Source organism: Enterococcus sp. DIV0724b, assembly GCF_050531475.1.
Classification (GTDB): Bacteria; Bacillota; Bacilli; order Lactobacillales; family Enterococcaceae; genus Enterococcus_L; species Enterococcus_L haemoperoxidus.
In genome coordinates this window covers 2249183-2479868 of the sequence record NZ_CP172890.1, presented here as the reverse complement: position 1 = coordinate 2479868, position 230686 = coordinate 2249183, and the positions used below count along the sequence as shown (strand labels likewise).

Annotated in this window: 206 protein-coding genes, 4 pseudogenes and 1 other annotated feature (2 of these 211 cut by a window edge); of the genes and pseudogenes, 179 read left to right on the top strand and 31 right to left on the bottom strand. The window is 35.0% G+C overall.

Annotation, left to right across the window (positions count from 1 at the left end; genetic code table 11):
• On the bottom strand, positions 1-853 hold the 5' portion of the coding sequence (galE, locus tag IGJ02_RS11390) for a UDP-glucose 4-epimerase GalE (protein WP_430602069.1). The gene continues 113 nt to the left of window position 1, outside the view; the window shows 853 of its 966 coding nt (coding positions 1-853); its start codon is at positions 851-853; its stop codon lies off the left edge, out of view.
• A gap of 257 nt (positions 854-1110) precedes the next feature.
• Between galE and IGJ02_RS11385 the strand changes: the two genes are divergently transcribed.
• The 6 genes from IGJ02_RS11385 (at position 1111) to IGJ02_RS11360 (ending at position 7233) form a co-directional block, all read left to right on the top strand.
• The gene (locus tag IGJ02_RS11385; RefSeq protein ID WP_430602068.1) at positions 1111-2625 is read left to right on the top strand and encodes a HEAT repeat domain-containing protein; all 1515 of its coding nucleotides are present in this window, start codon (positions 1111-1113) and stop codon (positions 2623-2625) included.
• Positions 2626-2636: 11 nt separating this feature from the next.
• On the top strand, positions 2637-2990 hold the full coding sequence (locus tag IGJ02_RS11380; protein ID WP_430602067.1) for a hypothetical protein: 354 nt from the start codon (positions 2637-2639) through the stop codon (positions 2988-2990).
• 174 nt (positions 2991-3164) lie between these two features.
• Positions 3165-4898, top strand: a complete 1734-nt coding sequence (locus IGJ02_RS11375) for a DNA/RNA helicase domain-containing protein (RefSeq protein WP_430602066.1) — start codon at positions 3165-3167, stop codon at positions 4896-4898.
• Entirely contained in the window at positions 4886-5215 is a 330-nt protein-coding gene (locus IGJ02_RS11370; RefSeq protein ID WP_430602065.1) for a nucleotide pyrophosphohydrolase, read from the top strand. The genes IGJ02_RS11375 and IGJ02_RS11370 overlap by 13 nt, the downstream gene beginning before the upstream one ends.
• Before the next feature lie 350 nt (positions 5216-5565).
• Positions 5566-6033, top strand: a complete 468-nt coding sequence (locus tag IGJ02_RS11365; protein ID WP_430602064.1) for a hypothetical protein — start codon at positions 5566-5568, stop codon at positions 6031-6033.
• Between the two features lie 39 nt (positions 6034-6072).
• On the top strand, positions 6073-7233 hold the full coding sequence (locus IGJ02_RS11360) for a C47 family peptidase (protein ID WP_430602063.1): 1161 nt from the start codon (positions 6073-6075) through the stop codon (positions 7231-7233).
• 98 nt (positions 7234-7331) lie between these two features.
• On the opposite strand, the gene IGJ02_RS11355 is transcribed toward IGJ02_RS11360, so the two are convergent.
• Positions 7332-7625 (bottom strand): hypothetical protein, encoded by a 294-nt coding sequence (locus tag IGJ02_RS11355; protein ID WP_430602062.1) that lies wholly within the window; start codon positions 7623-7625, stop codon positions 7332-7334.
• A gap of 1165 nt (positions 7626-8790) precedes the next feature.
• Here IGJ02_RS11355 and IGJ02_RS11350 point away from each other — a divergent pair.
• From IGJ02_RS11350 to IGJ02_RS11205, 30 genes are all read left to right on the top strand, one after another.
• Positions 8791-10011: a hypothetical protein gene (locus IGJ02_RS11350; RefSeq protein ID WP_430602061.1), complete on the top strand. Its 1221-nt coding sequence runs from the start codon at positions 8791-8793 to the stop codon at positions 10009-10011.
• Between the two features lie 18 nt (positions 10012-10029).
• The gene (locus IGJ02_RS11345; protein ID WP_206849934.1) at positions 10030-10425 is read left to right on the top strand and encodes a hypothetical protein; all 396 of its coding nucleotides are present in this window, start codon (positions 10030-10032) and stop codon (positions 10423-10425) included.
• A 643-nt stretch (positions 10426-11068) separates the two neighbouring features.
• Entirely contained in the window at positions 11069-11422 is a 354-nt protein-coding gene (locus IGJ02_RS11340; protein WP_430602060.1) for an MmcQ/YjbR family DNA-binding protein, read from the top strand.
• Between the two features lie 155 nt (positions 11423-11577).
• Positions 11578-12000 carry an SRPBCC family protein gene (locus tag IGJ02_RS11335; protein WP_430602059.1) on the top strand — a complete coding sequence of 141 codons (423 nt, stop codon included), beginning with the start codon at positions 11578-11580 and terminating at the stop codon, positions 11998-12000.
• A gap of 189 nt (positions 12001-12189) precedes the next feature.
• Positions 12190-12666: a hypothetical protein gene (locus IGJ02_RS11330; RefSeq protein ID WP_430602058.1), complete on the top strand. Its 477-nt coding sequence runs from the start codon at positions 12190-12192 to the stop codon at positions 12664-12666.
• A gap of 204 nt (positions 12667-12870) precedes the next feature.
• Positions 12871-13737 (top strand): hypothetical protein, encoded by an 867-nt coding sequence (locus IGJ02_RS11325; RefSeq protein ID WP_430602057.1) that lies wholly within the window; start codon positions 12871-12873, stop codon positions 13735-13737.
• Positions 13738-14476: 739 nt separating this feature from the next.
• On the top strand, positions 14477-14992 hold the full coding sequence (locus tag IGJ02_RS11320) for a GNAT family N-acetyltransferase (protein WP_430602056.1): 516 nt from the start codon (positions 14477-14479) through the stop codon (positions 14990-14992).
• Positions 14993-16037: 1045 nt separating this feature from the next.
• Positions 16038-17129, top strand: coding sequence for a tyrosine-type recombinase/integrase (locus IGJ02_RS11315; RefSeq protein WP_430602055.1), 1092 nt, complete (start codon positions 16038-16040; stop codon positions 17127-17129).
• 268 nt (positions 17130-17397) lie between these two features.
• Positions 17398-18144 carry a winged helix-turn-helix domain-containing protein gene (locus IGJ02_RS11310; RefSeq protein WP_430602054.1) on the top strand — a complete coding sequence of 249 codons (747 nt, stop codon included), beginning with the start codon at positions 17398-17400 and terminating at the stop codon, positions 18142-18144.
• 110 nt (positions 18145-18254) lie between these two features.
• Positions 18255-18908: a hypothetical protein gene (locus IGJ02_RS11305; RefSeq protein WP_430604107.1), complete on the top strand. Its 654-nt coding sequence runs from the start codon at positions 18255-18257 to the stop codon at positions 18906-18908.
• A 36-nt stretch (positions 18909-18944) separates the two neighbouring features.
• Positions 18945-20042 carry a DUF916 and DUF3324 domain-containing protein gene (locus tag IGJ02_RS11300; RefSeq protein WP_430602053.1) on the top strand — a complete coding sequence of 366 codons (1098 nt, stop codon included), beginning with the start codon at positions 18945-18947 and terminating at the stop codon, positions 20040-20042.
• Complete coding sequence (locus tag IGJ02_RS11295; protein ID WP_430602052.1) at positions 20042-20362, top strand: hypothetical protein; 321 nt, start codon at positions 20042-20044, stop codon at positions 20360-20362. Before IGJ02_RS11300 ends, IGJ02_RS11295 begins: the two co-directional genes overlap by 1 nt.
• 9 nt (positions 20363-20371) lie before the next feature.
• Positions 20372-20596 (top strand): hypothetical protein, encoded by a 225-nt coding sequence (locus IGJ02_RS11290; RefSeq protein WP_430602051.1) that lies wholly within the window; start codon positions 20372-20374, stop codon positions 20594-20596.
• Positions 20597-20685: 89 nt separating this feature from the next.
• The gene (locus tag IGJ02_RS11285; protein ID WP_430602050.1) at positions 20686-21417 is read left to right on the top strand and encodes a WxL domain-containing protein; all 732 of its coding nucleotides are present in this window, start codon (positions 20686-20688) and stop codon (positions 21415-21417) included.
• A 109-nt stretch (positions 21418-21526) separates the two neighbouring features.
• Positions 21527-22561 carry a DUF916 and DUF3324 domain-containing protein gene (locus IGJ02_RS11280; protein WP_430602049.1) on the top strand — a complete coding sequence of 345 codons (1035 nt, stop codon included), beginning with the start codon at positions 21527-21529 and terminating at the stop codon, positions 22559-22561.
• Positions 22562-22819: 258 nt separating this feature from the next.
• On the top strand, positions 22820-27109 hold the full coding sequence (locus IGJ02_RS11275; RefSeq protein ID WP_430602048.1) for a MucBP domain-containing protein: 4290 nt from the start codon (positions 22820-22822) through the stop codon (positions 27107-27109).
• A gap of 267 nt (positions 27110-27376) precedes the next feature.
• Positions 27377-28837 carry an amidase gene (locus IGJ02_RS11270; protein ID WP_430602047.1) on the top strand — a complete coding sequence of 487 codons (1461 nt, stop codon included), beginning with the start codon at positions 27377-27379 and terminating at the stop codon, positions 28835-28837.
• Positions 28838-28846: 9 nt separating this feature from the next.
• Entirely contained in the window at positions 28847-29692 is an 846-nt protein-coding gene (locus IGJ02_RS11265; protein ID WP_430602046.1) for a transporter substrate-binding domain-containing protein, read from the top strand.
• Entirely contained in the window at positions 29693-30373 is a 681-nt protein-coding gene (locus tag IGJ02_RS11260; RefSeq protein ID WP_430602045.1) for an amino acid ABC transporter permease, read from the top strand.
• Positions 30374-30511: 138 nt separating this feature from the next.
• Positions 30512-30700, top strand: coding sequence for a hypothetical protein (locus tag IGJ02_RS11255; protein WP_375179524.1), 189 nt, complete (start codon positions 30512-30514; stop codon positions 30698-30700).
• A 30-nt stretch (positions 30701-30730) separates the two neighbouring features.
• Positions 30731-31000 (top strand): PTS sugar transporter subunit IIB, encoded by a 270-nt coding sequence (locus IGJ02_RS11250; protein ID WP_430602044.1) that lies wholly within the window; start codon positions 30731-30733, stop codon positions 30998-31000.
• 225 nt (positions 31001-31225) lie between these two features.
• The gene (locus tag IGJ02_RS11245; protein ID WP_010763113.1) at positions 31226-31648 is read left to right on the top strand and encodes a helix-turn-helix domain-containing protein; all 423 of its coding nucleotides are present in this window, start codon (positions 31226-31228) and stop codon (positions 31646-31648) included.
• A 101-nt stretch (positions 31649-31749) separates the two neighbouring features.
• On the top strand, positions 31750-32748 hold the full coding sequence (locus IGJ02_RS11240; RefSeq protein ID WP_430602043.1) for a LacI family DNA-binding transcriptional regulator: 999 nt from the start codon (positions 31750-31752) through the stop codon (positions 32746-32748).
• A 74-nt stretch (positions 32749-32822) separates the two neighbouring features.
• Entirely contained in the window at positions 32823-34502 is a 1680-nt protein-coding gene (locus IGJ02_RS11235) for an alpha-glucosidase (RefSeq protein ID WP_430604105.1), read from the top strand.
• Positions 34492-35928 carry a PTS transporter subunit EIIC gene (locus tag IGJ02_RS11230; protein ID WP_010763116.1) on the top strand — a complete coding sequence of 479 codons (1437 nt, stop codon included), beginning with the start codon at positions 34492-34494 and terminating at the stop codon, positions 35926-35928. Before IGJ02_RS11235 ends, IGJ02_RS11230 begins: the two co-directional genes overlap by 11 nt.
• A 324-nt stretch (positions 35929-36252) precedes the next feature.
• Positions 36253-36900: a GNAT family N-acetyltransferase gene (locus IGJ02_RS11225; protein ID WP_430602042.1), complete on the top strand. Its 648-nt coding sequence runs from the start codon at positions 36253-36255 to the stop codon at positions 36898-36900.
• Between the two features lie 182 nt (positions 36901-37082).
• On the top strand, positions 37083-37625 hold the full coding sequence (locus tag IGJ02_RS11220; protein ID WP_010763120.1) for a hypothetical protein: 543 nt from the start codon (positions 37083-37085) through the stop codon (positions 37623-37625).
• Positions 37622-37948 (top strand): hypothetical protein, encoded by a 327-nt coding sequence (locus tag IGJ02_RS11215; protein WP_430602041.1) that lies wholly within the window; start codon positions 37622-37624, stop codon positions 37946-37948. Before IGJ02_RS11220 ends, IGJ02_RS11215 begins: the two co-directional genes overlap by 4 nt.
• Positions 37949-38328: 380 nt before the next feature.
• Positions 38329-39258, top strand: a complete 930-nt coding sequence (locus IGJ02_RS11210; RefSeq protein WP_430602040.1) for a hypothetical protein — start codon at positions 38329-38331, stop codon at positions 39256-39258.
• A gap of 186 nt (positions 39259-39444) precedes the next feature.
• Complete coding sequence (locus IGJ02_RS11205; protein WP_430602039.1) at positions 39445-40392, top strand: DUF975 family protein; 948 nt, start codon at positions 39445-39447, stop codon at positions 40390-40392.
• Positions 40393-40590: 198 nt separating this feature from the next.
• Here IGJ02_RS11205 and IGJ02_RS11200 read toward each other — a convergent pair whose 3' ends face one another.
• Positions 40591-41289 carry a TIGR00266 family protein gene (locus IGJ02_RS11200; protein WP_430602038.1) on the bottom strand — a complete coding sequence of 233 codons (699 nt, stop codon included), beginning with the start codon at positions 41287-41289 and terminating at the stop codon, positions 40591-40593.
• Between the two features lie 288 nt (positions 41290-41577).
• Between IGJ02_RS11200 and mobA the strand changes: the two genes are divergently transcribed.
• From mobA to IGJ02_RS11100, 20 genes are all read left to right on the top strand, one after another.
• Positions 41578-42153 carry a molybdenum cofactor guanylyltransferase gene (gene mobA / locus IGJ02_RS11195; RefSeq protein ID WP_430602037.1) on the top strand — a complete coding sequence of 192 codons (576 nt, stop codon included), beginning with the start codon at positions 41578-41580 and terminating at the stop codon, positions 42151-42153.
• Between the two features lie 27 nt (positions 42154-42180).
• The gene (locus tag IGJ02_RS11190) at positions 42181-42990 is read left to right on the top strand and encodes a formate/nitrite transporter family protein (protein ID WP_430602036.1); all 810 of its coding nucleotides are present in this window, start codon (positions 42181-42183) and stop codon (positions 42988-42990) included.
• A complete protein-coding gene (locus IGJ02_RS11185; protein ID WP_430602035.1) occupies positions 42977-43561 on the top strand; it encodes a hypothetical protein in 585 nt (194 codons plus the stop codon). Before IGJ02_RS11190 ends, IGJ02_RS11185 begins: the two co-directional genes overlap by 14 nt.
• Positions 43558-44046, top strand: coding sequence for an NAD(P)H-dependent oxidoreductase subunit E (locus tag IGJ02_RS11180; protein ID WP_430602034.1), 489 nt, complete (start codon positions 43558-43560; stop codon positions 44044-44046). Before IGJ02_RS11185 ends, IGJ02_RS11180 begins: the two co-directional genes overlap by 4 nt.
• An 11-nt stretch (positions 44047-44057) precedes the next feature.
• Positions 44058-45356 (top strand): complex I 51 kDa subunit family protein, encoded by a 1299-nt coding sequence (locus tag IGJ02_RS11175; RefSeq protein WP_430602033.1) that lies wholly within the window; start codon positions 44058-44060, stop codon positions 45354-45356.
• Between the two features lies 1 nt (position 45357).
• Positions 45358-48078, top strand: a complete 2721-nt coding sequence (fdhF, locus tag IGJ02_RS11170; protein ID WP_430602032.1) for a formate dehydrogenase subunit alpha — start codon at positions 45358-45360, stop codon at positions 48076-48078.
• 15 nt (positions 48079-48093) lie between these two features.
• Positions 48094-49296, top strand: a complete 1203-nt coding sequence (locus tag IGJ02_RS11165; protein ID WP_430602031.1) for a molybdopterin molybdotransferase MoeA — start codon at positions 48094-48096, stop codon at positions 49294-49296.
• Positions 49297-49559: 263 nt separating this feature from the next.
• Positions 49560-50060 (top strand): cyclic pyranopterin monophosphate synthase MoaC, encoded by a 501-nt coding sequence (gene moaC, locus IGJ02_RS11160; protein WP_430602030.1) that lies wholly within the window; start codon positions 49560-49562, stop codon positions 50058-50060.
• 24 nt (positions 50061-50084) lie between these two features.
• The gene (gene moaA / locus IGJ02_RS11155) at positions 50085-51050 is read left to right on the top strand and encodes a GTP 3',8-cyclase MoaA (protein ID WP_430602029.1); all 966 of its coding nucleotides are present in this window, start codon (positions 50085-50087) and stop codon (positions 51048-51050) included.
• A 5-nt stretch (positions 51051-51055) separates the two neighbouring features.
• A complete protein-coding gene (locus tag IGJ02_RS11150) occupies positions 51056-51490 on the top strand; it encodes an MOSC domain-containing protein (protein ID WP_010763134.1) in 435 nt (144 codons plus the stop codon).
• Positions 51483-51956: a MogA/MoaB family molybdenum cofactor biosynthesis protein gene (locus IGJ02_RS11145; RefSeq protein ID WP_010763135.1), complete on the top strand. Its 474-nt coding sequence runs from the start codon at positions 51483-51485 to the stop codon at positions 51954-51956. Before IGJ02_RS11150 ends, IGJ02_RS11145 begins: the two co-directional genes overlap by 8 nt.
• 13 nt (positions 51957-51969) lie before the next feature.
• Positions 51970-52944 (top strand): molybdopterin-binding protein, encoded by a 975-nt coding sequence (locus IGJ02_RS11140; RefSeq protein WP_010763136.1) that lies wholly within the window; start codon positions 51970-51972, stop codon positions 52942-52944.
• Between the two features lie 24 nt (positions 52945-52968).
• Positions 52969-53787, top strand: coding sequence for a molybdate ABC transporter substrate-binding protein (gene modA, locus IGJ02_RS11135; protein WP_430602028.1), 819 nt, complete (start codon positions 52969-52971; stop codon positions 53785-53787).
• A gap of 9 nt (positions 53788-53796) precedes the next feature.
• Positions 53797-54468 (top strand): molybdate ABC transporter permease subunit, encoded by a 672-nt coding sequence (modB, locus tag IGJ02_RS11130; protein WP_010763138.1) that lies wholly within the window; start codon positions 53797-53799, stop codon positions 54466-54468.
• Positions 54465-55466 carry a sulfate/molybdate ABC transporter ATP-binding protein gene (locus IGJ02_RS11125; protein WP_430602027.1) on the top strand — a complete coding sequence of 334 codons (1002 nt, stop codon included), beginning with the start codon at positions 54465-54467 and terminating at the stop codon, positions 55464-55466. The genes modB and IGJ02_RS11125 overlap by 4 nt, the downstream gene beginning before the upstream one ends.
• A gap of 130 nt (positions 55467-55596) precedes the next feature.
• The gene (locus IGJ02_RS11120) at positions 55597-55752 is read left to right on the top strand and encodes a hypothetical protein (protein ID WP_430602026.1); all 156 of its coding nucleotides are present in this window, start codon (positions 55597-55599) and stop codon (positions 55750-55752) included.
• Positions 55753-56088: 336 nt separating this feature from the next.
• Positions 56089-56985, top strand: coding sequence for an ABC transporter ATP-binding protein (locus IGJ02_RS11115; protein ID WP_010763142.1), 897 nt, complete (start codon positions 56089-56091; stop codon positions 56983-56985).
• A complete protein-coding gene (locus tag IGJ02_RS11110; RefSeq protein ID WP_010763143.1) occupies positions 56982-58130 on the top strand; it encodes an ABC transporter permease subunit in 1149 nt (382 codons plus the stop codon). Before IGJ02_RS11115 ends, IGJ02_RS11110 begins: the two co-directional genes overlap by 4 nt.
• Positions 58127-59248: an ABC transporter permease gene (locus tag IGJ02_RS11105; protein ID WP_430602025.1), complete on the top strand. Its 1122-nt coding sequence runs from the start codon at positions 58127-58129 to the stop codon at positions 59246-59248. The genes IGJ02_RS11110 and IGJ02_RS11105 overlap by 4 nt, the downstream gene beginning before the upstream one ends.
• A 121-nt stretch (positions 59249-59369) precedes the next feature.
• A complete protein-coding gene (locus tag IGJ02_RS11100; protein WP_430602024.1) occupies positions 59370-60239 on the top strand; it encodes an AraC family transcriptional regulator in 870 nt (289 codons plus the stop codon).
• 53 nt (positions 60240-60292) lie between these two features.
• Here the strand turns inward: IGJ02_RS11100 and IGJ02_RS11095 are convergent, their stop codons facing one another.
• From IGJ02_RS11095 to IGJ02_RS11085, 3 genes are all read right to left on the bottom strand, one after another.
• Positions 60293-61582 carry a hypothetical protein gene (locus IGJ02_RS11095; protein ID WP_430602023.1) on the bottom strand — a complete coding sequence of 430 codons (1290 nt, stop codon included), beginning with the start codon at positions 61580-61582 and terminating at the stop codon, positions 60293-60295.
• Positions 61583-61737: 155 nt separating this feature from the next.
• On the bottom strand, positions 61738-63057 hold the full coding sequence (locus IGJ02_RS11090) for a sensor histidine kinase (protein WP_430602022.1): 1320 nt from the start codon (positions 63055-63057) through the stop codon (positions 61738-61740).
• Complete coding sequence (locus IGJ02_RS11085) at positions 63047-63820, bottom strand: LytR/AlgR family response regulator transcription factor (protein WP_010763148.1); 774 nt, start codon at positions 63818-63820, stop codon at positions 63047-63049. Before IGJ02_RS11085 ends, IGJ02_RS11090 begins: the two co-directional genes overlap by 11 nt.
• 331 nt (positions 63821-64151) lie before the next feature.
• Here IGJ02_RS11085 and IGJ02_RS11080 point away from each other — a divergent pair, with 331 nt between their 5' ends.
• From IGJ02_RS11080 to IGJ02_RS11005, 16 genes are all read left to right on the top strand, one after another.
• Entirely contained in the window at positions 64152-65288 is a 1137-nt protein-coding gene (locus IGJ02_RS11080) for a DUF916 and DUF3324 domain-containing protein (protein WP_430602021.1), read from the top strand.
• A gap of 5 nt (positions 65289-65293) precedes the next feature.
• A complete protein-coding gene (locus tag IGJ02_RS11075) occupies positions 65294-65629 on the top strand; it encodes an LPXTG cell wall anchor domain-containing protein (RefSeq protein WP_010763150.1) in 336 nt (111 codons plus the stop codon).
• A gap of 47 nt (positions 65630-65676) precedes the next feature.
• A complete protein-coding gene (locus tag IGJ02_RS11070) occupies positions 65677-65907 on the top strand; it encodes a hypothetical protein (protein ID WP_430602020.1) in 231 nt (76 codons plus the stop codon).
• Positions 65908-65974: 67 nt separating this feature from the next.
• A complete protein-coding gene (locus tag IGJ02_RS11065; protein ID WP_430602019.1) occupies positions 65975-66676 on the top strand; it encodes a hypothetical protein in 702 nt (233 codons plus the stop codon).
• Between the two features lie 108 nt (positions 66677-66784).
• A complete protein-coding gene (locus IGJ02_RS11060; RefSeq protein ID WP_430602018.1) occupies positions 66785-67450 on the top strand; it encodes a WxL domain-containing protein in 666 nt (221 codons plus the stop codon).
• A 52-nt stretch (positions 67451-67502) separates the two neighbouring features.
• Positions 67503-68204 (top strand): WxL domain-containing protein, encoded by a 702-nt coding sequence (locus IGJ02_RS11055; protein ID WP_430602017.1) that lies wholly within the window; start codon positions 67503-67505, stop codon positions 68202-68204.
• A gap of 14 nt (positions 68205-68218) precedes the next feature.
• Positions 68219-69247, top strand: a complete 1029-nt coding sequence (locus tag IGJ02_RS11050) for a DUF916 and DUF3324 domain-containing protein (protein ID WP_430602016.1) — start codon at positions 68219-68221, stop codon at positions 69245-69247.
• A gap of 30 nt (positions 69248-69277) precedes the next feature.
• Positions 69278-72196, top strand: a complete 2919-nt coding sequence (locus IGJ02_RS11045; protein ID WP_430602015.1) for a leucine-rich repeat domain-containing protein — start codon at positions 69278-69280, stop codon at positions 72194-72196.
• Between the two features lie 502 nt (positions 72197-72698).
• On the top strand, positions 72699-75545 hold the full coding sequence (locus IGJ02_RS11040; RefSeq protein ID WP_430602014.1) for an RICIN domain-containing protein: 2847 nt from the start codon (positions 72699-72701) through the stop codon (positions 75543-75545).
• Between the two features lie 310 nt (positions 75546-75855).
• Positions 75856-76548 (top strand): response regulator transcription factor, encoded by a 693-nt coding sequence (locus IGJ02_RS11035; RefSeq protein ID WP_010763160.1) that lies wholly within the window; start codon positions 75856-75858, stop codon positions 76546-76548.
• Between the two features lie 88 nt (positions 76549-76636).
• A complete protein-coding gene (rpsN, locus tag IGJ02_RS11030; protein ID WP_010763171.1) occupies positions 76637-76906 on the top strand; it encodes a 30S ribosomal protein S14 in 270 nt (89 codons plus the stop codon).
• A gap of 34 nt (positions 76907-76940) precedes the next feature.
• On the top strand, positions 76941-77081 hold the full coding sequence (locus IGJ02_RS11025; RefSeq protein ID WP_010763172.1) for a putative metal homeostasis protein: 141 nt from the start codon (positions 76941-76943) through the stop codon (positions 77079-77081).
• 429 nt (positions 77082-77510) lie between these two features.
• Positions 77511-78584, top strand: coding sequence for a Gfo/Idh/MocA family protein (locus IGJ02_RS11020; protein ID WP_430602013.1), 1074 nt, complete (start codon positions 77511-77513; stop codon positions 78582-78584).
• 141 nt (positions 78585-78725) lie between these two features.
• Positions 78726-79463, top strand: coding sequence for a ThuA domain-containing protein (locus tag IGJ02_RS11015; RefSeq protein ID WP_010763174.1), 738 nt, complete (start codon positions 78726-78728; stop codon positions 79461-79463).
• A complete protein-coding gene (locus IGJ02_RS11010; protein WP_430602012.1) occupies positions 79460-80428 on the top strand; it encodes a sugar phosphate isomerase/epimerase family protein in 969 nt (322 codons plus the stop codon). The genes IGJ02_RS11015 and IGJ02_RS11010 overlap by 4 nt, the downstream gene beginning before the upstream one ends.
• A 173-nt stretch (positions 80429-80601) precedes the next feature.
• Entirely contained in the window at positions 80602-81636 is a 1035-nt protein-coding gene (locus tag IGJ02_RS11005) for a Gfo/Idh/MocA family protein (RefSeq protein WP_430602011.1), read from the top strand.
• A gap of 184 nt (positions 81637-81820) precedes the next feature.
• Here the strand turns inward: IGJ02_RS11005 and IGJ02_RS11000 are convergent.
• The 4 genes and pseudogenes from IGJ02_RS11000 to IGJ02_RS10985 form a co-directional block, all read right to left on the bottom strand.
• Positions 81821-81943, bottom strand: a pseudogene (locus IGJ02_RS11000) (transposase); the annotation flags it as partial.
• Positions 81944-82035: 92 nt separating this feature from the next.
• Positions 82036-83334 carry a hypothetical protein gene (locus IGJ02_RS10995; protein ID WP_430602010.1) on the bottom strand — a complete coding sequence of 433 codons (1299 nt, stop codon included), beginning with the start codon at positions 83332-83334 and terminating at the stop codon, positions 82036-82038.
• 55 nt (positions 83335-83389) lie between these two features.
• Positions 83390-84691 carry a GHKL domain-containing protein gene (locus tag IGJ02_RS10990; protein WP_430602009.1) on the bottom strand — a complete coding sequence of 434 codons (1302 nt, stop codon included), beginning with the start codon at positions 84689-84691 and terminating at the stop codon, positions 83390-83392.
• 13 nt (positions 84692-84704) lie between these two features.
• Entirely contained in the window at positions 84705-85457 is a 753-nt protein-coding gene (locus IGJ02_RS10985; RefSeq protein WP_430602008.1) for a LytR/AlgR family response regulator transcription factor, read from the bottom strand.
• Between the two features lie 239 nt (positions 85458-85696).
• On the opposite strand from IGJ02_RS10985, the gene IGJ02_RS10980 reads away from it, so the two are divergent.
• The 13 genes and pseudogenes from IGJ02_RS10980 (at position 85697) to IGJ02_RS10920 (ending at position 103408) form a co-directional block, all read left to right on the top strand.
• Positions 85697-86698, top strand: a complete 1002-nt coding sequence (locus IGJ02_RS10980; protein WP_430602007.1) for a WxL domain-containing protein — start codon at positions 85697-85699, stop codon at positions 86696-86698.
• Positions 86699-86710: 12 nt separating this feature from the next.
• Positions 86711-87403: a WxL domain-containing protein gene (locus IGJ02_RS10975; protein WP_430602006.1), complete on the top strand. Its 693-nt coding sequence runs from the start codon at positions 86711-86713 to the stop codon at positions 87401-87403.
• 24 nt (positions 87404-87427) lie between these two features.
• Positions 87428-88108: a WxL domain-containing protein gene (locus IGJ02_RS10970; protein WP_430602005.1), complete on the top strand. Its 681-nt coding sequence runs from the start codon at positions 87428-87430 to the stop codon at positions 88106-88108.
• A 24-nt stretch (positions 88109-88132) separates the two neighbouring features.
• On the top strand, positions 88133-88816 hold the full coding sequence (locus IGJ02_RS10965) for a WxL domain-containing protein (RefSeq protein ID WP_430602004.1): 684 nt from the start codon (positions 88133-88135) through the stop codon (positions 88814-88816).
• A 160-nt stretch (positions 88817-88976) separates the two neighbouring features.
• On the top strand, positions 88977-90026 hold the full coding sequence (locus tag IGJ02_RS10960) for a DUF916 and DUF3324 domain-containing protein (protein WP_430602003.1): 1050 nt from the start codon (positions 88977-88979) through the stop codon (positions 90024-90026).
• A 71-nt stretch (positions 90027-90097) separates the two neighbouring features.
• A complete protein-coding gene (locus IGJ02_RS10955; protein ID WP_430602002.1) occupies positions 90098-92938 on the top strand; it encodes a hypothetical protein in 2841 nt (946 codons plus the stop codon).
• 125 nt (positions 92939-93063) lie between these two features.
• The gene (locus IGJ02_RS10950; protein ID WP_430602001.1) at positions 93064-95889 is read left to right on the top strand and encodes a hypothetical protein; all 2826 of its coding nucleotides are present in this window, start codon (positions 93064-93066) and stop codon (positions 95887-95889) included.
• A gap of 95 nt (positions 95890-95984) precedes the next feature.
• Positions 95985-96677, top strand: coding sequence for a winged helix-turn-helix domain-containing protein (locus IGJ02_RS10945; protein WP_430602000.1), 693 nt, complete (start codon positions 95985-95987; stop codon positions 96675-96677).
• 88 nt (positions 96678-96765) lie between these two features.
• Positions 96766-97054: pseudogene (locus IGJ02_RS10940) on the top strand (sugar phosphate isomerase/epimerase); the annotation flags it as partial.
• 34 nt (positions 97055-97088) lie between these two features.
• Positions 97089-97469 (top strand): Gfo/Idh/MocA family oxidoreductase, encoded by a 381-nt coding sequence (locus IGJ02_RS10935; RefSeq protein WP_430601999.1) that lies wholly within the window; start codon positions 97089-97091, stop codon positions 97467-97469.
• A 138-nt stretch (positions 97470-97607) separates the two neighbouring features.
• Positions 97608-99443 carry an LTA synthase family protein gene (locus IGJ02_RS10930; protein WP_430601998.1) on the top strand — a complete coding sequence of 612 codons (1836 nt, stop codon included), beginning with the start codon at positions 97608-97610 and terminating at the stop codon, positions 99441-99443.
• A gap of 25 nt (positions 99444-99468) precedes the next feature.
• The gene (locus IGJ02_RS10925) at positions 99469-100236 is read left to right on the top strand and encodes a tRNA 2-thiocytidine biosynthesis TtcA family protein (protein ID WP_010763178.1); all 768 of its coding nucleotides are present in this window, start codon (positions 99469-99471) and stop codon (positions 100234-100236) included.
• A gap of 460 nt (positions 100237-100696) precedes the next feature.
• Complete coding sequence (locus IGJ02_RS10920) at positions 100697-103408, top strand: cation-translocating P-type ATPase (protein ID WP_430601997.1); 2712 nt, start codon at positions 100697-100699, stop codon at positions 103406-103408.
• A gap of 71 nt (positions 103409-103479) precedes the next feature.
• Here IGJ02_RS10920 and IGJ02_RS10915 read toward each other — a convergent pair whose 3' ends face one another.
• On the bottom strand, positions 103480-103992 hold the full coding sequence (locus tag IGJ02_RS10915; protein WP_010763180.1) for a type 1 glutamine amidotransferase domain-containing protein: 513 nt from the start codon (positions 103990-103992) through the stop codon (positions 103480-103482).
• 190 nt (positions 103993-104182) lie between these two features.
• On the opposite strand from IGJ02_RS10915, the gene IGJ02_RS10910 reads away from it, so the two are divergent.
• Together IGJ02_RS10910 and IGJ02_RS10905 are read left to right on the top strand one after the other, a co-directional pair.
• On the top strand, positions 104183-104770 hold the full coding sequence (locus tag IGJ02_RS10910; RefSeq protein ID WP_010763181.1) for an ATP-dependent Clp protease proteolytic subunit: 588 nt from the start codon (positions 104183-104185) through the stop codon (positions 104768-104770).
• Positions 104771-104918: 148 nt separating this feature from the next.
• Complete coding sequence (locus tag IGJ02_RS10905) at positions 104919-105353, top strand: hypothetical protein (protein ID WP_010763182.1); 435 nt, start codon at positions 104919-104921, stop codon at positions 105351-105353.
• Positions 105354-105760: 407 nt separating this feature from the next.
• On the opposite strand, the gene IGJ02_RS10900 is transcribed toward IGJ02_RS10905, so the two are convergent.
• Positions 105761-105922 carry a hypothetical protein gene (locus IGJ02_RS10900; protein WP_010763183.1) on the bottom strand — a complete coding sequence of 54 codons (162 nt, stop codon included), beginning with the start codon at positions 105920-105922 and terminating at the stop codon, positions 105761-105763.
• Between the two features lie 32 nt (positions 105923-105954).
• Positions 105955-106311 carry a hypothetical protein gene (locus IGJ02_RS10895; RefSeq protein ID WP_010763184.1) on the bottom strand — a complete coding sequence of 119 codons (357 nt, stop codon included), beginning with the start codon at positions 106309-106311 and terminating at the stop codon, positions 105955-105957.
• A 150-nt stretch (positions 106312-106461) separates the two neighbouring features.
• Positions 106462-106722, top strand: a binding site (T-box leader).
• A 147-nt stretch (positions 106723-106869) separates the two neighbouring features.
• On the opposite strand from IGJ02_RS10895, the gene IGJ02_RS10890 reads away from it, so the two are divergent.
• The 26 genes from IGJ02_RS10890 (at position 106870) to IGJ02_RS10765 (ending at position 136641) form a co-directional block, all read left to right on the top strand.
• Positions 106870-108150 (top strand): O-acetylhomoserine aminocarboxypropyltransferase/cysteine synthase family protein, encoded by a 1281-nt coding sequence (locus IGJ02_RS10890; RefSeq protein ID WP_430601996.1) that lies wholly within the window; start codon positions 106870-106872, stop codon positions 108148-108150.
• Positions 108151-108678: 528 nt separating this feature from the next.
• Positions 108679-110202 carry a 2-isopropylmalate synthase gene (locus IGJ02_RS10885; RefSeq protein WP_430601995.1) on the top strand — a complete coding sequence of 508 codons (1524 nt, stop codon included), beginning with the start codon at positions 108679-108681 and terminating at the stop codon, positions 110200-110202.
• Positions 110202-111248 carry a 3-isopropylmalate dehydrogenase gene (leuB, locus tag IGJ02_RS10880; RefSeq protein ID WP_430601994.1) on the top strand — a complete coding sequence of 349 codons (1047 nt, stop codon included), beginning with the start codon at positions 110202-110204 and terminating at the stop codon, positions 111246-111248. Before IGJ02_RS10885 ends, leuB begins: the two co-directional genes overlap by 1 nt.
• Before the next feature lies 1 nt (position 111249).
• A complete protein-coding gene (gene leuC, locus IGJ02_RS10875) occupies positions 111250-112626 on the top strand; it encodes a 3-isopropylmalate dehydratase large subunit (RefSeq protein ID WP_430601993.1) in 1377 nt (458 codons plus the stop codon).
• Positions 112626-113213, top strand: a complete 588-nt coding sequence (leuD, locus tag IGJ02_RS10870; RefSeq protein WP_430601992.1) for a 3-isopropylmalate dehydratase small subunit — start codon at positions 112626-112628, stop codon at positions 113211-113213. Before leuC ends, leuD begins: the two co-directional genes overlap by 1 nt.
• A 78-nt stretch (positions 113214-113291) precedes the next feature.
• Positions 113292-114038: a class I SAM-dependent methyltransferase gene (locus tag IGJ02_RS10865; protein WP_010763191.1), complete on the top strand. Its 747-nt coding sequence runs from the start codon at positions 113292-113294 to the stop codon at positions 114036-114038.
• A 147-nt stretch (positions 114039-114185) separates the two neighbouring features.
• Entirely contained in the window at positions 114186-114671 is a 486-nt protein-coding gene (locus tag IGJ02_RS10860; protein WP_430601991.1) for a hypothetical protein, read from the top strand.
• A gap of 618 nt (positions 114672-115289) precedes the next feature.
• Positions 115290-115745 carry a hypothetical protein gene (locus IGJ02_RS10855; RefSeq protein ID WP_010763193.1) on the top strand — a complete coding sequence of 152 codons (456 nt, stop codon included), beginning with the start codon at positions 115290-115292 and terminating at the stop codon, positions 115743-115745.
• A 440-nt stretch (positions 115746-116185) separates the two neighbouring features.
• The gene (locus tag IGJ02_RS10850) at positions 116186-117313 is read left to right on the top strand and encodes a tyrosine-type recombinase/integrase (protein WP_430601990.1); all 1128 of its coding nucleotides are present in this window, start codon (positions 116186-116188) and stop codon (positions 117311-117313) included.
• Between the two features lie 269 nt (positions 117314-117582).
• Entirely contained in the window at positions 117583-118311 is a 729-nt protein-coding gene (locus IGJ02_RS10845) for a winged helix-turn-helix domain-containing protein (RefSeq protein WP_430601989.1), read from the top strand.
• A gap of 54 nt (positions 118312-118365) precedes the next feature.
• Positions 118366-122502 (top strand): pectate lyase-like adhesive domain-containing protein, encoded by a 4137-nt coding sequence (locus tag IGJ02_RS10840; RefSeq protein ID WP_430601988.1) that lies wholly within the window; start codon positions 118366-118368, stop codon positions 122500-122502.
• A gap of 13 nt (positions 122503-122515) precedes the next feature.
• Positions 122516-122863, top strand: a complete 348-nt coding sequence (locus IGJ02_RS10835; RefSeq protein WP_430601987.1) for a hypothetical protein — start codon at positions 122516-122518, stop codon at positions 122861-122863.
• On the top strand, positions 122860-123666 hold the full coding sequence (locus IGJ02_RS10830) for a WxL domain-containing protein (protein WP_430601986.1): 807 nt from the start codon (positions 122860-122862) through the stop codon (positions 123664-123666). Before IGJ02_RS10835 ends, IGJ02_RS10830 begins: the two co-directional genes overlap by 4 nt.
• Positions 123667-123700: 34 nt before the next feature.
• Positions 123701-124504: a WxL domain-containing protein gene (locus IGJ02_RS10825; protein WP_430601985.1), complete on the top strand. Its 804-nt coding sequence runs from the start codon at positions 123701-123703 to the stop codon at positions 124502-124504.
• Between the two features lie 88 nt (positions 124505-124592).
• Positions 124593-125735 (top strand): DUF916 and DUF3324 domain-containing protein, encoded by a 1143-nt coding sequence (locus IGJ02_RS10820; RefSeq protein WP_430601984.1) that lies wholly within the window; start codon positions 124593-124595, stop codon positions 125733-125735.
• 22 nt (positions 125736-125757) lie between these two features.
• Positions 125758-126426 (top strand): hypothetical protein, encoded by a 669-nt coding sequence (locus IGJ02_RS10815; RefSeq protein WP_206848107.1) that lies wholly within the window; start codon positions 125758-125760, stop codon positions 126424-126426.
• A gap of 19 nt (positions 126427-126445) precedes the next feature.
• Complete coding sequence (gene lepB, locus IGJ02_RS10810; protein ID WP_206834068.1) at positions 126446-127129, top strand: signal peptidase I; 684 nt, start codon at positions 126446-126448, stop codon at positions 127127-127129.
• 1015 nt (positions 127130-128144) lie between these two features.
• On the top strand, positions 128145-128432 hold the full coding sequence (locus IGJ02_RS10805) for a TIGR04197 family type VII secretion effector (RefSeq protein WP_430601983.1): 288 nt from the start codon (positions 128145-128147) through the stop codon (positions 128430-128432).
• A 20-nt stretch (positions 128433-128452) separates the two neighbouring features.
• Positions 128453-128809 carry a DUF3958 family protein gene (locus IGJ02_RS10800; RefSeq protein WP_430601982.1) on the top strand — a complete coding sequence of 119 codons (357 nt, stop codon included), beginning with the start codon at positions 128453-128455 and terminating at the stop codon, positions 128807-128809.
• Positions 128799-130124 (top strand): hypothetical protein, encoded by a 1326-nt coding sequence (locus IGJ02_RS10795; protein ID WP_430601981.1) that lies wholly within the window; start codon positions 128799-128801, stop codon positions 130122-130124. The genes IGJ02_RS10800 and IGJ02_RS10795 overlap by 11 nt, the downstream gene beginning before the upstream one ends.
• A gap of 5 nt (positions 130125-130129) precedes the next feature.
• Positions 130130-130777 (top strand): DUF443 family protein, encoded by a 648-nt coding sequence (locus IGJ02_RS10790; RefSeq protein ID WP_430601980.1) that lies wholly within the window; start codon positions 130130-130132, stop codon positions 130775-130777.
• Between the two features lie 40 nt (positions 130778-130817).
• A complete protein-coding gene (locus IGJ02_RS10785; RefSeq protein WP_430601979.1) occupies positions 130818-131120 on the top strand; it encodes a DUF4176 domain-containing protein in 303 nt (100 codons plus the stop codon).
• A gap of 103 nt (positions 131121-131223) precedes the next feature.
• Positions 131224-131934: a DUF443 family protein gene (locus tag IGJ02_RS10780; RefSeq protein WP_430601978.1), complete on the top strand. Its 711-nt coding sequence runs from the start codon at positions 131224-131226 to the stop codon at positions 131932-131934.
• A gap of 74 nt (positions 131935-132008) precedes the next feature.
• The gene (locus IGJ02_RS10775; protein WP_430601977.1) at positions 132009-132593 is read left to right on the top strand and encodes a hypothetical protein; all 585 of its coding nucleotides are present in this window, start codon (positions 132009-132011) and stop codon (positions 132591-132593) included.
• 919 nt (positions 132594-133512) lie between these two features.
• Positions 133513-134556, top strand: a complete 1044-nt coding sequence (locus tag IGJ02_RS10770; RefSeq protein ID WP_430601976.1) for a DNA cytosine methyltransferase — start codon at positions 133513-133515, stop codon at positions 134554-134556.
• A 114-nt stretch (positions 134557-134670) separates the two neighbouring features.
• The gene (locus tag IGJ02_RS10765) at positions 134671-136641 is read left to right on the top strand and encodes an ATP-binding protein (RefSeq protein WP_430601975.1); all 1971 of its coding nucleotides are present in this window, start codon (positions 134671-134673) and stop codon (positions 136639-136641) included.
• Between the two features lie 65 nt (positions 136642-136706).
• Here IGJ02_RS10765 and IGJ02_RS10760 read toward each other — a convergent pair whose 3' ends face one another.
• Positions 136707-137003 (bottom strand): hypothetical protein, encoded by a 297-nt coding sequence (locus tag IGJ02_RS10760; RefSeq protein WP_430601974.1) that lies wholly within the window; start codon positions 137001-137003, stop codon positions 136707-136709.
• A gap of 1221 nt (positions 137004-138224) precedes the next feature.
• Here IGJ02_RS10760 and IGJ02_RS10755 point away from each other — a divergent pair.
• From IGJ02_RS10755 to IGJ02_RS10735, 5 genes are all read left to right on the top strand, one after another.
• Complete coding sequence (locus IGJ02_RS10755) at positions 138225-144917, top strand: isopeptide-forming domain-containing fimbrial protein (RefSeq protein ID WP_430601973.1); 6693 nt, start codon at positions 138225-138227, stop codon at positions 144915-144917.
• Positions 144918-145105: 188 nt separating this feature from the next.
• Positions 145106-145558: a hypothetical protein gene (locus tag IGJ02_RS10750; RefSeq protein WP_430601972.1), complete on the top strand. Its 453-nt coding sequence runs from the start codon at positions 145106-145108 to the stop codon at positions 145556-145558.
• A gap of 231 nt (positions 145559-145789) precedes the next feature.
• Positions 145790-146101 carry a TIGR04197 family type VII secretion effector gene (locus IGJ02_RS10745; protein WP_430601971.1) on the top strand — a complete coding sequence of 104 codons (312 nt, stop codon included), beginning with the start codon at positions 145790-145792 and terminating at the stop codon, positions 146099-146101.
• A complete protein-coding gene (locus tag IGJ02_RS10740; RefSeq protein ID WP_430601970.1) occupies positions 146101-146478 on the top strand; it encodes a DUF3958 family protein in 378 nt (125 codons plus the stop codon). Before IGJ02_RS10745 ends, IGJ02_RS10740 begins: the two co-directional genes overlap by 1 nt.
• Positions 146468-147229: a T7SS effector LXG polymorphic toxin gene (locus IGJ02_RS10735; RefSeq protein WP_430601969.1), complete on the top strand. Its 762-nt coding sequence runs from the start codon at positions 146468-146470 to the stop codon at positions 147227-147229. The genes IGJ02_RS10740 and IGJ02_RS10735 overlap by 11 nt, the downstream gene beginning before the upstream one ends.
• A gap of 190 nt (positions 147230-147419) precedes the next feature.
• Here the strand turns inward: IGJ02_RS10735 and IGJ02_RS10730 are convergent, their stop codons facing one another.
• From IGJ02_RS10730 to IGJ02_RS10715, 4 genes are read right to left on the bottom strand one after another with little or no spacing between them, the layout of a single operon-like run.
• Positions 147420-148064 carry an ECF transporter S component gene (locus tag IGJ02_RS10730; protein ID WP_430601968.1) on the bottom strand — a complete coding sequence of 215 codons (645 nt, stop codon included), beginning with the start codon at positions 148062-148064 and terminating at the stop codon, positions 147420-147422.
• Between the two features lie 16 nt (positions 148065-148080).
• Positions 148081-148623 (bottom strand): phosphopantothenoylcysteine decarboxylase, encoded by a 543-nt coding sequence (gene coaC, locus IGJ02_RS10725; protein WP_034682632.1) that lies wholly within the window; start codon positions 148621-148623, stop codon positions 148081-148083.
• Positions 148623-149393, bottom strand: a complete 771-nt coding sequence (gene coaB / locus IGJ02_RS10720; protein ID WP_430601967.1) for a phosphopantothenate--cysteine ligase — start codon at positions 149391-149393, stop codon at positions 148623-148625. Before coaB ends, coaC begins: the two co-directional genes overlap by 1 nt.
• Positions 149394-149407: 14 nt before the next feature.
• Positions 149408-150400: an oxidoreductase gene (locus IGJ02_RS10715; RefSeq protein ID WP_430601966.1), complete on the bottom strand. Its 993-nt coding sequence runs from the start codon at positions 150398-150400 to the stop codon at positions 149408-149410.
• Between the two features lie 266 nt (positions 150401-150666).
• Here IGJ02_RS10715 and IGJ02_RS10710 point away from each other — a divergent pair, with 266 nt between their 5' ends.
• The 8 genes and pseudogenes from IGJ02_RS10710 to IGJ02_RS10675 all read left to right on the top strand — a co-directional run bounded on the left by IGJ02_RS10710 (position 150667) and on the right by IGJ02_RS10675 (position 158943).
• The gene (locus tag IGJ02_RS10710) at positions 150667-151185 is read left to right on the top strand and encodes an FUSC family protein (RefSeq protein ID WP_430601965.1); all 519 of its coding nucleotides are present in this window, start codon (positions 150667-150669) and stop codon (positions 151183-151185) included.
• Positions 151186-151387: 202 nt separating this feature from the next.
• A complete protein-coding gene (locus IGJ02_RS10705) occupies positions 151388-151930 on the top strand; it encodes a helix-turn-helix domain-containing protein (protein WP_010763232.1) in 543 nt (180 codons plus the stop codon).
• Positions 151931-152066: 136 nt separating this feature from the next.
• Positions 152067-153152 (top strand): ABC transporter ATP-binding protein, encoded by a 1086-nt coding sequence (locus IGJ02_RS10700; RefSeq protein WP_430601964.1) that lies wholly within the window; start codon positions 152067-152069, stop codon positions 153150-153152.
• Positions 153153-153163: 11 nt separating this feature from the next.
• Entirely contained in the window at positions 153164-153973 is an 810-nt protein-coding gene (locus IGJ02_RS10695; protein WP_010763234.1) for an ABC transporter permease, read from the top strand.
• The gene (locus IGJ02_RS10690) at positions 153970-154806 is read left to right on the top strand and encodes an ABC transporter permease (RefSeq protein ID WP_430601963.1); all 837 of its coding nucleotides are present in this window, start codon (positions 153970-153972) and stop codon (positions 154804-154806) included. Before IGJ02_RS10695 ends, IGJ02_RS10690 begins: the two co-directional genes overlap by 4 nt.
• Positions 154803-155876 (top strand): ABC transporter substrate-binding protein, encoded by a 1074-nt coding sequence (locus tag IGJ02_RS10685; protein WP_430601962.1) that lies wholly within the window; start codon positions 154803-154805, stop codon positions 155874-155876. Before IGJ02_RS10690 ends, IGJ02_RS10685 begins: the two co-directional genes overlap by 4 nt.
• Before the next feature lie 1159 nt (positions 155877-157035).
• A pseudogene (locus tag IGJ02_RS10680) lies at positions 157036-157467 on the top strand (DUF3732 domain-containing protein); the annotation flags it as partial.
• A 489-nt stretch (positions 157468-157956) separates the two neighbouring features.
• Entirely contained in the window at positions 157957-158943 is a 987-nt protein-coding gene (locus IGJ02_RS10675; RefSeq protein WP_430601961.1) for an alpha/beta hydrolase, read from the top strand.
• A gap of 169 nt (positions 158944-159112) precedes the next feature.
• Here the strand turns inward: IGJ02_RS10675 and IGJ02_RS10670 are convergent.
• A pseudogene (locus IGJ02_RS10670) lies at positions 159113-159622 on the bottom strand (IS3 family transposase); the annotation flags it as partial.
• A gap of 20 nt (positions 159623-159642) precedes the next feature.
• Between IGJ02_RS10670 and IGJ02_RS10665 the strand changes: the two are divergent.
• Positions 159643-160140, top strand: coding sequence for an isoprenylcysteine carboxylmethyltransferase family protein (locus IGJ02_RS10665; protein WP_430601960.1), 498 nt, complete (start codon positions 159643-159645; stop codon positions 160138-160140).
• 548 nt (positions 160141-160688) lie between these two features.
• Positions 160689-162005: a glucosaminidase domain-containing protein gene (locus IGJ02_RS10660; protein ID WP_430601959.1), complete on the top strand. Its 1317-nt coding sequence runs from the start codon at positions 160689-160691 to the stop codon at positions 162003-162005.
• Between the two features lie 276 nt (positions 162006-162281).
• Here the strand turns inward: IGJ02_RS10660 and IGJ02_RS10655 are convergent, their stop codons facing one another.
• The 3 genes from IGJ02_RS10655 to IGJ02_RS10645 form a co-directional block, all read right to left on the bottom strand.
• Complete coding sequence (locus IGJ02_RS10655) at positions 162282-162908, bottom strand: YcxB family protein (RefSeq protein WP_430601958.1); 627 nt, start codon at positions 162906-162908, stop codon at positions 162282-162284.
• A 132-nt stretch (positions 162909-163040) separates the two neighbouring features.
• On the bottom strand, positions 163041-164756 hold the full coding sequence (locus IGJ02_RS10650; protein WP_010763244.1) for an ABC transporter permease/substrate binding protein: 1716 nt from the start codon (positions 164754-164756) through the stop codon (positions 163041-163043).
• Positions 164749-165939: a quaternary amine ABC transporter ATP-binding protein gene (locus IGJ02_RS10645; protein ID WP_010763245.1), complete on the bottom strand. Its 1191-nt coding sequence runs from the start codon at positions 165937-165939 to the stop codon at positions 164749-164751. Before IGJ02_RS10645 ends, IGJ02_RS10650 begins: the two co-directional genes overlap by 8 nt.
• A gap of 844 nt (positions 165940-166783) precedes the next feature.
• On the opposite strand from IGJ02_RS10645, the gene IGJ02_RS10640 reads away from it, so the two are divergent.
• On the top strand, positions 166784-167923 hold the full coding sequence (locus IGJ02_RS10640; protein WP_430601957.1) for a 2-methylaconitate cis-trans isomerase PrpF family protein: 1140 nt from the start codon (positions 166784-166786) through the stop codon (positions 167921-167923).
• 23 nt (positions 167924-167946) lie between these two features.
• Positions 167947-169314: a CitMHS family transporter gene (locus IGJ02_RS10635; RefSeq protein ID WP_010763247.1), complete on the top strand. Its 1368-nt coding sequence runs from the start codon at positions 167947-167949 to the stop codon at positions 169312-169314.
• Here the strand turns inward: IGJ02_RS10635 and IGJ02_RS10630 are convergent.
• The gene (locus tag IGJ02_RS10630; protein WP_430601956.1) at positions 169306-170223 is read right to left on the bottom strand and encodes a LysR family transcriptional regulator; all 918 of its coding nucleotides are present in this window, start codon (positions 170221-170223) and stop codon (positions 169306-169308) included. The genes IGJ02_RS10635 and IGJ02_RS10630 overlap by 9 nt on opposite strands.
• Positions 170224-170307: 84 nt before the next feature.
• On the opposite strand from IGJ02_RS10630, the gene acnA reads away from it, so the two are divergent.
• Together acnA and IGJ02_RS10620 are read left to right on the top strand one after the other, a co-directional pair.
• On the top strand, positions 170308-172995 hold the full coding sequence (gene acnA, locus IGJ02_RS10625) for an aconitate hydratase AcnA (protein ID WP_430601955.1): 2688 nt from the start codon (positions 170308-170310) through the stop codon (positions 172993-172995).
• A gap of 12 nt (positions 172996-173007) precedes the next feature.
• Complete coding sequence (locus IGJ02_RS10620) at positions 173008-173697, top strand: GntR family transcriptional regulator (RefSeq protein ID WP_430601953.1); 690 nt, start codon at positions 173008-173010, stop codon at positions 173695-173697.
• Positions 173698-173892: 195 nt separating this feature from the next.
• On the opposite strand, the gene IGJ02_RS10615 is transcribed toward IGJ02_RS10620, so the two are convergent.
• Together IGJ02_RS10615 and IGJ02_RS10610 are read right to left on the bottom strand one after the other, a co-directional pair.
• Positions 173893-174525 carry a TrkA C-terminal domain-containing protein gene (locus IGJ02_RS10615; protein WP_430601952.1) on the bottom strand — a complete coding sequence of 211 codons (633 nt, stop codon included), beginning with the start codon at positions 174523-174525 and terminating at the stop codon, positions 173893-173895.
• Positions 174526-174541: 16 nt separating this feature from the next.
• On the bottom strand, positions 174542-176485 hold the full coding sequence (locus tag IGJ02_RS10610; protein WP_430601951.1) for an ABC-F family ATP-binding cassette domain-containing protein: 1944 nt from the start codon (positions 176483-176485) through the stop codon (positions 174542-174544).
• Positions 176486-176700: 215 nt separating this feature from the next.
• Between IGJ02_RS10610 and IGJ02_RS10605 the strand changes: the two genes are divergently transcribed.
• On the top strand, positions 176701-177366 hold the full coding sequence (locus tag IGJ02_RS10605; protein WP_010763253.1) for a redox-sensing transcriptional repressor Rex: 666 nt from the start codon (positions 176701-176703) through the stop codon (positions 177364-177366).
• A gap of 78 nt (positions 177367-177444) precedes the next feature.
• Here IGJ02_RS10605 and IGJ02_RS10600 read toward each other — a convergent pair whose 3' ends face one another.
• Both IGJ02_RS10600 and IGJ02_RS10595 read right to left on the bottom strand, forming a co-directional pair.
• Positions 177445-178113 carry a CPBP family intramembrane glutamic endopeptidase gene (locus tag IGJ02_RS10600; protein WP_430604103.1) on the bottom strand — a complete coding sequence of 223 codons (669 nt, stop codon included), beginning with the start codon at positions 178111-178113 and terminating at the stop codon, positions 177445-177447.
• Positions 178114-178198: 85 nt separating this feature from the next.
• Positions 178199-178381 (bottom strand): hypothetical protein, encoded by a 183-nt coding sequence (locus IGJ02_RS10595; protein ID WP_010763255.1) that lies wholly within the window; start codon positions 178379-178381, stop codon positions 178199-178201.
• Positions 178382-178652: 271 nt separating this feature from the next.
• On the opposite strand from IGJ02_RS10595, the gene groES reads away from it, so the two are divergent.
• Positions 178653-178937, top strand: a complete 285-nt coding sequence (gene groES, locus IGJ02_RS10590; RefSeq protein ID WP_430601950.1) for a co-chaperone GroES — start codon at positions 178653-178655, stop codon at positions 178935-178937.
• A 62-nt stretch (positions 178938-178999) separates the two neighbouring features.
• Positions 179000-180628 carry a chaperonin GroEL gene (gene groL / locus IGJ02_RS10585; protein WP_430601949.1) on the top strand — a complete coding sequence of 543 codons (1629 nt, stop codon included), beginning with the start codon at positions 179000-179002 and terminating at the stop codon, positions 180626-180628.
• A gap of 432 nt (positions 180629-181060) precedes the next feature.
• Here the strand turns inward: groL and IGJ02_RS10580 are convergent, their stop codons facing one another.
• Positions 181061-181801 (bottom strand): TraX family protein, encoded by a 741-nt coding sequence (locus IGJ02_RS10580; RefSeq protein WP_430601948.1) that lies wholly within the window; start codon positions 181799-181801, stop codon positions 181061-181063.
• A 653-nt stretch (positions 181802-182454) separates the two neighbouring features.
• Here IGJ02_RS10580 and IGJ02_RS10575 point away from each other — a divergent pair.
• From IGJ02_RS10575 to IGJ02_RS10500, 16 genes are all read left to right on the top strand, one after another.
• Complete coding sequence (locus IGJ02_RS10575; protein ID WP_010763259.1) at positions 182455-183519, top strand: tyrosine-type recombinase/integrase; 1065 nt, start codon at positions 182455-182457, stop codon at positions 183517-183519.
• Between the two features lie 381 nt (positions 183520-183900).
• Positions 183901-184611, top strand: a complete 711-nt coding sequence (locus IGJ02_RS10570; RefSeq protein ID WP_010763260.1) for a winged helix-turn-helix domain-containing protein — start codon at positions 183901-183903, stop codon at positions 184609-184611.
• A 182-nt stretch (positions 184612-184793) separates the two neighbouring features.
• On the top strand, positions 184794-186125 hold the full coding sequence (locus IGJ02_RS10565; RefSeq protein WP_010763261.1) for a pectate lyase-like adhesive domain-containing protein: 1332 nt from the start codon (positions 184794-184796) through the stop codon (positions 186123-186125).
• Between the two features lie 231 nt (positions 186126-186356).
• Positions 186357-188807: a hypothetical protein gene (locus IGJ02_RS10560; protein ID WP_430601947.1), complete on the top strand. Its 2451-nt coding sequence runs from the start codon at positions 186357-186359 to the stop codon at positions 188805-188807.
• 27 nt (positions 188808-188834) lie between these two features.
• Positions 188835-189167: an LPXTG cell wall anchor domain-containing protein gene (locus IGJ02_RS10555; protein WP_430604100.1), complete on the top strand. Its 333-nt coding sequence runs from the start codon at positions 188835-188837 to the stop codon at positions 189165-189167.
• Positions 189164-189961 (top strand): WxL domain-containing protein, encoded by a 798-nt coding sequence (locus IGJ02_RS10550; protein ID WP_010763264.1) that lies wholly within the window; start codon positions 189164-189166, stop codon positions 189959-189961. The genes IGJ02_RS10555 and IGJ02_RS10550 overlap by 4 nt, the downstream gene beginning before the upstream one ends.
• Positions 189962-189990: 29 nt before the next feature.
• On the top strand, positions 189991-190782 hold the full coding sequence (locus IGJ02_RS10545) for a WxL domain-containing protein (RefSeq protein WP_430601946.1): 792 nt from the start codon (positions 189991-189993) through the stop codon (positions 190780-190782).
• Positions 190783-190993: 211 nt separating this feature from the next.
• On the top strand, positions 190994-192043 hold the full coding sequence (locus tag IGJ02_RS10540) for a DUF916 and DUF3324 domain-containing protein (RefSeq protein ID WP_010763266.1): 1050 nt from the start codon (positions 190994-190996) through the stop codon (positions 192041-192043).
• 17 nt (positions 192044-192060) lie between these two features.
• Entirely contained in the window at positions 192061-192729 is a 669-nt protein-coding gene (locus tag IGJ02_RS10535) for a hypothetical protein (RefSeq protein WP_430601945.1), read from the top strand.
• Positions 192730-192739: 10 nt separating this feature from the next.
• Complete coding sequence (lepB, locus tag IGJ02_RS10530) at positions 192740-193501, top strand: signal peptidase I (protein WP_430601944.1); 762 nt, start codon at positions 192740-192742, stop codon at positions 193499-193501.
• A 41-nt stretch (positions 193502-193542) separates the two neighbouring features.
• Complete coding sequence (gene lepB / locus IGJ02_RS10525) at positions 193543-194214, top strand: signal peptidase I (RefSeq protein WP_010763269.1); 672 nt, start codon at positions 193543-193545, stop codon at positions 194212-194214.
• A gap of 36 nt (positions 194215-194250) precedes the next feature.
• Positions 194251-196854, top strand: a complete 2604-nt coding sequence (locus tag IGJ02_RS10520; protein WP_430601943.1) for a YfhO family protein — start codon at positions 194251-194253, stop codon at positions 196852-196854.
• Position 196855: 1 nt separating this feature from the next.
• Positions 196856-197827: a DUF5067 domain-containing protein gene (locus tag IGJ02_RS10515; protein WP_430601942.1), complete on the top strand. Its 972-nt coding sequence runs from the start codon at positions 196856-196858 to the stop codon at positions 197825-197827.
• Positions 197827-198561, top strand: coding sequence for a hypothetical protein (locus IGJ02_RS10510; protein ID WP_430601941.1), 735 nt, complete (start codon positions 197827-197829; stop codon positions 198559-198561). The genes IGJ02_RS10515 and IGJ02_RS10510 overlap by 1 nt, the downstream gene beginning before the upstream one ends.
• A gap of 342 nt (positions 198562-198903) precedes the next feature.
• Positions 198904-199755, top strand: a complete 852-nt coding sequence (locus IGJ02_RS10505) for an HAD-IIB family hydrolase (protein WP_430601940.1) — start codon at positions 198904-198906, stop codon at positions 199753-199755.
• Positions 199756-199917: 162 nt separating this feature from the next.
• On the top strand, positions 199918-201126 hold the full coding sequence (locus IGJ02_RS10500) for a hypothetical protein (protein ID WP_430601939.1): 1209 nt from the start codon (positions 199918-199920) through the stop codon (positions 201124-201126).
• Between the two features lie 140 nt (positions 201127-201266).
• On the opposite strand, the gene IGJ02_RS10495 is transcribed toward IGJ02_RS10500, so the two are convergent.
• Entirely contained in the window at positions 201267-202025 is a 759-nt protein-coding gene (locus IGJ02_RS10495) for a MerR family transcriptional regulator (RefSeq protein WP_430601938.1), read from the bottom strand.
• 192 nt (positions 202026-202217) lie between these two features.
• Here IGJ02_RS10495 and IGJ02_RS10490 point away from each other — a divergent pair, with 192 nt between their 5' ends.
• The 26 genes from IGJ02_RS10490 (at position 202218) to IGJ02_RS10365 (ending at position 227899) form a co-directional block, all read left to right on the top strand.
• Positions 202218-202574, top strand: a complete 357-nt coding sequence (locus IGJ02_RS10490; RefSeq protein ID WP_010763276.1) for a DUF1827 family protein — start codon at positions 202218-202220, stop codon at positions 202572-202574.
• Between the two features lie 248 nt (positions 202575-202822).
• On the top strand, positions 202823-203233 hold the full coding sequence (locus IGJ02_RS10485; RefSeq protein ID WP_010763277.1) for a GtrA family protein: 411 nt from the start codon (positions 202823-202825) through the stop codon (positions 203231-203233).
• A gap of 81 nt (positions 203234-203314) precedes the next feature.
• Entirely contained in the window at positions 203315-204787 is a 1473-nt protein-coding gene (locus tag IGJ02_RS10480; RefSeq protein ID WP_010763278.1) for a nicotinate phosphoribosyltransferase, read from the top strand.
• Positions 204788-204916: 129 nt separating this feature from the next.
• A complete protein-coding gene (gene nadE / locus IGJ02_RS10475; protein WP_430601937.1) occupies positions 204917-205744 on the top strand; it encodes an ammonia-dependent NAD(+) synthetase in 828 nt (275 codons plus the stop codon).
• 545 nt (positions 205745-206289) lie between these two features.
• Positions 206290-208758, top strand: coding sequence for an HAD-IC family P-type ATPase (locus IGJ02_RS10470; protein ID WP_430601936.1), 2469 nt, complete (start codon positions 206290-206292; stop codon positions 208756-208758).
• 189 nt (positions 208759-208947) lie between these two features.
• Positions 208948-210735: a heavy metal translocating P-type ATPase gene (locus IGJ02_RS10465; protein WP_430601935.1), complete on the top strand. Its 1788-nt coding sequence runs from the start codon at positions 208948-208950 to the stop codon at positions 210733-210735.
• Positions 210736-210904: 169 nt separating this feature from the next.
• On the top strand, positions 210905-211135 hold the full coding sequence (locus IGJ02_RS10460) for a (4Fe-4S)-binding protein (protein ID WP_425268403.1): 231 nt from the start codon (positions 210905-210907) through the stop codon (positions 211133-211135).
• Between the two features lie 2 nt (positions 211136-211137).
• Complete coding sequence (locus IGJ02_RS10455; protein ID WP_430601934.1) at positions 211138-211413, top strand: GNAT family N-acetyltransferase; 276 nt, start codon at positions 211138-211140, stop codon at positions 211411-211413.
• 145 nt (positions 211414-211558) lie between these two features.
• Positions 211559-211795 (top strand): preprotein translocase subunit SecG, encoded by a 237-nt coding sequence (gene secG / locus IGJ02_RS10450; protein WP_010763284.1) that lies wholly within the window; start codon positions 211559-211561, stop codon positions 211793-211795.
• A gap of 141 nt (positions 211796-211936) precedes the next feature.
• Entirely contained in the window at positions 211937-212704 is a 768-nt protein-coding gene (locus IGJ02_RS10445; RefSeq protein WP_430604099.1) for an alpha/beta hydrolase, read from the top strand.
• The gene (gene rnr, locus IGJ02_RS10440) at positions 212701-215049 is read left to right on the top strand and encodes a ribonuclease R (RefSeq protein ID WP_430601933.1); all 2349 of its coding nucleotides are present in this window, start codon (positions 212701-212703) and stop codon (positions 215047-215049) included. The genes IGJ02_RS10445 and rnr overlap by 4 nt, the downstream gene beginning before the upstream one ends.
• Positions 215050-215066: 17 nt before the next feature.
• Complete coding sequence (gene smpB / locus IGJ02_RS10435) at positions 215067-215531, top strand: SsrA-binding protein SmpB (RefSeq protein ID WP_010763287.1); 465 nt, start codon at positions 215067-215069, stop codon at positions 215529-215531.
• Between the two features lie 337 nt (positions 215532-215868).
• Positions 215869-216585 carry a F0F1 ATP synthase subunit A gene (gene atpB, locus IGJ02_RS10430; RefSeq protein WP_010763288.1) on the top strand — a complete coding sequence of 239 codons (717 nt, stop codon included), beginning with the start codon at positions 215869-215871 and terminating at the stop codon, positions 216583-216585.
• A gap of 41 nt (positions 216586-216626) precedes the next feature.
• Positions 216627-216839, top strand: coding sequence for a F0F1 ATP synthase subunit C (atpE, locus tag IGJ02_RS10425; protein ID WP_010763289.1), 213 nt, complete (start codon positions 216627-216629; stop codon positions 216837-216839).
• A gap of 375 nt (positions 216840-217214) precedes the next feature.
• Positions 217215-217742 carry a F0F1 ATP synthase subunit B gene (atpF, locus tag IGJ02_RS10420; protein ID WP_010763290.1) on the top strand — a complete coding sequence of 176 codons (528 nt, stop codon included), beginning with the start codon at positions 217215-217217 and terminating at the stop codon, positions 217740-217742.
• On the top strand, positions 217729-218271 hold the full coding sequence (gene atpH / locus IGJ02_RS10415; protein WP_010763291.1) for an ATP synthase F1 subunit delta: 543 nt from the start codon (positions 217729-217731) through the stop codon (positions 218269-218271). The genes atpF and atpH overlap by 14 nt, the downstream gene beginning before the upstream one ends.
• Positions 218272-218299: 28 nt before the next feature.
• Complete coding sequence (gene atpA, locus IGJ02_RS10410) at positions 218300-219856, top strand: F0F1 ATP synthase subunit alpha (RefSeq protein WP_010763292.1); 1557 nt, start codon at positions 218300-218302, stop codon at positions 219854-219856.
• A 15-nt stretch (positions 219857-219871) separates the two neighbouring features.
• Positions 219872-220792 (top strand): F0F1 ATP synthase subunit gamma, encoded by a 921-nt coding sequence (locus IGJ02_RS10405; protein ID WP_010763293.1) that lies wholly within the window; start codon positions 219872-219874, stop codon positions 220790-220792.
• 261 nt (positions 220793-221053) lie between these two features.
• On the top strand, positions 221054-222460 hold the full coding sequence (gene atpD / locus IGJ02_RS10400; RefSeq protein ID WP_010763294.1) for a F0F1 ATP synthase subunit beta: 1407 nt from the start codon (positions 221054-221056) through the stop codon (positions 222458-222460).
• Positions 222461-222477: 17 nt separating this feature from the next.
• Positions 222478-222897, top strand: a complete 420-nt coding sequence (locus tag IGJ02_RS10395) for a F0F1 ATP synthase subunit epsilon (protein WP_430601932.1) — start codon at positions 222478-222480, stop codon at positions 222895-222897.
• Positions 222898-223239: 342 nt separating this feature from the next.
• On the top strand, positions 223240-223476 hold the full coding sequence (locus IGJ02_RS10390) for a DUF1146 family protein (protein ID WP_010763296.1): 237 nt from the start codon (positions 223240-223242) through the stop codon (positions 223474-223476).
• 106 nt (positions 223477-223582) lie between these two features.
• Entirely contained in the window at positions 223583-224881 is a 1299-nt protein-coding gene (gene murA / locus IGJ02_RS10385; protein WP_010763297.1) for a UDP-N-acetylglucosamine 1-carboxyvinyltransferase, read from the top strand.
• Between the two features lie 14 nt (positions 224882-224895).
• Positions 224896-225072: a DNA-directed RNA polymerase subunit beta gene (locus tag IGJ02_RS10380; RefSeq protein ID WP_010763298.1), complete on the top strand. Its 177-nt coding sequence runs from the start codon at positions 224896-224898 to the stop codon at positions 225070-225072.
• Positions 225073-225481: 409 nt separating this feature from the next.
• Positions 225482-226126: a 3D domain-containing protein gene (locus IGJ02_RS10375; RefSeq protein ID WP_430601931.1), complete on the top strand. Its 645-nt coding sequence runs from the start codon at positions 225482-225484 to the stop codon at positions 226124-226126.
• Between the two features lie 239 nt (positions 226127-226365).
• A complete protein-coding gene (locus IGJ02_RS10370) occupies positions 226366-226728 on the top strand; it encodes a PTS glucitol/sorbitol transporter subunit IIA (protein WP_430601930.1) in 363 nt (120 codons plus the stop codon).
• A gap of 4 nt (positions 226729-226732) precedes the next feature.
• The gene (locus IGJ02_RS10365; protein WP_430601929.1) at positions 226733-227899 is read left to right on the top strand and encodes an AI-2E family transporter; all 1167 of its coding nucleotides are present in this window, start codon (positions 226733-226735) and stop codon (positions 227897-227899) included.
• Between the two features lie 45 nt (positions 227900-227944).
• Here IGJ02_RS10365 and IGJ02_RS10360 read toward each other — a convergent pair whose 3' ends face one another.
• Both IGJ02_RS10360 and IGJ02_RS10355 read right to left on the bottom strand, forming a co-directional pair.
• Positions 227945-228565 carry an FMN-dependent NADH-azoreductase gene (locus IGJ02_RS10360; protein ID WP_010763302.1) on the bottom strand — a complete coding sequence of 207 codons (621 nt, stop codon included), beginning with the start codon at positions 228563-228565 and terminating at the stop codon, positions 227945-227947.
• Positions 228566-228704: 139 nt separating this feature from the next.
• Entirely contained in the window at positions 228705-228998 is a 294-nt protein-coding gene (locus IGJ02_RS10355; protein ID WP_010763303.1) for a rhodanese-like domain-containing protein, read from the bottom strand.
• A 283-nt stretch (positions 228999-229281) separates the two neighbouring features.
• Here IGJ02_RS10355 and licT point away from each other — a divergent pair, with 283 nt between their 5' ends.
• Together licT and IGJ02_RS10345 are read left to right on the top strand one after the other, a co-directional pair.
• Positions 229282-230124, top strand: coding sequence for a BglG family transcription antiterminator LicT (licT, locus tag IGJ02_RS10350; protein ID WP_010763304.1), 843 nt, complete (start codon positions 229282-229284; stop codon positions 230122-230124).
• A gap of 180 nt (positions 230125-230304) precedes the next feature.
• Positions 230305-230686: the 5' end (the start) of a beta-glucoside-specific PTS transporter subunit IIABC gene (locus IGJ02_RS10345; RefSeq protein ID WP_010763305.1), read on the top strand. 1508 nt of this gene lie beyond the right edge of the window; only the first 382 of its 1890 coding nucleotides appear in the window; its start codon is at positions 230305-230307; its stop codon lies off the right edge, out of view.

Genomic DNA, 230686 nt, shown 5'->3' with positions numbered 1-230686 from the left:
TACTTGAAGCAATCAAAGAATGAGGATCACCTTCTCTTCGGTTGCCGTATTTTATAGGAATCTTCTTCTGCGTATAGTCTTCGACTTTATTAATAATTTCCAGTGTTGAAAAGCCAGTCGAGCTGCCGACATTGAAAATAGTACTTTCTTTTCCTTCTAGTAAATAATCCATCGCCAGTAAATGAGCATTCGCTAAATCCACCACATGTACATAATCCCGAACCGTTGTCCCATCTTTTGTATTATAATCATCTCCAAAAATGGTAATATATTCTCTTTTTCCTAAGGGAACTTCTAAAACGATGGGGATCAAATGCGTTTCTGGTTGATGATCTTCACCAATTGTCCCAGATAAATCAGCACCAGCCACATTGAAATAGCGCAATACGACATAGTTGATGTCATAGGCAGTATGGCACCACTGAATGATCGTTTCCATCATCCGCTTACTTTCTCCATAAGAATTCTTAGGAAGGGTCTCAGTATCTTCTGTTATCACTTCTTCTGAAGTATCTCCGTAAACCGCTGCAGTAGAAGAGAAGATGATCGTTTTCACCGCAAATTCATTCATGACTTCTAAAAGAGTAATCAGACCTGAAACGTTATTATCAAAATAAAGTAATGGATCTTTCATGGATTCTTCCACAGACGAATTAGCGGCAAAATGAAACACAATATCAAAGGATGTTTCTGTGAAAAGATTTCTGAGTAAGGGTTTGTCTTTTGCATTTCCTTTGATAAAAGTTGCTGGTTTGGGGACAGCTTCAGCGTGTCCTGTTTGTAGATTATCTAGAACGATGACTTTGTGGTTTGAGTCGATGTAGCCAGCTCCTCCGACGACTAAGATGTTCATTGATAACCTCCTGATTTAAGAGCTTGTCCTGTATTGAAAAAAAGTTGTATCTGCTTTCATTATAAGTTATCAAAATTTATATAGATAGATTCAACCCTTGTAGTTATGAAATGATTAATAAATTCAATTGAAGATTCAGATTACCGCTTTAGAAATTCTTCATTTCATGGTAATCATAACCAAGGAATAACTTATGTTAAAATAGCAGTAAGGAATAAAATTTATAGTTCGTAAATAAAAATAAGTGGGGAAATAAAATGAACCAAACGTTGTTGGTATTGCAAATGGAACAATCAGAAATTAAAAGTATGGCTGCTGCAATCAAGTATTGCTATAAAAAAATTATATTCAATCAAGAAAACCGATTAACATATACGACTTATCTTGGACAGATTTTAGAGGAACAAACGCCTAAAGAATTTTTGAATACATTTAAACAATTAAGAGCTTTTTCCTATGGTCAGAGTGACTGGAATTGGTTTGATATAAATGAATCAATCTTGGTTGGTTTATCCTCTAACAATTCTGCCTCATTTTGGTCTTGGCTAGTTTGTCATCCAAATGGCTATGTCAGAGAATTTGCATTAAAAAAATTGAGTGCAGAATCCTTTTCTAATACATTACCATTTTTACTTATTACTTTAAATGACCACGTTGAAACAATAAGAAAATTCGCAGAACTAGAAATTAATAAATCTGTTGCACAGGAAAATGAAGCGACGATTCTTTTTTCTTTACCTTTAATCAAACGCTTAAAAGAGTTAGAGCACAAAGAAAATTTAGATGTGTACAATCGACTAAACACCATCCTATTGAATCAGTTTGACTTATTGGAAAAAGCCCAGGAAATTAAGGATATCTATATTTCAAGGTATGGATTTGAGTTAAGCTTTCGACTCGACGAACAACATAAAGTACAAGTAATAAAAAACGGCTTGAAAAAAACAGACAGAATGATCTTAAGATGGACATTTAATGAAATACTAAAAGAAGAACAGTGGGAAAAAGAGTATCTATCTCAGATGTTAAGTCATCCGCAAATGATTATTCGAAAACTAGCATGCGAGTGGTGTTATAACAATCGAGTGAAAGAAGAGCAAATGATTCCAAAATTATTGGATCAAACAGCTGTAATTAAGTATTTAGCGCTTGATTATGTGAAAAAGCAATTTCCAGATATAGACTGCAGAGAATATTATCTCCAGCATTTAAAAGATAATCCGATCAATGCAATCCATGGTTTAGCAATTTTACAAGATAAGAGAGACCAAGATCGAATGGTGCCGCTGATTAATTCGAGTAAAAAGAAAATCAGAGTATCCGTGTTGAATTGGTTGAGCTGTTTACCTATAGAAGAGCAGGTACCGATTTATATTGAATGTTTGTCAGATTCTTCTAGAGACGTGAGAAATAAAGCGATAGATCAATTGAGTACACATTATTCATTGCAGATCAAAGAGCAGTTGACTCTTCTATTTAAAGAGAGAAAAGAAACAAGCTTTCAACTGAGTATTATCAAAATTCTTGGCGTGGAAAGTCGTAAGGATTACTTTTTTGATTTGGTTTTATTGTACGTGGATGCGTCAGATCAACTAGTGAAAGATAAGATTGAACAACAGCTTGTTGGATGGATGCTTAGCTGGAATCGGCGGTTCTTTTTTAGGTTTAGTTTGAAGGATAAAGTGACGTTGGCTTATTTGATGAATAAGAATTATGAGGAATATTCGGTGGGGGTTTTGGATGTGTTGTGGAAAGTTTTGAGAGAAAAGTAGTGGAGGTATTGATGGACTGGTTAATTGAAGAACAAGTTCTTAAAGAAGTTGAAGGATATAAAGAAGATTCATTTATTTATCTACTTCACGAAGAAAGCTTTATTGATTTAGATGCGTTCAAACACTTGATTACCTTATGTGATCAATTACCTGATTTCTATAAGGCAAATGGCAAAACAAAAAATTATGTAGAGATTATTCGAATAATCTTAGATCGATTTGAATACATTTTGATGTGTTGGAGTTATCATCTTAATGAGAATGATTTATTTTATATCAAGAATTTTCAAGAAATGGAAGAAAAAGAAGGTATTATACTCATTAATGATGAGATACGAAGAATCACTGGATTGTTGATTTTTTAGAATATTAGTCTCAAAAAAGCATGTTGTAATAGCTAGATGTCATGTCTAATAATTATAAAATGCTTTTTATTACGCAAAATTAGTGTTGTTCTATTTATAAATTAAAACTTTCTTACATAAAAGATTCCCTATTTTGAAAATAATTGTTACAATGTGTTTGGGAGAGTGTCGTTTATGAATTATGAAGATGATAGTATACAAATACAGCTCAAAGAATATGATTTTTGTGAAAAAGAGGTTGAAAACTTAAAAGATCCTTTTGAAACCAATTACCCTATTTTGTATATTTTATATAATACGGACAAAAAGAAGATGCCAGAAGCATATGTGGGACAAAGTCACCGCTTTGATAAGCGAATGTCAGAACATCTAAAAAGTAATAAGAAAGCAATGATGAAGAAAATTGTCATGATTGGACATGACACATTGAACGTATCTGCAGCGTTGAATATTGAAACGAATTTAATCAGTTGTTTTATCGCTGATGAAAAATACAAAGTTGAAAATAGAAGCCAAATCAAAGGCAGCGAATCACATAACTATTATGATAAAAGATACTATGATGAAGTGTTGTTTCCGAAAATTTGGACTCGTCTTAGAGATGAAAAAATTGTTGAACACAGTGCTGATTTTTTAAGAAATAAGGACACCTTCAAATTATCACCGTTTCGCGGATTATCACCTGAACAACAAGACTTAAAAGAAAAAGTCATCGATTTTTGTAAACGAAGTTTAGCTGATACGAAAAATGAACATCATGTCTTTTTTATTGCAGGAGAAGCTGGTACAGGTAAAAGTGTTGTTTTGAGTGCTATATTTAAAACGATTCAAGACTTAGCTGAAAAGAAGGAAAACAACGAGTTTTCTGACTTTAATCAGGATAATAATTATCTTTTGGTCAATCATAATGAGATGCTGAAAACTTATAAGAGTATCGCCGAAAGTTTGCCTAATTTAAAAAAGAAAAACTTTATGAAACCAACTAGTTTTATCAATGACATCGACAAGGGAAAACGAAAACAAGCAGACATCGTATTAGTAGATGAATCTCATTTACTACTTTCTACAAAAGACAAATACAATAGTTTTGAATATGAGAACCAACTGGAAGAGGTTATCAAAAGAAGTAAAGTCACGATTGTTGTATTTGATGAAAAACAAGTTCTAAAGCTAAAAAGTCATTGGAATGTTGATAGTCTTGTTGAGATAAAAGATAAGTACCCAATTCATGAAGAATACCATTTAACGACTCAATTTAGAATGAAAGCTGCTCCTGAAATCGTTCATTGGGTAGATTCATTTGTAGGTCGAAAAATTTTGCCATTTCCTAAAGTGACAAAACGAGAAAAGACTAAAGTAGAAAAAAGATTTGGAGATGAGGATTTTGATTTCCGCTTTTTCTCTAGTGCTGAAGACATGAGGATGGAAATAAACGCAAGAAACCAGAAATTTGGCTTAAGCAGAATCGTTTCAACCTTTGACTATACACATAAAAAAGATGGCGGAGAGTATCTTGTTGAAGAAGGAGATTTTTCAGCACCATGGAACCGTACAGATTACAAAAAAAGCTGGGCTGAAGAAGAGGCAACGATTAACGAAGTTGGTTCGATTTATACAATACAAGGCTTTGATTTAAACTATGTAGGGGTAATTTTAGGACCTTCGATTGGTTATGATGTTGAGAAGAATGAGCTAAAAATCGATATTGAAAAATACAAAGATTCAGAAGCCTTCAAAAGTCGTGAAGGAATCGAAAATATCGACAAAGTGAAAGAGCAAATCATTTTGAATTCGATCAATGTGTTGTTAAAACGAGGAATCAATGGTTTATATATTTACGCAAGTGATGATAAACTGAGAGAGAAGTTAATGACAATTCAAAAGGAGAAATCAAAATGGACGAATTAATCAAGAAAATCAATCAATTTAGGGATGATCGCGATTGGCGACAATTTCATAATCCGAAAGATTTAGCAATTTCGATTTCTTTGGAAGCTTCTGAATTGCTGGAGAACTTTCAGTGGAAAACAAGTGAAGAAGCTAAGGAGAAGAATCAAGAGAATATTGAACAGGAATTGGCGGATGTGCTGATTTATAGTTTGATGTTGGCAAGTGATTTGGGATTGGATGTTGAGGGGATTATTGAGAAGAAGTTGGAGTTGAATGATAAGAAGTATCCAGTTGAGAAGAGTAAGGGGAATAAAGAGAAGTATACGGAACTTTAAATTGATGGAATTCAATTAACTGATTTGATGATTGACTATCAAGTCGGCGTTGAAACGGCCAAAACGTATAAAGTTTTCAAAATAGATAGTGACTATTTTGATTTTGAATAATCGGATATTGTAAACTAGGAGCACTTTAACCAGTGAACCTAGTTTATTTTATTTCAATTTTACTTTTTCACAAAAGCAGTCATAGTTTTCTCTGCCCATTGCTCCTTCCTAAAACTGTAATCAATTCAACATATGCTACTAATTTCATGTTCTTTATAATGAATTAATGGATGGAATTGACTAATAAAAAACTATATATTACTATTAGTTTTATATAGTGTTAGATTGGAGAGGTTCTATTGAAAAACTTAACATACATTCCTCTTTTTTTCGTTCTGATATTTTTGCTAATAGGCTGTAAATCTACCAACGAAAAAAATCCTGTACTGAAGCAATCGTCAAAAGAAAGTAGTCAAGTAAAAGAACTAGTTATTGAAAGTACAGAAAAAAAGTTACAATTCGATAAATTTTTAGGTGATTGGCGAGGTATAAAGGAAGATAGTCAGTATTTATTAAGTATTAAAGAAGGCAGCGAAGGCATGTTGAATTTTGTTTTAAAAGATGGAGAAAATGAACAGAATTATGAAAATTATCAAGTTCAAAAATATGATGAATCAAGTCTATATTTACTAAACGACGATCAAACATTTTTCATAGGAATATCTATTGAAAATGATGAATTGACATGGGCTTATGGTGTATATACACAGTCAAATACAGCAGAAGGAATGAGTCGACCTATTAAATTCAGTAAAACAAATACTTAAAAGGTATTTACTTTAATAAAATTTATTTGGAGGAATGATATGAAAATGAAAAAGTGGTTGTTGTGTAGTGTAATGTTTTTAGGTTTATTTGTTGGAATAGCAAATTTTAATGTGGTAGACGCAAGTAGCGATGAAGAATTGCTAGTTAAAACGTCAAAAATCCCTCAAGAAATAGATGAGTTTGCGAAAAAAGATTTTGGGAATTTATTGAGTGCTACTTTGTTTTTGGAAGGTGCTAATACAAAAACCAGTGAATATGAGCTAGGTTCTTCATTTGCAATGTTTGACGGCGAGAATGTAGAAAATAGTACTATTTTTTTCCCGATTTTTTTAAATCGGCGAGTTGAGTTTCTATATTCTGTAAGAAATGATGTTGTTACTGGATATACTTCATCTGTTTCAAGATTTTTAATTAAAGAAATCAATGATATATTGGACTCAGCTATTGGTGAACCCGTATCTTTTCATGTTAAGGATAGTGATATCTACTTTAAGCTAAATGATAAAATCAAGAAAATATACAGTGCGCCAAAAGAGAACACTGATGAGAATCAAAGCTCAGACGATATTATAGTTGAAGAGAATGATTTAGAAATAAAGAATGTATCTGAACATATCGATTATGAGATACAGCCAAACCTAGAAAAAGCTAAAGTAACCAGGTCAACTGTTTCAACAGCTTCAAACTATGCGATGATTAACTGGTCAATACGTGAGACTCAAAGTACTTTTCCTTGGTGTGCGGCATATGTAACAGCAGCAATTTTGAATAACAAAGTAGATAGTCGGCCGACACTTGCAAGAGACATTCTAAATTATACATTTCCCAAGTTTTCAGTAGCTCAAAAAGAAGCGACTGGTGTTAGTCAAGATCAACTATTAAATTATGGTAGAGCACGTGGCACAAATCCAATTAGGACAGGCTCAATGTTAAGCCATGCAACTGTGGAAAGAGAGTTAAGAAAAGGGAACGCAATATATATGGGGACTGAAGGATATTCTCATTCCAATTCTAAACTCCATAAATCCAGACATGCATTTGCTTTATATGGTTGGGTAAACTCGGATAAAATTAGAACCTACTATCTTTGGAATCCATGGTGGAATTATCCAATGGTTGTACAAGCTAATAATTATCCAATAACTATTCCGGTTCCGGAAGGAGTTTATATCTGGGATTCTTCAATTTATAACTGGTAATTTAGCGCGTGTTATTACTTTTTTTAGAGTTCTAATCATGTATATGTTATAAACTAGGAACACTCAACGCAGTGAACCTAGTTTATTTTATTTCAACATCACGTTCTCAAACCATCACCCGCAATTTTCCTCTCCCCATCCAACTTTCTCACTTTCTCCTCCTCAATCGTCATCAACCTCAAAAACTCCTCAAAAAAAGCATGAAACAAATGCCCACAAGCATAATATTCCTTCACAAGCTGTTTCTTATTAATCGGCCCTTTCCGAAACTGAAAAAAAAGATCCAACACAGCAAGCGGCTCCTCCCAAGACTGCAACCGATCCAACGTATGCTGCAAATCCGTAATATCCTGATAAGGAATCACCTTTAAACTCTGACCTTCTTTTTTCATAACCCATTTCCTCCCTTTTTAAAAGTACTCTTAAAACCAGTAACATGAAGCGCTGAACAACAACATCCAACGCCTCATATACATAACTCATCTATCTGCGCATTGACTGGGGCAACGATTAAACAAACCAGTGATAAAAACGACTTATGAATGATTTTTCTAAGCCCTGCGGATGTTTCAATCACTTTCTTCTCAAAGCAAAACAAAAAACGCTATTGTAGTTTTCGTGAACCACCAATACCGTCATCAATCCCCTAGATAAAGCCCAAACCCTCCATAAAATACAAAATCCCAACCAAAAGTTTCCAGACAGACTAGAAAATCCCAGTAAAATTAGGTACAATAAAGAAAGCTAGTGCTTTTGTGCTAGCAATTGGCAACTTGTATAGATAGGTGGTACTGTCTATGCAAGGCTTCATCATCTGATTGCTGTCAGATGGTGAAGTGCCTTTTTATTTTGCACCATCCCGACTGACCAAAAGTCAGAGTGAATGATGCAAAGTACAAGGTGAACGAAGTGAATGTTGTCTCCTTGTCTTATATCTATCATTGATCATTTGCTTTACTTTGAACGAACCCTCCTTTCATTAGATTTGTAGAATAGAAAAAAACGATATTAGGTAACCTCACCCAATATCGTTCACAATAGTCCCAAAGAATCATCTACTACATTTTCAAAGTAACCTATAGAGAATCCAAGAAACCTATAGAAAAATAGGCAAACTTTAGGTACAATGAAAGAAGCTAGTACATGTTGCTAGCACTATTGGCAACTTGTTTGGGCAGGTGGTACTGTCTTTACAAGGCTTCAAATGCTTGGTTGCTGCCAGGCTTTGAAGTGCCAATTTATTTTTATATTCAGATTTGAACAGTTCATGTTAGCATGAGCTGTTTTTCTATTCTACCTCTTAAGTATATCCGAAAAGAATACGAATACGCAACATAATTTTTCTTACTAATGCCATTAAATAACACTCAAAATCGCTTCCTTATATATAAGGAAAAATAACAAAAAAATTTTTTTTAATCAAAAATCATAGCAACCATCTTAAAATAAGATGTATCAACATATAGTTGGTTTATTAATATTTAATGTACTGAACTATTTACTTAGAAAAGTTAATGTGATAACATTAGTTAAAAATTAGAAAAAGTGGAGGTTTTTATGAGAATTAAAAAAGTTTTTAATAGGATTTGTTTTGGTACAGTGATCGTGTCAGCTTTATTTGTAGGAGGACATTCTGTTTCAGCAATTTCAAATGTAGAGTCAGAGAATACTTATTTTGAAGTAAAAGAAGAAACTGTTTCAGAGCTTGCTCTAAATTTAGCTAAAGATGTAAAACCAGATATAAATACAAGCATATCAGATGTAACCAAACTTTATGATAAAAACAATTCAGCAATTGGGTTTATTGTTAGTTATAAAGTAGGAGAAAAACCTTACGGATATGCGGTGTATGATTTTAGAGTACCAGGTTATTTGATGGAATTTTCAATAGATGCAAATGTAGGAGATATCATCGATAAGACTGTTGAAATGGCAGAATCAAATGGCATAGAAGTTGAAACGAAAGTAGAGAATAAAGATGTAAAAGTTGTTGAAATTGAGCCATTGAAATATTCAGTTGAAGTGAATAATGATGTGACAATTACTTCTGAAAATGAAGTAATGACGACTGATCAAGAAGTCGCTGAAATGGAAGAAAAATCTAAAGATATTGTGGTTACTAATGATGAATTTGTAACAGATGATGAGTTAGACGAACTATCTTCAACTAGTAGTAAATATGACAATCATGATAAAGTTCTCCTAAGAAAAATTGCGAACGGCTTAACTAATTTGGAGTTTAATATGTGGAGACAGTTTATACCAAGTATAGAGAGCCAAGTGGAAAGTCAAACTGGAATTTGGGGCTGTGCAGTATCTGCATTGGATATCTTAGCTAAAGGAACGAACTTAGAACAAAACACTAAGATATCCTATCCTAAACTTTGGAAGTATGCTGGAACAACCCAGTATAAGGTCGAAAATGGAATAAAATATGGTACTACCAATAACACTAAAATTGGAAATGGATTTACCCAATTTGCAAAAGAAAAGAAAAAAAATATAACGCATCAAAATATATCTAATCCGAGCTTCAATCAATTCAAGTCTGCAATTGACAATAAAAAGCCCGCCATACTAGCTTATGGAATTTGGAATGCAAAAGAGAAAGCTCGTTCTGGTCACGCAGTTGCTGTTGAAGGGTATTTTGCCTCAAAACAAGCAAATTATTTAGTTGTAGCAGATGGGTGGTATGCAGCAGCAAAGTATATTAATTATATTCCAGGAAATTTCCTTGATACATATGGTATTATATGGTCAGGAATCAATACTATTTAAGTCTGAAAAGGATCAATCATGAAAAAATTGAGTAGCGTTACAACGGTTTTAATCTTGTTGATTATTTTTATGGGGTGTTCAAAGAACACGGAGGAGAATGATGCAAGCATGAAAAGTGGAGAAAGTTTTGCACACATACGTCATTTGATCGGCACTATAACAGCTATTAGGGAAGAATCACTTATTGTGAATACAGCAACAGAAATAAGTTCTACACAAACATCTGATGATCTAGATATTCCGAAAGGAAGTGAAATTTACATTTTTATTCCTTTTAAAGATACTCGAGAGGATATTTTAAAAAGGGTTAAAATGAATGAGAAGGTAAGAATTTCATATTCTAATATAGCTATAACGAATGGCGTTTATACGTTAACGATTGTAGAAGATAGTCAAATTACCAAAGAAGACTAAAGTTAAACAGAAAAAATGTGAATTTTGTATACGAAAAGATATCGATATTTTAGGTGACGCATCTTAAACTATTCTAAAAATATTGGAGAGTGGTTTGGACCAGAATATTTATCTTTGCTAAAGAACAACGCTCTTTGGTTAAGTACTGTAGGAAATGAAACGATGGTTTTCTGATTTTTGACCAACTCTGAGTGCCAATAAATAAAACATAGTGGAATTGATTGATAAAATAGTAAGAAGCTAGATCGACTTTTCTAGTTTCTTTTTAGTATATAACAGTACGTGTAGTACCATGTTGGGGATGCTATCTTCATTCGTTCAGTTGTAGAATTGCTTAAAAACGACAAAAAGAAATAACCAGTCATTAACTTTAGCAGGTTAACTGGTTATTTCATAATCATATAAAATACTTGCTACCGTCTTAAACGGCTCTACATAGGAGAGGTATGTTAGCGCATATCTCTCTTATCACATATAATTATAGCATACAACAATTTTTTTTGCCATATCCATAGAAATGCTTTCAAAAAGATCAAACAACAGAATTCTTTTGCATGTGACGCTAAAATGTAAAAGTAAAAAATCAGAAAGCAGCCATTTTTAAAATAAGAAGGCTCAGTTTGATGAAAGGAAAATCAAAGCCATGATTGAACGTGAAGAGATAATTGAGTATATAGCTGAAACGTACACGATCTATCCAGAATATATTTTTGAAAAATTCCCTAACTATTGTGTCTTTCGACATAAACGGAAGAAAAAATGGTTTGGACTGATCATGACGATTCCTAGAAATAAACTTTATGGAGAAGAAGAGATAAAAATAGATGCCATAAATTTAAAAATAAATCCAGAATTAAATGAGATAGTCAGAAATAAAAATGGATACTACCAAGCGTATCATATGAATAAAAAGCATTGGATCACAATAGATCTTTCTGCTGTAGAGAACCTTGATCAAATCGCTGGAATAATCGATGATAGCTTCAAACTAACTTGAGGGCTAAAAACGACCATTCCTAATTTTTTTAAAAGTAGCAATTTATCAATCAACAGTACATGTAAGACCATGCTGAGTCCGCTTACATGCTATACTATAGACACAATAATTAACTAAAAGAGTATCAACAAAAAGACGCAAAAGGAGGATTTACAATGAAACACATCAAAAAAGAATTCTTACTTAATTGCACTCCCGAAAAGGCTTGGCAACTTGTCGTTGATCGTAGCAAGTATGAAATATGGGCTGCTGCTTTTCAAGAAGGCTCAACCTATTCTGGTGAAATGAAATTGAACGAAACGGTTTCATTTGTTGATGAAACAGGGAATGGTTTGGTTTCTAAAGTCGTCGTGTTTGAACCAGAGAAAGAAATCAAGTTCGCATTCTTAGGAGAAGTTACGGATGGTCAGTATGTGGAAGTACCTGAATTTGCCGAGATGCTTGAGCACTATCTATTTGAACCAGTGGGTAATCAAACGAAAATGCTCGTGGATGTTGTCATGGATGATGAGTATTATGATATGATGAATGACTTATGGGATAAAGCAGGAACGGAACTGATAAGATTAAGCAATTAGCGTATGAGAAGAGTTAAATAGATCGTTTTAATAAAAAAATAAGAGAATAATCGGGAAAGTTGATTATTCTCTTATTTTTTTCAATTTAAGAGTACACAAAGAGCATTCAAACCTGTAAAATCAAAGTAAGGTGTCATAAATAGCCTAATAAAAATCTTCATTTTTTTACTAAGAAAGGATGGTATCGATATGAAAAAGAACATTTACCTAGCCAGTTTTTCACTAGTTTTACTAGCCGGTTTTGCAACATATACTATCTATACAAAGACGAGCGACACTCAAAAGAGCGAGGAAACGAAACGTACAAATCAAGTAATAGCGAAAGAAACGCTTGAAGCATCTAAGAAAAAATCAAACGAAAGAAAAGTAGATACATTTTCAATTGATCTAAAAAATGTGGATGCTAAAAAGATATATGAAACCTTTAAAGATTCAAACGCAGATGATATTATCACTCTTTTAGAAATGGATCATGATGATTCAGATAGAATTTTAGTGTCTCCAGATGGGACGATACTAACAGGGCAAATTGGAGATGAAAATGGTAGGAAAGTTGATTCTAATACGGATAAAAATAGTATAACAGTCAAAGAGCTTAAAAACTTAGTTCTAGAACACAAAGAAAAAATCGATGAATTAGCAGATCAAAATAGTCCTATAGAGTAGCACTGAAATACAGGAAATTAAGTTAATTTATTTTAAATAGTTGTTTGTTTTTTTTTAAAGCTGACCCTATTAAAATATGTCCCAAAATCTTCACTTATTTTTTTAAATATTGAAAAATATCAATCGTATATGTTATTTACACGTTTTATTTATTATGCTAACCTTAAAGTATAATGTATGTTTTAATATGAAAGGAAGTTTAAAGTGAAAAAATTGTTAAAAGGGATTTTTGTATGTGGTGTATTGTTGGCTGTAGGTCCATTAAATGCGAGTGCTAAAGAGCAAGCGCTAGATTATGTTAGTATACCCAGCTACGATTTAAGAAGTAACGTAATTAGGAATACGCAAAATGAGTTTCCTATGAACACTGTAGAACAACAATTATATGATCAATACAATTTGCTTACGCCAAACTATTTATTGAACGTGAAAGAAGCAATCTTTGATGGCAATGTGACTTCTTTAGAAGGGGTTCAGTTTTTCAAAAACCTTGAAATTTTTGGAGAAAATGAAGGCTATTTAGGTGTTGATCCAAGAAATCTAAGTGAAAATACAAAATTGAAAGAATTGAGTGTAAATTCAACTTTTTACTCTATAGAATTTTTGAGAGAGTTAAAATCCTTGAAAAAAATCAATATAGAAAATAATGCGAATGCTAATTATGATTATCACGAAGAAAAAAATAAGTCGATTCTTCCTATTTTTGACTTAACGGTTTTAAATGACTTGAATCAGCTAGAGGAAGTAAATATTAATACAATTGGTTATATGCCGGCAATTGTACAGCGAAAAGAAAAATCAACGTATACTATAGCGAATCCAGTCTTCTTATCAAATCAATTTATTGAAGAGGAAGAAGATGAGGATGGCAATGTAATTGGGACAAAACAAAGTCCAGTTGATTTTAGCTCGATTAATGAGAATTTTTCATTTAAAGAGGATGAATTAACCTGGACAAATCTAACTCCTGATGTGAAAGAATTACGTTTTCAATGGAGCGCGAATGCCGAGTATCAAGGACAACATTTTTCTGTTAGGGGAGAATCTATTATTCCAGTTGTCTGGAAGTAGATTGATTAGCTAATCAGGTTTATATATAGACTGATTTGAAATTTGAGTCAGAGCATTTAGCTCTGGCTTTTTTGGCAATTAAATAATGTTTATTTAAGCTGGCAAACTAGTTGGATTTGATGGAAACTGGGAATAGAGGAATTATTCGATGAAAAGAAATTTAGTAAAAAGATAACTATTGATTTGTTTACTATATATTTTTTTGATCTCGATGGCATTTTGTGTATTAGTAAGTATTTGGATCAAATTGTAAATTTTCGCTATTCCAGCAATTATCTATGGAATAATGCTTATTTTGTGTTTCCTTCAGATTTTTTTTCTGTAGTATTTTGGACTATAATAGTAAGTTTCTTAATCCTCGTTATAAACATGAAAAATTAGAATTTATTGGCGGAACGAAGCAGGGATTGCTTCGTTTTGTTGTAGTTGCTCTTGGATTAATGGTTTATTTATTCCTTATTTTGATAAGATAGATTTAAATAAATTGTTCAAAGAGAATCATGTCATTAGTAATAACAGGTGACAGTCATAGTCATTATGATGGTATAATCTGAAATAAGGAGAGATGTGAGATAAATGATAAGAAAAATGAAAAGTAGAGAGAGTTGTAATGGTTTTAAAGGTGGGACTAGATATCAGCTACTTCATGTTATAGTTGTTCATTTGGAAGAAGTAATTTCGTTAGTATCTTTTTTACTCGATTCGTTACGCTCTAAAAAACTCGAAAGAAGGCAAAATAATGATTGAAATCAAAAAAATAACCCTAAATGATCTAGCAGCGTTGAGAGCATTAAGTATCAAAACATTTACAGATACCTTTGCGAAAGACAATACGCCAGAAGATTTAAAAGAGTATCTTGACCAAGCATATACAGAAGAAAAATTAGCAAATGAGCTTCAAAATCAAGATTCAGAGTTCTATTTTATTTATTCAAATGAACAACTTTCTGGATACTTAAAAATCAATGTAAATGAGGCTCAAACTGAAACCATTGAGGAAGATGCTTTAGAAATTGAACGGATTTATATCGATTCGAATTTTAAGAGATTGGGACTTGGGAAAATGCTTTATCATAAAGCCATAGAACGAGCGAAAGAGTTGAACAAGACTTCTATTTGGTTAGGTGTTTGGGAGCGTAATTTTTCTGCTATGAAGTTCTATCATAAGATGGGATTTATTCAGGTAGGCCAGCATTCTTTTTATATGGGAGAAGATGAACAGATTGATTTGATTATGAAGATGGAGCTGATGTGAGCTTTTAAGCATCATATAGTTCAGTTCTTAGGGTCAACTCTAAAAACAACCATCCGAATTGGTGAATTCACAAACCAATTCGGATGGTTGTTTTTATTTGAATTTGTTCAATATGCTAGAAGAAAAAGTATGAAAATAATCATTGAATCAGAATCATTAACCAGAAAATTAAATTGTGTTAAAAACTGTTGATTATTAAAATTGAAGGAAATGGAAGTATATATATTTTTTTTTACATATTTTGGCTCGTCTTTTAGTAAGTCTGTCCGATTCAATTTGTCGCTACGTATCCCTATAAAAATTTGTTTCTGCTTTTTTATTATATAGAAGGATATCTTTTTGTTTAGTCAAAGCATATGAAAGTGAAAACAATAGTTATTGGATAAAATCAGCAAGTCGGATTGAAATATCTGTTTCTTGGATTAGTGTACGGATATACAAATGAAGCGTGATTCCAAAGTATATCAAAGGCGTTTTGTCGAGAATAATGTATGGAGGTTAGTAGAAAAAGTCTATTATAAGATAACCTAATTATCTTCTTTTGAGAGTAAATTAGGCAAAAAATTAATAAGGAAGAGACTGGAGAAAAATTCTTTTAGCTTCTTGCTTTTTTTATACCAAATTTTACTGAATTTATTCTTGTTGTTTTTAGCTACATTATCTTTCGTTACACTACTATTTTAAGAGTTTGATAAATTTATTCTACGGATACTATCAACAGAATTATTTTGAGAATAGATTTATAAAGGGTGTTAAAAAAGTATAAATGATATCATAATGATTTTTTTAATGTTTTTATATTTTTCTCGTTTTTTTATTTTTAATTTCTTGTTATATTAACAAACAAGTAATTATGGATAGGTTGTGAATAATACCCATCTGTTACAACATATAATATATTCTATTTCTCATATTGTCAATACTTTTTAATGTATTTTATTTTACTTTTCGGTATGTTTTCTTTTGTTTTTAGTTATTTATTGGTATTATAGAGTGGAAAATATAAGCCGTCAAATTGCCGTCAAAATGAAGGAGGAAATGTTTAATGGTTAGAAAAGGAGAGAACATTTATAAAAGAAAAGATGGTCGTTGGGAAGGGAGATACATTAAGGGAAGAAAAGGGGATGGAAGTGCTATATATGGCTATATATATAATAAAAAATATCTTGATTTGAAAGAAAAGTTATTAATGATGAAGGCGCTATATTCACATAATTATGCTTATAAAACAATCGCCTATGAAGGGACATTCAATGACTGGGTGACTTGTTGGCTGAAAGAAGTACAAGCACAGTTGAAACCTAGTACTTTTGCTGGTTATAAAAATAAGATGGAAAAACACATTCAACCATTTTTAGGAGACATTCCGTTACAATCCATCACAACAACGATTTTAAATAGCTGGATAAAAAAAATAGAGCAACATCTGTCTCCTAATTCTATTCGGATTGTTCATCAAGTTTTGACGTCTTGTTTTATCGGTGCAATAAAAAGAGGACTGATCAAAGAGAATCCGTGTAAGTATGTGGTTTTACCTAAAAAAACACAAAATAAAGTAAGTGCAATTACATCATACGAACAAAAACAACTAAAAAAACAAGCTGCAGCACATCCAAAGGGATTAGCGATCATCATAGCTTTAGAAACTGGCATGAGGATTGGAGAAATAGCTGGATTGAAATGGGAGGACATCGATTTTTCAACGAATATTATTACTGTACAGAGGACAGTTCAAAGAATTCAAATGAATAACGGTATAAGAAAAAAAACACAAATTATTGAAGGAACACCTAAAAGTATTACTTCTAAACGTGTCATTCCACTTTCTAAAAATTTAGGTAAACTGTTAACGATACAAAAATTAAAAAGTAATGGTGTCTTTGTATTAAGGGGGGCGAAACCTGCAGAACCACGTTTGATATCTATTTGGCTTAAAAAAATATGTCAAAGTATCCATTTTTCCAATATCCATTTTCACCAACTTAGACACAGCTTTGCTACTCGGTGTCTAGAAAAAGGGGTAAACATAGCAACTATTAGTGCTCTGTTAGGACACCACTCGTCAAAAATGACTTTGGATATTTATTTAAGTTCCTTTATGTCAGAAAAAAGAAAAGCAATTAGGTTAATAAGTTAGTCTATCTACTTTCCAAAAAAATACAAGTTTTGGGAAGAGATAGACTTTTTTTGTTTTTTCAATTAATGTACGTTTTTTTGTTTAGTTTATATACAATTTTTTAAAGGTAGATATTTCAGTACAGGTTTAAATTTTTATATAATTTAAGCCGTCAATTTTTCCGTCACAGAGTCTTTTGAATGTTGATATCCATAGCTTTAAAGGGTTTATCATATTTGTTAATAAAACAAGAAGCAAAAATAAAAATCAGAATGGAAGGGACGAGTATATGGAAAATATTATTGGTATTTTACATATCGGAACAAATTTTGAGCAAAACAATAATACAGGTTTATTAATTCAAGAGGCTCTTAGTGATCCCAGTTACGCATTGATTGAAGTTGCAGAGAAGAAACAAATAGGATCATTAGATGGTTTGATCATTAACTTGGAAAAATCTTCTGACTCTATTCAAGTGTTTCAATGGCTAATTAATTTACAAGAAGATTATTCTTTATTTATTTGGATTCTTTGCGGAGACGAAGAATCTGAGTTGATTAAATTTTATCCTCATTTAAGTAAAAATTCTGTAATAGAAGTTTTTCAATCGAATCATGGTATTGAAACGTTGAGCATTATAATAAAAAATGCACTCAACTATAAAAAGCATTTGTTAAATCAAACAACGTCCAAAAAGATAACGAAGGAGATTTTTCTAGATTCCTCAAAACTAAGTTTTGTTGTTCACAATAAAAGCATACCATTGACAGGAAAAGAATACAAAATCATTGCATTACTCTATAAAAATATGGGAAATGTCGTGACGTATCATGAGATTGATAAAGAAATCTACGGTGAATCATCAGGCAAACCCGTCGCAAAATATAGAGTCGCAAATTTTATTTTTAGTATTAGAAATAAACTGAAAGAGCAAAACTATTTTGAAATCGAAATCGTTCGAACAAAAGGATATGTTCTCAGCTGTTTAGAAAATGAAAAAGATTTTATCAACGATACAAATGAACTAGTTTTATAAAAGTCATTTTGTAGATAGCATTTAAGAAAATACAAGCTGTTGATATGTATTAATGAGTGCAGAGTATGTGGGATGAAAGTAACTATGAAAAGAAATGGATGGAAAAATTTGTGAAAGACAAAAAGAAATATTATGAAAAATATAGAAAGTATTATTTCTGTGAAATTGTACTTTTAATTGGATGGATCATTAATTTTATTCTTTTCTCAAGGTTCTATGAAGAGAGTATATTCTACGTCGATAAACAAGCCAAGCTGCTGATTCAGCTATTATTTCTGGTGAATTACTACTTAAATGATTTAGTACTATACCTATTTGTTTCATTTTTGTTAATGACCTTAAATTTACTTGTTATTTTAATGCTTTGTATCGAAAGCCGGAAATCGGTTAGTAAACAATATAAAATCAAGTATATAATGATTTTAATGTTAATCATTATTGGAATCAATGCTGTAGCACTTTTAAAAACAATTATTTGGCCGTTATTTTTATTATTATTTATCTTTTCATTAACAGTCGTTTATATCATCTACGTTATTACAAATTACTTGTATGAAGGAAAAGATGAGACTTACGAAGAAAATGAATTAGTTAAAAAGGAAGAAGGATTTCAAACAAAAGAAGAGGCGGAAAAATATAGCAAAGAATTTTTATCTTATTGGGCAGAAGATTTTGAAAAAAATGGTTATCGCTTAGTAAACAGTATAAAAAAAGACCAGAAAAATGAATGGTATGTTGAATTTATCGTGCAAATAATTAAGTAAGAATAGATTTAAGGATAGCTAGGAGGAAATATATCCATGAAAAAAATGAATATACTATATACTGCGTTGATCTGTGTCTTTTCATTATTTTTTTTTTCAGATCGAGCCAGTGCTAAAAGTGAAAAGGATAATTTAGGGTACACAGTGACGCTTGTACAATCAAACACCCAAATAGATCCCAATAAAAGTTACTTCTATGTGAAAACAACTCCTGGAGAAGCACAGACATTGGAAGTAAGAATCAAAAGTACCAAAAAAGAGAATGTCCGAATAAAGATTTATGGAACCAATGCAATTACAGGCGATGGGGGAACAATCGAGTATAGCGATGACAAAACCTATTACGATAAGACCTTAAAAGAGCCAGTGACGTCAATGATTAAAATACCAACACCAAGTATTACCGTTGGCAATTATGAAGAAAAAACCGTAAAAATCCAATTAACACCACCCAAAAAAAGCTATGATGGGGTGAAAATGGGTGCCGTAGTTTTCGCCCTAGAGCAAGAGAAGAAGGCAACAAGCGGTGTATCAACAGAATTTTCTTATCGAGTGGGTTTGATTACGTCTCAAACAGGAGACGAATTTAATAATGCTCAAATACTGAATTTAAATTCGGTTAAAGCATCAATCAAACGTGGGAAGAAAATGGTATTAGCCAATCTACAAAATCCCGAACCAAAAGTATTAGAGAATTTAAATATTGTAGCAACGATGACAAAAAAAGGTTCAGATGAAACCGTAAAAAGGAAATCTGTGGAGAATTACACTATGGCGCCAAACAGTGTTTTTGATTTTGAAATAGATTGGGGAATTGCAAATTTACCAACAGGGACTTACACCCTAAGACTGGATGCATCTAATGATTATCAAGAATGGCAGTTAAGTAAGGATTTTACAATCACCAATCAACAAGCTAAAAAAATGAACGAAGAAACGGCATTTAAAATTGTCACACCAAGTTGGATTAAATTAACAACGATTTTCTTAATGATACTTGCAATTTTGATTATGATTATGACACTTATTAGAAGAACGAAATGGGAGAAACAATGGAAGAAAATTAAAATTGCCAAACGAAAAAAGCAAGGTGGTAAAACGAAAAAATTAAAAAATAAAAAAAAGGGTGAATAATGATGAAAAAGCCTTACTTTATTTGGCCGATGCTTATAGGAATATGTGCTTTTTGTGTGTTGCTTGGTCAAGTAACTGTAGTTTTTGCGGATCAAGAAAAGACCGAAACAGGCATTTCTTTCGATCAATTTGTCGAACAAGAGAAACAAAAGCCGCCTATCTATGAAACAAAGCCAACCACTGATCCTACCCTAAATGGGGCTTTACCCCATTTAGGCCAAATGATGACATCGTTTATATTGTTATTACTAGGTGTTACCTGCTTAATCGTATTTTTAGGTGTCATAAGTTTAAAGAAAGTTTACAACATAACGGTGTAGGAGGGGAATATGAACGATTATTTATGGGTTTATATATTAGGCGGAATAGCGACTAGTTCGTTGTTGTATTTTTTAGCAACACTGTCTAAAGATGTCTTTTTAGTCAGGAAGTTAAAGAAAAAAAGAAAAGATTTAGCACTTAATTTTAGTTTATTAGCACTATCTATCGTGAGTTTATCATTGATTATTTATTTGTTTATCTTATTAAAAGATCAAATAAAATTAATCGGATAACAACGCTAGAAATGTATTATTCTGTGAACAATTTATAACAGTAGCTGTCGCCAATTTTATTTAGGTTAAATAAGAAAGGTGATTAAATTTTGAAAAAAATACTATTTACAACATTACTTGCTTCATCAGCTTTATTGATTTTTGCTAAACCTGCAAATGCAGAAGAAGTTGGAAGCGAACAAACAGATTTGGGCATTCGTTTTGATACTGACGGACCTGTAAAACCTGGACCTGGACCATTTAAAGATAACTTAGCATTGGTATGGACACCATCTAAATTTGATTTTGGTCGTCAATCAGCAACAGCAAACATTGCTACATACAGCAATACTGTAGCTGGAGATCAATATGTAGTTGTAAATGATGATAGAAAAGGGACAGTAGCTGAAACACCAGAAGAAGGCGGAACTAGAGCTGAAACAACCTCTGCTTGGAAAGTCACTGCCTCAATGTCTAAATTAGTTTCTAAAGACAGCTCAGCTACTGAGTTACCATCAAAACTAACTTTTTCTTTAGGTGATCCTCAAGCTTACGATATCGGTGAAGTGGATCCAGATACAAATGACTACTTGCCAAATCCAGTTGAAGGTAACTTAAGTGCACTTACAGATCCTAGCAACATTGTTATTGGTAAAAATGTAACTTTAGAAGCCGGAAATACAACGGGAACTAATATTATTGCCAAAACACAAGCTGATACTGTTAAAGGTGGGTTTGCTACAAAATTAACAGATACTAAATTAACCGTTACTACAGGTACAGGCGCTGCTGGTAAAGCATTTAAAGGCAGTGTCAACTGGAGTTTAGACAACACGTACTAAAATAATAATAGGAAAAAATTTTAAGTAGGTTGGTCGATGGTTACTGTTATAAATTGTTCACAGAAAAATGACTAAATTTAGTTTTTATTGAAGAAAGGTAGATTGGTAAATGAAAAAAAATCCTGTATATCTTTTACTATTATTGATTAGTCTTGTTCTTTTGTTTAATCCAGTAATAAGTTTTGCTGCACAAGAATCAGCCAATTTAATTAATGGATTATCCTATGAAGTGCTATATCCTGAAAATCAAAAAAATAAGAATTTAGGTTATTTTGACCTCAAAATGGAGTCAGGACAAGAACAAATCGTTGCGCTTAAATTGTACAATTCGTTATCTAAAGAATTGACCATTCAAATACAATTGAATACTGCCAAAACGAATAGCATCGGCAAAGTTGAGTATGGACCGAATAACCTAGAAAAGGATTCATCCTTAACCAATGATTTTATAAACATAGTCAAAGCGCCAGAAAAAGTTGTGATTCCTCCAAATAGTAGTAAAAAAGTGGAGGTTTCAATTTCGTTACCCAAAACGGCTCCTGCGGGTTTAATCGCAGGAGGTATTCAATTGAAGCCAGTCAATGAGCATAAAATGGACAATAAAAGTAAAAAAGATACTGTCATCAATGAATTTGCTTTTTTAGTAGGAGTCCTATTAAGAGTGGGAGATACCACAAAAATACAACCTGAGCTGAAACTCAATAAAACATACATAGCATTTAAAGACGGAAAGAGTCATTTGTTTGCCAATATTTCCAATAGTCGTCCAGTATACACCGAAGGAATGAGTATCATGGTTCAGGTGAGAAAAGCGAATAAACAGAAAAATTTATTTGAGTATCGCAAAGACAACATGCGAATGGCGCCAAATTCAGTCATTGATCTTCCAATTGAATTAGCAGACAAAGGGTTAACGGCAGGGAAATATACAGCTCAGATCACGATCAAATCCAACAAGGATGCTCGCTGGTCTTTTACAGAAGATTTTACGATCAATACACTAGAAGCCAACTCACTTATAACAACGCGTGTTGAAAAGAAAAGCGTTGGTAGACCACTTCTTGGGCTCCTTTTTTTCTTTTTGTGTTTAAGCCTTCTTATTTTCTTTGTAATGTATAAACGAATCAGACATAAAAAAATATAGACTGAAGAAAAAGCAGTATGTTATAGAAACCAATGAAGTTTCTTCCTTTTAGAATAAGTAAATGTTTCCAAGAAATGATCGAAACCCAATCACCGCAAACAACGTTTCTTAGTTTATCACTTCCTTGAGAGATTATCCTAAATAATTGACAGTAATATAAAGGAGGTGCTGCGATAGAAAAATAATTTGGTAGACGATCAAAAATAAATAAGAAAGGAGGAAAGATGGATAACAAAAAAAGAAAGAAAGGAGAAGAAAATGAAGTACCCAAAAAAGCAAAGTAGTACAAAAAAATCATGGATACTCATAGGTTTAACTGTGTCTTGTATTATTTCTGTTACTGTTTTATTTACTAAAACAACTCCTCTATTGGCACAAAGGAAAGAGAGCGTAGAAAAGACTGAGTCTAACACAATGAATCAAGAACTGGACTCATCTATAACCAATTCATTAGGAGTGGAAATACAAGCAAGCAATTTAGGCCGTGCCCTTGATCCAATAGAAAATGAATCAGGGTTAAAAGTGACGCCAAAGGTTTTAAAAGTTCAACAAAATGAGTCTTTTCCTGATCTATATAGTGAAGATGACCTTAAGCTACTCTTTTCAAAACAAGTCATACCTCATTCAGAATATGGAGCAACATATGAGTATGTGGATGAACAGGGAGAACCTACTCAATTTAGTAGTGAGCAGGTAGGCTTTCAAATAATTTATGTCAAGGTGACAGAAAATTATAGTGAGACGAGTGTTCAAGTGCCGGTGCCGGTAACGGTCACAGATATTGGAACTTCTTTATTGTTAGGGAATAAAGTCGCACTTCAAATTGAGCACATCAATGGGAAAATTATTTTATATCCAGAAGAAACAGCAAATAAGACGGAAGAAGAGCTGAAACAGCTAGTTAAAGAAAAATCAGAGGTATACGCTTGGAGTATGGAAAATGGAACAGATGTTTCGACAAATGTGACCAAAACAACTATTTCTACAACTTCCGTTGGAACGTACAAGGCTGATTTTGAAATCACTATGAGGGTTGGAGTGGAAGAGAAAAAAGCTTCTGTTCAAAAAAATGTTATTGTCTTTGGAGCTAATCCAAAACCTTTTGCGATCAGAGAAAATGAGTATTTAGATGTGTCTGGTGAGTCCGACAATCTGTTTGGAAAATTTCAAACCGTTGAAGATACACAGGCATCAAGTTTGATGTATGAACTTGTTGGGGAAACCGGTGATCCTTTAGGTGAATATGATACGACAAATGTTGGATTTGGATGGGCTTACGTAAAAATGACCGATTATATCTATCCAAGTATTTCAACGATCATCAAAGTTCCAATCAATGTGACAAATGACGATACCACAGCGTTGCTAAAAAATAAAGTGATGGTGCAATCGTCTGCAGAAACCCTTTTTTACCCGGATGAAATAGCAGGTAAAAGTAACGAAGAATTGATTGAATTAATCAGATCAAGAGCAGAGGTAACGGCTTGGAATATGAGCACAGGTGAAATGATTCCGGCCACTTTTACTGAAACGAATATGGTCAATAATTTAGTGGGAACCTATAATACAACCATTCAAGTGGAACTAAACGGAGAAATTGCTACTACAACACGAAATCTTATAGTTTTTGGTGCAAATTTGAAAGCACCATATTACTTTAATGTTATGCAAGGTGAAAGCTTAGATATGGGCGAAAATGCTCAAAATATATTTTCAAAATATCAAACAACTTTTGGAAATGATGCTTTTGATGCCTCTTTTGAATGGATCGATGAATATGGTGATCCAACTGAAACGAATGATTTTGATAGCAGTGAAGTAGGATTTCAATGGGGTTATATTAGAATGACAGATATAGGCAATCCAGAGATATCAACGGTTATCCCCATACCAATAACCGTAACACTTGACAAACAAACGGTTATTGTAGAGTCAAAAGCAGGGCTGAGTATTGAAAATAACAAACCGTTTATATCAAGCGAATTTCAGGATAAAACCGATCAAGAAATTAATCAATTATTAACACAAAGATTATCACCCACAGCCTGGAATTTGACGTCAGGAGAAAAACTAGAAGTTAAGATTACTCAAACAGCGATTGCGGATTCCGGTGTAGGTCAAGAAGAGGTAACAGCAAGGATTACATTGAACAACGAACAGGTGACATATAACTTAAATATTTTTATTTTCCCTGGTCAAATATTTGAAGATGAAGATATAGATACTTGGTCAAACATCTATTTAGGTGATTATGAAGTTATCACTAACCCTATAAATGGCTCTCAAATGGGATTTCCCAAAAGAGGGATCTCAACGTCGACTGAGGATGAAGCAGAACATGGATTCATCATCAAAGATGAAAATGGGGTTGGTTATGTCTTTGGCCATGGTGAAGGAAGAGTATCAGATATTCCAGGAGTGAATAATAAAGTTTTATATGGCGACGCTTGGTTTCCAGATTTTGGTTTGGGACAAGAGAGGATTAATTCAAATTTAACCTCTAGTTACTATCTAAGAAAAGGCAATAAACTAAAGCAAATTTTAATAGACGAAAAAAATGAAATTGTCTATGAATATAATCTATCTTTGAATAGAAACTTAAATTTTAGTATTCGTTTGAATATGTATAACGTAGCTGATACAATGAAAAAATTTTCAATGTTAGAGAGTGTAGATACAGATTATTATACGGATGAGGTGCCAATATATGCTCTAGGAAATAGTAGCGGTTTTTATATGGAGCCACCATCTTCTGGATCAAGATTTTCAATTAAATTAAAAGATTCTAATGGCAATTGGTTATCTGATTATACAAAATATGCTGTGATTCACTACAGCAATTTATTTAAAAATAATTTTCTTGACAACTTTAGTGGAGATGGTGCTGAGAGTATGAACTATAGTCAAGACGATGTGATCTTTGATGAAGGGGATTCCGCTTATCAATTAGGAGCACCTTGGAAAAATATTAAACCTGGTAAGGCACTTGAAGTTGGATATGAGATTTTTGCTGGTGCTGAAATTCCTTATATGCAGATAAAGGCTAATCCAGAGATATTTAACGTTTATGAAGACCATAATGCAGATTTTGATACAAAGTACAAGCTGAGTAAAATTCCTAAAGCGGGCAATCGTGGAACGATCTATGTGACCTATCCTAGTGGTAAAGAAGTGACAACTCGATTTACTGCGAATGCGAACAAAGAATTTAATGGTAAATTGAACATCCCAAGAACTGAATTGCCGCAGAAACTCAATGAAGAACCAGGTACGATAAAAAGTTATGATACTGGATTATTAGCTATTAATGAAACGGCAGGCGATTTTCAAGGATTATCTTCCCAAGACTATTCAGTACAAGTCAAAGTGTATAACCTTGGAGCAAAACCAGTTCCTCAAATCATTCAAAAAGGGGATGATTTGAAGAAAAAAGCATCCGAATTAATACAAGATGCAGTGATACTGCCAGGTCATACAGCTTCTTACGAATATGAAGGTGATATGCCAGATACGTCTGTTGTTGGTTTAACAAGTGTATCCGTGCGTATGACGGATACAAATCAACCAGAAAAAACAACATTGATCAAAGTACCGATACAAGTAGTAGATGAACCCCCCCCAGCGAATGGGATTTATCTAATAGCAAATGATTTCAGTAGTAGCGGGGAAGTTTTTCAAGAATTAACGGAGAGTGAACGGGACAAGCTGATTCTTAAAAAATCTGAAGCGATTGCTTGGGATACAGAAACAGGTTCAATTGATAAAATCAAGTTGTCCGTAGAATCAACTACATTACCTTCGAATCCTGAACAAGGAAGTTATAAAGCAACAATTAAAGCAACTAAAGGCCCAGAAACAACTAAAAAGACGATTATGATTGATATTCAAAGTAACCAGAAGGTCAATGTTGAATTTGTGGATGAAAAAGGAGAGTCTTTACACGATAAAATTACCTTCGATAAAACGATTGGTACGACAATCGATTTAACAGAAGAAAAAGAAGTTCAAAAAGCACTGGAATCCATTCAGGCTAAAAACTACCAATTAGTGAAAAAGCCAGACAATGAAACCAAGATTCCTGTGACAAGTGAAGAAAGTACCGTTCAATATCAATTTAAAGGCATGTTGTTTATACAGTCTTCCCCAAATTTTCTGAATTTTGGACGTAAATCTTTAGGAATACCGTTTATAAAAGTAGAAAAAGCGAAATATGACAAACCGCTGATTGTTTGGGATAATCGCAAAAATGGTGGTGCGTGGAACTTAACGGCAACGTTAAAGAAACCGTTGACGAGCCAAGAAGATCAAAGCAAAGTTCTACCTTCTGCTATTCGTTACAAAATCAGTGATTCGGAAACGGTCACCTTATCAGAAAATACAACACAATCTATAGCAGAAAGGACACATGTATCCAAAGGTCAATACAATGTAAGTAATGAGTGGGATAAAAACGAATCCGGTTTGTTATTAGAAGTGCCTTCTGGAGAAGTTTTACAACCTGGTGGTTATCGAGCGACGATTTTATGGCAAGTAGAGCAAACACCTTAATTGAAATACAAAAAAGTTCCGACCAAAGAATTTAATTCTTGGCGGAATTTTTTTGTAATGTCATTATTTTTTAGTTATGCTTTAATGAAGTGAATAAATAAAAAACTAAACATTAACGTAATTTAATTGATTAAGTTTTTCAAAAAATATATTTTTTAACATTATACAATGTCTAGCTAAATGTATCATGAAAACACCAAGCAAAATAAAGTAAAAATCCCCAAACAACCTGTATAATAAAACTATCGGGACATAAGGGGGATGATCATGAAAGACGGCTTGTACTACGCAACACAATTTAGAGACAAAAAACTAAGCGTGACAGAGTGGGTCGATGAGCGAACGCAACAAGTAAAAAAGTTGAATCCTGAGCTCAATGCATTTGTGGATTGGGATGCAGAATCAGCAAAAGAACAATACAAAGCTAGAGGAGCAGAAACTGGTCCTTTTTTTGGCTTGCCAATTCCGTTAAAAATGTTGGGACAAGATAAGGCAGGAATGAAATCAACTTCTGGTTCCCGTTTATTTATAGAAAATCGTGCGAGTTCAACGGATAATTTTGTCAAAGGGTTAGAACATTTAGGCTTCATACCCTTAGGAAAAACAAATGCTCCAGAGTTCGGGTTTAAAAATATTTCTGATCCGACGATTTACGGACCAGCGAGAAATCCGTGGAATCTTGATTATTCACCGGGCGGTTCTAGTGGTGGTGCTGCGGCAGCCGTTGCTAGTGGCTTGTTTCCAATTGCTGGGGCAAGTGATGGCGGCGGTTCGATTCGAATTCCTGCTTCTTTTAGTGGACTGATTGGATTAAAACCTACGCGTGGCAGTATGCCAGTTGGACCTGATGGCTGGCGCGGTTGGCAAGGGGCTTCGATTGATTTTGCGTTAACCGTTTCGATGAGAGACACAGAAACATTATTTTATCATTTACGCGGAACAAAAAAAGCTGCGCCCTATCAAGCGCCAAAAGCGGAATGGGAACAGCAATCAGCGGCAAAGAAACAAGTCTTGAAAATCGCCTTTTTAACGGAATCACCTGTCGGAACATCCGTTTCAGAGGAAGCGATAAAAGCAACACACAATGCAGCAGTATTTTTAGAACAACAAGGTCATGAAGTAACTGAAATTTCGTATCCAGTCAATGGACGTCAATTGATCGACAGCTATTACTTGATGAATGGTGCAGAAACAGCTGCCGTGTTTGAAGGAATTCAGGAAGCAATTAAGCGACCGATAACAAAAAACGATATGGAGTTGATGACTTGGGCAATCTATCAATATGGTAGACAGATTCCTGCAAGCCACTATACAAGATCACTTCAACTGTGGGATCATGCGGCATATAAAATGGAGCAATTATTCGTGGAATATGACTTATTATTAACGCCGACTGCCGCTGATAGTGCGCCTAAAATTGATGCAGAACTGCAGAGTGATCGGATTCGTAAAGACTTAGCTCAATCGGAGTTGCTTTCCGGTTTACAGTTAAAAGACTTGATCTATGATATGTTTGAAAAAAGTTTAACGATCACACCATTTACTCAGTTGGCTAATTTAACGGGACAACCGGCAATCAGTTTACCTACTCATGTAGCAGCATCAGGTTTACCTCTAGGCATTCAATTTATGGCATCAAAAGGTCGAGAAGATGTATTATTTCAAGTTGGAAAGTTATTTGAACAAGAGCAGAAATTCTTATTACCAAAATTTTATCGTGAATCATAGGAGGTTCAAATGAAGAAAGTATTTGCTAGTTTTAGTATTGTTGCATTAAGTTTAGTGTTCGTTGCGTGTGGTGGCACAAAAGAGAAGACTGCTGGAAAAGATAATAGCTGGCAAAAAGTCGAGGATACGAAAAAGCTAACAGTCGCCACCTCAGGAACGTTATTCCCGTCATCTTACTATAATGATAAAAACAAATTAACTGGTTATGATGTGAATGTCATCACAGAAGTTGCCAAACGTTTGGATGTTGATGTTGAATTTAAAGAATACAATGTTGATGGCCAAATCACGTCAGTTGATAAAGGCGAGTCCGATTTAGCGGCCAATGATTTTGATTTATCAGGGGATCGAGGCAAAAAATTCATCTTATCTTCTCCAATCAAGTATTCATTTGATAGTATGATCGTCAGAAAAAGCGATGATTCTGGCATTTCTTCCCTTGAAGATTTAAAAGACAAAAAAGCGGCTGGCGAACCAAATACAAACTATATGAAAATCGCGGAAAAATATGGAGCAAAATTAGTAACGTACGATAACGCGACAAATGACCAATACTTAACAGATGTTGCCAATGGTCGGACAGATGTTATTTTAAATGATTATTATCTACAAAAAATGTCAGTCGGTGCGTTGCCTGATATTCCGGTGAAAATTTTAGAAGGTGTATATTTCAATGCTAATTTTACTGGCTTTTTAATGAAAAAAGACAGTGTTGCATTAAGTAAAAAAATTAATGAGACATTAAAAGCAATGGCTGATGACGGAACAATGAAAAAAATCTCTGAGACGTATTTCCAAACAGATGTTTCAGTGGAGCCGAAAGAAAAAGTGACAGAAAGTGTTTCAGCTGAATAGATGTATATACCAAAAATCGATTTTCAGTTAATGATCGACTCGATTCCCTTTCTGCTGACTGGTTTACCTTATACAATTGGCATCAGTGTCGTGACGTTTTTGATGGGGAATGTTCTTGGTATTCTGTTGACAGTTTTAGGAATGTTGCCTTCAAAAGTGTTTAAAGGTTTTGTCCGATTTTATATCTCTTTTTTACGGGGAGTTCCAGGTTTGGTTTTATTATTTCTGCTGTATTTTGGTCTGCCCTATCAATTAAGTGCATTAACTGCGGCGTGTATTTGTTTTAGTTTGACAAGCAGTGCGTTTATTGCTGAAATTTATCGAGGATCGATTGCTGGAGTGGAAGCAGGGCAATGGGATGCGGCGTATGCATTAGGATTACCGTTTGGAAAAGTGATGCGCAAAATTATCTTACCGCAAGCTTTTCGGATTTCGATTCCAGCTTTAGGGAATGTAGCGATGGACTTGTTAAAAGGCACATCTTTAGCTGCGATGATCACGATTCCTGATATTTTTCAAAAAGCCAAAATCGTGGGTGGAAGAACCTTTGATTATATGACGATGTATATTTTAGTAGCGGTGATGTATTGGCTCCTATGCGTTGCGATTGGCTGGGGACAAAGTTGGTTGGAAAGACATTATATCAATCGTTATAAAGGAAAATCAGAAGTGAGAACGTAAAATAAACTGTGTAAGTGGCTGAGAAATAGATGGCTGCTTATACAGTTTTTTTGTTGTTAGGATTTATTATTCTTTTCTTCTCAAAAAACGAGTATAATTAATTTAGACGATAATGATGAATAGAAAGTAGGAATAACAATGGATAAGAAAGAAATAAAAGAGACAAGTCAATTTTTAGTTACGGAATACAAAGACAGTCTTAAAAATGGATTTATCGAAACACCTAGTCAGTTTATGATGCGTATGAATGTAGAGTCAAAAGTTGAAGAATATGTCCGTCCTTTGTTAAATCAAGCAGAACAAGAATTTAAAGAGCGTACGAAATAATCGATCAATATTATTTTAGGGAGGAAGAAGATGCCCGTTTACATTTGTTGTGCTGGTGGTATGACATCTAGTATGTTTTGCCAAAAAATCGCAAAAGCGGCAGATCCTAACGAGGTTTATTTGGGACAACTTCATGATGTAATTGCTGATGTTCAGAATTTATCAGCTACGTATTCTACACTGATTGCATATGGTGGGGAAGGCGAAATTAATAAATTGAGTCTAGAACCAATCTTTAAACCGTATGTTGATCGTGTTATAGTTTGTCCGCAAGTTCGGTATAAAACGATAAGTTTATAAAAACTTCTATCACCTTTAGACACTCCTTATACAGATATTGATATGAAAACCTTTGGGAATATGAATGGAGAAAAGGCGTTAAGAGAGATTTTAGAATTTCAGACAGAAACTTAGTCTGTTAATGGTCGAATCGAAGGTGCAAATTTATTTAGCTTGCCACAATGCAAGCTTTTTTTGCGTGATTTTGACCCTGATTTAAGCGATAATAAACGAGAGGTGAGCAAGATGACAATTGGTGAAATTTTAAAAGAAAAAAGAGAACAACTTGGCTATACTCAAAAAGAGGTTGCTCAAAAGTTGTATGTATCTAGACAAACAGTCTCTAATTGGGAAATTGGAAAAACATATCCTGATATAGAGAAATTATTAAATCTAAGTGATTTTTACGGACTCTCTTTGGATGAACTAATTAAAGAGGACTACAGAATGGTTGATAAGCTAAAAAGAGACACCTATGAGCAAAAAATTCGAGTATATGGTTTTTTATCAGAACAATTATCGGCTATGATTTTAGGATCTATCCTGACTTGTCTCTTTTTTGGCGTTCATTTTTCAATGCTGGTTCAAATAATACTTATTGTATTGACGCTGAGTTGTTTTATTTTTCTTTTGTGGCGTAATGGTTTAGTTGAAAAGTTACTAAGGTAAGAAGTTAGTCTTGCTAAAATAGTAAGTTTTCATTTTTAGCATTGACAAAAATAAAAAGATACTCTATATTTATGGTATCGATATCACAAAAGGAGAAGACCATGGCTACGATCAAAGATGTCGCAAAAAAAGCTGGTTTATCGGTTTCGACAGTTTCACGTTTTTTGAACGATCATCCGTATATTTCAGATGATAAAAAAGAACGAATACAACAAGCAATGGATGAACTAAACTATGCGCCGAGTGCGATTGCAACACAACTTCGTTCAAAAAAATGTACCACAGTTGGTGTGTTGATTTCAAGAATCACTAATCCTTTTTTTTCTTATTTAGTGGATGCAATCGAAAAACAAGCAAAAGAACATGGCTACCAGCTGTTGATCATGCAAACGTATGATGATCCAAAAGCAGAGTTGAAAATGCTGGAGTATTTAAAACAACAAGTGGTTGCTGGTGTTATCATGACTTCTATTGAAAGTGATTCACAAGTGATTGAAAGGTATTCAACATATGGTCCAATTGTCTTGTGTAATGAACAATTAGAAGGAACAGGTATTCCAAACATTTCCACTAATCAAGAAGAAATCAGTTATGAAGCAACCAATTATCTTATTCAAAAAGGGTATCGTAAAATCGCCTATTGTACCGGTGGAAATCTAACCATTGGTGGACATGGTCAGCGTCGAACGAAAGGGTTTGAACGAGCACTTGCTGAACATAATTTACCCATCAAAAACAAATGGATTTTTAAACAAGTCCATAACATGAAAGATGGTCAAAAAGTAGCAAAAGAGCTATTGGCTCTACCTAAAAAGGAGCGGCCAGATGCTGTATTTAGTGGAAGTGACGAGGTTGGGATTGGAATTATCCAAGAAGTGCTTCAACAAGGATTACGTGTACCAGAAGATTTGGCAGTATTAGGGTTTGATAATCAGCCAAGCACAAGTATTATTGCCGTCCCACTAACCACCATCAATCAGCCAACAACAGCTTTAGGAATGGAAGCTACGAGATTGATGGTTGCGTTGATTGAAGGAACAACCTACAAAGTAAATAAACAAGAGCTTATTTTATCGCTAATCGAGCGTAAATCCACCTAGGTGGATTTATTCTTACGAAAATATGATATCGATACCACGCATGGTGAAAGGATGAATAACGAGTGAATATAGACATGAAAGACAATAAATGGTGGGAAAAAGAAGTGATTTATCAGATTTACCCAAAAAGCTTTAAGGATTCAAATAATGATGGAATAGGGGATATTCAGGGGATTCGAGAAAAGTTACCTTACTTGAAAGAATTAGGGATTACCATGATTTGGATCTGTCCGATATTTACGTCACCAATGGTGGATAATGGCTATGATATCTCTGATTTTGAAGGAATCAATCCTGAATTTGGCACTATGGCTGACTTTGATCAATTGTTAGAAGAGGCGAATGAACTGGGAATCAAAGTGATTTTAGATTTAGTTATCAATCATACATCAGATGAACATCCGTGGTTTCAAGCGGCTTTAAAAGACCAAGAAAGTCCGTATCGTGACTATTACATTTTTAAAGAAGGGAAAACTGAACCAAATAACTGGCGCTCGATTTTTGGCGGTTCAGTTTGGGAAAAGCTACCAGATGAAGAGGTCTATTATTTCCATGCCTTTGATAAAAAACAGCCCGATTTAAATTGGGAAAATCCAGTCTTACGCCAAGAATTATATGGAATGATCAACAGATGGTTAGAAAAAGGAATTGTGGGTTTTCGGATCGATTCGATCACATTTATCAAGAAGGATCAAGATTTTGCTAGTTTACCTGCGGATGGCGTAGATGGTTTAGCGTCTTGTAAAAGTAAAACACGAAATCGTCCAGGAATTGAAGTGTTTTTAAATGAATTGAAAAAAGAAACATTTGAAAAATACAACTGTGTTACCGTAGGGGAAGCGCCAGGCGTTCCTTATGAGGAATATGGGGATTTTATTGGGGATGATGGCTATTTTTCGATGATCTTTGATTTTAATTATTCCGATATTGATGTGGAATCTGGTTCTGATTGGTTTAAACGAACGAATTGGACAACAAAAGAATTCAAAGAGAAATTGAAGCAATCCCAAGAAGTATTACAAGCCAATGGTTGGGGCGCTAATTTTATTGAAAACCATGATCAGCCACGTGCTGTTTCTAAATTTATCAAACCTGAGTACCAAACCGATGAAGCTGCCAAAGCGTTAGGCATGCTCTATTTCTTCTTACGAGGAACGCCATTTATTTATCAAGCCCAAGAGCTTGGAATGCAAAATGCAAAACGTAAAACGATTGATCAATTTAATGATATTTCAAGTATCGATAACTACTATCGTTCGATTCAAGAAGGGTTTACACCGGAAGAAGCGATGAGCTTTGTTAATCATCGAAGTCGAGACAATACACGTACGCCATTTCCTTGGGATGATAGCCAATATGGGGGATTTTCAACGACCATACCATGGCTTGCTATGACAGAAGAATATCCAAGTCGAAATGCACAAAAGAATCAGGTATTCACACATTATCAAAAGATGATTGAACTTAGACAACAAGGTGCAGTAAGTGATGTTTTAATAAAAGGGAGAATTGTTTTCTTAGAGAATGTGCCAGATAATGTGGTTGCATATAAACGTGAATGTAATGGAATTGAGGTCTATTCTTATACTAATTTAAGTGATACAGAGGAACTGATTCCCTTCGAAAAAGGATTGTTTGAATTACTTTTAAATTCTCATGATGATTTAGTAAGCGAAGAAAATGAATTAAAGCTCCATCCTTATCAAAGTGTTTTATTTAAAAAAATAAATGAGGTGTGTGACAATGGCAATTAACTACAAACAAATTGGAGAAGAGATCATCGATGTTGTCGGGGAAGAAAATATTACAGGGATCACCCATTGTGCGACAAGGTTGCGTTTAGAAGTAAAAGACCGAGAATTAATCGATGATAAAAAAATCGAAAAAATCGATCAAGTAAAAGGGGTATTCTTTAATGCTGGACAATATCAAATTATTTTAGGTACTGGCATCGTGAATAAAGTTTATGATTCGCTGGTTCAAAACAATCATGATTTATTAGAAAAAGAAACCTCTTTAGAAGAAATGAAAAAGCCAAGTAATCCAATCAAACACGCGATTCGTACGCTTTCAGATATTTTTGTACCAATTATTCCAGGAATCGTGGCAACGGGGTTATTTTTAGGGTTGAAAGGCGTCTTTTTGAACGAAAGTGTTTTAGCTTTCTTTGGAACATCTACCGATAAAATTCCTGAATTTGCTTTAGTTTTGCTAAGTGTGTTAACAGATACTGTTTTTGCTTTTTTACCTGCGTTGATCTGTTGGTCCGCGTTTAAGAAGTTTGGTGGTACACCGATCATTGGGTTTGTGATTGGGCTGATGTTGGTATCGCCAATGTTGCCGAATGCTTATTCTGTGGCAGACATCAATAGTGGTGTTGAACCGTTGATGGCTTTTGGGTTTATTCCGATTGTGGGTTATCAAGGAAGTGTCTTAACCGCTTTAGTCATTGGGTTACTGGGGGCGAAATTGGAAAAAGTGTTACGTCGAAAAATGCCGAATTCTTTAGATTTGATGTTTACTCCTTTTGTAGTTATTTTGGTAATGTTGCTGACGGGATTATTGGTTTTAGGGCCAATTTTACACTTTGTTGAAAATGGTTTGGTTTACCTGATTACTGGCTTGATCAAATTACCATTTGGGATTGGTGGCTTACTGATTGGTTTCTTATATCCTCTAGCAGTCATGACAGGGATGCATCATCTGTTTATTATGATCGAAACAAGTTTATTAGCAACAACTGGCTTTAATCCACTGATTACACTTTGTGCGATGTATGGCTTTGCCAATGCAGCCGTGAGTTTTGCTGTGAGTGTGAAGGCCAAAGATAAGAATGTAAAAGTGATTGGAACGAGTGCAGGTGTAACACAACTTTTAGGGGTAAGTGAGCCAGCGCTATTCGGGATCACGATTCGCTATGGGATGAAACCACTGGGGATCATGTTAGGTTGTTCTGCATTAGGTGGCGCTGTTTTATCATTGTTAAATGTGCAAGCGAATTCATACGGATTAGCGGTTATTTTATCACCATTGATGTATATTTATAGCTCTTATCAATTAGTGACCTATATTGTGGTTGGAATTTGTATCTTTATCTTGTCGTTTGTGTTGACGTATCTATTTGGTGTGCCAAAAGAAGTGATGATGTCAGATGATGAGTATTTAGGAGAAGAACAATAAGCTGGACCAATGAACAACGTTATCACGCGATAACGGATGCTAAGGATCTAGAAGTTTTTTTTCTAGTCGAATCTTTCAAAAAGAAGATAGTCCTTATATTGAAATGTTTGCATAAAACGGAAAGGCTTATATCGAGATAGCACAATGAAGTTATGGGGAAAAAAGAAATAAGAATTTTTAAGTATTTAAAGACATTTATAGAAATTGTAAATGTCTTTTTTTATTTTTGTCAAATTTATCCATTGAGAAAACGAAACAAGACTAGCCTTTTCTAGGGAAATCAGTTAATTTTGATTAAACAAGAAAGGGAACGGAGGGGATAGAATGCAAAAAATGACGGTTATCGCTAAAGAGATCAAAGAATTACTCAGCCAAGCTACAGCAAAAAACAAAGTGGACGATGAATTGAAAAAGTATTTAGACTATAACGATCGGATTTTATATCTACAGTGTGACAAGACTATTTTAGTAGGATGCATCGGTATTCAGCTACTGGAAAATAACAGGTTAGAAATCAAACATATAGCAACTAAAAAAGCGTATAGACACAAACGAATTGGAAGCACTATGATAGATTATATACTGAACACATATGCTCCTTTTTGGAAAATTACATATAAGTACGAAGGAATAGATTATGTTGTAATTGTTACAGCAGCAAAAAAGGATAAAATCGAGATGGATGGTAGCCGTCCATTAAGTCAAGAAGATGCAACGGTTGAGAATAAAATGAAGAAAAACGGTCGATATGGTCTTCTTGCTAGTTTACTATTTTTCTTGATCAACGTTTTTGATATTCTTCCTGATAGCACTGGTCCTTTTCTTGCGACCTTCGTTTTAGCCGGAATTGGTGTTTGGATTTATTTTGCAATCAAGCGGCATAGTTTCCTGAGTTCAAACAAAAAACATCTTCAAACTAATTTACATGACTATCCAGAATACATGAGTTTATTAAAACAGTACCCAGAATAAGTTTTAATGAGTATTATGAACATCGACAAAATATAAATGGGAGATTGCTCAATGAGTTGTCTCCTATTTTTTTGTACGATCAATAAAAATGAACGAAAAGTAAATAATTTTATTCTAAAAGAGGTAGGATTATGCTATTATTACATAGGTTTGGTAAAAAAATATTGAAAGGAGTGTAAAAAATGAAAATAGCAGACATAATAGGGAAATTAAGTGCAAATTCTAGCGGGAATAATAAAATAGATCCGACTAAGATCTCGGTAGAAAAAAATGTTATTGCTCTTGATGATCGAACGCTTCAAATCAGCAATGTCTCTCAAATATTTGTAGCAGAACCAGATTCTAAAATACCGTGGTTGGCAGCACTTTTATTTATCGTTTCTGTAGTTTGGTTTTCAAATCATCATTTTAGTGGCATATTGGGAATGATTGTTACTGGTTTTTATATCTTTTTAGTCATCATGAGTAATCTAAATAAAGGATATTATATGTATGTTAATCTGAACTCTGGATTTACCTATTTGATTCATTGTGAAAACAAAGAGTTTGCTGAAAAGGCACGTGAAGTGATTGAAAGTTGCATCAATAACGTTCATCGCAAAGAAAAAGTAGTGATCAATATGAAACAAGAAAATATCCAGATCGACAACCGAGTCGTGAATGTAGATCAAAGTATCAATGATAGTACAGTTGTATCTGGTGATAATAATGAGGTGGAAAAATGAAAATAAGCAGAAATAATTTTGGTGGTATCAATAATTCAACGGTCGTAATAGGAAATAATAATCGTGTTTCAAATGGAAAAAATGAAGAAATCGATTGGGAGAAATTCTCAGCAGAACTCATGACAACATTGACAAAACTTCCACAAAACAGCGAAGAATTTCGCGCATGTACGCAATTGTTGGTAGAGTCGACGTCAAAAGATGAAGGCAAAGTTTCGGCATTTTTAAAAAAGCATGCACCGCAGTTTACGTCAGATGTATTTAGTAACTTAGCTAGTACGCTGCTTGCTGATACAATCAATAAACTGATGGTTGGTATGTAGTAGTAGAGATAAATAACGTGAGTGCGAACCCCAAGTGCACATAAAATTACTGGGAGATCCGCACCAGTTTTTGACGGGAAAAGAACCATTTTTAATGATTTTTCTCATCTTTTTCACATTTTATATTTTTTTTAGGTGAAATTATTGTATTTTTAAAGAGAAATACTGCATTTTCACGGTCTCACTCTATTTAGAGTGAGTGGATTGAAATATGGTATAAGTCCATTGCTTGAAACAATGAATAACGTCTCACTCTAAACAGAGTGAGACAAACATGAAATAAACAATTTGTAAAAATTATAGACGTGGCTACATATTTACGATAATATAAATATATCTATCATTTGTATAGATAGTTTTTTATCAAAGGAGAGCGAATAGTGAAAAAAACAGTAAAAACATCTATGGTTTTATTGGCGTTAGGGTTGGGTTTGTCGATTGGAACAACTGATGAAGTTGAGGCGATATCAGAATCGCCGTACGCTTTTTTCAATGAGTTGAGTATAAGAGAAACAGTTGGAACAGAGTTAGATCAGGTTTACAAAAATAAATATAAGGAAAAAATAGATAAATTAGACAATGACTTTGAGAATAATTTGATTAGTAATGAGGAATATGAGAAACTCTTTGACAAGTTGACAGAGGAATTTGAAGCCAATTTATTAGAAAAACAATCGTTGTTTAATGATTATCAATTATTTAAAAAAGAAGAGCTAAAAGATATTACTTCTTTTGGTGGTGAGTTTGAACTTAATTCCTCTTTGAGCGGATTCAATCAATTTTCAAGTTTAAAAATAATTCAAGGAGAAGGTGGAAATTTCAATAGCTTTCGAGAACTTAATGGACTGAAGGAATTAAGAGAAGTTTGGTTAGAGGGCAGTAATCAATTAACGTTGAACAGTTTTAAAAACTCTCCTAATTTGGAGACCATCATTCTTAAATTTAATGGATTTGAAAATTATGATGAACGTTTGAGGAACGAAGGATTTTCACAAACCTTAACAACAGATATCTCAGCATTATCAAATTTAAATAAGTTGAAGCAAATTAGAATCAATGCTTGTGGCAGAATGGCTACAATCACCTTAAAAAAAGGAACGACCTCTTACCGATTATTTGATCCTATTGTGGCATCTAAACAATTTGAAGGGGCTGAAATGAACTATTCTTCTAGTATTGAAAGTGATGAATGGCTAGAGTGGAATAACTTAGAAGGCAACGAGGAATACTTAGATTTTAGCTGGCGTGTAGAAAAGGGCAGCAATTTTTCTTATACTGGTGAAGGTCAAATCCCAATTCGCTGGAAATAGTCAATCAAAAGAAACAAAACTCGCTGAAACCTAGTGAGTTTTTTTATTTATTTATGATTTCTCATAAATTTTAACAATGATCAAAGGAATTGAGAGGTCTTAGTGATAGATTACAAGGTATAATTGAAACAACGTGAAAAATACATAGTAACTTCAATATGAAGTTAAAAGGAGAAGAAGATAATTATGATTCGAAGTGAGTTGAAAAAGAAAGCTCAGAGCTATCTGCATGGTTATTATGGAAATTGGAGTTTGCTCGTTATTATTCCAAGTGTGGCCATATTTATCTATTTTTTTTGTATAATGATTCTGTTTCAAAGTCCGAATAGTACGGCGGATCAATCAAATAATTATCAATCTTGGCAAGATAACTATTCAGGAAAATCAAATCGATTTACTAATGATTATCAAAATGGATACGATGATGGCTATTTTGACGGCTATGACGACGGGTATGATGAAGGTCTTTATCAAGATGATTTTTATAATGAAGAGGATTTTAGAGGGAAAAATCTGGATTCTATTTCTCAAAAGTCGGTCATATCACCATTGAAAAATACCAACCGAATGGTTACGTATGCACAGCCAACAACGGTAAAAACTCGTTTTAAGAGCTTTTTTGCCTTTCTGTTTGGAATATTCTTGATGTTTGTTACGATTTTATATCGTGGTATGATTCAATGGGCAGCTGTTGATAATCTAGAAGGAAATAACTTTAGTCTGAAAACCGTTTTTGCTATGTTTATTAAAGAAAATGGCAAACGAACAGTGAGCGCGAATATTTTAGTGACATTGTATACATTCTTATGGTCTTTATTGTTTGTCATTCCTGGTATTATCAAGCAATTGTCTTACGGCATGACGAATTATTTATTGAGAAAAGATGCTGAACTAACACCAAAAGAAGCGATGCAACTTAGTCAAGCTTTGATGCAAGGCTATAGGCTTGAATATATAATCTTCTCTTATTCTTTTGTACTTTGGCAGTTTGCTACGTTCTTTAGTTTTGGTTTAGCTAGTGTCTATGTTATTCCTTATTATAGCGTATCAGAAGCATTATTTTTTGATCAGATTATTGAGGAGAAACATCATTTATTTACTCAAGAAAAAGAAGCAGGATTTGCAGATTTTTAGATTAATTAAATTGAAAAAATAGGCCGAGACAAAAGCGTTTAGCTCCGAGAAATAAGAGGGAATTCACGAAAATTGCCTTTCAAATTTTTGTGAATTTCAGCTTATTTCCGAAGGAGCTGCTTTTGTCTCGCTGTTTATTTGGATTTAGAGCGCGAAACAAAACTGTTGTTTAGTTTTATCCCACGCTCTTCTTTTATTTTATGAACCAGAACTAACAAAAGGGCTGATCAGACCAGCTAATCCTTCGATATTTCTTGTTTGGATCATGATCGTTCCTGTACCATTAAATTCATTTACAACACCTTCACCTGTTGTAAAACCAAATAGACCAGAAGCTACTTTGATGTTGTAATCCAACGATTCAGACCAAGCGACAACGTGTTGATTGTCTACAACAAAAGGTTTGCTTCCATCCAAATGGATTTCCACGATATCACCATAGCTATTGATCAATAATGATCCTGAGCCAGCCGTTTCCATTACGAATAAACCACCAGTCCCGCCAAAAATGGCGCCGCTAAGTTTTTGACGTTTCATATTATAAGACACGCTAGCATCACAAGCTAAAAATGCACCTGTGTTTAAGCGCCAATGTTCTGTTCCGACTTGAAGTTCTTTGATCGTACCTGATGTTGCAGGAGCTAATGCAACTTTGGCTGTGTCTGTTAGACCAGATGCTTTCGTGATAAAGAAACTTTCACCACTGGACATTGAACGTCCTAAAGCCCGTATCGCTCCACCAAAGCCAGATTTCCCGTTGCTGTTCATTTTTCCTTCAAGCGTAATCTCGCTATTGTGGTAAACCATCGCACCACTCTCTAATTGAATGCTTTCACCCGTTCGTAAAGCCACTTCTACTAATGGAAAAACGGTGTTTTCTGTCATTTTATAATCCATTAAAACAACCTCCTTCGATATTCTTATACTAGTATACCTTATCTGTCAGAAACTTTTTCAGATTTTTGTTTTTTTTAGTTGCCTAATTTATTCGCAAACAGGCTTATTTTTGTGTAAGAAAGACACGTTTTATGTTTAGTTTATAGGTGTGACAGAAAATTTAAGGTAAGAAATAGTAAAATAGTAATTGACATGTTGCAAGTATGTTTTATAATAGAATAAAAGTTGCGGCTAAAAAATATTTTTTAGCAATGATAAATTTTTAGTTAATTTTATATTGAAAGAGAGGTGGGGATCATACACAAGATACCAAATTGTACAGCAGTCGTTTTATGTGGTGGAAAAAGTTCTCGTATGGGTTTTGATAAGTCCTTATTACGAATCGATGGGGAGTTTGTGTTATTGAAAACGGTGAAGCAGCTTAAAGGGGTCTTTCCTGAAGTGCTGCTGGTAACCGATAAGCGAAGTAAATTTCCAGAAAGTTTTTCACAAGTAGAGATAAAAGAAGATCGTTATTCAGAAAAAGGCCCTCTAGGTGGCTTGGTTACAGCATTAGAAACAGTTAAAACAGAGTATCTGTTCTTACTTGCATGTGACATTCCTAACGTGAATATCGCTTTGATTCAAAAAATGGCAGAATCAATTGCGGCTTATGATGTCGTTATTTGTAGTCAAAATGATCGTCTAGAACCTTTATTTGGTTTTTACCGTCATTCTTGTTTAGCTGTTTTACAGCAACAACTTCAGACAAATGATTGGCGTATTAGAAAAGAATTTAACCGATTTTTAGTGAAAGTAGTGGAATCGTCTCTTGCATTGAACAATGTGAACCTACCAAAAGAATTACCGTTGTGGTGTCAATGAGGCTTATCTAGGTGAAGGGGGTTTACGATGGATTTTGAAAGTAGTCAAGAAGTTGTCACAAGTTTAGGGGATAAAGCGTTAGCTAAGAGTCAGTTGTCTTTTTTTAGGGTAAGTGTGTTAGGAATCATGGCTGGATTTTTTATTGCACTGGGGTACTTATCTTTTATCAGAATTTCTGGAACGATGCCAAAAAGTTGGGGAGGTTTTTCAACATTTTTAGGTGGCTGTTTATTTCCAATCGGATTGGTAGCGCTTACTTTCGTTGGAGGTGAACTGGCTACAGGAAATATGATGGTAATGACGCTCGGTGTTTTACAAAAGAAAATCAGGACTAAAGCGTTAATTTATAATTGTCTAGTCGTGTTAGTCACAAATTGTATCGGTGGATGTCTAGTGGCTTATTTCTTTGGACATGTCGTTGGTTTGACTGAGGGGGCATTTTTAGAAAAGACGCTTTCAGTAGCGCAAGCAAAAATCGATGACACAATGCTTGTAGCATTTGTTTCTGGAATCGGTTGCAATATTTTTGTTTGCTTGGCGGTTTATTTGGGTGCAATGGGGAAGAGTTATCTTGGCAAAATGTTTGGTCTTTGGTTTCCGGTGATGGTTTTTGTCGTTTGTGGTTTTCAGCATGTGGTAGCTAATGCTTTTATAATTCCGGCTGCTATTTTTTCAAATGCTTCTCATATTCAATGGCCGGATTATCTTTTAAATACGATCGTTGTATTTTTAGGAAATGCGGTTGGTGGTAGTTTATTTTTTGCTGTTCCGCTGATGTTTGTAAATGCTGAAAAGAAGGAAGCGAGTGAGCCAGATGGTCTTTATGAAAAGTATTGAAATTCTTAATATGATCCAAATTGGATCAACAGGGCGCAATAGTGGTAAGACGACGATCGCCAAAAGAATCATTGCTGAAAATCGTCATCGCTTCATTATTTATGGATTAAAAATCATCACGATCAGTGGTGCAAGAGGCAAATGTCAACGAGGAGAAATAGGCTGTGGCATTTGTACAAGTATTGATGAAGGGTACGAGTTGATTGAAGAGACAAAGTGTAGTGGCACAAAAGATACAATGGAATTGTTAAAAGCAGGATGTAAGAAAGTGTATCTATTAAAAGTGTTCCATGATCATTTGTTAGAAGGATTTTTATCATTTCTCCAATTTGTTCCAAGAGATACCGTGATCGTTTGTGAGTCAAATTCAATTCGTGAAGTCGTTAAACCGGGATTGTTTCTTATGATGGACAATCAAAAAGCAATCAAAAAAACAGCAGCCAATGTGATTGGTCATGCGGATTTTATTTTAGAGACGTCTAAATCACTGGATACATTTTATCTTATAAAAACAAAAAGCGGTGTTCGTTTTTCTGAGAATAGCGTAGAAGGTAGGAGAGAAAAAGTATGAGTTCATTAAGTTTATCAGAAAAAGAAGCTATTATTTTAGAAAATGATTCAGATCCACGACGCATATTGAATATGTTGATTGCAATTCAATATGCTTCTGAGGAAGGTTTCATCGATGAAGAAACCGCAAAACTTGTGGCAGATCGACTTCATTTATCTGAGGCTCGTGTGTATGAGATTTTAAGTTTTTACGCGATTTTGAAAACAGAGCCTCAAGCTAAATATGTTTTGAAAATTTGTAATAGTACGCCTTGTCTTTTTACAGGGGGAGAGATGTTATCTGAAGTGTTGGAAATGATATTAGAAGTTCCCGCAGATCAGCCAACCCCGGATGGATTGTTTATGTATCACAGCATTCCTTGCATAGGCGCCTGTGGCCAAGGGCCAGTAATCAAAATCAAAGATACGGTTTTTGGTGAGTTGACGGAAGCGAAGGTCTATCAATTGATCGATGACCTAAAGTGTGGATGTTATCAAGAGCTATAGGAGGAAGAAAAATGATCGAACGAAATAAACCAGTTTTATTGGCGCGTATAAACAAAATGAAACAAGTGACAGATGTTGAAGAATATCAGAAATATAATGGATTTTCTGGTCTATTGGAAGCAATTAAAATGGAGAAAGAAAGTATATTAGATGAACTTGATTTAGCTCATTTACGTGGGAGAGGCGGAGCGGCCTTTCCGTTGGGAAAAAAATGGCGGCACTTATATGGAGCTAAGGGCGATACAAAGTATATCGTTTGTAACGCAGACGAAGGAGAGCCGGGAACCTTTAAAGACAAGGCTTTATTAGAACAGGATCCTTTAAGTGTGATCGAAGGTATGGTAATCGCAGGTTATCTTTTCTCTGCCAAAGCGGGCTATATTTACATACGAGGGGAGTATCGACGGATTCAGAAAATTTTTCAAGAAGCGTTGGATAATGCTGAAAAGGCTGGGTTTTTAGGTGAAAATATTTTAGGAATTCCAGGGTTTAATTATAACATTACGATTATTTCTGGTGCTGGTGCATATGTTTGTGGTGAGAATTCAGCGTTGTTAAATTCAATCGAAGGCAAAACCGGCAGACCAAGAGTAAAGCCACCGCATTTGGCAGATGTGGGGTTATATTTACAGCCAACTTTAGTGAATAATGTAGAATCGTTTGCAAGCATTCCCGTTATTTTACGTGAAGGAGGGCAAGCCTATCGTGATCTTGGTACCGAAGATGGCGGTGGAACGAAGTTGATTTGTCTGTCAGGTCATGTTAAAAATCGAGGCTTGTATGAGGTCAATCTAGGTACTCCATTACAAGAGATTCTTTATTCTGAAGAATATGGTGGGGGAACAGCGACAGGTCGACCGTTAAAATTTATCCATTTTGGTGGACAATCTGGACCGATTGGAGCAGTTGAAAATCTTGATGACTGTATCTATTCATATGAAGGATTATGGGACAACGATTTATCCATTGGTTCTGGTGCGATCGTTGTGATGGATGATCAGGTAAGTATTGTTGATTACTTAGTGAATGTCGCGGCTTTTTTTGCACATGAATCTTGCGGTAAATGTACACCGTGTCGCCTAGGAACGACACGAATCTTAGAATTGCTGACGAAATTCAACACACAAACTGCTGTTAGTGGTGATCTTGAGCGACTTAGAAAAATGTTGACCCATGTAACAAATCTTTCTGCTTGTGGATTAGGACAATCTGTTGCCAATCCGATGAGAAGTGGATTAACTTATTTTCCTAAAGAATTTGAAGCAGGTATTCGTGAGGCAGTTGCACCGATAAAAGGGGGATTTTGGTAAGATGGAAATAAAAATGAAAACAGCAACAGTCACGATGTCGATCGATAACCAAGCAATTACTGTTCCAAAAGGAACGACAGTATTAGAAGCGGCCGAGATGTTAAATATTGACATTCCTACACTTTGTCATTTGAAAGAGCTGGCACCTGATGGTTCTTGTCGGATGTGTACAGTTGAAGTTGAAGGTGGAAGAAAAGGTGGTTTGACCACAGCTTGTACTGCACATTGTCAAGAAGGAATGGTGGTCCATACAGCTTCACCGAGAGTCAATGATTCCCGCAGATTTGTGCTGGATCTTTTGTTGAGCAATCATAAATTAGACTGTTTTTCTTGTGGGAAAAATGGTGCGTGTAAATTACAAGACTATTGTTTAGAGTATGGGATTGATGAGACGAGCTTTACTGATGGCAAACGGATGCCGTGCCATCAAGAAGATACGAGCAATCCTTTTTTTGAGTACGACCCTGAAAAATGCATTATGTGTAGACGTTGTTCTAAGGTCTGCCAATTACGTCAAGGTCGAGATGTTATCAGTATCTCAAAACGAGGCTTTGACACAAAAATGACCCCTAGTTATGGAGCCTCTTTCGATCAGTCCCTTTGCGAATCGTGTGGCAACTGTGTTTCTGCTTGTCCAACAGGTGCTTTAGTCAGTAAAGACCATAAAAATTACCGTGAGTGGGAAACAAAGAAGATTCCGACGACATGTCCTCATTGTGGAACTGGTTGTCAAATGAATCTTGTTGTAAAAGGTAACAAGTTAGTTGGAGTTGAACCGATCAATGGCGCTGCCAATAAGAATCTTCTCTGTGTTAAAGGAAAATTTGCTTCTTATAAATTTGTTGGTTCAGGAGATCGTTTGACAGAACCGTTGATCAAGCGCAATGGAATTTTTGAACCTGCTAGTTGGGACGAAGCATTGACTTTGGTTGCAAATAAATTTAGCCAGTTGAAAGCGGATCATGGTGCCGATTCATTGGCAGGTTTTTCTTGTTCCAGATCGATTAATGAAGACAACTATGTATTTCAAAAAATGATGCGGGCTGCATTTGGTACGAATAATGTAGATAATTGTGCTCGTGTTTGTCATTCTGCTTCTGTGCATGGGTTAGCTCATACGCTAGGATCGGGTGCCATGACTAATCCAATTGCTGATATTACGACCGATGTTGACGTAATTTTGTTAGTCGGCTCAAATCCAGAAGAAGCACATCCGGTGATCGGTTCACAAATTCGTCAGGCAATGCAGCGTGGAACGAAGGTAATCGTGGTTGATCCTCGGAAAATCGACTTAGTAAAAAATTGTGAACTTCACTTACAAATTCAAGCAGGAACGAATGTAGCATTCGCCAATGGTATGATGCATGTGATATTAAAAGAAGGCTTAGCTGATCGTGCTTTTATCGAAGAAAAGACAGAAGGATTTGAGGCACTAGAACAACTCGTCGCAGATTATCCTCCTGAAAAAGTAGCAGAAATTTGCCATATTGAAGTAGAAGATTTGGTTAAAGCAGCTAGATTATATGCAAAAGCAGAAAAGGCACCGATTATCTATTGTCTAGGTGTAACGGAGCACTCTACTGGAACGGAAGGCGTTATGAGTATGTCGAATATGGCCATGCTGGTAGGGAAGATTGGGAAGCCTGGATGTGGCGTTAATCCATTACGAGGACAAAATAACGTGCAAGGTGCCTGTGATATGGGCTGTATGCCGTATGATTTTCCAGGGTATCAAAAAGTAGCTAATCCAGAAATGAGGGCGAAATTTGAAAAAGCTTGGGGTGTGTCACTAAACAAAAAAGTGGGCATGACTTCTACGCAAGTATTACCAGCTGCCACAGAAGGGAAGATCAAAGGCTTATATATTTTTGGTGAAGATCCGATTGTAACAGATCCAGATACGAATCATGTCCGTAAGGCGTTAGAAAATCTAGAATTTTTCGTTGTTCAAGAGCTATTTATGACAGAAACAGCAGCTTATGCAGATGTAGTGCTACCTGGAATAAGTTATGCTGAAAAAGACGGAACCTTTACCAATACCGAAAGACGAGTTCAGCGAGTTCGAAAAGCAGTTGAACCAAAAGGGGAAGCTAGAGAAGATTTTGCTATTTTCTGCGATGTAATGACTCGTCTAGGTTATCCTTGTCATTATGATTCTGCTAAGGAAATCATGGATGAAATTGCAGCTGTAACACCAACTTTTGGTGGAATCAACTATGATCGATTAGAAGAAACGGGAGGGCTGCAGTGGCCATGTCGAACAAATGAAGATCCTGGGACACCGATCATGCATGTTGGTGAATTTACCCGAGGCAAAGGATTGTTTATGGCAATTCCTTATAAAAAATCTAGAGAATTACCAGATGAAATGTATCCATATCTAATGTCTACAGGTAGAATGCTATATCATTACAATACGCGAGCGATGACAGGTCGAACAGAAGGCATCAATCAAATCGCTAACCGTTCTTATATTGAAATCAATACGGTAGATGCTAGCCGTTTAGGAATTGAAGAAGGGGATAAGGTCAAAGTCAAATCTAGACGAGGAACGATTGAAACATATGCTGCTGTGGGCAATCGGGTCTTTCCTCAAGAAGTCTTTATGACCTTCCATTTTCCTGATGGAAATGTAAATGAACTGACCAATGCCGAATTTGATGATATTGCGATTATCCCTGAATACAAAGTATGTGCAGTCGATATTACACCAATCAAGTAAAAAGGAGTTGAGCCAATGATCGAAGTTGAAAAAGCCAGAGAGAAAATCCAGCACGTTTTGGCTCAGCAAAAAGAAGTAGAAACTGTTTCTATTTTAGAAGCAGCAGGACGGGTATGTGCTGAAGATATCTATGCAAAAGTAGCCGTACCACATTTTCCAAGAGCTGGAATGGATGGTTATGCAATTGTTGCAAAAGAGAGTCAAGGTGCAAATCCGCAAGAGCCAATTTGTCTAAAAGTGACCAAAACAATCTTTGCAGGTGATGCAGAACAGGCGTTTATAAAAGCGCATGGAACGGCTGTTAGAATCATGACTGGCGCACCGATTCCAAAACCTTATGATGCAGTAATTAAACAAGAATGGACCGATTATGGCGAGACACAGGTCAATATTTACCGAGAAATCACATCAGGTCGTAACTATGGTGAAGTAGGTGAAGATGTTTATCTGAATCAGAAAATTATATCAAAATATCAATTGCTCAATAGTAGAACAGTCGGCATCCTAGCTGCACAAGGGATCACAGAAATCAAAGTCTTAGCGCCTATAAAAGTAGGGATTTTAGCAACAGGAAGCGAACTGATTTCTCTAGGCTCACCACTTGTTTCAGGTAAAATTTATGACAGTAATTTATATACATTAGCTTCTCTCATTCAAACAAGCGGTGGTAAAATCGTATTTACGGAATACTGCTCGGATGACATTGGTGAGATTTCTCGCATTATTCAGGAAAAAGTAAATGAGGTGGATCTTTTAATTACAACCGGTGGCGTTTCAGTTGGCGAAAAAGACTACATTCCTCATGTAATCCAGCAATTAGAGGGAGAATTGCTGTTTCACTTTGTGAATATGAAACCAGGAACACCTGTGATGGCCAGTTTGTACCAAAATAAAGTTCTTTTAAATTTATCAGGGAATCCCTTTGCGGCGGTAGTGAATTTACATGTATTTTATTGGTCGATCTTGGCCTATTTTATGAATTGCCCAGAATTAAATTTAGAAAAGCGAATGGTTCAATTAACGGAAGACTTAAAGCCATCCACTCTTCGCCGATTTATTCGAGCATATGAGGAAAATGGATTTGTCTCTTTAAAATCAATCGTACATTATTCCTCTGTTTTTCATAATACTCTTGAAACAAACTGCCTGATCGATCAACCAGCTAAAAAACAATTGAGCAAAGGGGATTACGTCACTGTTTACTATTGGAAATTTTAGTACGTTAATACAAACGAGGTCATAACAAAAGCATTCAGCTTCAAAAAAATAAGAAGAGATTACTTCTGCTCCCACTGCATACTTGGGCTTAGGGTGTGAAACAAAAGTGAACATATCTTTTGTTTCACACCTAATTTTTTATCTAAAAAAATTTATTTATATCAGATTGTTTTTTTTTAGCCAGAGTGCTAAACTTAAGAGAAAGATAGTGAAATTTATAACTATATAATCGAAAATGAAAGCGTTTTAAATAGGAGATCTAAATGAAGGAATCGTTACAATTTACTCATATCAATGATCAAGGAAAAGCTCGCATGGTTGATGTTTCAAAAAAAGAAGAGACTGAACGAACAGCTGTAGCATATGGTGAGATTCATATGAACAAAGAGGTCGCAACGGGAATCAAAAATCAGACGTTGAAAAAGGGGGAAGTCCTACAAGTTGCAAGGATTGCTGGAATTATGGCAGCAAAAAAGACCTTTGAACTGATTCCATTATGTCATGTATTAGCTTTAACGAAATGTGAAGTTGATTTTAGTTGGAAAACGAATCAAATTTTATCTGTTCATTGCTTAACCAAAACTGTAGGACCGACTGGTGTTGAAATGGAAGCTTTGACTGGAGTAAATATTGCTCTTTTGACGATTTATGATATGTGTAAAGCAATGGATCGTGAGATGAATATCATGAATGTTTGTTTAGTTGAAAAATCTGGAGGGAAAAGTGGCCATTTTATTTCAACAAATACAGAAGTTGTTGAGTAGTGTCACAGGAAAGGCGGACTTAAAATGAAGGACTCTTTTAATCGTGAAGTGGATTATGTACGGCTATCTGTGACAGACCGCTGTGATCTTAGGTGCACATACTGTATGCCGGCCACAGGGATGAGTTTTCTAAAAAAAGCGGAAGTTTTAAGTGTTGAGGAGATTTTATTTCTGATTGAGAATTTGGCCTTACAAGGAATCAAAAAAGTAAAGATTACAGGTGGTGAGCCATTAACAAGAAATGAGATCGTTCCTTTGATTAAGGCAATTAAAGAAGTAAAAGGGATTGAAAAGGTGACTTTAACAACGAATGGGATTCAACTGACAAAATATGCTAATGCTTTAAAAAAAGCCAAATTAGATGGCATCAATATCAGTATTGACACGCTGGATCCCGATGAATTTCGTGCAATCACCAGAGTCGGTGAGTTGAAGCGAGTACTATCAGGATTGGAAAAAGCTGTTGAGGTAGGATTACCTAATATCAAAGTTAATACAGTAGCTAGAGGAGAATTAACAGAAGAAGCCATTTGTGACATTGCAGAACTTGCTAAAACAAATCCAATTCACGTTCGCTTTATCGAGTTGATGCCAATCGGTTTAGGGAAGAGTTGTCCTGGTCTAACCCAAGAAGATATTTTTTCTGTTCTGGAATCAAGATATGGAAAGCTTAGTCCATTTGAACATCGTTTAGGAAATGGCCCAGCAAGTTATTATTCTTTAGCTGGTTTTAAAGGGAAAATAGGTTTTATCAGTGCTTTAGGCCATTGTTTTTGTGCGGAGTGCGACCGAATCCGTATTACAGCAGAGGGTTGTTTGAAGACGTGCTTACATATGGATGACGGGTGTGAGTTAAAAACCGCGTTGCAGACAGAAAACAAAGAATTATTATTACAACAAGTATTTTCAGCAATTCAGCGAAAACCAGAGAAACATCATTTTCTAGAGAGTCAGGGTGATTCTCGATTGATGTCACAAATTGGAGGGTAATGATCATGACAATGGGAGAAATTATCGGAATCAATATCAGTGAACGACGGGGCACACAGAAAAAAGAAATACCGGAAGTGAATTTAATCAAAGGATTTGGCTTAGAAAATGATGCACATGGTGGAAATTGGCATCGGCAAGTCAGCTTATTATCTTTTGAAAAAATTACTGAATTTAACGGGCGAGGTGCTCGTGTAGGCAATGGTGCTTTTGGTGAAAATCTGATTGTTTCGGGAGTGGATTTGCGACAATTACCAGTTGGAAGTCAAATTCGAATTGGTCAAGCAGAACTGGTCGTTACCCAAATTGGGAAAGAGTGCCACAAGCATTGTCAAATCTATGCTCGAGTTGGTGATTGCATTATGCCAAGAGAAGGGATTTTTGCAGTTGTTGTAACACAAGGACATATAAAAAAGGGAGATAAGCTAGAAGTTGTATAAAGCAGGAATCATCACGTTAAGTGATTCAGGATATCAGGGGGTTAGGAAAGATGAATCAGGAAAGGTCATAAAAGAACTGATTCAAGAGCAATTTGAGATAATCAGACAAACAATCTTACCTGATGAAAAAGAAGAATTAAGTTTGTTGCTGATTGAATGGTGCCAATACTGCGATTTAATTTTAACAACTGGCGGCACAGGTTTGGGGGTTCGAGATATCACTCCAGAAGCGACGATAAACATAGCCGAAAAAACGATTCCCGGTATTAGTGAAGGGATGCGTATGCTGAGTATCCAAAAAACACCATTTGCCATGTTGAGTCGTGGTGTTGCTGTACAGCGTGGGAAAACATTGATCATCAATTTACCTGGAAGCCCGAAAGGAGTTACAGAAAATTTAACGTATTTACTGCCGATTTTACCTCATTCCTTAGATATTTTAACAGATCGAAAAACAGAGCATTAAACGGAGGTCAAAAATGAAAATTGTGAAAACAGTCAATGCAGAAGGGTTGATCTTGTGTCAAGATATCACAAAAATTGTTAAGGGAGAGTTTAAAGGGGCACTTTTTTCCAAAGGACATCAAGTCAAAGCAGAAGATATTCCTGTATTACTGTCGTTAGGAAAAGAGCATTTATTTTTAAGATCGAACGCTTCGGAACTGATTCATGAAAATGAAGCAGCAGATTTTTTGTATCATTTGATTGCAGGCAAATTTATGCAACCAACGCCTGTTTCAGAAGGGAAAATCGAAGTAGTCGCTGAAGTAGATGGTCTATTGAAAGTGAATCAAGACTTGTTATTGGAATTGAATTTGATTGGAAAAATTGCTGTGGCAACTCGTAATAGCAACCAAAAGATCTGTAAAGGGCAAAAATTAGCAGGAACTCGGATCATTCCTTTGGAAATTGCGCCAGAAATATTGCTTCAAGCGGAAAAGCTGATTGGACATCAAAGCATTTTATCATTGATTCCGTTTAAACCAGTAACGGTGGGGATTGTTACAACGGGCAGTGAGATTTTTAATGGGCTGATTGAAGATTCTTTTACACCAGTTGTGAAAAATAAGTTATCTAATTATCCAAACGTTGAGATCACATTTCATAAAATCGTTAATGATGATCCAGACTTGATTACAAAAGCAATCAAAAAAATGTTAGCAGCAGGTGCTGATATTGTCTTTTGCACTGGTGGAATGAGCGTAGATCCAGATGACCGAACACCATTCGCAATAAAGCAAACAGGCGCGGCTATTGTTTCTCATGGTACTCCTGTTCTGCCAGGATCGATGTTATTGATCGCCTATTTAGATGGAAAAACAATCGTAGGCTTACCAGGGGGAGTCATGTTTTGTGAACGAACGGTTTTTGATTTATTATTGCCACGCATCGTTGCACAAGACTCAATTACAAAAAAAGAAATCGCTGCTTTGGGATATGGGGGATATTTATAAAATAATGTTGGAGGAGAGAAAACGATGAAACACAATCACAGTGTGAAAATCTTGAGTCTGGTTTTGTTGATCTGTTTATTTCTAACTGCATGTGCCTCAAAGAACAAAAACACAACCATTTCCTCTAGCTCAAACAGTCAGATGGAAGAACATCATTTATTGATTGCAGCCGCAGCCAGTTTGGAATCCGTCATGGAAGAACGAATCATCCCAGCATTTGTAAAAAAACATCCAGAAACTACAATTGAAGGCAATTATGATAGTTCAGGTAAACTACAAACACAAATTGAAAAAGGCTTAGAAGCAGATGTGTTTTTTTCAGCCTCAACCAAACAAATGCATACCTTAGTTTCTCAAAATTTAGTTGTAAAAAAAAGTGTTGTACCATTATTACAAAATCAATTGGTCATGATTATACCAAGCTCTTCAAAGGTTGATTGGAAAAAATTTAGTGATTTAAAGAAAGCAGAAATGATTGCAGTAGGTGACCCAACAAGTGTTCCAGCGGGGCAATACGCTAAGAAAGGTTTGGACTCTTTAGGATATTGGACATATGTAAAAGAACATGCTAGCTTTGGAACCAATGTCACCGAAGTCCTAAATTGGGTAGCTGAAGGGAGTGCTCAAGCGGGGTTAGTTTATGCTACAGATGCTGCATCAAATAACAAAGTAAAAGTCGTTGCAGTTTTACCAAAGGATACCTTGAATGAACCGATTATTTATCCAGTTGGTTTAATTGGAAAGTCGAAAGAAAAAGCAATGGCCAAAGAATTTATGGCATTTTTAGAAAGCAAAGAAGTTGCAAAATACTTTGAAAATACTGGTTTTATTCTAAATAAGTAGGTGAATTTGATGGAGCTGAGCCCAATTATTATTTCGTTTCAGACAGCGATTATTGCAGTTATCTTTACGTTTTTTTGTGGAACCTTGATTGCTTATCTTGTTTTTCGCTTGAAAAATCAAGGGCTTAAAGTCTTGTTCAATAGTTTGTTCACTTTACCGCTGGTGCTGCCGCCAACGGTTTTTGGTTTCTTTTTGCTGGATATCTTTGGTGTTCAGCAACCAGTGGGCAAATTTTTGTTGGATTTTTTTGCTATAAAGGTTGTTTTTTCATGGCCAGCTACAGTAATTGCAGCCGTTGCCGTATCATTTCCTTTGATGTATCGTTCAGCGATTGCTGCATTTGAGCAAATTGATCCAGATCTATTGGCTGCGGCTCAAACATTGGGATTTTCAGAAAGGAAATTATTTTTTAAAATTGCGTTGCCCTTAGCAATCAATGGGCTTTTGTCTGGAGGCGTGCTAGCTTTTGCCCGAGGGTTGGGGGAATTTGGCGCAACAACAATGTTGGCAGGAAATATTGCTGGAAAAACACGAACACTGCCATTAGCGATTTATTCAGCAGTTGCTGCTGGTGATTGGTCTTTGGCACAAAAATATGTTGCGATTATTGTCATTATTTGTATTCTGATCTTATGTTTAACGGAACTATTTAGTCGAAAATCACGGAGGATGCAAGGTTGAAACTTTTCGTGGATATTCAAAAAAAAATGCGAGATCAACAGTTAAAGGTAAAGTTTGAACTCGATACGACAACATTAGGAATTTTAGGCGCATCTGGTTGTGGGAAAAGTATGTTGCTTAAATGTATTGCGGGGATTGAAGTACCTGATTCTGGTGTGATTCGGCTTGGGAATCGAGTGTTATTTGATAAGAAAAATAGCATCAACCTACCCCCTCAACAACGTAAAATAGGCCTACTATTTCAGCAATATGCGTTGTTTCCCCACTTAACAGTTTATAAAAATTTAAGTAGTGTTACAAAAGATCACCGCTTAATTCTAGAATTACTAGAGTTGTTTCATTTAAAAAATGTTAAGGACAGTTATCCTAGACAACTTTCTGGTGGACAAAAACAACGTGTTGCTTTAGCTCGAATGTTGGCTGCTGCACCTGAATTACTCTTATTAGATGAGCCTTTTTCAGCTTTAGATACCTCTTTAAAAGAAGAACTTCAACTTGAATTGGAAAAGCGTCTAGTCAATTTCAAAGGCAATGTGCTGATCGTTAGTCATAGTTTAGATGAACTTTACAGACTTTGTCCGTTGCTTGGAATCATGACTGGTTCAGGTCTTATTAAGGGCAAAACAACTGATTTGTTTAAGCAACCTCAAACGGTAGAAGCCGCTCGATTGACTGGATGCAAAAATATTTTTCCTATTAAACGCATCGATTCTCATACGGTCCGAGTTCATGGCTGGAAAACACCTTTGATAGTTACGGAAGAAGTCCCGATAGACTGTTGTTATATAGGGATACGAGCACATGATTTATTGTTAAATGATATCAAAGGCAACCGCTTGGACGTAAAGTATATCAGTAGTCAACAAACACCTTTTGAACAAAACGCTTGGTTTACTTGTAATGGACGTGATCTTTGGTGGAAAGGGAGCAAGCAGAGTGAAGCTAATAAAATTAAGCATTTTAGCCTTGATCCAGGGGCAATCATGGTTTTAGAATAAGGTAAATTTTTGCTATTTAAAGAGTCATTGAATGTTAAAGATTGAAGTGACTATGTTACTCATAATAGGCTATTCATGGGTGAATAAAAATGTACAGCGTTAGCAAAGTTAAAAAGAGGAGTGATCAGTATTGAAAGAAGAAGCATTCATGGAGTATGTTACTGTAGCACTTAAAAATTTAGGCTATAATAAAGCGGCTATATTCAATGTTGAAGGAGAAATAAAGCGAGTACTCAAATTATATTCTGCCGCCGAGATCAAAGTTAAAGTAGAAAAAATGAAATAGATGAAGAGGGGTGTGGGATAAATGTCAGAAGAAGTTCTGGTAAATATTCCACACCCAGTTTTGTTATTTTTGAGCTTAGCTAATAAGTGGGTTGACTATACTGTTGATATTTCTATTTGATTTGTTTAATATATCTATTTCAAAATAATTTATGTATAATGATGAAATGCGACGATATTAAACGTACTAATTGTCATTTAAATATGTCTAAAAACACCATATTCTTATTTATTTCACATTTAATTCATTGAAAATACAAGGCTATAACAGCAACTTAATGCTAAAATGATAGATAAATACTTGTACATTAGAAATTGAGGAGTAAAATGAAACGTTATGAATAAAATTTTAGAAATCCAAGGACTTACGAAATATTTTGGTGAACAAAGAATTTTAGAAAATCTTGCTTTTTCTCTAGAGGAACCAAAAATCATTGCATTAGTCGCACCTAATGGGACTGGAAAAACAACATTGTTAAATATTATTGCGAATATCGATGTTGCAGAATCGGGAACGATTCAAGTACTTGGTCAACCAAATACAAATTATCAAATGTTTTACGATCTTTCATATTTGCAAGACCCATCTATTTTATATGAACAATTAACAGGCTGGGATCATCTAGAATTTGTTCGTAAAGAACAAAAAAAGTCGAAAGAAGAACTAAATGAACTAGTAAATGAATTAGGTATCGAAAGTTATTTAAAAAAAAAGGTGAAAAATTACTCTTTAGGGATGAAACAAAATTTACTTTTAGCACTATCTCTAGTACCAAAACCAAAACTGCTTTTAATGGATGAACCGTTGAATGGACTAGATCCAGATAGTATTATCAAGGTTAGAAATATCATGCGCACATTGAATCAAAGAGGAGTTTCTATGATTATCTCATCTCATAATTTAGATGAGATAGAAAAAGTTACGGAGGATGTTTACTTTTTACATGATGGAAAATTGGTGGAAAAAGATGAGGTTACAATTGAAGCGATTGAGTACATCATTGTGTTAAAAGAAATTGAAAAAGCCATGTCTTTTTTGTCAAGAATCAATGTAACCTGTAGGCAACTTTCGGAGTACAAATTACAGGGAAGGTTTACCCAGCAACAAATGAATGTTTTTCATTCGTTTTGTGAAGAACAAGAGCTTACCTTATTTGATTGTCAACCAGCTAGTGGACAATTAGAAAAGATCTATTTTAACTTATTTATGAAAAAGCAGGAGACTCAACCATGAAATTTGAGTGGGAAAAATGGATTAAAAACCCTAAGAACATTGTGTTATTACTTTGTATTTTTTTGTCGATATTTATTTCGTTAGGCACGCTTTATTATGAAAATCAAGCGCAAAATAAAGTGGTGTATGATCATCTAAAAGCGCTTAATGATGAAATTTCTCCCCCTCAAAACTATGTAGGGCCAAAAGATAAATATAAAGAGTTACAACTCCTAGATGATAATGGACAGTTTTCTTCCCCAAACGGAAAAGAAATGCGAAAAATATTATTAAAAATTGTTTCTATGTTAGATGATGAAAATATTGCCCATAGCCACAAAAGATGGTTAGAAAAAAACAAACTTCAAAATGAACGTTTGCACTTACAGCAAAAGTATTTAGACTTAGGCGGAGAAAAGTGGATCAATGAAACAAATATAAAAGAACAGTTAGCAATAAGTACATGGTTACTTAATCGAAAGATTCCTATGCAAAACATAGAGATTGGCCAAAAGGGTTTCTATTTTGTCTATTTCTTACTTAGTCATTGGATGAATTACTTTATTATTATCATGATTGGTTTATTCTTTTTTGATTTTATACCAAGTGAATATGAGCGGAAGAATTATTTGTTTTTGGCTGTACAGCCACTTAAAAAATCAACTATTTTTTTGAGAAAATATATGCTTACGATGATTGTTTTAATTGGTGGTATGTTTGGCTTTTTATTTGTAGGATTTACTGTGGCAAGTATTTTTCATGGAACAGGCTCTTTAGCGTATCCAATGCTTATCAAGCAAGGAACAAGTTTTCACTTAATTCCATTAGGAGAATATTTTCTCAAAACAGTTAGTTTACAAATACTATTTATGTTATTTTCAAGTAGCTTGTTGTTGTTACTTTCAAAATGGCTAAAAAGTGGGCTAGAAGTTTTAGGCTTGTATTTAGCTATAATGTTGATACCAAACTTTTTAGAAAAAATGATTCCTAGTTTGAATAAAGTTACCGCTTGGTTGCCATTTTTTTATATGAATACAAATAGTAAAATTTTAGAAGTGAATAATCATTTTTCCTCTTCTTTTTATTTCCAGTTCCTTATTTTAGTTGGATGGAATTTGATTTTGGGAATAATTTGGTATTGGAATTTGGAGGATAAGCACTCATGAATCTAATATATTTTGAATTAAAAAAAGTTTGGCAAACACGTAAGACACATTTATTCTTACTATTAAGTCTGTCACTGATCATAGTGCTATTTTTTTTCAATGGATTTATGGCACATAAAGAACAACAAGAAATAGCAGAAGTAAATCCAACTGCTGAAGCATTAAATCAAAAAAGTTTCAACGATAAATTGAAACACTCTTTAGAGGAAATGAACCAAGAAATTTTGATGCAAGAAGAGACTTTTCAAATAATGGCCAATGAAGGAAAATCATTAGACGGAAAATTAACATTGCCAACTTATCCGTTATATCGAATGAACTTAAATGATGAGTTAGTGAAAAAGAAGCTACCACCTCAATCAATGCGTTATGGGACCAAAAATAGTATATTTACTGCGATTTTAGTGTCATATTTAGCTAGTGGTTTGGGGCTGATTATCTTGTTCTTATTATTTGGCGATAGTTTAACTAAAGAAATGGAAGATAATAGTTTGTATTTTTATCTTGCTCAGCCAATCCAAAGAGGTCGCTTGTTTTTGACTAAATATATTTTAACTTGGGCTCAATCAGTTGTAGTGATTGGCTTGTTCTTAGTCTTTGGATTTATCTTTGCAAGTGTTTTTTCAGGGGGAAGCTCATTTTTTTATCCAGTCATTGCATTTTCAAATATGACCATGGACTTTATTCCAATTATTCAGTATATTGGGCAGGTTTATTTATTGTTTACTTTTGTATTGGCGTTTTGTTTTTCTCTCCATTTTTTAGTTAGTATCTTTTTGAAGAAAACAAGTTTGAGTTTAATTATAACAATGGTACTTTTATTTGAGGGCTACTCAATAAGCATGTTAAATAGTGAGTTTACTCGGAAAATAGCTCCGTTCAATCCATTTATTTATTTGAATAGCAGTAAGATATTTGTTGGGTATGATTTCCATCCATTTGCTACACGTTTAGTGGAGAATCAAGAATATTATGCAAATTGGTGTTTACCAAGAACCATTCATAATGCACAAATTAGCAACGTGAATGGAATGATTACTTTAAGTATTGGCACAGCAATTTTGTTATTGATAGGTTATTTTTGTTTTAAAAAGAATTTCCATCTGTGGAAAGAATGAATACAGATTCAAATCCACGGCGATTCAAGCAGAGTAGAGGTTGTTTAATCTGTCTAATTATGTTGTAAATATCAAAAACTTTGATAAAGTAAAAGGTAAGAGAAACAATCGGAGGCAGAAAATGAGCGTATATTTAGAACGACCAGAGTTTGAAGCAAATCTTCTTTTTAGAGCTTTTATCAATGATGGTATGACAATTGTTTATCCTCATTGGCATAAAGAAATTGAAATCATCTATTCTATACGGGGGACTGTCAATATCGGTGTGGGAGATGAAATCGTGCATGTCGCAGAAGGGGAAATCTATTTTTTTGCTAGCGGTGAACCTCATTATTTTCTAGCGTCTCCTGACAGCGAACGAATCGTTTATCAATTTGATTTGAGTCTATTTGAGGAAATAAACTTGAAATCAACAAATGATTGTTCATTGATTGAATTATTCGAAACAGGAGAAAAACATAGTTCTAAATGGTCAAAATCTTTAGCTACGGACATGAAGAAGCTATTACAGCAATTATTTGAAGAATATGGGAAGCAAGACTTAGGGAAGAATTATGCACTTTTTAGTTTGTTATTTCAATTGGTCACAACTTTTTATAGAAGGCTCCCTCAAACACATACTGAAGTCAAAAAAGGGGCTAAAGCTTCTACTATAAAGTATAAAGAAAATTTAGAACAGCTAGATCGTATCTTTACTTATGTAGAAAATCATTATGAAGAATCGATTACGTTAGAAGAGATAGCAAAATACAGTGGCTTTAGCTCTTATTATTTTACTCGTTTTTTCAAAGCCAATACCGGGACAACTTTTATGAGTTTTTTGACTGAGTATCGTATTAATCAAGCAAAGTTTATTTTAGCCAATGAAAAAGTTCCCATGATCGAAGTCGCTGAAAAAGCTGGTTTTGCTAGTGTGAAGACGTTTCATCATGTGTTTAAAGAGCAAGTTGGAATTTCGCCTTTGAAATATCAGAAAATGATTATAAAGTAAAAAACAGTCAGTAGATTAAGCTATTTTAATCTACAGGCTGTTTTTTTCAGGGGCTAATTGGCCAGTGTAAAAGTCGCCGAAAAATATTCTTTATCAAATTGAAGAGAAAAATTTGCTCCTTCATACTGACGGATTGTTTTTACGATAGCAGTGAGTCCATGCTCTTTGTAGAATTTTTTTGATAGTATTGACTCCTCAATTGTTTTTTCTAAGTTTACTTGAGCACTAGTTGTATTGGTCAATTTAATATAAAGCTGATTTACTTCTTTTTCTATTAGCACATATAAATTGTTTTCTTTTCCTTTTTGAGTTTCTTTTACAGCGTATTCAGAGATAACGGATAAACAATGAAGGAAGTCGATCAAACGAATTGAAATCTCACTTTCCTTTATGATATCAGGTATGTTTAGATGAAGTGCTATCTGTTTAGCTGTGCAATCTTCTATCAGATAAAGCAACAATCCTTGAACGGAGGGAATGGGGATATTTCCAAGTTCAACATATGAATCTTCTTCCAAAAGGTTTTTTGAATAATCAGTGATGGATGCAATATAAGTGAGCGCTTCTTGCGATTGATCTTGTTCAATATAATCTGCCAAACTTAGCAAAATATTACGATAATCATGTCTAAATTCATCTGAAATAGTAATTTTTTCCAATTCTTGATTGTACTGCTCAAATAGCACTTGCTTTTTTAATTGTTGTTGATAGTATTTACTATACGAATAAGCAGTCGTATAAACAATTAAGTTTAACGTAAGCATTAAAAAGGTTAGATAGAGAAATGACTCCACAAAAAAATGTTGTACTGCTGATTGTTTAAGTAAAGAAAAAATAGTAAGAAAAAAAAGAGCAACTATCGATTGAATTTTATAATTTTTTTGAATATGTAAAATAGAATCAGTAATCAAATAAGTCTTATCAACTTTTTTGATAGCGAAAATTAATAGAAATAGACCTATTTGCTGTCCAAAGAATGAAAAAGGTACTAGTATTTGGTGTTGATCCGCATTAATATAATGTATTTGGAATAGAAAATTCATTAAGTCGTATGTAAAAAGCCAAGAAATTAGTACCAATGAATTAATCAAAAAAAGAGTGAGAGACATTAAAATCCAATTACCTGTAAAACGTACAATAAAGACAGCTAAGCTGACATAAAAAACAAATAATAATATGTAAATATAAGAGGTTCTAACAAAATAGCTAATCAAGATGGTTAAAGCCAATATGATAGATAATATAGTGGAGTGTTTTGTATCAATATATTTTTTATGAAGTAACGTCCATACAATTTGGAGATAATTAATAGCAAATAATTCTGTTGCTAAATAGGTTTCCATAAATATTTACTCCTTTGATTCAGTTTGTTTCATCATATCAAAAAGTCTAGAAAGTCACAATTTATAACTAGTTACTAAATGTATAACTTCCAAACAAAGAGCAATTAAAACAAAAAATGTAGGAATACGAGAGAAAAACTCATTTTCCTACATTTTTATTTAGATATAAGCAGTGGTTCTGACAACTTTGGTACTGAAAAACTAACAATAAAAAAGGAATCTTTTTTAGCAATCTGGTAACTTGCTTTTTTATAATTATCAATCAATTTAGCTAGAATATATAAGCCTTTTCCTTGATGTTTTTCTTTGGTAGAAAAATTATTTTGTAAAAGGGATTGTAGTGAGATATCTTTATCTGCAGTATAGGTATTTTTTACGGCTACTTTTACAAAATTTTGGTCACCGGTAATCGCTATTTCAATCATCTTGAGCTCCGTTTCCTGGACAGCTTCATAGGCATTATCTAATAAAATAGAAAAGCAACGAATGAAGTCGACGATATTCATATCAATATCTGTCAGTTTTTCTGTTATTGTGATTTTCAGCTGAATATCTTTATCCGAACAACTTTTTAGAAAACTAGTCAAAAGACCTTGGATCGGTGGATTATGAATCACTGAAATCGTTTTATATAGATTTGGTGTAAGTAGTGAGTTTGAATAGTCAATGATTGTATGCAGTAAATGAAGTGCTTGTTGCGTATCATTTAGTTCCAAATAGGAGGTCAGTCCAATCAAAAGTTGCTTATAATCATGACGAAATTCATTAGAACGGTTGATCTTTTCTCTTTCTTGCTCATATTTCTTGTTAAGGATATTGATATATTGTTGTTCATTTTGCCGTTTAACAATAAGTAGAATATTCCAGCTAAGAAAAGCTGTGAAACAGATGATAATGAAGGTGCTGTAAAAAAATGAATCTGAATAGCCTTCTGACACACTAAATTGCTGCAGAGTAATCGTTACGAATAAGAAAATTAAGAGTAAAACAGATAATAAACGATACTTTTTAGGCAATAGATGAATAGTGGTCGTGATATTGAATCGTTTATTTAAATAATTAGCGAAGAGCAAAAGTAAATAGAAAACAAATTGTTGTAGAAAAATAAAAAGTTTTAAATAGATTGAATAAGTTTCAGCATCAATCAAATGGTTAATAAATAGAATATCCCAAATATCCAATGTTAAAAGCCATGAAAGTAAAACAATCGCATTTTCAAAACTTAAAAATAAAGCAGGAACCACCCAATTTTGAACTTTTCTTACTTGAAAGAAAAATTGTAGAAGAAAAAAAGGAATCAGCAATAGAGTAATAAAATGATCATCTGTAAAAGCACCAACAATAAATTGAACAGTTAAAATGGCACTAAGGATCATTGTTTCTCGAAAGGACAAGATTTTTTTATAAGCAAATAACCAAAGCAATTGTATAAAATTTAGTGATAGTAACGAAATAAAAAAAGGTCTATCTAACATATTGATACTCCTGTAGCCCCTTTTTTACTTTATCAATGATTCGAGTTCCTACAAAAAGATCTTTACCACCATTGAAAGTAATCGTACCATTTTTTCTATTGATCGATGAAATATTTTCAAGATTAATTATGTAGGACTGAAGAGCGGTAAATAAGTATACTTGTTTTAAATTATTTTTGAGTTTACCAATTTTTCCTTCTATAATTAGTTCTTCTGAAATGGTCTTGATCAAAACGCGACTCTTTAAACCTTTCAATGATTCAATATATAAAATATCTTTACAATTAAGATAAATTGCTTCATATCCGTTCATAAAAGTCGTGATATCTTGATCTTGTCTCCAAACGGCTTTAGTCAAACTTTCTACCTTCAGCAGAACATTCTCAATAGTTGATTTTAGTTCTGTTGAGTCAATTGGGTTCTTTACAAGATAGCTAAGCGGAAAAATATCACTATTGATGATTGAAATAGCTTTATCTTCAAAACTAGTCAGAAAAATAATGTTGCATTTTGAATTGATTTGTCGAATCTGATTTGCCAAATCAATTCCTGAATATTGTGTTTTTAAATCGATATCCAAAAAGAAAATATCATTATCAGAAATGTTTAATGTTGGAATCTCTTCCATAAAATGCAAATGATTGTCTGAAGAAGAGATTTTATAGCGAAAAGAATTAGAATCGTAACTCTCAAGATAATGAATGATTCGTTTCCTATATAGATTATCATCTTCAACAACATAAATTGTTGTAGTATTTGTCATTAAGTTTCCTCCTAAAAAATAAATTTTAAAATATTTTTAATATATTCTAGAATATAAAGATAGAAAAAGAAAGGTTTTCATCGATTAAAAATGAAAAAGACTGCATATGTAATAGTATAGCGCTTACTTGCGACTTTTTAATTTGGAAAAAATAAAATTTATAAATAAAAAAGTTAAATGTAATTTGATAGCGCTTACTTGTTGTTTTCTTTGTTATTAGGTAATTGTACTATGAATGAGTTCATTGATAAACAAATATGAACGGCTTATAAAGCAAATTTATTTTTCAATCAAAATCAATTCAGTTTTTATTTTTAGAAAGGAAGTTAAAATGATCGTGCAGTTAAATAAAATCAAAAAATGCGTTAAATATGTTTTCATTACTTTTATTTTATGTATTATTTCACCAATCCATTCAATTGCTGCAAATAAAGAAGCCGACCCATTAGGATTTGTTGTTCAGGCGATTAGGCCAGATACACAAATTGAAACCAATAAATCTTATTTCTTTATTGAAACTCAACCTGATGAGACTCAAACATTGAAGGTCAAGGTTAAATCAACTCAAAAAGATCCTGTCAAAATTCAAGCATTTATTGCCAATGGTACAACAGGTTCAACTGGAAATATTGAGTATGACGAATCAACAAAGGATCTAGATAAAAGCTTAAAACACCCATTAACAGAAATGGTCAAAATCAATGAGACTGAAATCACCTTAGAAAACTTTGAAGAAAAAGTGGTTGAACTATCCGTTACACCTCCAAAAGAAAGTTATGAAGGAATCAAACTAGGCGCTGTTGTTTTTCAAACAGTAGAGGATAAAGAACAAACAAAAACACAAACAATCTCTAGTAAATACCAATATAAAATTGGTTTGATCACAACTGAAACAGGGGAAGAATATGAAAATGCTAAAAATCTAGAGCTAGCATCAGCCAAACTTGGGTTGAAATTAGGTCGTAAGCAAGTTGCCGCTGTTATACATAATCCAGAATCAAAAATAGCTGATAATTTAAAAATTGAAGCAACCGTAACTAAAAAGGGTTCAGACACAGTTTTAAAAAAACAAACAGTAGAAAATGCTCGCATGGCACCAAATAGCACATATGAATTTTCAGTGGATTGGGGAGTTGATGTCATTGACTCAGGTGACTATACCTTAAAAGTTCATGCTCAAAATGACGAAGAAGACTGGAAATGGCAAAAAGATTTTAGCGTTTCAGCTGAAAAAGCAAAAAAAATGAATGAAGAAACAGTTTTCAAAGTAGAATCACCTGATTGGCTACCTTACGTCGTTATTTTAGCAATTGCTTCACTTGTATTAGTCATTGCAATTTTGACCGCTAGAAATAAACGTTGGAAAAAAATGGTTTATGAACGTGCTAAGAGAAGAAAATCAAAACAGGCGAAAAGAAAGAAGTCAGAACAAAGAAAGGTTAAAAAGAATAAACAAATGAAGGAGTGACAATAGTGAATCAGGGTCTTAATAAAATAGCAAAAAAACAATTAATATCAATAGTACTCTTTTTCAGTCTAACAACCTTTTTTGCACCGACGGTATGGGCTAATCAAGCAGGTGAAGCAGATGTTGGTATCACGTTTAAAAAAACGGAAGATGATACGCCAGCACCTCCACGTGATAATACGCCTACAGCTGATAAAGCCAAACCAATCAATAAACGGGTTCGTTTGCCAAACACCGGGGAAACAGTGAAGCAGTTGACGTTGCTGATTAGCGGAATGATTCTGATTGTGATCAGTTTTGCGGTTATTTTAGATAAGCAAATCAAGCTGAATAGTGACTGATCTATTAAAAAAAGCTATTTTAAATTTAATCAAGGGAGAATAATTTTATGAGAGTCTATATTTGGCTGTATATATTAGGAGCATGTGGCACTATTTCATTAGGAATGTTCCTCTTCTCCTTAAATCGAGACAGTATTTTAGTAAAAAAATTAAAATTAAAAAAATCAAAAATATTATTGAATTGGCTATTGCTAGCCGTATCAATTATCAGTTTTTTATTATTGATCTATGTATTTATCTATATCCAAAAACAAATGAATATCTTTAATTTAAGTTAAAGATATTCCCATTCAACAGTTTACTATGGTAACTTCCTCAAAAGTAAAATGCGTTAGGAGAAAAATAATGAATAAAAAAGTATTAGGAACATTCGTTTTAGGGTTATCAATTGGAGCAGTAATGTTACCACAAGCTGCCCAAGCAGCAGAAAGAGAAACAAATTCAGGAGTAGGTATTGGATTCAGCAATGATGATGCGAATACAGTCATCCCTGGACCATACGATGAAGCATTAAGTTTAATCAACAAACCAACTGCTTTCAAATTTGGTACTGAAAATGAAGCAAGTGCGCTTAGCTCTGTATACTACCAACAAGTACAAGATAAACAATACATCGCAGTATATGAAGATCGTGATGCAGATAAACAAACAAGCTGGAAATTAACTGCTAAGTTGTCTGACCTTGTTAGCACAACAGACGCAACGAAAAAATTAGTATCAACAATGACTATGAATTCGGCAAATATTTCTACTTTTGATTTAACAGATCAAAAAGATAAAGAAACTGGTAAATTACCATCAGTTGTTGAAAAATTACCAGATTTAACAAAATATGCTGAAGATAAAGTAACTGGTGTTGCTAAAGTCTCTCTTGAAGCTGGAGCAACAGGTAGTTCAGATATTATGGTCGGTACAAAACCTGGAAGCAAAGGTTTTGCCGCTGAAATTAGAAATGTACAGTTAGCTGTAAATTCTGGTCAAAAAGATGACACAAACGGTAAGCAATTTACTGGTACTGTTAGCTGGTCTTTAGAAGATACAATCTAATTTAAATATACAATTGATTTTAAAAAAATAAAAACATAATAAATAGTATTCTATCTTTGAGGGAAGTTACCATAGTAAACTGTTGAAAAAATATTGGAGGAATATTTTATGAATAAAAAAATAGTAGCAAATATAGTATTAGCAATGACTTTTGGAGCAATAGTATTACCAGTTTCAGCTAAGGCAGATGAATTGAAATCGGATATAACTGTGACTGTTGATGCAGGAACAGGAGCAGGGGCAACGGAAGAAGAAATATCAACTAAAACACCACGTGATGGTGAATTCATCATTAAAGCAGTATCAGACTTTAGTTATCCATCTGTTCCTTTAGGTGAAACAAGATCTGCAACAATTGAAAAAGATAAAGCATATGGTATTGAAGTTGTAGATGTAACAGGGAACGGTACAGGTTGGAATGTCAAAGTGTCAATGGATTCATTTAAAGTAAAAGGTGGAGCAAACGATGGAGAAGAGCTAAAAGGCTGGGAATTAACAATCCCAACGGCTGAAGTTACATCCAAAAGTGCATCAATCCGTCCAGAAAATACACCCGTAGGAAAAGAAGCAAAAATTTCAGGTCAATTATCTAGTACAGTATTTCAAGCAGATACAGGTAAAGGAATGGGACGTTATACAAATATTTTTGAAAGATACACGGACAAGCAAGCACCAACTAGAAAAACAGGGGTTCAATTATCTGTTCCAAACACAGCACGTAAAGCAAGCTATATTGGAAAATTAAATTGGACATTAACGAATACACCTAACTAGCATTTTAATTCCTTATTTAGTTAGTTAAATCAAAAAGGGAGGATAGATAATCGTGATATCAAAAAATTATAGAGCCGCTTGGCTAAGTGTTTTCTTATTACTAACAGTCTACAAAGCTGATACTAGTTTAGCAGAAACCTTACCAGTGGACTCTTTAAAATCTGATATTGATGCCGTAGTTATCGAAGGAAAAGAGAATCCTGTTCTGCCAGCATTTGGTCAAGATCCGGAAGATCCAACAAATAACGGTACGAATAGCTCTGGGTTGTTAAAAATTGATCGAGTACCAAATTTTACCTTTGGAAAAGTTGTTAGAAGCGGATTGTATCAAGAAGAATATGCGAGGAATTCTAATCCCTATATTCAAGTTTCCGATTTAAGAGGAAGTCTTGGTGGTTGGACATTGTATGCTAAAATATCTAACTTTGTTTCTGAGCCGACGACAAAGGATCAAAAAAGGTATCTATTAAGTGGAGCTACATTAACCTTAAACAAAGGAGATATTCAGGAATATAAATCTGAATATGCAGCGCCGCCTAAAAGCTACTCAGTTTCATTGAATAAGGATCTGCAAAAAGTTATGTCAGCCGATCAAAATACTGGTCAAGGGGTTTGGGCTTCGAGATGGAAAAGTGAAAAAGGGATAAATAAAAAGATAACATTAGATATTTTGCCGAATACTGCCAAAGTAGGAAGAGATTACACCGCAACAATCTCTTGGAAATTGGCAGATATTCCAAGTACAGAAAACTAAATGGAGAGTAATAAATGACAGTTATAAAAACATTAAAGTACAGCCTAATAACGCTTTTGCTTGTTACGCTATTCAATATTGGAGAAACGGCTTTTGCTGATGGTATGGGCTATTCAGTAAAAGCTGTTATTCCAGAAAACCAAATCGACCAAACCAAAACCTTTTTTGATTTGAAGATGAGCCCTGGACAAACACAAAATTTAGAATTAGAAATAAAAAGTAGCAGTTTAGAAACGTTAAACCTAGCTGTAGAACCATATATCGCTACAACAAATCAAAATGGAGAACTAGAATATAGTGTAGAACCTGAAAAAAATGATTCTACCCTGATTTACCCAATTACTAGATTAATTTCAGGAAAACAAACGGTGACGATTCCACCTAAGGAAACGAAAAGGGTGACTTTTAAGTTAAAGATGCCTAAAAAAGCCTTTACTGGAAAAATAGTTGGAGGCTTTAATATCTATGACCAAGAAAATGAGGTAAAAGAAGACTCAACAGCAAAGAAAAATGACGTTCAAATCAAGAATGTCTTCTCAGTTGTAATTGGTATTCAATTAAGAGAAAGTTTGGATAAAATCAAGCCAGAACTCAAACTAAATGCAGTTAAAGCAGGTCTATTTAACTATCGTACCGCAATCACAGCCAATCTCCAAAATATCAAGCCAGAATTTATCAGTGAATTATCTATTGAAGCTAAAGTCAGAAAAAATAACTCTAGAAAAGTGATCTATGAAGCCGAAAAAACAGAAATAGCAATGGCACCTAATTCTAACTTTGACTTTCCCATTTCACTAGAAAATCAAGAACTAGCAGCAGGCGGCTATGAATTAGAAATCACAGCACACTCAAAAAATGATGAATGGACGTTCACTAAAAAATTTAGAATCTCAGAGGAAGAAGCTGTTCAGTTAAATGAAGAGGCAGTTGAAATTGAAACTAAACCACGCAATAAATTAGTGGTGACAATGATTGTATCTACTGGATTACTTATACTCTTTTTACTCGTAGTTATTTTTATTTTATGGCGTCGTAAAAAATAATTGTCAAAGCGCAGCAAAGGAGTGATTTTTTTGAAAAAAATAGGTTTATATAATATAAGCATTGTAGTAAGTTTTCTTATCTTATTCTGTTTAACGGAGCGCAGTTATGCTACTACTGAAATAAATGTTAATGGATGGGAGACTAATTTTGGTCTTACCAAAAGTATGTATCGAACAAATGAATACCTTATGGATAATAATGGAATTGCTAAAGGATACGTTCTAGATTCAAATAATCAAGTAGTTGAGGATAGTATATATGTAGGTGATGCTGTCACTTTGGGCTATTTTGGAGAAGATATTAATTCAGAGGCTACTGTGAATGGAAAATATACTAAAGACAAATATTTTTCTGTGGTAAAAGGCGATGAATTTCGTTTAAAAAATGTAGGTAGTTACAACGGTAGAGCCTTAGAACTTGTGATGAAAGTTACGACTAATACGGATAACAATAATTCAAAGCTTATATTATTGAATAAGGATCCGAAATTGCCAGCAGTACAGTTTAGAATTCAGCATAATTATGAAGCATCCTATGATTTTAATTATTACGTTGTGGATCAATTAACGCAACAAAAGATACCTGGATTAAAAATAATATTTCCAATGAATATTACGGATGATTTTGGTTTTAAAAAACATAAGAAAGCAACATTATTTTCACCTAATACGAATTTAATCATGGAAAAAGATGCTCCTGGATTAAATCATTTTTTGAGAAAGCCTAGTAAAGCTCCTTCTGCTATTTACGTAGTTCAAGGTAGGGATGATTCAGTGGCAATAAACAGTCTCTCTCTATATAATGATGCGAGTGAAACAATATCTATCGGTCAATACATCCCTGATGAGCTTGCAATTTATGGTACATTAATTTCTTTCTTTGATCCAAATGTACAAAAAATTAGCCCACAAAGCTACGATAAAGTTAAATTGGACTATGTTGAGGATCAAAAAGGACAGGTAGATTTTACAATTAGACAGGATTTACCTTATCAAGCGTTGGATGTATACTATCCAGAAGAACTAGTTTTAGATTATTCTAAAGATACAGCAGATTTAAATTTAACAGAACCAATTCTTTCCTACGGCGATCAGAAGGTTAGCAGGGATGAATATGAATACAAAGAGGGGAAATTTGTTTTTAACAAAGCTTTCTTAAAGAAATATCATGCCTCGGAAACAGAAAAAAATAAAGAGCTCATTATAGATTTTCGTAGTCAGATTGATTACAGTGCTGAAAAAACACTCGTACATCATCAGCCGAATAGCAGAAATTTTGCGTATCTTTTCCAGATTAATAGCCACTCTAAAAAGCAAAACCCATTAAATGGAGTTGTTGAAGAATCTACGGAAGCAGAGTATTCAAAAGATATGACGGTTTCATATCCATTGGAGTTAAAAGTAACAGATTTAAAAGCTAAGGTAGATTTAGACTCTAAGATTAGTGATTATGATCTGTCTGAATTTGTTCAAAATCCATCAAGCAACTTTCCTAAAGATAATTTAAAAGTGCTATTAAAAGACGATCAAATAAAATTTAGTAAAGTAGGACCGATTGATGTTCCATTTATACTAAAGAGTAATTTATTGAACGTAGAACAGGAATTTATTGCTAAAGTAACGGTTACAGCTGAACCTATTACCTCGGAGTATTTTGAAAATCAAGCATGGTTAATCGATGAAATAAATAAACAATTTGCAAGTAAGGGAAAGAAAATTGATGTAAATCTTTATATGCGAGATTTATTGTCAATTACGTCAATTGTCAATCGATCAGGGGCGGATTTTAAAGGACAGCATATCCCCAAAACAATTGCGTCACTTAAAAACTTAGAAGAGATAGATTTGAAGAATAAGTATCTTGTTGGGACGTTGCCAGATGAATTAGGTAGTTTAACCAAATTGAAAAAACTATCAATATTTGGTAATAGTTTTTCTGGAGAGATTCCTAGATCATTATCAAAATTAGAAAATCTTGAGTTTCTAGCTCTTGATGATAATAAACTGAGTGGAACGATTCCACCTGGTATAGAGAAATTAACGAAACTAAAGCAAGTGTATCTAAATAAAAATCAATTGATTGGCAGCATTCCATTATTTGATTTAGGTCCATTTTCAAACTTTGATATAGGAGAAACTCAGCTAACTTATAATGAAAATAAAAGCCCAAGTTTTATTAGTAAGGTAGCACAGTATAAACAATCGTTTGTTGTAGGAACGGACAGCTTATTTTTGACGGGTAACATAAATCTAGCCATTACAACTAAAGGAACGATTATAAAACCATTTGATCCTTCTGATAGAGGGTTTCTTAACCTGCATGCACAAAAAACGAATAAGACAAAGGTTGAACTATATTCAGGACATACATTCAAGATCATTAATAAAAAAAGTAATCAGGTACTGTACAATGGGCTAGCCGATGAGAGTGTGGAAATTAAAGTCGATCCCGCTGAAATCTATCAAGTTATCATGGATGGTGCAGATAAAAATTCAAATAATATCACTGAATTTGAAACAAAGCTTCGTGAATATAAATTCAGCGAGGTACCTAAAAGTTTATCACTAGATTTAAAATTAGGCGATTTAGGTTATCAACCAGTGAAAATTTCAAGTAAAGATAATTTAATCCTATTTGATAATCGATTGAATAGTCAATGGCAGTTGAGGATCAAGACTAGTGAACTAAAAAGTAAAAAACGAACCATGGCAGGCAGTTATTTTTATAAGTCAAAAGATGAAGTCCCAGTAGAAATTCCGGTATCTGACACTTTTAAGACGATTGAAAAGGGCAATAGTGAACCAGATATGGGCACAATCAATTTATCAAAAGAATGGAATGACAGCCGAGGCTTATTCTATAAGCAAGCCAATACAGGAAACTATAAAGACACATATGATGGAAAAATTGATTGGCAGTTAATAGATGCTCCAACAGGTGGAAAATAACTATAATGCTCACTCAAGTGGGCTAAAGTAAATGGTTTTGAAAAAAAGATATTTATGAGATAAAGTCTATTTTAGGCGCTATATTAGAACTTCTATCCTTACTTTGTGTATCTTAACCGTGCTATGTTTTTACAGCGATAAATGCAATAAGATTTTTCAGAACGTTAATTTTATCCATCGTTAACCAAAGGAGTTAATTGATTAGGGATAGTGATTAAAAATTATGAACGATGAATGCTTTAAAAAAATGAAACTGAGAATAGAAGAGACCAGATGATAAAAAGAAGTATTATGTCTTTTACACTTAGCGATAATAGTTATTTGGTCGAAAAAACATAGGAAGTTAAAATGAGAGATTATATAAATGAATAAATGTTTCGTTTATTATGTAAATGGAATGTTTGTTCATTTTCTATCTTAAATAGAACAGGGACATAATATAAGGAATTCAAGTTATAATCTGAATATTATAATCATCTTTAAAAGAAAGGATATACATACAGTGAATAAAAAAATAGTAATCAATCTTATTTTCTTGATTATATTATATGTAGTTGTATGGGGGAACCCTGTAGTTGTCAATGCTCAGAAAACCTTGAATAGTAATATGTATGTGGCGTATTCAAAATCGAATGAAAACTATGTTTTAGATATATCTGCCTATACGGATAATTTGATTACTTATTCATATCACGGATTGGGCAACCAATTATTTTTGTTTAATTACAGATCCGAAAAAGATGGATATATTATCCAAGCTGCTGGGAATGAACAAAAGCTTTTGAAAGACAATTCTACGGAAAATATAGTTACTGCTGTTAAATTAGATAAAGTAGTTAATAGCCTAAGTGTTTTAGAAGATGAATTAATTTGGGATATAAAAAAAGTTTCTGGGAATTATTATTCTATATCTAATAGAAAATCTGGTCTTTGTATAACAATTAGTGATTTGGGGTCTAATGCTGATATATCTTTGAAACCATTCATAAATAATGTTTCACAGTTATTTAAGATTGAGACGATGTTAGGCGTTTATACGATTAGAAATCGTTATGATACTGAACAGGTGTGGGATATTCAGGGAGGTGTTGGTGAAAATCGAGACATTATTCCTTATTCTTACGGCGGCTTAGGGAAGAAAAATCAAGAGTGGTTTGTACTATATAAACCTAATGATAATGACTATGTTTTATCAAATGCAGGAAACAAGCAATTGATTGTTTCCCAAAACAGTGCAAGCAGTGCAGCAACGACTGTCTTAAATACTTTAGCATTTACAGATAAGTATGATTTAAAAAATCTATTACGTTTTTCAAAAGAGACTGCGATAAATGGTGACAATGTTGTGACAATAAGAAATGAGCAATATGGTTCATATTACACTCTTACTGATAGTGGAACAATCAACTTGCAAAGCTATATATCAGCGGATCGTACTTCATCAGAGCAGTATAAACAACATTGGATTCTTGATAAAATCAAGGAGTTAGAAGTCCCTGTTATAGATAATATTAAAGTAACTGGTCCAATTTCAGGAGAAAGTTCTACATTCTTTGCTGGAGAAAAATTAGTTGTTGATGGAAGATATTCAGATTCAGAATTTAAGTCATTTGATTTGTATGCTAAGTATGATGTGAATGTAGAAACATTGATTTATAAAAATATGCCTATAGCTAACGGAACGAAAATATTTTCAACAAGTTTTGACACTTCAAATTATAAGGATGGAAATCATTTTTTAGAATTTTCTGCAAGAGGCGATGGAATGTTTCAATCAAATAGAGTGGCTTTAAAATATACTATTATATATCCAACTCCGATAGGTAAGCCGAACCCCCAAATAATAAAACAATACACGGATATTAATTCGTTAAAAGTTTCTGATTTTGTAACGGATTTAACTGATGAAATTGGTAGTACTATTGAAATTTCTGAGTTGAATTTAGATACGAGCATTGAAGGAGACCAAATGGCTGTCGTTTCAATTAAAAATAAATATAAAACAGTGAAAATTGATGTTCCTGTAACAATTGTACCAGATCCAATTGTTACAACAGAATATTTTGAAAATCAAGCATGGTTGATTGGAGAAATAAACAAGCAGCTCTCTCCTAAAAAAATAGACAAAGATGTTTATATGACAGATTTATTGAAAATTACGTCAATCGTCAATCGATCCGGGGCGGATTTTAAAGGACAACATATTCCAAAAACAATTGCGTCACTTAAAAATTTACAAGAGATAGATTTGAAGAATAAGTATCTAATTGGAATGTTACCAGATGAATTAGGTAGTTTATCCAAGTTAAAAAAACTATCAATATTTGGTAATAGTTTCACTGGAGAGATTCCTAGATCGTTATCTAAACTAGAAAAACTTGAATTTTTAGCTTTTGATGATAATAAACTGAGTGGAACGATTCCTCCTGGATTAGAGAATATAACTACATTAAGACAAATTTATTTAAATAAAAATAATTTGGTTGGAATAGTCCCAACATTTAATTTAGGTCCATTTTATAATTTTCATATAGGAGAAACGCAGTTAACCTACAATGATAATAAAAGTCCAAGTTTTATTAGTAAAGCAGCACAATATCAACAATCATTTGTTGTGGGAACGAATAGCTTATCTTTGACTGGTAATACGAATTTAGTCATTGCAAATAAAGAAATGCTCATAAGACCATTTGATTTCGCTGATGAAGGTTTTCTTAACCTACATGCACAAAAAAAGGATAGGACAAATGTTGCGCTATATTCAGGACATACATTTAAGATCATGAATAAAAAAAGTGGTCAGGTACTCTATAATGGACCAGAAATTAAGGATCTAGAAATTAAAGTAAATCCTGCTGAAATTCATCAAGTTATAATGGATGATGCAGGTAAAAACCCTAATAATGTTTTTGAATTTAAACCCAATCTGCGTGAATATAAATTAAGCGAAGTGCCTAAAACAATGTCACTAGATTTAAAAATAGGCGATTTGAATTACCAACCAGTGAAAATTTCACGTGATGATAGCTTAAGTATTTTTGATAACCGTGTAGACAATCAATGGCAATTAAAAGTTAAGGTTTATCCATTACAAAATAAAACAAAAAGATTGGCTGGCGATTTTTTTTACAAAGGGTCTGATGCTATACCTAAAATTTTGACGGCTAGTAGAAATTTCCATGTAATCGAAAGTGGAAAGAGTAATCCGAATTCAGAAACAATCGATTTAGGAAAAGAATGGGATGAAAATAGAGGGTTATTTTATAAGCAAACAAGCACTGCCAATTATAAAAATTCCTATACAGGAAAATTTGAGTGGCAAATGGTGGATGCTCCAGCTGGAAGATAATTGCAGCATCTAAGTCAAAAAAATCAAATAGAAGTTGCGTTTGTTTATCATAATTATTTTGATTAAAAATGGTTGGGATATAGCTCATAGAGTTATATCTCAGCCATTTTCAATTAAAATTTTGTGAATTTTATATAATAAAAATGCAAATGTAACTTGAAACCGCATTTTTGTTGTTTTTTTTATCTAAAATTAAGTGTAATATAAATATAATGAATTTTTTTAAATAAAAAATAAATATAATGTAGGGTTGTTGTATCGTAATTATTTGAATTAAAAATATATTTTCTTAGAAAAGGGAGGAAAAATCATGTATACGGTTGGATACTTGATAGAAAAAAAACAAGAAGTAAATGTTCATTTAAATTTTTTAACAGATAAAGGCTGGACTTTAGCAGAAATCAATATGAAAGAGCAAGTTGCACATCAAGAGAATTTAGATGCTATCATCATCTTTGAAGATACAATGTCTGAAGCTTGCTTTTGGTTGATGAAACTAAAAAAACATGTGAAAGTACCTATTTATTTATTATCTGCAATCGATGAGTCTCGTTCAAACATTGTCTATCTGCAGTTAGGAGCGGAAGCTTGTTTTTCTATGAAGATGGAATCAGAAGAACTTTATTATACGCTAACTAATTTACTTAGCCATTATTCAAATAAAAGTAGTTATCCATCAGCGAAGAAATCAACCTCACCTAAGCGAAAAGAACTTGAGCTAATGCCCAGAAACTTAAGTGTGCTAATTGACGGGGAAAAAGAGGTTTCTTTAACCAAAAAAGAATACAATGCACTAGAGCTATTATTAAATAGTCCAGGACAAACCATTTCTTATAGTGAGCTCAAAGAAAAACTGTGGAACTCTGAAATGAATGTTGAGGATAAAAATTATCGAGTTGCCAATATTATGTTTCATTTGCGCAATAAAATAGAAATAAGCACAACGAATCCGAGGTTTATTAAAACAGTCCGTTCAAAAGGGTATATGTTGGATATAAAATAAAAAAGAGTACTTGCATTTTAGGTTATTAGATGTTATTCTTATCACTCTTAAAAAGTAATCATTACGATTTAGAAAGGGTGAAAGAAAAATGGCTAAAAAATCAAAAATCGCCAAAGCAAAACAGCAACAAGCCTTGATTGAAAAATACGCTGAACGACGTACCGAGTTAAAAGCAAATAAGGATTACGAAGCTTTAGCAAAATTACCAAAAGATTCCAATCCAAATCGCTTGAAAAACCGTGATTTGATCGATGGACGACCAAGAGCCTATATGCGTAAATTCGGCATGTCACGAATTAATTTTAGAACGTTAGCACATCAAGGACAAATTCCAGGTGTACACAAAGCAAGCTGGTAAAGAAACCGAAAAATAGATACCAAGAGGTGATTTTATGGAGAAGCAAGATCTTTCAAGTGCACGAAGAAGATTGAAGTGTACAAATCGAAAAACAAGAAAACGAGCATTGAAAATCATTCAGCAATATAAACGGGAGCAAAGACACCGTGTGATGGCTTCTGGTAATGTTGGCTGAGTGGAGCATTTTTAAGAAACAAGAATAAAGTTCTTCCTTTTTAAAGTAGAAGGGAAGGACTTTTTTTGTTTTTGTTGAGATTATTTGGATTGTAATTTTTTTTGATTTAAGCTGTTCCATTTCTATGGTGTGGCTAATTTGGAGTGATTAAAACTTCTTTCCCGTTGGTCGTCAAGCGCAGTTGCTCTGGCAAAACCAGTCGCAGTGATTCGCAAGTAAGGAGACAACGCTCCTTTTAGTCGCCTTGTACTGTTCATCATCCGCTCTGGCAAAGTCAGTCGCAGTGATGAACAGCAATATCCAGGAATTTTTTACCCATAATCTAGGAAGAAAGCTCTTTCAAAATTTTGTATAGTATTAGTGTAGAAGTGGAACCGTTTTATTTCTTCCACAAAATAATATGAGCAGATTATTGGAGGTTATTTGAGGATGTTGAAAGTAGGAATTATCGGTTGTGGCGGAATTGCGAATGGGAAACATTTACCAGCGCTTGCACAGGTTAAGGAAGTGGAACTAGTTGCTTTTTGTGACCTAATCAGTGAACGGGCAGAAGAAGCAAAGATGCATTATGGGACATTAAAAGCGAAAACTTTTACCAATTATCAAAAAATGCTTGAAGAAATGGATTTGGATGTTGTTCATGTTTGTACACCAAATAGCACACATGCCGAACTATCAATTGCAGCAATGGAAGCGGATTGTCATGTGATGTGCGAAAAGCCAATGGCAAAAACATCTGCTGAAGCGCGTAGTATGATCAAAGCTGCAAAGAAAACAGGAAAAAAATTAACCATCGGGTATCAAAATCGTTTTAGAAAAGATTCCACATACTTACACGAGGTTTGTGAAGAAGGGGAGTTAGGTGAAATTTACTTTGCCAAGGCTCATGCCATTCGTCGTCGAGCAGTACCAACTTGGGGTGTTTTCCTTGATGAAGAAGCCCAAGGTGGCGGACCATTGATCGATATCGGGACTCATGCGCTGGATCTGACGCTATGGATGATGGACAATTACAAACCCAAATATGTGGTAGGAAAAGCCTATCATAAATTAGCTGAGACTGAAAAGGCAGCTAATGCTTGGGGTTCTTGGGATCCTAAAAAATTCACTGTAGAAGATTCTGCTTTTGGTTTTATCATGATGGAAAATGGCGCGACAATCTTTTTAGAATCTAGCTGGGCATTGAATAGTTTAGACGTAAAAGAAGCCAAAACCACTCTTCACGGTACGAAGGGCGGAGCTGATATGAATGACGGATTGACCATCAATGGAGAAGATCATAGTACACTATTTGAAAAGAAAATCGAATTAGAACCAGGCGGTGTTGATTTTTACGATGGCGCTGGCGACAAACCGGAAGTGTTAGAAGCACAATCTTGGATCGATGCAATCATCAATGATACAGAACCTGTGGTGAAACCAGAACAAGCGTTAGTTGTGACAGAAATTCTTGAAGCCATTTACAAAGCATCCGAAACGAATCAACCGGTATTTTTCGATTAACTCAAGATTATCTAGCTTCATGAGCCAGCATCTCGTAAAAAGATAAAATATGAATGTGACAAAAAACATCACAGTCATATTTTTCTATTTTTCGTCGATACTAAACGGCTCATTCAGCTTTTAAATTAGGGGGAAAAAACGATGATCCAAGTCACAGTATGGAATGAATTCCGTCATGAGAAAACAGATGAAGCAGTAAAAAAAGTTTATCCAGAGGGAATCCATCAACAAATCGCACAATTTTTAAAAGAAGATGATTTTTCAGTACGAACTGCTACGTTAGATGAGCCAGAACATGGCTTGACAGAAGAAGTTCTAGCAAATACGGATGTCTTGATTTGGTGGGGACATGTCGCTCATCAAGAAGTTTCTGACGAAATTGTTCAGCGTGTTTATCAATGTGTCCTTGAAGGCATGGGGCTAGTCGTGCTGCATTCAGGTCATATGTCAAAAATTTTTATGAAATTAATGGGCACCTCTTGCGATTTAAAATGGCGAGAAGCACAGGAACATTGTCGAATTTGGACAGTAGCGCCTAGTCATCCAATCGTTGAAGGCATCGGCGAGTACATTGAACTAGAGCAAGAAGAGATGTATGGCGAGTATTTTGATATCCCAACACCAGATGATTTGATTTTTATCAGTTGGTATCCAGGCGGCGAAGTCTTCCGCAGCGGTTGCACTTATCATCGTGGGAATGGAAAAATCTTTTATTTCCAGCCAGGTCATGAAACGTATCCTTCCTACTATAATAAAGAAGTCCAAAAAGTCATTAAAAATGGTGTCCGTTGGTGTCAACCAACCCAAAACGCATATCCCAATTACGGACATCATGAGCCTTTAGAATCTATTACGAACAAGAAAGGAACTGAACAATGAAACTAGGTGTATTTACTCCCTTATTTAATAATTTAAGCTTTGAAGAAATGATTGATACTGTTTCAAAAGCAGGATTAGAAGCAGTCGAGATAGGAACAGGTGGTTCTCCTGGAAATGCTCATTTAGATATCGACAAATTATTAGCGAGTTCGGAGGCTAGAAAAGAATATTTAGCCAAACTTGCTGACAAAGGCTTAACGATCAGTGCTTTAAGCTGTCATAATAATCCTATTTCTCCATTAAAAGAAACGGCGCAAGAAGCAGATGAATTAGTGCAAAAAACAATCAAACTAGCTTCTCTATTGAATGTATCAGTCGTTAATGGTTTTTCAGGTGTATCAGGAGGTAATTCAACCGATACTCAAGTCAATTGGCCCGTTTTACCTTGGCCAACAGAATATGATGATAATTACAATTATCAATGGGAGAAAAAGTTGATTCCTTATTGGAAAAATATCAATACCATCGCAGAATCTGCTGGTGTGAAAATTGGGGTCGAACTGCATGGCGGTTTCTTATGCCATACACCTTATACAATGCTGAAACTCCGTGAAGCAACGGGAAAAGCAATCGGCTGTAATTTAGATCCAAGTCATTTATGGTGGCAAGGGATCGATCCAGTAGCCGCAGTGAAAATTTTAGGAGAAGCTGATGCAATTCATCATTTCCATGCCAAAGATACGTATTTGGATCAAGACAATATCAATATGCATGGCTTAACCGATATGCAGCCGTATGGGAATGTTAAAACCCGTGCGTGGACTTTCCGCTCTGTTGGATGCGGTCATGATTTGAAAGTCTGGTCAGATATAATTAGTACACTCCGAATTTACGGATATGATTACGTTTTAAGTATTGAACATGAAGACCCAATCATGTCTACAGAAGAAGGTTTGAATAGAGCAATCACCAATTTGAAAACTATTATGATCAAAGAACAACCGGCAGAAATGTGGTGGGTGTAATTAAGGAAACAACTCAACATCGACTCACCGTATTCCTCGTGGTTCACAGTAAAGCTGAACGAACTCATTCAGTTCGTTCAGCTGGATGTCAAAGAGAAGAATATGACAGTTTCTGACCAACTCTTTCGCCACCCTAAATCAAGCATCCTCTTTAATAGAAAGGACTCAAAAAAATGACAGCAATCAACTTTGCCGTAATCGGCTATGGTGGCATGGGCTCATACCATGTCCATAACATTATGCCAAACGAAAATGAACGAATCCATGTCGTTGGAACTTATGACATTTCTGGCGAACGCCAAAAAATTTCCAGCCAATACAACCATAAAATTTACACATCACTTGAAGAAGTATTAACAGACGAAACCATCGAAGCCGTTCTGATCGCTACGCCAAATGATTCACATAAAGACCTAGCAATCCAGGCACTAAAAGCCGGAAAACACGTCGTCTGTGAAAAACCAGTAACGATGAATGTAGAAGAATTAGATGAAGTGCTAAAAGTCGCCAAAGAAACGAACAAAACATTTATGGTTCATCAAAACCGACGCTGGGATCCGGATTTTCTAATTACCCGAGAACTTTATAAAAAGCAACACATCGGAGAATTATTTCAAATCGAAACCCGTGTACAAGGAGCAAATGGAATTCCTGGAGATTGGCGTCACGAATTAATACATGGGGGTGGAATGCTCTTAGACTGGGGTGTCCATTTACTAGATCAGCTATTATTTTTAGTTGATAGCCGAATTGAAAAAGTATCTGCTGATTTAAGCTACATTCTTGGGGATGAAGTGGATGATGGGTTTATCACGTATATTATTTTTGAAAATGGCATCCGAGCAATTATAGAAGTTGGAACGACCAATTATACAAAACTCCCACGTTGGTATATAAAAGGAACACAAGGAACAGCTGTCATTCATGACTGGGATCTATCAGGGGAAATGGTCATCGAATCTGGCAAACAAAATATCCAAGCACCAAAACCAATTCAAGCAGGTGTTGGCCTAACCAAAACAATGGCACCACCGTCAGAAGAAGCGACTGAGACTTTGCCATTACCAAAAGCTTCTGCTGAATACGACACATTCTATAAGAATTTCTACAAAGTCGTGCGAGAACAAGCAGAACCTGTGGTTAAAAATAAAGAAGTTCGTAACGTGATGGTTCTGATCGAAGAAATTTTTAAAGCAGCCAAAAGATAAGGTTGAGCCATTAAAAATTGGCTCTTTGTCAACGAACGTTGTTGAAAAAAATCCAAAGAATTAAATCGATTATAATAAAGAACTTGGGACGTAAGTCCTAACGAAAAACGGCTCTTTGTCAACTAATGTTGGTGAAGAAAATCTAAAGAATTAAATCAATGATGAAGCCTAGAGGGAAATTCCTCTAGGTTTTTCTATTTGGTTGAAAAAGAACAGTACCAAAGCATAAAGTAATCCTCAATTTAAAATTATAGAAGTTACGGAAGCCGTAGGCATTTCTCTTTAAAACTTTGATATGGTTATTTAAACGAAGCTAGGACATGATTCTACGAATCATATTTTAACCTCAAAAAATCCGAATGAATAGTGGAAAATGACTCATTTTTACTTGCTCGTTTTTTAATTAGAAATCGTACGAATGTCAAAAGTAATCAAAAAATAGTGAGAATGACTATTTAAAGAAAACGAGGTTCCTTTGTATCTTCGAAGAGTTTTTTGTACATCTTTTAGATTAGCATTTTGTAAAGTATTAAAAGTTGAATAAGATTGGGTCATATTTATGTTAGAGGTTACAAAGGGATCCACTGAATTTGTTAACGCAAAGATGATATGAGAATTACATTTTTTTATAGATAAATAAAGCGTTTTTTGCTTATAAATATCGGCCTGAGTAATTGCAAATGAAAGTAATTTTGATAGACAAAAAATCAAATCAATTAAACGAATAAGAATATCCACTTCTTTAATAAGTGTTGGAATACATAAATGGAGTTGGATATTTTTCTTTTGAGCTAAGTTGATTTGTTGGGTCAACAATCCTTGTATTGCTGGAATTTCTAATTGATTTAATTGACTATAGTGAGCATCTTCAAGTATATCTGTTGAGTAATTCTCAATGGAGTTAATATAATCAAGTGCTTCATCCCGCTCACCATTTTCAATATATCCAACCAAGCTTAGTAGAATGTTTTGATAATCATGTCTGAATTCATCTGAAAGTTGCATTTTTTTCATTTGGTGTTTGTATTGTTGAGCTAATACTTGTTTTTGTAGTAGTTTTTGATAATAACGGCTGTATAAGAACGCAGAGAAACAAAAAATAAGGCTTAATATAAGTAAAATAATGGTTAGGTAATAAAAAGAAACGTTCGCAATTTTAATAACAACAGTTTGCCTTAAAACACTTAAAAAGACAAAAAGTGCCGTAAGGAGTATGGAGAGCAACTTATAATTTTTCTGAATTTGAAAAATAGAATCAAATATATGATAGTAGTGATCGACTTTTATAGCACTTTTAATAAGAAGGAAGAGGATTAAATGCTGTAAAAGTAAAACTATTGGCTTATATTGCTCATAGATAAGGGGAGAAAATAAGTCTGATTGATATAAAAAAGTAAATAAATCATATGTTACCAGCCAAGAAAGAATAACCAGAAACGATTGTAGATATAAAAGAAGAGCAACTGGCAACCAATTATTTAAAAAACGAGCAATCATAATAGGCTGCATTATACAAAGGGAAAATAAAATAATTGAAATGTAAGGAGACTTCGTTATGAGACTCAACATAATTTGTAAGCAAGCGAGAAATAAAAGAATAACAGTTTGCTTTTTCGATGTGAAACGTTTGTAATTTAGAAAGTAGATAAGTAGACAATAGTTAAGTGCAATTACTCTAATAAAAATAATAAATTCCATAAATAACTCCTCTTTAATTTATGATAATAAAAAATGTTAAGACTAAACAAGGTAGTTATACCTGTTCAATTTTTGGAATTTTAAATTTAACAATAAAATGATTATTTCTTTTATTAATAGTATAACTGCTATTTTTATAGCGACTCAAAATAGTTAAGAAAATATACAGCCCTTTACCTTGATGTCCAGCTTTCGTTGAAACATTATTTTTAATAAGGGTTTGAAAAAGGATTACTTCATCATCAATATATGTATTTTGCACTTCAACACTAATCAATTGTTGTATACTGGTAATTTTAATTTCAATATATGGCGAGTTTGTTTGTTCAGTTGCTTCAAATGCATTATCTAGTAAGATAGAAAAACATCGGATAAAATCAATCATATTCATATCTAGATTTGTTAAATCTGTAGTGATATAAAGATCTAAAGTGATACCAGCTGAATGGCATTTGTTTACAAAACTAGTTAGTAATCCTTGTATAGGAGGTGAGTTAAGGTAGGTAATTTTTTTATATAAATTAGGAGTAAGTAGCGAATTTGAGTTGTTTAACACACTGTTCAATAGTTCAAGTGCTTTTTGGTCATCATCAGATTCTAAAGACTCTTTCAACTGTTGAAGCAACAATTGATAGTCCTGTCTAAATTTATTGGATAACGTAAGCTTACTTTTTTCTTGCTCGTATGTTTTAGAGAGAAGGGCAATATATTGCTTCTCACTATTATATTTAATCACTATAACTAGGTTAAAACCTATTAATAAAGTATGCCCAAAAATAATAAATGAACTGTAAAAAAGAGAAACTGAGTCACCGTTCAATATACTCATTAATTTAAAAGTAATTGCTAATAGTAATAAGAATAATAATAGCAAAGACAATAATTTGTATTTTTTAGGTAGAAGTGACATTGTTCGGGTAATAGAGAACTTTTTATCTAAGAAATTTGTCAAGAGAATGAGTAATAATAATAAAACTTGTTCTGCTAAAATGAACAAAATTAAGTAAGCATTGTAAGTACTAGTAGATATTTTCTGACTGTAATTAAGAATATCCCAAGCATCTAACGTTGGAAGCAGTGCCAAAAGTAATAAAGAATTTTCATAACTAATTAATAAGATAGGACTAAGCCATGAATTCAGCCGTTTAATAGATAAAAAAAATTGTAAAAAATAAAAAGAAAATTGAATGAACAGTATAAACGGGCTATTAATAAATAAGCTTGAAAGAAACTGTATGAATAAAAATACACTCAAAAGTAAACTTTCTTGCAAAGTAAAAATTTTTTTATAGGTAAGGAACCAGGTAACTTGTAGATAGTTAATAGCTAAAAAAGAAGTAAAAATAGCAGTATTCAAAATAAATAAGCTCCTAAAGTAATTTTTTTATTTTATCAATGATTTTAGTGCCGACAAGCAATTCCTGGCCATCGGAAAATGTAATGATGCCATTTTTTCGATCAATAGAAGCAATAGCAGCTAAATTAATAATGTAAGATAGTAAGGATGTTAGCATATACGGTTGCTTAATCAGTTCTTTTAACTTTCCAATACGTCCATCAATTATAAAATCTTCAGTGAACGTTTTAAGCATAAGGCGTCCTCGAAACCCTTTTAAGGATTCTACATAAAGTAATTCTTTACAATTGATATACATTTTTTCATTTCCATTTTTTACGGTAACCATATCCTCATTTTGCTTCCAATCATCAAATAAGGCTTGTTCTACCTTAGTTAATAGACCATGAATAGAATTATTAAAGGCAGTTGAATTTCGTTGTTCTTTCACAATATAGCCGAGAGGAAAGATGTTACTATTAATAATATCGATGGCCTTATCCTCTAAGCTGGTTAAAAAAATAATTGGGCAATTCGTATTTATCCTTCTAATATACATGGCTAAATCAATTCCTGTGAAATTAGTTTTCAAATCAATATCAAAAATAAAAATATCAGTATCTAAGATTTTTATTGTTTGAATACTTTCTTTAAAAAACAAGTGGTTGTCAAGAGAAGAAATTTGAAACTGAAGAAAATTAGACTCGTAGCTATTCAAAGATTGAATAATCTTTTTTCTAAACCCATTGTCATCTTCAATTACGTAAACCGTTACGTTTAATCCCATCAGCTATTCATTCCTTTCCTAAATATAAATGAAATATTTTAATATATTTTAGAGTAAAATAATAGAAAAATAAAGTCTTAGTTATATAAAAAATAAAAAAATGCAAAGAAGTTACGATTAAACGCTTACATGGCGTTTTTAGAGATGTAAAAAAATGTATTATCTTATTTGTACTTGTTACCTGTGATTCCAAAGCAAATTAAGGAACATAAGATTTAGGTGCAAAAGGAGGTGTTTCTATGATAAGGAAGCGATTGCTTGTTTTGATATTATTAGCAACTTTTTTACTAGTTTATCCTAAAGTAACACTTGCAGTCGAACAAAATGCTATGAATCAAGCAAGTAGTCAAGCAAGTATAACATTTTTACAAGACAATACACCGCCGAGTAAGGAAATGAATGAATCTGGGATTCACAATAATTTTTTAGGTGATTTAGGTATTGGAAAAGGTAAGAGATTACCTAATACAGGTGAAGTAGTCAAAATCATATGGATATCATTAGGATTTTTGATTCTTGTATTAATCATCTTTATCATTATTTATTACTATTTAATAGGAGGAAAAAAAATGAAGTTATGGAAATCAATGTTAGTTACAACAGCTATTTTAGGAAGTCTCGCTGCACCGACTATCACATTCGCTGATGAGACTATTGGGGATGAAAAAGGGAAAAAAGACGCAACATCATTTGGAGCAGTTACATTACAAGCAGGTGATGAAACGACAGTTCCTGAAACTGAAAATCCAGGTGAAGAAGAAGGCGGAGAAACAGGGAATACAGGGCAACTTGCGATTACGTTTGTTTCACCATTAGACTTTGGGGAGTTTAAACTAACGGGAAATCAAGAAGTTATCGCAGCTAAAAACACTGCGCCAAATATTCAAGTAAGAGATATTAGAGGAACAGGTAAAGGCTGGACTGTACAAGTATCAATGACAGAATTTAAGCAACGTGAAGATGCAACTATTGTGATGAAAGGTGCTTCACTATATCTACCAAAAGGGGTAGCAAAATCAAAAGAGGCGACAGCGTCAACACCACCAACCACGCGTGAAGTTATTTCAGTAAACACAAAAGCTCAAACAGTATTTGAAGCGCCTAATCAAACAGGAGCGGGAGCATGGATGGATCAATTTGGTGAAAACAATATTAAATTAACAATCCCACAAGATGCGTTACTCGGTGATTATAAAGCACAACTAACATGGACAATTTCAGACACGCCAGGAAAGAAATAAGGAGGAAATACGATGAAAAAAGCAATCATATTTAGCAGTACTATCGCATTAACAGCATTATTAGTAGCTGGCGCCACTGATGTAAGAGCAGAAGAAGCTGAAACAGGTGAGGAAACAACGAAAAACTTTAAAACAGATGCGACATTTGAATTTACAACCGAAGATCCAACTAATACGGATCCAAATGACGATGTAGATAAAGATAAACCTGTCCGTCCTCAAACGGGTCAAAAAGGATTGCTAGTGATCGACGCAGTTTCACACTTTAACTTCAAATCAGCCAAAATCGCAGGTGGAGAAACAAAAACAACCGCTGAAATTCCAACGGGTCAAACGTTAGGAATACAAGTGACCGATAAACGTGGAACAGGTGCAGGTTGGAATGTCCAAGCAACGATCGACGAATTTAAAGATGCAGAAGATGAAACAAAAATCTTAAAAGGTGCAGTAGTAAAAGTACCAGCTGGAACGTTTAAAACAACTCAAAATGGAGATACCTTAAACCCTCCACAAGCGGCAAATGGTGAAGGAACAATTATTGGTAAATCTGCAACAAAATTATTATTTGCAGATGCAGATAAAGGGAAAGGTTCATGGCTAAACGACTGGGCAGATAAAGTTGAACTAACGATTCCTGGTGGGAATCTTTTAGGAAACTATAAAGCAACTGTTACATGGATGATTTCAGATACACCTGCAGGTTAATAAAATAGAAGGATGCGATGCAAATTGAAAAAAAGTAGTTTAATTTTAGGATTATTTACACTATTTATGGTAAACGCTCAAGTGGCATTTGCTGCTGATGAAGGAGCAGAAGTTTCACCAACTGAAAAAAAGACGACAGCAGAAGTTACAGTGACAAAATCAGCAGGAATTGTTGATCCAGAAGATCCAGAAGAGCCAATAGGACCAGGAATTGGTAAAGGCGATTTTACAATCAATGGGGTTTCAAACTTTAAATTTGGCCAAATTAAAATGGGTGCAGTTGGTAAAGCGGAAGTTGATGCTGGTAAAAAATTAGGACTTGAAGTTGTGGATGAACGTGGAACAGGAGCGGGTTGGAATGTTCAAGTTGCGATGACGAACTTTTCATCTACAGTAGAAGGAAATTCAGATAGTATCGTAAAAGGATGGGAATTAGCGATCCCTAAAGGTACTGTGACAAGTAAACTTGGCGATATGACGAATGCACCAGAAACACAAGCTGTGACATTAAATATCGCAAATACTAATCAAACGATATTTTCTGCTGGAAAAGATAAAGGTTTGGGAAGATATACGAATATCTTCATGGATGAAACAACAACAGAAGTAAATAACTCTGTTCGTTTATCTATTCCTGTCTTTGCTAAGATTGGTCAATACAAAGCTGAATTAACATGGTCATTGGTTAACGGTCCAACAAAATAATAATAAATAAACGGGGGAATAAAAATGAAAAAAAATGTTTTGTTACTTAATTCTTTAATTTTGGGATTATTTGCAGTAAATGTTGCAGGAACTCAAGCATACGCAGAGAAAAAATCAGAAGCTGGCTCTACTGTTAACATTAAAATGTTGGCTGGAGATGAAGAAGAAGAACGTCCGCCAGTTGGACCTGTTGATCCAGAAGATGAAGATAACCAAGGAACTGGTAACAAAGGACTATTAACCATCAATCGTGTTCCCAACTTGAAATTTGGAGAAGTGAACATTAGTGGATCCGATCAAGTTGAATACGCATTAAACCAAATGCCTTACGCTCAAGTAACTGATGTACGTGGGACATCTGCTGGCTGGACAATGTTTGTAAGAGCAGACGATTTTACAAGTGCTTCAAAAGATGTATTAAAAGGTGCAACACTTTCACTAAAAAATAGTATTGTTTCAACAATGAGTGCAGGAAAAACAGTCATTCCACCTAAAGGAAACGATGTAACTTTAACAACGAAAAATCAAAAAATCATGATGGCAGATAAAAATTCTGGTGAAGGAACATGGTTGCAATCATGGTACAAAAATAATTCAGATGAAAAAAATAGTAACATCCAATTATCAATATTAGCTGGTACGGCTAAAGCAAATACGGAATATAGTGCAAACATCTATTGGGAATTACAAGACGCACCAATTAAATAGAAAAGTAATGAAAGCTAGATAAGAATAGACTTTTTGAAAAGGAAATAGGAACGATAGTGATTATTTCCTTCTTCAATAAATTTAACGAATAAGGTTTATTCAAAATTCCCCATAGACGTTAAAACAGTTATCCCAATCTCAAAAAAATAGGAGGAAAACGATGCGAAACGTCAAAATTAGTATATACGGTTTATTTTTAATTGCCCTATTCCTGATTAATCCACTACATGTGAAAGCAGCAAACATGGATTATACGATTAGTGCGAATATTCCAGAAAACCAAATAGATAAATCACAAACGTACTTTGATTTAAAAATGAAGCCAGGACAAGAACAAGAGTTAACGCTTAATGTAGCCAATTCGGGAGACAAAGAAATTACCTTAAATATTATCCCAAATGTAGCAACAACAAATCAAAACGGTGTAATCGATTTTAGTGAAGAAAACAGAAAAATTGATTCAAGCTTAATCCATCCAATCACAAAACTTATCAAGGGCGAACAAAAAGTAAAATTAGCGCCTAAAGAAAAAAAATTAGTTACCTTCAAAGTGAAAATGCCTGAAGAGAAAATTCAAGGTAAAATTGTTGGCGGTTTTTATGTATATAAAGATGAAGCCGAAAGTAACAATGGAAAATCTGAAGGGGGCGTACAAATTACCAACAAGTATGCGATGGTTATTGGCATTCAATTAATAGAAGAAGAATCCACAATCTCAGCAGAATTAAAATTGAATACAATTCAACCTAGTTTGATTAACTATAGAACGGCAGTAACCGCTAATCTACAAAATATAAAACCAACGTTTGTTAATGATTTGAAGGTAGTAGCTAAAGTGAGTAAAAAAGGCTCTAACGAAATTCTACATCAAACAACAAAAGCGGATATGGCAATGGCACCAAATTCTAATTTTGATTTTCCAATAAGTTGGGATAACCAAGAATTATTACCTGGGAAATATATATTAGATATAGTAGCAACTACGAAAGACAATGAATGGAAATTCTCAGAGGAATTTGAAATTAGCGCTCAAGAAGCAAAAAAACTAACGGAAGAAGCTATTGAAGTGAAAAAAGCACCGGATTATTTGCTTATCGGTGGCATCATTGCAGGAGCCGTCCTTCTTCTAATTTTAATTATTGTATTGGTTATCATTGCTTATAAAAAGAAAAAAAGACGCTTAGAAATGGAAAAAAGGCGTCTAGCTTAAAAAAGAAAAATGAAAAGAAAAGCAAATGCAGAGAGAAGAAAATAGCTGAAAGCTGATAGGGTGGTGTTTAAATGAAAAAGGAATTTATTTTGTTGGGAATGGTTCTATCTCTTTTGAGTTCATTTTTTTTATGGGAAAATCGAGTTGAAGGCGCGGCAATCAACTCATATTTTACTGAATTAGATTCAAATGGCGAGTTATTATCAGGAGAACTTGACGATATAAAGTTTCAAATCATTCGGCCAGTTTATCAAGGAAATTATGAAACAATTTTAAATGATATTACAGATAGAAATGGAAAACCATTTTTTAAAAAACTTGGAGAAACACGTTTTACATTGATCGGAGAAACTATTTTTTATAATAATGTTGGGACGTATAACAACAGAAAATTATCAGTAAAAATTACAATGTTAACAGGTTTAACAGGACTAGATTCGAACTATTGGATGTTATTGGATACGGACTGTTCACTGAGAATACGGACGAAAAACTCACAATTATCAGGAGAGGGAACAATCCAGTACACTCTGGTTTATTCAGATACGAAGGAAACTGTTCCATTTGTTGCAGTAGAAATGCCCGTTTCTATAAGAAATGCTCAGGGTGTGAATGGAGGAGATAGATTATGGTCTTACGCCAGTTTTTCAATGAGAGGTTTAATTAAGGTATATCTAAATAACCAAAAAGAAGAGATTGCAAAAACCAAGGTATCACAATTTAAAGCGTCATCTTCTGGTAGAGATTTGATGAAAGTGATATTGAGTGAATCCTTTGGACCATCGACGCCTCAAAATTATGTATTACTGCATTTAAATGAAAACAGTGGAGGAGTTGTTAGCGGTCTATTCGGTACATTTGCTTATGCTTCAGTTTATACGTTTTTCAAAAGCTCAATTGAGACTCCTCGTGAACCAACCTATGGTACTCCATCAATAAAAGGAGAAGTAGTTTCTGATGTATTCTCAGCAAAGTATACAATCGACCAAGCTTTAGTATCTACATATAACAGATTTTATCCAGACAGCTTCTCTCTCATTTTAGAGGATAAAAATCAGTTATTTCAATCACTAGTTCCAAAAACAATCAAGGTAACCAACAGACAAGGGGAAGATATTACCGACAAAGTAAAGATTGAACCTGTATCTAAATCAAAATTAAAGATTGATATATCAAATGCGGTGTTAAAAGAACTAAAGGACGAAAATTTGAGGATTGAAGTCTCCTTTGACGAATTAGAGGTTAAAAAATTACTAACGCGTTATGATCAAAAAAATGGAAGCATTGATATTCCACTCACAACGTATAATGTAACAAAAAAAGGATCGCAAGAAACAGTATTTGTTGTAGAAGAAGGGACTGCTCAAATTATCCCGACTATTTCTGCTAGCCCTAAAAAACAGACAGTTCCTATTAATACAGCAACTAAAGAATTAGATCTAGAGACACTTCTGACCGAAGTTAAGTCAACAATTCCAGAAGATATCTTACAGTATAGCTTTTCAGAAGAAAAAGTATTTGACACAGTTAAAGAAGATTCCGTAGCAGTTACTCTAACCAGTGAACTATTGCCGGAACTAAAACGAAGCATAGAGGTTCCAATCAAAGTAACTGATGATATCGTAACGAGGGAATTATTTGAAAATCAAACATGGATAATTGATGCAATTAACGAACAATTAAAACCAAAACAGATTGACGAAGACATTTATCATTCCGATTTAGTCAAAATAAAACAAATAATGATCAATGCTAATCAATCATACAACCACCAGCATATTCCAAACGCAATCAACTATCTCAGAAATTTAGAAGTATTAACTCTAAAAGATCTAAAACTGACAGGTTCATTACCTGTTGAAATGGGAAAATTAGATCGACTCAAACAATTGAATCTATCAGGTAATCAATTATCTGGATTGATACCTAAGAGCTTTGGTAAGCTAGAATCATTAGAAAGTATGGATGTGTCGAATAATAAACTGATAGGGTCGATTCCAAAGGAATTAACAACCTTAAACAAACTAACTGCAATCTCTTTCATGAACAACCAATTAATTGCTCAGGTACCAAAGTTTAGAGATGGATTTCAACGCTTTAATATTTCTGGAAATCAGGTAACATACAATGCAGATACAATTCCAAGCTTTATTAAAAGCTCCCTTGCTGGAGAGGCTAAAAATACCTTTATTGATGGGCTAAAAGTGACCATTGATTCATTTAAAATTTCAGATGCCGACTTAACTGAAATTAAGCCATTTGATAAAGAAAACCCTGGTTATTTTAGGATAACTCTTTCCCATAAAAAAGAAGCGATTGAGGAAAGCGAATTATATGATACTCATTTATTTACGATAAAAGATAGTGCAAGCAATAAAGTGTTATACGAAGGATTAAGAGATGAATCTGTAAAAATCCCGTATAAAAAAGGGATAAAATATACAGTAATTTTAGATCAAGCAGAATTAAATCCAAATAACCAATATACAGTATTAACTAAAATACCAGAATTAAAATTTGATAAAGTTCCAGAGAACATGGTTTTTGAAATTCCTTTAGGGATCAATCTGAAAAGTCCTGTGAAAATCGCTGGAAAATTTTCTGTGTATGATAATAGAGATAGTGGGAATTGGCAACTCTCGATCACAACCAGTAGCTTAAAATCTGAGGACAAAGAGCTGAATGGAGAGTTCTTATATAGTGATGGGAAAGGAACAGAATTATCAATCATTACAGGACAAAAGGCTCCTATATTTACAGGAATAAGTGATCCAGAAAATGAAAAAATTTCAATTGCTGATCGATGGAATGCTAAAGAAGGGCTACAGTATAGAATAAGTAGTTCTAACTATATCGGCAACTATCAAGGGACGGTTATATGGACATTGGAAGATGTACCGAATGTGGAGTGATTATAACTGTAAGGAAGCTATGCTGACAGAACCAAACTTTATCAAGTAGAGTAAATAATAACTAGTATTAAAGCCGACTAAAGAAAATTTATAGATGGTAATAAATTTGAAGGAGAGAACTAAAAATGAAAACAAAATCTCAATTGATGCTCTTTTTAATCGTTTCTTTTTTCCTTTTATGTTTATTAAACAATCAGCGAACTGAAGCTGTTGAAACAAGTGATTATTATACAGAACTAGACTATACGGGAGCGATTAAGTCAGGAACACATTTAGAATCAAGCCGACCTACGATAAGACCAGAATATCAAGGAACTTGGGGAACCTTATTAAATGATATCACGGATTCAACTGGAAAAGCTTACTTCAGTAAGTTTAATGTAGTACGAAACTATAAAGCAGGAGAATATTTCTATTACAATAAAGTGGGATCATATAATCAACGTGATTTGTCGCTAAAAGTAATTTTTAATCGAACAGAAAGCAAGCCTAATTACAATTTTAGGACTAAGCTATTGTCAAATGGTGCCATTTACATTGAATCAATGTTTGATCCGCTTTCTAAGGAAATTTCTTTAGAGTACCAGTTAGTCTATTCTGACACAAAAGAAGTAGTACATGGTGTTGATGTTGAGCTTCCTCAAGCTGTACAAACCAATGCTTACAATTCAGGACTTGATACGTATGGATATGCTAATTTTAGGACTGAAGGGCTTAGTAAAGTCTATTTTCAGCAAAATAAAGACATTGTTTCACCTACGCATGAGTTAAAAACTGAAAAGGGGACAGCCTCTGGTAGAGAGTTACTGAAAGTGATCCAAGATAAAAGATATACATCGCTATTAGCTCAAAATTATGTCGTTTACTCTAATAATGAAGTTCCAATGTCAACAGGAGTTAACACACCAAATGCCTATGCTCCTTATATTGTTATTTTTGATGCAGCAATTGAAACGCCGTCTACCCCTAACTATTTTGAACCTAAAATCGTTGGTAAAAAAAATGCCGAGTCATTACGTGCATCGTATACAATTAGTCAAGCACTAACAGCTACTTATGATATTTTTTATCCTGATAGCTTATCGGTAATTATCGAAGATGCTGAGAAAGCTTTCACCAAGATTACTCCAGATGATGCTAAAATTTATAATAAAGACAATAAAGAGATAACAAAAGAAACAACAATTAAACAACTTGACGATCATAAGCTAGAAATTACTATTTCAAATACTCTTTTAAAGCAATTAAAAAGTAACGCTTTTCAAATCGAGTTAGCTATTGATTCTATTGATTTAAAGAAAGCGGATGAATTTTATGATGCTGAAACGAAACAACTTAATGTACCTTTAAGTGCGTATAACGTTCGGAAAAAAGCAAATGAAAAAGTTCAATCAGCAGTAGTTACAGGAGATGCCAATAGTCAGCTAGTTATTTCCGGAACGCCGCTTCCTCAAGTACTCAATATTAATAGCACAACAGATGATATCGATCTAGATAAAGTATTAGCTGATTTAAAAAGTAATATTCCAGAAGATAAAGTGACGGTTGAAGCAATCACCGATGAGAGATTATTCGATGAAGTAAAAAAAGAATCGGTCAAAGTTGAAGTGAAAAGCGAGTTATTTCCTCAACTAACCCAAACGTTTCCGATTCAACTTAACATAGAAGACACTTTAGTTACAACAGCTTCATTAGACAATCAAAGATGGCTAATTGATATTGCAGAACTGTATAACTATAATAAGAAAGTAGATAGAAATCTCTACATATCAGATTTGGCAAACGTTCTTGACATTGCTTACGTGGGGAATCCTAATGAGCAAATAAGTATACCAAAACTGATTAAATATTTTATTAACGTTGATAGAATAAGAATCCTAAATTCAAAATTCAACACATCATTGCCCTCTGAGATAGCACGTTTAAAAAAAGTAACGTGGATGGAATTTACGAATTCAAGTGTGACTGGTGAATTTCCAACATTTATAAAAGATATGGATGGTTTAAGTACTTTGATGTTAGTAAATAATAAGCTAACAGGAAAAGTACCACTATGGCTATTTGACTTACCTAATCTCAAAGATGTATCAATAAAAGGAAATGAATTTGTTGGTCAAATTCCTCTTTCTATAAAAAATGAAAAGCTAGAATTAAACATATCAAATAACCAATTGACATACAATTCAGATGAAATACCAGCATACGTAAAGAATTCAGATAACACTTTTTTAAAAGGATTACAGTTATCAGGTTCAGAAATTTTGAGTATTGCTGACAAAACAAAGCAAATAATCAAGCCCTTTGATACAAAAGACGCTGGCTACTTTAATCTACATGTGATTGGTCAAGAGTCAGATAAAATCAATGCCTTATATGACGGTCATCACTACACTATCTTAAATGAAGAAACGAATGAGGTTCTTTACGATGGACCAAAATCTGCCAACAAAACGATTCCTTATAAAAAAGGAATCATATACAAAGTAATACTTGATGAAGCAATAGCGAATCCAAGAAATCAAACTATAATTAAGACAAAAATTCCTGAATTAAAATTAGAAAAAATACCTGAGTTATTATCATTTGATATTTCTTTAGGAACGCATCTAAAAAAGCCAGTAAAATTAATCGGTGAAATGAGTATTTTTGATAATCGAGATGGTGGTAATTGGCAATTAAATATTACACCAAGCAGTTTAGAATCAGAGACAAAAACGCTTAAAGGCGAATATAGTTATATCAATCAAAAGGGGATAGAAACAGCAATTATTGCTGGACAAAAAGCGCCAATCGAAAAAGGGAAAAGTGATACTGAAGATGAAATTATTCCAATTTCAGACATGTGGACAGATAAATATGGATTACAATTCACAATAAACGGGTCTAATTATTTGGGAAGTTACAAAGGAAGTGTTACATGGACATTAGAAAATGTTCCTAGTTCAAACTAAACTAGGAATTTTCTATATACATAATAACAAGGGAAATGTTACGGAATGTAGCAGTATAGAGTTGAAGAGTAGACAATCAGTCTGGAGGAATAATGATGTATACAATCAGTTTTTTATCAAAAAAAGAAGTACACGAAAATGAGCATTTTACGTATTTAACAGAAAAAGGTTGGAAAGTAAAAAATATGAATATAAATGAAGCATTTAATAATTTGGATGCTGTTATTATCTACGAAGATAAAGTAGCAACTACGTGTTGTTGGTTAATGGAATTAACTAAAAAAATCAGCGTACCAATCTTTTTGTTATCGGTTGGCAATGAAGCACATTCAAATATTTTATATTTACAATTAGGAGTGAAAGCTTGCTTCTCTTTGTCAACAGAGTTAGAAGAAGTTTATCTTACAATAAAGAATTTACTTTATGATGCTGCATCGTTTAAGCTACAGAAACAAGTAAATGATCTAGAAGAAAGAAGTATTAATCCTATAAAAGGATTGGAACTTATTCCACAAAACCTTAGTGTAAAAATCGATGGAAAAAGAGAAATTATTTTAACCAAAAAGGAATATCAAGCAATTGAAATTTTATATAAAAGCCCTGCCCAAACTGTTTCTTACGGCGAACTTCAAAAACGTTTATGGAAAGTAGAACAAGATGAGTTACAGGGAAACTATCGTATAGCGAATGTGATTTTTCATTTGAGAACAAAAATTGAAGAGAATATATCCAATCCAAGATTTATCAAAACTATTCGATCAAAAGGATATATGTTTAATAATAAATAAAATCAATCACTTGGGAATTACGTTCTGTTTAATCTGATTTTGGTTTATAACAACTTTCATTTTAAAGGAAGAAGTAAATCGCAAGTATGTATCAATAGTAAATGATTTTTCTTGTGTCTCAGGGGAAATCCAACCGATACACAAATCAATTGGCCCGTTTTACCTTGATCGAAAGGCTATGGTGATAACTACAATTACCAATGATAAAAGAAATTGATTCCCTATTGAAAAAACACCAATACAATTGCAGAATCTGCAGGTGTGAAAATTGGGAGCGAACTGCACGGTTGGTTCTTGTACCTACACCTAATACGATTTTGAAACTGTATGAAGCAACGGGAAAAACAATTGGCTGTAATTTAAATCCAAGACATTTATGATGGCAAGGGATCAATCTGATTTTAAGTGAATATGGATGTCAAAGCGAAGGTAGCAACAGTTTCTGATCCGCTTTTTCACGACTTTACAGCAATCAAAATTGTTGTAATCGGTTACGGCGGTATTGTTTCCTGCTATGCTCATAACATTATGACCAAGGAAAACAAACGAGTCCATGTTGTCGAAACCTACGACATTTTAGGTGAACGTCAAAAAATGTCCGGTCCACACAACCATAGACTATACTGTTTGCTGGAAGAAGCGTTAACAAATGAAACCATCGAAGCAGTACTGAGTACTACACCAAATAATTCACATAAAGAATTAGTAAGAGACACTTTAAAAGATGAAAAAAACGTAGTCTACGAAAAAATATTCACGATGAATGTAGAAGAAAATAAAGAGGTTTTCTGATCAAGGAAATTTTTAAAGCAGCTAAAAGATAAAGTTGATCCATTAAAAGTAAAGTTCCCTAAAGCGGGTGCTTTACTTTTTTTTCGTCTAAGCATAAAATATTAGAGGACACTTCAGGAAAAGAAAAGGGAGAATCGTGTGAAGAAAAAATTACAGATAATCAAGAAAAAACCAGTCAAATATTCGCTGATCATCATAGGATTGCTATTACTGGTTTTAATAAGTAACTTATACTTACAATGGTGTCAAAATGAATTATCACTGAATTTAGTGTTTAAATTTGCTTTCTCATGGCATACGGAAAAGTTTATCCTTGGTAGCCTAGTTTTGCTGATATTTTTACTATTTTTATGCAGTTTAGCAGGCTCACTGATTCTTGGAAGTGTACTTTATACAATTACGATCGGTATTTTGGGCTTCGCTAATTATCAAAAAATGTTTTACCGAACGGAACCAATTTATCCAGATGATTTAAAAATGATCACAGAATTTGGTTTATTAAGAGAAATGATTGGAACGATTCCCTTCATTATTATTTTAGTGATTGCTGCAATCGGCTTGTTTTTTTTCGGAAGAGCCATTTACAAAAGTCGTTTGTTGCCTAAAAAAATGCAGATCATACGAATTTCCGGTTTAATTATCACAATGACATTATTACTATATGTCAGTAATTTTAACAACCCCAATAATTTATTACGAAAAGCATATAACAAAACAGCCTTATGGATTCCTTATAGTCAAAAAATGAATTATTATAATACCGGATTTATGGGCGGCTTTTTGTATAATTTAAAAGTGGAAGCCATGGATAAACCGGATAACTATTCCAAAAAGGCTATCGAAGACATTACAAAAAAATATACAAAAACAGCGCAAGAGACAAAAGCTTCGTCGGAAGAACAGCCAAATATCATCTTTGTGATGAGTGAAAGTTTTTCAAATCCGCAAAATTTAAATGGAGTTACCACCAATAAAGACCCGCTAAAAGATTATTACGATATTGCCAAAACAACGTATAGCGGCCAAATGCTTTCTCAAAATTATGGTGGCGGAACCGCTAATATTGAATTTGAGGCATTGACTAGTTTCTCTATGGAATTATTCAATCCCCAAATGACAACACCTTATACAATGTTGATACCTAAAATAGAAGAAATTCCATCGATTGTTTCGCTTTTGAATCAGCAAGACTATCAAACTACTGCTATCCATCCTTATAATACATCGATGTACAAACGTAAAGATGTTTATCAGACGATGGGATTTGACGAATTTATTAGTGAAGAGACCATGAAATATACAGAAACAATTGAAAATAATCCGTATATATCGGATGAATCGGCCTACAAAGAAGTGCTAGATTTGCTGAAAGAGGATCAAAGTCCACAATTTGTCCATTTAGTGACGATGCAAACACATATGCCTTACAGCGATAAATACAAGACCTCAGATTACTCTTCACAAAGCTTAGGAAACAAAAAAGCAATTGACAGTTACATGCAAGATGTTGCATATAGTAGTGAAGCCTTAAAACAATTTACACGTTCATTGAAAGAGTTAAAAAGACGAACATTAGTCGTTTTTTGGGGCGATCATTTGCCTAGTATTTACTCCGATGAAATCAAAGCAGATAATGATGAAGTAAGCATGCACCAAACCGAATTCTTGATGTATGATAATCATGGAAAACTTAGCGAGAAAAACACTCATGATGCCGTTACCAGCCCATTTTATTTTGCCCCTTCATTATTTGAACAAAGTGGGATGCAAATGACCGGTTTTTATCAATTATTATCTGAACTGGAAAAACAAGTTCCAGCTTTTGAGAAAAGCTTCTACTATAAGGACAAAAAATGGCATAAGACCCTTACTTTAAATAAAACACAACAAGAATTATACGATGATTATCGCTTGATTCAATATGACATTGTTTCGGGTGAAAATTATAGTTTGGAGACTGAATTTTTTAAATGAATGTAGTAGTAAAAAGGAGTAAACAATGAGTTTTAAAAAGAAAGATAATCAAACCTACTATAACCCGATTCGTCGTGCGGTGTTGAATCATCAAATGATCCAACCAGGTGATAAAGTGGCAATCGGAATGAGTGGGGGCAAAGATAGTACAAGTCTGTTGTATTTTTTAGACAAGATCAGTAAGCAAAAACGATTAGGTTTTGAATTTGAAATCGTACCGATCACTCTAGCAATGGGGTTTGATATGGATATTGCTCCGTTACAAGAATTTGTGGAAGGGCTAGGGTATAAATTAGATGTTGTGCCAACTAATATTGCCCAAGTGGTGTTTGATATTCGGGAAGAACGATCACCTTGCTCGTTATGTGCCAAGTTACGTCGAGGCATTTTATACAAACGAGCGAAAGACGTCGGTTGTAATAAAGTTGCCCTAGGTCATCATTTGGACGATGCGATTGAAACTTATTTTATGAACTTTCTATTTCACGGTCAAATGGCTAGTTTTGACCCAATCAGCTATTTATCAAAAACCGATATTACGTTGATTCGCCCATTGCTTTACGTAGAAGAAAAGCAGATCATTCAGTTTGTTGAAAGAGAAGCGTTACCTGTGATTTTTAATCCTTGCCCAGTCGATAAGAAAACGAAAAGAGAAGAAATCAAACATCTTGTAAGTGGATTAGCACAAAGCTATCCTGATATCAGAGAGAAATTTATTATGGGAATGGAACAAGGAGTGTCTGAAAATTTCTGGACAAAATCGCTAGTTGTAGAACAAAAAAAAGGCAATTAAGAATAAACGAACACTTAAAGAGACTAGGATAAATACCTTTGAGGAGATCGCCCTCATGGTTGTTTATCCTAACTTCTTTTCAGTCACAAAAAAGTAAACAGTGAACGTTATTTCAAACCAAACAGAAATTTTTCTGAAAATCAATACGATTTCATTTGAAAAACACTAAAAGAACAGGTATAATTAATTCATCAATAATAGTTGGTGAACGATTTTAATCTGCTACCATTCTATTATTTCATGAGGGAGTAACTGGCGGCGCTAGCTGCGGCAACATCACCAACTCCGAAAGAAATTTCTGGTGTTGTCTTAAACGGTGAGACTTATGTATGTTCTATTTAGCATACAGAGGTCTATTTTTTTTCGTTTTGCTACGAACCAATAAGTTCAAAAACGTGTTCGTTTCGCTAATATGAAGTAAAATAGATTAAAGTAGCTGTAAATTATGAGGAGGAAGAACATGTCAGAAGAGAAAAAGGTTCAACTATCTGAAGCTTTTTACACGCAGTCAGATGAAGAGGTCTTACAAAAATTTGATACAACTGTAGAAGGTTTGTCAGATCAAGAAGCCAAAAAAAGATTGGAAAGTTATGGGGCCAATGCATTAGATGAAGGGAAAAAGAAATCGATCGTTGTAAAATTCTTTGAACAATTTAAAGACTTTATGATCATCGTTTTGTTATTTGCTGCAGTGATTTCAGCAGTATTTTCAGGTGATATGGTTGATTCATTCATCATTTTACTCGTTGTTGTGCTAAATGCGATTTTTGGTGTGATTCAAGAAGCCAAAGCGGAACAAGCAATCGAGGCATTAAAAGAAATGTCTTCGCCAAATGCCAATATTCGTCGTGATGGTCATGTAATCACTGTTAAAAGTGACGAATTAGTACCTGGGGATATTGTTTTGCTAGAAGCAGGCGACGTTGTTCCAGCGGACTTACGTTTATTGGAAGCAGCCAGCTTGAAAATTGAAGAAGCAGCTCTTACTGGTGAATCTGTTCCAGTAGAAAAAGAAGCGACTATTTTAGAAGGTACTGCATCTGATATTGGGATCGGCGACCGAATCAATATGGCTTATTCTAGCAGTAATGTTACTTATGGCCGTGGAATTGGTGTGGTTGTTGGGACTGGTATGAATACCGAAGTGGGTAAAATCGCGGGTATGTTAGCCAATGAAAAAGAAACAGAAACACCATTAAAACAAAACTTGAACCAATTAGGTAAAATGTTGACAATCGCAATTTTAGTGATCGCAGCGATCATGTTTGTGGTCGGTATGATGAATGGTCGCACATGGATCGATATGCTATTAACATCGATTTCATTAGCCGTTGCAGCAATTCCAGAAGGATTACCTGCAATCGTAACGATTATTTTAGCGTTAGGTACACAAAAAATGGCGAAGAAAAATGCCATTGTCCGCAAACTACCTGCTGTTGAAACATTAGGTAGCACAGACATTATCTGTTCAGATAAAACTGGGACGTTAACATTAAACCAAATGACGGTTGAAGCTCTTTATACAGATAATGAAGTAAAAGCTGCAACAGAGGCTGTTGCGATGGATAACATGGCATTAAAAATCATGAACTATACAAATGACACAAAAATTGCCCAAGACGGTTCATTGATCGGTGATCCAACAGAAACAGCACTTGTTCAATACGGTTTAGATCACGACTTCAACGTAACGGAAAAAGTTGCAGCGGAACCTCGTGTTGCTGAAATTCCATTTGATTCAGATCGTAAATTGATGACAACTGTTCACCAATTAGCAGATGGTAAATTCTTAGTTGCTGTCAAAGGTGCACCAGACGAATTATTAAAACGTTGTAATCAAGTCCTATTAAATGGTCAAACACCAGCAATGGATGACAAACAACGCCAAGAAATTTTAGCTACTAATACAAAATTAGCGAAACAAGCATTACGTGTTTTAGGAATGGCCTACAAAATCGTAGATGCCGTGCCAGTTGAAATGGATTCTGATATCGTTGAGAAAGACCTAGTCTTCGCTGGTCTTGTCGGTATGATCGATCCAGAACGTAAAGAAGCGGCTGAAGCGGTAAAAGTTGCCAAAGAAGCTGGTATTCGTCCAATCATGATCACAGGTGACCACAGAGATACAGCTGAAGCAATCGCTGCTCGTCTTGGTATCATCAAAGAAGGCGATGATGATGCAGTGATCACAGGTGCTGAATTAAACGAATTATCTGACGAAGCTTTTGCTAAAGTCGTGGAACATTATTCCGTTTATGCACGTGTTTCTCCAGAACATAAAGTACGTATCGTTAAAGCGTGGCAACAAGAAGGTAAAGTGGTTGCCATGACAGGGGATGGCGTAAACGATGCACCAGCCTTGAAAGCCGCAGATATCGGTATTGGGATGGGGATCACTGGTACAGAAGTATCAAAAGGTGCCTCTGATATGGTTCTAGCAGATGACAACTTCTCAACGATCATTGTAGCCGTTGAAGAAGGACGTAAAGTCTTCTCAAATATCCAAAAAACGATTCAATATCTACTCTCTGCCAACTTAGGGGAAGTATTAACACTCTTTATCGCAACAATGTTAGCTTGGGATACCTTACTACCGGTTCACTTATTGTGGATCAACTTAGTAACCGATACTTTCCCAGCAATTGCGTTGGGTGTAGAACCTGCTGAACGTGATGTCATGAGCCATGCGCCTCGTGGGAAGAAATCAAACTTCTTTTCTGGTGGTGTCTTGAGTAGTGTAGTCTATCAAGGGATCGCACAAGGTGCATTAACGCTGATCGTCTATAAAATGGCAATTGAATTCCCTGCACATACAGCAGCTAATATGCCAAACTTATCAGCAACAGCATTATATGATTTACAACACGGTGATGCCTTGACAATGGCGTTTGCAACATTAGGGTTGATTCAATTGTTCCATGCATTTAATGTGAAATCTATTTACCAATCAATCTTTAAAGTTGGGTTGTTTAGAAACAGATCATTCAACTGGGCAATTTTAGTTTCGTTCCTATTATTAGCTGCAACGATCCTAATTCCAGGATTCAACGATTTGTTCAGCGTAACGTCATTAGATGCTTACCAATGGGCAATTGTTGCCGGAACATCATTTGCGATTATTCCAATCGTTGAAATCGTAAAATTTGTTCAACGTAGATTGGGTAAGAGCTAAAAATGTTTAATCAGTAAAAAAGCACAAGTAGACTTCTTCTATAGAAGCTTACTTGTGCTTTTTATTTAAGCTTAAGAATGTAAAAGTGAGACGATTGCTTTGTTAAAATCAGGCAAGTCGTCAGGGGTACGGCTCGTTATAAGGTTATTGTCAATTACAACAGCCTCATCTTTTATATGACCACCAGCATAAGCTAAATCAGGTTGAACTGTAATGTACGAAGTCAACGTACGCCCTTTCGTTAAATCGGTCTGAATAAATAATTGTGGTCCGTGACAAATCGCAAAGAGAGGTAAATTATTTTCTAAAAAGAACTTAGTAAAATCAACAAAACGTTGATCTGCACGAAGTTGGTCAGGTGAAAAACCACCAGGAATCAGTAGTGCAACAAAATCATCAGGCTTAACATCATCAATCGAAACATCAATTGTAAAGGTCGTTCCGTTCTTCCCTGTGATTGTTTTTCCTGCTTCTTTTTCTACAAGGATAACATCATAACCAGCTTTTTCCAATGTTTCTTTAGGGGAGGTCAATTCCACATCTTCCACCAAATCAGTCACTAATACTGCTACTTTTTTTGTCATCGAATCTCCTCTTTCATATTTGGATTACTCATTTATTTATGAGCTTAATTAAAGGGTAAAGGGAATTTTTTATAGATGCAAAAGATATGCATGATTTTAAGGTCAAAACAAGTCAAAAAAGTGGACAAATTTTCAGATTGCGGTATTATTAATATAGAGATTTAGCTTTAAAATATGGAGGTTATTACTTATGAACTATTTAGATGAAAACGAAGAAACAGAAGAAAAACAACAACCCAATGCATTTATGAAAAAACTTTTTGAAGAACGCACCATTTTGATCTACGGTGAAATCAATCAAGACTTAGCAAGAGAAGTGACTTCTCAATTACTATTGCTTGCAGCAATGGGCGATGAACCAATCAAGATTTTCATTAATAGCCAAGGCGGACACGTTGAAGCTGGAGATACAATCCATGATATGATCAAATTTGTGAAACCAGAAGTGATCGTGATTGGTACTGGTTGGGTGGCAAGTGCGGGTATTACGATTTATTTAGCTGCTGAAGCGAAGAACAGATACAGCTTACCTAATACGCGCTATATGATCCATCAACCTGCTGGCGGCGTTCAAGGACAAAGTACAGAGATTCAGATTGAAGCCAAAGAAATCATTCGTATGCGTGAACGTGTGAACCGTTTGATTGCTGAAGCAACTGGTCAAACATATGAAAAAATTGCCAAAGATACAGACCGTAATTTCTGGATGTCAGCTGATGAAGCAAAAGATTATGGCATGATTTCTAAAATCATCCAAACAAGTGATGAAATCAAATAAATAGTTGAAAAAGCTGCAAACAAACTTTTGTTTGCAGCTTTTATTTTTATATTAATAAAAGGAAATAAGCATTTTACAGATTACTCTTGTCATCTACCTATAAAAAAGTGTAAAATTGAGTGATTACTAAAAGAAAGTAGGAAAGAATGTGAAACCAAATTTAGGTTATTATGTCCAAAACATCAATGATATTGTAAAAGAAACAGAAGAAGTCGGCGAAAAAATGAACGACTATTACGAAGAAGTTCGTAAAGCGATCGATGAAGGAAAAGTCACTGAATTAGCACCAGAAAGAATTGCTGAAATTCAACGTATCTTCCAAGATGGAACAAAGGAATATACAATCATGTTAGAGAAAGTCACTCAATTACGTCCGCCAGCACGCGTTATGGGGATACATAAAAAATTCGAACGTTCATACATCGAATATTTAGCTGGATGTAACGAAATGATTTTATCTTTAGATCCTGAAAAAGGGATAGACGTTGATTTATTCAACAACTCAGAAGAAAAACAAGACAAAGCAACAGATGATATTTCATTCGCAATTACACGAATGAGCAATCTTTTGTTGAAAAAATAAAAAAATAAATGAAAAATTGACAAAAAATAGCGATATTTCATTTCGTTTTAATGTTATTTTTAGTAGACAAAGAAAAAAATGTGTTGTATTATATATTCATACCAACAACAACCTTTTTATTTTTCATTTTACTCTTATTGAGTAATACTCCTTTTCCATCGGCCTTTTCAGCCGGTGGTTTTTTATTTTTTTTTCTTTTAGATAAATTATTATTTGTTTAATACATACAAATTATTTGTATTTTAAAATATATTCAGTTATTTTATAAAATAAAAAGTAGTTATTAAGCAATGGATTGTAGGGTAGATGATAGAAATAGTTGGAATACATTTGAAAAATAAAAAAAGACTAAAACAAAACATTTATGTTCTGCTTAAGTCTTAAAAAAATTGCTTTAATGATTCGTATTAATTTTCTACATTACGAACATAATCATCAAAATACTGAACTAAATCAGATTTTATTTTTTGGTATTCAGCTTCTGTGTATTCACGTTCTTCAATCGTTCCATTAAAAAATGGAATCTCCAACTCTTCGCGCAAGCGATCTACAACTTCGCTTTGATCCATTTGGGCACCTTCTTTACCTGTTGTCTACTCTATTATAAAACATTAAAATCATTCGTCAACTGCTCAAAAGAATCTTTCATAGCCGTTAACTTATTATAAAGTAGGATGCTATCATCCTCTTCAAGTAAAAAGACTTGTTTTAACTCAAAATAAAAGTCTTCAAATGCTTTAAAAAAGGGATGAACTTCTGATGCAGTCAGTTCGCTATTGCTGTAGTAAAAAACACGCACACTATGATAATAAGTGAAGACTTCATTGATATTCAAAAGAATTCGAGTATCTTCAGGGCGTGGACGGCTAGTGACTAAATCGTATAAAGATAAGCTTTTTGTATGGATCTCAGATAGATAGGATAAGAGTAATTCCACTTTTTCATTACTTGCTGACATTAAATCGACCTCCAATTTATCTAATTATAATAAAAAATTGCTAGAAAGAGAAATAGGACACTCTGTTGAAAGAAAAAAGTTGGAAAAATTAGGATAAAAGGAAAAAATGTTGACAAAAAAATGAGTTTACTCTAATATTAATACCAATAATAAAACTCATTGAAAAGAAGAGTACACAAGCAGACATTGAAATCTAGCTGATAAATTTGCTTTTTAGCTAGAATGAGAGAGCTTTCGTTTGGTGAAAGAAAGCAATGAACACTTGTCGAAAATGATCTTGGAGAGGAAAAATCAATTCGATTTTTACGGCTGCTACCGTTAACAAGGCACCAAATCAAGAAGTCGTTCTGCGTTTGGGTTGAGATGGATTTTATTTCCAATAAAGGTGGTACCGCGACAGTCGCCCTTTACTAGTATACAGCTAGTAGGGGGCGACTTTTTCGTTTCCTTTTAATGAGAAGAAAGAGAAAGAGGTGGTCATTATGCAAGAAGGTGACATGTACAGCAGGAACGTAAAAATGATAAATAAACTAAAAAACAAAAAAGGAATGAAGCATAATGACAAACTCTAACTATCAATTTGAAACAATCCAAATCCATGGTGGACATACACCAGACAAAGACACGAATTCAAGAGCTGTTCCGATTTATCAAACAACATCCTACACTTTTGACGATACACAAGATGCAGCCGAAAAATTTGCACTATCCAAAGCGGGGAATATCTACACACGAATCACTAATCCAACAACAGCAGTATTAGAAGATCGCTTGAATGAATTAGAAGGTGGTGTTGGGGCCGTCGCAGTGGCGTCAGGGACGGCAGCTGTTACTTATGCAATCCAAAATCTAGCTAGTGCAGGGGATCATATTGTTTCAGCATCCACATTGTATGGGGGAACGTTCAATCTATTTGCCCATACTTTACCCGAGTTTGGGATCACAACAACGTTTGTTGATCCAGATCGCTTAACTAACTTTGAAGAAGCAATCAAAGAAAACACGAAAGCGATTTTTGTTGAGACAATTGGCAATCCAATCACAAATGTAGCTGATTTAGAAGCGATTGCGGAAATCGCCCATAAACATGAACTTCCTTTGATCGTCGATAATACTTTTGCAACGGCGTATCTGAATCGTCCTTTTGACTTTGGTGCAGATATCGTTGTTTATTCCGCAACAAAATTTATTGGCGGACACGGTGTTGCTTTAGGTGGGGTGATCATTGATTCAGGTAAGTTTAATTGGGCAAATGGAAAGTTTCCTAAACTAGTCGACCCAGATCCAAGTTATCATGGACTTTCTTATACGAAAGATGTTGGAGCAGCAGCTTATATCACCCGGTTAAGAGTTTCACTGTTAAGAGATACAGGAGCTGCAATTTCACCGTTCAATAGTTTCTTGTTGATTTTAGGGTTAGAAACATTATCCTTGCGATTAGAACGTCATGTGGAAAATGCTTTGGCGGTTGCAGAATTCTTAAATAAACATCCTAAAGTCGAATGGGTCAACTATCCAGGTTTACCAGACAATAAGTATCATGAAGTGGCGAAAAAATATTTACCTAAAGGTGCTGGGTCAGTCTTTACATTTGGTGTGAAAGGTGGCGCTGAGGCAGGTCAAAATTTAATCAATCATGTAGCACTGTTTTCGCTCTTAGCCAATGTTGGGGATGCGAAATCATTGATTATTCATCCTGCTTCAACAACACATTCTCAACTTAGTGAAGAAGAGTTAAAAGCCTCCGGAACTTCACCCGAATTGATCCGCTTATCTATCGGAATTGAGAACATTGACGATATTATTCGCGATCTAGAACAAGCATTAGACAAATTATAAAAAGTATTTGAAAGCTGAGAAGTTTTTTTCTCGGCTTTTCTTAAAAAATTCTCATAAAACTATTGACTTTGATTATAAAGTTCTGTATCTTTAACACTATAGTTTGAATTATTCAAAAATTCTGACAATAAAGGATGTTGAAGAGGATGAACAAGCAAACAACGACAATTACATTCTTATTATTACTGAAGGACTCATCACACTGATTTCTAGAAACCAGCTGCAGCACAGCTTTTTCTTATCAGACGTTGAGAGTCCTGTTTTCGCATTGCATGAACGGGATGACAAGCATCCCATATCGTGGGGTGCTTTTTTGTTGCAAAACACAGCGACTGCTTGCAGAGCTGATGTTGCGCAATACTTGGCGAGCGAAGCGAGAGAAGTTTCATTCGTCTAAAACACAGCGACTGCTTGCAGAGCTGATGATGCACAATACTTGGCGAACGAAGAGAGAGAAGTTTCATTCGTGTCCCCTAACCAAAAAAATGAAGAAAAACATGTACTCAATTCAGAAGGGAAGTATGAAAAATGAACAATATCCAATTCTTTGATACCACTCTAAGAGACGGCGAACAAACACCAGGTGTAAATTTCAATACCAAAGAAAAAGTGCAAATCGCCAAACAACTAGAAAAATGGGGCATCGATACGATCGAAGCGGGATTTCCGATCGCATCAGTTGGGGATTTTGAAGCAGTCAAAGCCATCGCAGAAAATGCTGGAAAAATGACCGTCGCAGGTCTGGCGCGGTGCCAAAAAGCTGATATTGATCGGGCACACGAAGCATTGCTAAATGCCAAGCACCCACAAATCCATGTGTTCCTTGCAACAAGTCCAATTCACATGGAATTCAAACTAAAAATGACACCAGACGAAGTGATTGCTTCTATTAAAGAACACGTTAGCTACGCTAAAAGCAAATTTGATAAAGTCCAGTTTTCACCAGAAGATGCAACGAGAACTGACAAACAATTTCTACTAAAAGCTGTTCAAACTGCCATTGATGCGGGAGCGACGATCATCAATGTTCCTGATACAGTAGGTTATTCTAACCCAACAGAATACGGCGGACTATTTAAATTTCTAATCGAAAATATTCAAAGCGACGAAGAAATTATTTTTTCTTCTCATTGCCACGATGACCTAGGAATGGCGACGGCCAATGCCTTAGCAGCCATCGAAAATGGGGCCCGTCGAGTAGAAGGAACCATCAACGGCATTGGCGAACGTGCTGGCAATACAGCACTTGAAGAAGTAGCCTTGGCGCTATATATTAGAAAAGATTTTTACGAAGCCCAAAGCAACATCACATTGAACGAAACCAAAAGAACCAGCGATCTCGTCAGCCGTCTATCAGGCGTGGCAGTACCAAGAAATAAAGCCATCATCGGAGCGAATGCTTACGCGCACGAATCAGGCATCCATCAAGATGGCGTATTGAAAAATCCAGATACCTACGAAATCATTACACCATCACTTGTTGGGGTAAATGAAAACTCATTGCCACTAGGGAAACTTTCAGGTCGCCATGCTTTTGCCACAAAAATGGATACTCTAGGCTACCAACTAACAGAAGACGAACTAAAAGATGCCTTCAAACGTTTCAAATCATTAGCAGACAAAAAGAAACAAGTCACAGAAGATGATTTGATTGCGCTAATGGTTGGACAATCCCAAGAATGTAGCGAAGATTATCGCTTGGAGCGTGTTCAATTACAATACGTTTCTGACGGTAGCCAAGGAGCGATCGTTTCCATCAATACTGGAGAAGACGAAAGCAAAACAGAATCAGCAATCGGCTCTGGTAGTATCCAAGCAATCTATAACTCAATCGATAAAATATTTGTCCAAAAACCAGAATTACAAGAGTATTACATCAAAGCCATCACAGGCGGTGAAGATGCCCAAGCAGAAGTTCATGTAACCTTAGCAGATACTGAAAACAACAAACAATTCAACGGCATCGGCATCGATTTTGATGTTTTACAAGCATCAGCGAAAGCCTATGTCAAAGCCAGTGAACAATTTCAAAAAGAAGTGGGGAAAGCGTAATGAGTAAACGAATCGTAGCATTGCCGGGCGACGGCATTGGAGCAGAAATTATGGATAGCACTCTAAAAATTGTAGCAGAAATCATGGTTCAAGATAATTTGGATTTTGATATTGAACGTTTTGCCTTTGGCGGCGCAGGTATCGATGAACAAGGTGATCCGTTACCAGATTCAACCTTAAAAGCCTGCGAAAAAGCCGATGCAATTTTACTAGGTGCCATCGGTGGTCCAAAATGGGACAATGCACCAAAACGACCTGAACAAGGTTTACTAGGTTTAAGAAAAGCCTTAGGACTTTTTGCCAATATTCGTCCGATTTCCGTACCTGATTCAGTGGTTCATTTATCTCCATTAAAAGAAGAAAACGTTCGAGGTGTTGATTTTGTAGTCGTTCGTGAACTAACAGGTGGCATCTACTTTGGTGAAAAACAATTAGGCGAAACAGAAGCTTCAGACCTATGTACCTATTCAAAAGCTGAGATCCAACGCATCATTAGAAAAGCTTTTGAAATCGCCCAGACTAGAAGCAAAAAAGTCACCTCTGTCGATAAAGCCAATGTACTAGCGACCAGTAAATTATGGCGTCAAACAGCCGAAGAAGTGGCGAAAGAATTTCCAGATTGTACCTTAGAACACCAATTAGTGGATTCAGCAGCGATGGTCATGATTCAAAAACCAAAAGCCTTTGACGTGATTGTCACAGAAAATCTATTCGGCGATATCCTAAGTGACGAAGCATCGGTGATACCAGGCTCACTAGGGATGATGCCTAGTGCCAGTCACAGCGAATCTGGTCCGTCTTTGTACGAACCAATCCACGGTTCAGCACCCGATATCGCCAATCAAAATATCGCCAATCCAATGTCGATGATCTTGTCCGCTGCGATGATGTTACGCCAATCATTTGGCTTAGAAAATTCAGCAAAGAAAATTGAAGAAGCTTGTGATCGTGTCATGAATCAAGGAATCCTAACAACCGATTTAGGTGGTAAAGCCACAACAACAGACTTTACCGAAGCTGTATTAAAAGAATTGAGAGGTGCTTAACATGGGAAAAACACTATTTGATAAACTTTGGGAACAACATGTGGTATCAGGCGTTGCAGGAGAACCACAACTACTATATGTCAATCTTCATTTGATCCACGAGGTCACTTCACCACAAGCCTTTGAAGGACTAAGAGAAGCAGGCCGAAATGTTCGCCGACCAGATAGAACCTTTGGGACAATGGATCATAACGTTCCCACACAAGATATCTTTAATATCACGGACTTGGTGGCAAAAAAACAAATCGAAGCCCTACAGAAAAATTGTGAAGAATTCGGTGTAACGCTGTGTGATAACGGCAGTGATCGTCAAGGAATCGTGCATATGGTGGGACCCGAAACAGGCTTGACACAACCAGGAAAAATCATTGTTTGTGGAGATTCTCATACAGCAACTCACGGCGCATTTGGCGCCTTGGCTTTTGGTATCGGAACAAGTGAAGTGGAACATGTCTTTGCCACACAATGTATTTGGCAAAATAAACCAAAATCAATGGGGGTTAAAATCACTGGAAAACTTGCAAAAGGTGTATATGCCAAAGATATTATTCTAGCCTTGATCGCAAAATATGGGGTTGATTTTGGTGTTGGACATGCGGTTGAATTTTACGGAGAAACGATTGAAAATCTTACGATGGAAGAACGCATGACCATCTGTAACATGGCCATCGAGGGCGGTGCGAAAATGGGAATGATGGCGCCTGATGAAAAAACTTTTGAATATGTGCGTGGTAGAGAATATGCACCGAAAGATATGGATGCTGCAATTGCTGATTGGAAAAAACTACCCAGCGACCCAGATGCAACCTATGATGTGGATCTAGAATTAAATGCAGATGAATTGGTTCCCTTCATTACATGGGGCACGAATCCAGAAATGGGCATCCCAATCACCGGAACATTCCCAGAAATCAAAGATATGAACGACGAGCGTGCCTATAACTATATGGATCTAAAACCAGGACAACGCCCATCAGATATCGAAATCGGCTACGTCTTTATCGGCTCATGTACCAACGGTCGACTATCGGATTTGGAAGAAGCGGCTCGTATCGTAAAAGGTAAAAAAGTCAAAGAAGGCATTACAGCAATCGTGGTACCAGGCTCAAGGCCTGTAAGAAAAGCAGCAGAGAAAATTGGTTTGGATAAAATCTTTACCGAAGCAGGCTTTGAATGGCGTGAACCAGGCTGCTCCATGTGTCTAGGCATGAACCCGGACCAAGTACCAGCGGGTGTTCACTGTGCCTCAACATCTAACCGAAACTTTGAAGGTCGTCAAGGCAAAGGGGCAAGAACCCATCTTTGTAGCCCAGCGATGGCAGCGACAGCCGCGATCGTTGGTACATTTAAAGACATTAGAGAGGAGCTTGGTGCATAATGGAGGCATTTACACAACATACAGGAACCACGGTTCCACTAATGAACGATAATATCGATACCGATCAAATTATTCCAAAATCATTTCTAAAACGAATCGAAAAAACAGGTTTTGGCGAGTTTTTATTTGATGAATGGCGTTACTTGCCAGACCGTACACCAAATCCAGAATTTACCTTGAATAAACCGCAATATAAAGAGGCGACGATTTTGATTTCTGGTGATAACTTTGGTTCAGGCTCATCAAGAGAGCATGCGGCCTGGGCGTTGGATGATTACGGGTTTAGAGCAGTTATTGCAGGAAGTTTTAGTGATATTTTTTATATGAATGCCACAAAAAATGGTTTATTGCCGATTGTCTTGAAACATGAAGAATTGGATGCCTTGGCTGGACTTGGAGCGGATGAGACGATCACGATCGATTTACCTGCGCAACAAGTCATCACGCCGAATGGAACATATTCTTTTGAAATCGACAGTACATGGAAGCATAAATTGGTGAATGGGTTGGATGATATTGCGATCAGTTTGACACATGACGATGAGATTGCGGCTTATGAGGCGAAGATTCCGGCTTATTGGCAATAAGAAATAGTAAGTGTGCTACATCGATGAATAAATTTCGATGTAGCTTCTTTTCATTACATCATTAGGAGCGTGAAATCAATGGAATGGGATGCAAAAAAATATAATACGACACATGATTTTGTTTTTAAATACGGAGCTGGGTTGTTGGAATTATTGCCGAAAGAGTCAAAAAAAGTGTTGGATATTGGGTGTGGAACGGGAGCGTTGACGAGTCAAATTGCAGAACTTGGTCATGAAGTGACGGGAATCGATCAATCACTAAATATGATCAATCAAGCAAAAGAAAGCTATTCTGATTTGAGTTTTTTACAGGAAGATATTTTAAATCCCTCGGATCAAATTGGACAGTATGATGTCGCTTTTTCGAACGCAGTTTTTCATTGGATTCCTGATCAAGAGTTGCTATTGAAGAATATCAGTGAGCATCTAAACGTGAATGGGCAGTTAATTTGTGAGTTTGGTGCAGTTGGGAATGTACAGTCGCTTAGAGAAGCTTTTGGACGTGAGTTAAATGCATTGGGTGTACCTTTTGAGGAGCCATTTTGTTTTACGTCTGCTGAAGACTATCGGATTTTGCTTGAAAAAAATCATTTTGAGGTTTTGGAGATTTTGGAATATGAACGGCCAACGCTGCTTAAGGGTGGTAAGGATGGTTTGCGACAGTGGATGGAACAATTTTATTCTGTTGAATTAGGGGAATTGTCTGAAGATCAGAAAGAGGAGGTTCTTGAGAATATGGAGCGAGATTTGAAGTCGTGGTTATGGAAAAAGGATCATTGGGAAGCTGATTATCGAAGGTTGAGAATCAAAGCTTATAAAAAATAGGGAAAGTAGTATCTCGGTTGAATAAAAAAGGACAAATAAGACACCGATAGAGCGTTTATATTTTTACGCTCTTGTGGTAAGATATAATTAACAAAAACAAAGGAGTGTTTTTAAATAAAAAAAATAAAAATGTTGTGTGTTGCTATTATGATGGTCTCTTATGGTACCTTGTCAGTAACGAATGTTTATGCAAATGAAGCAGAGCAAACTCAAAGGCTCTCTCAACAATTATCAAAAACTAATGCACAAGAAGTCGTCCAGTTAGCTCAAACATTAGGAATTAAAACAGATAGCGAAGAAATAATTATAACCGATAGTCAAATGGTTCGTTTACTTGAAAAAAGTGGTGTTGATACTAGTCAAATAATGTTACCTAGAAGAGATGGTGTTACAAAAATCATATCACGAGGAAGAGGTTCGTGGGATGTATATATTAGTGCTACATGGATTCAAAATTATTATTGGGTACTTGGAGCAGCGGCTGGTGTTATTGCAGCGATTGCACCGGGAATTGGTTGGGGCTTAGCCTATTCTATAGTAGCTTCTGTTGCAGGTCTTGTTGGACAGAATAGCAAAAATGGTGTAATTGTTCGTGTAAGAAATTGGGGAATTTCTTCTATGTCTTATCAATAAAAAAGAAAGAATGTGATTGATGATGACGATGAATAAGCAAAAAAGGTTTGTGAGTACACTATTCGTTTTTGTCTTTTATGTAGGAGTAAATTATTTTTTAATTCATGGGAATATCGAAAATAATTATTTGACAAGTTTGTTATTGGTTCTTGTAAATAGCATTTTTATTATAATTTTAAGAATACTATTAAATGGACTGTTTAACGTTAGCAGAAATTTACTCATTTTTTCTATAATAATATTACTACTATTATTAGGAGTACCATTGTTGTTTGTTGTTTTGACTTAGTCATTTACGAATAGAGTGTCTAGAATAAGAATAGAAGAGAAAGCAAGGGAATACCAATTTATGGTAATTCTTGCTTTTTCTTCTATTCAATTTTTTGCGAATTTAAAATGAAAGAATTGATAAATATGCTAGACTAGCTATGAGGAATAAAAAATAGCATGTTATTTTTAATAGTAAGTAGGAGCGGGTAAAAATTGCCGTTATTATTGGAGGTATCATGTTGCAAAAGCAAGCAAACGAGAAAAAAAATCGCTATGGCCCAATAGGATATCACAGTAATTGAAACAGCCACGACGAAAGATGGAGAACTGTATACTGAAGTTAGCGCATTGTTTGATGAGAAAGAGGAGTTTCTAAATAAAGAGATCACACAGGTTACCATCAAAGAAGCAAAAGAGAATCTTTTAAAGAAGCAAACTGAAATCGAAACATTAAAACGTGAGTACAGTAAAAAAATAAATGCTAGCGTAGCAGAAGGCAATGTTCAACTCTTACAGAAAAAGATTGTTTTGGCAAGTAATAAATTAGAGATACAAACAGAGATAAATGATCTGTTCAGCTCAAAAGAATTAGCGATTAAAGGGCAAATCGTGTATACAAGCAATCGAAACGGAATGATCAATGTATATCCAGTACCAAGTCATTGGCAAATAGGTGCAGAAGTTGCCAATAATCCAGAAAAAGTGAGGACATTGGCTCAAGATATTATGGACAATGTTCGAGTGGTAACAGTGGATGTAGGGAAGCCAAGAGATGTGTTATCTTTGATAAAGATACAGAAGTAACTCGATTTAACTTAAAAACAGGTAGTTTAGAAAATAAAAAATTCTAAACTACCTGTTTGTATATAGCTTTAATATTCTTATATTTGTTTATTATGCATATTTTATTTGGATAAGAAAAAATCCACAATAAAATTTAGTATTATTCGTTTTTTATTAAAAATATCTTGAAAGAATTAAGTTCAAGATATTTCTGTTTTTTTATTATATGTAATCAAAAGAGTGGAATTGATCACTTATATAAGTATATTCTATTAATTTTATTTAGTCTAGTAGAAAAAACATTGTTTTTTATCATTTTTTTCTGTTTTTTGTTAAAAAAATGATAGAAATTCGTTTTTTTATTGATTGATTTCGTTTTAGAAAAGAGATATTTATAGGTATAATTCGTTTTTTAGCCGTCAAAAAACCGTCAAATTTAAAATGTCTAGGAGGAGAAAAGTATGTCAAAAAGAGGAGAAAATATCTATAAGCGAAAAGATGGTCGCTGGGAAGGTCGTTATAGAAAAGGCCGGAATAAGGAAGGTAGAATTATCTATGGATATGTTTATGGAAAACAATATAATGAAGCAAAAGAAAAGTTATCAAAAAAAAATGCAGACTATTCTATATATGGAGAAACAGTTGTGCAAGAAGAAATGATGGTGGATGAATGGTTAAATTATTGGTTAAATATTTTAATGAAAAATAGAATCAAACCGTCTACCTATTCAAATTATAGGGGACGAATTAGACGCCATCTTTCGCCATTTTTTAAAAATAAGCAATTATCTGAGCTAGAAACAGCTGATATAGACAGATTTATTTATTCATTGTATCTATCAGAACTTTCGCCAAATACTATTCGCAGTATTATTAGTATGTTAAGAAGTGCTCTAAAAAAAGCAGTAAATGATAATAGAATTTCAAAAAATCCTTGCCAAGGGGTTCTTTTACCGGCACTCACAAAACCAAAAATAAAAAGCTTAGACAGAAAGCAACAAAAAAAATTGGAACAGATTGCTTTATATAAAAAAGAGTGTTCGGCAGAAATCATTGCGTTGTATACGGGAATGAGGATTGGAGAAATCAGTGGATTAAAATGGGAAGATATCGATTTTAAACACAATAAAATTTTTGTAAAAAGAACCATTTCCAGAATCCCCTCAGTAACAGAACCACACAAAACAGAGATTATTATCGGAAAACCAAAGTCAATTAACGGAGAACGTGCCATACCAATATCTAAAAATTTAAAAAGATATTTATTGGAAAAAAAGCAAAAAAGTACCAGTATATTTGTCATTTCCTGCAAAAATAGTTTTACAGAACCACGTATTATTAACTATCGTTTTAAAAAAATAGTCGAAGAATCAAAAATAGGACCAGTTCATTTTCACGCGCTTCGTCATACTTTCGCAACGAGATGTGTTGAATCAGGAATTGATATTGCGACATTGAGTAAAATCTTAGGACATGCATCAACCAAAATGACACTCGACATCTATACAGATTCATTGTGGGAAACCAGACGTTCAGCAATGATGGTGATTGATAGACAGCTTAATTATGATGAAAAGATCCACATATAATGCAAGAAAGACATTCAGCACAACGCTGAGTGTCTATTTTTTAGCCGTCAAAAAAATAGTCAAATCTTACCAAGAAATGAGGGATAATCGGATGGATTGAAAGAATATCTTGAACTTAATTCTTTCAGGATATTTATTATTGTGTTTTTTAAAATTAGCGTGATGAGTATAAATTTCAGATCAAAACGTCTTCAATAGTATTTTGCTTTTGAAGGCACACTAAGAAAAGTATTTAGTTCTGGATATAAATTTAGTAGGAGGTACCTGCGATGTACACTATCGGTATTTTTCGAGATTCGTCTCAACCTGTATTGGATTATACCAAAGAATTGGTGAGCTTAGGTCATGAGATTGCAATTTTACAAGTAGGAGATGTAGGTTCTGAACTAGCAAGTATAGATGCATTTATTATTGAAGAATCCACTGTAAGTGAGCTTTCTAATATTTGCAAAAATGTTCTGGAATTAAGAACGAGATTAAATAAATTGATCTGGGTGTTGCTAATTGAAAATGATGAAGAAACAAAAACAAAAAAGAAAATTTACCTACAACTAGGTGCAGACGGTGTCTCTGTTTATGAAGATGAGTTTGTCTTACAATTTTCAAATATCTTAAAACGGATTGAGAATAAGGAAGAACCCAATGTTTTACAGATGATGCCAACGACGGGCCCGTTATTAGAACTACTTCCAGAAAATCTCAGTGTTTTAAAAGAAGGAAAAGTCGAAATCAGTCTAACAAAATTGGAATTTAAAGTCTTGGAACTACTGTTTGATAAGCACGATAAAGCATTGAGCTATGAAGAAATCTATCAACATATTTGGGGAAACGAAAGTGCTGAGAAAAAAGAGTATCGAGTGAGTAATATCATATTCCATTTAAGAGGAAAATTAGAAGAAGACCCCACCACGCCAAAATTCATTAAAACAGTTCGAACAATCGGGTACAAATTAGCACTGAATCCACAAGTAACCAATGTTGGGATGAATAAAGCTTGAAGGAGGTGAAGAAACTGGGAACATTCTTTTTAAACTAATGGGGCAGGAGGGAAAATGAATGAAATGATTAAAAAAAGAAAATTTCAATTAGTTGGAATGAGCATAGCCATTCTTTCGATCCTTATTTTAGCTATGTTTTCACAGCTGCATTCTTCTGCAAATAAAATTTTTGCCAAATCACCGATTTCGTTGACAGCTGTTGAAGATGAACGTTATGCAAATGAAGTATTTCATATAAAAATTTCTGACACAAGATCTGAAAATGAGCTGAAGAAACCGGATGAGAGTGATTCGTCAACTGATTTGGGTGAGTCAAAAAAAGATTGGCAAGTTCGTCTTCCAGAAGGAATAGAATTTAATGAAGCACAAGAAAGAGCCATGCTTTTACAAGAAGACCCAAAAGCAGTGTTTCCTGTTTTTAATTGGAATGAAGAAACACGAATGTTGACAATTACCGTGAATAGTACTCAATCTTCCCTGAAATTAGCATTATTAGCAGAAAAAAGTGGCGATTATTCACTGACCTTGACTGATGAAGCAAGTAGTGTTGGTCAAGAAGAGTTAAAATTTGTCGTCAAAGAATCAAAAGAGGGTACAAAAAATAGTCAAGCTCCTGACAGTTTAAATCTCGCTCAACCAAGGGCATTAAGCACTCGAGCTACTGGAACAGCAGAAGTGACAGATTGGCAAAGTTTTGTTGAGGCGATCGCAGATAACACAGTGAATACTATTTCATTACAAAATGATATTACACTATCGGGCACGTTGAATAACTATAAGGATTTATTTAGTGTTAGTTCGGTTGATCTAGCCAGTGCGCAAAATGTTTATTTATATATTAATAAAAATGCGACTGCACGCTCACTGACGATTGATGGAAATGGTCATAACTTTAACTTTGGCAACTTAGCCATCGGTTTTCTAGACCAATCAAGCTATGTATCAGGAAGTTCCGGTACTACTTTTGGCTATTGGGATTTAAAATTTCAAAACATCAACATGAGTTCTTCAAACTATTCTGGCCCATTTTATATTTCATCTTATACGGCAACTGAAAGTCCAACGAATGGGTTAACGGGAACGAATCGAAGCAATGCGAATATTTCTTATGATCTTACTTCAGCTACCAATACGAGAAATGTGACAGACTTTTTAGGTTACACGATTGGTCTAAATGACCCATGGGTAACGAATGTAGAATTGTTAAATGATATTTACACAACTGCACCAACCTATTCATCTAGTTATTTTATTTACAGTCCGTATTTACGTTACTCGCAAAATGTGACCACAGCAACATCGATTGGAATTGCTTCTGGTGGTGAGTCTCACATGTATTTCCAACTACAAGGAAATGCGCGGACCGTCAAAGTAAATGGAAACAACTACACACTGGACTTTGGTTCGCTCTGTTTTACTTTCCAAGCTTATAATAACTACGGTTCAAAAGCCTGGGATATCCAATTTAGTAATATGACGGTTTATCACGGTAACTATTGGGGCGCGATGATTTTTAACAATGGTGCCAATGGTGGAAAAATGACCATGGATAATTATACTGGGTATGGAACACAGTTTTTAGAATCGCAACAAACCAATTTAACGCTGAAAAACAAAGTCCATTTAGAACAACAACGTACATGGACTTCTATAAGAAAAGACGGAACAACGATTCGTACGTGGAATGTGAATAATTACCAACAAGGAAGTTTAGCGATATCCACAGCCGTTGTAGAAGATAATGCGGATGTTTATATTTCTTCACTTGGTTCGAACGTACTTTATATCCCATCAGGCAGTTTTGCTATCGGTAAAAATGTCAAACTAAAACTGGAACGTGGCGATCAAACAACTGCAGCCGAGTATTACAATACCAACTTAAACATTTCAGGTGGGTCATTATCCGTAGGGGAAGGTTCCACGGTAGATATCTTAAACCATCATTCGACATATGGTGGTGCGGTTTACCTAGGATCAGCTTCATCTGAGTTAAACATTGGGAAAGATGCGACGGTAAATATCCAAACAGATGCTTATTCTGGAACGGGTAACAATAATATAAACTTTAATCCAATCTATATGAATGGCGGTTCGATCAACGTTTCAGGGAATTTAAATGTCAAGGGTGTAAACATGGGGGCCAGCACAACAGATTTATTCTATGTTGCAAATAACTCAACCTTTATCGTTCAACCGAATGCTTCGTTTGATATTCAAAGCGACAGCACGTCTATCTCGCAATATTTATTGCGAATGGGTGGAGCGTCATCAATCTTTAAATTCTCAGATGCTAAACGCGTGAATCTTCAAAAAAATAGCGCATTAACCAGCGGTACATCTGCCAATAATGGGTTGATTTGGTCTCAAGGAAACTTAGATATGTCGGTTCAAAATGTCTTCCAATGGTCACTGAATAATGTGGCTGGCGGAGCTGATGGTGATAGTGATTATACGTATGAGTACATTCCGATGAGTAATATGCGATTAGCCTATGGAAGTAGCTTTAATCCTACGATCACAGCATCTAATGCGATGACAAATGAAACGTTAACTAGATTTAACGCGAATTTTACAACGAGAGGACAACAACGGGTTCTCTTTACTCGAGTACCAGATCCAAATATTGCGATTCATAGCATTGCAACCGATAATCGTGGCAATAACAGTTCGACAACGGTATCTGGCTATGCGATTCCAAATGCCTATATCCGTATTTGGGATGTACCAGTCAATAACTCGATCACGGCAGCTTTTGATCCATCAACCGACAACATAAAATCGCCCGTAGAAGATATGTTTACACCAGCTGAATATCGTGCGAATTTTACAACGAAATCAGATGCGGCAGGGAATTGGTCCGTAACCGTACCAGCAGGGCATTATTTTACCGCTGGAAGTGTCATCCATGCCTACGGATTTGCGAATTTAAAAGCCGAAGAAGTAACACAAACAGTCTTAGATAAAACACCGCCTACTGCTTCACCGGTGACTTATTATATGACGAAAGGTGATCCTTTGCCTGCACCAAAAGACATGGTGAAAGACGTTAGTGATACAAGTCCTGTCAATACTGGTTTTGATTATGCCTATACGGATCCTACTACGGCAGAAACAGCAGCCAATACGCCAGGAACTCACACGGTACAGATCAATGTATCAGACAAGGCAGTTGATGCTGATGGAAATCCAGCACCGAATACCAAAGTCGTTGAGTCAACGTTAGTTGTCTATGACCAAGCTTCAGGTGTTTCAGGTTCTGACTTTGAAGCATCGTATGTAGATATTCGTAATTTATCAGAAACGGAATTAAAGGATTATATCCTAAAGCATAGTAAACCAGAAGCCTATAAACTGACAAATGGAACCAAAACAAACTTGACTCAATTTGTCACGGTAACAGATTTTGGCGGCTTAAATAATGTGAGCGAACTTCAACCAAAAGCATACCCTGTGACATTAACAGTAAAAGCAGCTGACTCAGGATTGCCTACAGACATTACAACGACGATTCAAGTGACAGTAGTCGATGTCGATGCTGTATTATCAGTTGAATTCTTAAATGAAGCAAACCAAGTGTTACCTGGGTATACCGTTAAACTAAATACCCAAGTCGGAGACACGATTGACTTAACAAAAGAAGAGAGTGTTACCACACAACTTACGAATCTAACGAAAGCCGGGTATGATATTGCCGAACGACCAGCCAATGAAACAGCGGTGAAGATTAATAATACTGCATTAACCGTTCAATACAAACTACAAGGTGTATTGAGCTTGACCTCGGTACCAAGTGCGTTAGACTTTGGCTCGCTCGCTTATAATGCAACAACCAAACGAGTAGAAGACCCAGAATTTGATAAACAACTAGTTGTTACAGATACTCGAGCAGATGCTGCCAATGGTTGGCGCTTAACGGCTACATTGACAACACCGATGAAAAACGATAGCGGTCAAGAATTAGTCAATGCTTTACGCTATGTTACAGAGGGTAAGGAAACGATTTTAAATACGAATGCACAAGTCGTTTATACCAATAGTAAAGGCACTGCAGGTAGCTTTGATGTTAGTGACAGTTGGGGCAAAACGGCCAATACTGACGGGATAAAATTACAAATCAATTCATCTGATACAGTGTATACAGGAGATTATGTCGGCGTAATTACGTGGAAAGTCATGGCCGGACAACCATAAAGGAGAGTGGAAAATGAAACATAAAACAATAAAATTAATCGTCTGCTCTCTGGTTGTGTTGCTAGGCATCTATAGTTACTCAAGCAGTGCAAGTGCGAATGAAGGAACAGGTGGTCAGGTTAATCGAGGTGGTAAGATTTCGTTTTACGAAGAATCGACCGAACCAACCGATTCATCTACCAGTACTGAACCAAGTTCACAGAAACCGACAACACCAAGCGCAACAGCGAAACCAGCTGGAAAAAATCTTCCCAGTATGGGCGAGCTTCTGAAACACTACGGCATTTTTGGCATAGGGATATTATTCCTACTGGCACTGCTTCTCTTTTTACGAAAACGTAGGAAGGGGGAGCAAAAATGAAGTTAACACAAATTGGCATCTGGTCGTTAGCAATCGCCAGTTTATTTCTAGCCAGTGAAACAGGCATCATTGCCCAAGCTGCCCCTGAAACGCTTGATCAATCAGGCTCAGTTAGTATCAAGGGAAGTGTGGTAACCAATCCTGTTGACCCTGAAAATCCAGGAAATGTTGTTGATCCGGGGGAGAGTCCTTCAACTGAAGGGTCACTTCGTATTGATTACGTTTCTGCTCTTGATTTTGGTGAAAGCAAGATTTCTAAAAATGGACGTGATTATCACGCTCTTGCGCAACAGTTCTTTGGTGAAACTGGTCCTAGAGGGAGCTACATTCAAATTACCGATCAACAAGCAGAATCGTCCGGTTGGACCCTACAAGTCAAACAAAACTATCAGTTTACGAATCCTATTATTCAAGAAACGAATGAGCAGGATTTAAAAGGTGCGGTTCTTTCACTAGATAAAGGCTGGGCCAATTCCAGTGGTACCAGTGAAGCGCCTACCGTGATGCGAGAAACGATTGCCTTAAATTCGATTGGGTCAGCATATGAAGTCGCAACTGCCAGAGCAGGCAGCGGTAAAGGTGTTTGGACCATTGCCTTTGGCGCATCGGATACGAATTCTAGCAATCAACCTGTCACACTGACACCTGTAGTAAATCAAGCAGGAAAACCAGTGATAGACAGTATTTATACTAAACCAGTGTATAGCAATTCAGCAATCACACTAAGTATACCGGAAGCAACAAAGATTCATCCGGTAGAATACCAAACGGAGATAACTTGGATATTAGCCAAGTTGCCTTAATAAAAACACACAAACAATTAGGAGGAATAGCAATATGAAAGCAAGAAGTCTTTGTGCATCAACATTAGTAGCAATTTTAGGAGTAACGGTTTTAGGAGCAGCAACACCTGCATTCGCAGCACCAACTGAACTAACGTCAGATGGTACTGTAACAGTTACAGAAGGGACTGCCGGTGGTGGTGAATCTGAAACAGTCGATCCAGAAAAACCAGGTGAAGTATTACCAACGCCAGATCCAGAATCTCCAGATGAAAACACAAACACAGAACAAGGATCATTAGTTATTGAAAAAACGACTGATTTGGATTTTGGTTCTGTTAAAACATCTGCCAACACTGTAACAAGTTATGCAAAACCAATGACATTTAACGGTGGAACAACAAAACGTGGTGCTTATGTACAATGGGCTGACGTTCGTGCCGGAGGCGTTTTCGGATATACAATCACAGCACAATTAACCAAACAATTCACATCAGGAACAAACGTATTATCTGGTTCAACAATTGACTTTAGCAATGGACTTGCCGTAGCGCAAGGAGATAACACAAATGCTGTTCCTTCAAATGTTAAAACTAGTTTCCAATTGACAGAAGAAGAGAATGATGCACAACCAGTCGTTGTAGCTGACAAAGATAAAAAAGAAGGAAAAGGCCGTCACGTCTTAGAATTTGGTCAAAGTTCATCTTCAACAGTAGGTAATGCTGGAACTGATGCGAATTCTGTAAAATTAACAATTCCTGCAGCAACTGCTTCAAACATGGCTGTAGCGGATTACACTGCTACTGTAACATGGAAAATTACTGCTGCGCCTGCTGCAGAAGAAACACCAGAAGCATAAGCATGATTTTAGATTTTTGCAGAGGAACAAGTTTAACTTGTTCCTCTGTGTACATAGAAAATATACTTTAGAATAAACGAGGTTAGTTATGAAATCACATATAGGATCTATAAAACAATGGGTGAGTATTTTCTTGAGTGTCGTGGTTATTGGATTCTTTTTTTTAAAAGCAGTTCCTGGTTATTCCGCTGATAAGAATCCAGCAGGTGTTACAGGGTTTACGTACAGTATTACGTTTCCAGATAATCAAGTAAAAAAAGATTTAGGCTACTTTAAATTAAAAATGGACCCAGGTAAAAATCAACAGATTTCTATCACATTAAGCAATCCTGCTACTGAAAAAGTGACAATCGATGTTAAATTGAATGGGGCAAAGACGAACCAAAACGGTGTGATTGAATACGGTGAATCAACAATTAAAAACGATCCATCCGTACAATTTGATTTTACCGATATTGTCACTGGACCAGAGTCAGTTGAGCTAGCACCAGGAGAAACTAAGAATCTTGATTTGACCATTCAAATGCCAGAAACAAGCTTTGATGGGGTGATTGCTGGTGGTATCCAGTTGATGAGAGCAGATCAAAATGGCACCACTTCTAATGAAGGCGGCTCAAAAATCATTAACCAATATGCCTATGTGATTGGTGTTGTACTACAAGAATCAGAAAAAGCTATTGCCCCAGACTTAGAATTGAACAGTGTGAAAGCTGGCCAAAGCAATTATCGTAATGCTATTTTTGTGAATTACTCTAATGTGATGGCAGCGTATTTAGATAATATGACTGTTGAAGTTCAAATCACGGAGAAAGGGAAAGAGACTGTTTTATATGAACGCAAACAAACCGCAATGAGAATGGCACCAAATTCCTTTATTGACTTTCCTGTCAGTATGAACGGTGAGCGGATGGTTGCAGGAGATTATGTAGCGAACATTCTCGTGACCTCTGGCGATAAAAAATGGAAATGGACCAAAGACTTCAACATTTCAGATAAAGATGCGAACAAATTCAACGAGCGAGATGTTGGTTTAGTGCAAGAAAAAGGGCTGGACTGGAAATTGATCGCCCTAATCGTTGTTGGTATTTTAGCCTTAATTATCCTAATTTTCGTGATTATTCGCATACGCAATAAGAAAAAACAAGAAAAAGAATTAGCCTTAAAAAAAGAACGTAAAAAGAAGAAACAGCAAGGGTCATCTAATGGAAAAAGCAGTAAGAAAAAGGATTAGGAAAGTATAGGAGCTGTAGTGTATGTCTGTTTTAGATTGGATTTTCATCATAGGGATAGCACTGTCAATTGTTGCGCTCCTAGGGTCAGGCTATTTTTTAGTACAGTTTTTTCATAAACGTAGACTGCTAAAAAAACTTCCAAATAAGAAATTTAAAAATAAAAAGAAAAATAGAAAAATCGCACGAAAAAAACGACAGTTGATAAACCAGAAAAAAAAGAGCATACGCTTATTTTGGGTAATGTCATTTGTGACAGTTGTTTTAGCTGGTGGCATCTCGTATCTTTCTTATTACCAGTCGATGAATCTCACAACAGGAGATTCAGATTCTGTTGTGAAAGGCTATTACCTACTGCGAGACTTTGAAGACCAACTGATTGTGGCACGGGATAAAAGCGACGACGAAGAAAAATTGCAAAAAAATATTCGTTACTTAGCGACCTCTATGGCAAGCTACGGAACAAAAAAAGCAAGTGACATCAATTCCGAAGAAGGACAAATCACCTTGAATCGTTATTATAATTCGATCAAACAATTAGGAATGAATGCAAGTACACAAACAAAAAACTTTTTCGGAAACCAAGCGTTAGTGGACAGTTTTTTAGCAGACATCAAGAAAGCACAAGACTATGAAAAACAAACATTTGATTATTACAAAGTGAATGAATCCGCCTTTAAAGAAGAAAAGTAATCTGAGTGAGTGATTTCTTATGGAGAAAAAACCAAAGCACACAATCAAACAGAAAAAAAAGCCAACAACCAAACGAAAAAAACGTCCTTCCCAAAATGTACCTGTAAAAAACACGAAAAAGAAAAAAAGACCAAACCTTAATAAAAAGTCTAAACGAAAAAAACAACGTGTTAGAAGCTATCTTAAAGAACTGATCATGGCCATAAGTTTGGGTGTCGTGTTAATGCTTTTCATCACTTCCTTTTTCCTGACCATCGCGACGGTCCGTGGTTTTAGCATGATTCCGACTTTACGCGAAAAAGATCAAGTACTTGTTCAAAAAACAACGAACCTCAAACGTTTTGATTTAGTTGCCTTTAAAAGTGGCAATGGGAACACGCAAATTAGACGAATCATTGGTCTGCCAGAAGAAAAAATTGCGTACACGGACGATACACTTTTCGTGAATGACCAGCCAGTAGACGAAAAATTTATTATGGATGAAATCAATGAAAGCCAACGCAATGGTAAAAATTATACAGAAGATTTCACGAATCGAACGTTGACCTCTTCTGTTGCGATTCCTGAGGGATACTACTTAGTTTTAGGAGATAATCGACCGTATGCGACGGATAGTCGGCATTATGGTTTGATTGCAAAAGAGAATGTGATTGGGAAAGTGACGATGCAACTTTTGCCGTTTGGTGAGATGAAGAGTTTTTAGAGCGAGGATATAGAATGTTTTAGGATGGAGATGTTCCATCCTTTTTTTATGCTATATTCAAAGTTAGCGAAGGTGAACTAAAGGCTGTATAAAAAAACACCTTTCCCATCATTAGCGATATTTTCTGATAGCATAATTTGATCCATATAAAAACCCCCTTTACATATAAGTACGTAAAGGAGGAAAAAATCTTATTTGATGAAATCACTGTTGTCAGAGTGAGTAATTCTCCAAAAAACATAAAGTGAGTATATCAAGTACGCTATCAAAACTACAAAAATTAGTTTGCTTAGATATATCATAGAATTTCCTAAATCATAATTGATAGAAAATTCTTTTTGCAGTTTAAACTTTTCTTCCATTGTTAAAGTTTCAGTATCTTGAATAGGTAAAAAATTCAGTGTCAGAAAAGTTCCAACAACTTTCAAAACTATAAATAGACAACTAAGTGTAATGATTAGCAACTTATTATATTTTATGAAAACTCACTCCTGTCCTAATTTATCTTGACATAGATCTTACTATTTCAATTTTATAAGGTTTTATATATCATAGCATAGCAATAGTTATTCCCAAAACCGACAGCAAAATGATTACTATATCCATTCGCTTGTCGTTTATAGGACACTGTATAAGACACACCTCGTAAAGCTGTGAGTAAATGTCCATTTGTGAACGTGTGTGACCCTGTGAAAGATCCTGAAGCTCTGCCTCCTCGGAAAGCTTCAGCTTTTAAACGACCATAGTAAGAGCGCATTAAGTTTTTACTGGTTGCTGTATATAATAATAGTGAAGCAAGAAAAAAGTGTATATTTTTGGATCAATTTAAAAATTGAAAACAGAACACATATTCAAACTGATAAATGTATTTTATAATTTCCTTTTAAGTAAGCAAACGGAACATTTGAAAAATATATATTTACATTGAGTTGTTCACGAATTACAATTAAGTATATATACTATTATAAAAACTAAGTAGTCAGATGTTTACTTTTTAATTATAGGAGGAAAAACGATGCCAAAGGATATAAACAGTAATGCCGCAGTAGCACAAGCTGTCGCTACTTCTATAGCATCATCGGTGAGTTCTCTAAATAAAGGGACAACGATCACAAAAGATACCCAAACGACCGTTGCAGGCAATAGCAATGCGCAACAAGCAATCACGCAACTAACGACCTTTAATACCTCACTTGCCCAAGCCATTACCCAAGCAAGTAACAATATCCGGTCAGTGGCAGCCGAATTCGAAGCAGTTGATCAGCGAATCGCTCAAATGCAGTATAACCAAATGCTTCCTTAAACTGAAAGGAGGAATAAAGTATGTCCAACCTTGAAGAAATCAACCAACAAAAAATCCAACTCGAACGCGAAAAAGAAAAACTCGAAGATTTAAAACGTGACATTAACCAAACAGAAGAACACTACGAAGAATATTTTTTCTATCAAAAGCAATTATTCAATGAATTACAAGAAGAATTTGCTCAAAGCCAGACAGATATGTTGTATCAAGATATGGCTGAACAAATCAACTGGCAAAGCCGAGGCGTTCAAGAATTTTTAGAGGAGCAACAGCAAGAACTTAAAAAACAAACAAGAGCATTAGAAGATCAACAAGAAGACTTACACTGGCAGGAAATAAAAACAAAAGAAGAAAGGTCGGAACAGCATGAGTATTGATATGTACCTTGGTCAAGCGAGAAGCCAAGCATCCAGTGTTAAAAGTGCATGTAGTCAATTAGCACAAGGCTATACGTCGTTGATGCAAAGCAATCAACAGTTTATGAGTGCAGGCGAACTATCAAGTAAAGGTTATGACTCTGCCAAGGAATTCTTTGCGGCAGTGATCCAACCTTTAGTTCAAGGTGCCGAAGTAGGCGCAGACATGACAGCAGAAGCTTGTCAAAAATTTGTGGATCAATATACATCTGAGGTTGATAGTATTGATTTGAAGTCAGATGACTTAGAAAGACGAATCCGACAAATCAATACATCGATCCTGAATATGGAGAGTATTAATCGAGGCTTGCCAAAGCTTCCGACAGGAACGAATCCATTGGAACAAGCCAATCGGCGGATTATTGAGTCGTTAGGGACGACGAAACGTGATTTAGAGAAGAAGTTAGAGAAATTAATGACGTTTAATGGGACATCTCCTGCTATTTTTGATGGAGTGAATAGTTTTTATTCGACATTGTCGCAAGGCTTGCAGCAGGCGAATAGTGGGTTTAATCCTGCGACTGGGACGTTTTCAGTTCCGAAAGGGAAAGCGTTGGATTGGACGAACTCTGTGAAATCAGCTGTGAGAAAGAGAAATGAGAGAGAGTTGGATAAAATTGTTAGGAATTTACCTAACATTGGTCTTGCAGAGTATCAAAAAATTGGTCAAGCATTGAAAGATGATCCTAGTATCAAGATTCCAAAAGAGCTTGGTGAGTTCTTTAAAGAAAATGGTGTTGATTATGCAATAGGTGGAGTTCAAGATACGTTACTATCGTATTTTGAAGAATACTTATCAAAAGTCGCTCCAGCAATTACTTCCTTTTTTATTCAAAACGGAGGATATGCTAGTACAAGTATAGCAGCTGCATCTGGTTTTGCTGCTACGAGCATGTTACAAGGCGCAGCAAAAATGGCAGGACCAGTAATAGGATTCACTACAGATATCTTAAATGGTAATTCTGTAGGTCAGGCGATTTCCCATACAGGCGGAACAATTGCAATTAGTACAGGACTAACGATGGGATTGGAAGCAACGTTGTTTACTCTTGGTGTATCTAATCCAGTGGGGTGGGCAGCAATTGGGACAGCAGTAGCAATTGGTATTACAGCAAATATAATATATGATTCTAATTTCCTTGGTATTAAAGATTTAGCAGATGATTGGGCTAAAGGATTTGATGAAAATGTAGAGCGTGCTAAAAATGGACTAAATAAACTAGGTGAATCCATCTCAAGTGGTTGGGATAGTCTCACATCTTGTTTTAGTTGGTGATTATTATGAAAGTAGAAGATACATCGATACCTCGTTTTAAATTAGCAACGATCAATAAAAAGGATAAGTATTTACTTGATTTAGATTCGCACAAATTTACTTGGTTGATTCCAATGTCTACGTGGTATGTTACTAACAATGCTACAAAAATTAGTGAAGACCAATATATTAAACTTAGAAAAGTTCCTAAAAACAAAGTGGGCGCTTCAATTTGGTCATTTTCTGGATTTATGCTAGGTGGTGTAATTTATGCTTTTATGAAAGGATTAGAAAGTATATTTTTTGAAGAAATAACGATGAATCTTATGGTTTTAGCTTTTCTAATCGCTTTTTTCTGTAGCTTAATTTTTAGATATATACGATCTGTAGTTAATCTTAATAAGTTGAAAAAAATTTTTAATGAGGAAACAACTCTAAAATTAGATCATCTGATTGTTTTAAAGAAGGATAATACTTTTTATAAAAAACGTTGTATAACTGGGACAATTATTTTGATGGCAATCTTAGTTTTTCTGTTGTCCTTATTGATTCAGGCTAAATCTTTAACGGTTATTCCAGTAATATTCATCTATCTAGTGTTTGTGTCATTTTTAAACACGTCAATAGTAAAACCTATGGAAAGTATGGAATATAGCTATAAAGCTGAAAAATAGAGTTGAAATGCCAACGTTCAAATGAGAAGGAGTGAAAATCATGTTAACAATCGGTAGTATCATTTACTTAAAAGAAGGTAGTCAAAAAATTATGGTTTTAAACAGAGGCCCCGTTGTAAATGAAAATGACAAAAACGTTTTGTATGATTATAGCGGCTGCAGATATCCAAGTGGTTTAAATCCTAATGAAGTGCTTTATTTTAATCAAGAAAATGTTGATTCTATTTTGTTCAATGGTTATACAGATGAGGAAGAAGAACGGTTTGAACAATTGTATACTGAATGGCTAAATGGTGAAGGAAAGTTGATTGAGAGAGGGATTGTAAGTAAACCTCTTGGATAATATTGAAAAAATTTAAGATGCAGTAAGCTGTCAATAACTATTCAGTTATTGACTCTTATTCTATGTTAGTAATAAAAAACTATAACTAAACGAACGATTGGATGTGATAAAACTGGAGTTTACCACTGCAAAACCTCTTTATAATAACCATCGCTATAATGTAATACATTCTCAATCAAACTACTATCTAATTGACAAAGATAGTTCATTCTTAGGTTATTTCTTTTTCGGATTAAATTGGCTAATGTCACAAAAAGCGTACATCTTAAATAAAAGCCAAGCTGACGATTTGCTAGCTCATCGAGTTGAAACTAAAAATAGAAAAGTGTTAAGCAGCATTTTAATCGTACTAATGATTTTAATTTTTAATATAGTATTCCCCAAGTTATTAACTCTTTTTTATGCTTCAACAAGTATAGAAAATAGCCAACTTATTGAAATTGGAAATACAGTTATGATGATTCCATCAAGTCGTTACATATTTATGCTGTTACTTATAACACTATTTCCAGCTTTGATAATTCGAGTATTTTGGTCTTTTCAATCAAAGAAATCCATGCTGAAAATAATTAAATATGATGAATTGTCTGTTACTCAAATTAAGGTGAGGCCGGTTTCTTTAGTTGATACTTTAAAAAAATTAGGTGTGTACTTTATGTTTTTATCATTAGTGATTATAGCGGGATTTTTGCTTGTGATAACGGAAGGCTATTGGATTATCTCTTTATGTTTTATGATGTTGTTTTTATTATTTCTATTAACCAATCATCTATCAATAAATACAGGGAAATACAAAATATATCAAAAGAGATAACCGTTCAATAGTCATTGATAAACATATTTGTCGTATTTAGAGAATGTTTTCGAGTTAAGGGGTGAGGAGCTAAAATGTGGAAACGATATGTTGCTGTATATAATGGTGAAGCAGGGGAAAAGAGTATATATTTAGATACAGTAACAAAAAAATTAGTAGTAGTTGAAATTGAGATGACTTCTTATAGATCGACGATATTTTCAGGATTTTTAGGAGTGACTATTTACTATGTATTTGGAAATGTACTTTTCAAGTCTTCTTTAAGTTCTGTTACTTTAATAGCACTAATTTTAGTTATTGGTTGTTTTGGTGGTACTTTCTTTAATTTGTTAATAAATAAGATTGCTAATAGTGATAAAAATAAGCTGAATTATTTAACTAACATTAGCGAAGATGAACTAAAAGCGTTTCTTGTTAAAGGAAGAAAACAAATGAGGAAGAATTTTCTACTGATTATTTTTCTTTTTGTTATGGTAGTACTCTCGTTGCTTCCAATTTATTTTAAGGAATATTCGCTATTGTTGCTTCTTGCTTCAATTTTTTTCACGACGCTGTTCATATTTTTTATAAGTATTGTTTCACCAGTTAAGAGGATAAAGGCTTATAGATATATTGAGAAAAATAAAATAACTCTTTTGTACAGTAGAAGTGAGATATGAACTTACGAGATTAGTATAGGTTATTATGTTTGTTTACAAATTGAAGGAGGAAAAGATTAAGAAATTTTAATCATAAAAACAAGGAGAAGTTTTTCGAAAAAATTGAATAAGCTTTGCTTTATACTAAATATCTTAAGGTTGTTACTTTATATGGTGATTTGTTGTTAATTTGAAAAAAATCTACTATAAAAAAGTTGGAACTTTTGAAGTCTTTTTATCTAAGTCTAAGCATTAATAAGTATTTTGGATAGTGAATGAATGGAATAATGAATCATAATATTGTGTATGTAATAACATATGGAACAAGAAACACTTTGAAGAAGCGATATTTAATTATTTTAGCGTGTTTCTTGTTCGTAATCCTGAAATATAAGGAAAATTTAAACAAGCTTCCAAGTAATATTCACTGGAATGGAAGGTTTATAATCAACTACATATCCTAATCCTTGAAAGATAAAATTTGTGTCATTATTATCATTCCGAGTGAAAATATAAACTTCATATTCACCATGTATTAAGTCTTGAATAGATTTTGTCTGGATTTGATGTGTAGTTTTTCCATACCAATATAGAATACCATCTTTTAGAACATTATTATAATTATGACCAGTTCTACCAGCAGATCCAATATTTGCGAAAATGAAGATACAACCATTATAAGATGCGTAACCTGTACTCCAATTTCCACCAATTTTTTTCAGGATTGGGTGCTTGTATCATCTCTTTTACTTTTTTTCTACTATAAAAGTTCCTTTTTATAAATTTGTATATCAAAATGATCCTCCTTAAAACTATAGTGTTTTTTGCCATTTAACTATAGTAACATTATATGATCATTTTGTTAACGAAAATTTCAGTTAAAAATATACAATTTTGCTGGTTAATATGATAAAATAGTAAATTGAAGAGGTGTATATTTATGAAAATGAATGCTGTGGATTTATTTTGCGGTGTGGGCGGTTTAACTCACGGAGTCCAAAGGGCAGGGATAAATGTTATAGCCGGTTATGATATAGAAGAAGATTGTAGATTTGCTTATGAAAAAAACAATAATGCGAGATTTATATTTAAAGACGTTAAGGAAATTACCGATAATGAAATTAACGAGCTTTTTCCTGAAGATACTGATATAAAAATATTGATGGGGTGTGCACCATGCCAACCTTTTTCAGCTTACAGTCATAGGTACAAAGAATGTGAGTCTAGGAAAGAGAAGATGGACCTGTTGGATTATTTTGGGAAACAGGTAGAACTTGTTCAACCAGATATTGTATCTATGGAAAATGTTCCTCAGTTGGTGAAGGAAGATGTGTTTAAGAAATTTCTAAAAACACTAGAAAAAAATAATTATAAAGTTGATTATAAAGTGGTTTTTGCACCAGAATATGGTGTTCCCCAAAGTAGGAAGCGGCTTTTGTTATTAGCTTCAAAATTTGGAGAAATCAAGTTAGATCCACCACAAAGAACTAAGGACAATTATCCCACGGTTCGAGAGACTATAAGTCGATTAAGACCAATTCAGGCTGGTGAAATTGATTCAATTGACCCCTTACATAGATCAAGACGTCTTTCAGAATTGAACTTATCTAGAGTAAAAAGTTCAAAACCAGGTGGTAATTGGACAGACTGGGATGAAGAACTATTACCGGAATGTTATAAAAAAAAGAGCGGTTTAAGTTATAAGTCTGTTTATGGAAGGCTAGAATGGGATAAACCATCGTCAACTATTACTACCCAGTTTGTTGGTTATGGAAATGGAAGATTTGGACATCCAGAACAAGATAGAGCTTTGAGCTTAAGGGAAGGTGCAATGTTACAAACTTTTCCAGAAAAGTACGAATTTTTTGATCCTAAGGATGGTCCTGTGAAAATGGTAAAAGCATCTATGCAAATTGGAAATGCTGTACCTGTAAAATTAGGTGAAGTAATTGGTAATAGCATATTAAATCATTTAAATAATTAATAAAAAATAGCTGTTTTTAATCAGCTGTTTTTATTAAGGTCTTATGTTAGCATTATCTTATAAAAAGGCGGGAATGTGTTTTTTACATTTTATGAAATGAAAGAGGAGATTTTTATGGAAAGTATAAGTTTACAAGTTGCTTATGGTGCAGTTAAACATTTTGGTAGAAATTTGTACACATCTAATCCACCAGCTATAGCAGAGTTAGTAGCAAATTCTTGGGATGCATACGCTACTAGATGCGAAATTATTGAACAAAATGGCTCGTTAATAATAACTGATAATGGTATTGGAATGAATGATACAGAGTTTTCTGAAAGATATGCGGTCTCTGGAACGGAAAAGAAAACAGAATTTATTAGAAAACCTGACCATATGAAGAAAAGAGAGTACATGGGGCGAAAGGGAATTGGAAAATTTGCAGCCTTTAGTTTAGGGGAAGAATATATTTTATATACTAAAAGTAATGAGGATGTAAATTGGAAAAAAGTAAAATTTTGTTATAATGATTTACTAGTAGATAAAGCTATAATTAAAGTTCCTGTGGAAGAACTGCTTGATCTTACTGAACTAGAAGAAATATTTGATTACAAGTTCGAAATGGAGACAGGAACGCTTATATATATTCCAAAAATGCGAAGAAAATTTATAAAATCAACTTCATCTAATCTATCAAATATTTTAGCTAGAAGGTTTTCAGTTAATATATCTGAAAAATATCATTTTGAATTATTTTTAAATAGAACTGAAGTAGACTTGAAAGAACATTTTTATGATAGTTTTGTCGAATTTGTTTATTATTTTGGTTGTTCAGAATTAGAAATTAAAAATAGATTTTCTAACGCTGAGACAGAAAATTTATTTGAAGTAGAAAATGATTTTTTTTCTGAAAATAAAGTGACAGGCTGGATTGGCAGTGTTCAAAAGCCAAAGATGTTAAAAATTGAAGATGAACTAAATTCAAATGGTATCATAATTTACATAAATGGAAAACTTGCTGATGAAAATATTTTAAAATCAGTTCAAAATGCAAGAATGTCGAATAATTATATTGTAGGTGAGATTAATGCTGATTTCTTACAAAATGAAAATGAAGACCCTGTCTTAAGTAGTCGAGAAGGTTTAAATATGGAAATTGAAAATGTTGATATGTTAAAAGACAACATTTCGTATTTAAGAAATGATCTTATAAATAAATGGAATGAATTGAGAGCAGCTAGGACTGTTGAAAAGCAAGATTATTTAATTAGAATGATGAATAATGAGAATTATGGGAAGGTTTACAATACCTTCAACAAGGAACAAAAAAAGCAGGTGAGAACATATGCTCAAAAGTTGTTTGATAATAATGAAAAAGATAATGAGGGTGAGATAGATTATTTTACGCCTGTAATTTTTTCCTTAGTCAATAGTGAAATAATTAAAGAAATTGATGTACGAGAAGATGATGAAGTAGGTGTCATACTTAAAAAGTTTTATAACCTATTTGATAAGACTGAAATAAATAGTGCATTAAGAATAAAATCAAATATCCAAGATCGATTAAACGTAATTGAAGAATTGAGTAAGCATATTGATAATGGTGCCAAAGAAAAAGTTTTTGAAGAGCATCTAGAAAAGCATCCTTGGTTAATCAATCCTTATTGGGATAAAGCATCACAGAATGTAGTTACAAGTACTCAAGAATACTACAGATCACTGATAGATAAAAATAAAATTGAAGGAATTTCAGATATAATAGTTAGAGTAGCAGAGGAACCATTTCCAATTATTTGTGAACTGAAACGTGATAAGAAAACTTCATATTCTCATCCGAATACTCAAGAAATCTTAAATCAAGTATCAATTTACAGAAGAGGAATTGTTGCGCAGGAAAGATTATTAGGTAATAGTTTTTCAGGACTTGACTACAATATGATAAAAGCATTTTTTATTTGCGGAGAACACGTTCTTAAAGACTTAGATGTGTTGGATAGGAACCTTATAGAAATTAATAATAATATTAAAATTTTAACTTATCAACAAATTATCCGAAATGCTCGTGGAATATACAGTAAAGCAATAACTGAAAGTGTTTTAAGCTAATACTAAATACTATAGTTTTATAACTGGAATCATACTGCAATAACTAAAATTGCAGTATGATTCTTTTATTTTTTATTGTTGTTGATATTTTTGACCTTCTCAGCCCTAACCATCTCCATCACCAATTCATCCCCCAACTCAATCAACCGATTATAATCCTCATAAAAAGCATGAAACATCTGCGCCCGAGCATAATACTCCTTCACAATCCGTTTCTTATTAATCGGCCCAGACCGAAACTGAAAAAAATGATCCAAAATCGCCAAAGGTTCCTGCCAAGAAGCCATCTTCTCCATAAAATCCCGCAACTCAATAATATCCTGATACGTAACCGCTTTTAAATTCTGTCCTTGTTTATCCATTCTCCTGATCTCCTTCAAATAAGGCGGAGAAAAGCCGATAAGCGCCAAACGAAACCCAAGCCCAAACCCAACTTCTCCCGCCAGTTTTCTCACTGAATTTTGTGCTTCAGCGATTCTTTCTATATACGCATTGACGAGGCAAACCTATAACCCAGCGCTACAAACGACTTTCAAAGCCTTGCGGTATTCATAACGCCTTGTCCCAGAGTAAAACAAAAAACGATACCGAACCTGTCAATACCGTCATCAATCAGCCAAACCATCCCCACAATTCACCCCTAAATCACCCTTAATCCCAAGAAATTAACAAAACCAACTAGAATTCCAAAAGAAAATTAGGTACAATAAAGAAGCTAGTGCTTCGGTGCTAGCAAATTGGCAACTTGTGTAGACATGCTTTGGGTGTCTATTCAAGGCTTCATCATTCGGTTGCCGCCAAATGGTGAAGTGCCTTTTTGTTTTATCCAGTTTTTCATCGATTCTTAAAACGTCCCTCCTTTCAAAAGTACTCGTAGGACAGAAAAAAACGGCATTGAGCAGATGCCCAATACCGTCGACAATAGTCTAATCCCATATACACAACAACCAATCATCACCTAAAAAAGCAAAGATTTCCTAGAAATCTCACCCTATTTTAGGTACAATAAAGAAGCTAGTACATGTTGCTAGCACTATTGGCAACTTGTTTGGACAGCTTTGGGCGTCTTTACAAGGCTTCGATCGTAAGGTTGCCGCCGAACGATTGAAGTGCCAATTTTTATTTATATGTCTTGAACAGAGGTTGGGAAGAAAACGTCTAGCTCCGAGAACCAAGTAGGTACTGTGCAACATCAACTTATTTTTCGTTGTGTTTTACAGCAATAAGAGGGAATTCACGAAAAATGTTCTTCAATTTTTTGTGAATTTCAGCTTATTTCCGAAGGAGCTGTTTTTGTACCACCGTTTATCCCAATCTCGATCCTTATTTCTATCCTACACATTTTATTATACCGAAAGACACCACCCACCGCAACGAAATTCGGCATTTCCACCCATTAAATAACACCAAAAACAGCTTCCTTATATATAAGAAAAAATAACAAAAAAACTTTTTCCGTCCTACCTAAAATTCACCAAAAAAACCCGAACTCCAGCTATGAGAAAAAACTAATAGTTCAGCCCGATATTTTTGAATTATTTATTTAGCCATACTATAGTAAAAGTATAGGAGGTAAGATATAAATGAATAAAGTGCACAGAATTTCCCTGAATTATTTAGCCGTTTTGATGTTGGTGATCGCCAACTTGTTACCCACCGCCAGTGTGTTTGCAGAAGGATTGACCAAACCAGAAGAGACTATCTTCGACTCAGAAACCTTATACATCAAAGCCGACACCAAGAAAAATGAAACGAACAACAAATTAATCGACGTAAACTACGAAGTAACCAACAAAAGCGATCAACCAATCGATCACGTAGTCCTGAAACAAAAGAACCAAAATGACTCACCAGTAAAATTCGACGCAACAACCCTAAAAAGCGACGACCAATTGGTGGCGCCCGACGATCAAACGATCCAGTTTGACCAAAAAGAAAATCAAGATGAGGGGACAGAACTAACCATCACCACGATCCAACCTCATACCACTAAACATCTGACAATAAGTGCCGAGCAAACAGATGAAACAAACCATCAGCTTGCCGTTGAAATAAATCAGGCAGATGAAAAAGTAGGGGACATCACCCTAACACTGCCAAATAACGAACAAGAAACGAGCAGTACATCATTACAAGAAAAAGAATCTGACGCAGAAGTAGCAGAATCCGAATCAGAAGAGTCAACAATTGCTGCTGCACCAGAAGAATCAGCAGCAACGACTTCAGAAGAAAACAATCAAGCTACACCGAGAGCCCAAGCAATCGGACCAAGAATTGCGCCAACGCCAGGCCGTGGCTTTGATAAGCCAATTTATAAAAGTATCCACAAAGGGGAATTATTCTCTACAGGAAATACCAACTTAACCCCTGTAAACGAAGCGACAGCGAGCGCTTTTTTGAATACCAGAGCCCCAAGTAGTGGTCAAGCAATCAATAATTTTCAGTTGAAATTTGCGGATGTCGATGGCGATCCAACGACCTATAACTCAAGTAAAGCCTACATCGATTTAGATGGTGCCAAAGAAGTCGCATGGGCAGGCTTATTTTGGAGTGCATCCCGATTTAAAGGCCCAGCTACAGCGACGAATATGACCGATGATGAAATCAGTGCTCCTGTTCAATTAACCACACCCAATGGAACAGTAACCCGTGTTGCACCACAAAGATATCATCGAATTGATCAAGATGCTACCAATCCTGGGCAAGGTTTCGGGTTTAATAATACGGGCTTTTCTAACTTTGCAGATGTGACCTCAATTCTTCAAGGAGACAAAAGTGCGACTGGCGCATATACATTAGCAGATATTCCAATGACCGATTTTCTACAAGGCAAATCTCAAAGTTTTAACTTTAGTGGTTGGAGTTTATTTATCGTGACCAAGGACCAAGCCAAAAGATCTCGTGCGTTCAACGTTTACTATGGAGCGAGAGGAAATAAAGCAGGAACCAACAATGAATTTGTCATGAAAGAATTTTTAACCTCTAAACAAGGAAAATTAAACCCAATCGTGACGTGGTTTACCGTTCAAGGAGACAAAGCCTTTACAGGTGACAATGCTCAAATCCAAAATAGTGCAGGCTCTTGGGTCAATATCAGCAATACAATCAACCCAGTCGGTAATGTCATGAACGGAACCGTTTCTGATAATAATGAGCACATGGTGGATAAATATCCGGGTCAATTTAATCCTGGCTTTCCCAACTTTTTAGATATTGATGTTGACCGTCAAACTTTACCTGAAGGCATTATTACCAATGGTCAGCAACAAATTAACTTTAAAACAACCAGTAGCGGAGATGATTACTCAACCAACGCGATCGGTTTTTCAATCAATGCGGAAACACCCGAACTTGAAGTCACAAAAGAAATTATAAATCCAAAAGAAACGTATAAAATCGGGGACACCGTAACTTATCGTGTCCATCTCAAAAATACCAAAGAAAACACGGAAGCGGTCAACAGTCTTTCTAAAGACCAATTAGATAGCCGTCTAGATTATGTACCCGGCAGCTTATCCATCGTAAGTGGTCCAAATGCTGGCAATAAAACAGATGCCACAGGCGATGACCAAGGCGAATACACAGCAGCCGATCGTGCAATCACGTTTCGTGTAGGAGAGGGCGCCAACGCTACACAAGGCGGTAGCTACAAAGGAACGACTGCAGAAACTGTCTACGAATTTCAAGCAAAAATCAATGATACAGCCAAAGGAGAAGAACTGATTCCAAATAGTGCCACATTCCAAGGCGTAGATTCTGCCACAAATACGATGATCGAGAACACATCAAATATCGTAGAGGTAAAAATCGCCCCAGAAGAACTTGTCGGCAAACTAGAAAGCTCAAAAACAGTCAACAATCAATCGCCAAAAATCGGCGACGAAATAGAATACACGATTCAATTTAAAAACACCGTATCAAAGGGTATTTTAAATCAAGTGACCGTGACCGATACTTTACCAAAAGGGCTAACCTACATCGAAAACAGTGTCACAAGCACAGGGCCTGATCCAAAACCTACCACATTAACCGTTGTAAAGGACCAAGTAACTGCGGAATACCCAAAAATCGCCGATACCGAAACACGCACCATTTCCTTTAAAGTTCGTGTCAATGAAGAAGCAGTAGTCGGACAACCGATCATCAACAAAGCAACGATCGATGATCACACAAATCCGCCCGATGAACCAGAAGTGCCAGTAACACCAATAGAAACACCGGGAGAATTAGAAAGTACCAAATCCGTCAACAACCAATCACCAAAAATTGGCGACGAAGTGGAATATCGTTTGTCTTTTCGTAATAAAATTCCGAATGGTGTCTTAAATCAAGTCACAGTGACGGATACTTTACCAAAAGGCATGACCTATGTAGACGGCAGTTTAACCAGCGAAGGCGCTGACCCGCAACCAACAAGCCTAACTATGACGGACGGCAAAGTCGTTGCAGAATACCCAAAAATTCAAGATACAACATTACGAACTATTGTATTTAAAGTCAAAGTCAATGAAGAAGCCATTGTTGGGCAAAAAATCGTGAACAAAATCACCGTTGATGACCATGTCAATCCGCCCGATGAACCAGAAATTCCCGTCACACCAGTCGAAACGCCTGGTCGCTTAGACGTCACAAAATCAGTCAATGATCAATCACCAAAAATTGGGGATGAGGTTGAATACCGCATTACCTTCAGAAATAAAATCACGAACGGTGTTTTAAACCAAGTTACCGTTACGGATACTTTGCCAAAAGGCGTAACCTACGTAGAAGGTAGCTTGACCAGTGAAGGAGACGATCCAAAGCCAACAAGCTTAACCATGGAAAATGGTCAATTGACTGCTGAATACGGTATGATCAATGACACTAAAGTCCGTTCGATCGTTTTCAAAGTCAAGGTCAACGATGAAGCAAAAATTGGCGAAGCAATCGTCAATAAAGCCAAAATTGATGATCACACCAATCCGCCCGATGAACCCGAAGTGCCGATCGTGCCAGTCATCACACCAGGCGAATTGGAAAGTAGCAAATCAGTGAATAATCAAGCACCGAAAATTGGTGACGAAATCGAGTATCGCATCACGTTCCGTAATAAAATCACGAACGGTGTCCTAAACCAAGTCACCGTGACCGACACGCTACCAAAAGGATTGACGTATGTAGACGGAAGTTTAGCTAGTGAAGGCGCTGATCCACAGCCCACAAGTTTAACCATGGAAAATGGCCAACTAGTCGCTGAATATCCTGAAATCAAGGATACAACCATACGAACGATTAGTTTCAAAGTTACCGTAAATGCGGAAGCGGTAGTCGGACAACCGATCGTCAATAAAGCGAAAATTGATGATCATACCAATCCGCCTGACGAACCAGAAGTGCCCGTCACACCCGTTGTAACACCGGGACAATTAGACGTAACGAAATCAGTCAATCATCAAGCACCAAAAATCGGAGATGAAATCGAATATCGTATTAGTTTCCGTAACAAAGTCACGAATGGTGTAATTGATCAAGTCACTGTGACCGACACCTTACCAAAAGGGGTGACCTATGTAGAAGGTAGCCTAACCAGTGAAGGCGCTGATCCGAAGCCAACGAGTTTGATCATGGAAAATGGCAAAATGACCGCTGAATACCCAAAAATCGACGACAATACCGTCCGCTCTGTTGTGTTCAAAGTCCGCGTGAACGAAGAAGCGGTAGTCGGACAACCAATCGTCAATCAAGCGATCATCGATGATCACACCAATCCACCGGATGAACCCGAAGTGCCCGTCACACCAGTCGAAACGCCCGGTGAATTAGAAAGCACTAAATCGGTAAATAACCAATCACCGAAAATTGGGGACGAAGTGGAATATCGCTTGTCTTTCCGTAATAAAATTACCAATGGCGTCTTAAACCAAGTGACAGTTACCGACAATTTACCAAAAGGCATGACCTATGTAGAAGGCAGCTTAACCAGCGAAGGTGCTGATCCGCAGCCAACAAGTTTAACGATGGCGAATGGTAAAGTCATTGCGGAATACCCAAAAATCCAAGACACAACAGTACGTACGATTGTCTTTAAAGTCAAAGTCAACGAAGAAGCCATTGTTGGGCAAAAAATCGTGAATAAGATCACCGTTGACGATCATGTCAATCCGCCCGATGAGCCTGAAATCCCAGTTGTCCCAGTCGAAACACCCGGACAATTGGACGTTACTAAATCAGTAAACGATCAAGCACCAAAAATCGGTGATGAGATCGAATACCGCATTACCTTCCGCAACAACGTTACAAATGGTGTCATAAACCAAGTCACCGTGACCGACACGCTACCAAAAGGCGTAACGTACGTAGAAGGCAGTGTAACAAGCGAAGGCGATGATCCCAAACCAACAAGTTTAACGATGGAAAATGGCAAACTAATCGCTGAATACCCAAAAATCAGTGATAACAAAATCCGTTCGATTGTCTTTAAAGTCAAAGTCAACGAAGAGGCAAAAGTCGGTGAACCAATCGTAAACAAAGCCAAAATCGACGATCATACGAATCCACCGAACGAACCAGAAGTACCTGTAACACCAGTCGAAACACCAGGAGAACTAGAAAGTACGAAAACGGTGAACAATCAATCACCAAAAATCGGAGATGAAATCGAATATCGAATTCATTTCAACAATAAAATCCCGAATGGTGTCCTAAACCAAGTCACAGTCACCGATACTCTACCAAAAGGAGTAACGTACGTAGAAGGCAGCTTGACCAGTGAAGGCGCTGATCCCAAACCAACAAGCTTAACCATAACAAATGGCCAGTTGGTCGCAGAATACCCGAAAATCAGCGACACTAACATTCGTTCAATCGTATTCAAAGTGACCGTCAACGAAGAAGCCGTTATCGGACAGCCAATCATCAACAAAGCCAAAATCGATGACCACACAAATCCGCCAGATGAACCAGAAGTCCCAGTGACACCAATAGAAACCCCTGGCGAATTAGAAAGTACGAAAACAGTTAATAACCAATCACCAAAAATCGGGGATGAAATCGAATATCGAATCAATTTCAATAACAAAATAGCAAAAGGTGTTTTAAACCAAGTCACCGTCACCGATGTGTTACCAAAAGGTGTAACGTATGTGGAAGGTAGTTTAACCAGTGAGGGCGATGAGCCAAAACCGACAAGCTTAACCATGACAAATGGCAAACTAGTCGCAGAATACCCAAAAATCAGCGATACCAAAACACGCTCCATCGTGTTCAAAGTGACCGTCAACGAAGAAGCCGTAGTTGGACAACCGATCATCAACAAAGCCAAAATCGATGACCACACAAATCCACCCGATGAGCCAGAAGTGCCAGTGACGCCAGTAGAAACACCGGGGGAATTAGAAAGTACGAAAACAGTCAATAACCAAGCACCAAAAATCGGTGAAGAAATCGAATATCGTATCACCTTCCGTAACAAAATCACTAATGGTATTTTAAACCAAGTCACCGTCACGGATACCCTACCAAAAGGCGTAACCTATGTAGAAAACAGTGTGAAAAGTGAGGGCGATGAGCCAAAACTGACAAGCTTAACGGTAAAAGAGGGCAAATTAACCGCTGAATATCCAACAATCAGCGATACAAAAACCCGTTCCATCGTGTTCAAAGTGACGATCAACGAAGAAGCAGTAGTTGGCCAACCCATCATCAACAAAGCCAAAATCGATGATCACACGAACCCACCTGATGAACCCGAAGTACCCGTAACACCAGAACAACCGCTAGGGAAACTAGAAAGCGAGAAAACAGTCAATAAAAAGACCGTTAAAATCGGTGAAGAGCTTGAATACCGCATCAGTTTCCGCAATACAGTAAAAAATGGTGTCTTGAATCAAGTCACCGTCACAGACAATTTACCAAAAGGGTTGACCTACGTAGAAAATAGTATCAAAAGTGAAGGCGATGAGCCAAAACCGACAAGTTTAACGGTAAAAAATGGAAAAGTAGTCGCCGAATACCCAAGAATCAGCGACACGAAAACCCGTTCCATCGTATTCAAAGTCAAAATTAATAAAGAAGCCGTTTTAGGTCAACAAATCAAAAACATAGCGGTAGTGGATGACCACATCAATCCGCCAGATAAACCCGAGGTACCTGTTGTACCAGAAAAAGAAGTCCCGGGGAAACCAGATTTTCCAAAGGCAGGAGAAGCATTATCAAATTCAGCCGTATTTATTGGGTTGGCAATGTTAGCGACAGTAATATTGGTAAATCTGGAACAAAGGAAAAAGGATAAAAATTAACCAATATCATTAATCTGATGAGAAGGAACAGGGAATAACTTACTTTTAAGTTTTTTCCTGTTTTTTTGAGTAAAATTAAAATAGCTCATTCTTAAATGAGCGAATATGTCAACAAATTCATCCTTTTTCAACCTACTCAAAAATGATACGATAAAAGAGGTACAAATAAAGAATAAAGGAGAAAAGAAATGGAGTTGGGAAGGTTATATTCCGATGCATATCGCAGAGGAATCATGTTGGGTGTGTTCTTTTTATTACCAGTAATCCTATGTTTTGGGTTGATTATTTTTACTGATGTCGATCGACTCGGTATGCAAATGGGGTTAATAGGTGGAACGATTTTTGCTGTATTATCGATTTTTCAATTTATCTTTAGAAAAGATGGGTTGTATTTGTATGAAAATGGCTTAGAGCTGGTTCATTTTAATCGAAAGAAAGTATTAATGTACGAAGATATACGCTATTTTACAATTACAAGTAACTGGAATCTAGCTGGGATCAGTACAAGTTTTATCTCATTTCGTAAGTCACCCCATATCGTGATTCGTTTAAAGAATGAAAAAATGATCAAAGTCTTTTTTGAAGTGAATCAGTTTGCAGCAAGTGAGTTGGCAAACAAAGTAACCTATGTTAAATCATAGTATTTCTAAGAACTTGTCAGATTTATGGACAAGTTCTTTTAGTTTAATCTAAGATACTTGATGAAATGGAGCGTTTATATTTTGAAAAATAGTAATTGCAAGTCTCAGATTTGCAATTTTTTTTCGTCTAAAAGAAAAATTTGATAACTATAAGACACATTAATGTGGCAAAATGATGTTAAGGAGTTTAGGGAGACGAAAATGTAAAAATAGGGGAAAGGGGGTTGAAATATGTCGGAAACCAAAAGCAGCCTAACTGTGGCAGGAGTTATTTCAGCGCAGTTTAATCATACTGTCCGTGGTTTTTCTTCCGTGAATAAAACGACATGTGAAGCTGAACACACCACCTTAAGTGGAAATAATAATGCCCAAAATAGCTTAACAAGTATTCATAGTCGAGGGCAGCGTATAGCAAATGCGATTACTCGTGACGGTAATCATATTCATTCAAAAGCACAAGAATTCAGTTTGATCGATCAAACAATCAAACAACCTTTTGACTTACAACGATTTTCTTCATCTCTTGGAGGTGGCAGAAGCTGATGAGTGTAAAAGAAAAAGAACTAAAAATTAATCAGCAGTTACGACAGGTGAATCTTGAGCAAGAAGAAAAATGCCGAGAGATTCAGGAATTAGAAGAGTTGGAAGCAGATTATTTTTCGATTCATCAACAGGAACAACAATATTACCAAGCTTTGATTTTTAACAATGAAGGCTCGCAATATACAGGTCATTTTATAAAATTAGATGATGAGGCTAATCGCATACATCAATATGAGCGCCAACGTTTAGAAGATATAGCAGAACGTTTGGTAAGTGAGGAAGTGCAATTAAGAGACAAAGAAGAGGAATTATACATTCAAAGAGCACAGCTGTTTTCTGATATAGAAAGAGTGGAGGATGACCGCTATGGGCATTGATTTTTACATAGATGAAGTAAATGGACAAAGTGCTGCTGCAAAACAAATGGCAAATGAATACATTCAATTTTGCGGAACATTAAAGAATAGTGTCGATGCATTTATGAATGCACCACTTTCTAGTAAAACGTATGATTCAGCGAAAGTCTATTTCTCAGCAGTCTATCCGATATTAGCAAATGGGTTTATACTGGCCTGTGAGGCATTAATTGAAGCGCACAGTAAATTTCCCAAAGAGTTTCAGTCCTCGGTAGACACGTGTGATGTGATCGAAGAACAATTAAAAGCAGAGCTTGCACAAGGGCAGGCTATACTGCAAAATATGGTACGTACGATGGACAAAGAAAAAGTACCTAATCCACGGATGAAACAACGGTATCTAGGCGTGCAAAGTTCGATTCAAAAGAACAAAGAAAAACTGCAGAAGTTGTATGAATTCAATACAACCTCCCAAAATTTGTTTTCAGAATTCGAAGCACAGCTGGCAAATTTAGATGCTGGACTAGCAGAAGTTGAAAAAGGCGCAGCATGGAATCCTGTTTCAGGAACATTTGATTTGTCGAGGATGAATTTGTCTTGGATAAAACCGATAGGAAATGAGTGGGATAAACGACAGAAGAAAATTGAAGCAAAAGCTAGAGCATCTGAACAAATACATCAAAAAATAGACTATCAATTTAATGAAGTAGACAATCTAATTGGTGTGATTGTGAATGGAGAATTTGACCTCGCGAAAGCGCACGAAGTATAAAAAATGATTGAAGCTCGTGACATTGGTTGTTTAAGAGGATTTGGTTCAGAATGTTTAGATCAATGGAATATTATTGAGGGAAAATCTATTGTAGATGATTTATTTGGCTAAGCAGTATTTGTTGTTGATTCAAAATAAAAAGCATGTAAAGAGACTTTTGTCAGTCTTTCTACATGCTTTTTCACTATCATTACAATTTTTGTGTGGCATTTTTTTTCACTAAGCGCAATAATACAGAAGCGACGCCAACCGTGGCAATAGCTGCAACGATCGCTTCCACAACGCCGCTGGTAAAAATTACGGTCAAAATACCTGTATAAATTGCGGCACCGCTTGCGCCAATACTTTGTGCATAAGAATCTTTAAATAGGAAATAAATCAAGTTCATCACGAGGATCGTATTTGTAACGGAACCAAGAAAACCTGCAATAAACAAACTAACAGGTTGTGAACTAGGTTTATTTTTTGTCAGTTTTTTTAAACCCATAAAAACAAAATAAGGCACAATACCGATTAAAATTCGTGGAACTAGAGCAACAATAATTGCTTTCCAACTACCTTGATCAGTTCCGATTACAGGAATAAACGGAGAGAAAACAAAGGACAATGGCGACAAAACAATCGTGCTGCGGATCATACTGATGATACCAAAGACGCCGCCTAAAAACGCACCGATTCTTGGGCCTAAGACAATGGATGCGATAATCACTGGAATGTGCATGGTTGTCGCATTGATCGGTCCGATTGGAATAAATCCTAAAAAAGGAACTGCAGATAGTAGAATTAGAATCGCTAAAAACATAGCAGTTAATGTAAAGGTTTTAGTATTTTTCATAAATGACTCCTCAAAATTATTTCGCTAAAATGTCATTGATCTTAGCGACAATCTCCTCAACTGTTGCAAGGGCACCGCGCCCAAAATCACCACAAGCTAATAAGGCTTCCCGTGGATCGATTTCATGATACCCAACTTCTTTGAGTGTTGTTAAATTTCGTTGCGTGATAGGATTTTGATACATATAAGTATTCATTGCAGGAGCGATAAATTTAGGTACTTCTTCTTTTAACGCTAACGCAACAGTAGAAAGCATATCATCTGCAATACCATTAGCTAATTTGGCTATAATATTAGCAGAAGCTGGAGCGACTAAGAAAAGATCGGCCTTTTTTGCTAATTCGATATGGTTGATCTTATCAGGTGTTATTTCTTCCATGACATCTGTATGAACAGGATTTTTAGATAAAGACTGCAGTGTCAATGGGGTGATAAATTTCGTGCTGTTGGTCGTCATGATTACATCGACATTGTAGCCTAATTTTGTGAATTGACTGGTAATATCTGCGGCTTTATATGCCGATATACTGCCGGAAATCCCCAATAAGATTGTTTTCATCATTGCATCCTCCATTTTTCTTCAATTTTAGAAACGATTAGTTGAGCGATCTCATTTTTTGTCTGAGCTGTCTCCGTTTGTCCTTGTGTATCGATCAAGATTCCTTGATGTTGGTCGCCTTTAATCTTCTCAAGATCATTAGCTAGTACAAAGTCACAGTTGTTTTTCGCTAAGATTGTTTGACCAACTTGAATTAATTCTTCTGTGGAAACGCCAACTAACAATTTGAATCCTACAAGCACTGCTTGGGGTTGTTTTTCTCTAAGCATTGCAATTATTTTAGGGTTTTTCTTCAAAAAAAGCAAGAGGCGATCTGTTCCAGAAGGAATTTTCTTTTCTTGTTGAATCGTTTTGCCAATTTCATCTAAACTAAGGTAAAGAGCCTCTGTCAATTTGGTTAGATCGGATAAGGCATCATCTTTTGTTAATGTAGTTGCAAGTTTTTCAATAAAAGTTTCTTCTGACAATGTTGTTTCAGTAGTAAAATCACTAACAGCCATGCTATGAATGATTCCATCAAATGTTTGGTGCTCAAACTGATCGAGTAATGCTGATTCTAATTCTTTTGTTGTTTCAATTTCAATAAGGGTCAAATTTGTTTCATTAGTAGGTCGGACTGCTCGAGGAGTGGTTACGTATGTTACGAAATGTCCTTTTGCTAAAAAGGTTTCGCCAATTATTTTTCCAAGACGTCCAGTCGAATGATTGGTTATAGAACGCACATTATCGATTTTTTCTGACGTTCCTCCTGCTGTGATTAAAATATTCATTTATCGTTACTCCTTTAGTTCATTTTGATGATTGTTCGTCCACTATGGGTGCCGGCTTGCAGCTGTTCTAAAGTTTGAGGCAGTTCATCTATCGTTATTTCATTTACTAGTTCATGATGGCTTACATTCAAATCAGTTGCTAGACGTTGCCAAATAGCTAAACGTTGGGGCATTGGAACATTGACTGAATCGATGCCTAATAGATTGGTCCCTCTTAAAATAAAGGGTAAAACCGTTGTGTTTAACTTGATTCCAGCAGCATTTCCACAGATAGCAATACTTCCGCCATAGCTAAGTTGAGCTAACAAGACGCTTGTTACTTCACCTCCAACAGTGTCGATGACAAAATCCACAGTTTGTCTTGCTAATGGCTTGATTTTTTCAGGCATGAATTCTTCTAATAAAAGCACTTCAGATGCGCCAATTTTTTTCAAAGGCGCAATTGCTGCTTTTTTCCGACTCAACGCTACGATATTTTTATAACCAAGTTGTTTTAACATGGCAATTGCTAAACTTCCAACACCGCCAGATGCGCCTGTAACTAAAATTTTTGCTTCTTTATTTTGAGCGAGTCCATTATTTTCTAACGCTTGAACAGACAATGCAGCGGTGAAACCAGCTGTTCCAAAAATCATAGCGTCTTTTAAGCTTAATTCGTTTGGTAGAGGAACGATCCAATCTCCAGATACTCGAGCGATTTCAGAGAAACCACCAGTATGAGTTACGCCTAAACCATAACCTGTTACTAAAACATTTTGGCCTTCTTTAAAACGCTCATCTTGGGATGACAAAATAGTCCCACTTAAATCAATTCCAGGAATCATGGGATAATCACGAATGACACCCCCATTTTCTTTTACCGCGAGTGAATCTTTATAATTAACCGAAGAGTAGGCAACTTTGACCAATACCTCTCCTTCAGATAAATCAGTAAGTGCTATTTTTTCTACTGCACTAGTGATCGTTTCAGCTTCTTTTTTTACACGAAATCCCCAAAACATATCCATAAATATCCTCCTTTGTCATGTACGTCACAACGTTCCTTGTGATTATACTTTTTAGCATGCTTCAAAGTACAATTTGAACGAAGACAAACAACTTTTCTTTTATTGCTACTATCATAACATATTCTCTTTTTATCTTTAGCAAATTCTTCTTGAAGAACTCTTCTTAATAGAAGAAAAATGGGGTAGAATAGAAGATGAGATTTTTTATTGGACAATAAGAAAAAAATTAGTCATGTTTTTGCTAAAAGTGAAAGGAATTCAGTTTGTTGAAATTTAAGATTGGTATGCGAACATTTAAAACGGGGTTAAGTGTCTTTTTTTGTATTCTAGTGAGTATTTTATTAAAGCGGGAAACTTATGTAGTAGCAGCGATTACAACGGTTTTTACACTGCGAGAAGATATGGAGAATACGCTAAAATATGGCAAGCATCGAATCATAGGAAACGTGATGGGGGCAATTATGTCGATTGCAGTAATTGCTGTATTTAACTGGTTAGGCAGAACAGAGCTTGTCCAGTTGATTTTTATTCCAGTTATCATTACGTTGATGATTGCACTACTTGCGAGTCTTGGGTACCATGAAGGAACGGTCGGCGCCTGTGCAACCTTGTTAACGATCGTATTTATGATTCCAGCGGATCAGTCTTACGGATATGCATTTGCCAGAGTGGTTGACAGTTTTATCGGCATGGGGATTGCGCTGTTGGTAAATTATTTCATCCCGTTGAAGCTCAGTAAAAAAAGAATGATACGATCTATAGAAAATAAAGAAGTGTCTGAATAACAGATGCTTTTTTATTTTGTCAAAATAAGTCAATCAATGCTAGTATAAAAGTATGAGATAAATATAAAAAAATCAAACTTTATTACTAAAATTTGTTGCTATTTTTTGAAAAATTCGTATACTAGAAAAGGTAAAATTAAACTTTTAGTTTAGTATGAGCAAACTTTTATGTGTTTTTAATAGATTGAAATGGGGTGGTCAAATGGAAATTGGTGAGAAGCTGCGGAACTTACGTGTACAAAAAAACTTAACACAAGAAGAATTAGGTGAACGAACAGATTTAACAAAAGGGTATATTTCTCAGTTGGAACGTGATTTAAGCTCGCCTTCAATGGAGACATTTTTTAATATTTTAGAAGTATTAGGCATCACGCCAGAACAATTTTTTAGTGAGCGGACGCTAGCTCAAAAAATTGTATATAAAGAGGAAGACAGTACACTTTATTATGATGAAGAGAATGGTTATGAACTAAAATGGCTGATTCCAGAATCAAACGAAAAAGAGATGGAACCGATTGTTTTGACATTTGACAAGAATGGTCAGTATAAGACATTTGAACCCTCATTATCTGAAACGTTTATCTATGTGATCGACGGTTCTGTTTCATTGATATTAGGGGAAACAACGTACACTGCTAAGAAAGGCGAAGCAATGTACTATCAAGCGAAGGAACGTCATCAGTTGATCAACCATTCAAAAGGAAAAAGTCGGATATTGATCGTTGCTACGGAGTCCTATTTATAGCATTTAATTTTTTAGACTTGGCTTTCGGAAAAAAGAGAAAATCAGATTGTGGCTAAAAGCGCCACCCTCGTATTTTCCTATTTTTCATTCAAGGTAAAACGAGTCCATTACATTTTTAAAACGGAGGTATCAGCGGGTGAAGAAAAATATTATTACGTTTGAAAACGTTGTAAAACAATATGATGATGAAAAAGTTCTAAAAAACGTTAGTTTTGAAATTGAACAAGGAAAATTTTATACATTGCTAGGACCTTCTGGTTGCGGGAAAACAACGATTTTACGGATTTTAGCTGGTTTTGTAGATGCGACGGAAGGGGATATTTATTTTGATGGACAAAGAATCAATGATATTCCAGCCAATAAACGTCAAGTGAATACTGTCTTTCAAGATTATGCTTTGTTTCCTCATATGAATGTGTTTGATAATGTAGCATTTGGGTTAAAAATCAAAAAGATACAGAAGAAAGAAATTGAAAAGAAAGTGAAAGATGCTTTGCGGATGGTTCAGTTACCAGGTTATGAAACGCGTGAAATCAGTGAGATGTCTGGTGGTCAGCGCCAACGTGTAGCGATTGCCCGTGCCATCGTCAATGAACCCAAAGTCTTGCTTCTAGATGAGCCTTTATCTGCATTGGATTTGAAGTTGCGGACAGATATGCAATATGAATTACGTGAATTGCAGCAACGTTTAGGAATTACGTTTATTTTTGTTACACATGATCAAGAAGAAGCTTTGGCAATGAGTGATGAAATTTTTGTCATGAACAAAGGACACATCGTGCAAAGTGGTACGCCTGTAGATATTTATGATGAACCAATCAATCATTTCGTGGCAGATTTTGTGGGAGAAAGCAATATTGTCAACGGCACAATGATCGAAGATAATTTAGTTGAATTTGTCGGCAAACGTTTTGAATGTGTGGATGGCGGGATGCGCCAAGCAGAACCAGTTGAGATAATGTTACGTCCGGAAGACCTGACGATTACGACAGCAGACAAAGGAAAATTAGTTGTAACTGTCGATACGCAATTATTCCGTGGGGTTCACTATGAAATCATCTGTCATGATGAAGATCACAATGAGTGGATGGTCCATTCAACTCGAAAAGCAACAGAAGGTGCTAAAGTTGGACTTTTTTTTGAACCTGAAGATATCCATGTTATGCGTTTCAATGAGTCAGAGGAAGATTTTGATGCTCGTTTAGAAAGCTACGAAGAATAGGAGGAATAATAATGAAAACAATGCGTCGGATTTATTCAATTCCTTATATGATGTGGCTATTATTGTTTGTGATTGCGCCTGTTTTGATGATTATCTATCAATCTTTCTTTGATATGAACGGCCAGTTTACTTTAGACAATTATCAAACATACTTTACGTCAGGCACTTATTTGAGTATGACACTTAATTCAGTTTGGTATGCTTTTTTGATCACGTTGTTTACGTTTTTGATCAGTTATCCAACTGCTTACTTTTTAACAAAGTTAAAGCATAAGCAATTGTGGTTGATGTTGGTTATTTTGCCAACATGGGTGAATCTCTTACTGAAAGCTTATGCTTTTATTGGGATCTTTAGCATTCATGGAAATGTGAACCAGTTCTTAAGTTTTCTTGGAATTGGTCCGCATCAAATTTTATTTACAGATTTTAGTTTTCTATTTGTCGCAACCTATATTGAAATTCCATTTATGATTTTACCAATCTTTAATGCGCTAGAAGAACTCAATCCTTCGCTGATCAGCGCTAGCCGTGATCTTGGGGCTAACAGTGTTGAAACCTTTCAGCGAGTGATTTTTCCACTTTCATTGAATGGGGTAAAAAGTGGCGTTCAAGCAGTTTTTATTCCCTCACTATCCTTATTCATGTTGACTCGTTTGATTGGTGGAAACCGTGTTATCACATTAGGTACAGCTATTGAAGAACACTTTATGGTGACACAAAACTGGGGCATGGGCTCAACAATTGGTGTGATTTTGATTGTGGCAATGTTTGTTGTGATGCTGTTGACAGGTGAGAAGAAGAAAAAGGGGCGGGTGAAATGACAAAGAAAAAATTTAAATGGTCTTATCTATATCTGATCATCGTTTTTGCTTTATTGTATGCACCGATTTTCTATCTGATTTTCTACTCATTCAATGATACAGATACGATGAATAAATTTACGGGATTCACACTTGCAAATTATGCGGCTGTTTTTGACGATACACGCTTATTGATCATTGTGTTGAATACGTTCTTGTTGGCTTTTTTATCGGCGCTATTAGCTACGATCATCGGCACATTTGGGGCGATGGGAATTTATTACACAAGACGTAGAAAAACTAGAACAGCTTTGATGAGTTTTAATAATATTTTGCTCGTATCTCCGGATGTCATTATTGGTGCCAGTTTTTTGATCTTTTTTACAGCAGTTGGCTTTATTAGCTTAGGTTTTGCCAGTGTATTATTGTCTCATATTGCCTTTAGTATTCCGATCGTCGTCTTGATGGTGCTACCAAAATTACAAGAAATGAATGACTCGATGGTGGATGCAGCTCGTGATCTTGGGGCCAATAATGTACAAGTAATCAAAAATATTATCTTGCCATTTTTATCACCAGGTATTATTGCAGGTTATTTTATGGCATTTACCTACTCACTAGATGATTTTGCCGTGACCTTTTTCGTTACTGGAAATGGATTCTCAACACTTTCAGTTGAAATTTATTCTAGAGCGAGACAAGGAATTAGTCTAGAAATCAATGCGCTAAGTGCCTTAGTATTTATTTTCTCTATGATTTTAGTGATCGGCTACTATTTTATCAGCCAAGATAATACGTCCAAACGTATGAAAAAAATGCGTCGTGAACAAAGTGAGGTGGCTAACCTTAAATGAAAAAACTACAATCTTTGCTTATCGGCATTTTAGCGATCATACTGATTTTATTTTTCGGAGTTCGTCAATTAGAAAAAGCCAGCGGTATGGCGGGTGCTGATACCTTGACGATTTATAATTGGGGCGATTATATTGATCCTGATTTATTACGTAAATTTGAAAAAGAGTCAGGTTATAAGGTCAATTATGAAACATTTGACTCGAATGAAGCCATGTTTACGAAAATCCAGCAAGGTGGTACGGCGTACGATATCACGATTCCTTCTGAATATATGATCCAAAAAATGATGAAAGAAAAAATGCTATTGCCGATCGATCATAAGAAACTAAAAGGATTAGAAAATATCGATGAACGTTTTTTAAATTTAGATTTTGATCCGCAAAATAACTATTCGATTCCTTATTTTTGGGGAACATTAGGGATCATTTACAATGATAAATTTATTGGCGAAGATCAAATCAAGCATTGGGACGATTTGTGGAAACCAGCATTGAAAGATAATGTGATGTTGATTGATGGTGCTCGTGAAGTATTAGGACTATCCTTAAACAGTATGGGATATTCATTAAACAGCAAAAATAATCAAGAGTTGCGCAAAGCAACGGATAAATTGAACAAACTAACAACTAATGTAAAAGCAATTGTTGCAGATGAAATCAAAATGTACATGATCAACGAAGAAAGTGCGGCAGCTGTAACGTTTTCTGGTGAAGCAGCTGAAATGCTTGATGGCAATGAACATCTTCATTATGTGATACCATCAGAAGGATCTAATTTGTGGTTTGATAATATCGTGATTCCTAAAACAGCAAAAAATATTAAAGGCTCCTACGAATTTATCAATTTCATGTTGCGACCTGAAAATGCTGCTCAAAATGCAGAATACATTGGGTATTCCACCCCAAATAAGGCAGCGAAAAAATTATTACCTGAGGAAATTTCTAGTGATGAACAGTTTTATCCAAGTGATGAAGTGATTAAGCATTTAGAAGTTTATGAAGATTTAGGGGCGAAATATTTGGGGATTTATAATGATTTGTTTCTTGAGTTTAAGATGTACCGCCGATGATTGGAAAACTCAGTAAAAGCGGGTTAAATCAACAAAAATTCAGGAGAATAAGCCACCGTTTTTACTGTCAGTTTTCCAAAATGCTACCAAAAGCGACGAAATTGTCGCTTTTTTGGTGTTTTCTACCAGAGATTTTTAGCTACAAAGCTTGGTTTATGTATGATTAAGCATAGATGTTTTTTTTGAGAAAAATTATCATTAAAAAAAATTGTTAAAAATTGTTTTTTATCTAGAAAAAGAGTACTAGAAACATCTACTGTAAATTCTGGATATGAAAATTTTAATATAACAACATTTTATCGCCATGTAAAAATAAATTGAATCAATTCTAAGTTAAATTATATTGGCAGTAAATTTTAGCACACTTCTGAAAAGGTATCGTATATGGCGATATCTTTTTCTATTTTCCAACAAGAATATAGTTCATGAGAATATTTAAGTCAACACACTCCTGTGATAGTTTGTCAGTAGGTTCCTTGAATGAATCACAGTTTGGGAGGCAACCCAAGTTCTTGATAGTTGATTGATAGAATTTGTTTTATAGTAGAACTGTTCAGCGAAATTTATATATTTCAATATAATGTATAATTTACTATAAAAATAAGAACTCTCTTTTTCTTTATAGGTATTTGATATAATTAAGTAAATTTTATGTGAGGATAGTACAACATGAGAACTAAATTAATTTTTTCAAATGAAGAATCACATATTGGGTACGGTGCTGGTAGCGGTGATATAGAAAGATATGAATGTCCTTTTACTAATGGGAAAATAAAAAATTAGATGAAAATATAAAAATGTAAGTAGAAAAAATTAAAACTTCGTAATTATATTGATGAATTAGAGAATATTAGGCAAAAACATCTAGAAGAAATTCAAAATATTAAATCAGAGATTGATGGTATTTATCATCACAATAATAGAGCTAAAACGCTTATAGAACTACACTCTAGAAAGGAAAAGGTTGTAGGTAGAATTAGCTTATGGTTAGAAAGTTTAACTGATGAAGAAAACTCAAGTAATATAGAGATAAAAATCAAAACACTGAATTTAAGATTAGAAGAAATTCATGTTTTATTAGATAAAGATTCTATTGAAGAACGAAAACAATCAGCTTTATTACGTATTTCAAGTGATATGATCAGAGGCAAAAGAATTAGATCTAGAACATTCATCTAATCCACATAGACTAGATATGAATAAAGTAACGGCTGTTGTTGATAAAACTGACTGCCTAGTACAATTACAACAACATGGAAGTGGATCAAATTGGGTTGGAGTTCACTTAATAGCTTATTTTGCGTTACAAAAATATTTCACTCAAAGTAAACGTCTTGTACCTAGGTTTCTATTCATGGATCATCCTTCCCAAGTAAATTTCCCTTCAAAGACAGAAGGTAAAGACACTGATAGGGAAATATTTACAAAAATGTATGATTTCATGTATAACAAAGTAAATTCTTTATCGAACCAACTTCAAGTAATTGTAGTTGATCACGCTAAACTATATGATAATCATAATTTCAAAGCTTCGGTTATTGAAGACTGGCATACTGATTTAAAACTCATACCAATAGATTGGTATGAATAAAATATAGTATTGGCAGTACTAATTAACTTTTAAAAATTAGTTAGGTTTTTCAAAATAATACACAAATTAATGACAATAATTGTTAATACTTCAAACATTGATTTATCATTTCTATATGTAATTACCATTCAATGAATGTGATAGGCTTATAAGTAATAGAGAAGGGATTCAGTTATGGAACAACTATAAACTATAAATTATAAATTAGTAGCTAATATATATAAAATAATTAATGTTAAACCATTAATATGAAGTGTTTTAATAAGTATAAAGCTAATGATTAAAGAGAGTATGTTTATCGTTCACTAGACATGAAAGCTAAGTTATGTATAATTAAACATGTTAAAAGACAAGAGTAAATATAGAAGACAATGATTTAGTTGACCCAAATACCAAAGTTTAAAAGAAAGAGATCTATCATTTAAAGATAAAAATAGAGTGGAAAAATAATATGGCTTTGAGTATTTTGAAAATAAAGGAGAGTTTTTTATGAAAAAAATAGCATTAGGTGTATCAGTAATTATTTTGATTAGTATTTTATCTTTTTTTACCATATTATTTTTCACTCCTAAGCCTTTATTTGCAGCTGTTAAGGCGATACCTGTTGAAGCAAATTTAACAAAGCCATCTAATTACAGAGAAATTGAAGATAATATTAGTGTTAAAAAAAATATTACGTATTCAAATGAATATTTGGAAAGCACATTAGATATTTATTCACCGAAAAAGTTGAAAGAGTCGGCTCCTGTAATTTTATTTATTCATGGTGGTGGTTTCTTTAAAGGCGAAAAAGAGATGGCAAAATATTTTGGTCCCACACTTTCCAATGAAGAATATATTTTTGTAAGTATTAATTACAATCTTGCGCCGAAGGCTACAGTATTTGACCAAATTAGGCAAGTGAATGAAGCGGTCAAATTTATTGTTGAGAATGCTGAACAATTTTCAATAAACGAAAATGAAATTAGTTTAGCTGGCTCGTCAGCAGGAGGTTTTTTAGCGTTACAATTGTTATCAGCTTACCATGATGATAGTTATGCAAAAAAAATTGAAATTCAGCCAGTAAAAAATACACTATATAAAAGTCTACTTTTATATAGTGCTGTATTTGATTTATCAGAATTTCAAAACTTTGATGGTAATATACTAAGTAATTATGTGGTTTCTAAAATGGGTTGGGGATTGACTGGCGAGAAAAATTGGAAACAAGACAAGCATTTAGGTCAGCTTCTAAATTTAAATAATTATATCAGTGAAAAATTTCCACCGATATTTATTACAGATGGAAATACGAATACTTTTACTAAACAAGCTAAAAACTATGTAGCTAGGCTAGAAGAATTTAAAGTTCCAACTCAAACTTTGTTCTTTGATTCAAAAGTTGAGGTGGGACATGGATATCAATTAAATATGGAGAGTCATGCATCAGAGAAAGCTGTGGCTCAATCGTTAGTATTTTTAAAGTTAGATCAATAAGTTACTTAATTAAATTATGAAATGGAGTAGCCTGAGTTGTGAGACGAATTTTCTTCAGCAAAGTGAACCATTAACATTGTTACTAATAGGTTAATGGTTCACTTTTGTTTTTATAAATGAAAACTATTAGAAACTACTCTAATTTTTTATTTACATATAATGTTTGTACATAGGTGTTCATTTGATAAGCCCAGCCTTGATCAGAGTGGAAGGTGCGGCGATAGGGACAATCATTTGTTTGAGAAATTACTTCTACTAACCCGGCTATAACTGTTTTACCGTTTGGTTGAGCAGAAAGGTTGTAGCTTAGAATTTCACTGTTATACATATCCATAAACGGATCTAAATATGGTTTTTTCTGTCGAAGAATGCCCGCGTCGTCTGTTTTATAGTATTTAAATTCAGTTGTATCCGTCGTGATTTTTTCATGAGAGCCCGAAGTATTGAATCTTCGATGAATCAAGTTTTTAGCTACTTTCCCAACGGTTCCCTTATATGAATTATATTTCCTAGATTTCTTGGTAAATGCGTTGACTTGTAACTGTAGCTTTTGAATTAATCGCTGTACTTTCTTTTTATTTACTTTGTATCCACGTCGTTTTAATTTTTGTGTCATTCTTCTATAGCCATAATGTTAATGTTCTTTACGAATTGCTTGAATTTTTTCTTCAATCATTTGTGTTGAATATGAATATAATCATGTACGTACTATTTTTTGTTATAGCTTTATTCAGAATAGGAGTGCTTTTTATTTCTAAACGTCATGAAAAGAAATTATTAGAGACAGGCGCGATGGAGTATGGTAAAAAAGTATCCAAACAACTAGTAATTTTGCATACTTTATTTTATTTTTGTTCTTTTTTTGAAGGTATAATCACGAGCGTAAAAATAGATATAATTAGTTATATTGGATTATTTCTGTTAATAGTGTCATTTATCGTATTAATCGTAGTGATTAAATCATTAGGGGAATACTGGACAGTTAAATTAATTTTTGCTGAAAATCATGTGTTAAATACTAGTTGGGTGTTTAAATATATTAAACATCCAAATTATTTCTTAAACATTGTTCCTGAGTTAATAGGGATAACCCTATTATTTCATGCTTGGTTAACGATAATGGTTTTCATAGTTCCCTATAGCATATGTCTTTATTTAAGAATCAAAGAAGAAAATGAATTATTAGCTTCTTTGTAGCTTGAGATGAGAGCGCTGAAATATTGGTGCGTAATTTTCTATCAATGAAGTTTAAAATAATCATGTATTAATAGATTTACCACAAATAAGAATGGTGTAAGCTCTTCGTGAACGTAATTTTTTGTTCATTAAGAGGTTCTATAAAGAGAGCGTTTGATTGTTAAAATTCGACCATAATTTGTCCGAAACATGAATTTTTTTCGAAACTTTCCAATCATTTGAGTTAAGTACAAGATTTTCGCTTATACTTATGGTAAAATAAACTCAACTTATAGAAGTTTAAACGCGATTTTTAGAGGCAAAAGGCTGGTGGGTACATGGAACAATATCCCAAGAAATTCAGTAATAATAAGAGATTTATGTTATTCTCACACTCAAAAGTTTTAAAAACTGGAATTGCCGCGTGCATTATTCAGTGCTTTAAGAGTTATTACAGAGTTACCTGACTGCCTAACAGTAAATAAGGATCAACCAAAAAAGATGAGTGATAGATTCTAAGAATCAATGAATATCAGAATCTTTAATACATGTGAGAGGAACTAAAATGAATGAAAAGAAAACTATTATCACTACAGATGATATGTGTATTGCTCAGTGTTAATTTTGTACCAGTAATTGGTTATGCTGATGAATTGACGCAAACAGAGTCAGGATCAAACAACATCGAAGAAGGAACGACAGAAATGACAGAAAGTTCTTCAACTGAGGACACAACGACACCGACAGATTCATCTTCAACTGAAGAAACTGGTACAACTGAATCAACCAATACCAGTACCGAGTCGTCAGAAGAAGTACAACCTCCGGCAAGTAGTCATGAGGAAGTCCCAGTAGCGCCACAACCAAGCGCTCCAATTGAAACGCCAGTAGTACCAGAGCAGCCTGTTCAGCCAACCGTTGATCATGCACCTACTGAAGCGCAATTGGATCAAACTATCAAGGTCGTTAAAAATGAACCAACAGAAACATTCATTCGCCGTATCGGTGAAAAAGCTCGTGCTGTAGGTCAAAAAAATGACTTGTATGCCTCTGTTATGATTGCTCAAGCCATTTTAGAAACAGGATCTGGCAATAGTGATTTAAGCCAACAGCCTTATCACAATCTCTTCGGAATCAAAGGAGAGTACAAAGGAGAGAAAGTTGTCTTTTCTACACAAGAAGATGACGGATCTGGCAATTGGTATACGATTGATGCTTCTTTCAAAAAATACCCTGGATACAAAGAATCGTTTGAGGATTATGCTAAGTTAATGAAAGAAGGCATCGATTCAAACAAAACAATTTATTCAGGGACTTGGAAGTCAAATGCCGTGAGCTATCGTGAAGCGACAAAATCTTTAACAGGTGTTTATGCAACGGATACGAGTTATGATCAAAAGCTAAATGCTTTTATTGAAGAATATGATTTGACTGAGTATGACAAAGAAAAACCATCTACTTCAACAAGTGGTATCATTGTTTCAGACAGTCATCCAGATAGTGATTTTAAAGAGTATACAGGTGAAACCTATTCTGGTTCAGAAGCGTATGCAGCAGGAAACTGTACGCAATATGTCTATAACCGTATTGTTCAGTTAGATGGTTCTGTCGAAACAACAATGGGTAATGGAATGGACTGGGGAGCAACTGGTAAAGCGAATGGCTATGAGGTTTCTAATAAACCTAAAGCAGGAACGGCCGTTAGTTTCCAACCAACAGTTGCTGGAGCAGATGGAACGTATGGACATGTGGCATTTGTTGAACATGTGTATGATGATGGATCTATCCTAATTTCAGAAATGAATGTTGCTGGTTTAGGAATCGTTTCATTTAGAGTAATTGATAAAGACACAGCTAATACGTTAGCATACGTGACACCAAAATAAAAATAAGTTAATGATGATGTCGAGTTGGAATACTCAGCATTATCATTAACTTTTTTAGTTTTTCTCAAAATTCTGTTTACTTTTTCTTAACTATTCTATAGAAAACCTAAATGTTTTGGGCATAGTTTCTTCAAACCTCCACGTTATTATATAGACATACCCAATAACAAACCCAAACAAAACACTTTTTCATTTTTACTCCTCAAGTAAAAAGAACTCCTTTGCCGCTCGATCACCCAGTCGAGCGGTTATTTTTTTGTAAAATAGTTGTTGAACTTAATAATGTATTTTCCTGCTGTTAATGCTTGATTCGTTCCAAAATTCATATGAATCAGCCATTTTTCCAGAAATTATTTGCTGTAGTTGAGAAAGTTCTTCCTGCTGTAACTCTCTTTTTTGAATTAATAAAACTGAAGTCGAGTTTAGTTGTAGCGCAATAAAATCATTCGTTTCAATGCATCGGATGAAACTGGACCATTCATAAGTGGAAACAGATAATTGTGTCCTTACTTCAACAGATTCATCTGTAATAATAAACTCCTTTTCGATAAAAAATGATTTGTTTGACGGATCTTTTAAACTTTTTTTGAGTCTAAAATCAATTTCTTTATAATAGATAAGCAGCAGTTCTAGACCTATTACCAAAAAAAGTAATGCACTATAAAAAAATATCGGACAATAATGCAGTATGTCAGCTAAGTTGATGGATATAAATTTGAATGTATCTTGTTGGAAAAATTTCCAGATTAAATAAATAGAAATGATGAACAGAAAAAAACTAGTAATAGATAAACTTAAAAGTAAATATCTTCGATGTTTATATTTATTTTTCATGTAGATTTTATTAAACTCTAGCCAACTATTTTGAGTCAAGGTTTGTGTTAATTTTAGTTTTAGTTCCATTTTTATCATCTCCTACTATGGATTATAGCGTTTACTTTGTTGAAATGACAGTTTTTTTGATAGACGACAGTGAAAAAATAGTTATATCCTGAAAAAAATGCTGACCATAAAAATCATGGCCAGCATTTTTTATTATTTTTTCCACTCAGCGACTTCTTTTGAATGACTGTCGATCCAGTCTCTAGCAGCTTGAGTTGGTTCAGTACCATTATTGATTTCTAACATCACAGATTCCATATCTTCTTTTGTCCAATGGAAATTTTTCAAGATGTTATAGGCTTCAGGATTTTCTTTTTCTAATCCTTTTCTAGCCATTGTGTGAATTGTTTCTTCTTTGCCCATTGTGCCTTTTGGATCTTCTAAATATTTAAGATCGTATTTAGCAAACATCCAATGTGGAGACCAACCCGTAATAACAATCTCTTCTTTGTTTTTGATGGCTTGTCCAAGAGCAACGGTCATGGCACCAGATGAAGAAGTTTCAACTGACCAATCAGATAAGTTGTTATAAGCTTTTTGTGTTTTTTCAGCCGCCGCAACAACACCTGCACCAGGTTCGATCCCGGTGATTTTTTTACCAGCTTGATCTTTTAAATCTTCAATTGAATCAACGTCCATATATTGTGGAACAACGATACCAAGTTTAGCACCTTTTAAGTTTTCACCTAAATCATCCACTTTATTTTTATATTGTTTGTATTGTTCACCATGAGTTCCAGGAAGCCAAGCGGCAACCATTGCATCTGTTTCCCCTTTTGAGAGAGATTCCCACATAATGGCATTATCTAGCGGTGTCAGTGAGACATTGTAACCTACATCTTTTAACACTTCACCGATCACGTGAGTTGAAGCAACTTCTGTATCCCATTCTACATAAGAAAGAGAAATATTTTTTTCTTCATTTTTTGCAGAAGAGAACAGAGTAGAGCCGGCGATCAAAGCGATAATCGCTACAATAGCAACAGCAGTGCCACCAATTTTTTGTTTTTTAGATAATTTTGATTTAGCTGGTGTTGATTTTTTCTTATTTAAATTTTGAGTAAAACGATCAATGATAATCGCTAAAATAACTAAAGCAACCCCATTAACAAAACCATTTCCGACTTGGGCACGTTGTAAGGCAGAAAGAACGCCGCGACCAAGTCCAGGAGCACCGATCATTGATGCGATAACCACCATAGAAAGTGCCAGCATTGTTGTCTGGTTGACCCCCGCCATGATCGTATTTTTAGCTAATGGTAACTCAAGTTTGAATAGTTTTTGCCAACCCGTACTACCAAATGAATCAGAAGCTTCAACTAATTCTTTCGGTACTTGACGAATCCCAAGATTGGTAAAACGAACAGTTGGTGGCAATGCAAAGATCACTGAGGCAAATACCCCAGGAACCATCCCGATTCCGAAGAATGCTACTGCAGGAATCAAATACACAAATCCAGGCATTGTTTGCATGAAATCTAAAATAGGGGTAATAATACTTTGCGCCTTGTTACTTTTTGCCATTAAAATTCCTAGTGGTACACCAATGACGATGGAAACTACACTAGAAAGTAAAACTAAAGTTACGGTACTCATCAAATCTGTCCATAAATTTTGATTGTAAATGAAAAGTAACCCGATCAGTGTGAACAAGCTTAAACCAATTTTCTTATTTGAAATAAAAAATGCAATGGCAGTTAAAATAATGATAAATAGTACGGGAGGAATCGCAACTAATAGAGAGGTGATTCCATCCATTAAACTTTGACCTGTTGATTGGAAGAAACTGAAAACTCCTGAAAAAGTATTCGTCATCCATTCAGTGATCGTTTCGACCCAACTTGCTACTGGTAATTGATAATTATTCATTGATATTCACCTCTGTTTCTGCTAATGCTTCAAGAACGCTGCCTCGAATGACGACACCAAGCAATTTATTGTTGTCCGTTACAGCAACTGGTGTAGGTGAATCATAGATGATTGGGAAAATATCGTTGACGAGCATATCTTTGTCGATAGAAGTGATATCTGTATCCACATAATCAGTTAATGGTTTACCTGCTTTACGTGCTTCTAACGCTCGCTCAGCTCGGACGACCCCTTTTAGTTGACGTTTTTTATCAACAGCTAAAAGCATACTAACTTCTTCTTGACGCATCCGTGTTAAAGCAACCGTTGGGCCGTCAATTTCAATATTAGTTGTTAATGCAGGAACCATGATATTTTGAGCAGTTAAAACCTTAGAACGATCTACATCTTCAACGAAGGTACGAACGTAATCATTGGCTGGGTTTGTTAAGATTTCTTCACCAGTACCAATTTGCATAATCTGACCGTCTTTCATTAGAGCAATTCGATCGCCGATACGTAATGCTTCATTTAAATCATGTGTGATAAAGATGATCGTCTTTTTCACATTTTCTTGTAGATCTACTAATTCATCTTGCATTTCTCGACGAATCAACGGATCAAGAGCAGAAAAGGCTTCATCCATCAGTAAAATTTCTGGATCGTTAGCTAAGGCTCGGGCTAAGCCAACACGTTGTTGCATTCCGCCAGACAGCTGTTTAGGAAACTGATCTTTAAAAGCGAGTAAGCTTGAGTTTTCTAACGCTTGTTCGGCTTTAGCAGTACGTTCTTCTTTTGGGACACCGCGAACTTCTAAACCATATTCTGTATTTTCTAAAATCGTGCGGTGAGGGAAGAGACCAAAATTTTGGAAAACCATGCTCATCTTATTACGACGAACTTCTCTAAGGCCTTCTTTATCCAATTTTGAGATGTCTTGATTATCGATAAGAATATTTCCAGAAGTGGGTTCGATCAAACGATTCAAAAGACGAATCAATGTTGATTTACCACTACCAGAAAGCCCCATGATCACGAAAATTTCTCCTTCTTCTACTTCGAAATTCACATCGTATACGCCGACAGTAGCACCAGTTTTTTTCAAGATTTCGGTTTTATCTTTGTTTTCTTTGATCATATCCAGTGCTTGTTTTGATTTTTTACCGAATATTTTTGTTAAATGCGAGACTTGTACTTTGGGCAAAACAAAATTCCTCCTTATTTTAAAAGCTGAGCAGGCTCGTCCAACTCCGACAGAAAAATAGGAAAATCAGAGGGTGGTGCTTTTCGCCACAATCGGATTTTATCTTTTTTTCGAGGAGTTAGCCTGTGAAGCTAGATAACACTAAAAGCGTAACGAGCTAGTTTAGCCTAGACAGGAAAATAGGAAAAAATGACTGAGATGCTTTTTGTCTCATTCAGTTTTTATCTTTTTCCCGAAAGGCTAGCTCGTAAAGCTAGATAACACTAAAAGCGTAACGAGCTGGTTTAGCCCTGACAGGAAAATAGGAAAAAATGACTGAGACGCTTTTTGTCTCATTCAGTTTTTATCTTCTTCCCGAAAGGCTAGCTCGTAAAGCTAGATAACACTAAAAGTATAACAGGCTCGTCCAACTACCACAGAAAAATAGAAAAATCAGAGGGTGGCGTTTTTTGCTACAATCAGATTTTATCTTTTTTCCGAGTAGTTGGCCTGCGAAGCTAGCCAATATAAATTATACTTTTTTTGTTTTTTACAAAATAATGTAAAGAAAAATCATTTTCTTTTCTGTAAAAAAAGTGACCATTCTAGATTAACATCGTGTAGTCACTTTGTCAAATTAGTGATCTAAAGAGAGAAAAATCAATGTGACTACCCTGTAAAGATATCATCTTTATTGAATTTTTTCTTTACTGCACGATGTGTTTTACATGTCAAGCTATTGGTGATAGTGAAGTCTATAGCAATGTTGATTGATAATAGTTATCACTGATAGTTATTATCAAAAATATTGATTGTACTTCAGGTTTTTTCAAACATATAATTAAGCCAGATAGGAGGGATAGAATTGAAAAAAATAGAGTGCAGTATTTATCGAGGAGGTACGAGTAAAGGTGTATTCCTATTAAAGAAGGATTTGGATAGACTCGGTTATGATCAAGATGAGGTATTGCTAAGAATAATGGGGAGTCCAGACGTAAGACAGATTGATGGGTTAGGAGGAGCAGTTTCAACTACAAGCAAAGTTGCTATTATTTCAAATGAAGAAAATGAAGAGTGGGATGTGAATTATACCTTTGCACAAGTAGCTATTGACAAGCCAATTGTCTCTTATGCTGGAAACTGTGGAAATATTTCATCTGCAGTTGGCATTTTCTCGATTGAAAGCGGTTTAGTGGATGCGGTTGACCCTATAACTACAGTTAAAGTTTATAACAAGAATACAAATAAAATAATCTATGAACATATTCCTACTCCTGACGGTCAATTAGTATATAAAGGAGATTTTAAAATTTCTGGAGTACCAGGAAGCGGACTTAAAATTGTATTAGAGTTTATGGAGCCCGCTGGTTCAATAACAGGAAAATTGTTGCCAACAGGAAATGTAATAGACACACTAACAGTAGAAGATTTTGGTGAGATAGATGTATCAATTGTTGATGCTGCAAATCCTTTAGTATTTATAGAAGCGAATAAAGTTGGTCTGGTTGGGAATGAGAATGCTTCTGAAATCGACAATAGTGAAGAACGATTAAGATTGTTAGAGAAAATCAGAGGTGCAGCAGCTGAAAAACTAGGATTTATCAAAACAGCGGATCAAAGTTCTCAAAAATCACCAGGAGTTCCTAAGCTTACGCTAGTAAGTAGCGCTGAAAATTATACAACAGTAGGTGGAGAAAATATCAGGTCAGATAGCTATGATTTAGCTGTTCGAATGATGAGTATGCAAAAAGCACATAAAACGATTGCCTTAACTGGTGCACTTTGTACAGCAGCAGCTTGTGTGATACCTGGTACGATTCCAAATTTACTGTTAAAAAAAAATAATCTGTCAAGCAATCAAACAAAATTGGTTTTTGGTCATAGTGACGGTTTGATTGAAACAACAATCAATTATGAATTAAATAAGGAAGAGGGGGTAACTATCCGTTCTATTTCTTCCTATAGAACGGCGAGAAAAATTTTGACAGGTACAGTATTTTTTTAGATTAAAAAGGAGATGAAAAAAGTATGTTGGCTTTATTGGGATATTTGATGATCATTGTATTTATGGCACTGTTACTTACGAAAAAAATCTCCCCTTTCGCAGGGCTGATTCTTATACCTCTTGCTTTTGGTTTAATTGCAGCTAGTTATACAGGACAATCATTTTTAAACGTTTTTGATTGGATTTATGAAGGATTATATTATCAAGTTGTTGGTAACAAAGTAAAATCTGGTGTAGCACCTACTATTACATTATTATTATTTGCTATTTTGTATTTCTCTATTATGTTGGATGTTGGCCTTTTTGATCCATTAAGCAAAGTTTTGATCAAATGGGCAAAAGGAGATCCTCTTCGTCTTTGCATTGCTACAGCTGTCATATCAACGATTGTTTCTTTAGATGGTGATGGTACGACAACAGTATTGATCGTAACAGCAGCCGTTTTGTCGTTATTCAAAAAAATGAAAATGCGACAGCTATACTTAGCAGTATTGATTGCTATTCCAAATTCGATTATGAACTTGGTACCGTGGAGTGGACCTATGGCAAGAGCCATGCCAGTATTGAATATAGGACCAAAAGAATTTTTCTTACCCTTGATTCCTGGAATGATTGGTGCAACGTTGCTTACAGCTTACATGGCTTATAGCTATGGGACAAAAGAGCGCGCACGTTTAGGTTATACTGCTGGAAAGAGTATTGTTACTGAAGAAGATTTAAAGGCAATCATGAAATCACTAAATGATGATCCAGATAATTTAAAACGACCTAAATTATTGTTATTCAATTTTATTTTGACAATCGTCATCATGGCGTTGTTGGTATTGGATACAGTTAATGGAGGCATCTTATTCTTAGTTGGAACAAGTATTGCACTGATTGTTAACTATAAAAATCCGGTTCTTCAAGCGCAACGATTAACTGCAAATGGTTCAGAAGCGTTAGGACCCGTCAGCTTAGTTTTTGGTGCAGGCGTTATCATGGGTGTATTAAATGGTAGTGGAATGAGTGCAGGCATTGCAGAGCATATTGTTTCTTTATTACCTGAAAGTATGGGAGGTTATATTCCGTTGTTGCTAGCCCTAATTTCACTACCAGGTCTATTCTTTTTACCGAATGACGCATTTTACTTCGGCATTTTACCTGTCATTGCTCCAATTGCATATAGTTTTGGGGCTACACCTGTAAATATTGGGGTTGCTTCACTGATAGGGCAAGCTGTGCGGTTTGCGAGCCCTCTAGTTGCATTTCTTTACGTCTTAGTTGATCGAACTGAAGTCAGTTTTGGAGACTATCAAAAAGAATACTTAAAATGGGGAATACCTAGCTATTTCATTCAACTAATAATCGCTATTGTAAGCGGAATCATTCCGTTACCATTTTTAAATTAATGTTTTACAAAGATTGATAAATTCACGAGTATATGGCGGAAGTATTCGGTTTTTACGGTATCCAATCAATACTTCTGTGGAAAATAAATGTTCGTCAGATTGACTGATTGAAAAGAAAAAAGGACGTTCTTTCAAGTTCAAGTGTTCTACATGATTTTCGTAAACAAAGGATACACCATAACCAGCAACAGTTAGATTGAGAGCTGTTTCGATATTTTTTGTATAGAATACATTTTTAGGCTTGATTTGATGATAACGAAAAATTTTTTCTGCCATTTGACCAGTTCTTTGATTTGGAAAGTGTAAAATAAATCGTTGATCTTTAAAGTAACGTAAATCAAAGTATGGATATTTGTGTTGTGATTTTTGTGATAGTAGATCCTCTTTAAGGAATGATCTTGGCACTGCTAATAATATTTTTTCTTTACGAACAATCTCATAATCCATATTTAAAAAACGATCTGGCTTATTCATGATAATGATATCTGCCTGTCCATCTTGGATTTTTTTCTCAAGAACGACAGAAGCATCTTCACATAGTTCTATTTTAACATTGGGATAAAGTGTATCGAATTTAGGCAAAATTTCTGGTAATAAATATGAGCTCCGTAATAAGGGGATTGCCAATCGTATTTTACCATAGCGTTGCTCCAACATAGTTTCCAATTTACTTTGAAAATTATCTTTTATTTCAAGGATGCTTAATCCTGCTGCAAGATATTCTTCGCCTAAAACAGTTAAAGAAAATTTTTTCCCGATCACTTGAAATACTTGAAAACCTAGACGTTCTTCCATATTTTTGAGGTACATGCTTAAGGAAGGTTGAGTAATAAATAATGATTCTGCAGCTTTAGTCAAATTTTCAAATTCTAAAATAGCACAAATATACTCAAAATCTTTTATTTCCATAAGTTTACTCCCTTTCAATAAAGCCCTTTAGTATTAATCATAAAGTATTTTCACTTTAAAACAACAATTTTTGGAGGTTAAGCTATGAAAAGAACAATAATAATTCAAAATAAAGAATATAACTATTTTAGTCTGAAGGCATTAGGTGAAAAAAACAACGCTGACATTTCTCGTCTGCCATACTCTATCAGAGTATTACTTGAGAACGTTTTACGTCAAGAAACAGAAGAAAGCGATGAAGTCGTTCAACAACTGGTAAACTGGAATTTGCCAAATACTAAAAAAATGGAAATTCCTTTTAAGCCCGGACGTGTCATTTTACAAGATTTGACAGGTGGGGCAGCTATTGTAGATTTAGCATCATTGCGTAAAGCGGTTAAAGATTTTGGATTTGACCCAAATAGTATAAATCCTGAGATTCCAGTAGACTTAGTTATTGATCATTCTGTTCAAGTTGACTATGCTGGATCAAAAATAGCTTTTCAGAAAAATGAAGAATTAGAATTTAAGAGAAATATGGAACGATACAGTTTTTTTAAATGGGCAGAACAATCATTTGACTCGTTTAGAGTCGTTCCTCCTGCAACTGGTATTGTCCATCAAGTGAATTTAGAATATCTTGCTGATGTTGTAACACAAAAAGAGACGAAGTCAGGAGAGAATTACTTATTCCCAGATACGTTGGTTGGTACAGATTCACATACGACGATGATCAATGCCCTTGGGGTTTTAGGCTGGGGCGTAGGTGGAATAGAAGCAGAAGCCGGCATGTTAGGACAGCCTTGTTATTTGTCTACTCCAGAGGTTGTAGGTATTCGATTAAAAGGAAAATTTAGAAGTGGTGCTACAGCAACTGACTTGGCCCTAACCTTGACACATTTATTAAGAGAAAAAAACGTAGTAGGGAAATTTGTTGAATATTTTGGGGAAGGATTAGCAAATTTAACAATATCTGATCGTTCTGTTGTAGCGAATATGGCGCCTGAATACGGTGCTACTTGTGGCTTTTTCCCTATTGATCAAGAAACACTTAATTATTTAGCATTTAGTGGTAGAAGTGAGAAGCAACGTATGATTATTGAAGCGTATGTGAAAGAAAATCAATTATACTATGATCCTACTAAAGAAGCGGATTATAGTGATGTCATTGAGTTAAATTTAGAGGAAATTGAGCCAAGTTTAGCAGGTCCAAAACGTCCACAGGATTTAGTTCCTTTGTCTAAAGTTAAGCAAGGATTTATTAACTCTCTAACGTTGCCCAACGGAAATAGTGGTTATGGTCTACAACCAGAAGAAGAACGAAAACAGGCGATTATTCATTATGAGGATGGAACACAGGAGGTTATTGAAACAGGAGCTGTTGTCATTGCTGCAATCACGAGCTGTACGAATACAAGTAATCCTTTTATCATGTTGAGTGCCGGACTTCTCGCAAAAAAAGCGGTAGAAAAAGGGTTATCAGTTAAGAGATATGTCAAAACGTCCTTATCACCTGGCTCAAAAGTTGTAACTCGCTATTTTGAAAATGCGAATTTACTCTGTTATTTAGAAAAACTAGGGTTTGATATTACTGGGTACGGATGTATGACATGTGTGGGAAATTCTGGACCTTTAAATGACGCGGTTAGTAAAGTTATTCAAGATGAAAATCTATTGGTATCAGCGGTATTGAGCGGAAATCGTAATTTTGAAGGACGTGTCCATGCAGATGTAAAAGCAGGCTATTTAGCTGCACCTCACCTTGTCATTGCCTATGCAATAGCAGGAAATATCAAAATTGATTTAACTACTGAACCATTGGGTTACGATGAACATAATTCACCTATCTATTTAGGAGATATCATGCCTAGTAATGAGGAAGTAGAACAATTAATGAATAAATATGTCAAAACAGATTTATACAAAGAAGAGTATAAATCTGTATTTAACTCAAACCAGCACTGGAATGAAATTAAGACGAAATCGTCAACTACTTATAAATGGGATGATAACTCCACTTATATTGCTAATCCACCTTATTTTGAACAATTGCAATTACACATTAAACCAATCCAACCATTAAAAGAGCAACGCGTATTGGCGAAACTGGGTGATTCTATTACGACCGATCATCTATCACCTGTTGGGGCAATTCCTTTAAATTCACCTGCTGGAAAGTACCTGATTGAACATGGTGTACGGCCGCAAGCCTTTAACTCATATGGAAGTCGCCGTGGTAACCATGAAGTGATGGTGAGAGGAACGCTGAGCAATATTCGTTTGAGAAATGAATTGGCAGATGGTAAAGAAGGAGGATATACAAAATATTTTCCTACCGATAAGATTCTTTCCATATTTGATGCTAGCCAAAAGTATATTGAAGATAATGTAGGGCTGGTTATTTTAGCAGGTGAAGACTACGGCATGGGGTCTTCGAGAGATTGGGCTGCTAAAGGGGTTCGGTTGTTAGGCGTAAATACAGTTATTGCAAAAAGTTTTGAGAGGATTCATCGATCTAATTTACTAATGATGGGTGTTTTACCGCTACAATTTCTGGATGGAGAAGATGCAAATAGTCTAGGATTGACAGGGAACGAAATTTTCGATTTTGAAATTGATGATACCGTACAGCCTAATGAAATAATCAATGTTCTTGCTACGAGTCCAGATGGGGCAACAATTACATTTAAAGTATGTGCGCGATTTGATTCACAAACAGAGGTAGATTACTATAGAAATCGAGGAATTCTTCAAATGGTTTTGAGAAATAAACTGCGCTCAAAAGAGAATTGATAGAGGTGAATTATGAAAAATAAAACTGATATTGCTGAAGTTATTGAACCAAATTTAAATTTTAGTAGTACGAAATCACTGAAAACAACTGTCTATTTGGCGTTAAGAAAGACAATTCTCAACGGGAAAATCCCTGTAGGAACGCGGATTAATGAGTCAATGATTTCTGCAAGATTTAATATTAGCAGAACACCGCTTCGTGGTGCATTGCAAAGACTTAGAGATGAAAATTTATTAGAGTATGTTCCAGATAGAGGAATGATTGTAAAAGGAATCACGATTCGAGATGCTTATGAAATTTTTACGATCAGAAAATCTTTGGATCGTTTAGCCACAATAACTGCAATGTACGAAATGAGTGAAGCAGATTTTAAAGAATTGGAATTAATAGTGTATTTGATGCAGCAACAGGATAAAGTTGGTGGTAATTTGGCTTCACTTTTTGAGGAGTTTAATGAGTTTATTTATGAAAAAAGTCACTTATTTCGTCTTAGAGATACAATAGCAAATATTCAAAACTATTTAAGCTATTTCAGAGAAGTTTCAGTGCATTCAAAAGACAGAAGTAAAGGAGCAATTGAGGACCATACAAAAATTTATCATTACATGAAAAGGAAAGATGAAAAACAAGTGGGAATTCTTTTAGATAAACATTTAGATAATGCTCTAAACAGTATCTTAAATGAAATGGATAAAAATTGAATATATTTAAACATTAAACTATTTTTCTAATTCAAGATTAAAGCCTGTAAAAAGAATGGTCATTCGCTTTATGTTTTGGTGAATAATGCATTTTAAACTATGATTAGTAAAAAATAAAAAATAGTCTATCAATAAACCAACCTCCAAAAGGGAAGCCCCAAAATTTGGAGGTTGGTTTAGAGTTTTTTTAGTTTATCAATTCGGATAGAAAAAATTCTGAACTCGTTGTAATGTGGATTCATGACCAACAAAATAAATAGTATCACCTGCTGTTAGCTTGGCATATGGACCAGGTGATACGAGTAATTCGTCACCATGTTTGATAGCAATCAAGGTAGCAGAGGTGCTTTGCCATAAATTCAATTCGCTGATCGTCATCTCAAGGTGTGATGCTTCTTCTGTTAGCGTAAACGTAACAGGATTCAACGGATTAAATGAATCAAAACGCTTGGTCTGATCAACCAGTTTATCTAATATTTTTGAAAAATAACTTAGTTCTTCCTTTTGCTTTTTGACACTGTTGATTAAATCATCTTTTAAATCATGAATTGATTGTACATCTTGATACTGATCGACGAAAAGTTTAGCTTTTTCTATGGAATGAACATAAAAACCACTACCATGTTTTGCTTGGACAATTTCTAAATCAACTAATACACTGATTGCCTTACGTGCAGTTTCAGGAGATACACTGTATTTATTTGCCAAAGTAGAGCGTGCGTGGATTTTATCCCCAACTGAAAAAGTTTGATCGGCAATTTTTGATGCTACATCTACAGCAATTTGTTGGTATTTAGGTTGTGTCACATTCATACGTTTTGACGTCATGATGGTCCACCTTTCGTCAATTATTTTCTTCTACTTCTTCAAGCTCTAAACTAAGATTTTCCCAGTCTGTCAGTAATTTATCTTGTTGTGCGCGTTGTGTTTCTAGCTCTTCATTTAATGCCATTAGCTTCATATGATCATCAACCAGTGCAGGGTCACTCATCGATTGTTCTAATTGTGCAATCGTTGTGTCCAAGGTTGCTAAGTTTTCTTCAATCTGGGTTATTTTTCGATTTAAATTACGTAGAATTTTTTGTTGTTCTTTATTTTGATAAAAATCATTTTTAGGTTTTGCAGTTTCTATTTGTTTTACAGAGGACTGTTCAGCTAATAATGCAGCTAATTCTTCTTCTTCTTTTTTCTTCTCTAGATAATAGTCATAATCTCCTAGATATAGCTTGCTACCAGACTCAGAAAGTTCGATGACTTTTGTCGCAATTCGATTAATAAAGTATCGGTCATGTGAAACAAATAAAATAGTTCCTTCATAATCGATCAGAGCATTCTCTAAAACTTCTTTGTTATCGATATCTAAATGGTTAGTTGGTTCATCAAGGATCAGAAAATTTTCTTTATCCATGGACAATTTAGCCAAAGCAACACGAGCTTTTTCACCGCCACTTAGAAGAGGGATCGTTTTTTCAACATCATTTCCACTAAATAAGAAGCTGCCTAAAACACTGCGAATGTCTTTTTCAGGTGTGGTCGGATGTTCATCCCAAAGTTCAGCTAAAACGGTCTTCGTACCATGCAGATTTGCTTGTTCTTGGTCATAGTAGCCGATTTGAACGTTTGTACCCAGATTCGCTGTGCCTTTAATGAAGGGAATGCTTCCGATAATCGATTTGAGTAATGTTGATTTACCAATTCCATTTGGTCCAACAAGAGCGATTGCTTCTTGTCTACGAATATCTAACGAGACAGGCTCAGATAAAATACGAGTATCATATCCAATTGCAGCATCTTCTATTTGTAAGACGACATTTCCAGAAGTTTTTTCAATAGCAAATAGGAAATTCGCTGATTTTTCATCCCCTTGAGGGCGATCTAGGCGTTCCATTTTTTCTAATGTTTTTCTACGACTTTGCGCACGCTTTGTAGTTGACGCTCTTACTAAATTACGGGCAACAAAATCTTCAAGTTTATTGATTTCAGTCTGCTGTTTTTCATATGCTTTCCACTCACTGGTCAGCTGTTCGGCTTTCAATTCTAAATACTTAGAGTAGTTTCCTTTATAATAACGCATTTTATGACGACTGATTTCATAGACTTCTGTAACCACTTTATCTAAGAAATACCGGTCATGTGAAACAATTAAAAGTGCACCAGAATAACTAGGTAAATAATTTTCCAACCAAGAAAGAGTGTCAATATCTAAATGGTTAGTCGGTTCATCCAAAATCAAGATATCAGGCTTTTGCAGTAACATCCGTGCTAAAGCTAGACGCGTTTTTTGACCACCAGACAATGTACTGATGTTTTTTGAGTAAAAATCTTCTGTAAAACCGAAGCCATGTAAGACAGAACGAATTTCATTCTCATAACCATAACCATTTTTTTCTGAAAACTCATGTTGTAGACGATCATATTCTTTCATAACAGATTCATAATTTGATGCTTCAGGTAACAGTTCGCTAATGATCAGCTCTAGTTCACGCATCCGCTTTTCCATTGTGATGACTTCAACAAAAGCTTCAAGCATTTCATCCCAAACGCTTTTATCAGAATCAAGTCCAGTATCTTGGGCTAAGTATCCCAGACTGGCTGTTTTATTTTTAGCGATTGTCCCGGCATCAGGAGCATCGATTCCAGCAATTATTTTTAAAAGAGTAGATTTACCAGCACCATTACGGCCAACTAAAGCGATCCGACTATTGGTACTGATCTCCATTTGTATGTTTTCAAACAAAGTGTCTGCGCCGAAATATCGGGCGATTTGATTTGCTTGGAGTAAAATCATGGGGCATCCTCATTTCTATTTCAATGCCTTTAGTGTAGCATAAATTCGTTGGAAAAAGCACCTATCCTATAGTGAGACTTAAAATTTATCGGGACTATTTAAGAAAGTTTGAAAAATATTTCTTTTTCTGAGCTGTAAGATTGCTTTTTATCTGGAACAACTGCTATCATGAGAGATGGATATTTGTCTATATTTAGAGTATTGGAGGTACGATTGTGAAAGACCAAATTATTCCAAAAGCAACGGCAAGACGCCTTCCCCTATATTATCGTTATTTGAGAATTCTGCATGATGCAGGCAAAAATAAAGTATCATCTACTGAGCTCAGTGATGCAGTGCAAGTAGATAGCGCAACGATTCGACGAGATTTTTCTTATTTTGGCGAATTAGGTAAGCGTGGCTATGGCTACGATGTAGAGAATTTAATGAATTTCTTTGCAAAAACATTGAATGATGATGAATTAACAAACGTAGCATTGATTGGTGTAGGGAACTTAGGAAGTGCCTTACTAAAGTATAAATTTCATCAAAGTAACAGTATTCGTGTTAGTTGTGCATTTGATGTCAACGATGATATTGTTGGCAGAATTGTCGATGGTATTCCGGTATATCCTATGACGGATATGATGGAACAAATTCGTGTACAGCAAATCGAGGTAGCAATTTTGACATTGCCAGCACGTAAAGCGCAAGAAGTAGTGAGTCAGTTAGCAGATGCTGGAGTAAAAGGTATTTTAAACTTTACAGCAGCCCGTTTAGTAGCGCCCACAGATGTTTTAATTCAAAATGTTGATTTGACAAATGAATTACAAACGTTGATTTACTTCTTACACCACGATAATGAATTAGCTGAGACGGAAGTCGAAGACGAAAAAGAATAAGAAAAACCTCCTATGATTGCAATTTTGTAAGAAATGCAATCATAGGAGGTTTTATTGTTCAGAGACTTGTTTAACTCATTATTTAGGTAGTTCAATATTTCCGTAGTGCAACATAAGTTGGGCAATGACAACGAGCGTATTCATCCCACAATGTGCAATGATCGAAGTCCAAATTTTCCCAGTCATTTTATACAGTACGGCAAAAAAGAAGCCCATGAAAAAATAAACAAAGAAATGCCCATCTTGATGAATAACAGAGAATAAGGAAGAACTAATAATAGCTGAAATCCAAAAACCAGTATACGCCTCTGTCAAGCCAATCAAAGAACGACGGAAAACAAATTCTTCCATGATAGGACCTCCAATAGTTGTTGCTAAAATAAAGAGTGGGTTAGCCAGAATAACTGCGATAATGTTTTGGGTATTTTCTGAACTAGGCTTAGCTCCGGTGATTGTTGTTTCGATACTAAAAACGATCGCTTGAATAATCATGGCAATAAAAATTCCACTGAATCCAAGTAATAAAGTAAATACAGGAGACGTAAGCTTAGCCTCTTGTTCTACTATTGTACTAGCAGTTTTTTTATTTTTAAAATAAAGCCAGATCATTAAAACAGCGCCAAGAATATACGTGACAGTTGTAGCACTAATTATAATATCACGTGAAAAAGGCTTGAAAAGAAAAGGCGAAAAGAATACGATGCCATATAGAAGGATCATTGTAAAACTTAGTTTTTTAATAGACAGATTTGTAGGCATAGAAAAAAAACTCCTTTCAACATTTACATAGCGGAAAAAGTACATTATAGTTTGCTTTTAATTTAGCAGGTTGTTATTTTCGATGATTATTGCGATATCCTAATAATAGAAAAATAAATACAAAGAAAAATGCTGCTTCCCATAAAGTAGTGGTCCAATCAAAACGTCTGCTCACTCCAAAAAAGAAGTTACCGACATTTGCAATAATCAAATAAAGTCCAGTTATCGTCAAAGCTCCGGTGATTCGTTGTTTCATTTTAATCGCCTCTCTTTCTGTTCTTATTTTACCATGAAATGGATCAGAGTGAAGAAATATAGTAATCTAAATTAAGGGACTTGTGCGTTGCAATGTACAAAAGTGTAAAAAGATAATCTCATGTCCAAAAAAATGAAGGAAGAATTATTTTATAAAATTAGTCAAAAGACTTGCAAAACGATAGGGAAATGAGTATTATAAATAGTGTGAGTTAGCACTCGTTAACTAAGAGTGCTAAAAAAGATAAATATTTTTTATGGAGGGATTTATTGTGTTAAAACCATTAAGCGATCGCGTCATTATTGAAGTCGCGAAAGAAGAAGAAAAAACAGTAGGAGGCATCGTCTTAGCATCTGCTGCCAAAGAAAAGCCTCAAACCGGAAATGTTATCGCAGTAGGTGAAGGCCGTGTTTTAGAGAACGGTACAAAAGTTCCTGCCGATGTTAAAGTAGGCGATACCGTAATGTTTGAAAAATATTCAGGTACAGAAGTTAAATATGAAGGAAATGATTATTTGATCGTTTCTGGTAAAGACATTATTGCGATCGTCGAGTAACTCATTTTTAAACATAAAAAATCATTTAAAATAAAAAATAAAATTTTTGAGGTGAAGGAATTATGGCAAAAGAAATCAAATTTGCAGAAGATGCGCGTGCAGCAATGCTTCGTGGAGTAGATATTTTAGCAGACACAGTAAAAGTAACATTAGGTCCTAAAGGTCGTAACGTTGTTTTGGAAAAATCTTTCGGTTCACCATTGATCACAAATGACGGTGTAACGATTGCAAAAGAAATTGAATTAGAAGATCACTTTGAAAATATGGGTGCTAAATTAGTTTCTGAAGTTGCTTCTAAAACAAATGATATTGCAGGAGACGGAACAACAACTGCGACAGTATTAACACAAGCAATCGTTCGTGAAGGCTTAAAAAATGTTACTGCTGGTGCGAATCCTTTAGGAATCCGCCGTGGAATCGAATTGGCCACAAAAGCTGCAGTTGAAGAATTACACAACATTTCAACTGTTGTTGATTCAAAAGAAGCAATCGCGCAAGTGGCAGCTGTTTCTTCTGGCTCAGAACGTGTTGGACAATTGATTGCTGATGCAATGGAAAAAGTTGGAAACGATGGTGTGATCACGATCGAAGAATCGAAAGGGATCGAAACTGAATTAGACGTTGTTGAAGGAATGCAATTTGACCGCGGCTACTTATCTCAATACATGGTAACAGACAATGATAAAATGGAAGCTGTTTTAGAAAATCCATATATCTTGATTACTGACAAAAAAATCTCTAACATCCAAGATATCTTGCCATTGTTAGAACAAATCTTACAACAAAGCCGTCCATTATTGATCATCGCGGATGATGTTGATGGAGAAGCGTTACCAACACTTGTTTTAAATAAAATTCGTGGAACTTTCAATGTTGTCGCTGTTAAAGCACCAGGATTTGGGGATCGTCGTAAAGCAATGCTTGAAGATATTGCGATGTTAACAGGTGCCACAGTGATTACTGAAGATCTTGGTCTTGAATTAAAAGATACAACGATCGAAAATCTTGGTAATGCAAGCAAAGTTGTTGTTGATAAAGATAATACAACAATCGTTGAAGGTGCTGGCGAAAAAGCTGGTATCGATGCGCGTGTTCAATTGATCAAAAACCAAATTGCAGAAACAACATCTGATTTTGACCGTGAAAAATTACAAGAGCGTTTAGCGAAATTAGCTGGTGGTGTTGCAGTTGTTAAAGTTGGAGCTGCAACGGAAACAGAATTAAAAGAATTAAAATTACGTATTGAAGATGCATTGAACGCTACTCGTGCCGCTGTTGAAGAAGGTATGGTATCTGGTGGTGGTACAGCTTTAGTAAATGTAATTGGCAAAGTTGCTGCGTTAGATGCTGAAGGCGATGTTGCAACTGGTGTGAAAATCGTTGTTCGTGCTCTAGAAGAACCAATCCGTCAAATTGCTGAAAATGCTGGATATGAAGGTTCAGTAATCGTTGATAAATTAAAAAATATCGATTTAGGTATTGGTTTTAATGCTGCAAATGGCGAATGGGTAAACATGGTAGAAGCAGGAATCGTTGACCCAACCAAAGTAACACGTTCAGCATTACAAAATGCTGCTTCAGTTGCTGCATTATTATTAACAACAGAAGCAGTAGTTGCAGATAAACCAGAACCAGCAGGAGCTGCAATGCCTCCAATGGACCCTTCAATGGGAATGGGCGGCATGATGTAGACACTAATTAAGGGTTCTTTGTCAACTAATGTTTGTGAAGAAAATCCAAAGAATTAAATCGATTAGTATAATTCCTAGAGGAACTTTCCTCTAGGTTTTTTTTGAAACAGAATTGTGCCAAAATAAAAAGAAATTCTTAATTTGATAGTGTAAAAGTTACGCAACCTGTAAACATCTATCGTCAACACTTTAATATGTTTATTTAAACATTCTAATGGTCTATTAGAATAAGGTAATTCTAGTGCATTTTTTACTTCATTTTAACTGGTTTTCGTCGACTTAATTCTAATGAAAATAGGGTATCTTCTCGATTATTTTACATTAAAAAAGATGCCGGTGATTTCTCATCAACATCAGAAAGTATAAAGCCCAAAAAATAGCAAGCTAACATGTAAAAGTGTTAGCTCGCTATTTTTTTGCTGATTTATTAATTTAGTTGAAGTAAGGCATGATCAAAAACTGTTGAATACCAGTCAGTACTAACAAATGAACTGGATAAAACCAATAAAAAAAATATTTCCACTGTTTGCCGCGTTTACCATTATAAAAATAGATTGGAAGAAAAGCTGTTGGTCCAAATAGACTATTTTGCAAAAGAACCCCTGCACCTAAAAGACATTTCGCTAAACGAAAATCTCTAAATAGATATAAAATGACAATCAATAAAACCCCAATCCAACCACCATAATCTGTATGGAACCATTCAGCTAAAAAAATCCCAATTCCTATCAGAATCAAAGAAAGCGTGATCGTTGTAATCGATCGTGCGGATAATTTTTTTAACCCAATGATTACAAGCAAACCAATCAATAGAGTGAAAAAAACATTTTGGCTTTTCAAATCAATAAGTTGGTGTGAAAAAGCGAGATCATAAGGAATCTCAGAAATAAAAGCGAATAATGATAAACGTATCAGATAGCGTTTTGTATTTGAAGTATGAAGAAAGCCTTCCACAAGTAAAAAACAAAAAATGGGAAATGCAAGTCTTCCAAATATAATGAAAACACGGAAAAACACTTGAAGCGTTTCAGACAAAGGAGTAGGTCCCGGAGCAAAAGGAACTGACATTGCTGATGGTGGAAAAGAAATGATTTTGGCTGTGTGATCAAGGAACATAGCAACAACAGCAATCCATTTTAATTGGCTGCCAGATAAAAAACGTGTTGTTTCCAATCGAAGTTCTCCTATTCTAAAGGGTATACTATTGTCTTATTTTACCACAGATAATTCTATAAATGATTGATTAGAAAAAGAATGATAGCCTAATAAATAGATAAAAACTGTTGATGAAAAGTTATCGTAAACTTTTCATCAACAGTTTTGGAAAAATATATATTAATGATATTTAAAATAGATTATTTTTTAATTAAATAGTGAAAAAAATAGGATATATTGTTATAATGAAACTACGATCAAGTGATAAAGATCTTTCTTGAATGTAGTAGTTATAAGAAAATAATGTTCTAAAAAATGATCTAACCAGCTTTGATTTCTAGCTACTAATTCATTTTATATCAAAAATAGGAAGCAGTCTATAAGTAAAAGTTCGGTTTTTTATCATTTTTTTAATAAAATTGATAAAAAAATGAGAATAATTAACTACTATTTTGAATGTAGTGTGAAAAATAGATGGATTTTATCATGATTTTTCTTGTTTATGTCCTATTTTATCCAGTAAAGGTTAATCAGTATTCGTTAGAAAATGATTTTATATTTTTTAGCCGTCAAATAAGCCGTCAATTTTTTTGGGGAAAGGGTGTCGTGTTTTGAGCAGAAAAGGTGAGAACATTTATAAAAGAAAGGATGGTCGTTGGGAAGGCCGATATATGAAAGCGAGAAATGAGCATGGTAAAATTATTTATGGCTATATTTATGGGAAACGCTATAGACATGTAAAAGAACGATTGGCTGAATTGAAAGTTCAATACTCTTTTTCGCACAAAAATATCAACGTGTACAAAGGCACAGTTGAAAATTGGTTAAATCATTGGTTGAATGTATTGATGCAAAAGAAAATTAAGCGTTCTACTTATTCAAGTTATCGTTTGCGTATCGACAAATACATTATTCCGTTTCTAGGAAAAAAACAATTAACTCAATTGAAAAGTCAAGACGTAGAAGAATTTGCTAACTATCTCACTCAATTGGATTTATCTCCTTCGACTATCCATTCGATTATAACTGTACTAAAAAGTGCGATGAACAAAGCTTGTATTGAAAATTACATACTGTCTAATCCATGTAAAAATCTATTTTTGGCAGCAACGAAAAATTCAGAAATATCAGCACTTAGTATGAAAGAACAAGAAAAAATCGAGCAAGTTGCCTTGAGAGAGGCAAACTGTTCAGCGGTTATTTTAGCATTATATACAGGTTTGAGGATCGGCGAAATCAGTGGATTAAAGTGGAGTGATATCGACTTTGAAAAAAATATTATTTATATAAGAAGGACACTTTATAGAATTCCTAGCACAACAAACAGCAATAAAACAGAGATCATTTTGGCAGAGCCAAAAACGAAAAGCTCTAAGCGTTCGATTCCTTTAGCCAAAAATTTGAAAAACTACCTATTGGATAAGCAGAAAAGTATTACTTCTGAATATGTGATTTCTTGCAAAGAGAGTTATGCTGAGCCTAGAGTTATCAGTTATCGATTTAGAAAAATCATTGAAGAAGCTGGCATTCGATCGGTTCATTTTCATATTTTGCGTCATACATTCGCTACAAGGTGCGTTGAGCAAGGGATCGATATTGCGACATTAAGTAAATTACTAGGACATGCTTCAATAAAACTGACCTTAGATACTTACACAGACTCTCTTTGGGAAAATAGAAAAGCAGCGGTTTCAGTAATTGATAATAAATTAAGAACGGCATTTGTTTCATCCTAAATAAAAAAATAGTTCATGTTAAAACGAATCATTCGTTTTAACATGAACTATTTTTTTACCAGTAAGTTTCAACCTAGCAAATATATAGTATTTTTTAGCCGTCAAAAAATGGTCAATGTAACTTTTAAGCCCTGTCAAATGAACTAAAACGAGCATTTTTCTTATAACTACTACATTCAAGAAAAATCAGTTTAGCCAATTTTTAGAAACACCGCCGTTTGGTCTATTTATTAAGCCCTTAATAAATAAACGTATACTTATTATAATCGCAAATCTAGAATTTCTAAACTCTAAAGTCTTCAAAATCAGTAGAAAATTAAGTTCGAAACATTGAATCAACTAAAAAACATAGAAAAATGATGGTAAGGGAGGATATCAACAATGTATGTGATTGGATACATTGCATCAAATAATGAAATAAGTGAACAACATAAAAAACTATTTGAATCACTTCATTGTCAGATTCAACTGATTGAAAAGGAAAAAGTTGTTCAACTCCTTGAAAAGGAGAATAACGTATTACAACATATTGAAACCTTAATTATCGATGTGGATAGGCTAAGTAATTTTAATTGGGTTTGTGAAATAATCATGAATTTACGCAAGCAAACGACGTTACCACTTTGGATTTTAACTTCATCTAACTATACAAATCGAACAAACCGAATTGTCTATTTACAGCTTGGCGTGGATGGCGTTCTCGACAAAGAACATGGGTTAGATGAGCCTATTTTGATGATGAGAAACTTAATGCAGCGATTTAAGCAACAGGTGACACCTAAAAATACATTAAGTAGTGAATCTGTTCAGTTTAAGTTAATACCGCAGAATTTAAGTGTCAGCTTAAACCATGGTGAGGAAGTCAACTTAACAAAATTAGAATTTCTAACAATCGAGTATTTACATAAGCATGCCCGCGAAACAATGACATACGAAGATATCTATGAAAATGTATGGAATGATAGCTATGGAAATAGAAAATATCGAGTATCTAATTTAGTCTTTCATTTACGAAAAAAATTGGAATCAGATATTGAAAAACCAAAATACATTAAAACAATCCGCTCTAAAGGGTATATGTTAAATGTTTAGCTTAAAAAAATAGTAATTATTTAGGGGGAAAAGACATGCGGAGATATTTGATTTCAGTTAAGAAAATCATTTGCGAAACAGGCTAGAATGAATGAGCTGAGTCAATCGTTGCTTGTTTGTCTGGAAAGGAGGGGAAAACTGGGTCGTTTCGTAAACAATATAAACTTTGGGAGGAAAAAGATTTGAAAAAAACACATGTATTGAAAAATGGGTTACTAACATTGGCAGCGACCCTTGCACTAGGAGCAGTAGTATTGACAGTACCAACTACCATTTCAGGAAGTCCGGTTGTGGCTTATGCAGCGGAGGAAACAGCAGAAGTAGCGACAATCGCTGAATTTGAAGCAGCATTAAAAAATCCAACGATCACTGTAATCAATGTGAACCAAAGTATTCAATTCACTAAAAACATTACAAATATCCCTAATCGTGATTTAACGATCAACGGAAATGCGGATAAAGGTGTCGTGATCAATTCAGCTCACAACTCTATCTACGGCAAACAAAACACAAAAGGTAAAAATCTAGTAACGATCACTAACGCTAATATTGTTGGTGCAGACAGTGACGGACGTTTCTTTACAGGCGGAGCAGGTAATGGTCCTTCAAGTTACGGTTGGGATGTTTTAGCGAAAAATGTTACTTACACTGGTGCTCGTTTTGTTCACCTTAGTGAAGGAAAATTAACATTTGATGGCACAAACACTATCACAACTCGTGCTGAAAATGCTTGGGTTCATGATTTAGAATTCAAAGCTGGTTCTACCTATAATGGAATTGCGGCAAATAAAGACCATGGTCAATTTTCAGCTTTCTACTTCAACGGTGCTTTGATCAAAGGCAAAGCAACTGGTGAAGCAATTATCGGAGACAAAGCAAAAGTAAATGTAAAAATTGGACCACAAAGTAATGTTAACCATTACTATCCAGTTTTTTATGACAAAGTTCAAAAAGTAGATGTTGGTACAGATGCTTCACTTGATGTTGATGCAGCTGGAGTGGCATTCCAATTTATTCCTCGTGCAGATTACGTGAACAAAGTACCAACATTTAATCTAGCTGCTGGAAGTAAAGTTCACTTGAATGGCCGTGGTGGCGGAAACTACGCAACAATGAAATTACAGTACTACGGATCAGAAGTAAATGTTTCTGAAGGGGCTGAATTAGTTGTTACTGGTAACAGTACAAAAGCTGTTATTGAAAGTGAGTATAAAGGTGCGGTAATCAATTTAAACGCTCCTGAAAACTTTGAAGTAACAAACAAAAAAGCAAATTCAAAACTATTCTATTCAACAAATACAACAATTAATGCAACAGACGTAAGTGAAGTAGCAACTTGGGCTCAAACTGGCGGTGAATATGAATACACACCAGTTTATTTAGATGCCGGAGACTTTTCACTGAACTTTGGTAAGATCTGTAACAGTAAAACCTTATCTATAACAGGAGATCTATCACCTAATTTTGCTTTAGAAAACTACGGGAAAATTTCTCTAGTTGGCGGCGGCGCATAGTTATTCTGTGTTAAACACAAAGCTGTCAACGAGTGCAGTTTAATGAAAGATTCGTATAAATAATGAATAACGATTAGATGATGTTGGGGAAATTTTTTCGAATGACTTCACTAGAAAATTGATTTCTCGTGAGAGCCAACAGAAAATTTTCCCAACAGTCTTATAAATTAAACTGCTTCAGTCGTAAATGATATTCGTTTAACTTAATTTGTTTGCTGAGGAGGTGGAACAGTGAAAAAAAATAAGTGGAGAGCTTTCGTGGTTATCTGTTTTATGTTACTTGGAATTTACTATATAAATACTAGTAAAGATAAAGCCATACTGGCTGCTCCAGAAAACTACAATGATATCTTATTAGCTCCAGGCATTAATATCGCCAATGGGGTAGGGACAGATACTGAAATCCCAGGAGATTTTGGTACAATGTTCAAACTGACCAAAGAGGTTAGTTATGAAGTCAAAGGCTTAAAAGATCCGGTAAATGATGTACTTGTAAAAACAGGTTCAGGAATAAATGACCCAAAAGCTTCAAAAGTATTTCGATTTAGTCCTGATAATGTTGTACCTGAAAAAAGTGTTTTGGTAAAGAATGCAGGACTTTACAATGGCAGAAGCATTGATTTAAAGCTAGTGATCGACGATATGGATATTGCACCCGATGAGACGACTGGAAAATATCCATATGTAAACTTTATGGCGGTAAATTATAACGACAAAGACAAAACGGATGAAATTCCATCAACCAATATAAAGGTCTGGAATGAAATGTTTTTAATGTTCGGAAGTGCGACAAGAAGTAGTTCAGGATTCAATGATGCCTACGCTATTGGAGACAAAGTAGACTATCATTATGAATTTTTTGACCACGAAACGGGCGCTGTAGTGAATTTCCAAGGTACTTGGAATTTTAATAACATCAATGGCTTGAAAGCCGTAACAACAGACTTTGATGGGGATTTCAATAATTTATATGTGTTAAAAGATACGTGGATTGGTTATTTGAAAGATACACCGAAAGCTGGAAAGCTTGAGCTTTACGGTACGAATACAACAGTCAATAGTGAAAGAAGTCTTTTGACTCAGCTTTTTTCCGGAAAAACATTTTATACAAGTCTAGAACGCAGATCGGCAACAACGAGCGTTAGACCAAGTCAAATGGTTGTAATGTATGGAACGCAATCTCTCGCTAGGATAGCACCAGCTACGCCGATAGTCTATGGCGTGAAAAATGAAGCAACGCATACCGATGCGGATTATCTGAATCTGACATATTCAATACTACAAACAATTCCTGATAATAAAATTGAGAATAGAGATGACTCGTTCAAAATCGAAACTGAAGTACCAAGTGTTTATGATATCGATTTATCTGCCATTAAGATTTTTGAATATGGTACAGATAAAGAGTGGACTAGCTTATTCAAAATAGATAAAGAGCCAAACAACTCAAGTAAATTAATCTTAAATGCGGATTTATCAACGGCTACTAATGCAGAGAACTTTAATGGAAAAGTATTTGATATCAAGATAAAAGCAAAGACAAATGCTTCATTTAATTTTAATAAAAATGATACAACTTACGGATATCAAAGTAGTGGGGCCGACAATGGTTATATGACTTTTGAACTTGCAGGACCAAAAACCAATGCATCTTATACTTATACTACTTCAAGTGGAGGAATATTAAGTGATACGTTAGACTCAAAGATTGTTGAGGGACAAACAAAATCAAAAGTTCTTTATGAAGGGGTGCCTAGTGCAGATTCTAAAGAAAATATCAAAATACCAATTGGGGCAAATTTTACAATTGACTATCCTCAACCAGGTGATTCCTTTTTAGAGAATATCCGTGTAGACACAGAAAATTTAATCGATCAGCCAATAAGTGTTACCTACACTAAGGGGAAAACATTACCTGATACATCAGTGCTTGGAGATACGACTTTATGGTTAACATTAACAACAGCTAAAAACGTTACAAAAGATATCGAGGTAAAAGTAACCATTGTCCCAACAGCCGCCGAGTTACGGGTCAAATACAAAATTAATGGCAGTTATATGACAGATAAATACCCCGATTATGTTGATTCAACTCAAATGATTGGTGCGCCAATTAACTTGAAGAATATCAAACAAGTTACAGGTACACTTGATGCAATTAAAGAAGCTGGATATAAACAGACCAATACACCAATAGAAGAATTTAATCTTTCTGCTAATGGTAATACGATAGAGTATGAATTTGAAGGAACTTTATTCCTCTTTTCAAGCCCAACTATTCTGGATTTTGGGATTGAAGAGGCAAGTTATAAAGCGATTCGAGTGAACGAAGCTCAACTTGATAAAGCATTGATCATCAAAGATACCCGAGCAGTCAAGCAGAAATGGACATTGTCAGCAAAGCTTACACAAGATTTTACCTTAACTGAAACAGATGGGACTAAAAAGATTATCCCGGATATTCTACGCTATAACGACGGTACAGATGAAGAAAAAAAATTCAATCTTACAGAAAAACGTGATTTGTTGGTAGATGAACATACAACAAGTAATGAATATGATGTGAGCAAAACCTGGAATTCAAATGGCAAAGGATTTAAGTTGGATGTACCTGGAGATACTGTTAAAACACTAGGAAAGTATCAAGCAAAAATCGAATTTACAGTAAATGCAACGCCTTAAAAGCAAAGGAGAGACAATCAATTGATCATGAAAAAAATAAACATTAGTGTTGCTCTGGTTTTTCTTGTTTTTGTAGGCTGTCTTTTTACTGTAAAGTCTACTTCGGTTTATGGAGCGCAAGCTGCTGTGCAAACGAATGGAGAAATTGTTTTTACAACAGAAAGTTCCCAGACGTCATCGATAACAAGTGGCTCTAGCGAAGAATCAATAAAAAAACCTGTGGGTAAGTTCCCTTCAACAGGGGAATTGGTCGTAAGAAGTCTATCCGTAAGCGGATTTGTTCTAGTCTTGATCGTATTTGCTTTTTATCTATTAAAAAGAAGGAATGCCACTGACGGGAAGGACGGTCAAAGCCAATGAAAAAAATAGCATTTGCGATTGTATTTCTTGGCACCGTGCTATTATCTTACGGACAATTTGATCAAGTACAAGCACAAGAATCTCGCGAAGGTGGAGCTGAAATTGATCTTAAACGGTTTAAAGAAAACAACTCCATCATTCGAGATCCAGAAAATCCAGAAGTACAGGTTGATCCCGGTGAAACTCCACAAACAAAAGGAGACTTACGGATTGATTTTGTACCTAAATTAAACTTTAGTACAGTGCCAATTTTAGATAAAACAGCTGTATTTCCTGTGAATGCTCAATTATTCCACGACGATACAGGTGCTAGGGGGAATTTTATCCAAGTATCCGATTATCGTGATGATCCCACTGGCTGGACCTTACAAGTTAGACAAGAACAGCAATTTAAGCATGCGATAAAACAAGGCGTAGAACTAAAAGGCGCAGTGATTTCATTAGATCAAATATGGACGAACTCAACAAAAGATGCTTCACTTTCACCCAGTGTTTCCAAAGAAGTAATTCATATGAGTAATGTTGGAGATACTTATAATTTGGCACAAGCTCAGCCTGAAAAAGGTTCTGGGACATGGAGCATCATCTTTGGGGCATCAAAAGAAAATAAAAATGATCGTCCAAATTCATTAGAACAACGATTGGATTCTTCTGGTAAAGAAATAGAAGACCCAACCTTCAAAAAGCCTGTTTACAGTAATCAAGCGATCACTCTTTCTGTTCCAAAAGAAACAGAAAAACAAACAGGTGCTTATTCCACGGTGTTAACTTGGATATTAGCCGAGTTACCATAGATAAAACACAAAACTAGGAGGAAACACAAATGAAATTAACACACAAATTAGCTGGTACAGCGTTACTAGCAGCAGTAGCGGTAGCAGCAACAGCTCCAGGAGTAACAAAAGCCGCAGACCCAGCAGCACCAGGAGTTGGAGAAGGAGAAATCGAATTCACAAGTAAAACATATGGTTCATATGATTCTTCAGGTGTTGTACCACCAGATTATACTAGCCAATCAACAATCGACACTGATTCAACAGCGTTACTAGATGGACCATTCTTAGTACAAGGAATGTCTAAATTAGTGTTTAATTCGCAATCAGCGACAACCGGAGCAGTAACGTCATGGGCTCAACCAACTAAAGCAAATGCTGGTATGACAAATGAAGTAGACAATCGTGCAAACTGGGTACAATTTAAAGATGATCGCCAAGTAGATGACCATGGTTATGAATTGAAAGCTGTTATTTCTCAAAACTTCCAATTTAACGACACTGAAAAAGGGAAAGTTAGAAATATTAAAGGTGCTCAAATCACATATGGTAACGCAAACCTAGTAGCGGATAAAGATAATGAATCGTTAAAACCTTCTTCTACAGGGCTTAACAAGGCAGCAAAAGTGAATGAAACGGGTTCAGAATTAGTATTCAAAAATACGGAAGAAACAAAAGGACGCGGACGTTATGCTGTTTACTTTGGTGATGCTTTGGACGATACACAACCAGCAAACGAGTCTGTTAAATTAGATCTTCCAGCAAACCAAGCTGAAGAAATCATGAATGGTAAATACGTTGCGAAAATCACTTGGACACTTGAAGCAACGCCAAAACCATAAGCAAAAAACTATTGTAAGTAAGTGACCGAGACATAACTCTGTGAGTCATACCTCGGTCACACGGAATCAGAATAAATGGGGGGGCAGAAGCAACGCCTTCGGAAATAAGCTGGAACTGTGTTTTGCACAAATACCTACTTGATTCTCGGAGTTAAACTCTTCTGTCCCATCCTCTATTTATTGAGAGAACAAGAAAGGACAAAATGATCAAATGAAGAAACGAATCGGCATAGGGCTTTTTTTTAGTCTATACATAGTGGCGCTTCTTGGATTTTCTACACCAGCACATGCGAATTTACAGTTTACGTATGAAACGGTAAAACCAGAAAATCAGCAAGGAGATTTTGAGTATTTTAATTTACTTATGCAACCTGGGCAAAAGCAAACAGTGCAAGTTATGTTGTCAAATCGCGCAGATGAGGAACAAACCATTGAAGTTGGTTTAAATGGCGCAAAAACAAATTCAAACGGTGTTTTAGAATTCGGACCAAGTGCCATAAAAAACGATGCGTCATTAAAATATGATTTTAAAGATCTAGTCAAAGGGCCCAAAGAAATGACCTTAGGACCTAATGAAACTCGTCCATTAAATATAGAAATCAGTATGCCTGAAACCAATTATATTGGAAAAATTGTTGGAGGGATCCACTTAAAATCTAAACCGACGAAAAAAGAAGAAGAAGAAAATAAAAAAGCAACAGGGGTCATCAATGAATATGCCTTTGTTATTGGTATGGTATTGAGTGAATCAGATACTGTAATAAAACCAGAGTTAAGTTTGAATAAGGTCTATGCTGGCTTGGCTAACTATCGTAATAGTATTTTTGCTAATTTTTCAAATACAAGTGCTGATTTTGTCAATAATATGACAGTTGAAATGGAAGTGACCAAAAAAGGATCAGAGGCTGTTTTATACGATATAAAACGAGCAGATATGCGGATGGCACCCAACTCAATGATTGATTTTCCTTTAGAGATGAATGGAGATCAGATGGAAGCGGGTGATTACAAGGCTCATATTGTTGTCACAAGTGGTGAAGAAAAATGGACGTTTGACAAAGCATTTAAAATCACAAATGAAGAGGCTGATAAATACAACGCACAAGATGTCACATTGATTCAAGAAAGAGGAATTGATTGGAAGTTGATTGCACTGATCGTAGGCGGTGTCTTTGTTACGTTCTTGGCTATTTTCTTTATCGTTCGTAGCATGAATAAGAAAAAGAATAGTAAAAAGAGAGGAAAGAAAAAGCGTAAATAAGAAAGGAGATCGAAAGAGTGGTTTTATTAGATTGGTTTTTTATTGGTTTACTTTCTTTTGCGATCCTCTGTTTTTTACTGTTGCTTTTTTGTCTTTTTTATTTCTTTTCAATCAAAAAGGAATTAAGAAAGAAACAATGGCACAAGCGACCTAAAAATAAAATGAAAAGAAAAAAATGGTTGCGTGCAAGGAAATCGTTAGAAATACGAAAGAAACGCTATGCTACTAAAGTTTTTATTTTGTTCGTTGTGATGTTTATTTCAGCAGGCAGCGCATTTTATGCACGATACTACCAGTTGACCAATCTAACATCAGAAGATGCAAAAATTGTTGTTCAGGGGTATCTATTAACAGAAGATTTAAAAGAGAAAATGATAACGATCAAAGAAGGTGGCAGTGCTGAAAAAGTCTATCCGCAATTTCAAGAAGTCAGTGCCTTGTTAGTCTCATACGGAAATCGGCCTGTATCAGGAGGCTTATCAACGGAAGGTGCAAAGTTATTGACTCGTTATTATGTATCTATGAAAAACGTTGGGTTAAACTTATCTACTTTAAGCCAGACACAATTAGAACAGCAAGAGACGATCGACGGCTATCTAAAAGATGTCGAAAGAATCAATGAACGACAAAAAGCCGTCTTCAGTTACTTTAAAGTCAACGAGTCGGCACTGAAACAAAAAAATTAGGAGTCTCAAGATGAAACAAGCGAATACAACATCTAAGAAGAGATCGTCTAAGAAAAAACAAAAAGAGAAAAATCAGCAATTAAAACGAAAACAACCAATAAAAAAGAAGAGTGATTTTGCTGAGACAGCGAAAATTAACAGAATTTCTTCAAAGAAAAAAAGACCTGCTCAATCAAAACAGGTCCAATTTAAAAAGAAAAAGACAAAAAGAACGTTAAAAAAACGAAAAAAGCAAAGACACCAATTTTATAAAGAAATCGGTGTCAGCTTTTTTCTAATGCTAGCTCTTTTTTTTATCTTGCAAGAGTTATTTTTTAGTATGCCCTCAGTCAATGGTTACGGAATGACAACGACTTTGAATGATGGGGATCGTATTTTTGTTAGCAAACGTAGTCGAATTAAGCGATTTGATTTAGTCTACCTTAAACAACCAGATACAAAACAAATAATGGTTAGAAGAGTGATTGGGTTACCAGAAGAAGAAATAGTTTACGAAAATGATCAATTGTTGATTGATAAAAGGTCAGTAGTAGAACGTTTTTTAAAAAATGAGATTAGTGAAGCAAGCAAAGAAAAACGTTTATTAACAGAAGATTTTACGTTGGCGGCTTTAACTGGAGTAAGAACATTGCCCAAAGACTGCTATTTTGTATTGGGAGATAATCGCCATTATGCAGCGGATAGTCGCGAGTTTGGTTGGGTCGAAAAAAAAGATATTTTAGGCGTTGTAAAAGCGAGAATAGTTCCTTTTCATCATATGACGCAATTTTAAAAGAAGAATCTTGAATTCATTACATAGTGGGAGGGCAATAGGTGTCTACAAAGAGCACGCATCCGCAAGCAACAAAAAAAAGAATTTCAACTAAAAAGAAACGACGTAATTATTCAAAAGAGAAAAGAGTAAAATTCCTGAAAAAGCAATGTATTAAAACAAAACAAACAATAAAAATACGTGATATTTTTTTTCTGCTAATCCTTTCTTTTTGTTTTATCTTTTTATTCCAACATAAGACCCATCGAGTATCCGGATCATCGATGCAGCCTATTTTAGAAAATAGTGATCGTATTATTGTAAAAAAAGGCCAGTTACCTGAGCGGTATGACGTGATTACGTTTGACCCAGAAATTCCGGATGAATCTAGCTACGTAAAACGAGTCATCGGTATTCCAGGAGATCAAATATGGGCAGAGTCAAATGCTATTTATCTTAGACCACAAAAGGCTGGTAAGTGGCTATTGAACACGGCAAATCAAATTTCCGCAGAGGAGTTACCAGACAGTACATTAAAAGTGATAGTCAGTAAAGAAGTTTTTCAAACTTTAAGAGACATGCACAGGATTCCAGAAGGAAATTATGTTGTGTTAGGAGACAATCGAAGTGCTTCGAAAGATAGCCGTACAATGGGTCTGATCAAGGAAAAACAAATCGAAGGTATTGTAACGTATCGTTACTTTCCGTTGACTAAAATCGGTCGAGTAAAATAGCAAATGAAATAGTGAATGTATAGGAGGAATTACCAGATGATAAGGATTGATTGGATAAAACAGAAAGGCTGGGCTTTTCTTTTAAGTATTCTTTTACCTATGGGAATTATGTGTTTTGTCTATTTTCTTTTAGGAATCTATCCAGGCAGTGACAAGACAATTTTAGCCAGTGATGCATTGTCGCAAACCTCTAATTTTTTTGCAAGTTTAAACAATGTCTTACACGGAAAACAAAGTTTTTTCTATTCATGGTATGGATCATTGGGGCTAAATTATTGGTCTTTTATGGCTTATTATTTAAACGGAATTTTTAGTCCATTGATTTATTTTTTTGACAATAGCCAGGTACCTGATGCACTGTATCTGATTATTATATTGAAATTTGGTGCTATTGGCGGTGCTTTTTGGATCATGAGTGATCAAACCTTTAAGATCGCGCAATGGGGCAAAGTGATGCTTAGTGTTAGTTATGCGTTAAGTGGTTTTGCAGTTGCATATTCTCCTCAGCAAATGTGGTTGGATGGCTTGATTTATTTACCATTAGTGACTTTAGGGATTCATCGTTTGATGGATAGCAGAAAACCAGCACTCTTATTTAGTAGCTACTTGCTTTTATTTTTATCCAATTTTTATATGGCGTTTATGATTGGAGTGTTTTCATTTCTCTATGTTTTCTGTCGTTTTTTAACAGATCCAACAAGGTATAAAAATAGTTTGATTCCTTATTTGATTACCTCATTATTAGCAGGTGGAGCTTCGATGGTCACCATATTACCTACGTTATTTGATTTGAAAAATAACGGAGAGAGCTTAACAACGTTACAAACTTTTTTTACAAAAGACACAGGTATTTGGGATATTCCAGTTAAAACAATGGTTGGTGTTTATGATACAAGTAAATTCGGAAGTTCACCGTTTCTTTATTTTGGGTTGTTAGGTCTGGTTTTTTGCCTATTTTACTTTATCAGTCCTAAATTTCCATTGAAAAATAAACTGTTATATGGCAGTTTGTTTCTATTACTGATAGGAAGTGTCTATATCGAGTCACTCAATTTATTTTGGCACGGTTTTCACTCACCCAATATGTTTTTATTTCGTTTTAGCTTTCTTTTTTCATTTTTAGGCTTATTATTAGCTGGATTTGGATTGGAAAAAGTGACCAAAGAAGACACCAATCAGTTGGTCAATATCGTGATGGGAATGATCATACTGTACATTGCTATTATCTTTTTCGCTAATCGAAAACGATATGATTTTTTAGATAAAACCTCGATCGTAGCTACAGTTTTATTCTTGTTCGTTTATCTTTCGATGTGGTTTATTTGTGTAAAGTGGTATAAAAATAAGCGACTTTGGTGGTGCTTGTTACTTATTGTTTTTATTGGTGAAATTACGATGAATACACAACGAATGGTGACCGGGATCAATCAAGAATGGCACTATCCAGAACGTATGGCTTATGATCGGAATTATCAGGATGTTCATCAATTAGTCGAGGCGACAGAAAAAGAGAATGATACATTATATCGCTTAGCTAATTTAAATAGTATATCTAGAAATGAGAGTTTCATTTATGGATATAGCGGAGTGTCCATGTTTTCCTCAATTCGTAATCGTCATTCGTCTATGTATTTGGATGCGCTAGGGTTTCGCTCGAATGGAACGAATTTAACGATACAATATGCGAATAATACCTTAGTGATGGATGCTTTATTGGGAATCAAGTACAACATTGCACAAAAAGATCCGCAAAAATATGGTTTTACATTAAAGGAGACTGCAGGCAAACATCAACTATACGAAAACCGTTTGACTCTCCCTCTTGGAATTTTAACCGATCAAGGAATTTATAAGAAAGATGCTGTGAAAAATCAGTCTGAACTGATTCAGTATTTATCAAATCAAAAAGAGCAACTGTTTTATTTTTCGGAAGCGGAAATGATCAAGCAAGAAAATGTCCAGATTGAAGACAAAGGCTCATTTCTTTTTTACTCAAAAACGATTCCAAATAAATTACGAAAAATGACCTATTCAATCAACGTCCCGGCTCGTTCACAAGCTTATCTAAGTTTATATGGAAGAGGGATGGATGTTGATGCGATCATCAAAGTAAATGGGGTGGAACAACGTTCCGGTCTTGAAGAAAATGGTCAGTATTACAATCTTGGCTATTATGAAAAAGCTAAAAAAATCCAAGTTGAAGTAAGTTTTTCAGGAGAAGGTGTCGTTCATTTAGTGAAGCCAACTGCTATGTTTATGGATGTGGATGTATTTGAAAAATCAGTGCAATCAATTCAAAAAAAAGGCGTTGCATTTAAAACAAAAGGACGAGTGGCTAAAGCGGATGTAACTTTAGAGAAAGCACAAGTTGTATTGACTACAATTCCTTATGATAGAGGTTGGAGTGCTTATATTGATGGGAAAAAAGTAAAAATTCCGACCTTTAAGGATGCTTTTTTAGCTTTACCTGTGCCTAAAGGAACACACACAATAAAGCTTGTTTTTTTACCTGAAGGCTTTAAAGTCGGATTTGGTTTGTTCATTTGCTGCCTTATTCTTTTTATCTTTTACAACTGGTGGATGGTCAAAGAAGCTAGGCAAACAAAATTGATTGAAGATGATCAGGGAAAAGGGGTTTAAGATGGATAAAAAATATATCGGTTGGGTAATCATATTGCTAATTTTTATTAGTGGTTGTTCTGCTAAACTATCAGAGAAGAAAGAATCATTTACTGGAAAAGGAATTACGTATAGCTTTCAATTGCCGAGTACGTGGGAGAAGTCTTTGGACTATAAAGTGACGTATAGTAATGAAGCATTATTCGGAGCAAAAGATACGAAAAGTAATTCAACTTTAATGATTATGGCTGAAAGAAAAGACTTGATTGACCGGACTGATTTTGGTGAACGAATTAGAAAAGAATTACAAAAACAGTATAATTATAAAAAAGCATCAGATATTTTTATGAAAAAGTTTAACGTTGGAAAATACAAAGGATATAAGTATACGCTGGATACAACTTTTAATAAGCGAGACTACTGGCTGCATTTGTATTACATTGAAACAGCTCATGGAATGGTTCAATTGAATTATTATTCAGCAAAAGATGGCAATTATGAAAAACGAGCGAAAATCATTGATGAGTCTGCTCGTTCAGTCAAAGAGATAGAAGATAAAGGCGCGAAAACAGATGAAGAAGAGGGAAACATTGTCTTTGAAAACGATACTCTTAATCTAGCCTTAACGGGTGTGATGAATGTGACGGGTGAAGCAGATCAAAAAGTATTAGCGCTGAGATATACAGTTACAAATAAAGCGAAAGATCAATCAATAAAAGCGAATAAGTGGGATGAAACGATTCAAGTAACACAAAACGGAGTAATATTGACCCAAGGGAGATTAGCGAAGAATAATTCAATCTTAGATATTCCTAAATTGATGGCGCAAAAAGAAGAAGAACTTCCTGCTGGCGGTTCACTTGAGGGCGTGTCATTATACGAATTAAAAGAGGAGGGTGATGTATTGCTGGTTCCTAATAAAACTATTTTTAAAGATGCTAAAGATATTCCGATTGTTGTATTAAATGGTACCGAGAAAGCAGGGGAGAAATAATGAAAAAATCTATTCTTTGTGTGGTATCTCTGATTACGTGTGTCGTAAGTATCAGTGGTTGTTTTTTTAAAAAAGAGGCCGCAAAAGTTGAGCATCAACAATTAATTTGGCATGATTCACGAGAGAAACCATTTGGTACATTTGATTATCCGAAAATCACTGAAAAAGAAGCATTCGATCTATTAAAAACTAAATTTGACGTAAAAGTTCCCAGTTTAATTTTCAAAGTCAAAGAGATGCTGATCGAGGATGTCGGGACTAAAACGATGCAGATTGATGAGCCAGAATACACGATGTATGCTTCAGGAGACGAATTAAAAATGCGTGCGTATTATCCGCTGAATGAAGACAACGAGTTACGAGTATTTGCGTTAGTTGATTTAAAATATTCATTTAATAAAGAGAAGAAAGAAGTTCGTTTGACTTCTCAAAAATTATCCATGACGACTTATGGTGACAAAGTAACCTATCCTAAAGATAATTTTACTGAATTATTAGCTAAAAGTGCAGAAATTATTGAACTTCCAAAGAAACAGTCAGATACAGCCATACAACATTTTAATGCTGATTATAAAGAACTCGACAAACGACCAGTGTCTTCAAAGGCTATTGTTTACAGTAACGATAAAGAAGCAGCAGAGAAAAAGCAGGTATCACAAGCAATTTTGGGTGGATTTGATAGCAAACAAGAATTAAAAGAGATTTACGCAACAATTGTTGATTATACGGATTAACTAGTTTGAAATGAAATAAGCAAAAAGTAAGTGGTTGGGGCAAAAATATTTAACTCCGAGAATAACAAGGAGTTACTTCTGATCCTAGCGTTTATTCGGATTCCTTGAGGCTGAGATATGACTCGTACAGTCATATCTCAGCTTTTTTAGAGGTTAAAAAATATTCATAGAAAAAAGCATCCATTAAACGTTTATGCTATACTCAAATATGTGAATTAAAATAAAATGATAATCAAATAAGCTTCTGTTAAAAAACAGTCTGGCGGAGAATACTTAAGGATAGATTGATTCTTTGAACACACCGACATAAGAAGTGGACTATTAAGTAAAGGAGTAAATTAGATGAATGTTGTTTTTTGTGATATAGATGGAACGTTTCAAGATATTGGAGGTGCAGTACCCCAGATCAACTATGACGCAATTTATGCGTTACAAAATCAAGGGGATCATTTTGTTTTTATTACTGGAAGAGGCTACGCGCAATTGACAGAATTAATGGATGAACTAGAAAGCGAGTGTGACGTTATTTTCAGTAATGGCGGCGGGTATAAGCTTGTTGGTCAACCTATTCAGTATAATCATTGTCTAACGATCGAAGAAAGCCAAAGGGTCATTGCTATTTTAGAAGCACGAAACATTTTTTATCATGTCCATACGAATGAGGGAATTATTTTAAAAGCAGTTGAAAATTACGCAACGAATATTTTAGCATTGAGACAAAAACTTCAATCAATGGGCGATACAGGAAAGCAAATCATGGATTTTAAAGAAGAGTTTTTTAAAGAACAATGTCAGCATGTTGAGGATCCATTTACTTATTTGGCTGAACATCCAGAACTTAAGGTGATGAAGATAGAATTGATGGAAGCAAGTGATGAAGAACATGAAATATTACGGGAATTATTAGGTAGTGAGTCTGCGGACGTTTTTTCTTCCTTTATTCAGTGCCTAGAAATCGTTAATCCAAAAAGTAGCAAAGGCAATGCTATCAAAGAATTTATGAGAAAATTTCCAACAGCAAAAAGTTATGGTATCGGTGATGGTGAGAATGATTTAGCGATGTTGGAAGTTGTAGATATTCCAGTAGCCGTAGGAAATGCCAAAGAAATCGTTAAGGAGCAGTGTCAAAAAATTATCGGAGACTGTTTAGATGGTGGTGTCGGTCATTTCATATTTAAAGAGATCATTGAGTAGACAGATTAAAATTCAGTCACTTATACAATAAGATCTAACGTAAAATTTGTTGGAGTTGATCAAAAGTGTTTGGCTTTCAAGGAGCAAAGCACATCAAATTCTAAGTGTTAAAACACAAATGTCCTAATTTTAGAGTGAATTTTTAAATTTGGAGGAGTAGTAATGAAAGAAATTCAAGAGAATGTTGAACATGATTTAGAGTATTACCAGTCAGGAATCAGACAGTTATATATGAAACATTATCAAAAATATTTATTTATCATACTGGCTATCCTACTGGTAACGGTTGTTGGGATCGGTTTATCTGAATCATTGGTTAAATGGTTGTTAATCGTGTTGTTTTTGATTGAGGCAGGACTTGTTGTCTACTTACTTCGTTACCTGAAAGCAGAAGCTTTTGAAAATTATTTTCAACGAATCAAAGCACAGTTGCCAGGTGATTTTCACAAGATGGAGTCAATTGAAATTCAAGAAGATGATCAAGCCTATTATTTTTTAGATGATCAAGCTTTGTACGTTAAATTAAAAAAGAAAAATACTCGAAACTTTCCATCAAAAATCAGACAATATACATTGTTAGTTGGTTTTACAGATGAGTTGGATGAACAGATGCTAGAATCTCCACTGCAATTTTTTTATTATGATATTACCCAAATCAAACATTCAGCAAACTATAAAAAGGAAATGCTAAAAAATACTAATTTTATTGCAAAAAGGAAAAAAAGAAGAATAAAATCGGCAATTTTCACTATTTTGATACTCGCATTGGTTGGAACATTCGTTTACTTTGGTGCAAAAAAATACTTGAATGATACTGGTCGACTGTTATTTGAAAAACAGGTGGAACAAGAATACCAAGATAAAATTGGTCAGGAAACACGAGTAAGAATCAGCGAGCTATCTGTCACGAATGAAGACGAAACGCTTAAAATTGATCTGCCAAAACATTTTCATGAGGAAGAAGGGTCCTTACTTTCAGTAGATAATATCAAGGGACAATCTAGTAAAACATTTACTAGTGATGTGCTTTATATTTCCCTATTTATGAGTGAAGCAAGGAATGCATCTAGCTTATCAGACTTTGTAAACCAAGTAATGGAAGAAGAAGGAAAAAGCATTAGTCAAAATAATGGGAAGAAGTTGCATCCTGATTTGTTTAAAAATGAATATATTGTAACAACCAAAATAAGTGAAAACGGGCAAGATGGAGCAAATAACTATACGACTTATTTTTTTGAAACAGATCGTAATTATGGCTGGATCATGTGTGAAATCGATTATCGATCTGAAGCGGCTGAACTGAATTTGGATCAGCAAGTACATGAACTATTGCGTTCGATCGTAGTTGATAGAGATGAAACAATCATTTAAATAAGAAAGAACCCCTCAAAATTTAGTAACTTTTCAAAGGATAGGTGAAAATCAACCTTTTTTGAGTCAATCCAAATGAGGGGTTCTTTTTACGGGCAACATAATTTATGAATCAGGAATTATTTATACGAACGCGCTTTTTAGTTGGCGAAAGCTTGAATGATTTTGTTTAGTGTTTGGGCGGCAGATTCTCCAGCTCGTTCATTGTAGTAGGAGGCAAATCGTTCGTCACCTACGTACATTTGACCTAGACTTTTGTGCAGTTCAGCTGAATAAACAGGAGAGGTATAGCTTAGCCATTCTTTATGCTTTAGAAAGACAGTTTCTGCTTCTTGTGAGTGGTAATCATTATTTTTCATCACGATTTTTAAAGCTTCAAACATTTCTTTTTCAGTAAGTTCCATGCCCTTAAAGTCTTCTTCGCTTAAATTTAGCCACTTTTGATTAGATGCTTTTATAGTTTCTTCTCCGTATTTTTCCCGTATTTCTTTGCCATATGTTTGCTCATTTTCTTGTAGTTTTGCTTGTTTGAATCCTACGAATTTTTCTTTGTCAGTCATAGTGATTTCTCCTTTTTGATAACGCAACGTTTTTTCTACAGTCAGGATCAGATGATCGATTTGCTGGCGTTTTTCCAATAATTGCTGATAATGATCTTGTAACGCGTGTTTTGGATCATAGTTTGGCGTCTCTAGTACTTTTTGGATGTCTTCTAATTTCATATCTAAAGAACGATAAAAAAGAATTTGCTGCAGCTTATCGATTTCTTTCGTACCATAAATACGATAACCAGAAGAATTGATGCGCGCCGGTTTTAATAGATGAATCTCATCATAATAACGCAAGGTTCGAGTGCTGATTCCGGATAATTCGGCAATCTTTTTAATAGTGTATTCCATCAGATTCCCTCCTGTATGTATATAGCATAAACCTTTACATAACGTGAAGGTCAAGCATTTTTTTTTAGAATAACATAATTTCTTGCTTTTTTTGTTGAATATCTTTTTTTTGATTTACAAAGAACGAATGAAAGAGTAAAATTTTTATGTAAAGTTATCCAGATAAGTTTAAATGAATAAGGAGCTGATACAATGAAATTAATCGAGACACCGATCAACAGAAATTTAGATTTGGAGTATTTTTATCCCAATATCACTAAATTCGTTTTTGGTACAAAAGCAATTAAATTTTTTAAATTATATGCATTAGATCGCACTCAAATCGTATATGCTGATGCGTTTGATAAAATCGATATCATTATGATTAACACGAAAAAGAAAATTACAAAAAAAGAAGTTGATTACGTCATTAAAAGACTTTTGAATACGACAAGAGAAGAAGTGACCGTTCATATTGGTGTTAAAAATGAAATGCAGCAAAAAGGCTATTCTTTTAGCGCACCTAGAAAAGATATTATTGTGATTCAAAAAAATGTTGATGTAGCATAACAATAAAACACCCTGCTAAAAGCTAAATTGCAACTTTTTGTGGGGTGTTTTATTTTTTAGGTAAGTTGATTTTACTATTCTTCACAGTAAAGTGACCAGAATCTGCTTATTTTGCTCTGATCCTTTTTTATAATAGTTAGAAACGTTTATTTTTTCAACAAATAATCAATTATGAGAAACTAGAAAATCAGTGGGATTTCAAGTCTATTTTTGATAAAATGAAAGAGTCATGAAAGGAAGCGTAAAGGTTGAAAGCATTATTTCATAAATATAAAGAAGTGATTTCATATTTAGTTTTTGGAGTAGCTACAACGATTGTTAATATTGTTATTTTCTTTATCTGTAAAGATATATTAGGAATCGACTATAAAATAAGTAATGCAATAGGCTGGTTTTTATCAGTACTTTTCGCATTTTTCACAAATAAGTACTTTGTGTTTGCGAGTAATCATGAAGATATTGGTTCTTTTATTAGAGAAATGCTACTGTTTTACTGGTATCGTATCTTGTCTTTTGTTGTTGATATGGCCTTGATGGTTTTAATGATCGAAGTGATGCACATCTCAGATTTTTGGGCAAAAATGGTGACTCAAGTTGCAGTGGTGGTATTGAATTACTTTTTCAGCAAGTTTTTTATCTTCAAGAAAAAAGAATCTTAAAATCAGTTTTTAGTTAAAAAGACAGTTTTTTGTTATAATAGAAATTAAAATTCTAGAAAAAATAAAGGATGGCATAGTAAGATGACAAAAGTTTATGATGATGATAGCTTAACGTTACATACGGATCTATATCAAATTAACATGATGCAAACGTATTGGAAATTAGGTAGAGCAGATTTACATTCGGTTTTTGAATGTTATTTTCGGGAGATGCCATTTAATCATGGCTATGCTATTTTTGCAGGCTTAGAGCGATTGGTCGATTATTTAGAGAATTTAACTTTTACAGATACAGATATCGCTTATCTTAGAGAGGTAGAAGATTATCCTGAGGATTTTTTGACTTATCTAAAAGAATTTGAATTTAAATGTACCGTTCGTTCTGCATTAGAAGGCGATTTAGTTTTTAACAACGAGCCCTTGATTCAGGTAGAAGGTCCTTTGGCTCAATGTCAGTTGATCGAAACAGCTTTGTTGAATATGGTCAATTTTCAAACATTGATTGCAACAAAAGCAGCGCGTATCAAGTCTGTGATCGGAGAAGATCCTTTGATGGAATTTGGGACGCGTCGTGCACAAGAATTGGATGCGGCTGTTTGGGGTACTCGTGCGGCATACATTGGTGGAGCGGATGCGACAAGTAATGTTCGAGCTGGTAAAATTTTCGGTATTCCCGTCAGTGGAACACATGCTCATTCATTAGTACAATCTTATGGAAATGATTATGACGCTTTTACAGCATATGCTCAAACTCATAAGGATTGTGTCTTTTTGGTTGATACTTACGATACCCTAAAATCTGGAGTGCCAAGCGCGATTCGTGTAGCAAAAGAAATGGGTGATAAAATCAACTTCCTCGGAGTTCGCCTTGATAGTGGAGATATGGCTTATATTTCAAAACGAGTGCGCGAGCAGTTAGATGAAGCAGGATACACAGAAGCTAAAATATATGCTTCAAATGACTTGGATGAAAATACTATTTTAAGTTTAAAAATGCAAAAAGCAAAAATCGATGTTTGGGGCGTAGGAACAAAGTTGATCACGGCTTATGATCAACCGGCTTTAGGCGCTGTATTTAAATTAGTTTCGATTGAAGATAAAAACGGTAAAATGAAAGATACGATCAAGCTTTCCAGTAATGCTGAAAAAGTCACAACTCCTGGGAAGAAACAAGTATGGCGAATCACACGCAAATCAGATAAAAAATCAGAAGGTGACTATGTCACACTGTGGGATGAAGATCCTCGTAAACAAGAAGAAATCTATATGTTTCATCCAGTGCATACATTTATCAACAAAACAGTCAGAGATTTTGAGGCGAGAGCTGTTTTACAAGATATTTTTGTTGAAGGAAAACGTGTTTATGAAATGCCTACCTTAGAAGAAATCAAAAGTTATGCAAAAGAAAATCTTGATTCACTTTGGGAAGAATATAAGCGTGATCTCAACCCACAAAAATATCCAGTAGATTTATCAACTGAATGCTGGAATCATAAAATGCGCTTACTGGAAAAAGTACGCGTAGATGTAAAAGCATTAAGTGAAGGCAAATAAATAGTATCTAACTACACAAATCAATTCTTAGTAAAATAGCAAGGAAACAAAGAATGTTTCGTTGCTAATTTACTGATTATCAACAGGATTAACCGATTTGTTCCGCTTTTAAATTAGGAGGGATTTTCTATGGAGTCACTACAAAAAGCAATTATTGAAGAATTAGGTGTAAAACCGCAAATAGATCCGCACGAAGAAATCAGAAAAAGTATTGATTTTATGAAAAGTTATTTATACAAATATCCATTTTTAAAAACTTTTGTTTTAGGGATCAGCGGAGGGCAAGATTCCACGCTAGCTGGTCGACTTGCACAACTGACTATGGAAGAGATGCGTGCAGAAACAAAAGATGACCGCTATCAGTTTATTGCTGTCCGTTTGCCGTATGGTGAGCAAGCCGATGAAGCGGATGCTAAAAAAGCGTTAGATTTTATTCATCCCGATATTTCTTTGCGTGTAAATATCAAGCCAGCAATTGATGCATGTGTTCTTTCTCTTGAGGAATCTAGCGTTCCAATCAGCGATTTCAATAAAGGGAATATGAAAGCACGTCAACGGATGATCGTTCAATATGCGATTGCAGGAGAAAAAGCAGGTGCTGTAATTGGGACAGATCATGCAGCTGAAAACATTACTGGTTTTTATACAAAATATGGAGATGGCGGTGCAGATATTTTACCATTGTTCCGTTTAAATAAGCGTCAGGGAAAAGCATTGTTGAAAGAACTAGGCGCGCCTGCTGAATTGTATACTAAGATTCCAACAGCTGATTTAGAAGATGATAAACCATTAGTTGCAGATGAAGTAGCACTTGGTGTAACGTATGATGATATCGATGATTATGTTGAAGGCAGAGCCGTATCGGATAAAGCAAGAGAAACGATTGAAGGATGGTATAAAAAAACGCAGCACAAACGTCATATGCCGATTTCAATTTTTGATGATTTTTGGAAATAAGCTTCAGAAAGTTGGCGGGATAATATTTGGTGCGAACCTCAAGTGCCCATGAAATCACTAGGGGATCCGCACCAAAATTGAAGATGAAAATGCCTTGATTTAGCTGTTTTTCTCATTTTATTTTAATAATCCCTTAGATTTATAAAGGAAATTCGTTATTATAAGTGGTTTTAGTTAGATTAAGTGCCTTTTTCACAGTCTCACTCTGTTATGGAGTGAGTGGATTGAAATGTTTTTTTAGCTTTATCTATAACAATACCTACGTTAGTCTCACTCTGTTATGGAGTGAGTGGATTGAAATATTTGAAGCTGATGGTGGTTTTCTTTTTGCTTCACTCTGTTATAAAAGCCAACTCCAGAAAAATCAAGTAAAAAGAAAGACTAAAAATATTAGCCTTTCTTTTTTTACACCTAACATTACGCTAAAATACCTTCATTTTGTTCAAATGGTTAAAAAAAGTGTAAAATTAAACTAGTTATCTGAAATACTGGGTAAACTACTCTACAATTGGTTTAACAATAGTAATAAGAAGGTGAATGAAAATATGAAAAAATTGTTTAGGAAAAAAAGAGATATCGATAACGAGGCGTTTCTTTCATCTGAAGAAACGATAAAACCTATCAATCATAGTGATATTCGGATTCCCACTGATATTAAAGGGCTATCTGATCAAGAAGTACAACAGCTTATTGCAGAAGGTAAAACCAACAAAGAAGTTGAGGATTTATCTAGAACAACGAAGCAGATCATTTTAGATAACGCATTGACATTATTCAATTTTATTAACTTGTTTTTAGCAGTTGCAGTATTCGCTGTTGGTTATCCCAAAAATGCATTGTTTTTCTGGATTATCATTATCAACACAGCAATTGGTGTGATTCAAGAAATACATGCAAAGAAAACCATCGATAAACTATCAATCGTGAATAAAACAGAAGTAATGGCTTTGAGAGAGAATCGACTGACAAACATTTTTCAAGATGAAATTGTTTTAGGAGATGTCTTAGTTTTGACATTGGGAAATCAAGTTCCTTCCGATGGTATTGTCCTTCATGCAGAAGGAATGGAAGTAGATGAGTCCTTACTAACTGGGGAATCAGATAAAATCACGAAACAAAATGGTGACAAAATCATGAGCGGAAGTTTTATAACTTCTGGCTTAGGTTTTGTTGAAATTACTGCTGTTGGGGAAGATAATTTTGTTTCCAAATTATCTAAAGAAGCGAAAACAGAAAAGCATTCGACTTCTGAACTAATGAATTCTCTAAATCTTTTAATCAAAGGGCTGACATTTGCGATTGTTCCAATCGGATTATTGTTATTTTGGTCTCAGTATCAATCGACACAGTCATTTCCTAAAACGGTTTTAGGTGTTTCTGGTGCATTGATCAGTATGATCCCAGAAGGATTGATGCTATTGACTAGTGTAGCCTTTGCTGTTGGTGCAGCCAATTTAGCTAGAAAACAAACCTTGATCCAGCGACTATCGTGTATTGAAACACTCGCGCGGGTAGACACCATTTGTTTGGATAAAACAGGAACCATTACAGATGGCACTTTGACTTTCAAAGAACTGATTCCTCAAGCTGGTTTTCCCGCGAGTGAAATCGAACGTGCTATGAGTGAAATGATGGCAGGACTTTCCGATCAAAATGCAACAGCCAAGGTTCTTAGAACTCGGTTCCCACTTTCTCAATCCACTTGGAAAGTCAAAGAAGTTATCCCTTTTTCATCGGATCGAAAATGGAGTGGTGTGACGTTTGAAGAAAAAGGATCATTTGTAATGGGTGCGCCAGAATTTATTTATTCTGAAGTACCAGACGACTTACGAGAAAAATTGGCTCCTTATAATGAGCAAGGAGATCGTGTTCTTATTCTGGTTCATTTTTCCGAAGAATTGAAAAGTCCAGAACTACCACAAAAGAAAGAAACGGTTGCGATTTTCATTATTGCCGATACGATACGTGAAAATGCTGTCGATACATTCTCTTATTTTGCGAAACAAGATGTAACGTTAAAAGTTATCTCAGGTGATAATCCAATTACGGTATCTCAAATAGCGAAACAAGCAGGAATCGCAGGAGCAGAAAACTTTGTGGATATGAGTACAGTTTCTGATTCAACCAATTTTAATGAGTTGGTGGAAAATACAACTGTTTTTGGTCGAGTAACACCGTATCAAAAAAGAGAATTGATTCAAGCGTTAAAACAAAATGGGCATACAACATGTATGACAGGCGACGGTGTGAATGATATACTTTCATTGAGAGAAGCAGATGTCAGTGTGGCAATGGCTAGCGGAAGCGATGCGGCCCGAGCAGTTTCTGATGTTGTATTATTGAATTCTGATTTTAGTTCAATGATTCAAGTGCTGAATGAAGGGCGTAGAGTAATCAATAACATTGAGCGAGTTGCGTCAATGTATATGGTAAAAACGATCTATTCAGCTATCCTTGCTGTAACATTTATCTTTTTATTTTTACCGTACCCATTTGCGCCGCTACAATTAACACCAATCAATACACTAACAGTCGGAATACCTTCTTTTATTTTGGCATTAGAACCAAATTATCAACGAATAAAAGGACACTTTTTGACGAATATATTGCGAATTTCAGTCCCAGGAGCGCTGACAGTTGTTTTTAACATTTTAGTGCTACAACTTGCTGGAATTTGGTTTGATTTATCACATCAAGACGTTTCTACGATGTGCGTGTTGCTTACGGGTTGTGTAGGATTTCAAGTGTTGATAAGAGCTGCGCGACCACTGGATTTGAAAAAACAGATCATGATTGTATTATTATTGATTGCCTTTCTTGTTTGTTTCTTATTCTTTGGGGACTTCTTTATGCTAACATCACTATTTACAAGAAATGTTTTATTCTACCTTCCACTGATTCTTGGCAGTAGATCCATATTTAATTACATTTCATTGTTTATGACCAGAGCAATCTATGAAATTGAGAAAAGGAAAGAAAATAGGCGAATCAAGAAGAAGAAGAGAGTCATTTAAAATCATAAAGAGCTAGAGAGCAAATCAAAAGCATTTTTTACTTTTGTTTTGTTCGCTAGCTTTTTTTATTTGAACAAAGTCTAATGAAGAATGACATTCATTTTCATTTAAGTCCTTTAATTTTGTTATTGTGTCAACTGAGTGTAATCTAAATGTAGAGAAGGGAACTTTTCAAAAGGAGTGGTATAAATGAAACACTTAACCAAATTGATTATTACGATCATAACAGGAATTTTAGCGTTAGTATTTGAATTTATTTTTCATCAGCCAACGTGGGCTTTTGGGATCATCGTCATTACGGGGTCTGTCATGGCATTTTCAATGTTAGTAGAAATGGTAAAAACCTTGAAGTCTGGAAAATATGGGGTGGATATTTTAGCGATCACAGCAATCATCGCAACCTTAGCAGTTAGAGAATATTGGGCAAGTTTGATGATTTTGATCATGTTGACAGGCGGTGATTCTCTTGAAGATTATGCAGCTAAAAAAGCGAATAAAGAATTAAGAGCATTGTTGGATAATTCACCTCAAAAAGCACATCAGTCAATTAATGGCACATTGATAGATATTATGGTAGAAAAAGTCGCAATAGGAGATGATCTGCTTGTTAAACCTGGAGAAATAGTTCCTGTTGATGGCCGTGTGACAAAAGGTGTATCGGTAGTTGACGAATCTTCTTTAACTGGGGAATCACGACCTGTAAATAAAAAAATAGGGGACTCCTTGATGTCTGGTTCGATCAATGGGGACAGCTCATTAACCATGAAAGCTGAAAAAAGTGCAGCCGATAGTCAATATCAAACGATCGTTAAATTAGTCAAAGAATCAGAAGCACAGCCTGCTCGTTTTGTACGAATGGCCGATCGTTATGCCGTGCCATTCACTATTACAGCGTATGTAATTGCCGGAGCTGCTTGGTTTATTTCAAAAGATCCGACTAGGTTTGCTGAAGTCTTAGTTGTAGCATCGCCGTGCCCGTTGATTTTGGCTGCTCCGATTGCGTTAGTTGCAGGCATGAGCCGTTCAAGTAGGAATGGGATCGTTGTAAAAACAGGAACGACTTTAGAAAAAATGGCTGAAGCAAAATCAGTTGCATTTGATAAGACAGGTACGATTACTAAAGGAGTCTTGTCAGTTGACAAAATTGTCTCTACAAGTGAGATTTCAGCGGATAATCTACTGATATTGGCAGCAAGTGCAGAACAAGAATCCAGCCACATTTTAGCTCGATCACTTGTGTCATATGCTTCTTCCTCAGTATTGAAAAAGGTTTCTGAATTAGAAGAAGTAACGGGTTCTGGTGTTAAAGCGATAATCGACGGGAAAATAATTAGAGTAGGGAAACCAACGTTTGTTTCACAACAAAAAATTGAAGAAGTAGCAAATCAAACTATTATTTACATTTCTCAAGATAATCATTATCTGGGTTATATCACTTTTACTGACAGTATTCGTCCAGAAGCCAAAGAGACGATGAACCAATTACGTAATCTACAGGTAAATCACTTGTTGATGTTGACAGGTGATCATCAACAAGTGGCAGATGATATTGCAAAAAAAGTCGGAATTTCAGTGGTTTATGCAGAATGTTTGCCTCAAGATAAAATCGATGTATTAAAACAACTATCAGATGATTTGCGTCCTGTGATCATGGTTGGAGATGGCGTAAATGATGCACCTTCTTTAGCGATTGCGGATATAGGAATTGCAATGGGGGCTCACGGGGCTACTGCAGCAAGTGAAACAGCTGATGCGGTAATCTTAAAAGATGATTTAGAAAAAGTCAGCATAGCCGTAAAAATTTCTAAAGATACGATGAAAATTGCTAAGCAATCTGTTTTGATTGGCATTCTGATTTGTACCGTTTTGATGCTAATTGCCAGCACAGGCATTATTCCCGCTTTATTTGGCGCGGTTTTACAAGAAGTCGTAGATACTGTTTCAATCCTTTCTTCTTTAAGAGCGAAAAATGATTAAGAGTAATGCTAGCAGCCTATTTTCTAAAAGAACAGATAGTTGCAACTATTCTTTTAAATTGCTAAAATCAACTTATCAAAAACATAAAAAAACGAATGTAATTTTATGATTCTAGGGGGAATAGGTAGTGGATGGAAGCAAAATAAATAATAAAAGTGTCAATGAAGAAATGCTTTTAGAACAAGGGTATCGTAAATATTCAGGAGACGGTTTAGATATTTATTATAGCAAGGATATTTGTGCCCATATTGGCAATTGTGTCCGCGGTAATCCAGATGTCTTTGAAGTCGGCCGTCGTCCATGGATCATTGCGGATAATGGTAGTATTGAAGACGATATTCGAGTGATCGATACATGCCCTAGTGGTGCTTTAAAGTATATTCGAAAGGATGAAAAATAATCATGGAAATTAAAGAAGAGAGCAACCGTTTTGTTTTATTGAATGATGAAAATAAAGAAATTGGCGAAATGACTTGGTCAGATGCAGGAACTGAAATGATGATCATTGATCATACCTTTGTTGACCCTGCATATCGTGGACAAAAATTAGCAGAAAAACTAGTGTATAATGGCGTGGAAAAAGCACGTCGAGAAGGCAAAAAAATCATACCCTTATGTCCATTTGCTAAAAAAGAGTTTGATAGTAAACCTGAATATGGTGATGTGTTAAGAACCTGATTGTTAGTTTTGATGTGTGCTAATTTTTACTTTTCACTAAATAATAGATGAAAACAATCAAGCTTATGTAAATACAACTGGTATTTGTACGAAAAATATGCTAAAGTATAATAGATGTATTTTGTGAATAAGGGAGAATTAGACTATGTATAATTTTATTTTAACACTTGTGATCATCCTTTCAGTAGTGATGGTTATTGCCGTTATGATGCAGCCAAGTAAACAAAACAGTGCAGCAAGTGCATTTACAGGTGGCGCAGATAAACTTTTCGGTAAACAAAAAGCACGCGGATTCGAAGCTGTTATGCAACGTGCAACAGCAATTATTGGTGCTATTTGGATGTTACTATTATTTATTTTAGTATTATTATCATCAAAGTAAGACCTTTGAAGTCCCTCATTTACTGAGGGATTTTTTTTCTTTTAAAAAATGAATAACCTCATATGAAAAGTTCTTGGAACATCTTTCTTTTCATAAGGTTTTCGCTAGATAATGTGCTAAAATGGGGATGAGGTGAATTAGATAGTGAAAAAAATAAGTCTACCTAAACCATTATTTACACAAAATGGTCCCCGTGCTGTATTACTTTTGCACGCATATTCAGGAAGCAGCAATGATGTTCGGATGCTGAGTCGTTATTTAGAGAAAGAAAATTATACGGTGTACTCTCCTAATTTTTCTGGTCATGCAACCATCGCCCCAGAAGATATTTTGGAAAAAACAACCAATGATTGGTGGCAAGATACAGTGGATGCTATTCAATTTTTAAAGGACAAAGGATATCAGGAAATTGCTGTTTTTGGTCTTTCGATGGGTGGTATTTTTACGATGGGCGCATTAACAAGTCAACTAACAGGAATTATCGGTGGTGGTTTTTTCTGTTCACCAATTTTTCCAGTAAAAAATAAAGTGCCAGAAAATTTCGTTCTTTATGCTGATAAAGTGTTAAAGACAGCTGGCGTTTCAACTGAAGAACGAGCAGAACGAATGGTAAAAATCAAAGAAGCATCCTACGTTCAATTAAAAGACATTGAGTCTTTCTCTGAGCAGACGGCTAATCAACTTGGTCAAATTAACGTTCCTGTCTTTATGGCACAAGCTGGAAAAGATGAAATGATTGATCCGATGGGTGTCTATCAGACAGCTCATGTACTGACCCAAACACGATTTACATTAAACTGGTATCCAAATAGCGGACATGTGCTGACCATTGGACCAGATCATAAACAACTAGAACAAGATGTATTCGCATTTTTAAATACATTGTCTTGGAATGAGGAGAATAAATGACAAAACAAACAATCAAGGAGAAAATCCTATCTTTTATGGAAGACCATACGAAAAAAAGTTTTTCCATGGAAGAAATCGCGGAAGGCTTGCAATTGCAAAAGAGCTCAGATTTTAAGCTGTTAGTTCAAACTATTGCAACGATGGAGCGCGAAAAATCAGTAGAATTTAATAAAAAAGGTAAGATTCGTTTACCACAAAATAATGGGGATATCGAAGGAACTTTTCGTGCAAATGAGCGCGGTTTTGGTTTTGTGACCATCGACCCAGAAGAGGCTGATGTCTATATTCCAAAAGAAGCTGTCAATTTTGCGATGGACGGTGATATTGTCGTAATCGATATCGTTCAACCAGCCGATGCTTTTTCTGATCGTGGAGCTGAAGGAAAAGTCGTGGAAATAAAAACTCGTGCGATTACTCAAGTCGTTGGTGAATTTATTGCCTATGATGAAAAAGAAGTAAGTGAAACCGATCTATATGGCTATGCAGTTCCAAAGGATAAAAAAATGACAGGTCTAACATTCAATATTGCTGCTCAAGGAATCAAACCAGTTGACGGGAGTATTGTAATCGTAGAAGTAACGCATTATCCTGAAAAAGAATACCCAAAGAGCTTAGAAGGAATCGTCAAAAAAGTAGTCGGCCATAAAAATGATCCAGGAATGGATATTCTATCGATCGTCGTGGCTCACGGCATCCCAACAAGTTTTCCAGATGAAGTGGTCGCTGAAGCTGACAAAGTACCTGATGCAATATCAGATGATGATATCAAAGGCCGTAGGGACTTACGTGATCAAATGATTGTCACAATTGATGGAGAAGACGCCAAAGATTTAGATGATGCAGTGACGGTACGAAAATTAGAAAACGGTAATTATTTCTTAGGTGTGCATATTGCAGATGTTTCTTATTATGTTACTGAAGGCAGTGAGTTAGACCAAGAAGCGTATGAACGTGGCACGAGTGTTTATTTAACTGACCGTGTTGTGCCAATGATTCCGCAACGTTTGTCAAATGGTATCTGTTCATTAAACCCTAACGTGCCAAGACTTACAATGAGTTGTGAGATGGAAATAACACCAGAAGGTCACGTAGTGAAGCATGACATTTTCCAAAGTGTGATCCAAACAACTGAACGAATGACTTATACAGCTGTCAATGAAATTTTAGAAGAACAAAAACCAGAAACCATGAAGCGTTATAAAAAGTTAGTAACGATGTTTAACGAAATGGGCGAACTGCATCACATTCTTGAACAAATGCGGGAAAATCGTGGTGCGATTTCGTTTGAAGACAGAGAAGCCAAAGTGTTGGTTGACGCAAATGGACATCCACATGATATACTACTTCGCACGCGTGGGGTAGGTGAACGCTTGATCGAATCATTTATGTTAGCAGCGAATGAAACAGTTGCTAAGCACTTCAATGAATTAAAATTACCATTTATTTATCGGATCCATGAACAACCAAAAGAAGAAAAAATGCAACGTTTCTTCGATTTTGCAGCTGTATTGGGCATTTTAGTTAAAGGAACAAAGGCAGACATTACACCAAAAGACTTACAAAAAGTTTTGGAACAAGTTGCTGACAAACCTGAAGAAGCAGTTATCAATACAATGTTGCTACGCAGTATGCAGCAAGCGCGTTATTCAGAAGATAATTACGGTCATTATGGTTTAGCAGCGGAGTATTATACTCACTTTACTTCACCGATCCGTCGTTACCCAGATTTGATCGTTCATCGATTGATCCGCAGTTACGAAGGCAACGTTTCAGAAAAACTAAAAGAAAAATGGGAACAAGATTTACCAGATATTGCTGATCATAGTTCGAGAATGGAACGTCGGGCAGTTGAGACAGAACGTGAAGTTGACTCAATGAAGAAAGCAGAATTTATGGCGGATAAAATTGGTGAAGAATACGATGGTGTCATCAGCTCGGTGACTCGTTTTGGACTGTTTGTAGAGCTACCGAATACGATTGAAGGCTTGATTCACGTTAATAATCTAAAACAAGATTACTTCCATTTTATTGAAAATCATATGGCTCTTGTTGGTGAACGAACAGGAATGACTCTAAAAATCGGTCAAAAAGTCAAAGTTAAAGTAGACAAAGCAGATCCTGAAACCAGAGAAATCGATTTTGAATTTCTGGAAGCTGAAGAAGTTGAAAGAATCGAAGCACCAAAACAAAAGAAACGTCAAGATGGACGTCGAAAACGGACTTCTGACCGTAAAGTTATGGATAAAAAACCATTTACTCAAAAGAAAAACAAGAAAAAGGGCAAAAAACCATTTTATAAAGAAGTAGCTAAAAAGAAAAAACCGAAGAAACAAAAGAAAAAATAGAAAACGGAGGAATGGGTATGCCAAAAGGGGAAGGCAAACTGATTGCCCAAAATCGTAAGGCACGGCATGACTATACTGTTGTTGATACAATGGAAGCTGGGATTGTTTTACAAGGAACAGAAATCAAATCAATTCGAAATGGACGAATCAATTTAAAAGACGGATTTGCTAGAATCAGAAATGGAGAAGCTTACCTGCTCAATGTACACATCAGTCCTTATGAGCAGGGAAACATTTTTAATCATGATCCTTTACGGACAAGAAAATTATTACTGCACAAAAAACAAATCGCTAAATTGATTGCCGAGACAAAAAATACAGGGATCACGATTATCCCGCTAAAAGTTTATATCCGTAATGGTTATGCTAAAGTTTTAATCGGTCTTGCAAAAGGGAAAAAGCAATACGACAAACGAGAAGATTTGAAGCGTAAAGAAATCAATCGTGAAATTAACCGGACACTTAAAAATAATTTAAGATAATTTATCAAAATTCGTGCATTTTTGCATGAAATAAAACCATTTTAAAGTTGATTTTATTCTTTTTCGCATATTTATTTTCTTTGCTTTATCTTAAGCGGAAAATTTGGTAGAGTGTAAAGGAAATGATGAGTTTTCATCGTTTTTTCAGTAACTGACCTTCGTACTGCCAAACACCAAAAGGACTCTATTCTTTTAATATTTTGTCATATTAAAAGAAGTGTCCAATTTTCATGAAATTCTTTTGAAATTATTCATCGTTGGTGGTATGATACGTGTGGTTAAGAAATAGAAGCCTTTTAAGCTTCTCGCAAGTTTGTTGGAAAAGAGGTGAAATAATTTGGAAGAGAAGACACTACTCTTCAAGATTGGGCCAATTTGGTTTGACGGAACGATTTGTTTAATGGTTCTGTTAACATGTGTCATTGTCTTTGGGATAGTATATTTCTGCACAAGGAATATTCAAATGAAACCTAAAGGCAAACAAAATGTCATTGAATATCTCATTGATTTTGTTCGAAGTATCATTACCGACAATATGCCGAGTAAAGAAGTAACAAATTTTCACCTACTAGCATTCACGATGTTTATGTTCGTTTTAGTTGCTAACATTATTGGTTTAGTAACGAAAGTGGCAATCGGGGATTACACATATTGGAAGAGCCCAACAGCCGATCCAATGGTTACCTTGACATTAGCATTGATCATGATTGCTTTAACACATTTCTTCAGTGTTAGTCGTTTTGGCTTAAAAGGATATTTCAAAAACAGCTTTTTAAGTCCGGTATCTTTCTTAATGCCGATCAAGTTGATGGAAGAATTTACGAACTTGCTTACGTTGGCACTACGTTTATACGGAAATATTTTTGCCGGTGAAGTATTACTTGGACTAATTGCAGGACTTGTATCCAGCGTTGGACTTTGGACAATTCCACTCGCAATACCGCTAGAGATGATTTGGTTAGCCTTCTCATTATTTATCGGCGGAATTCAAGCATTTATTTTTGTAACATTATCAATGGTTTACATGGCTCATAAAGTTGAAGTCGAAGAATAAACAATAAATAAAAACAACTATTTCTTAGGAGGAAAACAATAATGAATTATATCGCAGCAGCAATCGCAGTTTTCGGAGCAGCAATCGGAGCCGCTTACGGTAACGGAAAAGTTATCTCAAAAACAATCGAATCAATGACACGCCAACCAGAAATGGCTGGACAACTAAGAACAACAATGTTTATCGGGGTTGCCTTAATCGAAGCGGTTCCTATTCTAGGTGTAGTTATTGCATTGTTATTAGTGCTTAAATAATCTCTTTAGAAGGCAGGACGCTGAGTTTTTAAAACGCCACGCGTTACTGCTTTCTTTGCTGCGAATCACTGCGACTGCCTCCGGCAGAGCAGATGATGAGCAGTACTTGGCGAACGAAGAGAGAGAAGTAACCGATTAAAAGAACCATCAAACTTCTCCAAAATAAAGCAGACCACTCAAAATATCAAGTATACTTCAAAAGTTCTAACCAAAGGCAGAGCAGATGATGAGCAGTACTTGGCGAACGAAGAGAAAGAAGTAACAATTAAAAGAAACATCAAATCATTCACCCAAAAAAGGTGAATCAAACCATACAAAGAACGTAATTCAACAACATTACCAAAGAGAATTGCAGAGAAAGGAAGTTGAAACTTCATGCTAGATTATTTAGTAATCGGTGAAGCAGGACCTAGTACAACAATTGGAACGATGATTGTCGTAAGTGGCGCTTTTCTAATTTTGATGCTTCTAATCAAGAAATTCGCTTGGGAAGCAATCACTGATATGTTAAAAAAACGTGAAGATAAAATTGCCAATGATTTAGATTCTGCAGAACAATCTCGAATAGCAGCCGCTAAGTTGCAAGAAGAACGCCAGCAAAAATTGCTTTCTTCTAAATCTGAAGCAGCAGAAATTATTAAACATGCGAAAGAGAACGGAGATCAAAACCGTCAAAAAATCTTAGCAGAAACCAATGATGAAGTGTCACGTTTACGAGAAAAAGCACGTCTTGATATTTCTCAAGAGCATGAAGAAGCATTGGCGTCTGTTAAAGATGAAGTAGCGAGCTTGTCTCTACAAATTGCAGAGAAAATTTTAAATAAAGAATTGACACCTGATGCACATGATTCTTTAATCAATTCTTATATTGAAGGTTTAGGTAAGTCAAATGAAGTTAGATAAGTATACGGTAGGTAAACGCTATGGCAAAGCTTTGTTTGAACTGGCAATTGAAAATGAAGAAGCCGACAGCATTTATCAAGACTTATTAAAACTTAGAGAGATTTTTCATGAAGTTCCAGAATTAGGAGAGATCTTAAGTGACGTCCGTCTTGAACCATACGAAAAAGACGAAATCATGAAACAATTAGTTAACGGTTTTGATGGAACAATCGAAAACTTCTTATATGTTGTTTATAACTACTCTCGTATGATCGATTTATTATTGATGATCGATGAATACGAAAGACGCTACGATGAACATAAGAGCTTGCTTTTAGGCACAGCTTTGACGGCTGTTCCTTTAACGAAAGAACAACATCAGTTAATGGAAGAAAAAGCAGCAAAACTTTTAGGGTATGAACAAGCTAATTTAATCAATCTGATCGATCCTGAAATTGTTGGCGGCGTAATTATAGAGGCTAACTATAAAGTAATCGATGGTAGTATCCACAAGCAATTAGAACGAATCCAAGAATTGTTATTAAAATAACGTTCAGCACAATAAAGAGGTGAATTGAATGGCTATCAAAGCAGAAGAAATCAGTGCCTTGATTAAGGAACAGATTAAAAATTATCAACAAGAATTAGCAGTCGAAGAAATTGGGACTGTCACATATGTTGGGGATGGAATCGCTCGTGCCCATGGATTAGAAAATGCGATGAGTGGAGAACTACTTGAATTTTCTAATGGCTCATATGGAATGGCGCAAAATTTAGAAACCAATGATGTCGGTATTATCATTTTAGGTGATTTTGAAACCATTCGAGAAGGCGACAAAGTGAAACGCACAGGTAAAATCATGGAAGTCCCTGTTGGCGAAGCAATGATCGGTCGTGTGGTTAATCCATTAGGACAACCAATCGATGGCTTAGGTGAAATCAAAACAGACAAAACACGTCCTGTAGAAGCCGCAGCTCCAGGTGTTATGCAAAGAAAATCAGTTGATCAACCGATGCAAACTGGTCTTAAAGCAATCGATGCACTTGTACCGATTGGTCGTGGGCAACGTGAATTAGTGATCGGTGACCGTAAAACTGGTAAAACATCAATTGCCATCGATACAATCATCAACCAAAAAGGTCAAGATGTCATTTGTATCTATGTTGCGATTGGCCAAAAAGAATCAACAGTCCGTAACCAAGTTGAAACGTTAAGAGCCTATGGTGCACTTGATTATACAATTATCGTAAATGCTGGAGCGTCTCAACCAGCTCCATTACTTTATATTGCGCCTTATGCAGGAGCTGCGATGGGTGAAGAATTCATGTATAACGGCAAACATGTTTTGATTATCTTTGATGATTTATCAAAACAAGCGGTAGCTTATCGTGAACTGTCATTACTATTACGCCGTCCTCCAGGTCGGGAAGCTTATCCAGGTGATGTTTTCTATCTGCATTCACGTTTACTAGAACGTGCGGCAAAATTAAGTGATGAATTAGGTGGTGGTTCAATGACTGCCTTACCATTTGTTGAAACACAAGCCGGAGATATTTCAGCTTATATCCCAACAAATGTTATTTCAATCACAGATGGACAAATTTTCCTAGAGAGTGATTTGTTCTATGCTGGCACTCGTCCAGCCGTTGATGCAGGTCTTTCTGTATCACGTGTTGGTGGTTCAGCTCAAATCAAAGCAATGAAAAAAGTAGCTGGTACACTTCGTTTAGATTTAGCAAGCTATCGCGAATTAGAAGCATTCACTCAGTTTGGTTCTGATTTAGATGCGGCAACACAAGCTAAATTAAACCGTGGTCGTCGTACCGTTGAAATTTTAAAACAAAAATTACATGCACCGTTGGCAGTAGAAAAACAAGTTGTTATTCTATATGCGTTGACTCACGGATTTTTAGATAGTATCAGCGTTGCAAAAATTCTAGATTTTGAATCAGAATTATTCGACTTTTTAGATGGAAAACATCCTGAATTATTTGAGACGATTCGTACAACAAAAGATTTGCCAAAATCAGAAGATTTAGATGCTGCAATCAATGAATTCAAAGAACTATTTAGCGCAGCTAATTCTGAAGGATCAACAGCAAAGGATACACTTGAATCAATTCAAAATGCGTAAGAGAGGTGACAAGAATTGGGTGCTTCATTAAATGAAATCAAACAACGCATTGCTTCAACTAAAAAAACCAGTCAGATTACCAACGCTATGCAAATGGTTTCAGGCGCTAAACTGACAAAATCTGAGGCGGCTTCTAGAAGTTTTCAAGAATATGCATCAAAAATCCGTTCTATTGTTACGCATCTTGTTGCAGCTCAATTGAGTGATCTAGAAGAATTGGATTCATATGACAATGAAGAAGCATCAGAAAGCGGAAATTACCATATGATGCTGACATCACGTCCAGTGAAAAAAACGGGTTATATCGTCATTACTTCTGATAAAGGATTGGTCGGCGGCTATAACAGCTCAATATTGAAACAAACGATGAAAATGATGGCAGATGATCATAAATCTCAAGATGAATATGTCTTGATCGCTATTGGTGGAACTGGAGCAGATTTTTTTAAAGCTCGTGGAATAAATGTTGCATATGAGCTTCGTGGTTTAAGCGATCAACCTAGTTTTGATGAAGTTCGAAAAATCGTTTCAACAGCGACTACGATGTATGAAAATGAAGTGTTTGATGAATTGTATGTTTGTTATAACCACCATATCAATTCATTGACAAGCCAATTTCGTGTAGAAAAAATGCTGCCAATTTCTGATTTAGATCCAGATGAAGCAACGACATATGAGCAAGAGTACATTTTAGAACCTTCAGAAGAAGCGATTTTAGATAATTTACTTCCTCAATATGCTGAAAGTTTGATCTATGGTGCTATTATTGATGCAAAAACAGCAGAACATGCTGCTGGGATGACAGCAATGAAAACAGCCACTGATAATGCACAAAATATTATTAGTGATTTAACGATTTCTTATAATCGTGCTCGTCAAGGAGCGATTACACAGGAAATTACCGAAATTGTAGCGGGTGCAGCTGCATTAGAGTAACAATCAAGATTCGAGCTTGTAGTGCTCGAAGTTCTTACTAAGTAATAGAGAAGACAGGTTTTTATCACGACCTCGTTAGGATATAAAACTGTCGAACCTTCGATAGTTTTATGACCTCTTTAACGGTATAAAAATATCAAGAGCTCAGCAGTTTCACAAAAGTCTGAATGCCCAAAAAGTGGATAGTCAGATTGTGCTCCAATTACTCGCTCTTGAACAATATTTTTATGACCTTTTTTAAACGAAACGGAGGAAAGACACATGAGTTCAGGAAAGATTGTTGAAGTAATCGGTCCCGTTGTTGACGTGGAATTTTCACTAGATCAATCCTTACCGGATATCAACAATGCATTAGTCGTTTATAAAAATGGCGAAGAAAAACAAAAAGTCGTTCTAGAGGTAGCTTTAGAATTAGGGGACGGTGTCATCCGTTCGATCGCAATGGAATCTACTGATGGGTTACAACGCGGAATGGAAGTTATTGATACAGGAAAACCAATCTCAGTTCCTGTTGGGAAAGAAACATTAGGAAGAGTTTTCAACGTTTTAGGCGATACGATCGACTTAGAAGAACCGTTTCCAGAAGATGCGATTCGTAGCGGTATTCATAAAAAAGCCCCTGACTTTGCTGATTTAAGTACAAGTAATGAGATTTTAGAAACAGGGATCAAAGTAATCGATTTATTAGCCCCTTATTTAAAAGGTGGTAAAGTTGGACTATTCGGTGGTGCCGGTGTTGGTAAAACTGTTTTGATTCAAGAATTGATTCATAATATTGCTCAAGAACACGGCGGTATTTCTGTATTTACCGGTGTTGGTGAACGAACTCGTGAGGGGAATGACCTGTATTTTGAAATGAAAGACTCTGGTGTTATTGAAAAAACAGCCATGGTTTTCGGTCAAATGAATGAACCTCCTGGTGCACGTATGCGTGTGGCTTTGACTGGTTTAACAATTGCGGAATATTTCCGTGATGTTGAAGGGCAAGATGTGTTATTATTCATCGATAACATTTTCCGTTTCACACAAGCGGGATCAGAAGTTTCTGCCTTATTAGGTCGGATGCCTTCAGCCGTTGGGTATCAACCAACACTTGCAACTGAAATGGGTCAATTACAAGAACGTATTACATCTACTAAAAAAGGCTCGATCACATCGATTCAAGCAATCTATGTACCAGCCGATGACTATACTGACCCGGCGCCTGCAACAGCATTCGCCCATTTAGATGCAACAACTAACTTAGAGCGTCGTTTAACTGAAATGGGTATTTATCCAGCAGTTGATCCACTAGCTTCTTCTTCTAGCGCTTTAGCACCTGAAGTTGTTGGAGACGAACATTATGCTGTAGCAACAGAAGTACAACACGTATTGCAACGTTACCGTGAGTTACAAGATATCATTGCGATTTTAGGGATGGATGAGTTATCTGATCAAGAAAAAATCTTGGTTGGTCGTGCCCGTCGTATCCAATTCTTCTTATCTCAAAACTTTAATGTAGCAGAACAATTTACTGGACAACCTGGTTCTTATGTTCCTGTTGCTGATACAGTTAAAGGCTTTAGAGAAATTCTTGATGGAAAATACGATGACTTACCGGAAGAAGCTTTCCGTAGTGTTGGTAGAATTGAAGACGTTATTGAAAAAGCTAAAACGTTGAACTACTAAAAGGAGGAGAGACAGAAATGGAATGTTTAACTGTCAATGTGGTGACTCCTGACGGATTGGTTTATGATCACCGTGCGACGATCGTTGTTGCAAAAACAACAGATGGTGAAATTGGTATCTTACCTAAACATGCACCGATCATCGTTCCTTTAGCGATCGATGAAGTTCGTGTTAAAAGAACGGACTCTGATACACACGTAGATTGGATCGCTGTAAACGGCGGTATTATGGAAGTCCGTGATAATATTGTGTCAATCATTGCCGATAGTGCAGAACGTGAAAGAGATATTGATGTAAGCCGAGCAGAACGTGCAAAACAACGAGCTGAGCGGATGATTGAAAAGGCGAAGGAAAATGCAAATACGGATGAATTACGCCGTGCAACTGTTGCACTTCACCGAGCAATCAATCGAATCAATGTGTCAAAACATACGTAAATTATGAGTGGCTGAGACAGCGAAATAGTGATGTCTCAGCCGTCTCTTATAGTAAGACAAAACACCTACATATGTTATTTTTATGAAAGTTAAGAATCTTTATTTTTTGTTTGAGGGAATTTGTGATAAACTATTTCTATATAGTTTAATGAAGCTGAATAGATTTTCACTCAAAAGCTGAAGAAACCTATTACGCTTTTATGATGTCTAGCTTTACGGGCTAACTTCTCGGAAAAAAGATAAAATATGTTTGTGACAAAAGAATTGTCACGCTCAAATTTTTCTATTTTTCTTTCGAAGTTGAACGAGCCCATTACGCTTTTAAATTAAGGAGATCAATTTATGCAATTTTTTGGTATTGATGCGGTGATTCGGATCATCTGCCACATGATGTTTATTTATGTAAGTTTTTGGGCGATGCAATCGATCAGAATTGAACAGTTTTTCAAAGCTCATCAAACTTCTCAAGTCCGTTTATTGATTGTTTTGATTTCGATTGTGATCGGGTTTACTGTGAGCTCATTTTTCCTAGAGTTTCTAGCATTGTGCCGTAACTTATTTACTGTATTTTTCCCATAAGGATTGATGGATAAAAAGAAAAGATACTATTTGTTGGTAAATAGTGGTATAATAGAAAAGATTTTGGATCGAAGCATCCAATTCTAACTTTTTTGGGGGGAACAAAATGGAACAGATCATTGTTCATGGTGGTAACCAATTAAAAGGAACTGTGAAAATTGAAGGGGCTAAAAATGCAGTATTGCCAATTTTAGCAGCAACCCTATTAGCAGAAGAAGGAACAACAACATTAAATAATGTACCAATTCTTTCTGATGTTTTTACAATGAACCAAGTAATCAAACATTTAAACGTAGATATTGATTTTAATGAAGAAGAGAACCAAGTCACAATAGATGCAACGCAGCCTTTAGGCATCGAAGCAAATTATGAGTATGTTAGTCAAATGAGAGCATCAATCGTTGTTATGGGCCCGTTATTGGCTCGTAATGGTCATGCAAAAGTTGCTATGCCTGGTGGATGTGCGATTGGTAAAAGGCCAATTGATTTACACTTAAAAGGCTTCCAAGCTTTAGGTGCAAAGATTATTCAAAAAAATGGCTATATCGAAGCAATTGCAGATGAATTGATCGGCAATACGATTTATTTAGATTTTCCAAGTGTGGGTGCGACTCAAAATATCATGATGGCAGCTGTTAAAGCCAAAGGTATGACAGTAATCGAAAATGTTGCTAGAGAACCTGAAATCGTTGATTTAGCGAATATCCTTAATAAAATGGGTGCTAAAATCGTCGGTGCTGGTACTGAAATGATGCGTATCGAAGGCGTGGATAAACTTCATGCAGTTGAACATTCGATTGTTCAAGATCGTATAGAAGCAGGTACTTTCATGGTTGCAGCAGCGATGACTGAAGGAGATGTTTTGATAGAAGAAGCGATTCCTGAACATAATCGTCCGCTTATTTCTAAATTAACTGAAATGGGTGCTGTTATTCGCGAAGAAAGAGGCGGTTTACGCGTCATTGGTCCTAAAGTAATCAAACCAACGGATGTCAAAACAATGCCGCATCCTGGTTTCCCAACAGATATGCAAGCACAAATGACTGCAATACAAATGGTAGCTGATGGTTCAAGTGTTGTAACTGAGACTGTCTTTGAAAATCGTTTCCAACATTTAGAAGAAATGCAACGAATGAATGCAGATGTGAAAATGGACGGCAATATCGCTATTATCAATGGGAGTCAAACATTACAAGGTGCTGCTGTAGAAGCAACAGATTTACGTGCTGCTGCTGCATTGATTTTAATAGGCTTACGTGCCAAAGGAATCACGCGTGTCTCACACTTAGAATATTTAGACCGCGGTTACTACAAATTCCATGAAAAACTTCAAAAATTGGGTGCTAAAGTGGAACGAGTAAACGACGAAAAAACAACAGAAAAGAAAATGTCAACAGTTAGCTAAAAGGGGAAATAGATATGAGTTCGACACGCTATATTATAGTGACTTTGTTGAAAGTTTTAGTAGTGATTGCCTTAGTGATTATTTTATTTGTTGCCGGCACAATGATCGGTTATGGAGTAGTCGGTGGAGGAAATCCAAAAGATGTGTTCAAAGAAGAAATTTGGACTCATATTCTAGACTTTTTTAAATAGGCATACTATAAGCCAATCCAAACTAGTTCTTAAGTTTGGGTTGGCTTTTTTTGTTTAAGAAAAATAACGCTTATTTTTAAATATTTTTTGTAAAACTCTTGTAATATTTGATGTTTTTTTTGTTTTTTAGAACATTATCTGAGCTTTAACTTCTAAATACAATAAAGATAACTAGATTATTGTTTTTTTAAAACTTTTTAATAAAAATAAAATAATGCCTGATATAACTGTATTTCCAAATGTGATTAGGGCTGTTTTTACTATAAAAAAATGAAAATATTTCCCATGTAACAATCTTTAAAACGCTTTCTGACAGACTGTAATGTAGCTTTAATTGAATAGTAACCCTTGGAGATTCACCACATGCTATGATAGCTTTCGTACGAATTTTAAGGAGGAAGCTATTTTAATGAAGAAAAAATGGTTGCCAATGTTATTTATTATTTCTTGTTTTATTACTGGGTCAGTGATTCCTGTATATGCGGCGGAAAATAAGAACAATGAAATGAAGAGCTTAACTAGTTATACAGTCGTGTCAGAACAAACAGCGCAAAGCTTATCTAGTTCAATGATTTATTCACTGACAGAAGGAAAAGCATTTAAACTAGTAAAGAATGATATTTTAAATAAAGAGAAAATCGAAAAAGAAAAAGTAGCAAAAGCAGAAGCTATAAAAAAAGAACAAGCTGCTAAAGAAAAAGCGGAAGCTATAAAAAAACAAGCTGAATTAGAAAACAAAAAGCCTAAAAACACAAAGCCAGAAGGTCAAACGATAACGATGGAAGCCACCGCTTATTCTTGTAATGAAGGATTTATTGGCGGAGGTAATTTAACAGCGATGGGACAAGATTTACGTGTTGATCCAATGGCAATTGCTGTTGACCCAAGTGTGATCCCACTAGGTACGAAATTATATGTTGAAGGCTATGGAGAAGCTGTTGCTAGTGATACTGGTGGCGCGATCAAAGGAAATATCATCGATCTCCATTTTTCAGATGTATCGCAATGTATCAATTGGGGCAGACGACAAGTTGCAGTGACGATTTTATCGTGATAATGTAGCCTGTTTTACACATCAAATTAATATTTGATTCGGGAAAATGACATTTAGCTTTTAGAATAAGTTATTTCTCCTATCACTGTTTATACAGATTCCAGGTGATTAGTTCATGACTCGAAGAGTTATGGTCTGATCACTTTTTTTGTAGTGTGTAAAAATCTAAAATATCGAATAAGAAAAAAAGTTATATGTTATAATGAAGATTGATTAACGGAAGAAGGAGCGATAAGTATATGAAAGCTGTAATTACTGAAGTGGGTGTTCGTGCATTAGACGAAAAAGAGCCGATGATCATACTTTTTGGTGAAAGTGCCACAGAGGGGTTAAAAGAATATTCTGTAATTCAAAAATTTCAAGAAACTCAATCTTTAGAAATGAAAAAAGGGGATCTATTAAAGATCGATGAACAAGAATATACCATTGATTATGTTGGACCTTTTGCCAACAAAAACTTAAATAGTATTGCCCATGTGACCTTGGTTTTTGCAGAAGTACCAAAAGAAGATGCCATTGTTAATGGTTTGTACCTCACTCCTAGCATTTTTCCAATAATCAACGTTGGAACAATAATAGAATACGTGTCTCGTGGAGTGTGATTGAATGGAACGAGAGAAAGAAAAAGATAAACGCTTTTCTTGGTTTTGGCGGTGGTTTTTAAATAATCAAGTTGTGACGACATTAATGATTGTATTGTTGATTTTGTTGATTTTACTCGTTTTTACAAAAGTCTCGTATTTATTTAAACCAGTTTGGCAGTTTATCGGCGTTGTTGGTTTACCGATGATCATGGCAGGTATTTTATATTACTTAATGAATCCAGTCGTTGATTATCTAGAAAAGAAACGGGTACCTCGCATTTGGAGTATTATCGGACTATTTATACTTGTGATTGCGTTGATCATTTGGGGACTTGTAGTAATTGTTCCTAAAATTCAAGAACAAACTGTTAGTTTCGGAAATCATTTTCCTCAATATATCGATACGCTCGACAATAAGATGCAAGAAATTTTGAGCGATCCTTTTTTTGCACAATTTCGCAGTCAGTTAGAGGATATGGGCGATAAATTGATTAGTTCATTAGGAGATATCATTCGCAATATTTCTACGTTTACAGTACAAGGATTAGGCAGTTTTGTAGGAGCTGTTGCAACCGTTGTTGTCGCTATCATCACAATGCCGTTTATTTTGTTTTATCTTTTAAAAGATGGCAAACAATTAGCGCCGTATTTGATGAAGTTTTTACCAAATAAAATGCGCAAACCGACATTGAAAGTACTAGGAGAAGTCAATTCACAAGTGTCTTCTTATATACGTGGTCAATTGACCGTGGCGTTTGCAGTGGCTGTAATGTTTATTCTTGGCTTTTCATTTATTGGACTGGATTACGCGATTACTTTGGGTATCACAGCAGGTTTTCTTAATTTGATACCGTATCTTGGGTCATTTTTGGCAATGGTACCAGCTGTATTTTTAGGAATTGTAGGTGGACCAGTTTTATTAGCTAAAGTGTTAGTCGTCTTTGTTATTGAGCAAACGATCGAAGGACGTGTGATTTCCCCCTTAGTATTAGGTAGTCAGTTAGACATCCATCCAGTGACGATTTTAGTCGTGCTGTTGACGTCTGGCAAGTTATTCGGTGTTGTAGGCGTTATTCTGGGAATACCTGTCTATGCCGCAGCTAAGGTCATCATTACGCATATATTTGAATGGTATAAAGATGTTTCAAGTCTGTATCATGAAGAAGAAGAATTAAGAAAACTTGAATAAAAAAAGCCGAAATAGACAAGTCTGTCTGTTTCGGCTTTTCGATTCTTAGAATGTTTTTCCTAAAGTTGTTGCTTGGTCCATTGCTGCATCTAATAATTCTTCGGCTTTTTCCGGATGGTGATCGATTCCTTCGATAAATAATTGATCGACTTCAGCAACACCAATGAAGTTTAAAATACCTTTTACATATTGAGAAGCAAAATCTTGCCCTTCATAAAAACCGCCATTTGATTGAATATGCAACGCTTTTTTGCCATTAGTTAAAGGTTTAGGACCTTCTTCAGTATATTTAAACGTTTTGCCAGCGACATTGATCGTATCAACCCATGCTTTTAAGCGAGTTGGGACATTTAAATTCCACAAAGCGTTAGCGATAACGACTTTGTCAGCGCCTAGGAATTGATCTGTCAATTCGTTGAAACGAGCAACCTTTGTTTGTTGGCTTTCATTTAGAGCTGTAAATTCAGTACCAGTACGTAACGCACCCCAACCAGAAAGTAATTCTTCATCAATTTCTGGAACAAAATCAGCGTAGACATCCAGTACGTCGATCTCATCAGCTGGGTTTTGAGTTTTATAACTTTCTAAAAAAGTTTCTAATGCTCGGACAGAACGAGATTCTTCCTTAGTAAGCGGGTGTGCTTTGACAACAAGTAATTTTGACATGTAAAATCTCCTTTAAATACCTAAGTATCATTATTTATAAACAAAAACTATTTTACTAATAAAAAGTAAGAAAATCAAGTTTTTACTTAAATTCCATAAAAAAACAAGTATTCATAAGCTGAATACCTGTTTTCTTCTATTAAAAAGCGTGCGATAGTTGTTGCATTCCACCAATCACATGAACTGCATGAAACCCTTTAGAAGCCATGAAAGATGCGATGATTTCAGAACGGCGTCCGCTGTAACTAATAATATGATAGGTCTTTTCTTTATTTAGCTGTTTTAGCATATTTGGTAAAACAGTGGCTGGTAGTGACATTGAGTGTGCTAAGTGTCCTTGTAAAAAACTTTCCGTTTCACGAATATCGATGACATTAAGGTCATTTTTAGTGTAAAGTGTTTCAAAATCAGGAGTAGAAATTGATTCAAACATGTAACTCATCCTTTGAAAATATATATTTTTTAAAACTATGGGATAGATTGTAACTCTTTTGAAGAAGGTTTGCAATCGGACTTTTACATTTCTTAATAGTTGTCTAAAAACAATATTTTCATTTGCTTTTTGAAAAGGGTTGCAAATAAATTAGAAAGATGATATGATATCCATGTAATAAGGATTGTTACTGTTCGGCAGGCAAAACCTGAATCTTCCATAGTAGTTTGTTTGGGCGGATTCTAGGTTTTTTTCATTTGTATTTGTAAAAGTGAGGTTCATCATGTATATTGAAAAAATTTTAAACAACAATGTCGTCATGACAAAAAATGAATCAGGTGAAGAAATCGTCTGTATGGGCCGAGGACTAGCATTTCAAAAAAAAATCGGTGATTTGATCGATCCAACTTTTATTGAAAAAGAGTTTGTTCTTAAAGATTCCATCACTTCTGGACAATTTCAGCAATTGTTTGCGGATATTCCGTTAGAAGAAGTAGAGATTGTTAAAACAATCGTGGATATGGCTGAAGAGGATTTAGGAATCGAGCTTTCATCGAACATCTATTTAACATTGACGGATCACGTGCATTACGCCATCATGAGAGCTAAAGAAGGTCTTGAGATGCCCAATCCATTAATGTTTGAAACAAAAAAGTTTTATCCTAAAGAATTTGCTATTGCTAGAAAAGGGGTAGCGTTAATCAAGGAAAAACTGGACATCGATTTTTCAGAAAGTGAAGCAGGTTTTATTGCATTTCATATTGTAAACAGCGAGCAGGCTAATGGTAATATGGAAGTGACGATGTCAGCCACTGAAATGGTACGAGATATTCTAACGATCATCAGTCGTTATTTTGGTACACCGTTCGATGAAGACTCATTGAACTATCAAAGAATCGTGACGCACTTACAATATTTTGCCCAACGTTATCTGCAAAATGAAGCACATGATGAAGAAGATGACTTTCTTTATGAGCTGATTCAAAGCAAGTATCCCAAGGCATTTCAATCAGTGCAAAGAATCAATGATTATCTAGTCAAAAAATATCAAAAACCAATTGACAAAGCAGAACAAATTTATTTGACTATTCATATTCAGCGAGTAGCTGGAGAGAGAAAAATGTAGTATTTATTCATTAAAAATTTAACTTTCAATCGAAGCGGATTGTTACTGTTTAACAGGCAAAACCTAGATTGAAAAAACAAGAGATTCATCTATATTTATGTTTTTTGTAAGTATAGTAAATCATTGTTTTTTCAGTTTAGGTTTTTTTATATAAAAAATTAAGGAAAAGGGGCATATAAAATGAGTAAAAATCAAGAAATTGCTGAGCGCGTCTTAACGCTAGTCGGCGGAGAAGAAAATGTGAACAGCGTAGTTCATTGTGCGACACGTCTGCGTTTTAAATTAAAAGATGAAGAAAAAGCAGATACTGAAAAATTAAATCAAGATCCAGATGTAATTCAAGTTGTTCGAAGCGGCGGCCAATACCAAGTTGTAATCGGCAGCCATGTAAGTGATGTGTATAAAGAATTGATGGCACATAGTGGTTTAGGAGACAACGATTCAGAAAAAGAGACAGGACCTAAAGGCAATATTTTTAATCAGTTAATTGATATTATTTCTTCTATCTTTACACCGTTCTTGGGCGCGATGGCCGGAGCTGGGGTTTTAAAAGGGTTTTTGA

What these genes read in the sequence shown, in the direction of transcription:
- IGJ02_RS10490 (WP_010763276.1), top strand. Translation starts at nt 202,218, where the DNA reads ATGAAATTAATCGAGACACCGATCAACAGAAATTTAGATTTGGAGTAT.
- IGJ02_RS10765 (WP_430601975.1), top strand. Translation starts at nt 134,671, where the DNA reads ATGGAAAGTATAAGTTTACAAGTTGCTTATGGTGCAGTTAAACATTTT.
- IGJ02_RS10595 (WP_010763255.1), bottom strand. Translation starts at nt 178,381, where the DNA reads ATGAAACAACGAATCACCGGAGCTTTGACGATAACTGGACTTTATTTG.
- IGJ02_RS11020 (WP_430602013.1), top strand. Translation starts at nt 77,511, where the DNA reads ATGTTGAAAGTAGGAATTATCGGTTGTGGCGGAATTGCGAATGGGAAA.
- IGJ02_RS11060 (WP_430602018.1), top strand. Translation starts at nt 66,785, where the DNA reads ATGAATAAAAAAATAGTAGCAAATATAGTATTAGCAATGACTTTTGGA.
- IGJ02_RS10370 (WP_430601930.1), top strand. Translation starts at nt 226,366, where the DNA reads ATGAAAGCTGTAATTACTGAAGTGGGTGTTCGTGCATTAGACGAAAAA.
- IGJ02_RS10740 (WP_430601970.1), top strand. Translation starts at nt 146,101, where the DNA reads ATGAGTGTAAAAGAAAAAGAACTAAAAATTAATCAGCAGTTACGACAG.
- IGJ02_RS11350 (WP_430602061.1), top strand. Translation starts at nt 8,791, where the DNA reads ATGAGAATTAAAAAAGTTTTTAATAGGATTTGTTTTGGTACAGTGATC.
- IGJ02_RS10920 (WP_430601997.1), top strand. Translation starts at nt 100,697, where the DNA reads ATGTCAGAAGAGAAAAAGGTTCAACTATCTGAAGCTTTTTACACGCAG.
- IGJ02_RS11275 (WP_430602048.1), top strand. Translation starts at nt 22,820, where the DNA reads ATGAAGTACCCAAAAAAGCAAAGTAGTACAAAAAAATCATGGATACTC.
- IGJ02_RS11240 (WP_430602043.1), top strand. Translation starts at nt 31,750, where the DNA reads ATGGCTACGATCAAAGATGTCGCAAAAAAAGCTGGTTTATCGGTTTCG.
- IGJ02_RS10995 (WP_430602010.1), bottom strand. Translation starts at nt 83,334, where the DNA reads ATGGAATTTATTATTTTTATTAGAGTAATTGCACTTAACTATTGTCTA.
- IGJ02_RS10820 (WP_430601984.1), top strand. Translation starts at nt 124,593, where the DNA reads ATGAAATCACATATAGGATCTATAAAACAATGGGTGAGTATTTTCTTG.
- IGJ02_RS11175 (WP_430602033.1), top strand. Translation starts at nt 44,058, where the DNA reads ATGATCGAACGAAATAAACCAGTTTTATTGGCGCGTATAAACAAAATG.
- IGJ02_RS10695 (WP_010763234.1), top strand. Translation starts at nt 153,164, where the DNA reads ATGAAAACAATGCGTCGGATTTATTCAATTCCTTATATGATGTGGCTA.
- IGJ02_RS10505 (WP_430601940.1), top strand. Translation starts at nt 198,904, where the DNA reads ATGAATGTTGTTTTTTGTGATATAGATGGAACGTTTCAAGATATTGGA.
- IGJ02_RS10915 (WP_010763180.1), bottom strand. Translation starts at nt 103,992, where the DNA reads ATGACAAAAAAAGTAGCAGTATTAGTGACTGATTTGGTGGAAGATGTG.
- IGJ02_RS10570 (WP_010763260.1), top strand. Translation starts at nt 183,901, where the DNA reads ATGTATGTGATTGGATACATTGCATCAAATAATGAAATAAGTGAACAA.
- IGJ02_RS10815 (WP_206848107.1), top strand. Translation starts at nt 125,758, where the DNA reads ATGTCTGTTTTAGATTGGATTTTCATCATAGGGATAGCACTGTCAATT.
- IGJ02_RS10735 (WP_430601969.1), top strand. Translation starts at nt 146,468, where the DNA reads ATGGGCATTGATTTTTACATAGATGAAGTAAATGGACAAAGTGCTGCT.
- coaB (WP_430601967.1), bottom strand. Translation starts at nt 149,393, where the DNA reads ATGAATATTTTAATCACAGCAGGAGGAACGTCAGAAAAAATCGATAAT.
- IGJ02_RS11150 (WP_010763134.1), top strand. Translation starts at nt 51,056, where the DNA reads ATGACAATGGGAGAAATTATCGGAATCAATATCAGTGAACGACGGGGC.
- IGJ02_RS10985 (WP_430602008.1), bottom strand. Translation starts at nt 85,457, where the DNA reads ATGGGATTAAACGTAACGGTTTACGTAATTGAAGATGACAATGGGTTT.
- IGJ02_RS11225 (WP_430602042.1), top strand. Translation starts at nt 36,253, where the DNA reads ATGCAAAAAATGACGGTTATCGCTAAAGAGATCAAAGAATTACTCAGC.
- IGJ02_RS10755 (WP_430601973.1), top strand. Translation starts at nt 138,225, where the DNA reads ATGAATAAAGTGCACAGAATTTCCCTGAATTATTTAGCCGTTTTGATG.
- IGJ02_RS10845 (WP_430601989.1), top strand. Translation starts at nt 117,583, where the DNA reads ATGTACACTATCGGTATTTTTCGAGATTCGTCTCAACCTGTATTGGAT.
- licT (WP_010763304.1), top strand. Translation starts at nt 229,282, where the DNA reads ATGTATATTGAAAAAATTTTAAACAACAATGTCGTCATGACAAAAAAT.
- IGJ02_RS11165 (WP_430602031.1), top strand. Translation starts at nt 48,094, where the DNA reads ATGATCGAAGTTGAAAAAGCCAGAGAGAAAATCCAGCACGTTTTGGCT.
- IGJ02_RS10495 (WP_430601938.1), bottom strand. Translation starts at nt 202,025, where the DNA reads ATGGAATACACTATTAAAAAGATTGCCGAATTATCCGGAATCAGCACT.
- IGJ02_RS10395 (WP_430601932.1), top strand. Translation starts at nt 222,478, where the DNA reads ATGGAATGTTTAACTGTCAATGTGGTGACTCCTGACGGATTGGTTTAT.
- IGJ02_RS11260 (WP_430602045.1), top strand. Translation starts at nt 29,693, where the DNA reads ATGTATATACCAAAAATCGATTTTCAGTTAATGATCGACTCGATTCCC.
- IGJ02_RS10955 (WP_430602002.1), top strand. Translation starts at nt 90,098, where the DNA reads ATGAAAAAGGAATTTATTTTGTTGGGAATGGTTCTATCTCTTTTGAGT.
- IGJ02_RS11015 (WP_010763174.1), top strand. Translation starts at nt 78,726, where the DNA reads ATGATCCAAGTCACAGTATGGAATGAATTCCGTCATGAGAAAACAGAT.
- IGJ02_RS10365 (WP_430601929.1), top strand. Translation starts at nt 226,733, where the DNA reads ATGGAACGAGAGAAAGAAAAAGATAAACGCTTTTCTTGGTTTTGGCGG.
- atpF (WP_010763290.1), top strand. Translation starts at nt 217,215, where the DNA reads ATGCTAGATTATTTAGTAATCGGTGAAGCAGGACCTAGTACAACAATT.
- IGJ02_RS10375 (WP_430601931.1), top strand. Translation starts at nt 225,482, where the DNA reads ATGAAGAAAAAATGGTTGCCAATGTTATTTATTATTTCTTGTTTTATT.
- murA (WP_010763297.1), top strand. Translation starts at nt 223,583, where the DNA reads ATGGAACAGATCATTGTTCATGGTGGTAACCAATTAAAAGGAACTGTG.
- IGJ02_RS10615 (WP_430601952.1), bottom strand. Translation starts at nt 174,525, where the DNA reads ATGACGTCAAAACGTATGAATGTGACACAACCTAAATACCAACAAATT.
- IGJ02_RS10860 (WP_430601991.1), top strand. Translation starts at nt 114,186, where the DNA reads ATGATGGTCTCTTATGGTACCTTGTCAGTAACGAATGTTTATGCAAAT.
- IGJ02_RS10775 (WP_430601977.1), top strand. Translation starts at nt 132,009, where the DNA reads ATGTGGAAACGATATGTTGCTGTATATAATGGTGAAGCAGGGGAAAAG.
- IGJ02_RS10885 (WP_430601995.1), top strand. Translation starts at nt 108,679, where the DNA reads ATGAACAATATCCAATTCTTTGATACCACTCTAAGAGACGGCGAACAA.
- IGJ02_RS10950 (WP_430602001.1), top strand. Translation starts at nt 93,064, where the DNA reads ATGAAAACAAAATCTCAATTGATGCTCTTTTTAATCGTTTCTTTTTTC.
- IGJ02_RS10900 (WP_010763183.1), bottom strand. Translation starts at nt 105,922, where the DNA reads ATGGATCAAAGCGAAGTTGTAGATCGCTTGCGCGAAGAGTTGGAGATT.
- IGJ02_RS10355 (WP_010763303.1), bottom strand. Translation starts at nt 228,998, where the DNA reads ATGTTTGAATCAATTTCTACTCCTGATTTTGAAACACTTTACACTAAA.
- leuD (WP_430601992.1), top strand. Translation starts at nt 112,626, where the DNA reads ATGGAGGCATTTACACAACATACAGGAACCACGGTTCCACTAATGAAC.
- IGJ02_RS11315 (WP_430602055.1), top strand. Translation starts at nt 16,038, where the DNA reads ATGGTTAGAAAAGGAGAGAACATTTATAAAAGAAAAGATGGTCGTTGG.
- IGJ02_RS10805 (WP_430601983.1), top strand. Translation starts at nt 128,145, where the DNA reads ATGCCAAAGGATATAAACAGTAATGCCGCAGTAGCACAAGCTGTCGCT.
- IGJ02_RS11065 (WP_430602019.1), top strand. Translation starts at nt 65,975, where the DNA reads ATGAATAAAAAAGTATTAGGAACATTCGTTTTAGGGTTATCAATTGGA.
- IGJ02_RS10675 (WP_430601961.1), top strand. Translation starts at nt 157,957, where the DNA reads ATGAAAAAAATAGCATTAGGTGTATCAGTAATTATTTTGATTAGTATT.
- IGJ02_RS10360 (WP_010763302.1), bottom strand. Translation starts at nt 228,565, where the DNA reads ATGTCAAAATTACTTGTTGTCAAAGCACACCCGCTTACTAAGGAAGAA.
- IGJ02_RS11345 (WP_206849934.1), top strand. Translation starts at nt 10,030, where the DNA reads ATGAAAAAATTGAGTAGCGTTACAACGGTTTTAATCTTGTTGATTATT.
- IGJ02_RS10975 (WP_430602006.1), top strand. Translation starts at nt 86,711, where the DNA reads ATGAAAAAAGCAATCATATTTAGCAGTACTATCGCATTAACAGCATTA.
- atpH (WP_010763291.1), top strand. Translation starts at nt 217,729, where the DNA reads ATGAAGTTAGATAAGTATACGGTAGGTAAACGCTATGGCAAAGCTTTG.
- IGJ02_RS11205 (WP_430602039.1), top strand. Translation starts at nt 39,445, where the DNA reads ATGATTCGAAGTGAGTTGAAAAAGAAAGCTCAGAGCTATCTGCATGGT.
- fdhF (WP_430602032.1), top strand. Translation starts at nt 45,358, where the DNA reads ATGGAAATAAAAATGAAAACAGCAACAGTCACGATGTCGATCGATAAC.
- IGJ02_RS10575 (WP_010763259.1), top strand. Translation starts at nt 182,455, where the DNA reads ATGAAAGCGAGAAATGAGCATGGTAAAATTATTTATGGCTATATTTAT.
- atpD (WP_010763294.1), top strand. Translation starts at nt 221,054, where the DNA reads ATGAGTTCAGGAAAGATTGTTGAAGTAATCGGTCCCGTTGTTGACGTG.
- IGJ02_RS11010 (WP_430602012.1), top strand. Translation starts at nt 79,460, where the DNA reads ATGAAACTAGGTGTATTTACTCCCTTATTTAATAATTTAAGCTTTGAA.
- IGJ02_RS11085 (WP_010763148.1), bottom strand. Translation starts at nt 63,820, where the DNA reads ATGACAAATACTACAACAATTTATGTTGTTGAAGATGATAATCTATAT.
- IGJ02_RS10685 (WP_430601962.1), top strand. Translation starts at nt 154,803, where the DNA reads ATGAAAAAACTACAATCTTTGCTTATCGGCATTTTAGCGATCATACTG.
- IGJ02_RS10800 (WP_430601982.1), top strand. Translation starts at nt 128,453, where the DNA reads ATGTCCAACCTTGAAGAAATCAACCAACAAAAAATCCAACTCGAACGC.
- IGJ02_RS11340 (WP_430602060.1), top strand. Translation starts at nt 11,069, where the DNA reads ATGATTGAACGTGAAGAGATAATTGAGTATATAGCTGAAACGTACACG.
- IGJ02_RS10555 (WP_430604100.1), top strand. Translation starts at nt 188,835, where the DNA reads ATGAAAAAAATAAACATTAGTGTTGCTCTGGTTTTTCTTGTTTTTGTA.
- IGJ02_RS10960 (WP_430602003.1), top strand. Translation starts at nt 88,977, where the DNA reads ATGCGAAACGTCAAAATTAGTATATACGGTTTATTTTTAATTGCCCTA.
- IGJ02_RS11235 (WP_430604105.1), top strand. Translation starts at nt 32,823, where the DNA reads ATGAAAGACAATAAATGGTGGGAAAAAGAAGTGATTTATCAGATTTAC.
- IGJ02_RS10540 (WP_010763266.1), top strand. Translation starts at nt 190,994, where the DNA reads ATGAAGAAACGAATCGGCATAGGGCTTTTTTTTAGTCTATACATAGTG.
- IGJ02_RS11360 (WP_430602063.1), top strand. Translation starts at nt 6,073, where the DNA reads ATGAAAATGAAAAAGTGGTTGTTGTGTAGTGTAATGTTTTTAGGTTTA.
- IGJ02_RS11380 (WP_430602067.1), top strand. Translation starts at nt 2,637, where the DNA reads ATGGACTGGTTAATTGAAGAACAAGTTCTTAAAGAAGTTGAAGGATAT.
- IGJ02_RS10830 (WP_430601986.1), top strand. Translation starts at nt 122,860, where the DNA reads ATGAAGTTAACACAAATTGGCATCTGGTCGTTAGCAATCGCCAGTTTA.
- IGJ02_RS11355 (WP_430602062.1), bottom strand. Translation starts at nt 7,625, where the DNA reads ATGAAAAAAGAAGGTCAGAGTTTAAAGGTGATTCCTTATCAGGATATT.
- IGJ02_RS11310 (WP_430602054.1), top strand. Translation starts at nt 17,398, where the DNA reads ATGGAAAATATTATTGGTATTTTACATATCGGAACAAATTTTGAGCAA.
- IGJ02_RS10730 (WP_430601968.1), bottom strand. Translation starts at nt 148,064, where the DNA reads ATGAAAAATACTAAAACCTTTACATTAACTGCTATGTTTTTAGCGATT.
- IGJ02_RS11185 (WP_430602035.1), top strand. Translation starts at nt 42,977, where the DNA reads ATGAAAAGTATTGAAATTCTTAATATGATCCAAATTGGATCAACAGGG.
- IGJ02_RS10825 (WP_430601985.1), top strand. Translation starts at nt 123,701, where the DNA reads ATGAAAGCAAGAAGTCTTTGTGCATCAACATTAGTAGCAATTTTAGGA.
- IGJ02_RS11180 (WP_430602034.1), top strand. Translation starts at nt 43,558, where the DNA reads ATGAGTTCATTAAGTTTATCAGAAAAAGAAGCTATTATTTTAGAAAAT.
- IGJ02_RS10770 (WP_430601976.1), top strand. Translation starts at nt 133,513, where the DNA reads ATGAAAATGAATGCTGTGGATTTATTTTGCGGTGTGGGCGGTTTAACT.
- modB (WP_010763138.1), top strand. Translation starts at nt 53,797, where the DNA reads ATGGAGCTGAGCCCAATTATTATTTCGTTTCAGACAGCGATTATTGCA.
- leuC (WP_430601993.1), top strand. Translation starts at nt 111,250, where the DNA reads ATGGGAAAAACACTATTTGATAAACTTTGGGAACAACATGTGGTATCA.
- IGJ02_RS10500 (WP_430601939.1), top strand. Translation starts at nt 199,918, where the DNA reads ATGAAAGAAATTCAAGAGAATGTTGAACATGATTTAGAGTATTACCAG.
- IGJ02_RS10520 (WP_430601943.1), top strand. Translation starts at nt 194,251, where the DNA reads ATGATAAGGATTGATTGGATAAAACAGAAAGGCTGGGCTTTTCTTTTA.
- IGJ02_RS10850 (WP_430601990.1), top strand. Translation starts at nt 116,186, where the DNA reads ATGTCAAAAAGAGGAGAAAATATCTATAAGCGAAAAGATGGTCGCTGG.
- IGJ02_RS10965 (WP_430602004.1), top strand. Translation starts at nt 88,133, where the DNA reads ATGAAAAAAAATGTTTTGTTACTTAATTCTTTAATTTTGGGATTATTT.
- IGJ02_RS11200 (WP_430602038.1), bottom strand. Translation starts at nt 41,289, where the DNA reads ATGGATTATAAAATGACAGAAAACACCGTTTTTCCATTAGTAGAAGTG.
- nadE (WP_430601937.1), top strand. Translation starts at nt 204,917, where the DNA reads ATGGAGTCACTACAAAAAGCAATTATTGAAGAATTAGGTGTAAAACCG.
- lepB (WP_430601944.1), top strand. Translation starts at nt 192,740, where the DNA reads ATGAAACAAGCGAATACAACATCTAAGAAGAGATCGTCTAAGAAAAAA.
- modA (WP_430602028.1), top strand. Translation starts at nt 52,969, where the DNA reads ATGAAACACAATCACAGTGTGAAAATCTTGAGTCTGGTTTTGTTGATC.
- rpsN (WP_010763171.1), top strand. Translation starts at nt 76,637, where the DNA reads ATGGCTAAAAAATCAAAAATCGCCAAAGCAAAACAGCAACAAGCCTTG.
- IGJ02_RS10635 (WP_010763247.1), top strand. Translation starts at nt 167,947, where the DNA reads ATGTTGGCTTTATTGGGATATTTGATGATCATTGTATTTATGGCACTG.
- IGJ02_RS10935 (WP_430601999.1), top strand. Translation starts at nt 97,089, where the DNA reads ATGGATGTCAAAGCGAAGGTAGCAACAGTTTCTGATCCGCTTTTTCAC.
- IGJ02_RS11330 (WP_430602058.1), top strand. Translation starts at nt 12,190, where the DNA reads ATGAAAAAGAACATTTACCTAGCCAGTTTTTCACTAGTTTTACTAGCC.
- IGJ02_RS10630 (WP_430601956.1), bottom strand. Translation starts at nt 170,223, where the DNA reads ATGGAAATAAAAGATTTTGAGTATATTTGTGCTATTTTAGAATTTGAA.
- smpB (WP_010763287.1), top strand. Translation starts at nt 215,067, where the DNA reads ATGCCAAAAGGGGAAGGCAAACTGATTGCCCAAAATCGTAAGGCACGG.
- IGJ02_RS11295 (WP_430602052.1), top strand. Translation starts at nt 20,042, where the DNA reads ATGATGAAAAAGCCTTACTTTATTTGGCCGATGCTTATAGGAATATGT.
- moaC (WP_430602030.1), top strand. Translation starts at nt 49,560, where the DNA reads ATGAAGGAATCGTTACAATTTACTCATATCAATGATCAAGGAAAAGCT.
- IGJ02_RS11215 (WP_430602041.1), top strand. Translation starts at nt 37,622, where the DNA reads ATGAAAATAAGCAGAAATAATTTTGGTGGTATCAATAATTCAACGGTC.
- IGJ02_RS11140 (WP_010763136.1), top strand. Translation starts at nt 51,970, where the DNA reads ATGAAAATTGTGAAAACAGTCAATGCAGAAGGGTTGATCTTGTGTCAA.
- IGJ02_RS11190 (WP_430602036.1), top strand. Translation starts at nt 42,181, where the DNA reads ATGGATTTTGAAAGTAGTCAAGAAGTTGTCACAAGTTTAGGGGATAAA.
- IGJ02_RS10620 (WP_430601953.1), top strand. Translation starts at nt 173,008, where the DNA reads ATGAAAAATAAAACTGATATTGCTGAAGTTATTGAACCAAATTTAAAT.
- IGJ02_RS11035 (WP_010763160.1), top strand. Translation starts at nt 75,856, where the DNA reads ATGTATACGGTTGGATACTTGATAGAAAAAAAACAAGAAGTAAATGTT.
- IGJ02_RS10790 (WP_430601980.1), top strand. Translation starts at nt 130,130, where the DNA reads ATGAAAGTAGAAGATACATCGATACCTCGTTTTAAATTAGCAACGATC.
- IGJ02_RS10945 (WP_430602000.1), top strand. Translation starts at nt 95,985, where the DNA reads ATGTATACAATCAGTTTTTTATCAAAAAAAGAAGTACACGAAAATGAG.
- IGJ02_RS11270 (WP_430602047.1), top strand. Translation starts at nt 27,377, where the DNA reads ATGAAAGACGGCTTGTACTACGCAACACAATTTAGAGACAAAAAACTA.
- acnA (WP_430601955.1), top strand. Translation starts at nt 170,308, where the DNA reads ATGAAAAGAACAATAATAATTCAAAATAAAGAATATAACTATTTTAGT.
- IGJ02_RS11245 (WP_010763113.1), top strand. Translation starts at nt 31,226, where the DNA reads ATGACAATTGGTGAAATTTTAAAAGAAAAAAGAGAACAACTTGGCTAT.
- IGJ02_RS10545 (WP_430601946.1), top strand. Translation starts at nt 189,991, where the DNA reads ATGAAATTAACACACAAATTAGCTGGTACAGCGTTACTAGCAGCAGTA.
- IGJ02_RS11375 (WP_430602066.1), top strand. Translation starts at nt 3,165, where the DNA reads ATGAATTATGAAGATGATAGTATACAAATACAGCTCAAAGAATATGAT.
- IGJ02_RS10890 (WP_430601996.1), top strand. Translation starts at nt 106,870, where the DNA reads ATGACAAACTCTAACTATCAATTTGAAACAATCCAAATCCATGGTGGA.
- IGJ02_RS11050 (WP_430602016.1), top strand. Translation starts at nt 68,219, where the DNA reads ATGACAGTTATAAAAACATTAAAGTACAGCCTAATAACGCTTTTGCTT.
- IGJ02_RS10610 (WP_430601951.1), bottom strand. Translation starts at nt 176,485, where the DNA reads ATGATTTTACTCCAAGCAAATCAAATCGCCCGATATTTCGGCGCAGAC.
- IGJ02_RS11070 (WP_430602020.1), top strand. Translation starts at nt 65,677, where the DNA reads ATGAGAGTCTATATTTGGCTGTATATATTAGGAGCATGTGGCACTATT.
- IGJ02_RS11265 (WP_430602046.1), top strand. Translation starts at nt 28,847, where the DNA reads ATGAAGAAAGTATTTGCTAGTTTTAGTATTGTTGCATTAAGTTTAGTG.
- IGJ02_RS11105 (WP_430602025.1), top strand. Translation starts at nt 58,127, where the DNA reads ATGAATCTAATATATTTTGAATTAAAAAAAGTTTGGCAAACACGTAAG.
- IGJ02_RS10665 (WP_430601960.1), top strand. Translation starts at nt 159,643, where the DNA reads ATGTACGTACTATTTTTTGTTATAGCTTTATTCAGAATAGGAGTGCTT.
- IGJ02_RS11080 (WP_430602021.1), top strand. Translation starts at nt 64,152, where the DNA reads ATGATCGTGCAGTTAAATAAAATCAAAAAATGCGTTAAATATGTTTTC.
- coaC (WP_034682632.1), bottom strand. Translation starts at nt 148,623, where the DNA reads ATGAAAACAATCTTATTGGGGATTTCCGGCAGTATATCGGCATATAAA.
- secG (WP_010763284.1), top strand. Translation starts at nt 211,559, where the DNA reads ATGTATAATTTTATTTTAACACTTGTGATCATCCTTTCAGTAGTGATG.
- IGJ02_RS10390 (WP_010763296.1), top strand. Translation starts at nt 223,240, where the DNA reads ATGCAATTTTTTGGTATTGATGCGGTGATTCGGATCATCTGCCACATG.
- IGJ02_RS11025 (WP_010763172.1), top strand. Translation starts at nt 76,941, where the DNA reads ATGGAGAAGCAAGATCTTTCAAGTGCACGAAGAAGATTGAAGTGTACA.
- IGJ02_RS10480 (WP_010763278.1), top strand. Translation starts at nt 203,315, where the DNA reads ATGACAAAAGTTTATGATGATGATAGCTTAACGTTACATACGGATCTA.
- IGJ02_RS11110 (WP_010763143.1), top strand. Translation starts at nt 56,982, where the DNA reads ATGAAATTTGAGTGGGAAAAATGGATTAAAAACCCTAAGAACATTGTG.
- IGJ02_RS11300 (WP_430602053.1), top strand. Translation starts at nt 18,945, where the DNA reads ATGAAAAAAATGAATATACTATATACTGCGTTGATCTGTGTCTTTTCA.
- IGJ02_RS10715 (WP_430601966.1), bottom strand. Translation starts at nt 150,400, where the DNA reads ATGGATATGTTTTGGGGATTTCGTGTAAAAAAAGAAGCTGAAACGATC.
- IGJ02_RS10925 (WP_010763178.1), top strand. Translation starts at nt 99,469, where the DNA reads ATGAGTTTTAAAAAGAAAGATAATCAAACCTACTATAACCCGATTCGT.
- IGJ02_RS11335 (WP_430602059.1), top strand. Translation starts at nt 11,578, where the DNA reads ATGAAACACATCAAAAAAGAATTCTTACTTAATTGCACTCCCGAAAAG.
- IGJ02_RS11255 (WP_375179524.1), top strand. Translation starts at nt 30,512, where the DNA reads ATGGATAAGAAAGAAATAAAAGAGACAAGTCAATTTTTAGTTACGGAA.
- IGJ02_RS11005 (WP_430602011.1), top strand. Translation starts at nt 80,602, where the DNA reads ATGACAGCAATCAACTTTGCCGTAATCGGCTATGGTGGCATGGGCTCA.
- groL (WP_430601949.1), top strand. Translation starts at nt 179,000, where the DNA reads ATGGCAAAAGAAATCAAATTTGCAGAAGATGCGCGTGCAGCAATGCTT.
- IGJ02_RS11230 (WP_010763116.1), top strand. Translation starts at nt 34,492, where the DNA reads ATGGCAATTAACTACAAACAAATTGGAGAAGAGATCATCGATGTTGTC.
- IGJ02_RS11100 (WP_430602024.1), top strand. Translation starts at nt 59,370, where the DNA reads ATGAGCGTATATTTAGAACGACCAGAGTTTGAAGCAAATCTTCTTTTT.
- IGJ02_RS11370 (WP_430602065.1), top strand. Translation starts at nt 4,886, where the DNA reads ATGGACGAATTAATCAAGAAAATCAATCAATTTAGGGATGATCGCGAT.
- IGJ02_RS10760 (WP_430601974.1), bottom strand. Translation starts at nt 137,003, where the DNA reads ATGGATAAACAAGGACAGAATTTAAAAGCGGTTACGTATCAGGATATT.
- IGJ02_RS10470 (WP_430601936.1), top strand. Translation starts at nt 206,290, where the DNA reads ATGAAAAAATTGTTTAGGAAAAAAAGAGATATCGATAACGAGGCGTTT.
- IGJ02_RS10650 (WP_010763244.1), bottom strand. Translation starts at nt 164,756, where the DNA reads ATGAATAATTATCAATTACCAGTAGCAAGTTGGGTCGAAACGATCACT.
- IGJ02_RS10910 (WP_010763181.1), top strand. Translation starts at nt 104,183, where the DNA reads ATGAACTATTTAGATGAAAACGAAGAAACAGAAGAAAAACAACAACCC.
- IGJ02_RS11220 (WP_010763120.1), top strand. Translation starts at nt 37,083, where the DNA reads ATGAAAATAGCAGACATAATAGGGAAATTAAGTGCAAATTCTAGCGGG.
- IGJ02_RS10655 (WP_430601958.1), bottom strand. Translation starts at nt 162,908, where the DNA reads ATGGAACTAAAACTAAAATTAACACAAACCTTGACTCAAAATAGTTGG.
- IGJ02_RS10660 (WP_430601959.1), top strand. Translation starts at nt 160,689, where the DNA reads ATGAAAAGAAAACTATTATCACTACAGATGATATGTGTATTGCTCAGT.
- IGJ02_RS10865 (WP_010763191.1), top strand. Translation starts at nt 113,292, where the DNA reads ATGGAATGGGATGCAAAAAAATATAATACGACACATGATTTTGTTTTT.
- IGJ02_RS11115 (WP_010763142.1), top strand. Translation starts at nt 56,089, where the DNA reads ATGAATAAAATTTTAGAAATCCAAGGACTTACGAAATATTTTGGTGAA.
- IGJ02_RS11290 (WP_430602051.1), top strand. Translation starts at nt 20,372, where the DNA reads ATGAACGATTATTTATGGGTTTATATATTAGGCGGAATAGCGACTAGT.
- IGJ02_RS11385 (WP_430602068.1), top strand. Translation starts at nt 1,111, where the DNA reads ATGAACCAAACGTTGTTGGTATTGCAAATGGAACAATCAGAAATTAAA.
- IGJ02_RS10515 (WP_430601942.1), top strand. Translation starts at nt 196,856, where the DNA reads ATGGATAAAAAATATATCGGTTGGGTAATCATATTGCTAATTTTTATT.
- IGJ02_RS10785 (WP_430601979.1), top strand. Translation starts at nt 130,818, where the DNA reads ATGTTAACAATCGGTAGTATCATTTACTTAAAAGAAGGTAGTCAAAAA.
- IGJ02_RS10980 (WP_430602007.1), top strand. Translation starts at nt 85,697, where the DNA reads ATGATAAGGAAGCGATTGCTTGTTTTGATATTATTAGCAACTTTTTTA.
- IGJ02_RS10465 (WP_430601935.1), top strand. Translation starts at nt 208,948, where the DNA reads ATGAAACACTTAACCAAATTGATTATTACGATCATAACAGGAATTTTA.
- IGJ02_RS11280 (WP_430602049.1), top strand. Translation starts at nt 21,527, where the DNA reads ATGAAAAAAAATCCTGTATATCTTTTACTATTATTGATTAGTCTTGTT.
- IGJ02_RS10705 (WP_010763232.1), top strand. Translation starts at nt 151,388, where the DNA reads ATGGAAATTGGTGAGAAGCTGCGGAACTTACGTGTACAAAAAAACTTA.
- IGJ02_RS10510 (WP_430601941.1), top strand. Translation starts at nt 197,827, where the DNA reads ATGAAAAAATCTATTCTTTGTGTGGTATCTCTGATTACGTGTGTCGTA.
- IGJ02_RS10690 (WP_430601963.1), top strand. Translation starts at nt 153,970, where the DNA reads ATGACAAAGAAAAAATTTAAATGGTCTTATCTATATCTGATCATCGTT.
- IGJ02_RS11320 (WP_430602056.1), top strand. Translation starts at nt 14,477, where the DNA reads ATGATTGAAATCAAAAAAATAACCCTAAATGATCTAGCAGCGTTGAGA.
- IGJ02_RS10380 (WP_010763298.1), top strand. Translation starts at nt 224,896, where the DNA reads ATGAGTTCGACACGCTATATTATAGTGACTTTGTTGAAAGTTTTAGTA.
- rnr (WP_430601933.1), top strand. Translation starts at nt 212,701, where the DNA reads ATGACAAAACAAACAATCAAGGAGAAAATCCTATCTTTTATGGAAGAC.
- atpE (WP_010763289.1), top strand. Translation starts at nt 216,627, where the DNA reads ATGAATTATATCGCAGCAGCAATCGCAGTTTTCGGAGCAGCAATCGGA.
- IGJ02_RS10795 (WP_430601981.1), top strand. Translation starts at nt 128,799, where the DNA reads ATGAGTATTGATATGTACCTTGGTCAAGCGAGAAGCCAAGCATCCAGT.
- IGJ02_RS10840 (WP_430601988.1), top strand. Translation starts at nt 118,366, where the DNA reads ATGAATGAAATGATTAAAAAAAGAAAATTTCAATTAGTTGGAATGAGC.
- leuB (WP_430601994.1), top strand. Translation starts at nt 110,202, where the DNA reads ATGAGTAAACGAATCGTAGCATTGCCGGGCGACGGCATTGGAGCAGAA.
- IGJ02_RS11250 (WP_430602044.1), top strand. Translation starts at nt 30,731, where the DNA reads ATGCCCGTTTACATTTGTTGTGCTGGTGGTATGACATCTAGTATGTTT.
- IGJ02_RS10550 (WP_010763264.1), top strand. Translation starts at nt 189,164, where the DNA reads ATGAAAAAAATAGCATTTGCGATTGTATTTCTTGGCACCGTGCTATTA.
- IGJ02_RS10745 (WP_430601971.1), top strand. Translation starts at nt 145,790, where the DNA reads ATGTCGGAAACCAAAAGCAGCCTAACTGTGGCAGGAGTTATTTCAGCG.
- atpA (WP_010763292.1), top strand. Translation starts at nt 218,300, where the DNA reads ATGGCTATCAAAGCAGAAGAAATCAGTGCCTTGATTAAGGAACAGATT.
- IGJ02_RS10835 (WP_430601987.1), top strand. Translation starts at nt 122,516, where the DNA reads ATGAAACATAAAACAATAAAATTAATCGTCTGCTCTCTGGTTGTGTTG.
- IGJ02_RS10460 (WP_425268403.1), top strand. Translation starts at nt 210,905, where the DNA reads ATGCTTTTAGAACAAGGGTATCGTAAATATTCAGGAGACGGTTTAGAT.
- lepB (WP_206834068.1), top strand. Translation starts at nt 126,446, where the DNA reads ATGGAGAAAAAACCAAAGCACACAATCAAACAGAAAAAAAAGCCAACA.
- moaA (WP_430602029.1), top strand. Translation starts at nt 50,085, where the DNA reads ATGAAGGACTCTTTTAATCGTGAAGTGGATTATGTACGGCTATCTGTG.
- IGJ02_RS10895 (WP_010763184.1), bottom strand. Translation starts at nt 106,311, where the DNA reads ATGTCAGCAAGTAATGAAAAAGTGGAATTACTCTTATCCTATCTATCT.
- IGJ02_RS11090 (WP_430602022.1), bottom strand. Translation starts at nt 63,057, where the DNA reads ATGTTAGATAGACCTTTTTTTATTTCGTTACTATCACTAAATTTTATA.
- IGJ02_RS11095 (WP_430602023.1), bottom strand. Translation starts at nt 61,582, where the DNA reads ATGGAAACCTATTTAGCAACAGAATTATTTGCTATTAATTATCTCCAA.
- IGJ02_RS10455 (WP_430601934.1), top strand. Translation starts at nt 211,138, where the DNA reads ATGGAAATTAAAGAAGAGAGCAACCGTTTTGTTTTATTGAATGATGAA.
- IGJ02_RS10750 (WP_430601972.1), top strand. Translation starts at nt 145,106, where the DNA reads ATGGAGTTGGGAAGGTTATATTCCGATGCATATCGCAGAGGAATCATG.